Here is a 227,551-nt window from a genome sequence, read left to right on the forward strand (position 1 = left end):
CATGACCTGGGCGTGGTGGCCGAAGGCCAGGCCCATGGCGATAAATCAGTTCAACTTGGCAATGGTAACAATAGCGGCCCGGCAATCGCCGGTGCGCGAGCCATGAAGCGGAAATGGGGGAACAATGGTGTCTGAGGGTAGGGGCCGTGAATCGGCCCGTTGGGTTGGTGATGCCGGCCGGGCCGCTCTTATCGCCGTGATGGGCGGTGTATTGGCGATGTCAGTGTCAACGGCGGCCCTTGCCGATTGTCCGACCTGGCATGTGTTGCAGAATGGCCAGACCGCGTCGGCGAACGACGTGATGGACAACTTCAAGCATATTCTGGGCTGCGGTGTTTTCACCGGCGGAACCGCCATTGTCGCTGCTACCGGCGATGGCACCGAGTTGCCTCTTCTCCGTCTGAATTCATTGAGCAGCAATGCCGGGAACGGGGGCAGCATCCTGTGGACCAATAACAACGACAACAACCTGATGGCCAAGATCGCCGGCGTCGACAGCGGCGGCTGGGGCGGTACGCTCATTTTCGCCACCAAGACCAACGCAAGTGGCCCTAGCCCTAGCAGTGGTCCAACGGAGAAAATGCGCATCGACAACGGTGGCAATGTTGGCATCGGCAATACGGCCCCCCAGTCCCCCCTGCACATCAATCGCGATACAGGCCTCAGCACCGAAGCGGTGCTGGTCCGGCTGAACTCCGTCAACGCGGGCGGCAGCAACGGGGGCAGCATCCTGTGGACGAATAACAGCGACGCCAACCAGATGGCCAAGATCGTCGGTGTCGATAGTGGCGGCTGGGGGGGCACGCTTATTTTCGGCACCAAGAACAACAGCGGGAACAACAACAATCCACCCACGGAAAAGATGCGCATCGACAATGCCGGCAATGTCGGCATCGGCACGGCCTCGCCGGGGGCCAAGCTGGACGTGGCGGGCAACATCAATGCCGCCGGCAGCGTCACCCAGAATTCCGACATGCGACTGAAAACGGACGTCGCGGCCCTGCCGGACGGGGCGCTGGACCAGGTGCTGCGCTTGCGCCCCGTGACCTTCCGCTGGAAGGCGCCCAAGGATGCGGAGATGGAAGGGCGCCAGACGGGGTTGATCGCCCAGGAGACGGAAGCCGTGCTGCCGGACGCGGTGATGACCGCCAAGGATAAGGCGGGAACCAAGTCCATCAAATACAATGAGGTCATGGTCACGATGCTGAAGGCGCTGCAGGAACAGCAAGGCCTTATCCAACAGCAGCAAAAGACAATACAGGCGCTGCAGGACCGTGTGGAGCAACTGGAAGCGAAACGTCCTTGAGGGGCTGGGGGAAGACATGGCAATGAAGCGGACTATCCGGACCAGGCGCGCGCGGCTCGCGGCCTTGATCCTTCTGGTGGGAGTCGGCGTCCCGGCATCGCTCGGCGCATCCACCACCCAATATACCTATGACGCCCTGGGGCGCCTGACGGGGGTGGACTACGGCAACGGCGCGAAGGCGACCTACACGTACGACGCGGCCGGTAACCGGACGGCCGTGACCGTGACGGGTGGCACCACGATATGGGGTTCCTTCGTTTGGGGTCAGGTCAACTGGCAGTGATCAGACGGGGGCGGCCGTCGCGCCGCCCCCGGTTTCCCGCCTTACTCACTGGCCCCCGGCGCCGCCGCTTTCACGAAATGGCGGACGTCGTCGGTCAGCTTATCCAGGGCGGCGCGGTTCAGGTACATCATGTGCCCGGCCTCGTAATAGCTGAAGGCCACCCGGTCGGTGGGCACGCCATTGGCGTTCATGGCGTTCTCGTTGGAGAAGAACGGGACACAGATGTCGTACCAGCCGCCGGCCATGAACACCTTCAGCTTGGGGTTCTGGCGCATGGCGTCGCCGTACCAGGGCGCCACATTGGCGTAGCCGCCGCCCTCATCCCCCAGGTCTTCCAGTCCCAGTTCTTGCCCACGTCGCCGCTGGTCCGGTACTCCCGGTCCATCTTGATGTTGAGGTCGCTCAGCAGATAGCTCTGCAGCGTCGTGGCGAAGGCGGCGCCCACGCCGTAGCCCGAGGGATCGCTGTCCACCGTGTCGCCCGCCGAATTGTACTCCTGGCCGGTGTAGCGGCCGTCATAGATGCCGACCACCTTGCCCTGGTCGCGCAACAGCTCCTTGGCGAAGCGCACATCACGGACCCGCAGATTGGTGCGGTCGAGATAGGCGGGCGCCAGGCCGGTGAAGCGCGACAGCTTGTCGATCACGCCCTTGCGCTCGGCCGGGCTCATGCGGTTGCCCTTCAGCAGGGCCACCGAATATTCCTCCACCGCGAACTTGCGCACCTGGTTCATGAAGGCGTCGAACCCCATCGAGGTGTCGGCGATCTTCTTATGGTACCAGGCGACGGCGGCGTAGGTCGGCAGGAAGGCCGGGTAAGGCACGTCGTTGCCGCGGTTGAACTCGAACGCGCCATAGTCGACGGCGCCGGAGATGACGATCAGGCCGTTCAGGCCCACGGGCGCGCCGTTCTCCAGCAGTTCGGGCAGCAGGGCGCCGATGCGCATGCCGCCGTAGCTCTCGCCGCCGATGAAGACGGGAGAGTTCCAGCGCCTGTGCTCGGTCAGCCAACGGCGCATGAACTGCGCGATGGAATGGGCGTCCTGCTTGACGCCGTAATAGTCCTTCTCATCCCCCTTGGGCAGGATGCGGCTGTAGCCCGTGCCCACGGGATCGATGAAGACCAGATCGGCCACGTCCAGCAGGCTTTGCGGGTTGTCCTTCAGGGGGTAGGGCGGGCTGCCGGCGTTGGTCGCGTCGCTGGGCACGTCCACACGCTTCGGCCCCCAGGCGCCCATGTGCAGCCACAGGCTGGCCGAGCCGGGGCCGCCGTTGAACAGGAAGATGATGGGGCGTTGCGTCGCGTCCTTCACCCCCTTCTTCACATAGGCGGTGGAGAAGACGGTGGCCGCGTCCTCCTCCTTGTCGTTCACCAGGTGGGTTTCGCCGGCCAGCACCTGATAGTCCACGCGCTTGCCGTTGAAGGTGCCGCCGCGGTCGACGGTGAAATGCTTGGGCGTCCAGTCTTTATCGGCCCCCGCCTTGTCGGCCTTGTCGTCGCCCTTGGCTTGATCGGCCGCCGGCTTGTCGCCGGCGTTGGCGGGCGTGCTGGTGATGGCCATGTGCGTGGTCAGCAAGACCATGGCCGTGCCGGCCAGCAGGGCCGCCAGCTTCCACTTCGGTGCGGGCATGTGTAGGAACCCCCATAACCCCTGGTTTCGTTGTTGCCCGGCGGCCGGTTCTTCCCCGCAGCGCCGGCCCGGGCTTGGATGCAGTCTAGACACGGGGAAGGCTTGCGGGCAAAGGTCCCGTCTGTCGCCCGCCACCGAAAAGCGGTATGGCGTCCTCATGCGGCAGTGGCCCTCGCAAATTTGCGAAGGGGGCCCACATTAGGGTGGGACTGGAAAATCGGTCCCTTTTTCAGGGGGAGAGAGAATGTTCGGTCGGTTTGGTTCGCGTGCGGTCGCCGCCGTGCTGGCGGTGTCCCTGGCCTTGGCGCCTTTGGCCGCCGATGCCCGCCCGGGCCGCAGTTCCAGTTCCGGCAGCCGCGGCAGCCGGACCTACACCACACCCGCCACCCCCTCGGTGACGGGCCAGCCCATCCAGCGCAGCATCACCCCGCCGCCGGCCGCCGCCCCCGCGGCGCCCGCAGCACCGGCGTACCAGCCGCGCCCGGCCTTCCAGCAGCCGTTCGCCCAGCCTGGATTCGCGCAGCCCAGCTTCACCCAGCGCCATCCCTTCCTGTCCGGCATGATGGGCGGTTTCCTCGGCGCCAGCCTGTACAACTCGCTGTTCGGCCATCACGGCTACGGCGTGGGCGGCGACTATGGCAGCGGCTCGGGTGGCGCCTTTGGCGGTTTCCTGCGCCTGCTGATCATGCTGGGCATCGCCTATCTGATCTTCCGCCTGGTGCGCATGGCCATCAGCGGCCCGCGCACGGCCCCGGCGTCGGGCATGACCTATGAGCTGTACCCGCCACAGGACGCGCCCTACCAGGCCACGCCCTTCGGCAACGGTTACAATCAGGGGGCGCGCCCGTGCCGCCCCCGCCGCCCGTGCCCGCCATCGGCGTGCAGATGCAGGGCCAGGACCTGTCGGCGTTCGAGCAGATCCTGACCGGCATCATGGACAGCTGGAGCAAGGGCGACCTGACGGCCCTGCGCCGCCACCTGACGCCGGAGATGCTGTCCTACTACGGCGAGGAGATGACGGAGAACCAGAGCCGCGGCATCCGCAACCTGGTGGCCGACGTCCAGCTGGTGAAGGGCGACGTGGTGGAAAGCTGGCACGAGGACGGCCGCACCTACTGCACCGCCCTGCTGCGCTGGCGCGCCCGCGACTGGACGGTGGATGAGAACACCGGCCGCGTCGTCTCGGGCGATGAGCATCGTCCGGAAGAGGTGCAGGAACTCTGGACCTTCGTGCGGGCGGATGGTGGCCGCTGGCTGCTATCGGCCATCCAGCAGGCGTGAGTCCCAGCCGCGCTGGCGACGGCCGTCACCTCACGGCCGCCGCCAGCTTGCCCACGGCTGTCGCCAGGATATTGAGACTGGCATCCCATACCGCCCAGTTCTGGTGCGCCAGCGCGTGCTCCGCCGCCGCCACGGCGGTGACCAGGCCGCGCGGGGCGATCTGGCCGGCCGCGCCGCGCAAAGTATGAAGCCGGTGGGCCGCGTCGGCGGGCCTGCCATCCACCACCGCCTGGCGCAGATCCTGCGCCGCGTCGGCGAACTCCCGCACGAAACGCTCGATCAGGCCGAGGTACAGATCCTCATTGTCCTCGAGCCCCATGGCCTCCAGCCGTTCGTCCAGGTCGGGCAGGATGGCGCGCAGGCGCGCCAGTGGGGCGGGCGATGGCGCGGCCGCGGCCACGACACGGTCCTGGCGTGGCGCCGCGACCTTCGGCACGTGGCGCAGGATGGTGGCGACCATCTGGTCCAGATCGAATGGCTTGGTCATGAAGTCGGTGATTCCCGCCGCGTAGGCGCGGGCGCGTTCGGCATCCAGGACGCCGGCGGTCAGCGCCACGACGGGAAGAGTGCCCAGGCCCGGCTCCTGACGGATCAGCCGGGTGGCCTCATAGCCGTCCATCACCGGCATCTGCATGTCCATGAGCACCAGATCCACGGAACCGGGGCGGGCCCGAAGCCGGGCCAAGGCCTGCGCGCCGTCGGCGGCGATGGTGACGTTGGCCCCCTCGCGCTCCAGGATCAACCGGCCCACCTCCTGGTTGATGCTGTTGTCCTCCACCATCAGCAGGCGCAGCCCTTTCAGCCGCTTCGGCCGCCGTGACCGTGGGGCGCTCGCGGCGGCCCCCGGCGGTGGCACGGTTCGGTTCGCCTGGCCCGCCGCCTGAGACGGCGACGCCACGTCCAGAGGCACGATGAACCAGAAGGTGCTGCCGGCGCCGGGCTGGCTTTCCACCCCGATCTCGCCGCCCATCAGGGTGACCAGGCGCTTGCTGATGGCCAGCCCCAGGCCGCTGCCGCCATAGCGGCGGGTGGTCGAACTATCGGCCTGGGTGAAGGCGCTGAACAGCGTGGGGATGGCGTGGGCGGGAATGCCGATGCCACTGTCGGTCACCGAGAATCGCAGTGCCACCCGATCCGGCCGAGGCCAGGCGACGACGCGGACATCCAGCATCACACTGCCGGCTTGGGTGAACTTGATGGCGTTGCCCAGCAGGTTCAACAGGATTTGCTGCAGCCGCAGGCGGTCGCCCACGACCAGCGCCGGCGTGTGGGGCGCGATGGTCGACGCCAGGGCCAGCTTCTTCTCATCGGCGTTGACCGACACCAGCGACACCAGCCCGTCCACCAGGTCGGGCAGTTGGAATTCAGCATGCTCAAGGTCCAGCTGTCCCGCCTCCACCTTCGAAAAATCGAGGATGTCGTTGATCAGCGCCATCAGGCCGCGGCCGGCCGAGGAAATCTTGGTGACGAAGTCTCGCTGCTGGGGGGACAGGCGGGACTCGGCCAGCAACTGGGTCAGGCCCAGGACGGCGTTCATCGGGGTGCGGATCTCATGGCTCATGTTGGCCAGGAAATCGGTCTTGGCCCGGCTGGCCGCCTCGGCGGCGGCTTGGGCCGCGACCAGGGCGGCCTCGCGGTCGCGCACCTCGGTGATGTCCCAGTTCACACCGATGATGCGGATCGGGCGGCCGTCGGCGTCCCTGTCGGTGATCGAGGCGCCCTTCACATGGCGCGCGCCGCCGTCGGCACGCACCACGCGGAATTCCGTATCCAGATCGGCGCCGCCCTCAAGCACGCGCTGGAACTCCGCCGCCACGCGCGCCGTGTCGTCCGGATGGCAATGGGTCCACCAGATGGAAAAGCAGTCCTCGCCGTCGCGCCGCGCGCCGTAAAGCTGGAACATCTGGTCGTCCCAATCCAGGTGGCCCGTGGCCACGTCGTATTCCCAGATGGCGATGCCGCTAGCCTTGGTGGCCAAGGCCAGGCGCGATGAGGTGGCGCGCAGCGCCTCCTCGGACCGAAGCTGTTCGGTGACGTCGCGCCCCGATCCGCGATAGCCGACGCAGGCGCCGGCGGCATCCAGGATGGGGGTGCCGCTGATGACGATGTGGCGCAAGGCGCCGTCATTGCCTATCAGGTCATACCGCAGGTCGCGGAACGGCTGTCCGCGCCGGACGAAATCCTCATATTGCTCCAGGCGCGGGTCTTGGGCGTCGGCCGACAGCTCCCGCCGGGTCTTGCCGATCAGGCTCTGATGGTCCTGCCCGATGCGCGAGACGCCCTGTGACACGGCGGTGAAGCGGCCGTCGGCGTCGGTTTCCCAATACCAGTCGGTGGACAGCTCCGTCAGCGTCTTGAAGCGGGCCTCCCGCTGCGCCAGGTCGGCCGTGCGCGCCTTGACCTCCCGCTCCAGCATGTCCGTCTGGCGGGCCTGCTCCTGACCGGCGGCCAACCGGCGGGCGCGGTTCGCCATGTAGAGGTGCGACAGCAAGGCCAGCAGGACGCCGGTGACGCCGACGCCGCCCGCCGCCAGCAGGGGCGGCGTGAGGTTCAGGGCCTGCCGCAGGAGGGGCGTCGCCCGGTAATGGATCAGCCACTGGCGGCCGAATATGGAGAGGCGATCATCGTGGACCAAGGCATCGACGAAGCCTATGGCGGGGACGGGGGTTTGGTAGAAGGGGGCGGCACCCGCGCCGTCGGTCACATCGCTCACGGTGAAGCCGACGTCCGCCCGCATCAGCTCCGATCCGGCGATCATCTTGCTGATCAGGAAGGGGGTATAGGCCCACCCCACCGTCGCGGCCTCGCGCGCGTCGGGCGTGCCGGGATCCGCCCCCTGCCGGTAAATGGGCAGCAGCAGCAGGAATCCACCCTGGTCTTCGGGGGCCTGCACCAGGGAGATGGGCGCGGTCAGGCGGGGTTCGCCCGACCGCATCGCGGCTATGGCGGCGGCATGGCGCGCGGGTTCGGAGGCGATGTCCAGTCCCACGGCGGTGGCGTTCACGCCTTCGGGTTCCACGAACTGGATGACCGCGTGTTCGCCATCGTGGGGGCTCAGCTCCCAGACGCGGAATCCGGGACGGCCGCCACGGCGCTCCCGCCCGACGAAGGCTTCCTCCTCGGCGATGGGCACCCGCCGCACGATGCCGAAACCGGCCGCCCCCCGGAATTCCTTCTCCAGGGAGCGCGTTTGGCTGTAGCGGCGGAACTGGTCCACGGTCAGGGAGTCCGGCCCGGCGACGACCGCCGCGCCGCGGGCGCCGCGCAGGCCATATTGGTACAGCGTCAGCTGCTGGCGCAGGTCTTCCGTCATCTCGCCGGCGCGCGCCGACAGGCTGCCGGCGGCCAAGGCGCGGTTATGGATATCGGTGAGCCGCGCGACCACCGCGCCGCCGACCAGCGCCAACGCCAGGACCAGCGAGGGTAAAAGAATGGCAATGCGGCTGTAGCCGCCAGGCACGCCATCGGCGCCCGGCAGTCGCCAACGGAAGGGGGAGGGATGGGTATCGCCGTTGCTGGAGGATGGCGGCGAGTTCTGGAAACGCATCCCGACCTCACAATTCTTCTGTGATTATCTTTCCCGGCCAGCCTGAATCGTTAGCATTAGCCCTACTGGGCCAAAATCCATACTTGTGGGCGCCCCATGCCGATTGTTTGTATTCTAGTGCTTGGTCGTCCTATCTTTTCCGGGATTTGCCAGCCCGGAAGACGCCGGCGTCAGGCTGCGGCCTTATGCCGGGCGACCAGGGCGTCCACGGCTTGGGCGGAGTCGTCCGTCAGGCGGAACTGGATACGCGTGGTGTCGCCCTCCTGGTTGGTGACCCGGCCCCGGAAACGGCTTCCCTCCAATTCGACCTCGACCTCATGACCGGCGCCGCCGATGGTGGGGCCGCTCACCGCGCATCCGCCCCGGCCGATATTGACCAGGCGATGCGTCGCCGGACCGGAGAGGGCGGCCCCCGGCGCGCCCACCCGGGCGGGCAGTTCGATGTCATGGCGGTCGAACTGGCGGCGGTCCTCGGCCGTCTGCATGGCGACCAGGAAGTGCTCCACATCCGTGCGCAGCTGTTCCGACTGGCGCGACAGCTCGTTGGCCGCGACCAGCAATTGCCCCGACGCTTCCTTGGTGAATTCCGCGCTGTCGCGCACCAGCGTCAGGGATTCGGTCACCTCCTGCGTGCGGGCGGCGGCCTCCGCCACGTTCCGGCTGATCTCCCCGGTGGCGGCGCTCTGCTGGCTGACGGCGGCGGCGATGGCGCCGGAATTGCCGTCGACGACGGCGATGGTGGTGGCGATGCGGTTGATGATGCCGATGGCGTTGTCGGCGGCGGCCTTCACGCCGCTGACCCGGGCCTGGATGTCTTCCGTCGCCTGCGCCGTCTGGTTCGCCAGGCCCTTGACCTCGGTCGCCACCACGGCGAAGCCCTTGCCGGCCTCCCCGGCGCGCGCCGCTTCGATGGTGGCGTTCAGCGCCAGCAGGTTGGTCTGGGCGGCGATGGTCTGGATGAAGCGCACCACCTCGTTCACGCCGTCGGCGACGGTGGCCAGCTCATCCACCACGTTGCGGGCGTGTTCCGCCTCCTGCACCGCGGTCTTGGTGGTGGCGGCGGTCTGCTCGGCCTGGGCGCCGATCTCGTTGCTGCTGGCGGCCAGTTGCTCGGTGGCGGCCGCGACCGTCTGGGTGTTGGCCGTGGCGCGGGCGGCGCTGTCGTCGGCGGCCTGGGTGCGGGCGGCGGTGTTGTCCGCCTGGTTGGCCAGCGAGCCGGCGGTGGCCTCCAGCTCCGTGGCGGCGGCGGCCATGCCCCGCAGCTCGGCGCTGATGGCCAGCTGGAAGTCCCTGGTCAAGGTTTCCAGCGCCTGCTGGCGGCGCAGCCGCCTCTCCTGGTCCAGTGCCTGGGCCGCCTCCAGCGCGTGGGTGCGCTGGGCGTTTTCCTTGAACACCACCAGGGCGCGGGCCATGGCGCCGACCTCGTCCCCATTGTCGGCATGGGCGATGCTGGTGTCCAGGCGGCCCTGGGCCAGGCCGGACATGGCGCCGGTCAGGTCGCTGAGCGGCGTGATGACGAAACGGCGCACCACCAGATAGACGGCGCCGCCGGCAATGGCGAACAGCGCCAGCGAGATCAGCAGCACGCGCAGTTGCGTGGCTTTGAAGCCGCTGATCCGCGCGTTCAGCAGGCGTTCCAGGTCGGCTGACGCGGCGGTGTACAGCGCGTCCTGCGTTTTCAGCGCCGATGCCGTGTCCGCATCGGCGACGCTGCCCTTTTCGGCTTCGGCGGTCAGAATGCCGGCGGCCTTCCGCAGGGCGGCGACGGGGGCTTCCAGGGCCCTCTTCACGCTGCCGTCCGCATTGCCGCCATAAGCAGAGGTGGCGGAGGAATTGACCCCGGACAGCAGCGACTTCACCCCACCCAGGGCCACGAACAGGTCGACCTTGTTGTCCCCGGCCTGATGCGTCACCGCCCGCAGGCCGGTGGTCTGGTCCTGCAGGTCGGGCAGCTTCACCAGGACGATGTCCATGACGTAAAAGCTGTCCAGGTCCGGATCCAGGATCAGGTTCGACTTGTCGCCGATCTGGGCGATCAGCGCGCGCAGGGTCGTCCGGGCGGCGGCGGCGTCCTTCTTGCCCAGGGCCGCCAGCAGTTCATCCGCCTTGCCGCCGCTTTCCATGTCCTGCCCCCACGCGGCCTGCAGCTGGCGCACCGTGGTGGCGCTGGCGTCCATGTCCACGGTGGCCCCACCCGTCTCCGCCGCGGCCAGGCGGGCCTGGACGGTCTGCAGGCCCCTCAGGTAGGCGGTGCCGGCCAGTTCCTTCGCCGCGAAATCGATGGAAATCTGCTGCTGCGCGATCAGGGCGTACAGCAGGTAGGCCACGGGAACCAGGAAAAGCAGGACGGCCAGGCCCAGCTTATGGGCGATCTTGAGGGACCGGAGCATCGCGATAATCCTGTCACGGGAGTGGACTAGGCCGTAGGTAATCGGGGCCTGGTTGATGATGTCTTAATTTTCGCATCGAATTTCCATGCTTATTTCACCATCTAAAATAAAATGTTAATTCGGGCGCTGCAATTTTTAGTCGGCGGCCCGTCGTGTTCGAGAAGTTGGCATGAAACCGCGCCGGGCAGCGTCGTCGTCCAAGCCGGTTGCGTTTTCACGCGATTCCGGCCATGAAAACCCCTCACTCCATGATTGGACTTGATGGCGAAGACGATGGCTTATCGGATTGCGGGCGAGACGGGCGAATGGGAAGTGGTGATCGGGCTGGAGGTCCATGCCCAGGTCGTCTCCAATGCCAAGTTGTTCAGCGGGGCGGCGACCGCCTTCGGCGCCGCGCCCAATAGCCAAGTCAGCTTCGTGGACGCGGGCTTCCCCGGCATGCTGCCGGTGATCAACGAGGTCTGCGTGGAACAGGCGGTGCGCACGGGCCTGGGGCTGAAGGCGCGGATCAACCTGCGCTCGGTCTTCGACCGCAAGAACTACTTCTACGCCGACCTGCCCTCCGGCTATCAGATCAGCCAGTTCCAGCAGCCCATCGTCGGCCACGGCACCATCGTGCTCGACCTGGCGGACGGCTCCACCCGCGAGGTGGGCATCACCCGCCTGCACCTGGAGATGGACGCGGGCAAGAGCCTGCACGACCAGAACCCGACCAAGACCTACATCGACCTGAACCGGTCGGGCGTGGCCCTGATGGAAATCGTGTCGGAACCCGACATGCGCACGCCGGAGGAGGCCGCCGCCTACCTGCGCAAGCTGCGCACCATCCTGCGCTATCTCGGCACCTGCGACGGCAACATGGAGGAAGGCTCCATGCGCTGCGACATCAACGTGTCGGTGCGCAAGCCGGGCGAGAAGTACGGGACCCGGACGGAGACGAAGAACGTCAACTCCATCCGCTATGTCCAGCAGGCCATCGAGTACGAGGCCCAGCGCCAGGTCCAGGTGATCGAGGACGGCGGCGTTGTGGTGCAGGAAACCCGCCTGTGGGACCCGAACAAGGGCGAGACGCGGTCCATGCGCTCCAAGGAGGAGGCGCACGACTACCGCTACTTCCCCGATCCGGACCTGCTGCCGCTGGAACTGGACCCCGCCTGGGTGGAGGAGATCAAGCGCACCCTGCCGGAGCTGCCGGACGAGAAGAAGGCCCGTTTCATGGCCGACTACAAGCTGCCGGTCTATGACGCCGGCGTGCTGGTGGCCGAACGCTCGCGCGCCGACTTCTATGAAGAGGTGGCCCGGGGCCGCGATCCCAAGATGGCGGCCAACTTCGTCATCGGCGATCTGCTGGGCGCCCTGAACAAGACGGGTGCCGACATCGACAGCTCGCCCATCAGCGCCGCGGCGCTGGGCGGCCTGATCGACCTGATCGCCGACAACACCATCTCCGGCCGCATCGCCAAGGAGGTGTTCGCCGACATGCTGGAGACGGGCAAGCCCGCCGCCCAGATCGTGGAGGAGAAGGGGCTGCGCCAGGTGACCGACACGGGCGCCATCGACCAGGCCATCGCGGCCGTGATGGCGGCCAACGCCGACAAGGTGGCGGAGTTCCGCAGTGGCAAGGACAAGCTGTTCGGCTTCTTCGTCGGCCAGGTCATGAAGGCCACCCAGGGCAAGGCGAATCCCGCCCTGGTGAACGAGATCCTGGCCGCCAAGCTGAAGGGCTGACATCCGCAGGCCCAAGGTCAGGACCGGGCGCTTGCGCCTTGGTCCGACAGGTAAAAGTGGCGCCGGGCCTGGGCTTTCCCCAGGCGCGGCATGGGCGGGGGGCCGGTCGGCCCCCCTTTTCATTTTCCGGCGATTTTTCCTTACCGTTATCGTTGACAAGGGGGCCGCCGCCCGAGTACATACGCGAACCGCCGACGACAGTCGGTGGACGGAGGGGTGGCCGAGTGGCTGAAGGCAACGGTTTGCTAAACCGTCGTACCGGGAAACTGGTACCGTGGGTTCGAATCCCATCCCCTCCGCCATCACTTGCCCAGGCCACGTCATGGGGCAAGTGAACGGACAAGCCGCCCTTCGGGGCGGCTTTGTCGTTTCCGGTTCCGGCCGCGAAACGATGCCCGTCTATCCTTCTTCCGCCACCCGTTTCAGGATGTTGAGCGTCGGCCCCCAGTAGAGCTGGGCGTGCGGCCGGATGGACGGCTCCGGAAAGTCACGCAAGGTCAGCGCCAGGGATGTGCCCCCCTCCGCCGCCGCCAGGTCGAAGCGTACCCTGGTGCGGTTTTGCGGCCGGTCGGCCAGGCGCGCCGCCGACAGGCTGCTCCAGTAGGCGTACTGGAACGCGGTGGCCGGTTCGAACACCTCGATGACGCCGCGATTCTCGAACGCCATGCCGTGCAGCGTGCCCCCTATCGTGATGGCCCCGCCGGCCCGCCAGTCGGCGGTGACGGCCACGGGTTCGTCCGCCATCCAGCGCGCCATCAGGGCAGGGGCGGTCAGCGCCGCCCAGACGCGCCCCGGCGGCGCGCTGATAAGCGCCGCCATGGTGATGGGGTCCTGCCCGGTCATGCCGCCAAACGCCGTCCCAGGGCCGCCAGATCATCCACGAACCACACGACCCGGCCCCGGTTGGCCTCATCGATGAAAGCGCGCAGGGCCCCGCTGCCGGCCGTCCAGGCGCTGACGTCGCCGACGATGACGGGACGCAGCTGATAGTTGGCGAACTTTTGGATGATCGCCCCCGCCTGGCCGGTCGCCAGCGTGAGGAAACCGGGCGCCAGGCGGCCGAGGGGGATGGCCACCACCCGGGCGCCATATTCCCATGCCAGGCCGATCAGGGGCACGGCGTCCTGGTCCCCGGCCAGCAGCGGGCCGTCATCGGCGCAGACCAGCACACGGGTGCCTTCGAGTTCCTGGGGAAGATCGGCCATGGTGGGCTCCTGGATGGCTTGACTCCTCGGGGGCCATTGTAGCACCAGTGCGGCTTTCCAGGGTGACGGAGGCCTGCCCGTCCGCTACCTTCCCGCCGGCGGCGTGCCGGCGGCGTGCCGGCGCCCGGCAATCCGGCAAACCAGACATATCGTCGCCACCGCGTCCCGCGCCTTCAGGCGCCTCCGGGCGGCGGTGGCCCATGCGCGGAGATTGAGGTTCCTGATGAACAGTTCGGTCGATGAAGAATTCGTCTACGACGAGGCCAGCGGCGAGTGGATCCCGGCCAGCCAGGCGGCCGCGAACGCGGCGGCCGCCGATGGGGCCGCGGGCGTGGTCGAGGTGCGGGATTCCGTGGGCAACCTGCTGGCCGATGGCGACAGCGTGACCCTGATCAAGGACCTGAAGGTGAAGGGCGCCAACCAGGTGCTGAAGCGCGGCACGGTCATCAAGTCCATCCGCCTGACCGGCGACGCGCAGGAGATCGACTGCCGGCACGACACCATCAAGGGCTTGGTGCTGCGGGCGGAGTTCGTGAAGAAGGGATAGCGGGCGCCACGTTCGCGGCACCGAAACGAAAAGGGCTCGGAAGGATGTCCCCTTCCGAGCCCTTATTCGTTCGGCATGCCTGCCGCCGCTCACGGCGGCGTGGGGGCCGACTTGCCGCGCTTGGGGGCCTTGGCCGCCTTGTACATGTCGGCGGGGTCCCACACGGCGCCGCGGCGGCGGCGGGTGGGCTTGGTCTCGCCATTGGCGTCTTCCTCGTCCGCGGCCGGGGCGGCGGGAGCGGCGGCCACGGCCACGACACCGTCATCGTCCTGCGACACCGCGCGCAGCAGGCCGGCCACGCAGTCGGCGATGTCCGCCGGGGCGTTACGCCAGGCGCGCAACAGATCCAGGTCGCGACGCGACAGCAGGGGCGAGCCCTCGTCCGGCGCGCTGAAGGTGGTGGGGGCGGGGCGGTCGGCGCCTCCATCCAGGTCGTCGAAGAAGAAGGTCAGCGGCACATCCAGGATTTCGGCCAGACGATACAGCTTGCCCACCGAGACGCGGTTGGATCCCCGCTCGTACTTCTGCACCTGCTGGAAGGTGATGCCCAAGGCACGGGCGAGATCCGATTGGCTCATCCCCAGAAGACCGCGCCGCAAACGGATGCGGCTGGCGACGTGGTTCTCAATCTTGCCTTCTAGTTCGGCAACAACCGTGTTCTTAGTCCTACGGGGCATGGGCACTACTCCAAGTCGATAAGGCGCCGCCTGAGTTCATCGGATGGGACGACAGCACAGCCTACAAAGGTAGGAAGTCAGAGTTGGGCGAGAGTATGGAGATGTCTCGACGCTGACAACTGGCATTGTCTCCCCACACTCAACCTGTCCTCACCGTTTCCTTCTTTAGAGCTGTTTAGCTGAGAGAATACAAACGTATTCATCTTTTTTGGTTCCTATAACAATCGCGGGCCCATGATGCGGCGATGATGCCGGGGGTACCGCCGCTGAAAAGTTTGGGTGCCGACGGGTATACGCGCCGACTCGCGCCACTCTTCCGTGGGGCGTCATGCGCCATGTCGCCTACCCGCAGGTTAAGGCTGGTTGGCCGCCTCCATTCCCACCAGCGGTGTGATGGCGGCGTTGGGACCATAGGCGGCGAGCTGGCCCGTCAGCACGTCGAGCAATTCATTAAGGCTTTCGCGGGCATAATCATCGCGCTGGCGGGCCAGTTCGGTCCGCGTCAGCTGGATGAAGGCGTCGACCAGGCGATGATGAACGGCGGCGGCCCGCAGCAAGGGGGTGGGGAGCGGCTGCGGAGCCAGGGGGACAGAGGCCATAGCGCGTACCTACCGGGGGCTGTTTACCCTGGTAGGATATGGTCTCCGTGATTAATCACAAGTTAACAGTGGGTCTGAGGGTAGCCCAGCTAACCTTTTGCGCGCATTAACCAAAATAGTGTTGCGGATTGGCCATCAGCCGGCCGTGCCGCGCTTCAAATCCGTGGTCATGGGCAACTGCCGGCCCCCCATGCGGATGCGGTAGACGTGCAGGTTCTCCAGCACGCGCTGGACATAGTTGCGCGTCTCGTAGAAGGGCAGCGTCTCGATCCAATCCACCGGATCCACGGCCTCGATACGGGGATCGCCATAATCGCGCAGCCAGTTGGCCACCCGTCCGGGGCCGGCATTGTAGGCGGCGATGGCCAGGATGTAGGAGCCGCCGAACCGGTCCAGCAGATCCTGCACGAACACGCTACCCACCCGGATGTTGAAGTCCGGGTCGTGCGTCAGCTTGGCGACCGTGTATTTCATGCCCTCGCGCTTGGCCAGTTGCTGCGCCGTGGGGGGCATCAGCTGCATCAGGCCCAGCGCCCCGGCGCCGCTGGCCGCGTCGACCTTGAAGCTGCTTTCCTGGCGGATCAGGGCATGGATCAGCGCCGGCTCCGGCTGTGCCGGCAGACGGCTGGACACGATGGGGTAGCCGGCGTCGGCCAGCACGATGCCCTTGTTCAGCGACAGCCGGCTGATGCCCACGCCCAGGTCGCGGCGGTGCATCTCCAGCGCCGCCTTGGCCACCAGCACGAAGTCGTCCGGCGTCTTGGCGTCCTGCGACAGCTTGCGCAGGAACAGGTCCACGCGGTCGTCGTCCTCGGCCAGCGTTTTGTCCAGCAGGCGGGCGGCACGCACCAGCTCATTCTTCTCGAACTTGGCGCGGGCGTCGGCGGAGGGCGTGGGGGCGATGGGGATGGCCTCCGCCTGGCCCAGCTTCTCCTGCGCCATCATGCCGTAGAAGGTGCTGCCGTAACGGGCGCCCAGCTCATACCACTGGCGGGCGCGTTCCGGGTTGCCCAGTTTCTCGCAGGCCCGGCCGGCCCAGTAGGCGCCACGCGACTGCCCGACGGGGGAGGACACGCCCTCATACAGCCGGGTGAAGTGGTCCAGCGCCTGCTCCGGCTTGTTCAGGAACTGCAGCGACAGCCAGCCGGCCAGGAACTCCGCCTGGATGAAGCCCAGGCCGTCGGTCACGCCGTGGTTGGCCGCCAGGCGATAGGCGCGCTGCATCTGGCCCTGGTCCATCAGGTGGCGGGCCAGGATGTGGCGTTCCGTCCACCAGGCTTCCGGATGCCCCAGATCCCGTCCAGTGTCTTTAGGTCCAGTGTCTTTAGGCAGGTTCTCCACGATCTCCAGCGCGCCGGCGTCCATCTCCTTGCGGCGGCGCCAGCGCAGGCGTTCATAGGTGATGCCGGGCTCGCTCATCAACGGGGCGGGCACCTGCTGCAACAGGCGCTCCACGCCCGGATCCAGGTCGGCCATGGCCAGGCGGGCCAGGGCCACCGCCTGGTGGCCGGGGTCGACGATGGGCAGCATGCGCCGCGCGTCCTCCTCGTCGTTCTCCCACAGCAGGCGGTCCAGGCGGGCCCAATGGTCGGCGGGCCGCAGGATGGCCACGTACTTGGTGCGGAACGTCCGCTCGTCCACCACGCCGAAATTGCCCTTGATGTAGCGGTCGCGGATCAGGCCGATGGCCTTTTCGCTGTCGCCCAGGTTCAGCAGGCTGTCGGCGTAACGCATGAAGCCGGCGGTGGTCAGGGGCGGATGCCTGTCGAACCAGTCGCGCGTCGGCGTGTCGCCGAAATTGGGCATGCGGATTTCGGCGTTGCGCCGCAGGGCGGCCAGGCCGGGCCAATCCGGATTCCCGTCGATGAAGTCGGTCAGTTCCTGGAAGCTGGCGTCGGTGTCGCTGCGGCTGAGATCCATCCAGGTCAGCACCTTGTCCGCCAGCGCATCGTGGCCGCGCTCGGCCAGCTTGTGGGCGTCGGCCCACTTGCCCCTGTCGGCGGCCTTGAAGGCGGCGCGATAGGTGCTGATGTCGCTGGAGGACTGGGCCTGGGCCGCCAGCGGCGCCGCCACGAGCGAAAGCGGCAGGATCAAGGCCGCCAGCCCCCGCCGGAACGGGGCCCAGGGGGCCTTTTCTCGTCGCTTGTCACCCAGGTGCCGGGCCGCTAAGGTTCGCGCCTTTCGGGTCGAATGCCCACGGAGATTGCAGAGATGACCACCGCCATGCCCGCCCTCGCCGGTTCCCTCGTCGCCCTGATCACGCCGTTCACCGACGGTAAAGTGGACGAGCGCGCCTTCCAGGCCCTGGTGGACTGGCAGGTGAAAGAGGGCACGCATGGCCTGGTCCCCTGCGGCACCACCGGCAAGTCGCCGACGCTGAGCCATGAGGAGCACCGCCGTCTGGTCGAGCTGTGCGTCGAGGTGGCGAACCGCCGCGTCCCCGTGGTCGCCGGCACCGGCTCCAACTCCACGGCCGAGGCCATCAGCCTGACCAAGCACGCCAAGGCCGTCGGGGCCGACGCCGCCCTGGTGGTGACGCCCTACTACAACAAGCCGACGCAAGAAGGTCTCTACCAGCATTTCAAAGCCATCCATGATGCGGCCGACCTGCCCATCATCATTTATAACATTCCCGGCCGCAGCGTGATCGACATGTCGATCGCCACCATGGCCCGCCTCGCGGCGTTGCCTAACATCGTTGGCGTGAAGGACGCCACCGCTGATTTGGTGCGGCCGTTGCGCACACGGGTCGAAATCGGCGCGGACTTCATCCAGCTGTCGGGTGAGGACGCCACCGCCACGGCCTTCCTCGCCCAGGGCGGTGTCGGCTGCATCTCCGTTACGGCCAACGTGGCGCCGCGCCTGTGCGCCGAGATGCAGAACGCCTGGGTGCGGGGCGACCTGGTGGAGATGGCCCGCATCCGCGACCTGCTGATGCCGCTACACCACGCCATGTTCGTGGAAACCAGCCCGGCGCCGGTGAAGTACGCCGCCAGCCTGCTGGGCCTGTGCCGTCCGGAACTGCGCCTGCCGCTGGTGGAGACCACCCCGGCCACGCAGGAACTGGTGCGCGCGGCCCTGGTCGGCGCCGGCCTGCTGAGTTGAGGGAAAGGGCCGGGTAGCCACCATGGCACGTGCCGACGAACATAAGTACGCCGCCCAGAACCGGCGGGCCCGCTTCGATTTTTTCATTACCGAAACGATCGAGGCGGGCATCATGCTGACCGGCACGGAGGTGAAGTCGCTTCGCGCCGGCCGGGTCAGCATCGCCGAGTCCTACGCCGGTGAGCGGGATGGGGAGTTGTACCTGATCAACGCCCATTTCCCGGAATACCAGCTGGCCGGCCGCTTCTTCCAGCATGAGCCCAAGCGGGCGCGCAAGCTGCTGGTGCGCCGCCGCGAAATGGACAAGCTGTTCGCCTCCATTCGCCGTGACGGCGTCACCCTGATTCCCCTGTCGATCTATTTCAACGACCGCGGCTACGCCAAGGTCGAGATCGGCGTGGCCAAGGGCAAGAAGAAGGGTGACAAGCGCGAGGCGGAGAAGGAACGCGACTGGCAGCGGGACAAGGCGCGCCTGATGCGGGCCAAAGGCTGATTCCGAAAGCCGTCCTGAAAGGGGAAAGGGCCGGAGCGGACACTCCGGCCCTTTCCCTTTTAGGGGGCTTTTCCCTATGCGCCCAGGTACCCCCGCACCGCCTTGAACACGTCCTCGAACATGGCGTCGGTCAGCCGGCCGGTGTTGGTGTTGTAGCGGGAGCAGTGATAGCTGTCGAACAGCGTCACGCCCTTGCCAAGGTCATGCCGCGCGCCGTGGCCGAAGGGATGGGCCGCCTGGCGCAGGCCGAAGGTGCGGATGACGCTGGTATGGGAGACGGAGCCCAGGGCCACCACGGCCTTCAGCCGGGTCATGGCCGCCAGTTCCGCCACCAGGAAGGGGCGGCAGGTGTGCGATTCCTCCGGCGTCGGCTTGTTTTCCGGCGGCACGCAGCGCACGGCGTTGGTGATGCGCGCGTCGACCAGGGTCAAGCCGTCGTCCGGCCGCTCCAGGTATTGGCCGGTGGCGAAGCCGAACTTCAGCAGGGTGGCGTACAGCAGGTCGCCGGCATAATCGCCGGTGAAGGGGCGGCCGCTGAAGTTGGCGCCGCGCAAGCCCGGCGCCAGGCCCACCACCAGCAGGCGGGCGTCCAGGCCGCCGAAGGACGGCACCGGCCCGTTGAACTTGTCGGGGAAAGCCGCGCGGTTGCGCAGGCGATAGTCCACCAGCCGGGGACATAGCGGGCAGTCCCGCCCTGGCGGGCTTGGGGAACGGTCATGCCCCGGCGGTGTCAGGATCTGAGTCATGGAAAGCGGCGCCCGTTACGGTGTCGTGTGGGCGCCGGATATCATTCCACCGGCGTGGTGTCGAGATGCTGGGCATGCTCCACCGGCGGGCGGGGGGCATGGGCGCGGGCGATATCGGGCGCCAGGTCCATCAGTTCGATGAAGTTGTCGGCCTGGCGGCGCAATTCATCGGCGATCATGGGCGGGGTGGAGCGCACGGTGCTGATCACCGAGACGCGCACGCCCTTGCGCTGCACCGCCTCCACCAAGCGGCGGAAGTCGCCGTCGCCGGAGAACAGCATGATGTGGTCCAAATGCTGCGCCATTTCCATGACATCGATGGCCAGTTCGATGTCCATGTTGCCCTTGATCTTCCGGCGGCCGGACGCGTCGGTGTATTCCTTGGTCGGCTTCGTGACCATGGTATAGCCGTTATAGTCCAGCCAATCGACCAGTGGACGAATGGGGGAGTACTCCTGGTCCTCGACCAGCGCGGTGTAGTAGAAGGCGCGAATCAGGCGCCCCTTTTTTCCGCAGAAATTCAGCAAGCGCTTATAGTCGATATCGAAATTCAGGGCCCGTGCGGCGGCGAACAAGTTGGCGCCATCTATGAACAGGGCGAGGCGCTCCTCCGGATAATGCAGCATTTTATATTCCTTCGAATATTAATTGGGGCAGTAATGCAAGGGGTTCAATTACCAGTAGCGTGCCGTCTTTATAGCGCGCTGACAAGCGCCTACATAAAGTGAATGAGTTAACGCGTTCAAGCGAGATATGGTCGCGCCCGGTGTGTTTAAAGTCGCATCTGTCTTTTGGGGATGTCATCCGTGGAGACTGAGGCGATTTTTAAGCCTAACGAGTAGATGCCGGCGCCTGCCGGAGTGGGGGCCGTAGCGTGGGGAAGGCAAATGATTCTGGTGGGGGTGGGCTCGAACCTGTCGGTTCCTGGCATCGGCGGGCCGCGGGACGTGGTGGCCGCGGCGGTGCGGGCGCTGGGGCATGAAGGGCTGACGGTGGCGGCGGTGTCACCCTGGTACCGCAGCGCCCCGGTGCCGGTGTCCGACCAGCCTTGGTATGTCAATGGCGTGCTGCGGGTGGAAACGGGCCTGGACGCCCCGGCGCTGCTGGCCGTCCTGCACCGCGTCGAGGCGGCGTTCGGACGGGTGCGGCGGCAGGTGAACGAGGCACGGGGGCTGGACCTGGACCTTCTGGCCTACCATGCCGAGATCCGGTCGGAGGCGCCGGTGCTGCCCCATCCCCGCATGGACCAGCGCGCCTTCGTCCTGCTGCCCTTGCGCGACATCGCGCCAGCCTGGCGGCATCCGGTGTCTGGCCTGGGGATGGCGGACCTGGTGGCGGGACTACCGGCGGGGCAGGTGACGGAGCGCATCGCGGGAATAGCGGTGCCGGCGGGGGCCTCCCAGGGGACGTAACGCAGGAATGCGGCTGACCGGACGTCGCCTTCCTTGCAACCGCGAAACCGGCCCCTTATAACTATGGGATGGTGTTCGGTGCCCCTATTCCCGGCACCCGTTTCGTTGTTGGAGTGAGCAAGGTATGGCCCGCGTTACCGTTGAAGATTGCGTCCTGAAGGTTCCGAACCGGTTCGAACTGGTGATGATGGCGGCCCAGCGGGCGCGGGACGTGGCGGCCGGCGCGCCGCTGTCGGTCGATCGCGACAACGACAAGAACCCGGTCGTCGCCCTGCGTGAGATCGCGGACGAGACGGTGGTGCTGGACAGCCTGAAGAACTCCCTGATCAAGGGGCATCAGCGCGTCCAGGAGCAGGACGAGCCTGAGGAAGAGATCATCGAGCTGATGGCCGGTGAACAGGCCTGGGCCGTACAGGGCGCCGCCGGCGAGGATGACGACCTGGGTGGCGAGGATGCCGCCGAGGATGTGGCGCAGGGTGACGACCTCGGCGACGACGAGGGCCTCTGAGCCGGTGATGGGGCAGGCCGTGGGTAAGCGACCCGTCCCCCTTGGCTATTTCCGCATGGATGGCACCCTGAACGGCCGCGCCGCGCCTGTCGCGGCCCGCCGCGCCCACCAGGCCAGGGGCCGGGCGGGGCGTCCATGATGCGCCAGTACGAACTGGTTGAGCGGGTCCGCTCCTACGATCCCAACGCGGACGAGGACAAGCTCAATCGCGCCTACGTCTTCTCCATGAAGGCGCACGGATCGCAGAAGCGCGCTTCCGGCGATCCCTATTTCTCCCACCCGCTGGAGGTGGCGGGGCTGCTGACCCAGTTGAAGCTGGACGGCGCCTCCATCATCACCGCCCTGCTGCATGACACGGTCGAGGACACGCTGACCACCTTGGAAGAGGTGCAGCGCCTGTTCGGGCCGGAGATCGCGCGCCTGGTGGATGGCGTGACCAAGCTGTCGCGCATCGAACTTCAGAACCTGGAAAGCGACCAGTCCAAGCAGGCGGAAAACTTCCGCAAGCTGGTGCTAGCGATGTCGGAAGACATCCGCGTCCTGCTGGTGAAGCTGGCCGACCGTCTGCACAACATGCAGACGCTGCACTATCTGTCGAAGCCGGAGAAGCGCAAGCGCATCGCCCGCGAGACGCTGGAGATCTACGCGCCGCTGGCCGAGCGCATCGGCATCCAGCGCTGGAAGGACCAGCTGGAAGAACTGTCGTTCAAGGAACTGAACCCGGACGCCTACGACAGCATCACCAAGCGCCTGCAGGACCTGGAAGAGCAGGGCGCCGGCCGCGTCGACCGCATCATCACCGAGCTGGTGGACACCCTGCACGAGAACGGCCTGCCCCAGGCCACCGTGTCGGGCCGGCGCAAGGCGCCCTATTCCATCTGGCGCAAGATGCAGCGCAAGAACGTGACGTTCGAGCAGTTGTCCGACGTCATGGCCTTCCGCATCACCGTCGAATCCATCGAGCAGTGCTACCAGGCGCTGGGCGTCATCCACGCCCGCTATCCGGTGGTGCCGGGGCGCTTCAAGGACTACGTTTCCACGCCCAAGCCCAACGGCTACCGCTCGCTGCACACTACCGTCATCGGGCCGGAGCGCCAGCGCATCGAGGTGCAGATCCGCACCACCGAGATGCACGAGGTTTCCGAGCTGGGTGTCGCCGCCCACTGGGCCTACAAGTCGGACGGCAGCAGCCAGCCCAAGACCGAGGGGCGGCAATACCGCTGGCTGCGCGAGTTGCTGGACATCCTGGAACACGCGGTTCGGCCGGAAGAATTCCTGGAGCACACCAAGCTGGAGCTGTTCCAGGACCAGGTGTTCTGCTTCACGCCCAAGGGCGACCTGATCGCCCTGCCGCGCGGCGCCACGCCGGTGGACTTCGCCTATGCCGTGCATAGCCAGATCGGCGACACCTGCGTCGGCGCCAAGATCAACGGCCGCATCCAGCCGCTGCGCAGCCAGCTGCAGAACGGCGACCAGGTCGAGGTCGTCACCAGCAAGGCGCAGACGCCGTCGCCCGACTGGGAAAACTTCGTCGTCACGGGCAAGGCCCGCGCCCGCATCCGCCGCTACATCCGCACCCAGCAGCGCGCCCAGCACATTGAGCTGGGCCGGGCCATGGTGCAGAAGATCTTCCGACAGGAAGGCTACGATTATTCCGACAAGGCGCTGGAAGGCGTCCTCAAGATCTTCCAGTACCAGTCCGCCGATGACCTGATCGCCGCCATCGGCGCCGGCCTGGCCGGCGCCCGCGACGTGTTCAACGCCGTCTTCCCCGGCCACAAGGTGGTGCAGCAGGTCACGCCGGACGAGAAGATCGTTCAGTTGACCCGCGGCAAGGCCAGCAAGCCCAAGGGCAAGGACAGCCCGCTACCCATCAAGGGCCTGATCCCGGGCATGGCCGTGCACTACGCCCGCTGCTGCCACCCCCTGCCGGGTGACCGCATCGTCGGCATCGTCACCACCGGCAAGGGCGTCACCATCCACACCATCGACTGCGAGACGCTGGAGAGCTTCCACGACAGTCCGGAACGGTGGATCGACGTCTCCTGGGACAACGAGGTCGATGGCGCCGACGAGAAGGTGGGCCGCATCACCGTGGTGGTGGCCAACGAACCGGGCAGCCTGGGCACCGTCTCCACGGTCATCGGCAAGAACGGCGGCAACATCACCAACCTGAAGATCACCCACCGCACGACCGACTTTTTCGAGATGTTGATCGATATCGACGTGCATGACGTGAAACATCTGACCAATATCATCGCCGCGCTGCGGGCCACGCCGGTCATCAATTCCGTTGACCGGGCGCGGGGCCGCTGACGCCGTGCCGTCAGACGCGGTGATGGGGTTAGGCGTAGGGGGGAAGCGATCGGTCCGCGGGGCGTGCGGCACGATCGGCCTAGACGAAGGTTATACGGCGCTGGCGTGGCGTCGTGCCCAGGTCTAAAACGGTGCAGGTTTGTCGGGGGGCCGACACTTATCGCCCAGATACTCACCCAGGGGCAGCAGGCTTATGTTCCGCCGACGTGAAAAAAGGCCGTTCGCCGAAGCTGTGAAGCAGACCTTGTGGCCCCGTATGGGGTGGCGCCGCACCGGCCGCTACTGGATGCACCGAATCGGTCGCGTGCCTGGCACGCCCTATGGCATTTCCGCCGGTTTCGCCAGCGGCGTGGCCATGGCCATGACGCCCTTCATGGGCGTGCACTTTCCCCTGTCCATCGGCCTGGCCTGGCTGTTGCGCGGCTCCATCGCGGCCTCGCTGCTGGGCACGCTGTTCGGCAACCCGGTGACCTGGCCCTTCATCTGGCTGGCGACCTATCGCCTGGGCTGCTTCGTCCTGCACATGCATCCCGGCAGCGGCCCCATGGAATTGTCGTGGAGCGTGCTGCGCCACAGTGCCTGGCAGGTGGTGGCGCCCATGACCGTGGGCGGCTTCCTGTCCGCCGCCTTGACCTGGCCACTGGTTTTTCTCGTGCTGCGGCCCCTGATCGCGCGTTACAAGCACCATCGCATCGCCGCCAGCCATCATCACCCGGTTCTGGGCCATGAGCCCAAGCCGGCCGGAGATTGACATGACGTCTGAAACCCAGAGCCAGCGCTTGCGCCTGGGCGTCAACATCGACCACGTCGCCACCATCCGCAACGCGCGTGGCGGGGTCCACCCGGACGTGCTGCGCGCCGCCCACCTGGCGGCCGACGCCGGTGCCGACGGCATCACCGCCCACCTGCGCGAAGACCGCCGCCACATCCGCGACAGCGACATCGACCGCCTGATGTCGGAAATCTCGCTGCCCCTGAACCTGGAGATGGCGGCGACGGAGGAGATGCTGGCCATCGCGCTGCGCCACCTCCCGCACGCCGCCTGCCTGGTGCCGGAGCGCCGGCAGGAGCGGACGACCGAGGGCGGGCTGGACGTGGTGGGCGGCTATGAGCACCTGGCCCCCATCGTCGGCCGCCTGAACGACGCCGGCGTGCGCGTGTCGCTGTTCATAGCACCCGACCGGGCGCAGCTGGACGCGGCCAGGCGCATCGGCGCCCCGGTGGTGGAACTGCACACCGGACGCTACGCCGATGCCGAGAACGCCGCCGAGCTTGAGGCCGAATTGGCGCGCCTGACCGATGCCGCCGCCCATGCCGGCCAGATCGGCCTGGAATGCCATGCCGGCCACGGCCTGCGCTTCGACAACGTGGCGCCGGTCGCGGCCCTGCCACAGGTGCGTGAGCTGAACATCGGCCATTTCCTGGTGGGCGAGGCGGTGTTCGTGGGGTTGGAGGCCGCCATCCGCCAGATGCGCGCGCTGATGGACCAGGCCCGTTCCCCCGGGACAGCGGCGCGGTGATGGCTCCTGGCGCTTTTCAGCCCGGCAGTGTCATCCTGGGCATCGGCAACGACCTGATCGACATCACCCGCATCGAGAAAACCCTGGCGCGCTTCGGCCAGCGCTTCGTCGAGCGGGTCTTCACCGACGTGGAACAGGCGAAGTCCGACCGCCGCGCCAAATCCAACGGCCGCGCCGCCAGCTACGCCAAGCGCTATGCCGCCAAGGAGGCGTGTTCCAAGGCGCTGGGAACGGGTTTCCGCGAGGGCGTGTTCCACAAGGACATGGGCGTCATCAACCTGCCCAGCGGCCAGCCGACACTATGTCTCACCGGCGGCGCCCTGGAGAGGTTGCGGGCGATGACGCCGCCGGGCATGGTGGCGCAGATTCATCTGACGCTGACGGATGAGCCGCCCATGGCGGAGGCCTTCGTCATCATCACGGCGACGCCGGCCCCGGCTGGTGGCGCCGCCAACAGTATCGCTTGAAAATCCCGGTGGGCCCGCTAGATCGGTGCCACCCACTCTCACGAGGTTGTTTCGTTCCATGAGCCAGCAGAATGATCGCGTCAGCCGTGCGGCCCCCCAGCCCCAAGCGGAAAGCTGGGGCGACGTGGTGCGGACGGTCATCTACGCCCTGATCATCGCGCTGGGCGTGCGGACGGTGGCGTTCGAGCCGTTCAACATCCCCTCGGGCTCCATGATCCCGACGCTGCTCATCGGCGACTACGTCTTCGTGTCCAAGTTCAGCTACGGCTACAGCCGCTTCTCCCTGCCGCTGGGCCTGCCGTTGTTTCACGGCCGCGTCTTCGGCAGCGTGCCGGAGCGGGGCGACGTGGTGGTCTTCCGCCTGCCCACCGACACCAGCCAGGACTACATCAAGCGCGTCATCGGCCTGCCCGGCGACCGCATCCAGATGATCGACGGCATCCTGCACATCAACGGTGAACCGGTGAAGCGCGAGCGGGTCGAGGACTACACGATGGAAACGCCGTTCGGCCGCCAGAGCGCCGTGCCGCGCTACATCGAGACCCTGCCCAACGGCGTGAAGCACACCATCATCGAGATCATGGGCGATGACGGCGGCCTGGACAACACACCCGTCTACACCGTGCCCGAGGGCCACATCTTCTGCATGGGCGACAACCGCGACAACAGCCAGGACAGCCGCGTCCTGAACGTCGTCGGCTACGTCCCGCTGGAGAACGTGGTGGGCAAGGCCCAGTTCAAGTTCTTCTCGCTGGAGGAAGGCGTGCATTTCTGGGAGTTCTGGAAGTGGCCGACCTCCATCCGCTTCGGCCAGATCTTCAGCAAGGCGCATTGACGCCATGGGCACGCCCGCAGGCACGCCGACCGGTGCGCTGGACACCGGCGGCGCCGACATCGCGACCCTGGCGGAGGCCCTGGGCCATGCCTTCACCGAGGCCCGCCATCTGCTGGAGGCGGTGACCCACCCCAGCGTGGCCGGCATCGGCCGCGGCCCTCGCGCCGCCACCGGCCATTATGAGCGGCTGGAGTTCCTGGGTGACCGCGTGCTGGGCCTGGTCATCGCCGGTTGGCTGCTGGAACGCTTTCCCGACGAGAACGAGGGCGGCCTGGCCAAGCGCCATACGGCGCTGGTGCGGGCCGAGGCCTTGGCCGGCGTGGCCGAAAGCCTGGATCTGGGCCGCTACCTGCGCCTGGCGCCGGGGGAGGCGGACGCCGGCGGGCGCACCAAGCCCGCCATCCTGGCGGACGCCTGCGAGGCGGTGATCGGCGCCCTGTACCTGGACGGCGGCCTGGACGTGGCCGCCGCCTTCATCCGCAAGCATTGGGCCGGTCGCATCGACGCCGCCGAACTGCCGCCGGTGGAACCCAAGACCGCCCTGCAGGAATGGGCCCTGGCCCGGGGCCTGCCCCTGCCGGTCTATGAGCAGGTGGGGCGCACCGGTCTGGACCATGAGCCGGTGTTCACCGTGCGCGTGGCCGTGCAGGGCAAGGGCAGCGAGGCCGCCAGCGGCCCGTCCAAGCGCGCGGCGGAAAAGGCCGCGGCGCTGGAGATGCTGAAGCGGCTGGGCTGAGCCTGCGGGCGTTTAAAGACAGGCGGTTGACGGCGACGCTTTGTGCGGCATCCTGCGAATGGTCCATCCCGTCAGGAGCCGCCATGCTTCGCCGCCGTCTCGCCCAGGCCCTTGTCGCCAGCGGTTTTCTGGCCGCCGCCTTCGGTGCCAGGGCGGAGCCGGAGACCCATTCCATCACCCCCTTGGACATCCGGATCTTGCGCCCGGCCAGCGTGGTGCCGGCCACGGACGGCCGCCATCTGGTGTTCGAGGCGCTGATCAGCAATTTTTCCCCCGTGCCCATGACGGTGGCGACCCTGCGGCTGAGCACGGTGGCACAGCCCGCCGCCCTGGCGCGATTCGAGGGGGCGGCTCTGGCGGATTTGCTGTCGCGGCCCGGCCGCCCGCCGGGTGACGGCCAGCCGCCGGTGACGGTCATACAGGGCAATACCTTTGCCGCCGCCCTGTTCGACGTGCATCTTGGCGACGATGCCGAGGTGGCGGATCTGCGGCTGGCGCTCACCATCGCGCCGTTCAAGCCCGACCTGCCCGACTCCACACTGAACACGGCGGTCGCCGTCCCGCTGGACCGGGCGCCGCCCGTCGTCGTCTCCGCCCCCGTCGCCGGCACGGGGTGGGTGGCCTTCAACGGCCTGTCCGCCGCCTCCATACATCGGACCACCGTGATGGTGGTGGACGGGCAGGCGCGGGTGCCGGAGCGCTACGCCATCGACTTCATGAGGTTGACAGGGGACGGGCGGGAGTTCGGCGGCGACCAGGCGCGCAATGAGTCCTGGCCCGGCTATGGCCAGGCGGTGCTGGCCGTGGCCGACGGCGTCGTCGAGAGTGTGCGCGACGGGTTTCCGGATAACGTGCCCGGCCGGCCGCCGGCGCAGAAGGTCACGCTGGACACCATTGCCGGCAACCTGGTGACCCTGCGCATGAAGGGTGGCGCGTACGCTGCCTATGCCCATCTTATCCCGGGCAGCATCCCGGTGCGGCCGGGCCAGGCCGTGCATAAGGGCGAAGTGCTGGGCCGGCTGGGCAACTCCGGCCAATCCGACGCTCCCCACCTGCATTTCCAAGTGGGCGATGGCGGGCATATCGCCGCCAGCGACGGCCTGCCTTTCGTCTTCGATGCCTTCACCCTGCTGGGCGTGGTGGCCGATACGGCCGCCGCCGACGCGGGCGGCACCTGGCACGCCGACCAACCGCCGGAAACGCGCCGCCGGCAGCTGCCCGCCGAAAACGCCGTTATGGATTTCTGAGGGGCTCGGCACCCCGCTGCCGCGCCATGTACTGGGCGGGCGGGCTGCCCAGGGCCTTGCGGAACATGGTGACGAAGCTGCTGGCGCTCTCGTACCCCAAATCCAGCGCCACCTGCTGCACCGGCGCCCCGTCCGCCATGCGCTGCAAGGCCAGCAGGATGGTCAGCTGCTGACGCCACTGGCCGAAGCTCATGCCGGTTTCCCGGCTCAGCAGGCGGGCCAGGGTGCGCTCGCTCATGCCCAGGCGTTTGGCCCACTGCTCCATGGTGCCGCGTTGGCCCGGGTCCGCCATCATCAGCTCCACCAGTCGGCGCAGCCGCGCGTCGGTGGGCATGGGCAGGTGCAACCGTTCCTCCGGCGCCGCCGCGATCTCGTCCAGCAGGACGGTGACCAGGCGGGCGTCGGGCCCATCCTCGGGATAGAGCTGCGGCAGGCTGGCCGCCCGCACCAGCAGGGCCGTCAGCAACGGTGCCGCTGACACGGTGCAGCACCGCGCCGGCAGGACCGCCGCCACGGCGGGGTCGATGAAGGCGTTATAGCCCTCGATCGTGCCCGACACCGTGATTGAGTGCAGCGTGTCCGCCGGTATCCACAGGGCGCAGTTGGGCGGCACCAGCCACAGCCCGCTCTCCGCCTCGCACGTCAGGATGCCGCGCAGGGCCAGCAGCAGCTGCGCTTTGCGGTGACGGTGGGGCGCCAATTCGATGCCGTTGGTGAAGCCGATGATGCCGAACGCGGCGACGGGCCGGGGCACGTCATCGGGATCGATGAGGTCGCCCGGCCAGTCCCGGTCATCGGCGGGCAGCTCTCTCAGGATGGGCATGGCGCAGGCCCTTAACGCAGGTTGGCGGCTTCTCAAAATTGTTTGTCATGATTGCCCAATGACGCCAGCCCGCCAAGGGGCTACCTAAACCAAGTCGCCCACATGCGTTTTGGGAGAGGAAGAATGGATCGTCCGGACATGGCCAGGACCGTCGAGGATACCGCCATCACGCCGCCCGTCATTGCGCCCCCAGGGCCGGTGACGCGGACCCTGCTGCGCTGGTTCATGCGTCCCGCCCGCGTCGCGGCGGTCGAGCGCCTATCCCCCCGCTTCCAGCGCATCCGGCTGGAGGGGGCGGCGCTGCAGGACGTGCTGTGGGCACCGGGGCAGAAGATACAGGTGGCCATGGGCACGGGCCTGGCCGCCCGCACCTACACCCCGGTGTCCTGGGATGTCACCCGGGGCGCCACCCAACTGCTGATCTTCTCCCACGGCGACGGGCCGGGCAGCCGCTGGGCCGCTGGCTTGGGCGTGGGCGATGGCTGCCAATTCTTCGGCCCGCGCCGCTCTCTCGACTTCGCGGATCACACGGGCCCTTGGGTGCTGTTCGGGGACGAGACGTCGTTCGCGGTGGCCTTGGCCTGCCGCGTGGCGCTGGGCAGCGGCTTCCGCTGTGTGTTCGAGGTGTCGGACCTGGCCGAGGCGCGATCCGTGCTGGACGCGATGGGATTGAGTGACGCCATGCTGATCGACCGCCTTGCCGGCGAGGGCCATCTGGCGGCGGTGGTCGACGCGCTGTCGCACGCCGGCGGCGACGCGGGGCATTTCGCGCTGACGGGCAGGGCGCCTGCCATCCAGCAGATCACCCGGGCGCTGAAGGAGCGGGGTGTGGCCGCCTCACGCCGCAAGGCCAAGGCGTATTGGGCGCCGGGCAAGAGCGGCCTGGACTGAGATCATGGAGATGCCGATGGGCTCCCAGACCCTGGGACACGATCCCCTGGACCTGGATGCGCTGTACGAGCCGCCTGCGGAGCACATCCGTAAGGCGGTGGTGCCCGAGTTGGGCGACTTTCATATCCGGTATTTGGAAAAGGCGACCTTCTTCTGCCTGGCGACGGGCCGTGGCGACGGACGCGACGGCGGGCTGGACGCCTCGCCGCGTGGCGGGCCGCCCGGCTTCGTGCGGGTGCTGGACGCCAAGACGGTGGCCTTCGCCGACTGGCCGGGAAACAACCGCATCGAATCCATGCGCAACCTTCAGGCGGACGACCGCCTGGGCATGCTGTTCCTGTTCCCCGGCCTCGACGTTTTCCTGCGCCTCAATGGGCGTGGCCGTGTCACGAATGACGCCACCGTGCGCATGGAATTGGCCGAGGGCGGCAAGGCGCCCAAGACGGCGATCATCGTGATGGTGGATGAGGTCCTGTTCCACTGCGGCAAGGCCTTGAACCGGGCCCGCCTATGGGATCCGGCCTCAAGGCTGGCGCGCGGCAGCCTGCCGACGCCTGGCCAGATGCTGGCCGCCATGACCCGCAAAAGCAGGGCGGAGGCAGAGGTGATCGATGCGCATTACGATCACGCCATGCGCACCGACCTCTACGGTTGAAGCTCAGAGGTTCTCGTGCGCGCCGGCCTCGCCGCGCAGCCAGTAGCCGGACGCCCGCATCCATTGGGCCGGATGCTTGCGCTCCTCCAGCACATAGGCGCGCAAGGCCTTGGCCACGGCGGCTTCAGCCGCGATCCAGACATAGCCGTCGCCGCGGGGCAACTGGATGTCCTCAACCACACGGCGCAGGGTGGCGGCATCGTCGTCGCCCTGGCTGTCGCGGGTGACCCAGTGGGCGGTCCACTGCGCCTTGGTCTCGATGGCCTGCTTTTCAGCGTCATTGTCGACGGCCACCGCGGTGAAGACGGGCACGCCCGGGCGCAGTTCCTCCAACCGGCGGCCGATGGCGGGCAGGCCCGTCTCATCCGCGATCAGCAGGTACCAGTCGAAATCGTCCGGCACGATCATGGAGCCGCGCGGGCCGCCGATTTCCAGGGTGTCGCCCGGCTTGGCCCCCATGGCCCAGGCGGTGGCGGGGCCGGCGTCGTGCAGGGCGAAGTCCAGGGTCAGGGTGCGGTTCGCCTGGCTGAAGGCGCGGGGCGTGTAGTCGCGCATCAGGGATGTGCCGTCTGGGCCAGGGAAGAACAGCTTGACGTGGTCATCGGCGCCGCGGCTGTCGAAGTCCGCCAGCTCGGGCGAGGTCAGGGTGACGCGCAGCATCTTCGGCGTCAGGTGGGTCACGCTGGTCACGGTCAGGCTGCGCCGACGGGTGTCGAAGCGCATGCGGCCGATCTGGTGGCGCGCGCCAGAGGCGGGGGTGTCGATCATGGGATCACCTGGATGGTTTCTGTCGGGTCGGGTTGGGGTGGCCGCGCCGGTGCGGGCGGTGTCGGCCGGGGCGGTTGTGCCGCCGCTGTTCAGGATGTCCGCTGTGGCGCGCCGCAGGATGGCGGCCAGGCGCCGGGCTTCGGCGGCGCCGCAGCCACGCTTGCCGTAGAGGGCCGATTTCAGGGCATGACGGGCGTGATGCAACTCTTCGGAAGCCTCGGGATCCGCGTCGGTGACGCCGGCGAAGGCCTCTCGCACCTGGTCCATGCGGCCGCCGATGCGGCGCAGGCCTTCCAGGATGGCGATGGCCGTGCCCCGGTGGCCGTCCAGGTGGGCCCGGCCGCTGTCGGTGATGCGGTAGAGCTTGCGGTTACCTTCCGGCTCCGCCGCCGCATAGCCGATCTCCGCCAGGAAGGTAAGGGCGGGGTAAATGACGCCGGGGCTGGGGGTGTAGAAGCCGCCGGACTGTTCCTCCACGGCGCGGATCAGCTCATAGCCGTGGGCCGGCTTGCGCTCCAGCAGGGCCAGCAGCAACAGCTCCAGGTCGGCGGAGGAGAGCTTGCGGCTGCCGGGCATGCCGCCCCCACCACCGCCCCAGAAGCCGCCGCCGCCGTGCCTCCAAGAATGCCGTCCCCCAGGCCCACCCATGGCCAGATAGGGGGATGGCGGCATGTTATGATCGGAAAACATATCTTACGATATAATGGGCGGCGGACATTCGGCAAGAGGGGACGCAAAAGGAATCACCATCCCCTGGACTGATGGGCACCGTTCTTGGTGGTTTGGGGGGCGAGGCCTGAAAACGCTGCCACAGTACCGTGTGGTGGCGTGGCCATCGCCCTAGCGGGGATTGCCGCCGCCGCCCACGACCACGCTCGGATCGAAGGTGTAGACCCGGCAATATGGGTCGGTGTCGGGGAGGCCGGAGACCTTGACGGACAAGTAGCCGGACACCTGCCAGAGGCCGTTCGGAACGGTGATCAGGGGCCGGTGGGCCGCTTCGAAATATTTTACCTGCGGATCGCTGGATGGCAGACTATCGAGGTGCCGCCGAAAGTTGCCGGGCGATGGGCCTTCGGAGGGCTTCCAATCCCGGATGATGTAGCCGGCACTGTTCGTGTCATAAGGAGACAAGTCGTACAGCGGCTTCATGCTCGCGACGTTCACGGGCGTGCTTATCAGTGCCAGATCCATCAGTTGGATGCTCACCTCTGCGTCGCAATAAGCCGTGACCTTGATCTGCATCTCCTGGCCGTAAAATAGGATATAGGAACCCGCGAAACGTCCCGCCGTCTGAAGGCTCGATACGCCGTCCACCTTAATTTCATGTTGCAATGGGGCGCCCATCTGCTGGGCGTCGAATGTCAGCTGCAAAACCTGAATATTCTCATCACTCACGATGGTGCACTCCCTCCAGTAATGATGGATATCGCTTGTCCTCGCGCAATTGCGCCAGCTCCGGTTCCTGGACGATCTCCTGGGGCGCATAGCCCGCCTTGACCGCCTGGGCCAACAGCGCCAAGGCCTCATCGCGCCGCCCCAGGGTTTCGTTGGTCACCGCCGCGTCGAACAGGATCGCCGGCGTTGGTTTCGCCAGGGCCACGTCCAGGGCGGTCAGGGCCCGGTCACGCTGCCCCAGCTTGGCGGCGTAAAGCGCCTGTTTCACATTGTGCCACGGGTCGTCGGGGGCGCTTTTCAACAGGACGTCCAACCGGCCCAGGGCCTGGCGATAGGCCGCCCGCGCCTCTTCCTCCTTGCCGGGGACCCACCGGTAGGCGTCGCCCAGGTTGCCCCAGGGCAGGAAATCGCGGCCGTTGCCGTCCAACTCGGTCAGGCGTTCGAAAGCCTGGGCCGCCTGGGCGTAGTCGCCGAGGAAATAAAGATAAGTTCCGAGGTTGTTATAAAGCATCCAGTGGGGCCGGATCCGCAGCCCCTTCTGGATCGTCAGGACGGCGTCGGCCGTGTTGCCCCGCATGTGCTGGGCCGCGCTGAGGTTGGCGTAGCCGTAGACGCTGTCGGGCGCCAAGTCCACGCTTTGCCTGAAAAGGCGCTCGGCGCGGGCATAGTCCGCCTGGTTGAAATAGATGGCGCCAAGCTGGTCATAAAAAACGCGGTAATCGGGGTGTTTTTTGATGCCTTCCTGATAGGTGGCGATCGCCGCGTCCGGCTGCCCGTCGTCCTGGTACAACCGTGCCAACCCTTCCAGGGCAAGGGCATTGTCTTTCTCCAGGGCAAGGGCTGTCCGGAACTGTTGATAGGCGGTGCCCTTGTCTTTCGAATAGGAGGCGACCCAGGCGGCGGCGACGTGGGACAGGGCCAGCTGGTCGTCCAGGGATAGGGCGAGCTTGGCTTGCGCGTCCGCCTGCTGCAGAACGATGGGGACGGGTTGCTCCTCGGTATAGCGACGAAGCAAGGCGAGGCTCAGCCCGGCGGTGGCGGCGGCGTTTTTGGGGTCGCCCGCCAGGATTTTCTGGAAGGAGCTGACGGCCGCGTCTATCGCGCCCTTGTCATCGAAGTGATGGAGGCGATCCAGCGCCTCGCCCAACTGGGCTTGCAGACCGTTCGGAGCGGGAAGCGGTATCGGCCCCCGGTTCCAGGCAACCAGCGCCACCACCAGGACGCAGGCGCTCAGCGCAACCGCCACCACGGGGCCGCGCCGGCGGCGCAAGGGGCCGGCCTGAATAGGGCGGCCTCGGGGCGACGCAATCGCGGGCGTCCTGCTCGTGATACCGCCCAATGCGTCACGGACCTGTTCCATCGAGCGTGGCCGGGCGGCGGGCGATGGCGCCAGCATGTCATTGACCAGGCCATACAGGCCGTCCGGCAGGCCGGGACGCAATTGCGCCAAGTGGTCCGGCCCCCCGTTAAGAATGCGCTGCATGACGGCGCCATCGCTTCCGCCGCCAAAGGCGCGGCGGCCGCTGAGCATTTCGTACAGCAGCGCCCCAAACGAAAAGATGTCGGATTGCGCGTTCGCCTCGGCGCCCATGAACAATTCCGGCGCCATATAGCTGATGGTTCCCTTGAGACCGTCTTCACCCCCCGGCGTGGTGGCCAGGGTGCCGTGCGTCCCGTCCGCGGCGGAGAGACGGGCCAGGCCGAAATCCACCAGCAGCGGGCGGGATTGCCGATCCAGGATGACGTTGCCCGGCTTGATGTCGGCATGGATCACGCCGTGGCCGTGCGCCGCCGCCAAAGCGTCGGCCAATTGCCAGGCCATGTCCAACGCGTGTTCCGGCGGCAGCGGCCCCCGGCGCAATCGCGCCGCCAGCGTTTCGCCGTCCACATGCTCCATGGCCAGAAAGATCCGGTCGTCCTCCTGTTTCAGATCGAAGATCGCGACGATGTTCGGGTGCCGCAGGCGCGCCAGGGCCCGCGCTTCCCGCAGGTGGGTTTTGAACAGGTCCCGCGAAGGGCCGCCGGGGCGCAGGATCTTCAGCGCCACCGTGCGGTTGAGGACACGGTCCGTCGCCTCGACGACGGTGCCGTACGAACCGGAACCGATCGTCCGTTCGATTCGATATCTGCCGATCGTCCGCGCGAGCATGCGAAAGCTCCAGCCACAGCCATCCACGCGTCTGGAAAACGCCGACAGCAAACCCCAAGAATGGGAGGTGCGTAACTTTAGTTGTTAAACTATAACAATATGCCCTTAAAATAAGATATCAACTGATCAATTATCGTCAATTGTGTTAATCTCGGATTGTATAAACTTTTATCGGTTGCCGGACAAAATCATGCAGCAAGACTGGCAAGACGCGACGGTATCGCCCGGACAGTGCCGGGCACCCTCCGGGGCGCGCGGGGACCACACGGTCGCGTGCCTTGGCATTGTCTGGCATCCCAATCCGGCGCTGGTCGGCATGATCGCGCCTCTGTCATTCGGGGACGGCGCCTTCGCCGTGAACCGGTTTGAGCCGGTCTTCCGCACGGTTCACAACCGTGGCCAGGGGACGCTGGAAGACCGCCACGTATCGCGGCGACCGATGCTGATCCGCCGTTGCGGTGGGCGGACCTTCGAAATTGTGCCGCCGGCCAGCCCGATGACTGTTTCCGTCAACGGTCACCCGATAACGGAGCCCGTGACGGTAAGCCTTGACGAACTGGGGGCGGACATTCTGGTCTGCCTGTCGGAACGAATCATCCTGTCGATCTTTGAGGCATCCCTGCCCCTGCAGGTGGGGGCGGAAAAGCATGGCCTGATCGGTATCAGCCGGGGTTTGCAGGCGGCGTGGGCGCTCATCTGCCAGGCGGCGCCCACCCAGTTGCCCGTGTTTCTGAGTGGCGCGACGGGGACCGGCAAGGAACTGGCGGCCGCGGCCATCCATGCGCTGAGCGACCGCTCGGGGCAGAAACTGCATGCGGTGAACATGGCGACGCTGTCGCCCACGCTGGCCCATGCGGAGTTATTCGGCGCTGCCGCCGGCGCGTACACGGGCTCGACGCGCGAAAGGCCTGGGCTGTTCGCGTTGGCCCATGGGGCCACGCTGTTCATGGACGAAATCGGCGACACGCCGAAAGAGGTACAGCCCATGCTGCTCCGCGCGCTCGAATGCGGTGAATACCGCCGGTTGGGCGATGCCGGAACCCGGACCGCGAACGTCCGGGTCATCTCCGCGACGGATCGGTCCCTTGACGGGGCCGACTTCAACCAACCCCTCCGTCGCCGGCTTGAAGGCGTGGTCGTCCATCTTCCCGCCTTGCGGGAGCGGCGTGTGGATATCGGCCCGCTGCTGCGCCATTTCCTGACCCGCGAGGAGCCGCAACTCGGCCCCTTCGAGCCTGGCACTCTTTCGGCCGCCCGCGTCATGCCGCTGTTGCTGCATTCCTGGCCGGGGAACGTCCGTGAATTGCTGGGGGTCGCCCGGCAGATCCGGCTGGGGGTCGACGTCACCTTGCCGCGCGCCGCCGGCGCGGCCGACAGGAGGCAGATGGCGCCCTCCGCGATGTCCGCCGAGGATCAGCGGCGGCGGGACCCGGCGACCGTCGGCGATGCGGAACTGGTTGAAGCGCTTGATGCGGCGGGATGGAACATCAAGGCGGCCGCCGCCATCCTGAACGTGTCCCGGACCAGCCTGTACCGGCTGATGGAACGGTCGCCGGCCCTTCAGGACGCTGGGGACATTCCGAGGGAGCGGATCCATGAGGTGATGCGCCGCCATCCGGGGGATGTGGAGGCTTGGGCGCGAGACCTGCAATTGCCCAAGGACAGTCTGAAACGGCATCTCCGGCGGATCGGCGTGGCGTCATGACGGACATGGACCCCGGCGGCGGTTCCGCCGGGGCGTCCCGCGGGGCCGGGGTTTTCCGCAGGGCAGGCGCGGCTTAGCGCCTGGCCGGGACCGGCACGGCCTCCACCGGCGTGGCCTTGGGCAGGGGGATGCCCTTGGCGGCGGCCGCTTGGCGCAGCAGCACCGGCTGGTCGGAGATGATGCCGTCCACGCCCATGTCGATCAGCTTGGCCATGTCCTCCGGCTTGTTCACCGTCCAGGGCACGACGGTCAGGCCCAGGCTGTGCGCTTCCTGCACCAGGGTCGCGTCGATATCGGTGTAGAGGGGCGACCAGATTTTGCCGCCCGCGGCCTTCACCGCCTTGGGCACGCTGCCGCCGTGGTCCACGGGGTCGAAACCGGCGGTCCAGGGCAGCTTGGCGGTCAGGCTGACCGACGGCTCCCTCGGGTCCTGCTCCGTCAGATAGACGGTGGGGATGGCGGGGGCCTTCCGCTGCACCACCCGCAGGGTGCGCCAGTCGAAGGACTGGATCATCACCCGGTCCTCGAACTTCTCGGCCTTCAGCACGGCCAGCACCTTGTCCACGAACACCTCCGGCGTGGGGCTGTCCTCGGGGTGGGTGGGGTCGATCTTGGTCTCGATGTTCATCTTCACGGTCTTGTTGCCTGACCGCTTCACCAGGTCGATGACTTCCTTCAGGGTGGGGATGGGCGTGCCCGGAATGGGGCGCTGGTCGGGGAAGTGGCTGCCATAGGCGCTGCCCGGGCGCAGTTGGCCCACGTCGTACCTCTTGATCTCCTCCAGCGTCAGGCTGAAGAAGGACGGGGCGGGGGCGGTGACGTAGGCGCCGTCCGGCCCCTTGGCCAGGTCGGGGTTCAGGTGCCGCTCATGCGAGATGATGACGGTGCCGTCCTTGGTGATGTTCATGTCCATCTCCAAGGTGGTGACACCCAGCGACAGGGCATGGGCGAAGGATTGCAGCGTGTTTTCCGGCCACAGGGCGCGCCCGCCGCGATGCGCCTCGATGTCCAGGTCGCGGGCCTGGGCGGGAAGAATGGCGGCGGAGGCGAGCAGGGCGGCGAGGGCCAGCCCACGGGGGGCCAAACGGCACGGCAGGGACATCGAAGCGGGCTCCTGATAGACTGGGACCGTGAACCGGCCTAAACCGGCAGGGTCGAGCTATAGCGTGGGCATCCCCTAAGCCCTTGTTAAATTTCCGAGGCGGTGCTGTGCGCCGGTCGCTTGCGCAATCCTTGGATGCCGCGCCGCCGCTGGTGCCGGGGCGCGGTCTGTGTCATGAAGCCGCGCATGCGGCGGCGGGCGGATGCCAAAGGGCGTCCGGGCCCGCCGTTCCTTTTGAGGATGTGAGTGATGAGCGACGTCGAACACGGCCAGGACGGCCTTCCCCCCGATGAGGACACGGTGACCGGTGCCGCCGGCCCCGAGCACGCGGCGCAGGAGGCGCCCGAGGGTGAGGAAGAGTACCTGGACGATGAGGACGACTACGAGGATGAGGGGGAGGAGGGCCCGGCCCTGGCCCCCATGCGCTGCGGCTTCGTCGCCCTGGTGGGCGCGCCCAACGCCGGCAAGTCCACCCTGCTGAACGCGGCGGTGGGCAGCAAGGTGTCCATCGTCAGCCCCAAGGTGCAGACCACCCGGTCGCGCGTGCTGGGCATCGGCATGCATGACCGCGCCCAGATCCTGTTCGTCGACCTGCCCGGCATCTTCACGCCCAAGAAGCGGCTGGAGCGCGCCATGGTGGCCGCCGCCTGGTCGGGGGCGGAGGAGGCGGACCTGGTGGCCGTGCTGGTCGATGCCTCGCGCCGCGTGGATGACGACACCAACGCCATCATCCAGCGCCTGAAGGACAGCAACCGCCAGGCCATCCTGATCCTGAACAAGATCGACCTGATCCCCTATGAGCGGCTGCTGGAACTGGCGGCGCGCTTCAACGAGACGGGCGTGTTCACCGACATCTTCATGATCTCCGCCCTGACCGGCGACGGCCTGAAGGACTTCCTGGACAAGCTGGCCGCCCGCCTGCCGGAAGGCCCCTGGCTGTTCCCGGAGGACCAGCTGTCCGACATGCCGCAGCGCCTGCTGGCCGCCGAGATCACGCGCGAGAAGCTGTTCCTGCAGTTGCACCAGGAACTGCCCTACGCCGTCGCGGTGGAGACCGAGGCGTGGGAGGAGTTCGAGGACGGCTCCGTCAAGATTTCCCAGATCGTCTACGTCCAGCGTCCCAACCAGAAGGCCATCGTGCTGGGCAAGGGCGGCAGCAAAATCAAGGCCATCGGCGCCGCCGCCCGCGTGGAGCTTGAGGAAATCCTGGACCGCCGCGTGCACGTCATGCTGTTCGTGAAGGTGCGCGAGGACTGGGCCGAGAAGCCCGACAGCTACAGCCAGTGGGGGCTGGACTTCAACGCGTGAGGTAGACGCTATCTCAACAGGCTGTATTTTGAAGAGAGACGCCCTTTCGTCGCCACTTTTATACGCCATATTTATCTCGCGCGGCCTATGGCACGCGGGGATGGTCGATTAGGAGACGGATTATGTCCTTTCAATTAGCATTAAAGCGTGGTGAGCTTGCTGTGCTTGAAGAGAAACGAGCCAACATGTGCGACGCCATAAGGATGCGGGAGCCCTATGCTCTAGAAGAGGACTATCGCGCTGAAGCCTATGAGGTGGGGTGTAGGCTCGCTGAACTTCAGAAGCAACTTGGGCAGCAGGTGACTTTCTGAGCTTTCCCTTGGGTCGGTTCGGCCGTTTATAGGTTTGTTAGCAAGTTAAATACGACCTTGACCCTCCCACGATGGGAGGGTCTATCTATGTGGGACATCTCGTCGAGGAGACTGAAATGTCCCATGTCGCCGCCGTTCCGCCTGCCGCCCCCGGCACCGTTGACATCCCCATAGCGGGGATGACCTGTGCCGGCTGCGTGCGCCGGGTGGAGAAGGCGATCGCCGCCGTGCCGGGTGTGGCCAATGCCGCCGTGAACCTGGCGGCGGAGCGCGCGCATGTGGAACTGGCCGAAGGCGGGCGCCTGCCTGACGTGGTCGAGGCCATCGCCAAGGCTGGGTACGACGCCGGCACCCACACCGTTGAGCTCGCCATCCAGGGCATGACCTGCGCCGGTTGCGTGGCGCGGGTGGAAAAGGCGCTGCGCGCGGCGCCGGGCGTGGTGGAAGCCACGGTGAACCTGGCGACGGAGCGGGCCAGCGTGGTGCTGGTCGATGGCGCCGATGTCGCGGCCGTGGCGGGTGCGGCCATCAGGATCGGCTATGAGGCCAAGCCCCTGGGCCAGGAGGACGCGGCCGCGCAGACGGACCGGGAGCGGGAGGCGCGGGCAGCGGAGATTGGTGCTCTGAGGCGGGCCGTGGCGCTCGCCGCCATCGCCACCGTGCCCCTGTTCGCGGTGGAGATGGCGCGCCACGTCGTGCCCGGCTTCCATCACTGGCTGACTGGCACGGTGGGGGAGCAGGCGTGGCGCTGGGTCAGCCTGGTGCTGGCGGCCTTCGTCCTGGCCGTGCCCGGCGGACGCTTCTTCGCCAAGGGCGTGCCCAACCTGGTGCGGGCCACGCCCGACATGAATTCCCTGGTGGCGCTGGGGGCGGGGGCCGCCTTCCTCTATTCCACCGTGGCCACGGTGGCGCCGCAGGTTTTGCCGGCGGGCACCGACAACGTCTATTTCGAGGCGGCGGCCGTCATCGTCACCCTGATCCTGGTGGGCCGGCTGTTCGAGGCGCGCGCCAAGGGCCGCACCAGCGAGGCCATCAAGCGCCTGCTGACCCTGCAGGCCAAGACGGCGCGGGTCGAGCGCGACGGCCGGACGGTGGAACTGCCCATCGCGCAGGTGGTGGTGGGTGACATCGTGCTGGTGCGCCCCGGCGAGCGCGTGCCTGTGGACGGCAGCGTGACGGGCGGATCGTCCTTCGTGGATGAGAGCATGATCACCGGCGAGCCCGTGCCGGTGGAGAAGGGGCCCGGCGCGCCGGTTGTCGGCGGCACGGTCAACAAGGCGGGATCCTTCCGCTTCCGGGCGGAGAAGGTGGGGGCGGCCACCCTGCTGTCCCAGATCGTGCGCATGGTGGAGACGGCGCAGGGCGCCAAGCTGCCCATCCAGGCCGCGGTGGACCAGGTGACGGCCTGGTTCGTGCCGGCGGTCATGGCGGCGGCGTTGCTGACCTTCGCCGCCTGGTACTTCTTCGGGCCCGGGCCGCAGCTCAGCTACGCCCTGGTCAACGCCGTGGCCGTGCTGATCATCGCCTGCCCCTGCGCCATGGGCCTGGCCACCCCCACCTCCATCATGGTGGGCACGGGCAAGGCGGCGGAGCTGGGCATCCTGTTCCGCCAGGGCGATGCCTTGCAGGGCCTGCGCGACGTGCGCGCCGTGGCCTTCGACAAGACCCGCACCCTGACCCTGGGGCAGCCCACCCTGACCGATTTGGCGGTGACGGGCGGATTCGCCGAGGATGAGGTGCTGCGCCTGGTGGCGGCGGTGGAGATGCTGTCCGAACATCCCATCGCCCAGGCCATCGTGGCCGGCGCCCGGGGGCGCGGCCTGGCCCTGGCGTTGGCGGACGGCTTCCGCGCCGAAGCCGGCTTCGGCGCGCAGGCCACGGTCGAGGGGCGCGTCGTGGCCGTGGGCGCCGACCGCTACATGACCCGCCTGGGCATCGGCGTGGCGCCGGTGGCGGAGGCCGCCGCCCGGCTGGGCGGGGAGGGCAAGAGCCCGCTCTACGCCGCCATCGACGGCCGGCTGGCCGCCATCCTGGCCGTGGCGGACCCGGTGAGGCCCGAGGCGGCCGAGGTGGTGCGCACGCTGCACGGCGCCGGTCTGACGGTCATCATGGTCACCGGCGACAACCGCCGCACGGCGGAGGCCGTGGCCAAGGCGCTGGGCATCGATGAGGTGGCGGCGGAGGTGCTGCCGGAGGGCAAGGTGGCGGCGGTGAAGGAATTGCAGCGGCGCCACGGCCGCGTCGCCTTCGCCGGCGATGGCGTGAACGACGCCCCGGCCCTGGCCACGGCGGACGTCGGCCTGGCCATGGGCGCCGGCACCGACATCGCCATCGAGGCGGCCGACGTGGTGCTGGTGCGGGGCGACCTGCGCGGCGTGGCCACAGCCATCGCCCTCAGCCGCGCCGTGCTGGGCAACATCCGCCAGAACCTGGCCTGGGCCTTCGGCTACAACGTGGTGCTGATCCCGCTGGCCGCCGGGCTGCTCTATCCCCTCACCGGCTGGCTGCTGTCGCCCATGGTGGCGGCCGGGGCCATGGCCCTGTCCAGCGTGAGCGTGCTGACCAACGCCCTGCGCCTGCGCCGCTTCCGGGCGCCCGGCTCATGACCGGCACCCGTGCGCGGGACCGGTCTTGTGGTGTACGGTCCTGGGATGGTTTCAGCCCCTGGATGACGTAGGAAAGCGACGTATGCCCACCGTGGGAGAGGTCTTGGCCGTGGCCCTGGACCATCACCAGTCCGGCCGCCTGGATCAGGCGGAGGACCTGTACGGCCAGATCCTGCGCGCCATGCCGGATTGCGCCGACGCCTTGCACCTGCAGGGCGTGTTGTTCGTCCAGACCGGCCGCGCCGCGGGGGGTGAGACCCTGATCGCCCAGGCCATCGCGCTGGACGGGGCCAATGTCGACTATCGCGCCAACCTGGCCCAGGCCCAGCGCCAGCGGGGCGACCGGGTGGCCGCCCTGGCCACCTATGGCCAGGTCGTGGCCTTGGCGCCGCGCCATGGCCCGGCGCACCTCGCCCGCGCCCAGATCCTGGAGGATTTGGGCCGGGTGGAGGAGGCCGCCGACACCTACCGGCTGCTGACCCGCTTGCCCTACCAGCTGGCCGAGGCCCAGCTGGGCCTGGGCCGCTGCCTGCTGCGCCTGGACAGGAAGGAGGAGGCGGAGGCCGCCTTCCGTGCCGCCCTGGCGGTGGCGCCGGATGAGGTGGTGGCGCTGGTCAATCTGGGGGATCTGCTGCGCCAGCGGGGCGGGCATGAGGACGAGGCCGCCAGCCTGCTGGACCATGCCCTGCGGTTGCGGCCCGGCCTGTTCGAGGCGGCCGCCAGCCGGGCGGAGCTGCATGCGGCGATGGGGGACATGGCGGCGGCGGCCGAGGCGGCGCGCGGCCTGATCGCCGCCCACCCCACCCGGCCAGAGCCCTACGGCATCCTGGCCCGCGCGCTGCGCTACCAGGGATATACGGCCGACGCGCTGAAGGTCGGCGCCCGGCACCTGACCCTGACCCCGGATGATCCGGAGGTGGCCATGAGCATGGCATGCTGCCACCTGCGCCTGGGCGATTACCGCGCCGGGTTTCCCCTGTATCGCCGGCGCTGGCATCTGATGCCCCTGCCGCGGCGCCACCAGGGTGTGCCTGAGTGGGACGGCCGCGCCCTTCCCGGCAAGAGCCTGGTGGTTTGGGACGAGCAGGGCGCCGGCGACACCATAAGCATGCTGCGCCTGCTGCCCCAGGCGGCGGCCCGGGTGGGGCGGCTGTTGTTCGAATCCCCGCACGCGCTCTCGGCGCTCTGGCCACCCGCGCTATGGCCCGGCCAGCGGCCGGGGGACGTGGTGCTGCGCGGCCAGCCCTTGCCGCTGGCGCCCGATTATCAGATCGCCATGATGGATCTGCCGGAGGCCCTGGGCCTGACGGTGGACACCATCCCGTGGAACGGACCCTATCTGGGGGCGGCGCCGGAGCGGGTGGCGGCGTGGCGGGCGCGCCTGGCGGACGTGCCCGGCCGCCGCGTGGGCCTGCTGTGGGCGGGCAATCCCCAGTTCCCCGTCGATGCCTGGCGCTCACCGGGCCTGCGGGCGCTGCTGCCCCTGCTGGAGGCACATCCCGACGTGACCTTCATCGGCCTGCAGCGGCCGGAGGGCAGGGGCGCCGTCGATGGGCTGACGCCGCCGCCCAACCTGTTGAACCTGGCGCCGGAGGTGCGCGATTGGCCGGACACCGCGGCCATCATGACCTTGCTGGATCTGGTGATCACCCCGGACACCGGGCCCGCCCATGTGGCGGGTGCCCTGGGCCGGCCGGTATGGACCATGGTGATCACCGACGCGGACTGGCGATGGATGGACAACCGGGCGGACACCCCCTGGTACCCCAGCATGCGCCTGTTTCGCCAGGCCACGCTGGGGGACTGGGCGCCGGTGGTGGCGGCCATGAGCACGGCCCTGGCGGCCATCCATGAGGAACGCGGGTCATGAACATTGGACAGGCGGCCAAGGCCTCGGGCGTCAGCGTCAAGATGATCCGCTACTACGATGAGGTCGGCCTGGTACGGCCGGCCGGCCGCTCGGAGGGCAACTACCGCGAGTACGAGGCCCGCGAAATCAATGAGCTGCGCTTCATCAGGCGCGCGCGGGGCCTGGGTTTCGATATGGAGGAGATCGCCCAGCTGCTGTCCTTGTGGCGCGATCGCGGGCGCCCCAGCCGCGACGTGAAGGCCATCGCCCAGCGCCATCTGGCGAACCTGGATACCCGCATCCGGGAGATGCAGTCCATGGCGGACACGCTGCGCCACTTGGCCCATTGCTGCGCCGGCGACGACCGGCCCGACTGCCCCATCCTGGAGGATCTGGGCGGATGGGAGGCCGGCGACCTCGGCCCGGTGGTTGGCCCCGGCGGCTGATGGCACGATGATCGATAATTTTCGATGCATATGGTGGTCGACGTGGGGGCGCAGGCAGCATGACCGCCTCGACATTTCCGGCCAGCCTGCCAAACTGCGTTGATGGACGCTCTTTTCCGCCTGCCGGGCGCCATGCGGCGCGATCCTGAGGTCGACGCCTGGTTCGCCCAGGGCGATCCACTGCGCCTGATGATCCAGCCGTGGTTCGAGGCGCTGCGCGGCTGCGGTGACGATGTGCGGGAATTGATTCATGACCGCCAGCCCACGGCATGCGTCATTGATGCGGCCTTCGCCTATGTCGGCGCCTACACCGCGCATGCCAGCGTGGGCTTCTTCCATGGCGCCGACCTGGACGATCCCGCAGGTCTGCTGCAGGGCACCGGCAAGCGCATGCGCCATGTGAAGCTGCGGTGGGGCCAGGCGCACGACACCGCGGCGCTCACGGCGCTAATCGCCGCCGCCTATCAGGACATGCGGCGGCGCCTCTGAAAAAGGCGCCGCCGGGGCGGTCCCAGGCAATGCGTCCGGCCGTCACGTCGGCTGCGGCACAATGCGCAAGTACGGGCGCGGGGCTTCCCAGCCATTGGGGTACAGCGTCTTCGCCTCGGCGTCGGAGACGGAGCCGGCGATGATGACCTTGTCGCCCGGCTGCCAGTTCACCGGTGTCGCCACGCGATGCTTGGCGGTCAGTTGTATGCTGTCCAGCACGCGCACGATCTCATCGAAGTTGCGGCCGGTGGTCATGGGATAGCTGAGCATCAGCTTGATGCGCTTGTCGGGGCCGATGATGAACACCGTGCGCACCGTGGCGTTGTCCGCCGCCGTGCGGCCGTCGGAACCGCCGCTGACGTCCTCCGGCAGCATGTTGTACAGCTTGGCCACCGCCAGGTCGGTGTCGCCGATCATGGGGTAGTTGGGGGCGTACCCTTGCGTCTCGGCGATGTCCTCGGCCCACTTGGCATGGTTGCCCACGGGGTCGATGCTGAGGCCGATCAGCTTGGTGTTGCGCTTGTCGAACTCGGGCTTCAGCTTGGCCATGTAGCCCAGCTCGGTCGTGCAGACCGGGGTGAAGTCCTTGGGGTGTGAGAACAAGATGGCCCAGCTGTCGCCGATCCATTCATGGAAATCGATGGGGCCCTCGGTGGTGTCCGCCTTGAAGTTCGGCGCCACGGAATTGATACGCAGTGACATCCCCTTGTTTCCTTTCCGTTTTCGGGCGTCCCCGGGCGGGGCGCCGGTCCTGTCCTCCTATGGCTCCTAAATGGTTTGGTATATTGATGAAGAAATTGATTAAACGATACAGCTTAAATTGTCCGGTAGTTAGACCGTCATTATACGATAGGCTGGCATTTTAGACGTATGAAAAAACCTTAAGATTGAATTCCCTCAAGATATATATTGCCTAACTCACCGCCCCTTGGGCACCAATCCCCGCAGCGCCGACAATCCCTCCAGCACCTCGTGGCTGCGGCGCCGCGCGTCCATCAGGTCTTCCACGGCCTCCTTGGGCAGCGGCGGGGCGAAATGGAAGCCTTGGCCGAACTGGCAGTGCAGGCCGCGGAGGAAGTCGGCCTCGGCCTCCTTCTCGATGCCTTCGGCGATGACCTCCAGGTCCAGGGCCTGGGCCAGCAGGGTGATGATGCGGGCGATGGCGCTACGACGGTCGCTTTCGCCGGCGGCACGGACGAAGCTGCGGTCGATCTTCAGGGTGCCGATGGGATAGCGGTGCAGGTAGCTGAGCGAGGAGAAACCGGTGCCGAAGTCGTCCAGCGACAGCTTCACGTCCTGGCGTTTCAGCGCTTCCATGATGCCCAGGCAGCGGCCGGGATCGTCCAGCAGCAGACTTTCGGTGATCTCCAGCTTCAGGGTGCCGGGGGTGATGCGGTGGGTGTCCAGCGTCTCCGTCACCGCCGCCACCAGGTCGTCCTCCATGAGCTGGCGGCCGGAGACGTTGACGCTCATGAACAGGTCGGGGCTGAAGCGGCCCTGCCACTCCGCCAACTGGCGCGTGGCCTCCACCAGGGCCCAGCGGCCCATCTTCAGGATCAGGCCCGTCTCCTCCGCCAGGTGGACGAAGTCGCTGGGCGGGATCATGCCGCGGTCGGGGTGGAACCAGCGCATCAGCGCCTCGAAGCCCGCGATGCCGCCATCCTGCAGGCGTACGATGGGCTGATAGAACAGGCGGAACTGCCGGCCCTCGATGGCGTGGCGCAGGTCCGATTCCAGGCGCAGACGGGTCAGCGCGCGCTCGCGCAGCGCGTCGTCGAACATCTCCACCCGGTTGCGGCCGCTGGTTTTGGCGCGGAACATGGCCAGGCCCGCGTCGCGCAGCATGTCGCCCGCCGAGGCGTAGCCGGAGCCGGACAGGGCGATGCCGGCGGTGACGTTCATCACCACCTCCTGCCCGTTGGACAGGGTCAGGGGTTCGGCCACCGCTGACGCCAGGCGCTCGGCCGCGTCCACCGCCGCCTTTACGTCCAGCACGCCGTCCATCAGCACGCCGTATTCGTCGGCCGACAGGCGGGCCACGGTGTCGCCGCTGCGGCGGGCGCCGTCCAGCCGCTGGCCCACGGCGCACAGCACCTCATCCCCCACCAGGGGGCCCAGGCTGTCGTTCACCGTCTTGAAGTGGTCGATATCGAAGATCATGACTGCGAACTGCGCCTCTTCCGGCCGGCGCCGGCGGCCCAGCGCCTGGCCGATGCGGTCCAGCAGCAGCATGCGGTTGGGCAGGCGGGTCAGACCGTCGTGGAAGGCGTCGAACAGCAGCTGCTGTTCCGCCCGCTTGCGCGCCGTGATGTCGGTCATGGAACCGGCCATGCGGATGGCCTCGCCCTCCTCGTCGCGGATGGCCACGCCGCGGATCAGCACCCACAGCTCCGCCCCGCCGGCGTGGCGCGTGCGCACCTCTTCCTCCAGATGCGCGCTGCCGCCGGCCAGGTGGGTGTCCACCGCCGCGCGCAGGCGGGGCCGGTCCTCGCCGTCGATCTGGGCGTACCAGTCCTCCATGGTGCTGGTACGGGCCCCGCCGCCGATGCCCAGCATGGCCGTCCAGCGGGGGGAGCAGTAGAGCTGGTCCGTCGCCACGTGCCAGTCCCAGAGGCCGTCGTTGGCGCCCTGGGCGGCCAGGGCGTAGCGCTCCTCGCTCAGGCGCAGCTGTTCCTCGGCGTTCTTGCGGTCGGTGATGTCGCGTTGGGCGCCGACGATGCGGATGGGCTCCCCCTCGTCATCCAGCACGACGATGCCGCGGCACATCATCCACAGCACATGGCCGTTGCGGTGGGTGATGCGGTATTCGATCTGAAAGGGTTTGCCGCCGGCGCTGGCCTGGGCGTCCAAGGTGGCCTGCAGCCAGATGAGGTCGTCCGGGTCCACCCGGCTCAGCCATTCGTCGGGCGAGGTGCCGATCTCATCCTCGGCGAAACCCAGCAGGGCCTTCCAGGTTTCGGCGTAATAGACCCGGTCGGTGCGCAGGTCCCAGTCGTACAGCCCCTCATTGCTGGCCGCCGCCGCCAGGCTGTACCGCTCCAGCGCCAGGCGCTCGTCATCGCTCAAGACCGGTGCGGCAGCCGGGGAGGGACCTTTCAGACGGGCGGGCTTGCTGGTGTTCATGTCAACACCGGCGGCGTGACACGCGCCATGACCAGTCCGCGCGGTGAACCAGCCCTCATAATCCAATGATTGCCAGTAGATGGGCTGTGCACGCGGGCGCTCGGTTCAAGGGTTATTAATGCAGGGTATACTAAAAAACTCAGGAGTGACACCGTTGGCCTAAACGACGGCGGAGGAGCATTGGCATACACCGTCCAGGGCGCAATCTGCTAGAAAGCTTCCATGGAATGGACTGACGACGCCATCGTGCTTTCGGCCCGGCCGTTCGGCGACACCGCCGCGCTGGTGGTTATGCTGACGCGGGAGCATGGCCGGCACGCCGGCGTGCTGCACGGCGGGCAGTCGTCACGCTATCGCGGCGCGCTGGAGCCTGGGGCGCAGGTCACCGCTCGCTGGCGCGCCCGCACCGCCGATCAGCTGGGCACTTGGACGGTGGAGCCCGTGCGCTCCGCCACCGGCCTTTACCTGGACGACCCCTTGCGCCTGGCCGCCATCGTGGCCGCCACCGCCTTGATGGACGCCATGCTGGCGGAGCGCGAGGTTCACCCCGGCCTCTATGACGCCACCCTGGCCCTGTTCGCCGCCCTGGATCTGGACATCTGGCCGGCCATCTACGTGCGGTGGGAGGTCGGGCTGCTGGAGGAGGCGGGCTTCGGCCTGGACCTGACGCAGTGCGCCAGCACCGGCCAACCCGTCGGCAACCCGAACGATCAGTTGGCCTACGTCAGCCCCCGCACCGGTCGCGCCGTGTCGGCTTCGGCGGGGGAGCCCTACCGCGACAAACTGCTGCCCCTGCCGGGTTTCCTCATCGGCCTGGGCTTCCAGGGCGGCGGGGAGGAGGATGTGGCGGCCGGCCTGCGCCTGACCGGCTATTTCCTGGAACGGCATGTCTTCGCCCAGCGCCATGCCGAGGTGCCGCCGGCCCGCCAGCGCCTGGTGGAGCGCTACTTGCGCGTCAATAATCTTCCGGGGGGCTTGCCCGCCGCTGAGCCGCAGGAAACGTGATCTTTCTACGGCTGCACCATGTCTGGCAATCGGCCCACCATATCTGGTAGTGTCGCCGCACCATGACCGATGCCACCGAGATTCTCGATAAGCCCCTGGCCGATGCGCTGGGCGAGCGTTACCTGTCCTACGCCCTGTCGACCATCGTGTCGCGGTCGCTGCCCGATGTGCGCGACGGGCTGAAGCCGGTGCACCGCCGCCTGCTGTTCGCCATGAGCCAGCTGAAGCTGGAGCCCACCACGCCGCCCAAGAAATCGGCCCGCGTGGTGGGCGACGTCATCGGCAAGTTCCATCCCCACGGCGACGCCTCGGTCTATGACGCGCTGGTGCGCCTGGCCCAGGACTTCGCCGCCCGCTATCCCCTGGTCCAGGGGCAAGGCAACTTCGGCAACATCGACGGCGATAACGCCGCCGCCATGCGATACACCGAGGCCCGCCTGACCGAGGTGGCCAAGGCCCTGCTGGACGGCATCGACGAGGACGCGGTCGATTTCCGCGCCACCTACGACGGCGACGGTGAGGAGCCGGTGGTGCTGCCGTCGGCCTTCCCCAACCTGCTGGCCAACGGCTCGGCCGGGATCGCCGTGGGCATGGCCACCAGCATCCCGCCGCACAACGCGGGCGAGATCTGCGACGCCCTCAGCCTGATCATCGACCGTGAGCTGCTGGTGCCGGAAGACCGCAGCCGGCCGGTGACGGTGGATGAGCTGGTCACCCTGATGCCCGGTCCCGACTTCCCCACCGGCGGCGTGCTGGTGGAAAGCCGCGACGCCGTGCGCGAGGCCTACCGCACCGGCCGCGGCGGCTTCCGCCTGCGCGCCAAGTGGGAGACGGAGAAGCTGGCCCAGGGCACCTGGCAAATCGTCGTCACCCAGATCCCCTACCAGGTGCAGAAGTCGCGCCTGGTGGAGAAGATCGCCGAACTCCTCATGGAGCGTAAGCTGCCCCTGCTGGAGGACGTGCGCGACGAGTCGGCGGAGGATGTGCGGCTGGTGCTGGTGCCCAAGAGCCGCAACGTCGACCCGGCGGTGCTGATGGAACAGTTGTTCCGCAACACCGACCTGGAAGTGAAGATTCCGCTGAACATGAACGTGCTGGACGCCGACCAGGTGCCACGCGTCATGACCCTGCACGAGGTGCTGCGCGCCTACCTCGACCACCGCAACGTGGTCCTGGTGCGCCGGTCCCGCCACCGCCTGGCCAAGATCGACCATAGGCTGGAGGTGCTGGGCGGCTACCTCATCGCCTACCTGAACCTGGACGAGGTCATCCGCATCATCCGTGAGGAGGACGAGCCCAAGGCCGAGCTGATGCGCGCCTTCGGCCTGACCGACGTGCAGGCGGAAGCCATCCTGAACATGCGCCTGCGGTCTTTACGCAAGCTGGAAGAGATGGAGATCCGCAAGGAGCATGACGGCCTGACGGCCGAGCGGGCGGAACTCCTTTCCCTGCTGGAGGATGACGGCAAGCGCTGGACGGCCATCGCCGCCGAGGTCGCCGCCACCAAGAAGCGCTTTGGCCAGGCGACCGAACTGGGCGCCCGTCGCACCGCCGTGGGCGACGCCCCCACCGACGTGGTGGTGCCGGTGGAAGCCATGATCGAGCGGGAGTCGGTCACTGTCTTCCTGTCGGAGAAGGGCTGGATCCGCGCCGTGAAGGGCCACCTGCCGTCCACCGAGACGGCGGAGGCCAAGTACAAGGAGGGCGATGCCGAGCGCTTCGTCCTGCACGCCGAAACGACGGACAAGCTGCTGGTGTTCTCCAGCACCGGCAAGTTCCACACCATCGGCGTGGACCGCCTGCCGCGCGGCCGCGGCTTTGGCGAGCCCGTGCGCCTGATGGTGGACCTGGGCGACGCCGACATCGTCACCGTGCTGCCCTACCGTCCGGGCAAGCGCCTGCTGGTGGCGTCCAGCGACGGCCGCGGCTTCCAGGTGGATGCCGACGAGGTGGTGGCCCAGACCCGTGCGGGCAAGCAGGTGCTGAACGTGGGTGACGGCGCCACCGCCCTGGCCTGTGTGCCGGTGGAGGGCGACACCATCGCCGTCATCGGCAACAACCGCAAACTTCTGGTCTTCGCCCTGGAGGAACTGCCCGTCATGGTGCGCGGCAAGGGCGTGGCCCTGCAGAAGTACAAGGACGCCAGCCTGTCGGACATCTGCGTGTTCGAGGGCGCCAAGGGCCTGTCGTGGAAGATGGGCGGGGCGGGTGACCGGACCCGGGTGGAGACCGACCTGTCGCCCTGGCGCGGCGCCCGCGGTTCGGTGGGCAAGCTGCCGCCCAACGGCTTCCCCCGGAACAACCGGTTCTGAAAACGGAAACGCCGGCCCCCACCAGGAGGCCGGCGTTTTTATTTCGACTGTCGGAGCGCCGGGCTAATCCAATTCCACATCCAGCAGGCGCACGAACTGCTGCCCGCAGTGCATGTCGCGTTCCACGACGCCACCCTGGGCGCTGGTGCGGGCGTAGGAGATTTTCACGATGTTCAGGCTGGGTACGGGGAAGCGCTGCACCAGGGCCGGGTCGGCGCCGAACAGGCGGTGGAAAAGGTCCGGGCCCAATGCCGGGTGGTCGTGGTACCGGGCGTAGGCCTCCGGCCCGTCGAAGAACAGGTCGAACGTCACCCAGTAGGGACCGGCGTTCTTGGAGCGGATGTGGTGGCACACGTCCTTCAGCATTGTGGTCATGCCGCGTCTCCCCGGCTGAGGTCGATCCAAACGGTGCGGACCGGTTCCAAGGGATCGTCGACCTCGATCACGTGGTTCAGCTTGAATTCGTAGACGGGGCCCCGGTCGATGTCGGCGGGGGAGAAGGCGAAGCCGTAGCTGGGCAGTTCCTTGTCCAGCACGATGGGGAAGTGGAAGAAATAGGGGTTGCAGGCCTTGGCGATCTGCGACGCCTTTTCCTGGGTGTCGGCCGTGGCCACGAACAGCACGCCGATCTCGCGGGGCGGGGCGGTGCCGGGGGGCGGCCGGTCACCCGACACCGCGTTCCAGCCATAGAGGCGCAGGGAGATGTGGAACTCGTCCGTGCTGAGGCCCGTGGTCTTGCGGGTGCGTTCATACAACGCCGCCAGCATGCGGTCGTGGAACTCATCCACCCGGACGAGGACGTCGGGGTCCTGGATGCCGATCAGCATGATGGTCTGGTAACGGCCGCCGCCGGCACCCTCCAGCTTCAGGGTGTAGGGCTTGGGTTCCCACACCGAACCGGTGACCCGCACCACCCGGTCATCGACCGGGATGTAGCGCGCGTCGGTGACGTCCAGCACGCCGCCGGGTTCGGTCAGCAGGAAGGGGTTGGCGTTCTCATACAGCATGTGGGCGGAGACGCTGCGGGGATCGCAGCGGTTGGCGGGGTTCAGCGGTTCCACCTCGAACCCGTCCCGGCCGATGCTGATCAGCACGCCGGCGGAGCCGGAGGGCTGCACCGTGCATTGCGCGCCACATTCCGCCACCTTGGCGGCGTGCCAAGCGGCGCCAGCATGCGCGCCGGCCCGGAGCGCGAAGGAGGCCAGCACGGCCGTGTCGGTGGTGCGTCCGCCCAGGATGATGTCGGCCCCGGCGTCCAGCGCGGCGATGTAGGGTTCCGGCCCCATGACGGCGACGATGTGGTCGCAGGCGTCGATGGTGGCGTCGTCCAGGGCGCCCAGCGGGGGCAGGGGGCGCACCCGGCCCGCGGCGTTGCGGGCCTTCAGCGACGCCTTGTCCTGTTCGCAATACAGCAGGGCGATCTTGGGGGATATGCCCAGTTCCGCCGCCACCTCCAGCGCGATGTCACGCGTCCAGTCCAGGTTCAGGTCGCCGCCCGCCTGGCCGCTGGTGCCGACGATCAGGGGGATTTTCGCCTCCGCCGCCGCCTTCATCAGGATGGTCAGGTCGCGTTTGACCGAGCCGCGGTTGTTCTTGGAGATGCCCAGCGCCAGGTAGGCGGCGCCGCTGTCGGTGGACCCCGCGTCGGTGGCGATGGCATGGGCGCCCAGCGCAACGCCGCGCCGCACCTCATCCTCCCGGGCGCCGGCGCCCAGCGACCCGGTGGGCACCAGGATTTTGATCGGACCATCCATTCGTTGTCTTCCATCCCATGTGGAAAGGCCCCTCCCTCGTGGGCCTATGAACGGACCCTAGATGACATGGATGCAAAGCGTCAATATTTTGGATGCAAAAATTTCCGCAGTCTTTAGGCTGCCCATGAACGGGGCGTCGGCCCCACCGTGCGCCCGCACCCCCTGCTGGAGAGGTCCCATGTCATCGTCACCCGGCCGCAAGGTCGTCATCACCGTCCGTTCCTTCGACGCCGACGCGCTGGACTGGCTGCGCGGCCAGGACTGCGCGGTGGAGATCACCGATTTGCCGCCGGGGAAGACGGACGGCGATCTGGACCAGGGGGAGCTGTGCCGCCTGCTGGCGGGGGCGGTGGGCTGGATCGTCGGGCATGCGCGGGTGACGGGGGCGCTGCTGGACGCCCTGCCGGAGCTGCGCGTCATCTCGCGCCGGGGCGTGGGGTATGAGCGGGTGGATATCGAGGCGGCGCGCGCCTTGGGGCGCGTGGTGGCCATCGCCGCCGGGGGCAATGACGCCTCCGTCGCCGACCACGCGGTGGGGCTTATGATCGCGGTGGGCCGCCGCTTCCGCGAATTGCAGGACAACATGGCCAAGGGCGACTGGACCATCCTGACCGGCGGCGACCTCTGCGGCAAGACCGTGGGCCTGATCGGCCTGGGGCGCATCGGCAGGAGCGTCGTCCGGCGCCTGTCCGGATTCGATGCCCGCATCCTGGTCCACACGCCGCACCCGGATGAGGCCTATGCCCGCGCGACCGGCGTCACCTACACCAGCCTGGCGGATTTGCTGGCGGCCAGCGACTACGTTTCCCTGCACGCGCCCCTGACCCCGGCGACCCGCTTCCTGATCGACGCCACGGCCATCGCCGCCATGAAGCCGGGCGCCATCCTGATCAACACCGCGCGGGGCGGCTTGGTGGAGGACGCGCACCTGCTGGCGGCCTTGCGGTCGGGCCATTTGGGCGGGGCCGGACTCGACGTCTTCGCCAGCGAAAGCGACCGCGCCTATTGGTCGGTGTCGCAGGGGCTGCTGGCCCATCCCAGGGTCGTGGCCACGCCGCACGCCGGCGCCTCCACCCGCGAGGGGTTGGCCCGGACCAACCGCATCGCGGCGGAATTGGTGGTCGCGGTACTGAACGGCGGTGATCCCGCGCCCGGCCGCTGTGTCGCGGATGGGCGCCGAACCACCAACCAGCGCTAGTGGCGCGGGCGGCGCGGGTATAAGACCCTCAGCCGGCCGTCAGGGGGATGGCCCCGGTGGCCAGCGCCGTGGCCAGCACCACGCCGCAGATCAGCAGCGCCCATTTCAGGGCGAAGCGCTGGGCGTCGCCCACGTCCACGCCCAGCAGGCCGCAGGCGAGGTAGATGGGCGCCAGCAGGGGGCTCAGCGCATGCACCGGTTGACCCACCAATGAGGCGCGGGCGATGGCGTCGGCCGATATGCCAAACTCCCCCGCGGCCCGGGCGACCACGGGCACCACCCCGAAATAATAGGCGTCGTTGGACATGACGAAAGTCAGCGGCAAGCTGGCCAGCGCCGTCAGGGGCGCCAGGTGTGGCCCGAGGTCGCGGGGCAGGTGGGCCAGGGCGGCGGACGCCATGGCATCCGCCATGCCCGTGCCGTTCAGGATGCCGGTGAAGGCACCGGCCGCGAAGATCAGCACCACGACGTTGACGACATTGTCGGCGTGGGCCGCGATACGGGCCTTCTGGTCCCGCGGGCGCGGGTAGTTGACGGTGGCGGCGATGGCGAAGGCGCCCATCATCATGACCGGTAGGGGCGCCAGATGCACGGCCATGCCCACGACCAGGCCGGCCGTGAGCGCCAGGTTGACCCAGAACAGCCGGGGACGGCGCACCGACGGATCCGCCGCCAGGACGTCGGGCGGCGCCGTCGCGGCGCGGCCATCGGGGCGCGGCTGTGCCGCCAACCGGTGCCGTTCGCGGCGGCCGAAATGCCAGGCGAGGACGAAGACGACGCCCAGGCCGACCAGCATGGCCGGCACCAGCGGGTTGAAGACCGTTCCCAACTCGGCGCCGACGGCGCTGGCCGCCCGCGCCGTCGGCCCGCCCCAGGGGATGTAGTTCATCAGCGCGTTGCCCAGGCCCAGCAAAGTGGCCAGGACCAGGGGATTCATGCCCACCCGCCGATAGACGGGCAGGAAGGCGGTGATGACGATCAGGGCGGTGGTGGTGCCGTCGCCGTCCAGCGAGACGGTCATGGTCAGCAGGGCGGTGCCGAGGGCGATGCGCACCGGGTCGTCGCCGACGGCCGCCAGCACGCGCCGCACCAGCGGGTCGAACAGGCCGGCGTCCATCATGATCGCGAAATAGAGGATGGCGAAGGCCAGCAGCAGGGCCGTGGGCGCCACCTGGTGCACGCCCTCCAGGATCATCTTGCCCAGGCCGGGGCCGGCGCCGGCGATGAGGCCGAAGGTGATGGGCACGGCCAGCAGGGCGGCGATGGCCGACATGCGCCGGGTCATGATCAGGGTCATGAACGTGATCACCATCGCCAGGCCCAGGAAGGCCGGGTTCAGTAAGGCATCAATCACCGTGGTGTCTCCGCGAGCGTCGCGAGCGGCATCGCCCCCCGCGCGGGGGTTGCGTGGCCGGCATGCGACTGGTGTAAGGAAATGGAAAGATCGTCCGCCGCATGCGGACGTGAGGAGGCTTGGAAGAAATGACGGACGATTTGGCAGCCGATCCGGCGCAGGACGCGATCCTGGCGGACCCCCAGCACACGGAACCGGCGACCCACACCGTGTTGACCCGGCTGCGGGAAATGATCGTGACCGGCCAGATCCCGCCGGAGACGCGGCTGCGCGCCGAAGGGCTGGCGACGCAACTGGACGTCTCCCGCACCCCCATCCGCAGCGCGCTCGCCGTGCTGTCCGCCGAGGGGCTGGTCAACTACAGCGTCAACCGCGGCTACACCGTCCGCTCCGTCACCATCGGCGACGTGTTCGACAGCATCGAGGTGCGCGCGGCGCTGGAGGGCATGGCCGTGTGGACCGCGGTCGAGCGGGGATGGCAGCCGGCGGCGCTGGACCGGCTGGCGGAGATCGTGGCCCGGGGCCGGGCCATCGTCGACCAGGGGGAATGGTCGGAAGCCATCGAACACCAGTGGTACCAGCTGAACTGGCAGTTCCACCGTTCGATCATCGTGGCGTCGGGGAACAGCGTGCTGCGCAACGCGCTGCGCATGACGCTGATCTACCCCGTGTTCGGCGACGTGGCGCGGCTGTGTCCCAGCGTGGCCGGCAGCGTGCCCTCGCGCGCCCGGCAGATACCAGCCGTCCCACCGGACCACATCGTTGAATCCCAGGATGAGCATGAGCGGCTGCTGGCCGCCATCCGGCAAGGGGATGGTGCCGAAGCGCAGCGGATTCTGTCCGGCCATATCCTCGCCACCAAGCGGCGTTTGCACGCCATTGTCCTCCCTCGTTAAGCGTCATCCTGGGGGAGGAGGGCCTTCGGTCAACAATAACATCCAAACTTAATAAGAATTGCATCCAAAAGATTGACCCATGGCATCCATTCCGCCTAGGCTCCTGTCATCCCCGGACCCAACCGGGGAAATGAAGGAGTTTGGGAGGAGACATGGAGAAGATGGACCGCAAGGGATGGGCGCGGGCCGGTGGTGGCTGGGCGTACGGGGCGGCGGTGATCGCCTTGGCGACGGCGGGTACCGCCCTGGCGCAGGAGGCGCGCAGCCCGAACGCCGAGCCGGCCGGGTTGGAAGAGATCGTCGTCACCGCGCAGCGCCGCGCCGAGAAATTGCAGGACGTGCCGGTGACGGTGACGGCGTTCGGCGCGGAAGAGATCGAACAAGCGCGCATCCGCGAGGTTGACGACATCGCCAGCCGCACGCCGGGCCTGGACTTCGACGCCTTTCCGGCGTCGCAGCCGCGCATCACCGTTCGGGGCATCGGCTCATCCGACCGCGGGGCGGCGGGCGATCCCAGTTCGGCCGTGTTCCTGGATGAGATCTACCTGGGCCGTCCCGCCGCCGTGGCCTTCGACGCCTTCGACGTCGCCCGGATCGAGGTGCTGAAGGGCCCGCAGGGCACGCTGTTCGGCCGCAACGTCGTCGGCGGCGCCATCAACGTCGTCACCAACCGGCCCAAGCTGGATGTGGTCGATGCGGGGCTGGAGGCGACGGTCGGCAATTACGAACGGCTGGAGGGCGCCGGTTTCGTGAACGCGCCGGTGGTGGACGGCAAGCTGGCCGTGCGCGCCAGCGCCGCCTGGCGCGGCCATGACGGCTATGCCCAGAACACCTATACCGGCGACAGGGTGGATGACCAGGGCACCCGCAGCGGCCGCTTCCAGGTCTACGCCGAACCGCGTGAGACCCTGCGCGTGCTGCTGACCCTGGACGGCACCCGGGATCGCGCCACCGGCCCGGCCCAGCATGTGCTGGATCTGGACACCAGCGATCCCCTGTCCGCCTACTGGACCGTGGACCGGGACCGCAGCCACACCGCCGGTTCGACCGACGGCTACCAGAACAGGGACACCTGGGGCGTCCGCCTGCAGACGGATTGGGATTTGCCCTTCGCCACGCTGACCTACCTGGGGTCCTACCGCGACCTGGACTATCACACCGCCTATGATTTCGACGGCGGCAACCCGACCTTCAATGTCCTGGGCATCTCGGGTGGCAATGACGAGGCCAGCACCTTCTCCAGCAACGAGCTGCGGCTGTCGTCCCTGCCGGACAGCCGGGTGCAGTGGGTCACGGGCTTTTTCAACTACAATGCCGACACCGGACCGGCTGGACACCCTGAACCTGGACATGGGGCCCCGGCGGCGGACGGAGATCTATACCCAGAAGGCGTCGCTCACCAGCTATGCGGGCTTCGGTGACGTGACGGTGCCACTGTGGGACGAGGTCTCGCTCATCGGTGGCGTGCGCTATTCCCGGGACGAGAAGGACTACCGCGTCGGCAACACCGCCGGGAACGCCCTTGTCCGCGGCAACGGGCGCTTTGACGTCACGGTGTCCGGCACCTATGCCGCCACCACCTACCGGGGCGGGGTGGAATACCATGTGACGGATAACGACCTGCTGTACGCCATGGTCTCACGCGGGTTCAAAAGCGGTGGCTTCCAGGACACGCCGGCCACGGCGGCGGAGGCCGTGGCCGGCTTCAAGCCGGAGTTCGCCACGCAGTATGAGGTGGGCCAGAAAAGCAGTTTCCTGGGCGGTTCCCTCATCTGGAACAACACCTTCTATTGGTTGAATTACGTGGACCTCCAGACGCGCCGCACCTTGCCCGACCTGTCCATTGTGACTGACAACGCCGGCAAGGCGACCATCAAGGGCTATGAGACCTACCTCAGCTGGAAGGTCTTCACGCACGCGCGCCTGGTGGCCAGCTACGGCTACACCGACGCGCGCTTCGACACCTATGTGCCGGAGCCGGGCGTGGATTATTCGGGCAACCGTATCACCCGCACGCCCCGGCACAAGGTCGTGGTCTCCCCCTCCTACGACCTGCCGTTGGGTGAGGGCGGCGGCACCCTGCGCTTCGCCGTGGACTACCGCTATGAAAGCCACATCTTCGACGACAACTCCAACATCGGGCCGGAACAGCGGGATCCGACCAACTTCGTCGACGGCCGCATCGTCTACACCGACGCCACCGGCAAGTGGTCGGTTTCCCTCTGGGGCGAGAACCTGACCGACGAACTGACCCGCACCTATCAGGGCACCTTCCTGGGCGCCGATTTCGGCACCTACGCCCCGCCCCGGACCTATGGCCTGACCCTGAACTGGCAGCTGTGACGCTTAAAAAAAATGGGGCGGGAAAGAATGGGGGCTGGCGCAAACCGCCGCCCCCATCACCTTTACTGTCCCTTGGTCACCATGATCCCGGCGTTGGCCGCCAGGATGTAGGAGGTTGTGGTGGCCACCGTGGATTCGTTTTCGAACCACAGGAAGGGCCACGCCACCTTCTGCTCCGGGAAGTCCGGCTTCACGACCAGCACGCCGGGCACCATGGCGCCCGGCACGGTGGAGTAATCCGCGCGGTTGTGGGTGTAGGCGATCATCTTGGATTCCGTGCCCACGGTGGAGACCAGGGACAGGTTGGTCGCCGGGTGGCGGCCCAGCACGTAGTCCAGGGCGTCCAGGGTGTACTGGGTTCCGATGATGCCGGGGAAGGCCTTGTGCAGCAGGTACATGTTGGTGCCGAAGCCGGCCACCTGGCCTGAGCCGGCCCAGGTGCCCATGGCCACGGGCACGCCGAAGGGCGTTTTGGCGGCCTCGGCGTCGATGGCGGCCTTGGCCTCCGTCACCGCCTGGGTCAGCTGGGCGCGGTAGTCGGCGTCCATGTAGGGCAGGGCCAGCGTCGCCATGCCGCCCAGGAAGGCGAAGCGCTGCTTGATGGTGGGCAGCAGGGACTTCAGCTTGTTGGTGTACAGCGGATCGGCACCCTTGGTGGTGATCACCAAATCCACCGTGGCGGAGAAAGCGGCCATGTCGAGCAGGTCGGCGGGGTTCCAGTCACCCCGTTCCGGCCGGTCCATGCGGTCGCTGGGGTCCTGCTGGTTGGCCCACAACACCTTGGCGGCGGCCAGCGCCTGGGCGGCCAGGTCGGGATCGACCTCCCCCAGCACGCGCGAGGCGGCGGCCAGGGCGCCGGCCACATGGTAATCGTCCGCCGGCACGTCGGAGGTGAAGGCCCAGCGGTCGTCGGGCACCCCGGAATAGATGCCGTTCGACTCATTCGGGCCCAGTTTGGGGTCGTAGATCAGGCGGTCGGTCTGCGACCCGGCGTCGCCCAGGTGGGTATACTGCTTCAAGGTCGGCTCGATGATGCCGACGATGGCGTGGCCGAAGACCTTGTACTGGGCCAGCAGCTGCAGGGTGCCGTGGCGAATCTGCTGCAGCACGTCGGGAATGCCGTCGGGCTTGCGGATCTCGACCTGGCGCGCGGCCTCATCGATGGTGTCCTCGTCCCAGTCCAGGCCGAACAGTTCCCGCGCCCGCACCAGGTCGCGCACCACCCAGGCGTTGTCGGAGGTCTGGATGTCATAGTCGCCGGCATCCTGCCACCCGCCCACGTTCAGGCCGGGAATGTGCTCCCCCGGCTTGAAGGGGGAGTCCAGGTGCGGGCCCATCTTGTACCCGTCGAAATGGTGGATGTTGGGGGCGGCCTGCCGGGCGTCGTCGATATGGGAAAGGCCCTGCCAGGCGCGGTACTGCTCGCGTACCGCGATGTGGTCCATCTGCTCCGCCAGATAGGTGTCCAGCGACGGCTGCCAGATATGGTCGTAGGCATCGGGGGCGATGCGGAAGGGATTGAACAGGTGCCCGGCGTAGGAGATGGCGTAGATGCCGGGCGTGCGCACCGAGGAGAAGTCGAAGGTGGCGTAGTCGTAGCGCAGCCATTTGCCCCAGGGCTTGATGGTGCCCTTCAGCGCCACCGTCCGCGCGCCGTCGGCGCCGATGCGCACCAGCTGGATGTCCTTGGGCGCCTTCATGTGCGGGTCGAGTTCGATGGTCGCGACCTTGGCCCGGTCGGGCGTGTAGCCGGCCTGGTTGAAGGCGACCACGGGATCGCGCACCCAGTTCTTGATGACGTTGGGATGGACGTGCCAGACAATGGCGTCCGTGGTCTTGCCGGCCGGGATCAGGGCGCGCACCACGAACCAGCCGTTCTGCGCCCGGTTGCGGGCGTCATAGAGGGCCAGGGGTGCCGTGTCGGAGGTGATGGCCACCCGCGTCAGCGGATCTTCCGGCGCCAGCACGATGCTTGATCCGCCCGAGGCCAGGGGCAGCGGATCGCCCGAACCGTCCTTGGCCATGGGACCGGCGGGATTGCGGGGGAACAGGCCTGGGTTGTCGCCCAGCACATAGGTCTTGCCGAAATAGCTGGTGGGCAGGAAATCCAGGCTGAAGGCGGCCTTGCCGACATACTCCGCTGGCAGTGGCTGATCCATGTTCACCGCCACGCGGAAGCCCGTGCCCTCCGGCGTGATGACCAGGCGGTAGCTGAAGCCCTGTTCGGGGAAGTTGCTGTAGACCGTCAGCTGGTCGGGGCCGGGGCCGCGCTCGCGCTTCACGAAGGCGGGGACAGGGTCCCACTGTTCCGGCGTGGGGTTCAGGCGCACGGCGCCATCGGTGGCGATGCGCTCGCCGTGCAGCACGATCTGGATGCCGGCGTTCTTCTCATCGCGGAACACCGGATGGAAGTGCATCTGGTCGACGATGACGCTGAGGCCCTGCATCTCCAAAGTCTCGTTCGGGCTGACGCTCAACCCTGGTGAGACGGCGATGGCAGGTGGGGTGGCGGCGAAACACGATTGGATAAGCCATGGCTGAATAGCCAAGGCGGCGGCGAACCAGACTGCCCGCATGGATGTTCCCTCCCGTTAGCGTTAACATTTTTATGTTAACGGTACCATTTTGCCGACACTGTGCGGCAAAGCGGGCGCGGACACAACCCCCAAGCGACCACGACCATCGGCTGAGGGGGCTGGAACATCCGTCCCGGGCCAGACTTGCGTTACCAATCCGCCGGCCTCGGGCAGCCGGCGTCCGTATCGGGGACCGGCATGGCTGTCTACCTGCTTTTCATGGCGCTGGCGCTGGTGGCGGTCTGGACACCGTGGCACGCGCACGCGTTCGCCGCCTTCAGGTTGGGGGGTGAGGACGCGGGGCGGCGCGCCTTCTTCCGGAACTGGGTGGTGACCAGCCTGCTGCTGTTCGGTGGTGGCACGTTGGTGGCGCTGGCCCTGCTCGGCCGCTTGCGCCAGGTCTGGGAACCGCCGCCGGAATTCGCCCCGCTGGTGGTCCCGGCGCGGGCCCTGGGGGCGACCGTGCTGGTAGGCACCGCCGCGGTGGCCATCGCCGCCTGCGTGGTCGCGGTGGTCGCCGTCGCCAGTCGAAGGCGGGGCCGGCTTCTGCCGGCGGTGTTCGGTGATGTCGAGGTTCTGCTGCCCCGCGATGGCGCGGAGCGGATCTGGGCGGCGATCCTGTCCCTGAACGCCGGCCTGACGGAGGAGGCGGCGTTCCGCCTGCTGCTACCCTTGCTGATCACCCTGGCCGTGGGGGACGCGCCCCTGGGCATGGCCGCCTCCGCCCTGGTGTTCGGCCTGGCGCATCTTTACCTCGGATGGCGCGGCGTCGCGGCCACGACGGTGGCGGGCATGTTCTTGTCCCTGGTCTACTTGGCGGCGGGCAACCTGCTGGCCCCCATCGCCGCGCACGTGGCCACGGATTGGGTCGGCCTGCTGGTGCTGCCCCGGCTGGTCGGATGGCGGCGGCCCGCCGACTAGCGGGCACGGACCGTGATGGTGACGGTGTCGCTGAAGAAGCCGCCCTGGCGCACCGTCTGGCGCGGCAAGCTCAGCAGGATGCTGCCGGTGCGCAATTCCGTCTGCGGGTCCAGGCGGTTGATGACCTGCGGCTCGCTCAAGGTACGGCCGTCCACCTGGTCGTAGGAGATGGTGTAGGGGATTCTTGTTGCCCCGGGCATCGATCAGGGCGCCGCCGTTGTTGGACGACAGCACCACGGTATAGCCGGCGGACTCGTTGCAGCGCTCGCCCAGGTCGCCCAGCATGACGTTGCCGCCGTCCGTCGACAGGCTGGTGTCGCCGGTGGAGACGGACACGAAACAGTTGGACTCCACCACCCCCTTCACGGCGATGTTCAGCGCCATCGCCGGCTTCATCGCCGGCAACGCCAGAACCAAGGCCAGGAACGCAGGGCGGATGAAACCGCTGACCGCACGCATGGAACGCAGGCACCCTTTTCTCAAGGTCCTGGCGCGACACCCCCCGTGGGTACCGCTGTCAGGCATATCGCAACAAAGCAATATACATGCCGTTAATTTGGCGGCGGTTTGACGGCGCCGACTCGCGTATGGACTGATGCCTCTTGCTCAATGAAAGAGGCTTTTTGCATTGTGCAATGAATTTTGGAAATGTGACGGCGCGTGACGGCAGAAAGCCGCGGCGTCAGGGCGCCGGCTCCAGCGGCAGCCAACCGTCGCGGCCCAAGGCTTCCAGCGGCTGGAAGCGCCGCTTGTAGTCCATCTTGCGGCTGCCCTCGATCCAGTAGCCGAGATAGACATGGGGCAGGCCTTCGCGCCGGGCTTGGTCCACCAGGGTCAGGATCAGGTGGGTGCCCAGGCTGCGTTCCGGCATGTCGGGGTTGTAGAAGCTGTAGACGGCGGAGAAGCCGTCATCCAGCCGGTCCGTCAGGATGGCGCCCATCAGGGTGCCGCCGCCATCGCGCAGGGTATACAGCCGGCTGTCGACCTGGCCTTCCTCGATCATGGCGGCATAGTCGGTCATGCCCATGCGGCTCATGTCGCTGTCGCTGTGGCGCGCGGCCTGATAGCTGGCGAAGACCTGGAACTGTTCCGCCGTCGCGCTGGCCGGCTGCACGCCCGCGACCAGGTCGGCGTTGGCGCGCATGACCTTGCGCATGGTCTTGTTGGGCGTGAAGGCGGCGACCGGGATGCGCACGGGCACGCAGGCGGCGCAGCCGCCACAGACCGGGCGGTAGACGATGTCATGGCTGCGGCGGAAGCCCGCGCGCGACAGGGCGGAATTGACACTGCTGGCCTGCTGCCCCACCAGGCGGGTGAACAGCTTGCGCTCCATGCGCCCTGGCAGGTAGGGGCAGGGCATGGGGCCTGAGCGGTAGAACTGCTGCAACGGCCGGGAATGGGGGGGATGACGGACATCCGCGCCTTTCTTGAACGGTCAGGGCCCCAGGGGAAATGCCCGGGGCAAACGATCGAATACTGGGCCTACTCGAATACTGGGCCTACTCAAGAACCATGCCGGCCAAAACGATACCCGATGTCGGGGCCGGATAAACTTTACCGGGAGATGTAGGACCGTGCCAGAGGCATTCCCTTTCGGAGTAACCGTGTCCCTCAGTGTCCGCCGCCTTCCGGCCGGCTGGTGACCGAGGGGGGCGGGGGCGGCACGGGCTGGCCGGCCGGGGTGGTGGGGGCGCCCGCGGGCGTCGTGGCCGTCCCCGGCGGGGTGGCCGTTTCGGTCAGCGGATGCTCGCGCAGCACGGTGATGCTGATGCGCCGGTTGCGCGGCGACTTGGGGTCCTCGGGGAACAGCGGGTCGCGATCGGCCAGGCCGACGACGGAGGCGATACGGTCCTCCGCCACGCCGGCGGCCGCCAGGGCGCGGCGGCTGGCGTTGGCGCAGGTCCGACGACAGCTCCCAATTGCCGTAATTGCCGGCGCCGTTGGCGAACGGCGTGTTGTCGGTGTGGCCGGTGATGGACACCTTGTTGGGCAGCCTGGCCACCGCCTGCGCCACCAGGGACAGCAACTGGGCCGTCTGCGTGTTCATCTTGGCGCTGCCCGACGGGAACATGGAATAGCCGTCCTGGTCCACCAGGTTCAGGCGTTCGCCTTCCGGCGTGCGCTGCATGATGACGTTCTGCTGCAGGGCCTTCAGTTCCGGCACCTGCTGGATGGCCTGGCGGACCTCTTTCTCGATTTCCTTGAACTGCTGGTCCTCGTGCTGGGCCAGGGCCTGCTTCAGCTCCCGCTCATCCACCTTGCCGTCGCCGTTCTGGTCCATGTCCAGCCGCCCGTCGCCCGACCTGCTGCCGTCGCTGCGCCCGCCATTGTTGTCGGTGGTGCCGCTGGTCTTGTCATCCTTGCCATCGGGCTTGCCCTGGGCCTCATCCGTGGCGTCCTCCACCGACTGGAAGGCGTTGGACGCCTGGGGGCGCGAGGGCAGGGGCACCGCCACCGAGGTGGGGGAACTGTTGTTCATGGCCGCGCCGTTGACCGTGATGGTCTTGCCGCCCAGCACGCCGCCGGCGCCGCTCTCCTGCTTGGACGGGGTGGCGGGGCTGAAATAATCGGCCAGGCCCAGCTTCTGCTCCGCCGTGGTCACGCTCAGCAGCCACAGCAGCAGGAAGAAGGCCATCATGGCGGTGACGAAGTCGGCGTACGCCACCTTCCAGGCGCCGCCGTGGTGCCCATCGCCGCCCTTGTTCACCTTCTTGATGATGATGGGCGCTTTTTCGTCGCCACCCGCGCTGGCCAAGCCGATATCCCCTTAACACCCTGAAGCCGTCGACAAACAGTGTAGCCGGGGCCGGGGGCGGCGCGACAAATCCTAAATCGAGCGCCCGCGATCAATACCCGCCCGGAACAATTGGTCGCGGGCGGCATATGGTCATGGCGCCGATGCTGGCCAAGGGTGGGCTTTCCCCGGGCCGAGCCCCATGGTATCGCTTTAACCATGGCGATCATGACCGAACATACCCTTCGAGGGCTCTCCGCCCTGGGCTTCCACCGCCTGGCCTACACGCAGTGGAGTCCAGGGGGCGGCACCCCTGGGCGCACCATCGTTTGCTGCCACGGCCTGACCCGCAACGGCCGTGACTTCGACGTGCTGGCGGCGGATCTGGCGGACAGCCTGGGCGCCCGCGTGGTCTGCCCCGACGTGGTGGGCCGGGGCAAGAGCGGCACGTTGGCCAACCCCGACCTTTACGGCTATCCCCAATACCTGGCCGACATGGCGGCCCTGATCGCGCGCCTGGATGTGGAAGCCTTGGACTGGGTCGGCACCTCCATGGGCGGGCTGATCGGCATGATCCTGGCGGCCCAGGGCGACACGCCCATCACCCGCCTGGTGGTGAACGATGTCGGCCCGCTGGTGCCCAAGGCGGCCTTGGAGCGCATCGGCACCTATGTCGGCACCAACCCGGTGTTCCGCACGGTGGAGGAGGTGCAGCGCTACCTCAGCCTGGTCTACGCCCCCTTCGGCGACCTGACGGACGCGCACTGGCGCCACTTGGCCGACCATGGCTATTGGGCGCGTCCCGACGGCACCCTGGGCCTGGCCTATGACACCGGCATCGCCCGTGCCTTCCAGACCCAGCCCATCACCGACGTGGACCTGTGGCCGGTGTGGGGCATGATCCGCTGCCCGGTCCTGGCCATCCGGGGCCTGCAGTCCGACCTGCTGACGGCGGAGATCGCGCAGGCGATGACGGAGCGGGGGCCCAAGGCCACGCTGTTCGAGGTGGCGGACGCCGGGCATGCCCCCGCGCTGATGGATCCGGCGCAGCTGGCGGCCGTGCGCGACTTCCTGCGCTGACGTGCCCCCGCGAGTCCCATCAGGTCCACCGGCACCCCCGGGCTATCCGCCGTTCCACCCCCGCCTGCCCTGGTTGGGAGCGGATCTGCAGACCCTGCGCAACACCGTGCGCCGTCCCTGGCATGCCCTGCCGCCGGGGGAGTCCCTGGTCTTTCCCATGGGCGATGGCACCGGGGACAGCCTGGCCGGCACGCTGCACCATCCCGCCGCTCCGGCTGGCGGCCGGCCCCTGGTGGTGCTGATCCACGGCCTGGCGGGGTCGGAGGACAGCCCCTACATCCGCGCCGCCGCCGGCGCGGTGCTGGCGCGCGGCCATGCCGCCCTGCGCCTGAACCTGCGCGGCGCCGGCCCCTTCATCGGCCGCACGCGCCAGCGCTATCACGCCGGGCGCACCGGGGACGCCCGCGCCGTGCTGGCGCACCTCGCGGCCACCCGGCCGGAACTGACGGCGGCTGGCGTCGTGGTCGTGGGCTATTCCCTTGCCGGCAACATGGTGCTGAAGCTGATGGGGGAGGTGGCTTCGCTGCCGCCCCTGGTGCGCGGCGGCGTGGCGGTGTCGGCGCCCATCGACCTGTCCGCCACCTCCCGCCGTTTCCTGAAGGCGCGCAACCGCCCCTACCATCTCTGGCTGTTGCGCCAGATGAAGGCGGAAACGCTGGCGACACCCGCCGAGCCGGGCAGTGCGGAGGCTGAACGCCAGGCGACGGTGCGCCGCGCCCGCACCATCTACGACTTCGACGACGGCTATGTCGCGCCGGCCAACGGCTGGCGGGGCGCGGAGGACTATTACCGCGTCAACAGCGCGCTCCAGTTCCTGCCCGCCATCACCCGGCCCACCTTGGTCGTCCACGCCCTGGACGATCCCTGGATCGCGCCGGAGCCCTATCTGGCCTTCGACTGGGCGGCGCACCCGGCGCTGGTGCCCCTGATCGTGACCAAAGGGGGGCACGTCGGATTCCATGCCGCGCGTACGGGGCAAGGCGCTATTTTAGGTGGTGGATGGCTCGATCGATGCCTGGTGCGTTTCCTGGAAACGCTGGCATGATGGGCGTGCGACAATAAACATATGGGAGGGTCATTCCTGTGCTGGATCACATTGGCTTCTCGGTCGCCGACTTCGCGACGTCCACCGCCTTTTACGACCACGCCCTCGCGCCCTTGGGTATTACCCGTCTCGCGAACATCACCGAGGAGATGACGGGCGCCGGCGCCCACGCCGGCTATGGGAGCGACGACAAGTGCTACTTCTGGATCGGGACGGGGCGGCGGCTGCAGGGCGGCGCCCTGCACATCTGCTTCGCCGCGGCGAGCGCAAGACGGTCGACGCCTTCCACGCCGCCGCACTCGCCGCCGGCGGGCGGGATAACGGGGCGCCGGGCCTGCGCCCGCACTACCACCCCAATTACTACGGGGCCTTCGTCCTGGACCCGGACGGCCACAATATCGAGGCCGTCTGCCACGATCCCGAGTGACGGAGGCGCGGGCCGGATGCGCGTCCGGCCCGCGCCGCGCCCGGTCAGTATCCGGCCCGCAACAAGCGGGCGGCGTCGACGGCGCCATAGGTCAGGATGGCGTCGGCGCCGGCGCGCCGGAAGGCCAGCAGCGTTTCCAGCAGCGACTTCTCATAGTCCATCCAGCCGTTCCGGGCCGCCGCCTTCATCATGGCGAACTCCCCGCTGACCTGGTAGGCGAAGGTGGGCACGCCGAACTCCGCCTTCACCCGGTGGACGATGTCCAGGTAGGGCAGGCCGGGCTTCACCATGACCATGTCCGCCCCTTCCTCCAGGTCCAGCTGCACCTCGCGCAGGGCCTCGTTGGTGTTGGCGGAATCCATCTGGTAGGTGCGCTTGTCGCCCTTCAGCAGGCCGCCGGTCTTCACCGCGTCGCGGAAGGGGCCATAGAAGGCCGAGGCGTACTTGGCGGCATAGGCGCAGATGCGGGTCAGTTCATGCCCGCTTTCGTCCAGGGCGTCGCGAATGGCGCCGACGCGGCCGTCCATCATGTCGGACGGGGCGATGATGTCGCAGCCGGCCGCCGCCTGCACCAGCGACTGCTGCACAAGCACGGCCACCGTCTCATCGTTCAGGATGCGGCCGTCGGTGACGATGCCGTCGTGGCCGTGGCTGGTGTAGGGGTCCAGCGCCACGTCGCCCAGGGTGCCAATGTCCGGCACCTCGCGCTTGATGGCGCGGAGGGCGCGGCACATCAGGTTGTCGGGGTTGGTGGCCTCGCTGCCCAGGGGATCCTTCTGGTCCGCCGGCAGGCAGGGGAACAGGGCGACGCAGGGAATGCCCAGGTCGCGCGCCTCGGCCACGGCCGGCACCAGCAGGTCGACGCTCAGCCGCTCAACCCCCGGCATGGAGGCCACCGGCTCCCGGCAGTTCTCACCGTCCACCACGAAGACCGGCCAGATCAGGTCGTCGACCGACAGCCGGGTTTCCGCCACCAGCCGGCGCGTCCAGGCGTCGACGCGGTTGCGGCGCGGACGCTGGCGGGGATCGCCGCCGAAACGGCGGGGCAGGGAGGCATGATCAACCATGGAAGGTCTCCAAGTCCTTGGGACGTTTGGGAATGACGTTGGGTAAGGATCCGGTGCCGGGAATGCTACGCCTCGGCCACCGGCCCCTCAAGCGCCGGGCCGCCCGCTGCGCTCAGGGCAGCCCTGCCGCTGGACTGGCATTGGCTGATCGCGCCCCCTATGATCGCCGCAAAGGGCGGCCGCGCCAGCGGTCCCCGCGGACATGAATAAGGTCCCGAACTTCAGGGGATGAGGGAATGAACGAGAGTGTGGAGCAGCCCCACGTCATCTGCGCCGTGCGCGGCGCCATCGGCCATGTGCTGCTGAACCGGCCCAAGGCGCTGAACGCGCTGACCCTGGACATGATCCGCGTCATTGATCCGCAACTGGCCGCCTGGGCCCGGGATCCGGCCATCAAGGCGGTGGTGATCCAGGGGGCCGGCGACCGCGCCTTCTGCGCCGGCGGCGACGTGCGGGCTGTGTGGGACAGCGGCAAGGCCCTGCGAAGCGGACAGGGCGACGGTGCCGTCGCCCGCGACTTCTTCCGCGAGGAATACCGGCTGAACCGACGCATCAAGCGTTACCCCAAGCCTTACATCGCGCTGCTGGACGGCATCACCATGGGGGGCGGCGTGGGCCTGTCGGTGCACGGCAGCCACCGGGTGACGACGGAGAAGACCATGCTGGCCATGCCGGAGACGGGCATCGGCCTGTTCCCCGACGTGGGCGGCGGCTATTTCCTGTCCCGCCTGCCGGGGGAACTGGGCACCTACCTGGCGCTGACCGGCGCCCGCCTGGGCGCCGCCGACGCCGCCTATGCCGGAATCGCCACCCACCATGTCCCCTCCGCCCAGCTCGAGGCGCTGGTGGAGGATTTGGCCGCCACCAGCTATGGCACGCATCCCGAGGCCACGGTGAACGCCGTGCTGGCCCGCCACGCCGTCTTCCCCGGCGAGGCGCCGCTGGCCGCCCACACGCCTTCCATCGACCGCAGCTTCAACGCCGAAACGGTGGAGGAGATCCTGGCCTGCCTGTGCGACGAGACGCAGGGATTCGACGATACCTGGGCGGCCGCCACGGTTAAGACCCTGTCGCAGATGTCGCCCACCAGCCTGAAAGTGACCTTGAGCCAGCTGCGCCGAGGGGTGTCGCTGGAGATCGAGGACGTGCTGGTCATGGAATACCGCATGACCCAGGCGGTCATGGCCGGCCACGACTTCTACGAAGGCATCCGCGCCCAACTGGTGGACAAGGACCGTCAGCCAAAATGGCAGCCCGCCACGTTGGCCGAGGTATCCGAGTCTGAGGTGGAGCGGCACTTCCAGCCGACGCCGTCGGGCGATCTCACCTTCGCCGATTGACGTACGCCGAACCGGCAGGCGCGCCCGGCGGTGGCCGGGCTTATTCCTCCGGAAGAGATACCCCGGATAAACCGTTAGATGACCTATCCTTTAGGGATAGGGTGCGGCAACGGGGGCGGCAAATTCTGAGCTTTTCTTACATTATCGGGTCGATTACCCGGGGGCGATGCGTTAAAGTCTTGTCCGCGCAATGGAATCTGCGTATCCCCTGCGATTCCTGTTGGTTTATTTGCCGCCGAACACTCTATGTCGTCGGTTCAGTGTGAAGGAGAGGGCTTTGAAGCAACCTTACTACGACAGCATCCTGTTGATCGAAAGGCTGCATCGGCACTTTCTGGAAGTGCTGAAGGTCGAACTGGACCGGCAGGGCGTGCAGGACATCAATAACGTCCAGAGCCTGATTCTCTACAACATCGGCGAGGACGAGCTGACGGTGGGGGAACTGACCGCGCGGGGCTACTATCTGGGGTCGAACGTCTCCTACAACGTCAAGAAGATGCACGAGAACGGCTATCTGACGCAGGAGCGGTCGGCCCATGACCGCCGGTCCGTGCGCGTCCGCCTCTCGGAAAAGGGCATCATGTTGCGCGACAAGATCAACACCCTGTTCGAGCGCCAGGTGGGCGCCCTGGGTGAGGCCGGCCTGTCCGCGGATGAACTGAACAAGGCCAATGAGCTGATGCGCAAGCTGGAGCGGTTCTGGACTTCCGCGCTGGACTACACCAACTATCCTGCAAGCTCCGCCGCCTGAACGCCGGCGTTTATTTCAAGCAGGGTGCCGGATGATGGCCGGGAACGACGAAGTCTATGTCGAATACCATCGGATCGGTCAGATCGTGAAGGCGACGGCCATCGACGCCAGCACGGGGGTCGAGGTTTCCATCCAGGGACCGGCCAATTTGCCCCGGGAGCATTTGCGCCGCGTGGCGGTGGCCAAGCTGAGATATGTCTTAGCCAAAAGACGTAGCAAGCCGCGCGGCATCCTGGCCTGAGCCGACATCGAATCATTGAAGTCTTGATTTGAAACGCCAAAGAAAAACCGCCGCTCCTTACGGGCGGCGGTTTTTCTTTTTGGGCCGGCCCAGCCCCGGATGGGCTGGGCCGGCATATCGTGGATCAGGACGCGCGACGGCGCGGCTGGTCCGCCGGGGCCTTGCCCAGGCCGATCTTCTTCGCGAACTCGGACCAGCTGAGCGGCGTAGTTCGGGGCGACCATGGGATAGTCGGCCGGCAGACCCCACTTGGCGCGATATTCATCGGGGGTCATGTTGTAAGTGGAGCGCAGATGCCGCTTCAGCATCTTCAGCTTCTTACCGTCTTCCAGGCAGACGATGTACTCGGGCGTGACCGACTTGCGGACGGGCACGGCGGGGCGCTGCGGTTCCGGCTGAGCTTCCACCTGCGGCGTGTCGAGGCCGGCCAGAGAGCTGTAAACCGTGCTGATGATCTCGGGGATCTGCTGGGCCGGCAGGGCATTTTTGCCAACATAGGCAGAAACGATTTCCGACGTCATCCGGAGAAGTTGAGACGCGCGCAGATCGCCGTCCTGTTGTTCAATCATTTCAACTGCCTTGACACATTGGAACGAAGTGAGTGTACCCCTCGCACAGTCATAATGTTATGTCAATGTTAATTCGAGTTGTCCTGTCGATGTAGGCCTGGTCTTCGTGCCCTTCACCAAGTGTTCAGCCGTGTTGACTTGGAGGGGGGATAGTTAGGCCCAATCCCGTTGATTGTGACGTCCATCACATGTGGACAATTTTAGACGGATTGTGGGCTTCACCGTTGAGTTGCTGCATTGGCGGGCTATTACCGGCGCAGGTGGTTCTACTGGACGTTGTCAGAGGCCGCCACAACCGCCAGCGCGTAAAGGCTCGGCGCCTGAGCTGGGGCCGGGTTCAGATCGGCGTGCCAGGCATATCCTGGCTGCGCCGCCAGCGGATCCCGGAACTGGTGCCGGCGGGGCGCATCTGGTAGTGTCCACACGGTTTTTAGCCCCCACTTCTTGTGGCGCCGCACCATATCGCGGCGCTCCGGGGCACGGGGTGGCGCCAACGGGGCGGGCCAAGCGGGCGCGCCCCCGGTTCGCGCGTTCACGAAATGGGTTGGGCTTCATGACCGCCAAGACGTTCGCCATCGCTTCCGATCACGCCGGCACCGAGCTGAAGGCCGCGCTGAAGGCGCTGCTGGAAGAGCAGGGCGTGACCGTCCTGGACCTGGGCACGGATGGCCCCGCCAGCGTGGACTATCCCAATTTCGCGGACGCCGTGGCCGCCGCCCTGGCCGACGGCCGGGCCGGGGCCGGCGTGCTGATCTGCGGCACCGGCATCGGCATCAGCATCGCCGCCAACCGGCATCGCCACGTCCGCGCGGCCCTGTGCCACGACATCACCACCGCCCGTCTCTGCCGCCAGCACAACGACGCCAACGTCCTGGTGCTGGGCGCCCGCATCGTCGGGCTGGAGGTGGCGCGCGATTGCACCTTGGCTTTCCTGTCCACGCCGTATGAAGGGGGACGTCACGCCCGGCGCGTTGCCATGCTGGGCTGAGGCGCTTCCGGGACCGGCGCCCCGGCGCGGGTCCAGACGACGCGGATCCGCATCATAGAGGGTTGTCAGAATGGCTTTTACTCAAAGCGCCGGTTTCTTCAGCGACACGCTCGCGGCGGCCGATCCCGAACTCGCCCGCGTCATTGGTGACGAGTTGCGCCGCCAGCAGGACCAGATCGAGCTGATCGCGTCGGAGAACATCGTCTCCCGCGCCGTGCTGGAGGCCCAGGGCTCCGTCCTGACCAACAAGTACGCCGAAGGCTATCCCTCCAAGCGCTACTACGGCGGTTGCGAGTATGTCGACGTGGCCGAACAGCTGGCCATCGACCGCGCCAAGGCGCTGTTCAACTGCGCCTACGCCAACGTGCAGCCGCATTCCGGCGCCCAGGCCAACCAGGCGGTGTTCATGGCCCTGCTGAAGCCGGGCGACACCTTCATGGGCATGGACCTGACCCACGGCGGCCACCTGACCCACGGGTCCGCCGCCAACCAGTCCGGCAAGTGGTTCAACGTCGTCAGCTACGGCGTGCGCCCGGAAGACCACCGCATCGATTACGAGGCGATGGAGGCCAAGGCCCGCGAGCATAAGCCCAAGCTGATCATCGCCGGCGCGTCCGCCTACCCGCGGGAGATCGATTTCGCCCGCTTCCGCGCCATCGCGGATGAGATCGGCGCCTATCTGATGGTGGACATGGCCCACTATGCGGGCCTGGTCGCCGCCGGCGTCTATCCCAGCCCGCTGCCGCATGCCCACATTGTCACCACGACCACGCACAAGACCCTGCGCCGGTCCGCGCGGCGGCATGATCCTGTCCAACGACCTGGACCTGGGCAAGAAGATCAACTCGGCGGTGTTCCCCGGCCTGCAGGGCGGCCCGCTGATGCACGTCATCTCCGCCAAGGCCGTGGCCTTCGGCGAAGCGCTGAAGCCCGAGTTCAAGGAATACGCCGCCCAGGTGAAGGCCAATGCCCAGGTGCTGGCCGATGTCCTGATCAAGGGCGGCCTGGACATCGTGTCCGGCGGCACCGACAGCCACATCGTGCTGGTCGACCTGCGTCCCAAGAAGCTGACCGGCCGCGACGCCGAGGTCAGCCTGGAACACGCCGGCATGACCTGCAACAAGAACGGCGTGCCCTTCGATCCGGAGAAGCCGATGGTGACATCCGGCGTCCGCCTGGGCACCCCGGCCGCCACCACGCGCGGCTTCGGCACCGAGGAGTTCCGCCAGGTCGGCGAAATGATCATCGAGGTGCTGGACGCGCTGGCCAAGTCCAACGGCGACAACTCGGCCGCCGAGGCGCGGGTGCGGGAAAAGGTTCAGGCGCTCTGCCGCCGTTTCCCGATTTACTGAAACAGGGCCGGTTGAACGGCCGCACACGGAGGGGGAACAGGAGTAATGCGCTGCCCGTTTTGTGGTAACGACGACACCCAGGTGAAGGATTCTCGGCCCACCGAGGATAACTCCGCCATCCGCCGCCGCCGCTTCTGCCCCTCCTGCGGCGCGCGGTTCACGACGTTCGAGCGCGTGCAGCTGCGCGAGTTGACCGTGGTGAAGGCGACCGGGCAGCGCGAACCCTTCGATCGCGAGAAGGTCCTGCGGTCGATGCGGGTCGCCCTGCGCAAGCGGCCGGTGGATGCCGACCGCATCGACCGGGTGGTGAACTCCATCGTTCGCCAGCTGGAATCGTCCGGCGAGACGGAAATTCCGTCCAAGCAGATCGGCAGCATGGTGATGGATACGCTGGCCCAGTTGGACCAGATCGCCTACATCCGCTATGCCTCGGTCTACAAGGACTTCCGTGAAGTGGCCGATTTCAATGAGTTCGTCGGCCATCTTAAGACCGAACCGGAAGTCTGAGGACTTCATGGCCATATCAGGCGGGGCTTGAATCGGTCCCGCCTGACGGCCCATCCTAAGGGGCATAGGAAGGGCCGCATCCCATGTCCATGACCCACACTCAATTCACCGCCGACGACGTCGCGCACATGCGCGCGGCCCTGGCGCTCGCCGCGCGCGGGCTGGGGCGCTGCTGGCCCAACCCGGCGGTGGGCTGCGTCATCGTCAATGACGGTCGCGTGGTGGGCCGGGGCTGGACCCAGCCCGGCGGGCGACCGCATGCCGAGACCGTGGCCCTGGCCCAGGCGGGTGCCACCGCCGAGGGCGCCACGGCCTACGTCACCTTGGAACCCTGCAGCCACGTCGGCAAGACGCCGCCCTGCGCCGACGCGCTGGTGGCCGCCGGCATCAAGCGCGTCGTCGTCGCCATCGGCGATCCGGACCCCCGCGTTTCCGGCCGGGGCATCGCCCGCCTGCGCGACGCCGGTATCACCGTGGATGTCGGCTTGCTGGAGGAAGAGGCGCGGCTGGTGACGGAGGGCTTCCTGCGCCGCGTCACCGAGGGCCGCCCCATGGTGACCCTGAAACTGGCCACCACGCTGGACGGCCGTATCGCCACCAAGGCGCATGAGAGCCAGTGGATCACCGGCCCGGTCGCCCGCTCCTGGGGTCACGGCCTGCGGGCCATCCACGACGCCATTATGGTGGGCATCGGCACGGCCCTGGCGGACGATCCGGAACTGACCTGCCGCCTGCCGGGGCTGGAGGATCGCTCCCCCATCCGCGTCGTGGTGGACCGCCGCCTGCGCCTGCCGCTGACCAGCCGCCTGGTATGCGACGCCCGCCGCGTACCGGTGTGGGTGGCCACCCTGGCCGGCGGCGACGCCACCCGGCGCCGCGCGTATCAGGAGTGCGGGGTGGAGATCATCGAGATCCCGGCGGACGCCGACGGCGTCATGCCGTTGGCCGAGGTGCTGGCGGCGCTGGGAGGGCGCGGCCTGACCCGGGTGCTGGTGGAGGGCGGCGCGCAGCTGGCTGCCTCCCTCTTCAAGGAAGATCTGGTGGACCGCCTGGAATGGTACCGCGCGGCCAAGGTCATCGGCGGCGACGGCCTGGCGGCGGCCCAGGGCTTCGGTCTTGAGCAGCTGGACGCCGCGCCGCGCTTCAGTCTCGTGGACATGCGTCCGGCCGGCGATGACCAGGCCGAGAGCTATCGCCGCATCGGGTGACCGGTTTGCGGTTTCGCGCGGGAAACGCGGCAATTTTGTGCTCGCCAGCCGCACCGCCCCGGCCTAGTTTGTCGCCCATGTTTACCGGACTCATCACGGATGTCGGGCAGGTCACCGCTGTTGAACGGCGTGGCGATACCCGTTTCACCATCGCCACCGGGTTCGACCTGGAGACGGTCGCCATCGGCGCCTCCATCGCCTGCAACGGCGTGTGCCTCACGGTGGTCGAGAAAGGTCCCGGCTGGTTCAAGGTGGACGTGTCCGCCGAAACCCATTCCAAGACCACCACCGGCCGCTGGCAGGCCGGCACGCCCGTGAACCTGGAGCGCTCCTTGCGCCTGGGCGATGAGCTGGGCGGCCATCTGGTCTACGGCCATGTCGACGGCGTCATCGACATCGTCGACGTGCTGCCGGACGGCGACAGCCAGCGCTGGTGGTTCGACGCGCCACCACACTTGGCCCGCTTCATCGCCGCCAAGGGTTCCGTCGCGCTGGACGGCGTGTCGCTGACCGTGAATTCGGTCGAGGGTACACGCTTCGGCATCAACATCATCCCCCACACCCAGGAGAAGACCACCTTCCAGCACCTGAAGGCTGGCGGCGTGGTCAACCTGGAGGTCGACATGCTGGCGCGCTACGTCGCCCGTCTCGCGGAAACGAAATGATGAGCAACACCCCGGTCTCCGTGGCCCTGTCCACGCCTGAGGAACTGATCGAGGAGGCCCGCGCCGGCCGCATGTTCATCCTGGTGGATGACGAGGACCGCGAGAACGAGGGCGACCTGGTCATCCCGGCGGAATGCTGCGACGCGGCGGCCGTGAACTTCATGGCCCGGCACGGCCGCGGCCTGATCTGCCTCTCCATGGACCGGGCCCAGATCAATCGCCTGAACCTGCCGCTGATGTCGCGGGACAACGCGTCCCGCCACCAGACGGCCTTCACCGTGTCCATCGAGGCGCGGGAAGGGGTGACCACCGGCATTTCCGCCCCCGACCGCGCCCGTACCATCGCGGTCGCCATCGACCCCAACAGCGGCCCGCAGGACATCGCGTCCCCCGGCCACATCTTTCCGCTGGTGGCGCGTGACGGCGGCGTGCTGGTCCGCGCCGGCCACACCGAGGCGGCGGTGGACTTCGCCCGTCTGGCGGGCAAGCTGCCGGCCGGCGTGATCTGCGAGATCATGAAGGACGACGGCACCATGGCCCGCCTGCCGGACCTGCTGCCCTTCGCCGCCGAGCATGGCCTGAAGATCGGCACCATCGCCGACCTGATCGCCTATCGCCGCCGCACCGAGACGCTGGTGGAGCGCACCTACACCACCGCCATCGAAAGCCGCCATGGCGGCCACTTCACCGTGCACGTCTACAAGAACCGCATCACCGGGGCGGAGCATCTGGCCCTGGTCATGGGCGATGTCGCCGACGGCCGGCCGGTGCTGGCCCGCATGCACGCGCTGGAGGTGGTGCACGACCTGCTGGGCGACGTGCGGCGCCAGGGCGCCGGCGACCTGGACATCGCCATGTCCACCGTGGCGCGCGAGGGCCGGGGCGTCATCGTCGTCATCCGCGACGCGCAGCCCTTCTCGCTGCTGGACCGTCTGCGCACCCTGGACGGCGCCGGCTCGCCGGACGGCGGCCAGTTGCGCGACTATGGCGTGGGCGCGCAGATCCTGCTGGACCTGGGAGTCAAGGAACTGCACCTGCTGACCAACAACCCCAAGACGCTGGTGGGACTCGACGGCTACGGCCTGACCATCCTCAGCCAGCGCGCCATCCCCCCGCGCCCGCCGGTCGCCTGAGGAGCCGGTCCTTGGCCGAAGCCCCCCACATCATGATCGTCGAGGCCCGGTTCCACGAGGACATCGGCGAGGAACTGGTGCGCGGGGCCGTGGCCGAGATCACCCGGGCCGGCGCGACGTATGAGCATTTCCAGGTGCCGGGCGCGTTCGAGCTGCCGGCGGCCTTGCAGTATTCCGTGAAGTCCATGGACTTCTACTCCGGCCGCCGCCGCTTCGACGGCTATGTGGCGCTGGGCTGCCTCATCCGGGGCGAGACCACGCACTACGACACCGTCGCCGCCGAATGCGCCCGGGGGCTGAACGATCTGGTGTTGCGCCACACCCTGGCGCTGGGCTACGGCGTGCTGACGGTGGAGAATCGCGAGCAGGCCTGGGCCCGCGCGTCCGTGGCGCAGAAAAACCGAGGCGGGGAGGCGGCCCGCGCCTGCCTGGACATGATCGGGCTGAAGCGCCAGTTCAGGCTTAATACGCGTTAGTTCGTGCGCCCTCTGGCGGCGGGCGGCCCCGTCCGGGGCCTTGCCTCATCCTCGCTTTTCCAGTCCGCTGCGCTGCCCGGAAAGCTCCGGCGGCCGCGGTCGCGGCCTAAATGGGTGCAGCCTGCCGGTGGCGTCTGTTGCGTTTTGGCGGCCGCTTTACGGGCAGGCCGGCTATGCCGGATGATTTTTCGGTTGGCCGGCGGGCCCGGCTGCCTCATCTTTCCCTACTTTCCAAATCCCCCTTCCTTCCTGGCGAAAAGCGTTCCCGACATCATGGCTCCCCGCAAAAAGGTCACCATCCCCACGCCCACGCCGGAAGTGAAGCTTCCCACGCCCAAGCGCGCCGGTTCCGCGAAGGCGCGGCGCAGCGCCGCCCGCCTGAACGCCGTGCAGGCGCTGTACCAGATCGAGCTGACGGAAAGCTCGCCCGAGGTGATCATCACCGAGTACGCCAATTTCCGCCTGGGCCAGGAACTGGACGGCGACCGCTACGTCTCGGCGGATGGGGAACTGTTCGCCGCCATCGTGCGCGGCGCCACCTCGCGTCAGCATGAGATCGACCCGGTGCTGAGCCAGGCGTTGGACCGCCAGCACCTGGACCGGCTGGAACTGCTGCTGCGCGCCATCCTGCGCGCCGGCGCGTGGGAGCTGCTGGCCGGCGGCGACACGGCCGCCCGCATCGTCATCAACGATTACATCGACGTGGCCCACGGCTTCTTCGCCGGCCGGGAACCCGGCATGATCAACGGCGTTCTGGACAAGGTCGCCCGCATCGTCCGCCCGGATGAACTGGCGTCCCGCGCCGGCGGCAATGAGGGCGCCCAGGGCTGAGGCCCGCTTTCACCTGGAAAGGTTGACCCAGCGGATGGTGGATACGGGTTCCGATCCCTGCGCGCCGGCCCTTGTCGCCGCCATGAAGCCGGACAAGGCCGCCGACCAGCCGCTGGGGGAATTCGACCGCATAGCCCGGTATTTCCGTCCGCTGGCCCAGGGCTTCCCCGGCGCGCAGGGCCTGCGCGATGACGCCGCCTACGTCACCGTGCCCCTGGGCAAGGAAGTGGTGGTGACCACCGACGCCATGGTGGCCGGCGTCCACTTCTTCCCCGACGACGCGCCCGGCTTGGTGGCCGGTAAGCTGCTGCGCACCAACCTGTCCGACCTGGCGGCCAAGGGGGCCGATCCCTTGGCCTACAGCTTGGTCACCAGCCTGCCCCGCACCCTGGGCGAGGATTGGCTGGCCGGATTCGCCAGCGGCCTGGCCGCCGACCAGGCGGAATTCGGCATCCATCTGCTGGGCGGGGACAGCACCGTCACCGACGGCCCCATCACCCTGGCCATCAGCGCCCTGGGCCTGATCGACGCCGGCACGGCCATCCGCCGCGTCGGCGCCGGGCCCGGCGACCTGGTCTTCGTCACCGGCACCATTGGCGACGCCGCCCTGGGCCTGGCGCTGATCCGCCAGCGCAAGGGGCCGGTGCCGGAGGACGACCGGCAGTTCCTGCTGGACCGTTTCTATCGTCCGCGGCCACGCCTGGGCGTGGGCCCGGTGCTGCGCGCCGGCGCCACCGCGTCGGCGGACGTTTCCGACGGCCTGCTGGCCGACCTGGGTCACATCGTGCGCGAGAGCGGCTTGGTGGCGGTGGTGGAGGCCGAGCGCATCCCCCTGTCGCCATCCGCCCGCCGCATGGTGGCGGAGCATGCCTGCACCCTCGCCGACCTGGCCACGGGTGGTGAGGATTACGAGGTGGTGTTCACCGTTCCGCCGGCCAAGCGCGGCGCCGTCATGGCGGCGGCGGCCAAGGCCAAGCTGACCGTCACCGAGATCGGCAGCCTGCGCCCGCTGGCGGCCGGCGGCGGCTTCACCGACGGCACCGGGCCCGCCCGCCTGGTGGACGCCATGGGCCGGGACGTCACCCCCCGCGCCGCCGGCTGGCAGCACTTCTGATCCTGGTCTATTGTGCCAATTGAAGGAGCCCTTCGGGGAGCCTTGCCCTTGGCCGGGCACGGTTTTTTAACGCCCTGGCGTCAGGATGGGCGCCCAAGGGTGGGAACTCCGCCCCTTCGCGTTATTTCCCCTGGATGCTTGCCCCCTGGATGCTGGTCGATGAAGAAAATCCTTTTCCTGCTGGTGGCGCTGCTGGCCCTGATCGGTGCCGGCGTGGGCGGCTACATCTTCCTGGTCCACAAGGACGGCCAGCCCAAGGTGGAGGAGGAGAAAAAGAAGCCTGCGGGCCCACCGCAGTTCGTGGACATCGGCCCCTTCGTCCTGCCCGTCATGGGCGACAAGCAGATCGAGCAGAACCTGCTGTTGCAGGTGCAGATCCAGGTAGCCAGCGACGAGGCCAAGGATAAGGTCAAGGAACGGCGCTATATCCTGCAGAACGCCTATATTGAGACGCTGTACGGCAAGCTGGGCCAGCAGCAGATCAAGGCCGGCCAGGTCATCGACGTGGTGGCGGTGCGCCGCTGGCTGATCGAGGCCACGCCCAAGGTGATGGGCGAGGGCGTGGTCGACGACGTGCTGATCCAGGCCGTCAACCAGCACCCGGCTTATTGACGATGGCGGACGTGATCATCCGTCCCTATCGTCCCGGTGACGAGTTGGGCATCGCCGATCTCATCGTCCCCATCCAGCGGCAGGAGTTCGACATCCCCATCACCTATGCCGAACAGCCGGATCTGCGCGACATTCCAGGCTTTTACCAACAGGGCGCCGGGGAATTCTGGGTGGCGGTGGACGGGGATCGCGTCGTCGGCAGCATTTCGCTGAAGGACATCGGCCAGGGGGCGGGCGCCTTGCGCAAGATGTTCGTGGCGGCCAGCCACCGGGGCGCGCCGCATCGGCTGGCCACCGGCCTGCTGACGGTTTTGCTGGCACATGCCAGGGATCAGGGCCTTCAGGCCGTGTATTTGGGCACAACCGCTAAGTTCTTGGCGGCCCATCGCTTTTATGAAAAAAGCGGTTTTTCGCTGATTACCCCGGATGAGTTACCCCCATCCTTTCCCCGCATGGCGGTCGACACCCGGTTTTACTTTCTCTCCCTTTAGGCCGGCCCCTTCGGGCGATTGCTTAGGCCCTGTTTCCATGTCACTTTTTCAGGACTGAAACGGCGACCGACATCCAGCGTGCAGAATTGGGGCGGCGCCGGCCCTGGGAAACCAGTCTGGGAAAAGGAAACGACATGACAGGAGTGCTTCCCTTCGTGTGGGGGTGCGGCGCCTTGGCCGTGCTCTATGGTCTTTTCACCGCCAGGTCCGTTCTTTCCGCCAGCCCGGGCAACGCCCGCATGCTGGAAATCGCCGCGGCCATCCAAGAGGGGGCGGGGGCGTACCTCAACCGGCAATACCGCACCATCGCCGTGGTCGGCGTCGTCATCGCCATCCTGCTGTACGTCACCCTGAAATGGTACGTGGCCTTGGGCTTCGTCCTGGGCGCCGTGCTCTCGGCGGCGGCGGGCTACATCGGCATGAACGTTTCCGTCCGCGCCAACGTGCGTACGGCGGAGGCGTCGCGCCATGGCCTGGCGGCGGGCCTGTCCATCGCCTTCCGCTCCGGCGCCGTCACCGGCATGCTGGTCGCGGGCCTGGCGCTCCTGGGCGTCTCCGGCTATTTCGGACTGCTTTCCCAACTGGGGATCACGGGGCGGCCGCTGGTCGACGCCCTGGTGGCGCTGGGCTTCGGCGCCTCGCTCATCTCCATCTTCGCGCGCCTGGGCGGCGGCATCTTCACCAAGGGGGCGGATGTGGGCGCCGACCTGGTGGGCAAGGTCGAGGCCGGCATTCCCGAGGATGACCCCCGCAACCCCGCCGTCATCGCCGACAACGTGGGCGACAACGTGGGCGACTGCGCCGGCATGGCCGCCGACCTGTTCGAGACCTACGCCGTCACCACGGTGGCGACCATGGTGCTGGCCTCCATCTTCTTCGCCGGGACCGACCTGCTGGCGCCCCTGATGCTTTACCCGCTGGCCATCGGCGGCGTCTGCATCATCACCTCCATCATCGGCACCTACTTCGTGCGGCTGGGGCCCAGCGGCAACATCATGGGGGCGCTGTACAAGGGCCTGATCGCCACCGGCGTGCTGTCCCTGGCCGGCATCTGGGCCGTCACCTACTGGGTGCTGCCGGACCACCTGCAGACAGCCTTCTCCGTCAACGGCAAGGACTTCACCGGCCAGACGCTGTACTGCTGCGCCGTGGTGGGCTTGATTGTCACGGCGCTGATCGTCTGGATCACCGAATACTACACCGGCACCAACTACCGCCCGGTGAAGTCGGTGGCGCAAAGCTCCACCACCGGCCACGGCACCAACGTCATCCAGGGCCTGGCCATTTCCATGGAGTCGACGGCCCTGCCGGCCATCGTCATCTGCGCCGCCATCCTGGTGACGCACCTGATGGCGGGCCTGATGGGCATCGCCATCGCCGTCACCAGCATGCTGGCGCTGGCCGGCATGATCGTGGCGCTGGACGCCTATGGCCCCGTCACCGACAACGGCGGCGGCATCGCGGAGATGGCGGACCTGCCCGGCGACGTGCGGGTGACCACCGACGCGCTGGACGCCGTGGGCAACACCACCAAGGCGGTGACCAAGGGCTATGCCATCGGCTCCGCCGGCCTGGGCGCCCTGGTGCTGTTCGCCGCCTATAACGAAGACCTGCACTATTTCATGGCCAACCCGACCGACTACCCCTACTTCGCCGACCTGTCGGGGAAGCTGGACTTCGGCCTGGACAACCCCTTCGTCGTCGTGGGCCTGATCCTGGGCGGGCTGCTGCCCTTCCTGTTCGGCGCCATGGGCATGACGGCGGTGGGCCGCGCCGCCGGCTCGGTGGTGGAGGAGGTGCGCCGCCAGTTCCGCGAGAACACCGGCATCATGGCCGGCACGTCCAAGCCGGACTACGGCCAGGCGGTGGATCTGCTGACCCGCGCCGCCATCAAGGAGATGATCATCCCCTCGCTGCTGCCGGTGCTGGCGCCGGTGGTGCTGTACTTCGTCATCAACGCCATCGCCGGCAAGGGCGCGGCGTTCTCGGCGGTGGGCGCCATGCTGCTGGGCGTCATCGTCACCGGGCTGTTCGTCGCCATCTCCATGACGTCGGGCGGCGGCGCCTGGGACAACGCCAAGAAGTACATCGAGGAGGGCCACCACGGCGGCAAGGGCTCCGACGCGCACAAGGCGGCCGTGACCGGCGACACCGTGGGCGACCCCTACAAGGACACGGCCGGCCCCGCCGTGAACCCCATGATCAAGATCACCAACATCGTGGCGCTGCTGCTGCTGGCCATCCTGGCCCACGGCTGACGCGCGTTTCCCAAGTCCGCAACAAAAAACCCCGGCGTGACCATCACGTCGGGGTTTTCCTCATGCCGTGAAGGCCGAAGCGCGGGACGCCCTAGTCGCCGCCCTTCTTCTTCTTCTTGTCATCCTTCTTCTTCTCGCGGTTGAGGTTGCCCATCAACTGCTCCAGGAAGGTGACCTCATGGCCGGCCGTCGGGGTCTCGCGACCCTCGGGGCTGATGTCCTGCTGCTGGGCCAGATCCAGGTCGCCGACGGCGCTGACCACGCCCTGGTCGTTGAAGCTGACCTGCAGCACCCGCTGCTGCACGATGTCGGGATCGAAGAAGGCTTCGTTCTCGGTGATGGCGCCGATGTAGTACCAGACGTTGGCGTCCAGCGTGCTGGTGGTGCTGGGCGAACCCAGCGCCTTCTGCACGTCTTCCTTGGTGCTGGTCCCCGGATGGACGTCGGCCAGGCGGCGGTCTTCCACCAGATTGCCGCGGTTGTTCACCGTGGGGGTGCAGGCCGTCAGCCCGATCCCGAGCAGGCCCACGCCAATCAGGCCAGCGGGAGACAGCAACTTAAGGGTCTTGTTCGGCATGGTCTAAGACGTTAATCCCAAGAACGTTGATCGCGGGTCGGCCCCGTTCCACGATTGAGGCACCGCCCGTCCGTCGCGGGGGATGCGATAATCCGGAGATTGAGGACCAACCGGCCCGGGTTCCAGGCCATCCCCGTCCGGCGCGGCGTCCCTCGTCGCGCTTGACCGGTGGACGACCACCCCCCATCTGGCCGGTGACAATCGCACCAGCCGCTTTGTCCTGTCAACGAAAGCCGGGTTACGCGCCGTGATCGCCTTGCTGAAGTCCCTATTCAGCCGTAACCGCCACCAGGCGGCGGTGTTGCGCCTGTACGCCGGCATCGTCGACCAGGCGCGCCAGCCCGGCTTCTACGCGGCCGCTGCGGGCGAGGGGCGCGGCGTGCCCGATACGGTGGAAGGCCGCTTCGAGGTGGTGACCCTGCACGCCTGGCTGGTGATGCGCCGCCTGGCGGCCGAGGGGCCGGATCTGGCGTCCCTCAACCAGGCCCTGTTCGACCATATGTTCACCGATCTGGATTTCAGCCTGCGTGAACTGGGCGCCAGCGAGATGGTGGTGGGCAAGAAGGTCAAGGACCTGGGCACGCACTTCTACGGCCGGGCCGACGCCTACGAATCGGGCCTGAAGGCCGAGGCGGGGAAACTGGAGGCGGCGCTGGACCGTAACCTGTTCGGCTCCACCCTGCCGGACGGGCCGGAGGTGGCGGCCACGGCCGCCTATATCCGCGTCTGCGCCGACCGCCTGGGCGCCATGCCTGTGGATGACATCCTGACCCGTGGACCCGGCTTCGCCGCTCCCCCAATCCTTTGATCTTTATTCCAGTGTGTGGAGTTGCGCGTCATGGCTGACATGACCCCCGAATTTTCCCGTCCCGTCATGGCCGACAAGGTCTCCGCCCGCGAGAGCGTGGAGAAGATAACGGCGGGCCCGGCGGAGCGGGCCGCCCTGGCCCGACGCCTGGATCTCGTGTCGCTGGACAGCCTGACGGCCCTGGTGCGCCTGCGCCGTATCCGCGGCGGCCAAATGGTGCGCGTCACCGGCGAACTGGAGGCCGAGGTGGTGCAGAGCTGCGTGGTGACGTTGGAGCCGTTGCCGGCCCGCGTGCGCGACACCTTCCAGGCCCTGTTCGCCTCGGCCCACCTGGTGCCCAAGGACGAGGAGGATCTGGAGAACCTGGGCCTGGACGACGAGGCCGATCCGCCCGAGCCCATCGAGAACGGCCGTATCGACATCGGCGAGCTGGTGGCCCAGCACCTGTCGCTGGCCCTTGACCCCTATCCCCGCAAGGCCGATGCCGAGCGTTTCGTCCATGTCGAAGACTGGGAGGGCGAGGGCGAATTCCCCGACGCGCCCAACGAGCCGCCGCCGGATATGGCCGGGCCTGATTTCGAGGGCGGGGACGGGGCGGAGTCGCCGGCCGGGGGGGCGGATGCTTCCCGGGAACCCGCCGGTGAGGAGAAGCCGAATCCCTTTGCCGCCCTTGCGAAGCTGCGCCTCAAGCCCTAATTTGGTCTTTGGCGCTTGCCCTTGCCGGGGATTTCGAGTACTTAAGGCGCCCTGTTTGATCCGGTCCAGGATTGGGCCGGGTTCGTTGTCGTTTGGCCCCACATCGTTTTCCGCAGGCCCGTCCCCAGCAAATTGGGGGTGGGAAAAGGGTGACGGTTTCGCTAAAGCATGGGGCCTGACGATGGTTAGCAAGACGGCACGCGAGTGGTCGTCTTAATCGAGTAGAGAGTAGACGATCATGGCCGTTCCTAAGAAAAAGACCTCCCAGTCTCGCCGCAACATGCGCCGTTCGCACCACGCCATCAGCGCCGGTGCGCACCATGAGTGCAGCAACTGCGGTGAGCTGACCCGCCCGCACCATGTCTGTGGCTCCTGCGGCCACTACGACGGCCGTGAGGTCGTCGTCGACACTGCTGCCGCTGCCGCCTGATCCGGTTCGCCCCGGTGCTTGAGGAGGTCGCTGTCCGGTGAGCACACGCCTGCAAATCGCCCTGGACGCGATGGGCGGCGACCATGCCCCGGACATGGTGGTGGACGGCGCCGATATCGCGCGCGTACGCTGCCCCAATGTCGACTTCCTGTTCGTCGGTGACGAGCGGCGCATCAACGCGCTGCTCGACGCCCGGCCGGCACTGAAGGCGATTTCCCAGGTCCGCCATACAGCCGACGTTGTGGCCATGGACGCCAAGCCGTCCGTGGCCCTTCGTGCTGGGCGCGGGTCCAGCATGCGCCTGGCCATCGATGCCGTGGCGTCGGGGGAGGCGGCCAGCGTCGTCTCCGCCGGCAACACGGGCGCGCTGATGGCCATGGCCAAGTTCGTGCTGAAGACCCTGCCGGGGATCGACCGGCCGGCCATCGCGTCCATGCTGCCCACCATGCGGGGCGACTGCGTGATGCTGGATCTGGGCGCCAACCTGGAATGCGACGCCGACAACCTGGTGCAGTTCGCGGTGCTGGGCACCGTGTTCGCCCAGACGGTGCTGGGCCTGCTGGAGCCCACCATCGGCCTGCTGAACGTGGGTTCGGAAGAGCAGAAGGGCCATGAGGCCATCCGCGACGCCGCCGCCGCCCTTCGGGCCACGCCGCTGGCGCGCAACTTCCACGGTTTCGTGGAGGGCACCGACATCGCCGCCGGCACGGTGGACGTGGTGGTGACCGACGGCTTCACCGGCAACATCGCGCTGAAGACCGCCGAAGGCACCGGCAAGATGTTCGGTGAATACCTGCGCGGCACCTTCCAATCATCGCTGCTGGCCAAGTTGGGCTACCTGCTGGCCCGCGGCGCCTTCAGCAAGCTGCGCCAGCGCATGGATCCGCGTCGCTACAACGGCGGCATGTTCCTGGGCCTCCAGGGCGTGTGCGTGAAAAGCCACGGCGGCACCGATGGGCTGGGCTTCGCCAACGCCATCTGCGTGGCGGTGGATCTGGTCCAGCACGGTTTCAACGAGAAAATCCGCAAGGAGCTGGCCTTGCTGCAGGAAAGCCTGCAGGCGGCGGCCGCCGCTTCCGGTTCCGATCCCCAGGTCGTCGCCCAGTGACGGCCCCTCCCCAGACGGCTGGTTGAACGATGGTAATGCGCTCCGTGATCGTGGGCTGCGGGTCATACTTGCCGGCCCGCGTCGTGACCAACGACGACCTCGCCAAGATGGTCGACACCTCGGACGAGTGGATCACCCAGCGCACCGGCATCCGCAGCCGCCACATCGCGGCGGAGGGCGAGAAGACCTCCGACCTGGCCCTCGCCGCCGCCAAGGCGGCCCTGGCGCACGGCAACGTTTCGGTGGATGAGCTGGACTTGATCGTCCTGGCCACCGCCACGCCCGACCAGACCTTCCCCGCCACGGCCGCCAAGGTGCAGGCCGCCCTGGGCATGACCCGGGGCGCCGCCTTCGATGTGCAGGCCGTCTGCTCCGGCTTCATCTACGCCCTGTCGGTGGCCGACAATTTCATCAAGGCCGGCCAGGCCCGCACCGTGCTGGTGATCGGGGCCGAGACCTTCTCCCGCATCCTGGACTGGACCGACCGCACCACCTGCGTGCTGTTCGGCGATGGTGCCGGCGCGGTGGTGCTGCGCGCCGAGGAAGGCGAGGGCACGGCCGCCGACCGTGGCATCCTTTCCACCCACCTGCATTCGGACGGTCGCCACCACGACCTGCTGTATGTCGACGGCGGCCCATCCTCCACCCAGACCGTGGGCCACGTGCGCATGGCGGGGCAAGAGGTGTTCAAGCACGCCGTGGTGAACCTGGCCGAAGTGGTGGGGGAGGCGCTGGAGGCCAACGGCCTGGCGCCCGCCGACCTCAATTGGCTGGTGCCGCACCAGGCCAACCGCCGCATCATCGAAAACACCGGCCGCAAGCTGAAGATGGACCCCGCCCAGGTGGTGATGACCGTGGACCACCACGGCAACACCTCCGCCGCGTCCATTCCCCTGGCGCTGTGCGAGGCCGTGGCCGATGGTCGCATCAAGCGGGATGAACTGGTCCTGCTGGAGGCCATGGGCGGCGGCTTCACCTGGGGCGCGGCGCTGGTGCGCTTCTAAAGCAAATCCGCTTGCCGGCGTATTCGCCGCATACCAGTGTATTCAGGGGGGTCTTTCTCCGGGACGCTCCCTTGTCGTTGCGGCGACGGCCGCCCCGCTTTCGCGCCGCACCATTCTTAGGTGCTTTGCAGCAGCCGTTTCGTCCTGCCGGATGGTCTAGCCGAATCTGACAAGACTTTGGCAAACCTTTGGAATTGACGGCTTTCCCAGCTGGCATTACCGTTCCCGCAGTTGGCGAAGGGGCCACTGGTTGAGGGAGGGCACCCATGGGAGATCACACCGTCACGCGCGCTCAGTTGAGCGAAGCCGTCTACCAAGAGGTGGGGCTGTCGCGGAATGAGTCCGCCGATCTGGTGGAAAGCGTGCTGGATGAGATCGCCTCCGCCTTGGGGCGGGGGGAAATGGTCAAGATTTCCTCCTTCGGCAGCTTCTCCGTCCGGTCCAAGGGCGAGCGTATCGGCCGCAACCCCAAGACGGGTGAGGAAGTGCCGATCCTGCCCCGCCGCGTCCTGGTGTTCCGCGCCAGCCATGTGCTGAAGAACCGCATCAACGAAGTCCTGTCGGCCGACGGGCATTAAGCCATGTCCGGCACGCCCGCGCCCGAATCCCGGATCCCGGCTGAGGACCTGTCGGCTGACGGTCCCGAGATCGGTGACGATGTCGTCTCGCCCGAGATGACGGCCGCCGACGGGGACGAGACCGAGGGGTCGGGCGGCGCCCTGGAAGCCGATGAGTTGGAGGGCGAGGCGCCGGCGGCCGAACGGGGTCGCGCGGGCGCCAAGTCACCTACGGCCTTCCGCACCATCAGCGAGGTCTCGGCGGAACTGGACGTGCCGCAGCATGTGCTGCGCTTCTGGGAAACCAAGTTTCCGCACATCCGCCCCCTGAAGCGGGGCGGCGGGCGGCGCTACTATCGTCCGGACGACGTGGAACTGCTGCGCCGCATCCAGGTGCTGCTCTACAAGGAAGGCTACACCATCAAGGGCGTGCAGCGGCTGCTGCGCACCGGTGGCGGCCGTAGCCTGCCTGCCATCCCCGACCCCACCGGCGCCGATGAGGCCGCGGCCGAAGGGGTGGACGAAAGCTGGGTCGAGCCGGCGCCGCAGCCTCCGCCGGCACCGCGTGCGCAGCCGGAAGAGAAGCTGCGCATCATTGGCCTGTTCGACCACGATCCGGAGGCGGACCCGGAATGGTCGCGCACGCCGCCACCCGTGGCGGAACCTGTGGCCGCCCGTACCCATGAGCCCCGCCGCGTCCCCGCGGAAAAGGCGGAGAAGGGCCTGTCGGCACCCAAGCGCGAAGCCTTGGGTCAGGTGCTGGCCGATCTGGAAGAGATTCGCGACCTGCTGCGTCGCGTGTTGTGAGCGCCACGCCATCCCGAATGGCTCGTGCGGCACCCGCGTCGCCTGATGACGCCCACTACGGCCGGCTCGGCCTCCATGGGTCGGCCGGCGCGAACTGGTTGGCGAACAGCCTCGTCATACCGGCCCGGGAAAGGTGATCCGACGGGCCCATTGGACGCGTTCTGGTGGCCCGCCGCTTTGGATTGAGTTTGAATCGACGCCGTAATCCATTGATATAAAAACACTAAATAAGAAAATGCATTTTTTTGACGTTTGGACGTCCAACGCCGTTGCATCTGGTAAATCTCGTGGCTATAGTCCGCGCCCGAACCGCAGCCCACCGCGGTTCACTCGAGAGGTCGGAGCGTAGCGCAGCCTGGTAGCGCATCAGACTGGGGGTCTGGGGGTCGCAGGTTCGAATCCTGTCGCTCCGACCATCTCTCGAAACCATGAAGACGGCGCCGGTCCCGTGAAGGACCAGGCGCCGTTTCCATTTCAGGCCCCAGCTTCCGCCCTGGCCATTCCTTCGGTTCCCCTCTTCCGCGCCGGCGCCTTGCCGCACACAGCGCGGCCGGCGTCCGTCAGGCGGCAGACCAGCCAGTCCGGCTTCAGCGGATTGCTGAACCAGGGCGTGGCCCAGCCGGCGTCCAGGCAGGCCTTCACCGTGGCGGCGGTCACCTTGCCGCCGTCCGGCCAGAACAGGGGCAGCTTGCCACCCGCCTGGTCCAGGCCGCGCCGCAGCCAGCGTTTCTGCACGGGCGTGGGAAGGGGTGGGGAGTCCGGCGTGGATGTTTCAGGAACAGCTGCCTTGCCGCGCGCCATGTCCAGCCCCCGTCGTCAATCGGCCCGTTCACGGTCGCCACGCCGTTTGGGCGATGGCGTGGGGCCTCCCGGTATCTTACGCTGACGGTACCGGGCGTCAAACGGCCCCCCGCATCAGACGCTTAGGGCTGGGCTGGGTGGCGGCGTCCGGGCGGAATGACTTCTAACCGAGAGGTGGGTGATGGCGGCGTTCCTGGTCTATATGACGGCGGCCTCGAACGAGGAGGCGGAGACCATCGGCCGGGCGCTGGTGGAGGAGCGGCTGGCCGCCTGCGTCAATATCCTGGGCGCGACCCAATCCATCTACCGCTGGAGGGATGGGGTGGAGACGGCGGCGGAGGTCGCGTTCATCGCCAAGACCCGCGCCGACCGGTTCGAGGCCCTGACCAAGCGGGTCAAGGCCCTGCACAGCTACGACACGCCTTGCATCGTGGCGCTGCCGGTGGTGTCGGGCAATCCGGGCTTCCTGGAATGGATCGCCGCCTCGGCCGCGCCCGACGCCACCGACGACTAAGCTCAGTCGCGCGTCGGCAGGTTCCGGTTGGGCAGGCCACCGGGGAATAGGCGGGGCAGGTCGATCTTGGGGCAGCGATCCTGGATGACCGTGGCGCCCAGCGCCCGCGCCTGGGCGGCCGACTCCTCATGACGCACGCCCAGCGGCATCCAGATGTAAGGGATGCCGCGCTGTGCCGCCTCCACCACGAAGGGGGCGATGGCCGGGGCGGCGCGGAAGATCTCCACAAAGTCCACACCTTCCGGCAGGTCGGCCAGGGTGGCCACCACCGGTTCGCCCAGAATGGTGGTGCCCACGTGGGCGGGGTGCACCGGGATGATCTTGTAGCCGTATTCCCGCTGCATGAAGGCCGGCACGTAATGCGAGGGCTTGGCCGGATCGGGCGATATGCCGACGATGGCCACCGTCCTCGTTTTCAGGAAGATGTCGCGCAGCACGTCGTCGGTGATCTTCTCGCTCATGGCTCACGGATCCTTATGCGGTACGGCGCCCACGGGGGAGTGGGCAGGGCGGCGGGGGACGGGTATACCGGACACCATAAATGGGATGAGGGGAGGGGTTTTGGAATGATGGATGAGATGGACACGGGCCCCGACGCGGCGGCATCCGATGCCCCTGCGGACGACAAGCTGGCGGCCATGGGCAAGGCGCCCGTCTTCACGCCGCGGGATTTCGACCGCCTGCTGGAAAAGGGCCTGCCCCAGGCCCACCGCGCCGGCATCCGCACGCGTGAAATGGGGCACGGCACCGTCACCCTGACCATGCCGGTGTCGGAGGATTTCCTGAGGCCGGGCGGCACCGTCTCCGGTCCCACCATGTTCGCGCTGGCCGACGTGGCCCTCTATGGCGCGGTGCTCAGCATGGCGGGGCACATCGTGCTGGCCGTCACCAGCAACATGAACATCACCTTCCTGCGCCGGCCGCCGGCCAAGCCACTGCTGGCCCATGCCCGCATCGTGCGCATGGGCCGCACCCTGGCCTATGGCGAGGTCACCATCCATTCGGAGGGCGAGGACGATCCCGTGGCGCACGCGACGGGGACCTATGCGATTCCGCGGGGCTGAGAGGGGTGCGGAGCGGCGCGGCGGGACCGTTCGACCAACGCGCTGGATTCATTGGGAAAAAGAGGAACGGCCATCATCGGCCGCTTTTGAAAAACTCAACGAAATCAAAGGGTTTGAGATGGCGGTATCATAATACCCCATTGTTAAGCATTTGACGGACGGTGTCTTTTTCCCGTTGACACCCGACCGTCACCGACATAAAAACCGCCCACTTCGGTGCCGGTCCCAGGAGCGGTGCCCCTGGGGCCCATTTGGGCCCGGACCTCATTTTGAGTGAGTGCGCGGATGAAAACCTTGTCTCTCAAGCCGTCTGAGATCGAGAAGAAGTGGCTTCTCATCGACGCCGACGGCCTCGTGCTGGGCCGCCTGGCCAGCATCATCTCCATGCGCCTGCGCGGCAAGCACAAGCCGACCTACACCCCCCACATGGATTGCGGTGACAATGTCATCGTCATCAATGCGGAGAAGGTGAAGTTGACCGGCAACAAGCGCAGCGACGAAATCTTCTACTGGCACACCGGTTACGCCGGCGGCATCAAGCAGCGCAGCCTGGGCCAGATCCTGGACGGCAAGTACCCGGAGCGGGTCATCGAGAAGGCCGTCGAGCGCATGATCACCCGTGGTCCGCTGGGCCGTCGCCAGATGGGTAATCTGCGCGTTTACAAGGGTCCGACGCATCCCCACGAAGCGCAGAACCCCGAGGTGCTGGACGTCGGCGCCCTGAATCCCAAGAACAAGGGGGCCTAATCCATGGCTCAGACCATCAACAGCCTGGCCGACCTGAAGCAGGGCGCCGCCGTCGTGACGACCGAGGCCGCCGAGCCGGCCCAGCCGAAGATCGACGCCCAGGGCCGTTCCTACGCCACCGGCAAGCGCAAGGACGCGGTCGCCCGCGTCTGGATTAAGCCGGGCAAGGGCCAGGTCACGGTCAACGGCCGTGACATCACCGTCTACTTCGCCCGCCCCGTGCTGCGCATGATGATCAACCAGCCGTTCCAGATCGTCGGCCGTGTTGAGCAGTACGACGTGGTGTGCACCGTGTCCGGCGGCGGCCTGTCCGGCCAGGCCGGCGCCCTGCGCCACGGCATCTCCAAGGCCCTGACCTACTTCGAGCCGGCCCTGCGCCCGCCGCTGAAGGTCGCCGGCCTGCTGACCCGCGACCCGCGCGTGGTCGAGCGTAAGAAGTACGGTAAGGCCAAGGCCCGTCGTAGCTTCCAGTTCTCCAAGCGCTGATCCCTCAGCCCTTTGGACTGCCGACGGAAAGGCGTCTTCCCCCGGGGAAGGCGCCTTTTCCTTTTGGCATCCCGCATATCCGTGCGAGAAGGCTCTACAAAAACACCACCAAGTGGACCTTGCGCAGCGGATGGGCTCCGGCCCACCGTCGCAGGTCAAGGGGCCATTCCGGGCCCGAGGAAGGATCAACGGATGCCGGATCAGAAGCCGCGCGGCCGCGTGCGCCACGCCTTGGGCTGGCGGCCCAGTCCCCAGGCCCGCCTGTGGCTGCGCCGTCTGTTGACGCCCTTGGCGGTGGTCGCGGCCCTGGCCTACGTGCTGGTCGACGTCTGCTTCCTGCCGCTCGTGCGGCCGTTCGCCACGCGGATGGGACGATGGTCGCCCTTCCAGGCCCTGGGTCGCTTCGTCGACCGCCTGGGACCACGCACCACCCTGGTGCTGTTCCTGGTGCCGCTGGTGGTGCTGGAACCGGCGAAGCCCCTCGGCGCCCTGCTGATCGCCCAAGGCAAGACGCGGCTGGGCATCCTGCTGATCGTGGCGGCGGAGGTGCTGAAGCTGCTGACGGTGGAGCGCTTGTTTCAGCGTAGCCGGCACAAGCTGCTGACCATCCGCTGGTTCGCCCGGGTGCACGGCTGGATCGTGGGATGGATCGACCGGCTGAAGGCACAGCCCGCCTGGCGGGTGGTCGTGGCCTTGGCCCAAGGGATACGGGCGATCGTGGCGCCGGTGCTGTCGGCCGCCTGGCGCCAGGCCGCGCGGTCGATGGCCCTGGCGCGGGAACGCCGCCGGTATCGGCGTGGGAGCTGAGTATTGGAACGTTTCCAAACGGTGCGTATCCAAAAGGCCTAGGGCCAAGGCTCGACTATTTGGGGTCCGCCATAGGGCATAAGGTGGCCGCCGCCTGCGGGGTACTGGGTGGGCAAGATGGGGTTGGGTTGGATGACTGCGGATGTGACGAGGGGGGGCGCCGTGGGTGGTGTGGCGGCCCGGGGAATCGTGAATGAGCTGGCGGCCGTGCCGGCCTTCGCCGGCCTGGCGCCGGACGTGCTGTCCGCCTTGTCGGCGGCCTGCCGCGTCCAGGATCTGGGCCCGGGCGACGTGGCCGTGCGGCAGGGGATCACGCTCATCGACATCCATATCCTGCTGTCCGGTACCGTGATGCTGGTCGCCGGCAATGCCGAGGTTGGGCAGCGCCAGGGGCCGGAGACCACCTTCCTGCTGGCGGAGGCCCTGACCGGCGCCCCCGCCCCCGTCACCATCCGCGCGGTGGGGGAAACCCGCCTGCTGGCAATGCCCCTGGCGGCCCTGCGCGTGCGCTTGGGCGCCGGTGCCGACTTGGCCCTGTCGCTGATGGCGGGGCAGGCGGCCCGGGAGCGGGTGCTGGTGGAAACCGTGGCCGCCTTGCAGGACTTGTCGCTGCCTCAGCGCCTGGCCGCCCATCTACTGAAGGAACACAACGACCGCCGTGCCGGCGGCCGGCTGGATCTGGACATGGGCGCGGTCGCCGCCGCGCTGGCCGCCACGCCGGAGGATGTGGCCTGGACCTTCACCGACCTGCGCCGCCACGGTGTGGCGCTGGAGGGCACGACGGTCGTGCTCAAGGATTTCGAGGCTCTGCGGGCGCTCGCCACACCCGGCCCGGTGCGGCGCCGCCAGGCGGAGGAATGGCCCGTGGCCATGTGGGACGTGGACGCGCCCATCCCCTGATGATCGGGCCGGGGGATGATTGGGCCGGCGGCCCAGCCATACGGGGCCGCCGTTAGACAAGAGGGACGGGCCCGTTTAGGATCGCCTGCCTTGATCATCCCTGGTTCCCGTCCCATGCTTCCGCCGTCCCCACCGCCGCCGTTCCAGGGCCCGACCGTACTGGTCGCGCCGGGGATTCGCTTGGCCGAGACGGAACTGCAGGAAAGCTTCCTGCGGGCCGGCGGCCCCGGTGGGCAGAACGTGAACAAGGTGGAGACGGCGGTGCAGCTGCGCTTCGACGCGGCGGCGTCGCCCAACTTGCCGCAGTGGGTCAAGGACAAGTTGAAGACCCTGGCTGGCCGCCGCTGGACCGGCGATGGCGTCATCGTCATCACCGCCCAGCGCCACCGCACCCAGGAACGCAACCGCGAGGACGCGCGCCAGCGGCTGTTCGAGCTGATCCGCGAGGCGACGGTGCGCCAGGCCGTGCGCCGGGCCACCCGGCCCACGCTGGGCTCGCAGAAGCGGCGGCTGGAGGCCAAGGCCACCCGCAGCGGCGTGAAGCGCCTGCGCGGCTCCGTGGATATCGACTAAGAAGCCCGCATGACCGGATCCAGCAGCCCCGACGTCATCGTCATCGGCGCCGGCGCCGCCGGCCTGTTCACCGCCATCGCCGCCGGCAAGCGCGGCCGCCGGGTCGTGGTGGTCGACCATGCGCCGGAGGCTGGACGCAAAATCCTGATCTCCGGCGGCGGGCGCTGCAACTTCACCAATGTGGACGCGCAGCCGGCGCGCTATCTCTCATCCAACCCGCACTTCTGCATCTCGGCGCTGCGCCGCTACTCGCCGCGCGACTTCCTGGATTTGGTGGAGCGCCACGGCATCGCCTGGCATGAGAAGAAGCTGGGTCAGCTGTTTTGCGACAACTCCGCCCGGGACATCCTGGACATGTTGTTGCATGAAGCGGCCGATGCGGACGTCGAGTTGCGGCTGGATTGCGCCGTGAACGACGTTCAGTCAACCGATGGCGGCTTCGCGCTGGACACGGTCAGGGGCCAGATGATGGCACCCAAGCTGGTGGTGGCCACCGGCGGCCTGTCCATCCCCAAGATGGGGGCCACCGACTTCGCCTACCGCCTGGCACGCCAGTTCGGCCTGAACGTCGTGACCCCGCGGCCCGGCCTGGTCCCCTTCACCTTCACGCCCCAGGACCTGGCGCGGACCCAGGGCCTGTCCGGCGTGGCGCTGGATGCCACCGTTCAGGCGGGGAAAGCGCTGTTCCGCGAGGCGCTGCTGATCACCCATCGGGGCCTGTCAGGCCCCAGCATCCTGCAAGCGTCCAGTTACTGGCGGCCCGGCCAGCCCATCACCGTGGACCTGACGCCGGACCTGGACCTGGCCGGACACCTGAAGGCGGCCAAGCGCGCCCGGCCCAATGCCGAGCTGAAGACCATCCTGGGCGACGTGCTGCCCCGGCGCTTCGCCGAGCGGCTGTGCGGAGAGGGTGGTGCCGGTGAGGTGGAAAGCCGGCCCTTGCGCGACCTGTCGGACAAGGCCCTGGCGGCGGTGGGCGAGCAGCTGCGGCGCTGGAGCGTGGTGCCGGCGGGCACCGAGGGCTATCGCACGGCGGAGGTGACGGTGGGCGGCATCGACACCAACGACCTGTCCTCCAAGACCCTGGAAGCCAAGGCCGTGCCCGGCCTGCACTTCGTGGGCGAGGCCGTGGACGTCACCGGCTGGCTGGGCGGCTACAACTTCCAATGGGCCTGGTCCTCCGGCTGGGTCGCCGGCCAGGCTGTCTGAGCCAACCTAATACGGCACCCGCCAGGTGTTATCGACAAGGCCGAAACGGCGGCTTTAGTTAACATAGGAAATATATGAAATATCTTCCGCATCGACAACCATCGTGCAGGCACCGGTTCCCACGATGCTTACCGGCTGCTTAATATTGTAGGCCGTCGTAATGGCGGACAGCAGTGATTGACCCGATACCGTGCTTGCCTTTAGGGCAAAGCGTTGGCCTTTTAACGCGCAAGATACCGGTGACGTTATACCCGTACTCGTATATACGGTGACGACACCACCACCAGCTGTAACAAGACCGCCTATAAGGCCTGTAGCAGAGTATCGGCCATCGCGCTTGCGGAAACAGAACGCAGTGGGATTGCAAATATTATTTTCATGATGACTGAGATGCGCGCTCTATGCGAGCTCTCGGCGACACATGTCGCTTTATTCTACATAAGTAATGTATGCCACATCCTCAACGTCGTTTGTTATTGTGCAAGCGCCCGTACCATAGACACTAATCTTCTGATGGGCCATATTTGCCGACAATATTGATGACATAATTGACTGACCCGCCAAAGTGCTCACGTTTATCACATAGCGTCCGCTATTCGCACATGCCGGTTGCTGTTGTCTTGTTCCTGTAGAGTTGAAAAAGAATGTTCCATTGATATTTACGGCAATCCCGGTCACATAGCCAGGATCAGAGCTGCCGGCAACAGCCGATTGCAAGATTAGCGAATACAATATACCAACCGCCGCCAATATTTTCACAAGACGCATCAATTCCCTCTCCACATCCGCTCATGTTATAAGTATTTACTATTATGTACGTACCAGCATCACCGATATAGCTTCTGTACACAAGTATAGATTCTTAAATGGCCTAATCGGCGCTTGCGAAGAAGCGCTGAATCAATCCCCACCGGCTTCCGCCTGAGCTTCCATCGGCACCGGCTCCAGCATCGGCGCGGGGGTGCCATGGCGGCGGAAGGGAAAGGCCAACTGGCCCAGGAAGGTCAGGGGCACGGCGTCGGCGGTGCCGATGTCCACCGGCGGGCGGCGGTCCAGCGGCAGGTAGCGGGTGCGGAAGATCACGTCCCACAGCAGCAGGTTTTCGCCGTAGTTGGTATTGCCCTCGGCCGGGATGCGGCTGTGATGCCAGCGGTGCAGGTCCGGCGTGTTGAACAGCCAGTTCAGGCCGCGGCAGTCCATGTCCACGTTGCAGTGGGTCAGGAAGCCGATATAGGTGGTGATGACCAGCACCCAGACGATGACCTCCTTGGGGGCGCCCACCACCATGCCCAGGGCCAAGGCGAACAGGCTGCTGAGCAGGCTGTCGACAAAGTGGAAGCGGCCGGTGTTGACCACCCACAGGCGGGTGACGCTGTGGTGCACGGCGTGATAGGGCCACAGCCACGGCACCTCATGGCACAGGCGGTGCGCCCAATAGAGCCCGAACTCCGCCACCACCAGGCCCAGCACCACCTGGGCCGCCAGCGGCCAATGGGCGGGCCAGATGCCGCCAGCCGCCGCGGGCGCCACCTCGCTGGCGCCCAGCACGGCGGCGAGGCCGGCCAGGAACTGGCCGATGCCCTTGTTCAGCGCGGTATGGCTGATGTCCTGGCGCGCTTGGCCGTCACTCTTGGCCCACGCCGCCTCATAGGGCATCACGCGCTCCAGCAGCAGCAGGGCGCCGGCCATGCCGAAATAGGTGATGTTGTAGGCCAGGATGGGATGGCCCAGCGCGTTCCCGTAGGCATATCCGGCAATGCACAGGGCCAGCAGCCCCGGCCACGCGATCCAAGAGAACACCCGGCGCATTCGTCACCCATCGCAAGGCGCCCCGCTCTCAGGCAGGGCGCAAACAGCGGCGGGACCTGGCGAAAACCAGCCTCTGGCATGATCCAGATTACGACCGATCCCCCATGCGACCAGGCCCACCCCGCTATGGTTTTGCGCCCAGAGCGGCCTCCGGCGCAAGGGTCTGCGTCACAGTGAAATCAGCTAAACCGCTGATGTTTCGGGCGCCAAATAAATCCAGGTCAGCTCATGCTTGTTGTGTGACAGATGCAGCAGGCGCGAACCGGGGATGGCGGCGAAGGCGCGCGCGCTGACGTGGTCCGTCTCGCCCTGGAACTTCAGGGTGCAGATGAAGTTACGGGCATGGCCACCGTCCTTCCATTGGCGGACCAGCCGCAGCAATCGTTCCGGATAGCAAATGACGTCGCTGCATAGCCAGTCTATCGGGCGTTCACGCGGCCCGATGGCCGCTGGATCCAGCCCGAAGGCGCTCTCCCGCCGCACCGTGACCCGCGGCAGGCTGGCGATGCGCGGGTCCAGCGGCGCCTTGTCGATGGCCGTGACGTCCGCGCCCAGCGACTGCAGCACCCAGGTCCAGCCGCCGGGGCAGGCGCCCAGGTCCAGGCAGCGGTCGCCCGGGCCCGGCATGCGGCCGGCCAAGGTCAGGGACTCCCACAGCTTGAGGTAGGCGCGGTTGGGCGGCGTCGCCTTGTCCTCCACGAACGCCACCTCGCCATTGGCGAAGGCGCTGGTGCACGCTGGGCTGGCCAGGATGGTGCTCTCGTCCAGCAGGGTCCAGGCGCCCAGGGGGGCGGTGGGGGCGGGGGCGGGGAAGACCAGCGGCTTGGCCGAGACGTGCGGCAATTGCTCCTGGATCAGCTTGGCCCGGCGGTGGTGGCCATGCTCATAGACCGCCCAGTTGCGCTGGATGGCGCGCAGGGCCCGGGCGCCATCCTTGATGGAGGCTATGGCGATGCGGCGGGGCTGTAGCCAGGTGTTGATGGACCAGGCGGCCGGCCGGGGCGGCGCCTGGGTGATCACCAGGCGGCCATGCACCGTGGCCGTCGAATCGTCCAGTTCCTCCAGCAGGGGCTCCAGGAAGCCGTCGGCGGCCAGGTAGGCGGCGCCGCCGGGGGACGCATCCACGGGCAACTCGGCGGCGTCGAAAGACTGCGCCCCGGGAGCTGCGCTCGCCGGGGCGTTGGTTCCATCCGGATGACCGGTCATGTCGGTACTTCTGAAAGGTCGGAAGCGATGCCCAGCGTTTAGGTCAGAATGTCGGCCGACGCAATAACCGCCTGGGTGCGGTTGCGCACGCCCAACGAGCGCATGACGGCGGTCACGTGGATCTTCACGGTGCCTTCCGACAGGCCCAGTTCATAGGCGATCTGCTTGTTGGACTTGCCCTCGCGCAGGCAGCGCAGCACGTCGCGCTGGCGCTGGGTCAGGGTGGGGGTGTTGCCGCCGCCGCCGCCGCCGGAAACGGCGCCACCACCGCTGGCCGCGGCCGCGCCTTCACCGTGGATGGCCGCCGGGGGCACGTAGATGCCGCCGGAGAACACCAGGTTCAGGGCGCTCAGCATGATCTTCACGCTGGATGACTTCGGGATGTAGCCCGAGGCGCCGGCGTCCAGGGCCGCGCGCACGTCGGCCTGGCTTTCGGAGGCGGAGACGATGACCACGGGCGTCCCGGCCTGGATTTCGCAGATTTCCTGGATGCCGGAGAAGCCCGGCCAGTTGGGCATTTGCAGATCCAGAAGGATCAGGTCGAACTCCTGCTCGCCCTGCGCGAATTCCAGCGCCTCGTTAAACGTGCCGGCCTCGGTGAAGGTGGCATCGGCGCTGAGCTGGGTCAGCAGCCGGCAGAGGCCCTCGCGGAACAGCAGGTGGTCGTCACCGATCAGGATGTTCATGTCCGACTCTCGTTCAGAGGTAGTAGGGAACCAAGGTTGCCAGCGAACCCAGACGAATTAGGTGTTTACGCGCGGTAAGCGCGTTTCCGGCGGCTTTAGCTTTTTGCCTGCCGGCAGAAACCAGCCGCCGTTGGATGAACAGACCCGGTTCGGGAATCCGGTTCGGGAATATTGAGGCGCCAACTTTAAGCTAAACTACTACAAATTCCGCTCGGTCCTGTCACGCTGATTTGACTTAGGTTGGTTAATTTACGCAACGGATTTAGGCGCGATTGAGGCGAAAGTTATCGTTTGGGGAGGAGATTCATCCAACGAACGGGCGCGGTCCCCAACCATGGATATAGGCAACGGCATAGGCCATCATCCCCGGGAGGGCGATTTTTCTTGCCACGAAAGCGTCAGAAAGTCTCGTCAGCTTGATTGCGTGCCCACTTGTCGATGTGGCAGAAGGGCCAAAAGGATGGGCCGCCCGGAATCGAGCGCCTCACCCACCAATTCCAATAATCCCCGATAATCCGGGGCTTGAACTCCAGGGGTCGGTTATGGTCAAGCGCATTCGTAAAGCGGTGTTTCCCGTTGCGGGGCTGGGCACGCAATTCCTGCCCGCGACCAAGGCCATTCCGAAGGAAATGCTGCCGCTGGCCGACAAGCCGCTGATCCAGCACGCGGTGGACGAGGCGAAGGCCGCCGGCATCGAAATGTTCTGCTTCGTCACCAGCCGGGGCAAGACCCCGCTGGAGGATCATTTCGACCTGAACTACGAACTGAACCAGACGCTGAAGAACCGGGGCAAGCTCGACATCTTGAAGGTGGTCGAGGACATCCAGATCGACAGCGGCAAGATCGCCTACGTCCGCCAGTCCGAGCCGCTGGGCCTGGGCCACGCCGTGTGGTGCGCCCGCGAATTCATCGGCGACGAACCCTTCGCCGTGCTGCTGCCCGATGAGCAGGTGCTGGGCGACCGCCCCTGCCTGGCGCAGATGATGGACGCCTACAACCAGGTGGGCGGCAACCTGCTGTCGGTGTTCGAGGTCCCGCGCGAACAGACCAACAAGTACGGCATCCTGGACATCGGCAAGGACGACGGCCGCCTGGCCGAGGTGAAGGGATTGGTGGAAAAGCCGGATCCGGCCGCCGCGCCGTCCACGTTGTCCATCCAGGGACGCTACATCCTGCAGCCGGAAATCTTCCAGCATCTGGAGCGCTTCGAAAAGGGCGCCGGCGGCGAAATCCAGCTGACCGACGCCATGGCCAAGTTGATCGGCGCGCAGCCCTTCCACGGCTTCCGCTTCGAGGGCAAGCGCTTCGACTGCGGCGACAAGTTGGGCTTCGTCCTAGCCAACGTGGCCTACGCCCTGGCACGCCCCGACATGGCGGCCAAGGTGCGCAGCGCATTGAAGGAGATGCTCTGAGCGCGGTTGGCCCGGGCTCTCCACCCGGGCTGGCGAATCATGCGGCCCGCCAGAAGCTTAGGTCTTTCCCCGGGGCTTTAATTCAAATCGGAAAGACCCTAAAAGGTCACATGCGCGACACAGCCTTGTCGCCTTAAATAAGGGCGCGGTCCGGCCTAATCGCCGGTGCCGCCCCTGACCCCGATGCCCCATGCCTGTGGCGCGCCCACACGGTCTATACTGGGCGCGGGAAACGGGACTACGTGACTATAGGGGATCGGAATGCGCATTGCGGTGATCGGAACAGGCTATGTCGGCTTGGTCTCTGGCGCCTGTTTTTCCGAGTTCGGCGTGACCACGGTCTGCGTCGACAAGGACGCCGGCAAGATCGAGCGCCTGAACCGGGGCGAGATTCCGATCTTCGAGCCTGGGTTGGACGATCTGGTGGCCAAGAACGCCAAGGCGGGCCGCCTCAGCTTCACCACGGACCTGGCCAGCGCCGTCAAGGGCGTGGATGCGGTGTTCATCGCCGTGGGCACCCCGTCACGCCGCGGTGACGGCCACGCCGACCTGTCCTATGTCTATGCCGCCGCCCAGGAGGTGGCGCAGGCGCTGGATCCCGACCGCTACACGGTCATCGTGACCAAGTCGACGGTGCCGGTGGGCACCGGCCGCGAGGTGGCGCGCATCATCGGTGAAACGCGGGCCGGCCTGGACTTCGACGTCTGTTCCAACCCCGAATTCCTGCGGGAGGGGGCGGCCATCGCCGACTTCATGCGCCCCGACCGCGTGGTGATCGGCGCCGAATCGGACCGGGCCCGGGCGGTCATGAAGACCCTCTACCGGCCCCTCTACCTCATCGAGACGCCCATCGTCATGACCAGCCTGGAAACATCCGAGCTGATCAAGTACGCGGCCAACACCTTCCTCGCCACCAAGATCACCTTCATCAACGAGGTGGCGGATCTGTGCGAGAAGGTGGGCGCCAACGTCCACGACGTGGCCAAGGGCATCGGCCTGGACGGCCGCATCGGCCGCAAGTTCCTGCACGCCGGCGCCGGCTACGGCGGCTCGTGCTTCCCCAAGGACACGCTGGCCCTGGCCCGCACGGCGGCCGACGTGGGCTCGCCCCTGCGCATCGTCGAGACGGTCATCGACATCAACGACAAGCGCAAGAAATCCATGGCCGGCCGCATCGTGGCCGCCGCCAACGGCACCGTGGAGGGCAAGCGCATCGGCATCCTGGGCGTGACCTTCAAGCCGAACACCGACGACATGCGCGACGCCCCGTCGCTGGACATCATCCCGGAACTGCAACGCCTGGGCGCCACCGTCCAGGCCTACGACCCCGCCGGCATGCACGAGGCGGAACACCTGCTGCCGGGGGTGGTTTGGTGCGCCGACGCCTACGCCGCCATCCAGGACGCCGACGTCCTGGCCATCATCACCGAATGGAACGAATTCCGCGCGCTGGATCTGGACCGGGTTCGCCGGTCCATGAAGGCGCCGGTCCTGGTCGACCTACGCAACATCTACAATCCTGACGATATGAGCGCCGCCGGTTTCACCTACACGTCCATCGGCCGTCCGGCGCGTCGATAAGTCAAAGCAGCAAGGGAGCAGGTGCAAGTCATGACCGCTAATCATCGGTTCCACCCCACGGTGCTGCGCGAGTACGACATCCGCGGCGTCATCGGCAAGACCCTGGGCCCGGACGACGCCCGCGCCATCGGCCAGGGCTTCGGCACCTTGGTGGTGCGCGCCGGCGGCACCCGCGTGGCCATCGGCTATGACGGCCGCCTGTCCTCGCCGGAGCTGGAGCAGGCCTGCGTCGAGGGCCTGATGTCCACCGGCCTGGAGGTCATCCGCATCGGCCTGGGCCCCACGCCCATGCTGTACTTCACCGTCCGGCACCTGGAACTGGACGCCGGCGTGATGATCACCGGCTCGCACAACCCGCCGGACTACAACGGCTTCAAGATGATGCTGGGCAAGGGCCCGGTGTACGGCGAACAGATCCAGGAGATCGGCCGCCTGGTGCACGGCCAGGATCTGGCGACGGGCGCCGGCTCCTCCCGCAAGCTGGACGTCAGCGAGGATTACATCAACCGCCTGGTCAAGGATTATGACGGCACCCGCGACCTGACCATCGTCTGGGACGCCGGCAACGGCGCCGTGGGCCATGTCCTGCGCCGCCTGACCGACAAGCTGCCGGGCAAGCACATCCTGCTGTTCGAGGAGGTGGACGGCACCTTCCCCAACCACCACCCCGACCCGACGGTGCCGGAGAACCTGGAAGACCTGATCCACGCCGTCCACACCCACAAGGCGGACATCGGCATCGGCTTCGACGGCGACGGCGACCGCATCGGCGCCGTGGATGAGCATGGCGACATCATCTGGGGCGACCAACTGCTGGCCATCTATGCCGCAGACGTGCTGAAGAGCCACCCGGGCGCCACCATCATCGCCGACGTCAAGTCCAGCCAGACGCTGTACGACGACATCGCCAAGAATGGCGGCAAGCCCCTGATGTGGAAGACCGGCCACAGCCTGCTGAAGGCCAAGATGGCCGAGACGGGCTCCCCGCTGGCCGGTGAGATGAGCGGCCACATCTTCTTCGCCGACAAGTATTACGGCTTCGACGACGCGCCCTACTGCGGCGTGCGCCTGGCCGGCCTCGTGAGTCGTGAGGGCAGCCTGGCCAAGCTGAAATCCGTCCTGCCGCCCGTGTTCAACACCCCGGAAGTGCGCTTCCAGGTGGATGAGGAACGCAAGTTCAAGGCGGTGGAAGAGATCGTGGCCCGCGCCAAGGCCTTGGCGGGCAAGGGCGTGGAGGTCAACGACATCGACGGCGTCCGCGTGAAGACCGAGGACGGCTGGTGGCTGCTGCGCGCCTCCAACACCCAGGACGTGCTGGTGGCCCGCGCCGAGGCCTTCAGCGAAGCCGGCCTGGAGCGTCTGAAGGGCAGCATCCGCGATCAGCTGAGCCAGAGCGGCATCCAGGCGCCGGAAGGCTTCTGAGCCATCGCTTGAACGAGTGAAAGGGGCCGCACTCCAACCGGATTGCGGCCCCTTCTTATTGCGGGCCACGTTGTCTGCGCCGGAATTTGTATATACAATTCTGTATCTACAGGGGACCTGCTCTTGAACTGGGTATGGGATGCGCGAAAGGCCCGAGCCAACATTGCGAAACACAAGGTCAGTTTTGAGTTGGCGGAAAGGGTTTTTGGCGACCCCTTCGCGATAACGGTTCCAGACCCATATCCAGATGAAGCCAGGTGGCGAACCATAGGCCGCCCTTACGCTAATCTGCCGGGCGTGCTGTTCGTTGTTCACACCGACACTGCAAGCAGCGGCGGCATCGGCCATATCATCTCTGCGCGCCGCGCCACGCCGGCAGAAAGGAAAGCTTATGAAGAAGGGTAATGCCGAGCCACTGGATCCGAAGCTCCGGGCTGAGTTGGAGGCGCTATCCAGTGATGATAGCCCGGTGGATACCAGTGACATTCCGGAAGTCACCGATTGGTCTGCCGCCAAGCGGGGAATGTTCTACCGGCCTGTTAAAACGGCACTGTCCCTGAGACTGGATACCGATGTCGTAGATTGGTTCCGACGGCAGGGGGATGGATACCAGACCCGGATCAACGCAGCCCTGCGCGAGTATATTGAGACCCACGGCGGATCGTAAAGAAATCTCGGGCGACGCCTTTTCCTATACCCGACGCACCACCCAGCCGCGGCGCACGCCCAGGTACCAGTAGAGGCCGCCGATGACGGCCATGGTCAGCAGCACCTCGGCCACGTCTTCGACGCTGGCCGGCTTGTTCTCCGGCGCGCCCACGCCCAGCAGGGAAGGGAAGGGTGGGCCCAGCACGCCCATGACGTAGATGGCCATCAGGTTCTGGCCCAGGTGGATGCCGATGGCGGCCTCCAACCGGCCGGCGCGGGCCGTCACCGCCGACAGCAGCAGCGAGATTATGAAATAGAGCGCGCGCTGGTCCCACACGGCGTTGCCCCAGGACTGGGTGTGCAGGCCGGCGAACAGCAGGGCCACGGGCAGGGCGGTGATCCAGGCGCTGCCCGTCACGGCGTAGAGGCCCTGGCTGATGTAGCCGCGGAACAGCGCTTCTTCCGCCGTCACTTGCAGCACCACCATCCAGCCGGTGGCGGCGGCGAAGGCCAACACCTGGGGCCAGGGCTGGCCGCCGGGGGCGAACGGCTCCCCATGCCAGACGTCGACCAATCCGCTGACGACGATGGTCAGCAGCACCAGCCCGCCCCACAGCAGGGCGGAGCGCAAGGCCAGCCCCACATCCAGGCCGGGCAGCGGGGACAACAGGCTGCGCAATGGCCGGCCGTGCAGCCAACGCACCGCCAGGGCGAGGGGTAGCAGGGCGGCGGCGACGCTGCCCAGCATCATCAGCAGTTCGACGATGGCGCGCAGCCCTTCGCTGCGCTTCATCGCCGCCTCAAGGCGCAATCCCTGAGGCAGTTTCACCAGCAGCACGGCGATGAGGACGGCGCCCAGGGCCACGATGACCAGGCCGCCGAGGAAGGCCCACCATGGTTCCCGCCGCTGGCGGGCCAAGCCCAACAGGGACGGGGCCGAAGGATCATCCTCCGTCGCGGAAGTGACTAGCGACACGGAGGGGATCAGTTGGCGCCAGGCGCGATGGTGATGCAACCCTGGCCCTGACGGCGCAGCTGCGTGCAGGCGGCGCGGGCCGTCTTCTCACTCAGACCGGCCAGGCGGGCGCGGTACAGCGTGGACTTGGAGGCGGAGATCTCCACCACGTTGGGCACGGCGGCGTTCAGAAGGCCCTTGCTCTTCTGCGTGGCGCGCGCGATGGCGGCCTGGGTGGCGGCACGGTCGTTATAGGCGCCGACCTGGATGCTCCACCCCTCGGGAGTGATCTTGCCCTTGGCGCCGGTGGCCACGGCGGGGGCCGCCTCGGCCGGTGCTGCCAGCAGGGTGTGGTCGGCCACGCTTTCAGCCGCCCTGCCCACGGCCTTGGCCGCCTTGCCGGCGGCGCTGGCCAGCCGGACTCCGGCGGTCGCCTTCGCGGCCTTGGGCGCCGGAGCCTCGTCGGCCTCTTCCTCGTCCCCTTCGGAGGTGGCGCCGTCCTGGCTGTCCGCCGTGTCGGCGCTGGCCACCTGGACGGCGTCGCGGCCACGGGGGGAGCGGATGGGCGCCTCGGCCGTCAGCACCTCGCCCGGCTTGGTGGCGAAACCCTCATCCAAGAGGTCGGCCATGCGGTTGTCGCGCCACACGGCGCTGCTACCGCCCATGACCACGGCGATCAGGCGGCGACCGTCATGCACGGCGGAGCCCACCAGGTTGAAGCCCGAGGCGTTGATGAAGCCGGTCTTGATGCCATCCATGCCGGGATAGCGGGACATGAGATGGTTATGGTTGGCCATGGTCTCCCCCTGATAGGTGAAGCTGGCCGTCTTGAAATAGCTGTACTGCTTGGCGTGGTCGTGGATCAGCGCCTGGGCCAGGCGCGCCAGATCGCGCGCCGTGGTCACCTGGCCGGTGTTGGGCAGGCCTGACGCGTTGCGGAAGGTGGTGCGGCTCATGCCCAGGGCGTGGGCCTTGGCCGTCATCATCTGGGCGAAACGCGGCTCGCTGCCGCCCAGGTTCTCGCCCACCGTCACCGCGACGTCGTTGGCCGACTTGGTGACCAGGGCCAAGATGGCATCGCGCACGCGGATGGTGTCACCCGGCTCCAGGCCCAGCTTGCTGGGCGCCTGGGCGGCCGCGTGGGCGGAGACCTTGAAGGGCGTGTCCAAGGTGACGCGACCGGCGTCCAGCGCGTCGAACAGCAAATACAGCGTCATCATCTTGGTGAGCGACGCCGGATAATTCTGGGTGTCGGCGCCGGCGGCGTGCAGCACCTGGCCGGTCTCCGCGTCCACGACGATGGCGGCGTACTTGGCGAAAGCGCTCACCGGCGCCAGGGCCCAGCAGGCCAGCAAGGCCAGGGCGGCCCAGCGCATCCGCCGGACGACCGAACCCCGACGCGCGCCCAGAACCGAGTGTTTCCAATGGGTCACGGTGAACTGCCCCTTCCGCCGATGCCATGTCGTTGGTGACTACAAAAGTAAAGGCACGATGATTCGCTGTCCAGTATTGAAAATACGGTTAAGGGCCAAGGATGCGTGGTTTTTGATTGCCACCTTTACATGAACCGTCGCGACTCCGGACCGTCCCCTAACCCGGATGGGGGAGGGCGCGTTCATTCATATGATATATTGCGCCGCAACATGGCCACACCTTCCGGTGGAACGACGACTAGCCGGTTTGGCCTACGGAAGGCCATTTCGCGCCAGAACGCAGCGAATTACACCCGTATGTGGGGTGGAAATTCCCATGTGACGGAATTTTTGCGGTGCACAAAAACGGATTGACAAACTTCTTTCCAGGGTCCAGATAAGGGATCGTGCTGCGACGCAATATGACGGTGCCGCGAAATGGGCCGTTCGCCGCAGGCACGCCACCCGGCCGATGCCGGTTTGCCTGACCCGGGTACGGGCCGCATCGGGCGGCCGATGGATCATTAGCGATCATTGGAAGGAGCACTGACATGACCACCGCGAATACTACCACCCCCACCGCTACCGTTACGCGCGCCAAGAAGGTTGTCACCGACGCCGCGGTGGACACCGCCGCCGCCGCCAAGCAGGCCGCCGGGACCACCGTCACCGCCACGCAGGACGCCGTGACCAAGAATTACGAGCAGGCCGTCGCCCTCACGAAGGAGCAGGTCGAAAAAGCCAGCAAGAAGGCCTTCGAGGCGTATGAGGAGCTGACCGCCTTCAACAAGGAGACGGTCGACGCCCTGGTGCTGTCCTCCACCGTCCTGGCCAAGGGCCTGGAGAACCTGTCCAAGACCTTCGTCGCCTATGCCCAGTCATCGCTGGAGAGCAGCGTGTCGGCCACCAAGGCCCTGCTGGCCGTGAAGACCCTGCGCGAAGCCGTGGACCTGCAGTCCGAGTTCGCCAAGACCAGCTTCGACACCCTGATCAGCGAGGCCACCAAGACCTCCGAGCTGTCGGTGAAGCTGGCCAACGAGGCGATCGAGCCCATCTCCGCCCGCGTCAACGCGGTCGTGACCAAGTTCGGCAAGCCGCGCCTGGCGGCCTGATGAAGGCCCGGGCCGCCCCATGCGGCCCGGCGATGAAGCCGATGCTGACGAACCCGGTGGGCCCGCGCCCGCCGGGTTTTGTTTTGCCCGCTGTGACGGTCGCCGCTGCGCGGGACAGTGTTTCCTTGCGCCCGGGTGATTTACGTGCGGCAATCGCACGCCAGGCATGAATAAGGTTACCAGGGGTCTTCCAACGGCCCGCCGCGATCTCATATTATTCCTGGGATGACCACCCCGAGAGACACGTACCTGGAAGGCCATGACGGAGTTCGACAGTCAGGGAAATGAGGGCGGCAATGGCGGCGACGGCACCAACACCGGTGTCGTGGTCAAGGCCAAACCCAAGACCAAAAAGCCCTCCATGTACAAGGTCTTGATGTTGAATGACGACTACACCCCCATGGAGTTCGTCGTTCACATCCTGGAGCGTTTCTTCTCGAAGAACCGGGAGGAAGCGACGCGGATCATGCTGCATGTCCATCGCCGCGGCGTCGGCGTGTGCGGCGTGTTCACCTACGAGGTGGCGGAAACGAAAGTGACCCAGGTGATGGATTTCGCGCGCCAGAACCAGCATCCCCTGCAATGCACCTTGGAGAAGGATTAGTAGGCATGCTCTCGCGTAATCTCGAGCAGACGCTGCACCGGGCCCTAGCTTACGCCAATGAGCGTCGGCACGAGTACGCGACCCTGGAACACCTGCTGCTGGCCCTCACGGAGGATCAGGACGCCCTGGCCGTGCTGCGCGCCTGTGGCGTGACCGTGGAGAAGCTGCGCGTCGAACTGGGTGAGTACCTGGACAATGAGCTCAGCAACCTGATCTCCAGCCGGTCGGAGGACGCCAAGCCCACCGCCGGCTTCCAGCGGGTGCTGCAGCGCGCCGCCATCCACGTCCAAAGCTCCGGCCGGGAAGAGGTGACGGGCGCCAACGTGCTGGTCGCCCTGTTCTCCGAACGGGAAAGCCATGCCGTCTATTTCCTGCAGGAGCAGGAGATGACGCGCTTCGACGCCGTCAACTACATCTCCCACGGCATCGCCAAGTCCCCAGGCCGGTCGGAGACCAAGCGGGTCAGCGGCGCCGAGGAAGAGACGCCCGCCGGCGAGAAGGCGCCCAAGAAGGGCACGGAGGCGCTGGAGGCTTATTGCGTCAACCTCAACAAGAAGGCCCTCAGCGGCAAGATCGATCCCCTGATCGGCCGCGGGCAGGAGGTTGACCGCACCATCCAGATCCTCTGCCGCCGCTCCAAGAACAACCCGCTGTACGTGGGTGACCCGGGCGTGGGCAAGACCGCCATCGCCGAGGGTCTGGCCCGCCGCATCGTCCACGGCGAGGTGCCGGAGGTGCTGCAGAACGCCACCATCTTCGCGCTCGACATGGGCGCCCTGCTGGCCGGCACCCGCTATCGCGGCGACTTCGAGGAGCGGCTGAAGTCCGTGCTGTCGGAGCTGGAGGCGGTCGAGGGCTCCGTCCTGTTCATCGACGAGATCCACACGGTGATCGGCGCCGGCGCCACCTCGGGCGGCGCCATGGACGCCAGCAACCTGCTGAAGCCGGCCCTGGCCAGCGGCGCCCTGCGCTGCATCGGCTCCACCACCTACAAGGAATACCGCAGCTACTTCGAGAAGGACCGCGCCCTGGTCCGCCGCTTCCAGAAAATCGACGTCAACGAGCCCTCGCTGGACGACGCCGTGAAGATCCTGGAAGGGATCAAGAGCTACTACGAGAAGCACCACAACGTCCGCTACACCCGGGAGGCCATCCGCTCGGCGGTGGAGCTGTCGGCCAAGTACATCGGCGACCGCAAGCTGCCGGACAAGGCCATCGACATCATCGACGAGGTCGGTGCCGCCCAGATGCTGCTGCCCGTGGCCAAGCGCAAGAAGACCATCCAGGTGAAGGATGTGGAGGCGGTGGTCGCCAAGATCGCCCGTATCCCGCCGAAGAGCGTCAGCCGCGATGACCGCGAGGTGCTGCTGAACCTGGAACGCGACCTGAAGACCATGGTGTTCGGCCAGGACAAGGCCATCGACACCCTGGTCAGCGCCATCAAGCTGGCGCGGGCCGGTTTGCGCGATCCGGGAAAGCCCATCGGCAACTACCTGTTCTCCGGCCCCACCGGCGTGGGCAAGACCGAGGTGGCGCGCCAGCTGTCGCGCACCCTGGGCATCGAACTGACCCGCTTCGACATGTCGGAATACATGGAACGGCACACGGTCAGCCGCCTGATCGGCGCGCCCCCGGGCTACGTCGGCTTCGACCAGGGCGGCCTGCTGACCGACGCCATCGACCAGCACCCGCACTGCGTGCTGCTGCTGGATGAGATCGAGAAGGCGCACCCTGATCTCTACAACATCCTGTTGCAGGTGATGGACCATGGCAAGCTGACCGACCACAACGGCAAGACGGTCGACTTCCGCAACGTCATCCTGATCATGACCACCAACGCCGGCGCCGCCGACCTGGCCAAGCCCGCCTTCGGCTTCGGCCGGGAGCAGCGGCTGGGCGAGGATGAGGAGGCGATCAACCGCCTGTTCACGCCGGAGTTCCGCAACCGCCTGGACGCCATCATCCCGTTCTCGGGCCTGTCGCCGGAAATCATCGGCCGGGTGGTGGACAAGTTCGTCATGGAGCTGGAGGCGCAGCTGAGCGATCGCGGCGTCACCATCGAGCTGACGGACGAGGCCCGCGAGTGGCTGTCCAGGAAGGGCTATGATCCGCTGTACGGCGCGCGCCCCCTGGGCCGCACCATCCAGGAGTACATCAAGAAGCCCCTGGCCGAGGAACTGCTGTTCGGCAAGCTGGTCAAGGGCGGGGCCGTCCGCGTCACCGTCAAGGACGACGCCTTGTCCTTCGACTACGCCGCCGGTGGCGCCCGTCCGCCGCAGGCGGAAAAGCCGGAGGAGAAGGTGCCGGAGCTGGTCAACTGAGCCAGCGTCTCCATCGCGCTGGAAACGGGCGGGCCCCCGGGATGTTCCTGGGGGCCCGTGCCGTTTTGGAACGGTTGCATAGAGGACTGGTGACGGGAGACAGAGGCGGGTTGGAAATCGAGGCTGGGCGGCCAAGCCGGCGGCGCCCCAGCACTTGAAAAGGGGCCTCAGGACAAAGCCACCAGCCGCTTGATCAGGGCGTCCAGGTCGTTCCAGGCCAGGGGCTTGGCGACGTAGCCCGAGAACAGGCCGGTGGTCAGGTGGTCGATGACGTCGGTCTCGGCCGTCATCAACACCAAAGGCACGGGCCGGTCGCGACCGGCGGGGATGGGGCGGCCGCGCAGTTCCCGCGCGGCCTCGGCCCCGCCGACGCCGGGCATGTTGAGATCCAGCAGCACCAGGTCGAAGGGTGTTTCGGCGGCGTCGAACAGGGCGATGGCCTCCGCCCCGTCGGCGGCGCCCGTCACCTCGTACCCCAGGCGGCGCAGGACGGCCAGGATCAGCTCCCGATTCACCCGGTTGTCCTCCGCCACCAGGACGCGGAGGCCGGGGGCGGCGTCTCCGGCGCCGGTATTTTGGATACTCATTACGGTTGGCCCCTCGGCTCCTCGCAGTAGGCGCGCCCTGGGGCGCAAGCCCGTGTTGCCGCCACAATAGGCCTGTTCCCCACCATCGCACAGTCCCTTTGCCGCAGGACGCAGTGGAACCGGTATCGTTGATTTTGTGGCGCGGCGCCGCCTTTCCTATAAAATCCAGGATTGTTCGGGCCACCCGTATCGGTGACTCCGGCGATTGCCGTCACCCTGGTGGTTGTGCTGATGCGCGTAGTGTCATTGTTCGTTGTGGTATGGCTGGCCGCCTTGGGGGCCGCCTGCGTCCCGTGGGGCGCGGCGCGGGCGGAGCCTGGACCATGGCAGGCGCTGGGGCAGACGGCATTCGAGCATATCGACCGCAGCCGGGGTTTGCCCAGCGATACCATCTTCTCCCTGGCGCAGGACCAGCGCGGCTTCATCTGGATCGGCACCACCAACGGCCTGGCCCGCTTCGACGGCTATCACATGCGGGTGTTCCAGCCGGATCCGGACGTGCCGGGCTCGCTGCCGGACGGTGTCATCCGCGCCCTGCATGTCGACCCCGCCGGCCGGCTGTGGGTCGGGACCCATGTGGGCGGCCTCGCCCTCTACGACCCGGTGACCGAACGCTTCCGCACCGTCGCCCCAGGCCCCGCGGGCGTCAGCGCCGCCACCATCTACGATATCAGCGATGATGGCGCCGACGGCGTCTGGGTCGCCACCCGTGGCGGCCTGGACCATTTGTCCGGCGACGGCCGGGTGACGGAACGATTCCGCCACGCCGACAAGGACGCCAAGGACGGCGGCCCCAAGGACAGGGGCCCCGGCGACGACGCGCTGCCCCACAGCACGGTGTTCACGGTGCACCAGGACCGCGCCGGCGCCCTGTGGGTGGGCACGGCCAAGGGCCTGGTGACGCGGCCGGCTGATGGAGACCGTTTCGCGCCGCCGCCGGTGGCGACCCCGTCCCCTGCCGCCGGCGCCCTGCTGGCCGACAGCCTCTGGCAGATCGAGGAGGGGGCGGACGGGCGCCTATGGCTGGGCGGCGACCGCAGCGGCCTGGGCGTCTACGACCCGCGCGACCGGTCCCTGACCGTCATCCATCCGCAAGGCGACGGGGAGCCGCCGCTGTCCGCCGTCACCATGCGCGGCGCCGTGGAGGTGCGGCCAGGCGTGCTGTGGGTGGCGACCCTGGGCAACGGCATCGCCGAGGTGGACATCGCCAGGGGCACCTATCACGCCATCCGGCATGAGCCGGACATCCCCGCGACCCTGTCCAGCAACGCCCTGCGCGCCATCCTCAAGGACCGTTCCGGGTTGATCTGGACGGGCGGCGACTCCGGCCTGGACGTGCACAACCCCACCAACGCCGCCCTGGTGACGCTGTTCACCGGCAATGGCCGCCCGCCGCTGGGCGACCTGCCCACCATCAAGAGCGTGGCGGTCGCCCCCCAGGGCACGCTTTGGCTGGGCGGCGATGGCGCCGTGCTGGCGTTCGATCCCGCCACCCGCCAGGTGCGCCGTGTCCTGGCCGGCGGGCCGCATGCCGATCCGGAACACAGCCTGCCGCAACTGGACGTGCTGGCCATGGCCCGCCGCGCCGGCGCGGACGCCGGGGCGCCCGGCGTCATCTGGGCCGGCACGCCGCGCGGCCTCTACCGGGTGGCGGAGGCGACGGGGATGGTGGACCGGGAGGCGCTGCCCACCACCAATCCCTATCCCTACATCTCCCGCGCGGTCACGGCCGGCGGGGCCACGTGGGTCGGCACCTTCTCCGGCCTGGTGCGCATCGACGCCGACGGTGCCAAGACGCTGTACCGCCGCGACCCCGCCAACCCCGCCAGCCTGGTGGACGACCGCGTCATCGCCCTGGCGGTGGATCACACCGGCGCCGTTTGGGTGGGCACGGAGCATGGTCTGAACCGCCTGGATCCGGCCACCGGCGCCGTGGAGCGCCTGGCTCACGACAGGAACGACCCCGGTTCCCTGCCACACGACTATATCAACAGCCTGGCGGAGGATGGCCGGGGCCGGCTGTGGGTGGGAACGGCCCAGGGCGGCATCGCCATCCTGGAAGGGCGCGACAGCGCCGGCAAACCGCGCTTCCGTATCCTGAGCCGTGAAAATGGCCTGCCCAGCCTGCGCATCAACAACCTGACCTATGATGGTCACGACCATGTCTGGGCCACCACGGCCGATGAACTGGTCAGCATCGACGTGGGCAGCCTGGCGGTGCGTGTCCTGGGCCCGGCGGAGAACGCCCTGATCCGCCGCTACTGGGAAAACGCCTCGGCCGTGACGCCGGATGGCAGGCTGCTGTTCGCCGGCGACGGCGGCATGACCATCGTGTCGCCCGAGGACATCAGCGATTGGCGCTTCGCTCCGCCGCTAGCGGTGACCGACGTGCGGGTGGGGTCGCAAAGCGTACCGCCCGCCGCCGTCGACGGCGTGCCCCTGATCCTGCGTCCCGGCGACCGGAGCTTCGAGGTGGAGTTCACGGCGTTGGACTTCTCCGCCCCCGACCGCAACCGCTACGCCGTCATGCTGGAAGGCTTCGACGGTGGCTGGCTGGACAAGGACGCGCAGCGCCGCCGCGCCGTCTATACCAACCTGGCGCCCGGCCATTACCGCCTGCTGGTGCGGGGCAGCAACAAGGACGGGCAATGGAACCCGCAAACCCTGTCGCTGCCCGTGACGGTGCTGCCCGCCTGGTACCAGACCTGGTGGTTCCGCATCATGGCGGGGGCCGGCGTCATCGGCGCCGTGGCCCTGGCGGTCTGGGCCCGCCTGTCCTGGCATCACCGCCGCCAGCGCGAGCTGGAGGAACTGGTGGACGCCCGCACGGCCGACCTGGCGGCCTCCGCCGCCACCCTGCGCCGCGTGGGCGACGCCGGCCGCGACCTGTCCGCCTCGCTGGAGCGGGAGGCCATCTGTCGCGCCCTGCACGCCCATGTGGCCGAGCTGATGCCGGCCGCGGCCCTGCGCGTGGCCCTGTTCGCCGAGCCTGAGGCGTCCAGCCTTTCCCTGGTCTATGCCGCCGGCACGACGGATACGAACCTGGGGCCCCTGTCGCTGGAAGACCCGCTGTACCAGCGGGCGGCGGAAGGGGCTTCGACCAGCATCGGGCCCGACGACACCGCCTTGTACGCCCCCTTGCGCGTTGGCGGCCGCCGCCTGGGCGTGGTGGAGGTGCGCATCAGTCGGCCGGAGGCGGCACTGCCCCGCCATGCGGAGGCACTGCGCTCCATGGCCGCGTTCGCCGCCGTGGCCATCACCAACGCCGCGGCCTTCCGCGAGGTGGAACAGGCGCGGGAGGAGACGGCGCAGACCCTGGCCAACCTGGAAAACGCCCTGACCCGTCTGGTGCAGCAGGAAAAGCTGGCCTCGCTGGGCAACCTGGTGGCGGTGGTGGCGCATGAGATCAACACGCCGCTGGGCGTCTCCGTAACGCTCGGCTCGCAGTTGCAGGGTGAGGTCGAGGCCCTGGCCGGCGCCGTGGCGGAGAAGCGCCTGCGCCGGGGCGACCTGGACGAGTTCCTGTCCCAGGCCAGGGATGAGTGCGAGATCCTGAACCGCAACCTGCGTCGCGCCGCCGACCTGGTGCAGAGCTTCAAGCAGCTGTCGGTGGATCAGACCAGCGAGCGGGTGCGCGCCGTCCCGCTGACGGAGTACCTGCGCGAAACCCTGGTCAGCCTGGATCCGCTGCTGAAGGGCCACGGCGTGACGGCCACCGTGGACGGCCCCGCCGGCCTGATCGTGCCCACCCGCCCCGGCCAGCTGGCCCAGGTGTTGACCAACCTGGTGCAGAACGCCGTGGTTCACGCCTTCGACGGGGTGGACCAACCGGCCATCCATATCCAGGTGGCGGGCACGCCAGGCGGCCCAGCCACCGTCACCGTGTCCGATAACGGCCGGGGCATGACGGCCGACTTGGCGGCCCAGGCGTTCGAGCCCTTCTTCACCACCAAACAAGGGGCGGGCGGGTCCGGCCTGGGCCTGCACATCGTGCACAACCTGGTGACCGGCCCCCTGCGCGGGGAACTGAGCCTGGACAGCCTGCCGGGCGAAGGCACGCGCGTGCACATCGCGTTGGGCAGCTTCCAGCCCAGCGAAGCGCCGCCGGTGCTGGAACCCAGCCTTTGAACAGATGTCATGGCGACAACTGCGGCGTGGCGCTCAAGGGCCAGGCCGTGGCAGTTTCTTTTCCTGACGACGAGCCGGGACGGCGGCGGGGGCCGCGCCCGGAACGATGCGATGGATGGGAGACAAGGGCGTGTTGGCATTGAAGAACAGGAGCTTGGGCACGGGCGGCGCCTTGGGCGTGGTCCTGGGCGTGGCCCTGGGCGTGGCCCTGGGCGGGATTGTGGGCTTGCTGGCCACGGCGGCGTGGGCCGACGCCGGCCCGGCCACCATTCCGGCCTCGGCGCTCAGCAGCGTGAAGGAATTGCAGAAGCGGGCCCTGGCCGGCAGCGGCGCCTATGAGGTGGTGGAATCGCTGACCACCCAGGTGGGCCCGCGCCTGCCGGGCACCCCCAACGACGCGGCGGCCGTGGCCTGGGCTGTCAAGGCCATGAAGGACATGGGCCTGCAGGACGTGCACACCGAGGCCGTGCCCATGCCCGGCTGGCGCCGGGGCCTGGAACGGGCCAGCATCGTCGCCCCCATGCCGCAGCCGGTGGCCGTGGCGGCGCTGGGCGCCAGCGTGGGCACCGGCCCCGAGGGCATCGAGGCCGAGGTGGTGCGCTTCGCCAGCCTGGCGGATCTGAAGGCCGCGCCCGCCGGCGCGCTGACCGGCAAGATCGCCTACATCGCCCTGCCCATGGCCCGCACCCAAGACGGCAGCGGCTATGGCGAGGCCGTGGCCATGCGCCTCGCCGGCCCGGCGGCGGCGGCCAAGAAGGGCGCCGTGGCGGTCATCATCCGCTCCGTCGGCACCGACGCGCACCGCACGCCCCACACCGGCATGACCCGGTATGAGGAGGGCGTGGCCAAGATCCCGGCCGGCGCCATCTCCACCATCGACGCCGGACAGCTCGACCGCCTGCTTGAGCACGGCCCGGTGAAGATGAAACTGGTGCTGGACGTGGGTCCCCTGGACCCTATCACCACCTACAGCGTCGTGGGTGATCTGAAGGGCACGGAGAAGCCGGATGAGATCGTGGTGATGGGCGCGCACCTGGACAGCTGGGATCTGGGCACGGGTGCCATCGACGACGGCGCCGGCGTGGCCATCGCCCTGGCCTCCGCCAAGCTGATCAAGGGCCTGCCGGAAAAGCCCAAGCGCACCCTGCGCGTCGTGCTGTTCGCCGCGGAGGAGGAGGGCACTTACGGTGCCGCGGCCTACGGCAAGGCGCACGCGGCCGAGGCCGCCCACTATGTGCTGGGCACCGAGGCCGACCTGGGCATCGGCCCCGTCTGGCAGTTCAAGCTGAAGTCCAACGCCAACGCCGAGGGCGCCATCGCCGCCATGGCCGCCGCGCTGAAGCCGCTGCGCATCGTCCAGGGCGCGGATGGCGAGGGCGAAAGCTCCGACTTGGGGCCCATGGCCGAGGCCGGCATGCCGGTGGCGGAGCTGTCGCTGGACGCCACCACCTACTTCGACATCCACCACACCGCCGACGACACCCTGGACCGGATCGACCGCCCCACCATCGACCAGTCCACGGCCGCCTATGCCAGCGTGCTGTGGCTGGCCATGCAGGCCAGCGGCACCTTCCGGGCACCGGGCGGCGCCAAATAAGGGCCTGTGGCAGGGGGAGGGCGCCTTCGCCTTCCCCCAATTACCTTCAAATGACGATATTGCCGGAATGTCCGGTGCCCTGGGCCACGCCCTCTCCACTACGGTTGCCCCGACATCAGGGACATCCGGGAGGAACAGGGCATGGGTCAGGGGCATTTCTTGCGGCGCGCGGGCTTGGCGCTGCCCATCCTCTTGGCCCTGGGAACGGGGATGGCGCACGCCGCCGACAACCGCCTGGGATCCGCGCCCTATGTCGACCTCACCGATGATCCCGATCTCGCCGCATGGGCCCAGGCCACCGGCCAGAAGGCCCTGACCCTGGCCTTTTTCAACGCCCAGGGCGCCTGCCAGGGCGGCTGGCCCATTCCGGAGGCGCGGCTGCTGGACCGGGTGGCCGCCTTCCGCGCCGCTGGCGGTACCCTCATCCTGTCCAGCGGCGGCTGGAACGCCGATGACCTGGCGGAGCGTTGCCCCAGCGCCGACACCTTCGCCGACCAGTACGACGCGGCGCTGGCGCGCTTCGGCATCGATCATCTGGACATCGATGCCGAGGATGGGGACGTGCACGACAACCTGCGCCCGGCCATCGTGGCGGCGCGCACCCAGGGCTTGCGACGCCTGCAGGACCGTTGGGACGCTGCGGGCAAGATCCTGCACATCTCCTTCACCCTGGCGGTGCGCCCGGATCTGGGCATGCGGCCCATCGACCTGGCGGTGCTGCGGTCGGCGGTGGCCGCCGGCGTGCGCTTCGACGTCGTCAACCTCATGACCATGGACTACCGAGACGGCAAGTCCGCCGGCCGCATGGGGTCGCGTTCCCTGGAAGGCCTGGCCCATGTCCGCCGGCAACTGGAAACCCTGCTGCCCGGTCGCCCCGACGCCCGGTACTGGGCCATGATCGCCGCCACGCCCATGATCGGCCAGAACGACGCCGGCGACGAGGTTTTCACCCTGGCCGACGCCGCCCTGCTGCGTGCCTACGCCGACCAACATGGCCTGGGCGGCCTGTCCTTCTGGCAGATCGGCCGGGACAACGGCACATGCGCCGGCGACGGCAAGGCGCGCAACGACTGCAGCGGCCAGGCCCAGGCACTCCATGCCTACGCGCGGACGTTCGCGGGCTTCACCGGGAATCGTTAGGGCGTGATCCGATACGCGCAGCGCCGCGCGCCCTGGAGGATGTGTTCCGCCCGTTCCACCCGGCCACCCAGCAGGGCGTGGAAGGTTTCCAGTTCCGACCGGCAGAAGCCGGCGCAGGCGGTGGCGGCGGCGCAGATGGGGCAGTGGTTCTCCACCAGCAGCCAGCTGCCGTCATCCAGCATCCAGCTGTCGGCCATGTAGCCTTCCGCCGTGCGGATGGCGACCAGGCGGCGGACGCGGTCGGCCAAATCGGGCGCGTCCGCCAATTGGGCGCGATAGCGGGCCAAGGTCTCCGCCTCCCGCCCGGCGATGACGGCCTCCAGGGCGCCGGTGCCCAACTGCGCCACCAGCGTGGACAGGAGGGCGGTCGTCAGCGCGGCATGGCCGTCAGGGAACTGGGCATTGCCAGCCGCCGTCAGGTGCCACAGCTGGCGCGGGCGGCCCCGGCCGGCGGCCCCCTCGCTGACGCTCGTCACCAAGCCATCCTCCGCCATGCGCGACAGCTGCTGGCGCGCCGCCTCACCGGTGATGCCGAGCGCGGCGGCCAGCGCGGCGGTGGCCTGGGGGCCTTCCGTCTTGAGCAGCAGCAGGATGCGGTTCGTGGGCGATTGGCGCGTCATATTTCCAAGTTTGGCTTGCTTTAATCGAGGGCGAGCATATTTTCCAATTAATAACTTGGAAAAAATCATCCGGCAGGTCAAGGATAAGCCTTCGAGGAAAGCCACCCCATGTCCCTGAATCCCAAACCTGATCCCGCCGGGACGGTGAAGCCGCCGGCGGCGTCGGTGTTCCGGCTGTTTTCACCCGCCTTGTTGCCCGGCACCCTGATGCTGGGCGGCGGCGTCACCCTGTTCGCGGTGGAGACCTACGTCACCGCCACGGTGGCCCCTTCCATCGTCCGCGACATCGGTGGGTTGGAACTGTTCGCCTGGGTCACCACGCTCTATGTCGCGTCGGCCGTGCTGGGTTCCCAATTCGTGGCCTTGCGGCCCCGGGCGCTGGGGCTGCGCGGCGTCTATACCGTGGGCGCCCTGGTGTTCAGCGCCGGCAGCCTGGTCTGCGGGTTGGCGCCCGCGATGACGGTGGTGTTGCTGGGCCGCACGGTGCAGGGCCTGGGCGCCGGCATGCTGTCGGGCCTCGCCTACGCCTTCATCCGCCATGTGTATCCCGAGCCGTTGTGGCGCAAGGCCTCCACCCTCTACGCCGCCATCTGGGGTGTGGCCACCTTCTTGGGCCCCACGGCCGGCGGCCTGTTCGCCGATGGCTCCGACTGGCGTTACGGCTTCCACATCCTGCTGCCGCCGGCCTTGCTGATGGCGGCATTCGCCGGGCGCCTGCTGCCCCGCGTGGCGGACGAGCGCCAGGATGGGCGCACGCCGATGGCCCAGATCGGCTTGCTGCTGGGTGCCGTGCTGCTGGTCAGCACGGCGGGGACGGAAGGGCGGGGCGGCCTGAAGGCCATGCTGCTGGTCGCCTCCCTGGTGCTGTTCGCCGCCATGCTGGTGCTGGAACGCCGGGCCGCCACCCGCCTGCTGCCCCAGGGCGCCGTGCTGCTGAGCCAGCCCATCGCCCGGCTGTACCTCATCATGTTCGGCCTGATCGTCACCGTCTCCAGCGACGTCTACATCCCCTATTTCCTGCAGACCCTGCATGGGGTCGCGCCGCTGGCCTCAGGATACCTGGTGGCCCTCGTGGCGCTGGGCTGGACGTTGACCGCCTTCTTCACCGGCACGCTCAACGGCCGGCGGGCCGTGATGGCCATCAGCGTCGGCTGCGCGCTCGAGGCCGGCGCCACCCTGGCGTTGGCGCCCATCCTGGGTGGGGCCGATCCCTGGGAAGGGGCGTTGGACATGGCTCCCGCCATCCTGGCCATGCTGGCCATGGGGGGCGGCGTGGGCCTTTGCTGGGCCCACTTGGTGGCGGGAGTCCTGAAATGGGCGGGGGAGGCGGAGCAGGACAAGGCGTCGGCCGCCATCGCCACCATGCAATCCTTGGGCGGGGCCTTCGGCGCCGCCCTGTCCGGCGTCATCGCCAACAGCGCCGGCTTGGTCGATCCGGGCGGGATCGCCGGCAGCCAGGCGGCCGCCCACGGGCTGTTTCTGCTGATGGCGCTGCCGGGCGCCGTCGCCTGCCTGGTGTCGCTGGTGCCGAACCGGCGCTGAGCCCGGGAGCGTTATAAAAAGAACGGCGGCGGATCCCAACGATCCGCCGCCGTCTTCATTCAAGCGCCGCGTGTCCCGCCGGGATCAGTTGGCATCGTCCGGCAGATCCGGCGGGGGCGGCATGTCGCCGTCGTCATCGCCGTCCGGGTCGGGACGGCCGGGGCCGCCATGCATGCCCTGGTCACCGCCAAAGCCGGGACCGGGGCCACCGAACCGGCCGCCGCCAAAGCCGTGATGGCCGCCGAAGCCATGCGGGCCATGGTGCGGACCGATGGCGCGGGCCAACATGGTGTCGGCCTTTTCCTTCTGCTCCGGCGTGAAGCTGGCGTACAGCGGGGCCAGGACGGCCTTCATCTCGCCGATGTGCCTGGCGTGTTCGGCCGCCATCTTCTCGGCGCGGTCCAGGCGCTCGGTCAGCGAGAGCGGGGCGGGGCGCTCGACCGGCTGGCCGGCCTTCTTGGCGGCCTCGATCTTTTCCCAGCGCGCCTTATGCTCGGCCTCGAACTTCTCGGCTTTCTGTTTCATTTCCTCGGCGTCGGAACGGACCACGGCCTCGAACTTCTTCCACTGCCCTTCCTGGGCGGCAGTGATTTTCAGTTCGGCCTTCAAGAAGGCCAGCCGGCCATCCACATGTTCCCACGGGCCGCCGCGATGATGCTCATGCGCCATCGCCGGCGGTGCCGGATGGGACGTGTCCTGGGCGAAGGCGCCTGCCGCCACGCCGACGGCAAAGACACCGACCGCCAAGGTCGAAAGGAGTTGGGTACGGAAGCGGGACATGGATCTACAAGCCTCGTCAAATTCGTCTTCGCCGTTCTAGAACCGGCTAAGCGGATATACGCGCCAACTTGGAAAAGCTGTCGCCGATTGCTGATGAAACCTTAAGAGGAATGTCCCAATTGGGGTATCTGCGATAGTCTGACGCGATAAGCCGCGTCGTTATATAGGGGTGGCGGGCAGGGAAACAGCCGGCAGACAGGCGTGTTTTCCCAAGGAAGAGGGCTGATGCAGGATATGGACGAGGAGGCCATGTGGCGGGACGAGGATGACGGCGGGGCCAGCCCCCGGCGGATGGATGTCTTGCCACCCTGGAAGATCCTTGTCGTCGATGACGACGCCGAGGTCCACGCCCTGACCCGCATGGTCCTGAGCAGGCTGCGTTTCCGCGACCGGAAGGTGGAATTCCTGTCGGCCCATTCCGGGGTGGAGGGGTTCAGGATCCTGGCCCAGGTGCCGGACATCGCCGTCGTCCTGCTGGACGTGGTGATGGAAACCGACGATGCCGGCCTGGTCCTGGCCCGCCGTATCCGCCGCGAACTGGGCAATGAGGCGACACGCATCATCCTGCGCACGGGCCAGCCGGGCATGGCGCCGGAGGAACAGGTCATCGTCGACTACGATATCGACGACTACCGGCCCAAGGCGGACCTCAGCGCCGCGCGCCTCAACACCAGCATCATCACGGCCCTGCGGTCCTACGGCCACATCATCGCGCTGGAGGAGAACAAGCGCGGGCTGGAACGTATCATCGACAGCGCCGCGACCCTGTTCCAAATCCGCTCCATGCGCGACTTCGCCACCGGTGTCCTGACCCAGGTGGGCAGCTTCCTCAGCTGCGGGCCCCTGGGCGTGGTCTGCGTGCACGCGCTGGAGGGCCAGCCCCTGGGCGTGCTGGCGGCGAGCGGCGTCTACGCCCACCTCATGAACGGCCAGGCTAACGCGCCCATCCCCGGCGCCGACCTGATCGAGCGGGCGCTCAGCACCAAGCGATCCCTGTTCGTGGACGACCTCAGCGTGCTGCACATCTCCAGCCGCGAGGTGGGGCGCACGGTGGTCCTCATCAAGGCGCAGGACCCGCCGTCGGCCATGGACCAGCGGCTGCTGGAGCTGTTCGCCACCAAGATCCCCGCCGGCTTCGACAATGTCAGCTTGCTGGAGGGGCTGGAGGGTGACGTGGCCCGCCGCACGCGGGACCTGAAGGCCACCAACGCCATGCTGACAGAAAAGCAGGAACGGCTGGAACGCCAGGCCCATGACCTGGCGGTGCTGGCCCGCGACCTGGACCGCGCGCGCGTTCAAGCCCAGGCCGCCAGCCAGAGCAAGTCGGAATTCCTGGCCAATATGAGCCATGAGATCCGCACCCCCATGAACGGCGTCATGGGCATGGTGCAACTGCTGCTGGACACGCCGCTGAATGAGGAGCAGCGGGGCTTCACCCAGGCCATCCGCGAGAGCGCCGAGGCCCTGCTGGGCGTCATCGACGACATCCTGGACATCTCCAAGCTGGAGGCGGGCAAGGTCGACCTGGACATCGTCGACTTCTCCCTGGGCGGCCTGCTGGACGGCGTGGCGACCATCCTGGCGCCCCGGGCCCGGGAAAAAGGTTTGGCCTTCCGCACGGAACTGCTGGGCGGCGAGGACCAGGGGGACGTCAACCTGGGCGCCGGCGACCGGCTGGTGCTGGTGCGGGGCGACCCCACCCGCCTGCGCCAGGTGCTGGTCAACTTGGTGGGCAACGCCATCAAGTTCACGCTGCGGGGAGAGGTCAGCGTCAGCCTGGCGCTGACGCCCCAGGCCCGGGCCAACGGCCGCGCCGGCCTCAACCTGCGGGGAGAAGTGAGGGATACCGGCATTGGCGTCAATGCCGAGCAGGCGGCCCGCCTGTTCGAAAGCTTCAGCCAGGCCGACACCTCCATCACCCGGCGCTTCGGCGGCACCGGCCTGGGGCTGGCCATCTGCCGCCAGTTGGTGGAATTGATGGGCGGCACCATCGGCGTCTCCAGCGAGCCGGGGGCCGGCAGCACGTTCTGGTTCACCGTGCCGCTGGAACCGGCGGAACAGCCCTTCCAGGAAGGGTTCACGGCGCCGTTGCCCACCAGCCGGCCGTCACCGGCGGTCTGGGGCGGCAGCAGCGCGCCGCCCATGCCGTCGCAGGGCCGGGGGGTGGGGCGCTGCGTCCTGCTGGTGGAAGACAATCCCGTGAACCAGGAGGTGGCCAGCCTGATGCTGGCCAAGGAGGGGTTCGAGGCGGTGCTGGTGCAGGACGGCGTCGACGCGCTGGAGGCGGTGCGCTGCCGCCGCTTCGACCTGGTGCTGATGGATATCCAGATGCCGCGCATGGATGGCATCGAGGCCACACGGCGCATGCGCGCCATGGGCGCCCGCATGCCCATCATCGCCATCACCGCCAACGCCATGACCGGCATGCGCGAGGAATATCTGGCCGCCGGCATGGACGACTATGTCGCCAAGCCCTTCGACCGGGGCCACTTCATCGGCAAGGTGGTGCACTGGGCCTGCGGCCAGGCCGCGGAACCCGAGACTCCGCCGGAACCGGTAGCCAATGTGCCGCCCCTGTTCGGCATCCTGGCGGAGGACAGGCTGGGCGAGTTGGCCACCATGGCGGCGCGGCCGGACTTCATCCGCATCGTCACCGGCTTCCTCACCTTGGGCAAGCAGCGGGTGGAAACCCTGGCGGAGGCGGCGCGCAACCGCGACCTGAAGGCACTGCGCGCGGAGTCGCACGATCTTATGGCCACCGCCGGCACCTGCGGCCTGATCCGCCTGCAGGACCTGGCCATGGCCTTGCATGAAGCCTGCGTGGCGGCGGATCTGGACCGCGCCGTGGCCGTGGCCCAGTCGGCGGTGGAGTTCGGCCGCCAGGACTGGGAGCTTTTGCGCGAACGCTTCCTCTCCGATATCGGGGATCAGCCGCCGCCCACCTGAACGGGGGGTGGCGGCCGCGTAGACAGAAACGGCCTCCCCGGGGATCGGGGAGGCCGTTTTCATGAGGCCGGGATGCCTTGAGGGATGATGGCTTACTGGAACGTCGTGTCCAGGGCGCGCAGGGTCCACAGGGCCTGCTCACGCTCCTCGGGCTCGATGCGTTCCGCCCGGGCGCCGTCCAGGGTGACGCGGCGGGTGTTGCGCACCACGGCGGCCAGATAGGCCGGATGGGCGCGGTAGACGAACAGGAAGGACTCGGCGGTGGCGATCAGCTCGGCGTCGCCCAGGGCACGGGCCAGTTCCTTCTCCACCGTCAGGCTCAGCGGCACCGGATCCTCGGGGAAGGCCTCGGGGAAGCGGCGGCTAAGGTGCGTGTGCACGTTGGCCAGGTCTTCCGGCAGTTCCAGCGGCGTGCCGGCCACGCGCGGCAGGGAGATGGTGGCCCCGTCGAAATCGTTCACCACCACGCGCGGCGGCCACAGGACGTGCGGCCGGTCGCTGGCGTCATCCTCGCGGCCGCGGCCACCGCCATGGGCGGGGCGCCCACCGGGACGGCCGCGCTGCTCACCACCGTGGGGACGGCTGTCGCGGTTGTCCTGGTAGCGATTTTCCAGCGCTCGGTAGTTGGGACGGAAATCGCTGTCCGGACGCTCATAGTCATGGTGCGCCGGGCGATAGGGCGCGTCGCCGCGGGACTGGCGGCGCTCACCGAACTCCTGGTCCGGCTGGCGGTCGCCCCGGTCGAAACGACCGGTGTCGCGATCGGCGTGGCCGCCGCTGCGGCTGCGTACCGGCGTAGGGGCCCGTTCCAGGACGACGACGCGCTTTGTTGCGCCGCGGTCACCGACGGTACCGCGCTGCGCGGCATCGAGAGTCAGTTTAGTTTCAAAGCCCAGCGGCTTCTTGAGAGATAAGGTTGTCATGGCATCCATCCCGGCTCAAGGCAACGATACCAGCTTTTTGCTGCGGTGCCGCAACCAGAAAGTCAGTTCCAAGCCCTCGTTTGGTGCAGCCTTGATTTAACCAGCGTGCATGACCCGAGCCTTCGCGTGCCAAGGCCGTGCCAACCGGTCGAAGTCCGCCCCGCCGCGCGGGCGGTGGCGGACGGAAACGTTAATGAAACCGGAGGCGAAACGAGTAATGGCATGGAAGCGGCTGGTGGCGACCCCTGTTCGGTATCGTCGTGCCCCATGACCATCACTATCTGCCCCGCCGGTTAAGGAAAGTTTTACAAGGTTCACATGTAACGGCAAGGCCGCACAGTCTTTCTATTTTCTGCCTGCATGTCCGCTACGCACATGTTGCAGGGCAAACAATGAAGGCTGGCCTTGGCCAAACCCTTGCCCAGACCGGGTGAACACGGGGGTCGGGGGTGGCGATCCCAAACAAAAAGCCGGACGATGACGGCCCTGTCATCGTCCGGCTTTGTAAATCGATCCGCGCCGCGGATGGTTCCGGCCCATGCCGCAGCGCAAAACGGATAGGCTTAACGGCCTCCGAGGCCCGCCTTTGGCCTCAGCCGTTATGGTTGGCGAGAGACTTGGCCAAGGCCATGATGCTGTCGCGCACCGAGCTTTCGGTGATGCGGGAATAGGCCCGCACCAGTTCAAGCGTCTCGCGCCGCTCGCTGGGCGGGCGCCCGCCTTCCACCGCCGCCTCGATGGCCGGCGCCGGAATCTGGCCCTGCGGCCCCAGGCCGTCGAAGAAGAAGCTGATGGGAACGTCCAGGACCTGGGCGATCTTGTGCAGCATGGAAGCGGAAATGCGGTTGGCGCCGCGCTCGTACTTCTGCACCTGCTGGAAGGTCAGGCCGATGGCCTCGCCCAGCTTTTCCTGGCTCATCCCGATCAGGGTGCGGCGCAGGCGCACGCGCCCGCCGACATAACTGTCCACGCTGGTGCCGGTCTCTTCCTCGGCGGCCAGCATGGTGCGCTTGCGGGTCTTGCCCCGGCCGGTGTTCGGCTTGTCTGTCGTCATTTCCTAAATCCTATCGCTCGTGAGGGGGCGAGGCAGTCTCCCCAGGATCTCCACGGGAAATGTGGCTATCTTGGGACTTGGCCTCTCTGACCACCGCCATCAAGGGCCGACACTCGGCACCCCCAGCACGGGATCGTCGCCAATTCCGCCGCCCGGGCCGGCCGCCTGCCTTGGGAATCCGCGCTCAGCCGTCAGGGAAGGCGACGCCGCGAATAAAGGAAGGGCCCGAACCGGGTCAGTCCATAAGTGAGGACATCGTAAACAAGTTTACATACGGTAAATAAGGGAAATCCTTTATCCCTGGTAGACTACAAAGTAGGGGATAAGGGCGGGGCCGGCATCCCTGTCCTGCAGAGGTAGTTCTTTTCCGCGCCGCCTGCGGGTCCCGGGCTTCGGCCCCCGCCGAAAAGGTGCGGCGCGTCGCCACGCGTGCGCGGGCAAAGGGTATGGCCCCCCTGGAAGGGCCCAAACGACGATGGCGCGCGCCCATGGTCACGCCCCATCCCGACTCGCGGATGAAATGGGAACCGCCGACTGCGGCCCGGTCAGGCCGCGACGATGGCCGACAGGAAGTCCGACACGGCGCGCTGCAGCTCCTTGGCCTGCACCGACAGGTCGCTGCTGGCGGTGAACACCCGGTTGGTGGCCAGGCCCGTGTCGTTGGCGGCGCGGGCCACGGTGCCGATGTCGCCCCCCACGCGGGTGACGCCCTGCGCGGCGTCCGTCATGGTGACGGCGATGGCCTGGGTGGCGCGCGCCTGGTCGGTGATGGTGCGGGCGATGCCGTCATTCACCTGGTCGATGCGCTGGACCGCCGCCACGATGTCGCGGAAGGCCTGCACCGACTGGGCGATGGCGGCCTGCATGGCGGCGATTTCCTGCTGGATGTCCTGGGTGGCCTGGGCCGTCTGGCCGGCCAGGCCCTTGACCTCGCTGGCCACCACGGCGAAGCCGCGGCCGGCCTCGCCGGCGCGGGCCGCCTCGATGGTGGCGTTCAGGGCCAGCAGGTTGGTTTGCCCGGCGATGGTTTGGATCAGGGCCACGACGTCGGTGATGCGGCGCGACGCCACGGTCAGCCGCTCGATCAGCTCACCGGTGCCCTTGGTGCTGTCGGCGGTGGTGCGGGCCAGCTTGGCCGCCTCGGCCACGCTTTCCAGCACGTCGGCCGTCGTGGCGCGCAGCTGCTGGGCCGCGTCCACCGCCCCCTGAATGGTGCCGTTGGCGGACTGCGCGGCCGTCTCCGCGGCGCTGGCGGCGGTCGAGGCGCCGGCGGCGGTGCGCGACACGGCGCGCGCGGTCTCCACCAAGCCGTGGGCGGCCTCGGTGACCGAGCCCAAGATGCGACCGGCCTTGGTCTCGAAGGTGTGGGCGGTGTCCTCCAGGGCGCGGCGGCGCATTTCCTCGGCGCGCATGCGCTCCTGGTCGCGTTCCACGTTCAAGCGCTCAACGGCGCGGGCGTTGTCGCGGAAGACGGACAGGCTGTCCACCATCTCGCCGATCTCGTCCTTGCGGGCGGCGGGCAGGGCGACGTCCAGCCGCCCGTCGGCCAGGTCGCGGGTGGCGCCGGCCACGGCCAGCAGGGGCGAGAGCACGCCGCGCATCAGGAACAGCGCCGCCAGAGCGCACAGGACCAGCCCCAGCGCGGTACTGGCCTGGATACCATGGTTCAGGTCGTCGATGACGCCCAGGGCCGACTGGTTGCCAGCCCGCACCTGGGCCTGGTCGCCCTTGGCCACCAGCTTCATGGTCTCCGCCATGCGATCGAGATGGTCGTTCAGACCGTCGACCTGGGCCGAGAGTTTCAGCAATTGGTCCGCCGGGGCGGAGCTTTTGCCCGCCAACGGCTTCAGCGCCATGGCGGTTTCCTGCAGGGCGTCGAACTGGGTCTTGGCCATCTGCACCTTCGTGGCCACGTCACCCAGCGGGTTGTTCCCATTGCTGCCGCCCGCGCGCTCCCGCGCGGCGACGCGGCGCACCTCTTCCAGGCCGGCGGCGTAGGTGGTGGCGATGGCCCGCAGGGAATTGTTCAGCTCCGCCGGCTCCGCCACGGACAGGGTGCCCATCAGCGTCTGTGTCAGCAGGACCTGCACCTGCATGTTCTTCAGCGTGGCGGCCAGGCCCAGGTCGGCCATGGCGCCGTCGGTCTGGGCGGTGGTGCCCTCCAAGATGGCGCGGGACTGGCGCGCGATGCCGATGCCGATGGCGCTCTGCAGCAGGACCAGGAACAGCAGCGTGCCACCGACGGCCATGAATTTGGACCGCAGCCGCGTGGGACGCGGCACCAGACGGCCCAGCAGGCGCCCCAGACGCGCCAGGACGTGAGCCACGGCGCCACCGGCCCGGTTGTTCCGCAGGGACGCCAGGCGGATGGCGAGGGCGGTCTTGAGGGCGGTGAGACGAGCGGCGGCGGCGAGGCGGGCGGGAGACGTCTGGCGCATGGGAGGCGGCCATCCTGGCAGGGACGAGGGTGCCCAAGGGCCGGGGAAGGCCGGGGGCTCACCCACCTTACAAACCGCCCCGGCCACCGAATAATCACAGCTCTGTTAAATTTGGGTTTAAACTTTGCGACAAACCATCAAGGTTTTCAGAAAAGGCAATCCCATCTTCAGGATAGGTTATCCAATGATCATGCCTGGACCGGTTGTGTCTGGCTTTGCGCCTGCGCGTCACCCGTCTCAAGGGCGGTCGTGGACGGCGGCGCCAGGCGTTTGAGACCAAACCATGGCCGCAGGAAATTGGCGCGGCGGACAATCTCATAAGTCGCGAAGCAACCGGCGAAGGTGATGACCACCAGTATGGCCGCCTCCACACCTTGCGGCAGACCCAGCGGCGCCAAGTTGTGCCCCGCCACCACAATGATGGTCTGGTGGACGAGATAGAAGGGGAAGACCGCCTGCACCAGGTACCGCAGCACGGGACCGTCCCGGTTCAGATGGCGGGCGCCAAAGCCCAGCGCGGCGACGATGGCGCCCCACTGCTGGGCGGCATAGACGAGGCGCATGAGGGCGCGGACACCCAGCGGGGCCGGCGGGGCGCCGAAGGGGTAGGCCCAGGTGTAACAGGCCACCACGGCATAGGCGGGAACGGCCAAGGCCAGTCCCCACCAGCGCCAACGCACGAACCCGTCCCGCAAGGGGAGGGACTTGGCGATCAGGAATCCGAAGAGGAAGGCGGTGAAGGACAGGAAGTGGTTGTACCAGTCGTGCAACATCCAGTGGGTGATAGGGAAGCGCAACTGCAGCATGTCCAGCGCGCACAGCGCCATGAAGGGCAGGGCCAGCAGCCGCCAGCCGGTCAGCCACGCCTCCAGCCGGGGCCCCACCGCCCGCAGGCGGTCCCCCGCCACGCCCAGCAGGACGGACAGCCCCAGGCTATAAGCCAGCAGGTAGGACACGAACCACATATGGTTATAAGTGGGGGTGGTCAGGCAGTCGTTGATCCGGCACCAGTGGCCCGTGCCCGTGAGGTACTTCAAGTAAAACGCGGGGTAATAGGTCTCCACCGGCGTCACCGCCTGCTCGATCACCTGGTAATAGGTCTGCGGCGGCACGATGACCAGCACGGCGAACACCAGAGGTGGCACCAGGCGGGCCAGGCGCGCCTTGGTCAGGGCCGCCACCGTCATCTTGTCGGCCATGAAACGGGTGGCCGCACCCGACACCAGGAACAGCAGGCTGAGACGCCAGGGACTGGTCGCCATCAGCACCGGGGCCATGGCCGCAACCTCATGCGGGCTTTTCACATGCCATTCCCAGGGCCCGTAGAACATGCCCACGTGGAACACGATCAAGGTGAAGAACGCCAGAACCCGGATCCAGTCCAGGTCGGGACGGCGGGTGACGGCTGGCGCAGGACGGGAAGGCATCATGTTCTTTCGGCCCCTGGTCGTAAGACGTGTGGCGGCTGCCTGCGCCGCTGCCCTAGGCTGACCTTAAGGATGAGAGCCGGCCATTTCCCTGACGCAAGCGGCGGGTTTTCCGGGGTCGATGGGGACGAATGGTTGGGTTGTTGGGTCAAGCGGATGAAAAAATGGGACGGGCGGTGGATCGTTTCTCAGCCTTCTGGAATACGCCGAACCTGAAGGCCTGGGCCCTGGTGTGGCTGGGGTTCGCCTTCCTGCCCACCACCATCAACGCCTTCGCGCTGCTGACGGAATATGAGCGGACCAACCGGGACATCCCCGCATGGGAGCCCTTCCTGCGGGAGTATTCAAGCGGCGTCGCCCTGCTGCTGGTGCTGCCCCTGGTGCGCTGGTCCATCAACCACATGCCAGGTTGGGCCGAAGCGCCGCTGCGTTGCGTCGCCCAGTTCCTTGGCACGGCCCTGGCCTTCAGCATCCTGCACCTGGTGGCCATGACGCTGCTGCGCATGGCCGCCTACGGCGCGCTGGGGCAGAGCTATGCTTTCGACGATCTGCGGGATGATCTGCCTTACGAGTTCCGCAAGGACCTGCTGACCTATCTGCTGATCGTGCTGGTGGTGGTGGGCGTACGCCACCTGATCCGCCTGTCGCGATCGCTGGCCCTGGTGGAGGCGGCGGCGAACGCCACCGTTGACCAGGCCCAACCGGTGGCGCCGACACCGGAACCGGCGCGCGTGGAGCTGAAGGTGGGGTCGCGGCGGGTCTACCTGGCGCCGGCGGACATCCTGCTGGTGCGCTCCGCCGGCAATTACATCGAGGTCGTGACCGCCGGAGCCGTCCACCTGGTGCGGCGCACGCTGGCGGATTTCCAGGCGGAATTGCCCGCGCCGGACTTCGCGCGGGTCCACCGCTCCCACCTGGTGAACCGGGGCGCCATCGTCCGTATCGATAACCGGCCCTCCGGCGACATGGACCTGACGTTGAGCAACGGCGCCACGGTTCCAGCCAGCCGCCGCTATAAATCAGAGTTATTCTAGAATAGATGTATGCCCAAGCGATTATCTGCGGCGGCGCGGCGACCGCCGGAGGTATAGGTCTAAGGTCCGTTTGAAGTGCGACCGTGCATTGGGCCAGACTGGCATTGTCGACGGGGCCCCCACTTTTCTAGCGGGTTTCACACCTTCCTCTAAAGTGTCCACGGCGACGGGCGCCCGAAATCCGGCACAGCCAGTGTTGGTCGGCGTTAACCTTGTTTTTGGGTTGGTTGGAGGCACTACCGACCGATGGAAGCCTTGTCCCCGCACGCCATTCTGGCCGCGATCGTCAACTCGTCGGACGACGCCATCATCAGCAAGACGCTGGATGGCACCGTCACCAGCTGGAACGCGGCGGCGGAGCGTCTGTTCGGTTACACCGCCGATGAAATGATCGGCCGCAACATCACGGTGCTGGCCCCCCCTGGGCGCGAGGCGGAGATGCCCAGCATCCTCGCCCGCCTGAAGCAGGGGGAACGCATCAGTCATTTCGAGACCCTGCGCCGCCACAAGGACGGCCACACTGTGGAAATCTCGCTGACCGTCTCGCCCCTGCGCGACAATGAGGGCAACCTGATCGGCGCGTCCAAGATCGCCCGAGACATCTCGCTGCATCGCCGGTTCCGAACGCCAGATCTCCTTCTTGATGCAAGAGGTCGACCATCGCGCCAAGAACGCGCTGGCGGTGGTGCAATCCATCCTGCGCCTCACGCGGGCGGAGACGGTGGAGGATTTCGTCGCCCTGGTGGAGGGCCGCGTCTCCGCGCTGGCCGCCATCCACAGCCAAGTGGCCAGCCGCCAATGGGTGGGTACCGACATGGACAGCCTGGCCCACATCTCCTTCGATCCCTTCGACCCGGAGGGCGCACGCGTCACCCGCAGCGGGCCGCAGACGGTGCTGGGGCCCCAGGCCTCGCAGGCGCTGGGCCTGGCGCTGTACGAGCTGGCGGGCAACGCCGCCCGCTACGGCGCCCTCAACCACCCGGACGGCCATGTCGACCTGTCGTGGCAGAGCGACGACAGCGCCCTGTCGCTCAACTGGCGCGAATGGGGCCTGCATGACATCCGGCCGCCGATACGCAAGGGCTTCGGCCTGACCGTCTGCCAACTGTTGCTGGCGGGACAACTGGGCGGGCGCGTGGACTTCGACTGGCAGGAGGGCGGCTTGGCCCTCGGCATCACCCTGCCGCGCGCCAACCTGATGAATTGATCCCCAACGGCATGAGCTTCCGCGTAACGACGCGGACTGGAAAGCGAGGAAGCGCAAGCGACCGGATGGCCGCGCCCGGCCCATGAGTGGCATTTGAGCGGTTACGATCAAATGCCGCGCGTATAAGTTGATCAATTTAAGCTGGCTGCGCCTGCGGCTCCAGACGTGCCGCCGGACGGGGCTTCAGGCCGAACCAGGGCCGCAGCAGGTTGACCCGCCGCACCCCTTCATAGACCGCGAGGCAGGTGGCGAAGGTGCCCAGGATCAGCAGCGGCGCCTCCACCCCCTGAGGCAGGCCCGCCTTGGCCAAGTAGTGCCCCAGGACCACCGTCGCCGTCTGGTGCACCAGGTAGAAGGGGAAAACGGCCGGCACCAGATAGCGCAGGGCGGCGCTGTCATGGTTGAGGTAACGGGCGCCGAAGCCCAGCACGGCGGCGATGGCGGCCCATTGGTCGGCGGCATAGACGAAGCGCATGACGGCGCGCAGCGTCTCGGGCGGCACGGCGTCGTCGGCGCGATAGGCCCAGGCATAGCCGGCGAAGGCGGCATAGGCGGGCAGGGCGACCAGGAGGGCCGGCCAGCGCAGGCGGATGAGGCCCTGGCGCAGGGTTTCCGACTTCGCCGCCGCGAAGCCGAACAGGAAGGCGCTGAACGACAGCAGGTGGTTGTACCAGTCGTTGACGATCCAGTGCGTGACGGGGAAGCGGTTCACCAGGGCGAAGCGGATCACGCCCAGGAACAGGATGGGCAGCACCATCAGGCGCCAGCCGCCGAAGACCCGCTCCGCCCCCCGCTGCAGCCGCTGCGCCGCCCCTGCCGACACGGCCAGCAGGGCGCACAGCACCAGGGTGTAGGCCAGCAGATAGGCCACGAACCACATGTGATTGTAGGTGGGCGTCGCCAGACAGTCCGTGCCCCGGCACCAATGGCCGCTGCCGGTGACGTACTTCAGGTAAAAGGCGGCATAGGGCAGGGCCTGCTCCGGCGCCTTTTCCACGATCTCGAAAAAGCTCTGCGGCGGCACGATGACCAGAATGGCCAGCACCAGGGGCGGCAGCAGCCGGGCCATCCGGGCGCGGGTCAACGCCCCCACCGCCATCTTGTCGGCCATGAAACGGGTCGCCGCCCCCGAGACCAGGAACAGCAGGGTCAGCCGCCACGGGCTGGTCAGCATCATGATGGGTTCCAGCGCCGGCACCGTATGCGGGCTTTTCACGTGCCAGTCCCAAGGCACGTAAAACATGCCCACGTGGTACAGGATCAGCAGGACGAAGGCGATGACGCGGATCCAGTCCAGGTCATGGCGGCGTGTCGGGGCGGGAACGGAAACGGACATCGGCGTCGCATCCTCATGATGGGTCTGGCCCGGTGGCCAGCGATGGCGCTACGCTGGCATCCGGCCGCCGGCGCCCCCAAGCGGCGTGGGCGCGGGCGGCGGGATAAAGGGCGCGGATGGGGATTGAACGGCGATGTCCACGGCACCAACGGTGGAGACAACGGCGCAGGCGGTGATGCTGCCGGGATGGCGGCTGTCGGCGCGGGCCACCTGGACCCTGGTGTGGCTGGTCTTCTATTTCCTGCCCACCACCATCAATGTCCTGTCCGTCCTGTCGGAGCATGAGCGCGACGGCCGGCCCATCGCCGCGTGGAAGCCGATGTGCTGGGAATACTCCAGCGCCATCGGCGGGTTGGCGGCGCTGCCGCTGGTCTATCTGGGGATCAGGCGGGCGCCGGGCTGGGCCCGGGCGCCGCTGCGCACCCTGGGCCTGCACCTGCTGTTGATGGTCGCCTACGGCGTGGTGCACATCGGCCTGATGATGGGGCTCCGTGTCATCGTGTACGCCCTGGTGGGCGGCCACTACCATAGCGCCGGCAGTTGGGCCGACATCTTCCTCTATGAAGTCCGCAAGGACGCGCTGACTTATCTGATTGCCGCCGCCATCCTGACCATGGGCCGGCAACTGGTGCGCCTGTCGCGCGTGGTGGCGCTGGTGGAGGCGCAGCAGGCCGCAGCGGTTTCAGCGTCGGTCGCATCCCCGCCCCCCGAACCGCCGGCCCGCCTGGAACTGAAGGTCGGCACCCGCCGGGTGTTCGTGGCGCCGGAGGAGATCATCCAGGTCAGCGCCGCCGGCAAGTATGTGGAGGTCATGACGGCGGAACGGGTGCACCTGGTGCGCCGGTCCCTGGCCGACCTCCAGGCCGAATTGCCGCCCCGGCTGTTCGTGCGGGTCCACCGCTCCCGCCTGCTGAACCGTGCCACCATCCAGCGCGTGGACAGCCGCCCCTCCGGCGACCTGGACATCACCCTGACCACCGGCCTGACAGTGACCGCCAGCCGGCGCTACAAGGCGGAGCTGCTGGAGGTTTGATGGCCGGGGTCCTCAGCTGTCAGATGCGGTTTTCTTCCTCGGCAAAGGGCAATGGTCCAACGTATCGCGTGTCCAGCGCAGATACGCTGGACGCTCACCAGGTAGGGCCGGGCAGGCGATATAGCCGTGGCTCGCCGCCACCTTCTCCACGATGACGGTGGTGATGGGGGACGCCAGGAATGCCAACACGATCCCCAAAAACGCCACCCCCAGGCAAATCACCGGACCATTAATGTGGCTGGCTGGTTGCTTGGTTCGGCTCCGGTCGTGTCTGGCAGGACCAATCTCAGGGGCTCGGAACAGCGTCATCGCCGCGAAGGCGAAAAGCGTGACAGCCAATGGCAGACCAGTGGCATCTCGGGGCGCCAGGGTGATCAGAGGGGCGCCCGCACCAAGGTCGTGAGCGATGGGAAGCAGGCTGAATAATGCCAGACACAATAACCCGCCACCCACCGCGGCGAATCCCAGGAACACCGGAGCGGCCCTCAGCCGTTCGCGCAAAGCGGACATTTCCATCACCAATGCGCCAACTCCCACCGTACCCAGTCCGCTTGCCGCGCCAGCTTAGCGGCGATGTCGTGCGCGTCCTGGGATAGATCGTGGACCATTTTGCTGTTGGCCAGCTGATGGAAGCGCTGCTCCGCCTCCTGGCCCAGTTGCTGGAAAGTTTGGCTCAACTTTGCCAAGCCCCGGTCATAGGCTTCGCTCAGCCTGTCGGTCAGATGAAAATATTCATCCAGCCTGTAGAGGCCGTAACCGACTGCCACGCCAACCGCAAGCGCCACCAAGAATGGGCCGCAGGCGAAGCTGCCAATAACCGCCAAGCCCGCCACGGCGCTGCCGGCAACGTAGGTGCCCGCAGCAGCCCCGGCGATCGAAGCAATTACGACGGATGGAATATCGACGGTAAGGCTGCCCAACAACTGTCCTAGCGTCGCGTTGTCCCGGAGGATGTAGTCCGCCACGTCCACGGCGACGACCAGATAAACACCGAAGCGCGCAGATTCTTTGGCCGCCGCGCGGATACCGGGCTTGCCGATTTGAAGTTCGACAATCTTAGGATTATCAAGCCGGTAGCGGGTCCCGGTCAGAATGTTCCGTCCTGCCGGCCATCCTCTGATGGTCACGAGATCGCCTGTTTTTCCCTGTGTGAAATAAACTCGCCCCTCTCCAGGACTTCATATCCTTAGCCAACTTGTAAATCAGCTTGGCGCTGCCGAAGGTATCCTTGAAGAGCCCGGTCCACAATTTCCCTTGGGTCTCATACTCCCTCAGCATCTGATCGGCTTCCATCGAGGTCAGCTCATGGTTGGCGACCTTCTCTTCAAGCCAAAGACGCAACGTGTTCTTCTCGTCAAAGACGAAAAGGCGTTCGGATGAAACGACGGCTGTGGACATCCTCACCCTCCCTTTGAGCGTCGTGCCCGGAACAACAGTCTAAACACAGGGCAGGGATTACCGAGGGCCTGACTGCGTGAACGAGTTGGCGCCGCCGCAAGGACCGTCAAGGTCCGTAGCCTTCCTCCTGTCCTTCGGTAAATACGATCCACCCCTTTGGCTTAAATCACTGGCCGCCACCCGCTCCATTCCCCCGCACGAAGCGGACGATGGCGCTGGTGATTCCCGGGTTGATGGCCAGACCAGGGTCGGTGTAGGTGGCCAGGTTGCCGGCGCGGTCGTTCAGGGGGGCGTTCTTCATCATGTGGTTCACGCCGTCCAGCCGCTCCAGCCGCACACCCTGGCGGGCCTGGGACAGGCGGATGGCGTCCGACATGTCGATCTGGATGTCGTTGGTTCCCTGCAGCACCAGCACCGGCGGGGTGGTGCGGGCCAATTCCGCCGCCGGGTCCACGGTAAGTTCCGAGATCAGGTAGGGCTGTATGCTGGGGCGGAACAGGCTCATCAGCGGCGGTGGCACCTTGGTCACCGGCCGGCCCTGTTCCAGTTGCGTGATGGCCTCCAGCGCCGCCCGCTGCACGTCCAGGGCCAAGTCCGTACGCGGCAGTTGCTGGCGCATCATGTCGCCGTACGTACGGCCGGGCGTGGCCACCAGGATCAGGCCGGCCATGGGCGCCTGTTCCGCCAGCAGGATGGCGGTCAGGCCGCCCTCGCTGTGGCCCAGCAGGAAGACGGGACCGATGCCCGGCTGGGCGCGCAGGAAGGCCAGCCACTGGCCGGTGTCCTGCACATAGGTGTCGAGCCGCAGATCCTCCTCCCGCGTCAGGGCGGCCTTGCTGGCGCCCACGCCGCGCTTGTCGATGCGCAGGCTGGCAACGCCCTTCAGGGCCAGCGACTGCGCCAACTGGCGCAGGGCGTCGGTGCGCAGCGACGGGCCGTTGCCGTTGCGGTCCACCGGGCCGGACGCCGGCACCATCAGCACGGCCGGGATGGGACCAGGGGGCGCCGTGTCCGGTATCTGCAGCGTGCCGGCCAGCGGCTCGGGCCCGCCGTTGATGGTGACCTCCTGCTCAACCGCCCCGGCTCGGCCCGTGCCCAGCAAAGCGATCAACAGCAGAGCCTGTCCCCAACGCCGTGCGCCCATCACCCGCCCTCCGCCGCTCACAATCCGGCAGTCCGGCGCGGGACCGGCGCCGGCGCCACCAGGCCCAGATAGAGGTCGCGCATGCGCCGCCCCACCTCGGCCTCGCCGAACTCCGGATCCACCACGGCGCGGCTGGCCAGGCTTAAACGGCGGCGCAGGACGGCGTCCTGCGCCAGGCGGGCCAGCATGGACGCCAGGGCCGCCGGGTCGCGGGGCGGGGCCAGCAGGGCGTTGCGCCCCTCCACCGCCACCTCGCGGCTGCCCGGCACATCGGTCGCCACGATGGCGCGGCCACAGGCCGCCGCCTCCAGCAGGCTCTTGGGCACGCCTTCCCCCCGCGCGAGGCCAGCACGGCGATGTTGGCGCGGGCCCAGACGGCGCGCACGTCGCTGACGGCGCCCAGCCATTCGATGCCGGGCTCCGCCGCCCAGGCGGTCAAGGTCGCCACGGGGATGGCGGCCGGGCTGTCGGTGTCGGGCGCACCCGCCAGGATCAGGCGCAGATCGGTGCCTTGGGCGCGGACAAGACGCACGGCGGCCACCAGATCCTCGACGCCCTTCAGGGTCAGCATGCGCGACACCTGGGCGCAGGTGACGGGTCCCATGGGCTCCGCCAATTCCTCATAATGCGCGAGGTCGACACCCGATCCGCGGATCAGGCGCGATGCCGGTGGCCGGGGCCAGCCGCTGGCCAGCAGGGCGGCGTCGTCGCCGTTCTGCACCACCAGGGCCTGGCCCCGGCGCCAGCCGGCGGCATTCAGCGCCAGGCGCAGCAGGACGCGGCCCACGGTCGCCTTGGTTCCCGCACCCGACAGGCCCAGCCCCAGGCCCGCCAGGGTGGCGACCACGCGGGTGTCGCGCAAGCCCGCGAGGAACAGGGCGAAGCCGCCCAGCACTGTGGGCTTGACCGCGATATGGTGGATGATGGTGGGCCGTTCCCTGCGGTAGAGCCGCGCCAGGCGGCGGATGTCGCCCAGGGCGCGCAGGGGGCTGAAGCTGCCGCGCCGCCAGGGCAGGGGGATGACGCGGAACCCTTCCGCCGCGATGGCCGCCCCGTCCTTGGCCACCCGGCAGGCCACAGCCACGTCGAAGCCGGCGTCGCGCGCCGCCCGTGCCGTGGGCAGGCGATGGGAGCGGAAGTACCAGTCCTCCGTCACGACGAACAGCAAGGTGGGGCGGGGAGCGTCAGGCATGGTGACCAAGGTCGGGGATACCCAGGTAATGGCAGGGAACAGGGGACGAGTTCTACCGGTTTTCCGACCGCCTGTCGTATACGTCCTATCGGATAAGTAAACCCGTCCCTGGCAGGGCGCGATACCGAGGGGGCTGCGGATGCACCATCTGACCTTGTTCCGGGACGACCGCTACTACGCCTCCTTCCCCGCGGTGGCCACCCTGGCCGACGGCACGGTGGCCGTCCTGTTCCGCCGGGCCCGCGACCAGCGCTGGTTCGCCCGCGCCCTGGGCCTGACCGACCAGACGGGCCTCATGAGCGTGGACCATGTCGACAGCCGCTCGCAGCATGTGCTGCTGCGCCTGGACGGGCGCACGCTGGCGCCGTTGGCGGAGCCGGAGGTGCTGCCCCCGGACGGGGAAGCGGCGGACCAGGACGCCAACCTGCTGGCCCTGCCCGATGGCCGGCTGCTGCTGACCGGCTTTTCGTGGTATCCGCTGGCCCCGCGCCTGGCGGACGCCATCCACGCCGCTGGCGGCCCCCTGGTGGGCACGGCGGAGGACAGCGGGCTGTTCCTGTTCTGGGGCGGCTATGCCCGCCTGGGCGATGCCACGGCGCGATCCTGGACGCCGCATGGCTTCCTGCCGCCGCTGCCGGGCCAGCCCGACCTGCTGGCCGGCGTGCGTCCGCATCATGGCGGGGCCCTGCGCGGCCGGGCCGTGCTGCTGCCCGATGGCGGCGTGCTGCAGGCGGTCTATGCCGGCGGCGCCCACGGCAAGCGCGGCAGCCACCTGTATCGGGCCGATCCCGACGGCGCCGGCGGATACGCCTGGCGCGCCCTGGGGCCCATCGCCCACGACGCGGCGGGGCAGGGTTGCCTGGTGGAGCCGGCACTGTTGCGCACGCGGAACGGCCTGCTGCTGGCCTTCCACCGCACCGCCGGCATGGGCGACCAACTGGCGCTCGGCATTTCCCCCGATGAGGGCCTGACATGGCGGCCCTGGCGCCTGACCACCGTCGTCGGCCATCCTTTCGATCCGCTACCCCTGCCGGACGGGCGGGTGTTCCTGGTCTACGGCTACCGCCACGCCCCCTACGGCATCCGCGCCCGCGTCTTCGATCCGGACACCCAGCGGCCGGAGGACGGGACGGAACTGGTGCTGCGCGATGACGGGCCGGGGCCGGACCTCGGCTATCCTTGGGCCACGGCGCTGACGGACGGGCGGGTGCTGGTGGTGTATTATTTTGCGGGCGAGGACGGCATCCGCCGCATCGACGCCACGGTGGTGAATGCCTTGCCCTGAAGTGACGCCTCACCTGAAATCAATCATCCAATTGCCTGATATTGTTTATGAATTTATCACTCTTAAGAGAACGGATGAAAATGACGCAGCGCCCGCGTTTCCACTTGGCTTTCCCGGTCCATGACTTGGCCGCCGCCCGGGCCTTCTATGGCGAGCTGCTGGGCTGTCCCGAGGGGCGCAGCTCGCCCGAGTGGGTGGATTTCGATCTCTATGGCCACCAGATCGTGGCCCATCTGGTGCCGGGCAAGGTGGCGGTCCCCAGTGAGGATCACAATCCGGTGGATGGCCATGAGGTGCCGGTGCCGCATTTCGGCCTGATCCTGACCTGGGATGACTGGACCGCCCTGGCCGACCGTCTGCGAACCGGCGGCCAAACCTTCGTCATCGAGCCCTATGTCCGCTTCAAGGGACAGGTGGGGGAGCAGGGCACCATGTTCCTGTACGATCCCAGCGGCAACGCCCTGGAATTCAAGGCGTTCCGCGACGAATCCCTGATCTTCGCCAAGTAGGCGCCTGTAACGGGCCGCCGCCTTTGTTGCGGCGTCAGGGTAAATTGCTACGGCATTGCAACAGTTGCGTTTCTTGGGCTTCCGCATTCCAGCGCCCCATGTTGTCCTGCTCCCGCACGACCTTTCCTAAGGTGGGGAATGAAGATGAGACGGACGATGTGGGGTCTGCCGGTGATGGCGGCCGCCCTGGTCTTGTGCGGCGGCGCCCTGGCGGCGGAGCCCAAGGAGATCCGGGCGGCCCTGGACCAGGCGGTGCCTGGCCTGCTGGCTAGCGCCAAGGTGCCCAGCGTTTCCATCGCGGAGATCGAGGACGGCAAGGTGGTGCTGACCGCCGCCTATGGGGAGCAGAGCCCCGGCGTGCGCGCCACGCCGGCCACGCTGTACAACATCGCCTCGCTGACCAAGCCCATAACGGCGGAGGTGGTGCTGCGCCTGGCCGCGCGGAAGACGGTGTCGCTGGATGCGCCCATGGCGGATTATTGGACCGATCCCGACATCGCCACCGATGATCGTCGCCTGCTGCTGACCCCACGCCTGGCGCTCAGCCACCAGACGGGCTTCCCCAACTGGCGAGGGCCGGGCAAGCCGCTGGCCTTCCAGTTCACGCCCGGCACGTCCTATGGCTATTCGGGGGAGGGCTACCAGTACGTCGCCCGCTATGTGGAAAAGAAGACGGGGCAGGATTTCGAGAGCCTGGCCCAAGCCGTCCTGTTCAAGCCGGCGGGCATGAACGACACCGCCAGCGGGCGCAAGCCCTGGTTCGACGGCCGCGTCGCCGTGCCCACGGACGCATTGGGCAAGGCGCTGCAGCCGGGCTACGCCGCCACCTACAACGCCGCCGACCTGCTCTACACCACGGCCGGCGACTATGCCCGCTTCATCACCAGCGTCATGAAGGACCAGGACCTGAGCGCCAGCCTGGCCGCCGACCGCCGCCACATCCAGGTCAGCCAGATGACCGAGATGTGCGCCGGCGCCAAGGCCGCCACCTGCCCGGCCAGCGCCGGCTTCGGCCTGGGCTGGCAGGTGCTGGAGTTCAATGGTGAAACCGTGATGATGCACACCGGCCGGGACGAGGGGGTGTCCACCTTCGCCTGGTACAGCCCCACCACGCGCCGGGGCGCCGTGTTCCTGACCAACGGCGACAACGGCTTCCAACTCGTGCTGCCGGTGTTCGAGACCTTGGGCGCCAGCCCCACCTTCATGGCCTACCTGCGTGGGCAGGCTTGAGATCGGGATTACACCGAAGATTTTTCCAGCGGCGGTGTCGGATGCGGGCATACTCGACCGTCCTGGGGAAGAACCGGTTTCAAAACCGGCCGTCCCGCCGCTGGAGGATCACCCATGCTGTACGCCATCCTGTGCTATCACCGCGAAGACGTCGTCGGTTCCTGGACCAAGGAAGAGGATGACGCCGTCATGGCCAAGCTGGCGGTGGTGCATGAGAAGCTGGCGCGCGAAGGCCGGCTGGGCCCGGTGGCCCGGCTGCTGCCCACCACCGCGGCCACCACCCTGCGCAAGGACAGCGACCCGCCCCTGGTGATCGATGGCCCCTTCGCCGAGACCAAGGAACAGCTGCTGGGCTTCTACCTGGTGGAAGGGGAGACGCTGGAGCAGATCCTGGACACCGCCCGGGAACTGGGCCGCGCCAATCCCGGCGGCGCCTATGAGATCCGCCCCGTGGGCCTCTACCACCCGGCCCCCGCCCCCGTTTCAACCGGGGCCTGAGATCATGGCCGGGGCCGCCGACATGGCCTGGATCAACACCGCGCTGACGGCCGCCCGGCCGCAGGCGATGGGGGCCTTGCTACGCTATTTCCGCGACCTGGATACGGCGGAGGAGGCGTTCCAGGAGGCATCCCTGCGGGCCCTGAAGGCCTGGCCGCGCAACGGCCCGCCCCGCGATCCCGCCGCCTGGCTGATCTTCGTCGGGCGGAACGCCACCCTGGACACGGTGCGCCGGCTGGCGCGCCAGCAGCCCTTGCCGGAAGAGGACACGCTGGTTGACGGCGACGGCGGCGAGGGGGACGCGGAAGCCGTCCTGGCGGAACGGCTGGACGGCGCCGACTATCGCGACGACATCCTGCGTCTGCTGTTCATCTGCTGCCCGCCGGATTTGCCGGCCACGCAGCAGATCGCCGTGGCCCTGCGCATCGTCTCCGGCCTCAGCGTGGCGGAGATCGCGCGCGCCTTCCTGGTCAGCGACAGCGCCATGGAACAGCGCATCACCCGGGCCAAGGCGCGCATCACCCGCTCGGGCGTGCCCTTCGAGGCGCCAGGGGCGCCGGAACGGGCGGAACGGCTGGGCGCCGTCGCCGCCATGCTCTACCTGCTGTTCAACGAGGGCTATTCCGCCGGCGGCGACACGACGGAACGGCGGGCGCCCCTGGCGCATGAGGCCATCCGCCTGGCCCGCCTGCTACTGCGCCTGTTCCCGTCGGAGCCGGAGATCATGGGCCTGCTGGCGCTGATGCTGCTGCAGCAGGCCCGCGCCGCCGCCCGCTTCGACGCCGAGGGCAACGCCGTGCTGCTGGAGGACCAGGACCGCGGCCGCTGGAGCGCCCCCATGATCGCCGAAGGCCTGGCCCTGATCGACAAGGCCATGCGCCACGGCCGGCCCACGCCCTATCTCGTGCAGGCCGCCATTTCCGCCCTGCATGCCCGGGCGGCCACGGCGGCGGAGACGGATTGGACGCAGATCGACCTGCTGTACGCCACGCTGGAACACATCCAGCCCTCGCCGGTGGTGACGCTGAACCGCTCCGTCGCCACGGCCAAGGTGCGGGGGCCGGCGGCGGCCCTGGCCATGATCGAGCCCCTGGGCGAGCGGTTGTCCGGCTACTTCCATTTCTTCGGGGTGAAGGGCGCCTACCTGACCCAGCTGGGCCGCGCGGCGGAGGCGCGCGTGGCCTTCGACCGCGCCATCGCCCTGGCCCACACCCCGGCGGAGGCCGCCCATATCCGCCAGCATCTGGACCGCCTGGCGCGGGACGCCGCACCGTCCTGAGAAAAAAATCCGCGGGCCCCTGTCGGGACGGGACTGCGGCCGCCGTCCTTGGGGCAAGCCCGCGTCCCGCGTGGCCCATGCAGCTAAAAACGGGAGAGCACGACCATGTCCGATACCGTTCAGCCCATCCAGCAGGGCGTCATCCCCCATCTGGTGGTGACCGACGCCGACGCGGCGTTGAGCTTCTATGTCCAGGCCCTGGGCGCGCGCGAGGTGTTCCGCATGCCGGCCGAGGACAGCCCGCGCCTGCTGCACGCCGAGATCCATGTGAACGGCGCCCGGGTCTTCGTGCGCGACGACTTCCCCGAATACCGGGCGGAGCATGGCGGCACCAGCGCGGCGCCCGACGTGCTGAAGGGCACCAGCATGGTCCTGCATCTGGAGGTGCCCAACTGCGACGCCGCCATGGAGCGGGCAGTGGCCGCCGGCGCCACGGTCACCATGCCGGCCATGGACGCCTTCTGGGGCGCCCGTTACGGCCAAGTGGCCGATCCCTATGGCCATTTGTGGAGCTTCGCCCATCCGCTGGCCGCCCCTGGCCAGCCTTGCCCGCTGGCCGCCGGCCAGGCCGGCTGAACCCCGGCACGACAGAGAAGGACCCGGATCATGACCGAGACGCCCCAATTCCGCCTGTCCCGCCGCTTCGCCGCGACACCCTGCCTGCTGTGGTCCGCCTATACCGAACCGGAGCGGCTGCGCCTGTGGTGGGGCCCCAAGGGCTTCAGCTGGGTGCGGGGCGACCTGGATCTGCGGCCCGGCGGGTCCTTTTTCTATGGCATGAAGCCGCCGGCGGGGACCGGCGACTTCACCATGTGGGGCAAATGGACGTTTCGCGAGATCATCGCGCCCAAGCCGCCACAGTCACCCGGCACGCTGTCCTTCCTCGTCTCCTTCACCGACGCGGACGGCCAGCCGGTGCGCCATCCCATGAGCCCCACCTGGCCGCTGGAGGTGCTGAGCACCACCGCCTTCGTCGCCGATGGCGGCGCCACCCGCCTGGACTGCGCCGCCGTGCCGGTCAACGCCACGGCGGAGGAGGAGGCCACCTTCGCCGCCGGCATGGAGAGCATGCGCCAGGGCTGGGGCGGCACGCTGGACCAGCTGGACGGCTATCTGGCGCGGGCGCAGGCGACCGCCTGAGCGCCGACGCGGCGTCATAAGCCGACGCGGCGTCATAATAAGAACAGGGAAGCGATCATGAAAATCCTCCTCATCATCCTGGTGGCCATCCTGGTCATCCTGGGCATCATCCTGGCGGTGGCGTCCACGCGGCCGAACAGCTTCCGCATCCAGCGCACGGCCACCATCCAGGCCCCACCCGGCGCGATCTATCCTTTCCTGGCCGACTTCCACCGCTGGGCCGAGTGGTCGCCGTGGGAGAAGATGGATCCGGCCATGACCCGCACCTTCGGCGGGCCCGACAGCGGCGTGGGCGCCACCTATGCCTGGAAGGGCAACAAGAACGTGGGTGAGGGCGGCATGGAGATCACCGACGTCACCGAGCCCACCCGGGTGGTGATCAAGCTGGACTTCCTGAAGCCGTTCGAGGCGCACAACACGGCGGAGTTCACGTTGACCCCGCAGGGGGACGGCACCACCGTCACCTGGGTGATGGCCGGCCCCAGCCCGCTAATGGCCAAGGTGATGGGTCTGTTCATGAGCATGGACGCCATGGTGGGCAAGGACTTCGAGGCGGGCCTGGCCAACCTGAAGCAGGCGGCGGAGCGGCGGCCGGCGCCGGCCCGATAAGGGGAACCGGCGGGACGGGGCGGGCGTTGTTCGGGCGTCTTCCCGCCCAACCAGACGAAAGGAACGCCGGTCATGGCCGACATCCACGACGCCCGCATCCTGATCCTGGCCGCCAACGGCTTTGAGCAATCGGAACTGACCGTCCCCCGGGACGAACTGCGCAAGGCCGGCGCCAAGGTCGACGTCGCGACCCCGGACGGCCAGCCCATCCGTGGCTGGAACCATACCGACTGGGGCGAGACGGTGGAGGCGGACCTGCGCATCGCCGACACCAAGGTGGAGGATTATCAGGCCGTGGTTCTGCCCGGCGGCCAGATCAACCCCGATCTGCTGCGGGTGAACCCGGACGCCGTGCGCCGGGTCACGGACTTCCTCGACAGCGGCAAGGTGGTGGCCGCCATCTGCCATGGCCCCTGGCTGCTGGTGGAGGCAGACGCCCTGCGCGGCCGGCGCGCCACCTCCTACAAATCCATCCGCAAGGATGTGGAGAACGCCGGGGCCGATTGGGTGGATGAGGAAGTGGTGGTGGACAACGGCGTCATCACCAGCCGCTCCCCCGACGACCTGCCGGCCTTCGTCGCCAAGATCATCGAGGAAGTGGGTGAGGGGCGGCACGCGCGCTGATCCTCCCCGCTTGCCCGATATGAAAAAGGCCGGCCCCGAGGAGGGCCGGCCTTCCCGCATGCAGGGTGACGAATGGCTTAGTTCAGCAGGGCTGTCCCTTGCAGGCGGGCCAGAAGGGTATTGATTTCAGGGGGCAGGGGCTCGGCAACCGTGTCGCAGAACATCTCCCGGATCCGTTCGTCCACCGCGTCCTGGACGATGTCGTATGGGGTGGCATAGGCCACCGCCTTTGGATATCCCACCGCCACAACGGACGTCAGGACCGGAGTGGACTGAAACTCAATGCTTTTTTGCCGCTTGCTCATGACATCCTTCCCAAAAGCCCGGGCCTATGCCCTTCGCGCCATGACTAAAGCGCCCAGCAATGGCTTTGTTCCACGACGGCAACGGGATAACCGCCCCCTTCCCATGTAAGCCGGCCGGCCGGGGCCTGCGGCGGAGGACGTAGGGCAGGGGCCAACCGGTACCGCAAAATTTCCCTTCGCCTCCTTTGAACAGGCTATCCCGGGGTTCATCAGCCCCGCATGTCGCATAATCGGATGGTCATAGACCGTCCGTTAAATAGACCGAATAAATACAGCGATAAACCTAGCGTTTTTCCCAAAATATGGAGGGACGCTGGCAGCGGCGTTTGCTTATAGTGACCTTAGAAGACAGACGAATTCGGGGGGTACCGAACCCAATATCGCCCGCATCCACATGCGATTTCTTCAGGAACAATAAAATCGCAGCGGGCTTCACAAAAAGGTGTGACCCATGCCATCCGCTGAGACATCGCCCACCTTTCGTGACGAGCTGGTCAAGCTGATTCCCGCGATGCGGGCCTTCGCACGGTCGCTGACCAACAACGCCGCCGACACCGACGACCTGGTGCAGGACGCCATCGTCCGGGCCTGGTCCCATGCCGGGCAGTTCACGCCAGGCACCAATTTGCGCGCCTGGCTCTTCACCATCCTGCGCAACCGCTACTACTCCGTCGCCAAGCATCAGCAGCGCGAGGTGGGCGACCCCGATGGCATCCATACCGCACGGCTGACGATCAGCCCGGCGCAGGAGTGGGGCATCGCCGGCCGCGAACTGAAGGCGGCGCTGATGAAACTGCCCGTGGAACAGCGCGAGGCGCTGGTCCTGGTGGGTGGCGCCGGCGCCAGCTACGAGGAAGCGGCGGAGATTTGCGGCTGTGCCCTGGGCACCATCAAGAGCCGTGTGAACCGGGGCCGCGCCCGGCTGGCCGACATCATGGGTATGGATCCGGGCGACACAGGCTTGGGCGCGCCGACGGGCATGGCCACCTCCAGCGCCTGGGACGCCCGCCGCCCGGCCAGCAGCCACTGACCCCGACGAAGCGACATCAATCATTTGGCATAAGGACTTAGGTGAAGTGCCTGAAAGGAAACCTTGGTCACGGGACGCCAGCCAATGGACACGCATGTCCATGCAATGGCTGACGGCCCCGAGACACGCGCCCATCCGCCTGGAAGCGACCGACCTTCGCGCGCATGCCGAACAAGTCGGGGAGGATGGGCGCTCGCCCGCGCCGCGGTCGGCCCTTTCCTGCGAGGTGCTGGTCACCCATCCCGCCCCGGCAACCTCTATCGCCGCCTGACGGGCCTGCCCACCATGAGAAGGGCAAAACCGTCCGTCCTTAACGGAGGATCATCCCATGCTCGGCACCATCCTGCTTGTCGTCCTGGTCCTATTGCTGCTGGGCGCCATTCCCAGTTGGCCCTACAGCCGCGGCTGGGGCTACGGTCCCAGTGGCCTGTTGGGCATCGTGCTCATCGTGGTTCTGGTGCTGGTGCTGACCGGCAGGGTGTAGCCGGCTTTGAGCCATCCCAAGGCCGCATCATCAAGAGAGGACCATCCCATGGCCAACCGCAACGAAGGCGAGGGCAGCCGCACCGCGACCCGTGCCTATGACAAGCACACCCGCGATTTCGTGGCCACGGGTCATGTGCCGCGAAAGGCCCGCGAAGCGGCCGACGCCATCGATGGCCCGGAAGGCCGGGATCTGAGACGGGCCGAGGCGCACGGCAAAGCCCACGCCAAGGAAGAGGACCGCCTGCTGTCACCCCATGGCGCGCCTCCCCATGGCGCGCCTGAGGACGATGGCAAGCAACCTCACTGACCACGGTCGCCGCCACCATCCCGATACCGCTTCAGCAAGCGCCATACCTGCCGCTCGCTCAAGCCCAGAACAGCCGCGGCCGACGACGCCGTCAGACGGCCGCCAACCACATCCCCCAGAACCTCCACCCGCCGAACTTCCCGGTCGCTCATCACCACCCAGCCCATCACCAACCTCCCAACTGGCACCACCCAACCGGAAGACTGACACTTCTACTTTGCTCTGGACTGACAGTTTAACTTTGCGCCTACATTGCGCCTACATAGGAAAAACCGATAAGGAAGATTATGGAAAATAATACGTGGGCCGGTTTAGTCGGGGATGGCTTGCGGACGGCAGCATCGCCGCGCCTTGCATCGATTTGCACTCATTTATTCGACAGTGGCCGCCGATGGTGTCGACAATGCCCTGGGATCAAGCCGGGGATGAAACATGCTGACCGTCGTACCGGGGCCCGCCACCGCCGTTCACACGCGGCGCCGGGATGAGATTACCGCCCTGCTGCGCAGCGCGTTGGCCCTGCTGGACAATGACAGCGGCGCCGCGGCCGTCTGCCTGCAACGGGCGGCCGACATGCTGCGTGACCTGACGGCCGACGTGCCACCCGTCACCGGCGGCCTCGTGCCCTGGCAGGTGCGCCGGGTCCAGGGGTACATCCATGAACATCTGGCGGCGCCCATCCGCATCCGCGACGTGGCGGTGCTGGTCCGCCTCAGCTCCTCCTATTTCTCGCGAGCCTTCCGCATCACCTTCGGCGTCCCTTTCACCCAATACGTCATCCATCAGCGCATGGAACAGGCCAAGCAGCTGATGACCACCACGGCGGAGCCGCTGTCGCACATCGCGCTGACCTGCGGCCTGGCCGATCAAGCCCACCTCACACGGCTGTTCCGACAGACCATGGGAGTGACACCGGCAGCCTGGCGGCGGTGCGTGCGGCAGGAACGACCCGATCAGCGGATCGACGTGACAGCCACAGGTGAACCGCAGGCCGCCTGACCAGCCCCCATCCGACGCCGGCGAAATAATCACGGGGGTCCCGAGGCCCATGGTGCTATAGAGGCGCCAGCCCTCCCTTAGGACCAACGTCATGGATTCCGTCGAACAGCGCCTCATCGACCTGGAAATGCGTATCACCCATCATGAGCGCATGGCGGAAGAGCTGTCACAGGTGGTGGCGGACCAGGGCCAGATGATCGACATGCTGACCGCCCGCGTGCGCCGGCTGCTGGCCCGCCTGCAGGAGGCGGAGGCCGGCTGGCGCCCTTCCCCCCAGGATGAGAAACCGCCACCGCATTACTAAGGCCCCGCTCAGGCTCAGGGCCGCCTGGCCCGAGCCCGATGCGCCGCCGCCTTGGCCCGGTTGCCGCAGACCGCCATGCTGCACCACCGGCGGGCATGGGCCTTGGTCCGGTCAAGGAACATCAGGGTGCAGCTATGGGATTCGCAGGCTTTGACCAGACGGAAGTCCGCCTGGGTGACAAGGTCGGCCATGGCCAGGGCGATGGGCTGCAGCAGTTGCTCCGGCGTCGTCCAGCGGCGCACCCGCGTCAGCGTCAACCCGTTGGGAATGGCGCCGGGCGCCTGCACATGATGCGGGTGCGTTAGCGGGCCGCCCGCCGGCAAGACCTGCATCCGGCTGTCGTCCCGCGCCAGCAGTTGGTTCAGAGGCGCCAGGGCGGCGCCAGCGGCCTCCGCCGTCAATGCCCGGCCGGCATGGGTCTTCACCAATCCCCGGAACCATTCCCGCAACGCGCGCGCCTGGGCCGCCACGGCATCCAGTTCCGGCCCCGCCTGGGCCCGGAAGCGCTGCGCCACCGGTGCGTCCACCGCCCCCGCCCGCTCCAGCCACTCCACCAGGTCGCTTCCATTGCGCAACCATTCCACCGGGCTTTCCGGCAGGGCCACGCTGTTCAGGAAATCCATGGCCAGGTGGTCGCCGACGAACATCGGGGCGGGGTGACTGGCGGTCGCATCGATCCTCATCAAATCCACTCCTCACCGGACCAGAGCGCGGCCGGCATCGATCATGGCCGGAAGGTAACCTGAAAAATTGACGTTGACAAGTTACTCATGGCGCAATTAACCGTTTAATTGATATTTGAACGGTTATCAATCTTTCCACAGGAGACCCGCCATGACCCACTATCGTTCCGTCGCCGTCGGTGCCCATGAGGTGTTCTATCGCGAAGCCGGCGACCGGCCTCACCCGACGCTGCTGTTGCTGCACGGCTTCCCCAGCTCTTCCCACATGTTCCGCGACCTGATCCCGCTGCTGGCCGACAGCTTCCACATCGTGGCGCCGGACCTGCCCGGCTTCGGCTTCACCAAGTCGCCGGCGCGCGACCAGTTCGAGTACACCTTCGACAACCTCGCCAAGGTGATCGAGGGCTTCACCGACGCCCTGGCGTTGAAGCGTTACGCGATCTACGTCTTCGATTACGGCGCCCCCACCGGCTACCGCCTGGCCCTGAGCCGGCCGGAACGGGTGAGCGGCATCATCTCCCAGAACGGCAACGCCTATGAGGAAGGACTGAGTGAGGGCTGGAACCCCATCCAAGCCTATTGGCGGGAACCGACGCAGGCCAACCGCGACGCCATCCGCAGCCTGCTGACCTTGGAGGCCACCAAGTGGCAGTACACCCACGGCGTCCCGGATGAGAGCGTGGTGGCCCCGGAATCCTATGTGCTGGACCATGCCCTCCTGACCCGCCCGGGCAATGATGAAATCCAACTGGATCTATTCCTGGACTATGCCAGCAACGTCGCCCTCTATCCCGCCTTCCAGGCCTATTTCGCGGAGAAGCGGCCGCCGCTGCTGGCGGTGTGGGGCCGTCACGACCCCTTCTTCTTGCCGGCGGGGGCCGAGGCCTATCGCCGGGACAATCCCAACGCCGAGGTGCATCTGCTGGACACCGGCCACTTCGCGCTGGAAACCCATGTGGCGGAGATCGCGGGCCACATCCGCCGCGTCTTCGCACCATTGTCTTGAGGATATGCCACCGATTTCGCCGCCAGCGGCCGCGTCATCCATGGCAAGCTGACGGCGGAATCCATATTTGCTTGGGGACATGCCTGGAGCCCACATCCTGGGCATGTCCCCACCGACCGAGGGAGCGTGCCCCATGACCGCCTGGCCCGACCGCCGCATCCTGGACCTGTTCAGCATCGATCATCCCATCCTGCAGGCACCCATGGCCAACGCCAGCACGCCTGCTATGGCGGTGGCGGTCAGCGCGGCGGGCGGGCTGGGCGCCCTGCCCGGCGCCCAATACACCCTGGATGGCCTGAAGGCCGCGGTGGCCGAGGTACGGCACGGCACCAGCCGGCCCTTCAACCTCAACTTCTTCTGCCACACCCCGCCGGTGCCGGACCCGGCCCGCCTGATGGCATGGCGCGCCCGGCTGGCGCCCTATTATGTCGAGTTGGGCCTCGATCCCGCCGACACGCCTCCGGTCGGCGGCCGCACGCCCTTCGACGCCGATTTCTGCGCCCTGATCGAGGAGGTGAAGCCGGCGGTGGTCAGCTTCCATTTCGGCCTGCCCGGCAAGCTGCTGGTCGAGCGGGTGAAGGCCACCGGCGCCAAGGTCATCGCCTCGGCCACGACGGTGGCGGAGGCGCGCTGGCTGGAACATCACGGCGTCGACGCCGTCATCGCCATGGGGCTGGAGGCGGGCGGCCATCGCGGCAACTTCCTGTCCGACGACATGGCGACCCAGGTGGGGACCTTCGCCTTGGTGCCCCAGGTGGTTGACGCCGTATCCGTGCCCGTCATCGCCGCCGGCGGCATCGCCGACGCGCGCGGTATCGTGGCCGCCCTGGCGCTGGGCGCCGCCGCCGTGCAGATCGGCACCGCCTATCTCTACAGCCCCGAGGCAAAAATTCCCGAGGTGCACCGCCAGGCGCTGGACAGCGTCACCGACGACGGCACCACCCTGACCAACCTGTTCACCGGCCGCCCGGCGCGCGGGATCATCAACCGGCTGATGCGCGAAGTCGGCGCCCTGTCCGACGCGCCCACCGCCTTCCCCACCGCCGGCGGCGCCCTGGTCCCCTTGCGCGCCAAGGCGGAGGCGGAAGGATCCGGCGACTTCACCAACCAATGGGCGGGCCAGGCGGCGCGCCTGAGCCGGGCCCTGCCCGCCGCCGAGCTGACACGGGCACTGGCGGCGGAGGCGCTGGCCCGCCTGGGCGCGCACCAGATCAGCGGCCGGTAAGCCTCAGCGGCACGTCAGGACGTGGTCCTGGTTGATCTTGCAGGGGTGGAGCAGGCTGCCCAGGTAGCGCTGATCCAGCGTCGTGCCGGTGTTCATCTCCGGCAGGCGCAGGTATTTGTCCTCCTTATCCGCGCCCAGATACGTTTCCATGTGATTGAAACGCCAAGCCTCCGCCTCCTCCCGCAGGAACTGCTCCTGTTCCAAGGGATCAGGCAGGACGAAATGCGGCGCCTGGATGATGTATTCAGGCGTGGACGGGTCGGGCGGCCTTTCTGGGGGCGTCGAACCGGCCTTGGGCACCACGGGCGTCAGGGTGATTTGCGGCTGGGGCGCCACCGGCTGGGGTTGCGCCAGGGCCGGGCCCGCTACCGACAGCAGGAAGGCCCCCACGGGAGTCCACCACCGCGCACGCCACATGCCCCGCTCCATCCGCCGCCCATCCTTGACAGCCAGTGAACCATGCCGGCCACGGCCGCACAACCGGCGACGCTTGAACCGCAAAGAAAACGCGCGCCGAACGGGTGCCGGCGCGCGTCAGGGAGGTGGAGCGCAAATGAAGGTCTCATGAGGCTACGGGAGAGAACCGGGGCGTCGCCTCCCCCGCGCCCCGGCTTTTTCAAGAACGCTCAGTATTTGAAGGAGAAGCCGGCCTCATAGATGCGGCCGGTGCAGTTGTAGTAGTTCAGCCGGTTGACCGAGCCGACGTATTGGTCGTTGCACTCGTTCGTCAGGTTGATGGCGTTGAACATGAAGGTCAGGCGCTCGTTCACCGCGTAGGAGGACGCGAAGTCCACGTTCATGGTGGAGTTGGTGCCTTCCACGTCGTTGCCATTGCGGCCCGGCACCTGGGTCAGGTAGCCGCTGCGGTAGGCGGCGGAGATGCGGGCGCTGAACACCTTGTCGTCGTAATAGAGCGTGCCGTTGTAGGCGTTCTTCGACAGGCCTACCAGATCGGCCAGGGTGGTGGTGGTCGAGGTCGCCGCCAGCAGGTAATTGATGCGGCTTTGCACGTATGTGTAGTTCAGCAGGATGCCGAAATTGCTCCAGAAGTCCGGCAGGAAACTGAACGGCTGCTGGAAGTTCACCTCCAGGCCCTTCAGGTCGCCGCCCTTGGTGTTCACGGGCGTGCTGAAGGTGAACACCTCGCTGCCGGTCAGGCCGGTGCCGTTCAGCAGGCTGAGCGGCAATCCCGAGCTGTTGTAGACCTTGTTTTCACTCAAGGTCTGCACGTAACTGTTGATGTCCTTGTAGAACAGGCCCAGCGAAATCAGGGCGCCCGGCTGGTAGTAGTATTCGAAGGACACGTCGGCGGTGTTGGCGCGGATGGGCTTCAGATAGGGGTTGCCCGAGGTCACCGTGCGGTTGGTGCCGGCCACGTTGACGCTGCCGCCGGGGTTCAGGCCGCTGAGGTCGTTGCGCACCATCACCTTGGCCAGGCCCAGGCGCACCAGGAAGTCGTCCGTGACGTCGCCCACCAGGTTCATCGACGGCAACACATCGTGATAGTCGGTGCCCACGGTCACCCAGGTGGGCGTGCTGCCCACCGCCTGATAGCCGGACGAGTTCTGGTCGGTGGTGACAAAGCGCACGCCGATGTCGCCGCGGATGGGCAGGCCCAGGCGGTCGGTCTTGAAGTTGGCCTGGGCGTAGCCGCCATAGTCCTTTTCCTCCACCGCGTAATTGCTGCCCAGCGAGCCGGTGCCCGTCTGGCTGACGGAGAAGGTGCCGGTCTTGCTGTAGATGTTCAGCGCGTTGGCGAAGGCGTCGATGTCGGCTACCAGCCAGTTGGTGGGCGTACCCGCCGGAGCGAAGCCGCCCACGCCGCCGCCGATCTTGGTCAGGCTGGCCAGGCTCACGCCGGCCGGCAGGTTGGGAACGGCGATTTCCGACGCGCGGGTCTTGTTGTAGGTGGAGAAAGTGAAGTCCTTGAACTGGAAACCGGCCTTGATCGACAGTTCGTTGCTGATGTCGTACTCGAAATCCAGGTCGCCGTTGCCGTAGGTGTTCTGCGTGCCGTTGGGTCGCAGGCGGATGTTGGATAGGCCGTTCACCAGCTTCCAGTTCGCCGGGTCGGTGACGTCGAAGCCGTAGGACAGGACCGGCAGGCGGCTGTTGGCGCGGTAGTCGTAGGAATAGCCGTTGCTGCCCGTACGATCCAGGGTGATGGTCGTCTGCACCGGGTTGTTGAAGGCGGAGACGGAGTAGCCGCCCAGCGCGTTCATGCGGAAGCTGGGGGAGAAGCTGTGCTTGATGTTCAGCGTTTCCTGGCCGAACTGGGTGCTGAGCACGTCGTAGCGCGCCTCCGACCGGATGCCGACATTGTTGAAGGTGCCCGCGATCAGGTTGCCGTTGGCGTCCAGGGTGCCGGAGGCGATCTGCATGACCGGCTTGCCGGTGACGATGCTGCCCACCGTGGTGCGCGCCTGGCTGAAGCTGATGGCCTCCAGGTCGTTTTCCGAGCGCGTGCCCCACAGGTCGGAGAACACGCCGTCCAGGCTGATCTCGGTATCCTCGTCCGGCTTCCACTGCAGCGACGTCACAAGCCCGGCGCGGCTCTGGTTGTAGTCATAGACGCTGTAGCGCGGGATGCGCGGCATGAAGACGTTGGGACCGTTAACGGCGGACAGCGAGGACGGCGCCGTGACACCGCCGTTATAGCTGCCCGAGGCGTTGGAGGCGTTGGACGCCCAGCGCGTGGTCTCGGAGCTGAGCTGCTGCGTGTCGCGCCTGGAATAGGACAGGCCCACCAGGAAGCCCAGCTTGCCGTCGGCGAAGGTGTCGCTGACCAGCACGGCGCCGTTGGGTTCCTTGCTCTTGTTCTGATCGTTGTAGGTGGCCTTGCCGTTGATGGCCAGCTTGAAGCCGCCAAAGTCCAGCGGGTGGGGCGTGGACAGATCGACGCCGGCGCCCAGTGAGCCCTCCTCCTGGTCCGCCGACTGCGTCTTGTGGACGGTCAGGTTGCTGAACAGGTCGGAACCGAAGACGTTGAAGTCGAAGGCGCGGGAGCGGTTGTTGCCGCCCTGGGCGTCGGAGCTGCCGGTGGTGGCGATGGCGTCCATGCCGTTGATGCGCACGCGGGTGAAGGCCGGGCCCAGGCCGCGCACGGAAATCTGCCGCCCCTCGCCCGCGTCGCGGGTGATGGCGATGCCGGGGATGCGCTGCAGGGATTCAGCCAGGTTCTTGTCGGGGAACTTGGCGATGTCTTCCGCCACGATGCTGTCGACCACGCCGGAGCTTTCACGCTTGGCCTGCAGGGCCACGTTCAAGCTGCGGCGGAAACCGGAGACGATGATTTCCTCCAGCGCGTCGCCCCCGCCCGGAGCGGTCGTGGCGCTGGCCTGCGGCGCCGCTTGATCGACCGGCGCGCCCGCCTGGGGCGCGGCCTGGTCCGCCACCGGTGCCGCCGGTTGTTCCACCACCTGGTCGGCGGCATAAGCGGCGCCACTTCCCCCCGCTGCCAAAGCCAGCAGCAACGCCGCTCGGGACACGCAGGTGGACAGTGTTTGGCGCCGCGCCCGGCTCATGCTCTCGAGCATTTGACGTAATCCTCCGTTCAACCTTGTTGTTTTGCTTTGCCGGCCCCGTGTGCCCGGGGAAGCACCGGCCGGTTGTTCCCGGACCGGAGTGTTCCCAGAAAAACCAGACGTTGTCGCCTGGTCATGCCACCCACCGACTCCCCGTCCGTCCGGTCTATTATTGGGACCGGTGTCAATTTTAATGCGCCGTGATTTGCCTGTGAGGGGACAGGCCAAGGGCTGGCCGCCGACGCACGACGTCAGGCCGTGTCAGCGCCACGTCCGCAGCCGCGCGGTTCTCCGGTATATGGGCCGTGCCTTGAGAAAACTCGATCGGGCGTGGTAGCCGCCTGCGGCGCCCCAGCCCATGCCTCTGCGTGATGGCATCCCGCACCCTCCCATTATGTCGGCGTCTTTGGGGCCTATCTGGCCATTGCCGTTGCTCCTAAAATGACACCGGTTACCGACCGATGCAAGCACCAAGAGTTGTTCGGGGCGTCTCTTGTCCTTGAACAGCCATTCCTGGCGGAAATGCTGGAAAACGCGACGTTTCGCCGGGCGTTCAGGTGCCCTGCTGGGTGAAGGGCACCCGAGCGAAAAGGCGCCGTTCGGCGCCACGCGGGTCCTGCTCCAGCCGCGAGTCCAGGTCGAACACCATGGTCTCGCGCCCCGCCAGAGTATAAGGCGTCCAACGCGCGGCGCCGGTGACGTTGGGATCACCCGTGTGGGCGAAGGCGATGAAGGCGTTGCTCATCCGCTCCGCCATCCGCCGGGCCTCGGGGCTGTCGGTCGACAGCGCGTCGGGCACGCCGGTGTTGTCGAACACCAGGGGGATGTCCAGCGTGTGCGGCGCCCGCCACTTACCGCCATCCTTGGGCGAGCCCCAGTTCAGCTGGTAGGCGTAGGTGGCCGCCGCCCCTTTTCCCCCGCCCCTTGGCCTAACGCCTGTGCCTGGGCCGCCCGCGCCTCCGCCTCCATCACCGCCGCGCGCCAGGACCGGCCAGCCGTGGTGGCCGAGAAGAAGACGTCGCTGGGGCCGTAATCCGGGTACATTTCGCGGTATTCCGCCACCACCAGGTCGGGGTTGATGTCCACCCGCATGTGCTTGGCCAGCAGGAATGGTACCTGATCCCAGGTCAGGTTGAAGGTCGCCGGGTCGCCGCCGCCGATTAGCAAGCGCGTCTCATCATGCGTGTTGCCGATGATCATGGGGATGCCGGCCGACTGGGCGGGGGCGTCCGGATAGAAGGGATGGCGGGCCAGCACCTGGTCGTCCAGAACGGGGCCCCAGTACAGGCCGCCCATGCCCTGTCCCGCCACGCCATGGATGGGGTCGGCGGCGTTCAGGGCGGACAGCAGCCTTTCCACCGGCAGGGTGGCCGCCTCCCCCGCCCGTTCCGGCGTCAGGCCCAGCGCCTCCAGATAGGTCCGGGCGCGGGCGGTGGCGTTCAACGGGCCGGAAGCGGTGATCTGCTGGCCGCTCATGGTGGCGGCGCGGTGGAACAGGCCCTGGGCCACCGGCGTGCCCATCAGGGTGGCGATCTTGGCCCCGCCGCCGGACTGGCCGAACAGCATGACGCGGCCGGGATCGCCGCCGAACGCGGCGATGCTGTCGCGCACCCAGTGCAGGGCCAGCACCAGATCCAGGATGCCGGCGTTGCCGGACTGGGCGTAGGCCGGCCCGGCCAGGCGGCCCAGATACAAATGGCCGAAAGCGTTCAGGCGGTGATTCAAGGTCACCACCACCACGTCGCCCCGGTGAGCCAGGCGCGTGCCGTCATACAGCGCGTCGCTGCCGGAGCCGTGGGAATAGGCGCCACCGTGGATATAGACCATGACCGGCCGGTTGCCGCCGGCCTTGGCCTCCGGCGTCCAGACGTTCAGGAACAGGCAGTCCTCGGACTGCGGTTCATCGAACCGGGTCTGGGGACACGCGGCGCCATAGGCCAGGGCGTCCTTGACCTCACGCCAGGGGGCCGGCGGCTGCGGCGCCTGGAAACGACGGGGGCCGGTGTCGGCGCCGTAGCGGATGCCCTTGAACACCTGGACGCCGTCCTCACGCGTGCCGCGCACCCGGCCGTGGACGGTGGTCACCACCGGATCGGAAGCGGCCCAGGCCCGCCCCGGCAGGGTCAGTGCTGCGGCGGCGGCCATGCCCAATCCCAAGGCCTCGCGGCGATCGAACGATGACAAGGAGACGCGACTTTCCGCTTGGCGGAACGGTTGACCCGGATCCATGCTTCCTCCCACTTCCTTTTATGGCCGAAGATTAAGAGCAGAGAGGACCCCATGGATCGCACCCGTCCCAATCTCGGGCCGATATATGACACCGGTTTCCATGTGTTTGTGAAGAGGGCTTTTGCGGCCGGCGTCGTTTGGGCCGTCCTGGTGACCGTGCTTCCGGGTGTCGCCGTGGCCGATGATCTGCCCACCCCCTTCCCTATCTGGCCTGGCGGCGTGGGCCCGGGATCGGAAGGGGTGACGGTGCAGGAGACGGTGGTGGAGCGTAGCGCCGATCCCGCCGCGCGGCACGACCGCTACACCGTGGGCATCGCCCGGCCGCACCTGTCGCTGTACCGCCCGGCCCACCCCAACGGCACCGCCCTGCTGGTCATGCCGGGCGGCGGCTACCTCCGGGTGGTGGTGGACAAGGAGGGCGATGAGATCGGCCGGCGGCTGAGCGCCGCCGGGGTCACCGTCTTCGTCCTGACGTATCGCCTGCCGGGCGACGGCCACGTCCATGCCGCCGACGTGCCCCTGCAGGACGCGCAGCGCGCCATGCGCCTAATCCGCGCCCGCGCCGCCGAATGGGGTGTGGACCCGCACAAGGTGGGCGCCATGGGCCTGTCGGCCGGCGGCCACGTCGCGGGCAGCCTGGGCACACGCTATGATGCCCCGGTCTATACACCACAGGACGCGGCCGACCGGCTGAGCGCCCGGCCCGACTTCCTGGCCCTGGTGTACCCCGTGGTCAGCATGGATCCGGCCATCGCCCACCAGGGATCGCGCGCCCAGCTGCTGGGCGACAATCCCACTCCGGCGCAGGACGCGGCCTACTCCACGGACCTGGCGGTGACGGCGCAGACCCCGCCCACCTTCCTGTTGCATGCCGACGACGACCCGGCCGTGCCGGTGGAGAACAGCCTGCGCTTCTATGCCGCCCTACATTCCGCCAAGGTCCCGGCCGAACTGCACATTTTCCAAAAGGGCGGCCATGGTTTCGGTATCCGGGGCGCCATGGGCTTGCCGGCTGCGGCGTGGCCGGACCTTTACATCGCCTGGGTGCGTGGCCTAGGGATGATGCCGTGATGGCCGTTCCATGCGGGAAAGGCCGCCTTTAATGTCACCGGTGTCAATTGGTCATTGATCCGGTTCGGTCCCGCTGGCACAGTGCGTCGGGCAAGCCCGCGGCACAGACGGGCCCGGGAGAACGCGTGGGTTGGCATCGGTTGCCCCGCGGCAGCGACCAGGATGGATGACCAAGAGCAATGAACGGAATGGGTGGGCCTGTGATGCGCGGTCATGTCGTGGTGTTCGGGGAACTGCTCCTGCGCCTGGCCGCCCCCGGTCATGAGCTGCTGCTGCAAAGTCCCAGCCTGACGGCCCTGTTCGGCGGGGCGGAGGCCAATGTCGGTGTCGGCTTGGCCCACCTGGGCCATACCGTGCGCGCCGTCAGCACCCTGCCCGACAACGCCATCGGCCGCGCCTGCGCCGGTGAGCTGCGCCGCCATGGCGTCGGCACGGACGGTATCCGTTACGCCGACGGCCGCATGGGCCTGTACTTCCTGTCCGCTGGCGCCGTGACCCGCCCGTCCGACGTCATCTATGACCGCGCCCGTTCCGCCTTCGCTGAGACGGACCCGGCCGCCTATGACTGGCAGGCGCTGCTGGCCGGGGCCGACTGGCTGCACATTTGCGGCATCACCCCCGCCGTCAGCCCGCAGGCCGAGACGGCGGCCCGCGCCGCCTTGCAGGCGGCCCATGCCCTGGGCCTGAAGATCTCCTTCGACTGCAACTACCGGCAGAAGCTGTGGACGGCGCGCGGCGGCAACGCCCCGGCCATCCTGCGCGGCTTCATCGAGCAGTGCGACCTGCTGTTCGCCAATGAGCGCGACGCCGCCCTGCTGCTGGACCTGGATGTGGACAAGCTGGAGGCGGCGGCGCGCTTCCCCGCCGCGGCCCAGGCCCTGTTCGACGCCTGCCCCCGCCTGCAGACCATCGCCACCACGGTGCGCAGCCACCATGGCGTCGACCAGCAGGACTTCTACGGCAAACTCGCCACCCGGCACAGCCTGCACCAGAGCCGCACCCACGCGCTGGCCGGCATCGTCGATCGCATCGGCAGCGGCGACGCCTATGCCGCGGGCCTGCTGCATGGCCTGATCCGGGGGTGGGAGCCCGACCAGGCGCTATCCTTCGCCGTGGCCGCCGCCGCGCTGAAACATTCCATTCCCGGCGACGCCCTGCCCCTGCCCGAGGCCGACATCCTGGCGGCCCAGGACGCCGGTGGGTTGGACGTCCGCCGCTGACACCCGCCTTCCGGAGCCTGAGCCTGATGACCGCGTCCCTATCCAATGCCACTGTATCCACCCTGCCTGAAGCCGTGGCCCGGCCCGGCTATGACCGGGCGGTGTGCGGCATTGGCATCGTCCATTTCGGCCCGGGCGCCTTTCACCGCGCCCATCAGGCCGTCTACACGGATGATGCGCTGGCGTTGGCGGCCAATGATCCGGAAAATCGCGACTGGACCATCAGCGCGGTGTCGCTGAAAAGCCCGGGCGTGCGCGACGCGCTGGTGCCGCAGGACGGCCTGTACACGTTGGTGACCCTGGATCGCACCATCGGCCACCGGGTCATCGGATCGATCCGCGAAGTGCTGTGCGCGCCGGAGGCGCAGGACCAGGTTCTGAACCGCCTGGCGGCCCCTGCCACCCGCATCGTCACCATCACCGTGACGGAGAAGGGCTACTGCCTGACGGCGGCGGGGGAGCTGGATACCACGCACCCCGACATCGTCCATGACTTGGCCCACCCGGAAACGCCGGTCAGCGTCATCGGCTATGTCGTCGCCGGCCTGCGCCGCCGCCGCGCCATCGGCCTGCCGCCCTACACCGTCATCAGCTGCGACAACATGACGGACAACGGGCGCCGCCTGGGCCGTGCCACGGCGCAATACGCCGCCGCCCTGGACGCCGACCTGGGCGCCTGGGTGCGGGAGTATGTCGCCTTCCCCAGCACCATGGTGGACAGCATCACCCCGGCCACCGACGACGCCCTGCGCCAGCGGGTGCTGGATGTGACCGGCGTGGCCGACGCCTGGCCCATCCAGCGCGAGGCCTTCACCCAATGGGTGATCGAGGACCGCTTCTGCAATGGCCGCCCCGCCTGGGACAAGGCGGGCGTGATCCTGACCACCGACGTCGGTGCCTTCGGCCGGGCCAAGCTGCGCCTGCTGAACGGCCCGCACTCGGCCCTGGCCTACCTCGGCGGCCTGGCGGGCGTGGAAACCGTGGCCGACGCCATGACCACGCCGGAACTGGCGGGCTTCCTGGAGCGGCTGATGCTGCGGGATGTGCTGCCCACGGTGACGCCGCCGGCTGGTTACGACCTGACCGTGTACGCCGGGCAAATTCTGGAGCGCTTCCGCAACCCCGCCATCCGCCACCTGCTGGCCCAGATCGCCTGGGACGGGTCGCAGAAGCTGCCCTACCGCCTGTTCGGCGTGATCGAGGAACGGCTGGCCCAGGGCCTGTCGATATCCCGCCCCGCCCTGGTGGTCGCCGGCTGGATGCACTTCGTCCGCCGCCGCGCGACCGAGGGCGCCGGCCTGATCGACCCGCTGGCCCCCACCCTGCTGGACATCGGCGGCGGCTGCAATGGCACCGCCGCCGATGTGGATCGCTTCCTGGCGCTGGAGGTGGTGTTCGCGCCGGCGCTGGCCACCGACACCCGTTTCCGCGCCGCGCTGATCGACGCCTATGCCCGCCTGGGCGATGGCGGGCGCGACGCGGTGCTCGCCGCCGTCGCGGCGCTTTAGGCCTGCAATGACAACTTGAGGTCGGGTGGAAGCTCCCCGGCCTCAGAGTTGGCTTGTAAATGACACCGGTTTCCTTTAGACACGATGGACAAGAAATGACGGGATCCCAGGGAGGGTCGACCATGGCCCGGCATGCCGTGCCTGCCGCTGCGGCAGCCATCGTCCAAGGTAAGAACTGTATGCGCGGGGTGCGGTCATGACTGCCCCCTATTCGCCCACCGATGCCGCCACCGCCTTCGTCGCGGCCCGGTGGGCGGCCCGTTTCCTGCCAGATTATCCGGGCCCCACGCCCATAGACCTGGCCCAGGGCTATGCCGCGCAGGAAGTGGCCATCGGCCTGTGGCCTGACCGCATCGCCGGTTGGAAGATCGGCCGCATCCCCCCCGACTGGGAAGAGACTCTGGGCGAACCCCGCCTGGCCGGCCCCATCTTCGCCCGCAACGTCTGGCTGGCCGAGAGCGGCGTCGTGACGCCCTTTCCCACCTTCGTTGGCGGCTTCGCTGCCGTGGAGGCCGAATACGTTTTCCGCCTGGGCGCCGACGCGCCCGCCGGGAAGACGGTATGGACGGAGGATGAGGTGGCGGATCTGGTGGCAGCCTTGCACATTGGCATTGAGCCGGCGGGCAGCCCGCTTGCCACCATCAACGACCTGGGGCCGCCCGTGGTGGTGTCGGACTTCGGCAACAATGCCGGCCTGATTCTGGGGCCGGAAATCACCGGGTGGCGCGCGCGCGGCTGGGACAGCATGCGCTGCGAGACGGTCATCGACGGCGCCCGCGTGGGCGTGGGTGGCGCGCCGTCCATCCCCGGCGGGCCCTTGTCGGCCTTGCGCTTCCTCGCCAGCCATCTGGCGGCGCGCGGGCGCCCGCTGAAAAGCGGCGACCTGGTGTCCACCGGCGCGACCACCGGCATCCACGATATCATGGCCGGTCAAACGGCCAAGGTGGACTTCGGCCCCGATGGTGTCCTGCACTGCCGAGCAATACCGGCGACGCCCCTTGATGGCCCCCCCTGACGGCGCAACGACACCGCCAAGGTTACAAGAAATAAGCGAACGGGAGGATGGATTGATCAAGCGCCGACAACTGCTGGAGGGCATGGCCGCCGGTGCTGCCGTCGCGCTCGCCGGCGGCAAGGCCCGGGCCGGCGCCCCGCCGCCCGGCACCTTCACCGCGTCCGACGTGCACGTGAAGGACTATCCCACCGTCCAGGCCATCCAGTGGATCGGGGAGCAACTGGCCAAGGAGACGGGTGGGCGCCTGTCCATGCGCGTCTACCACTCCGGCCAGATCGGGCGGGAGAACGACACCATAGACCTGACCCGCTACGGCGCGCTGGACTTCACCCGCGTGAACTTCGCGGCGCTGACCAACATCTTCCCCGTCTCCGGCGTGCTGACGCTGCCCTACGTGTTCGACGATGTGGGGCACATGCGCCGGGCGCTGGACGGCACGGTGGGCAAGGATTTGCTGGCGGCCCTGAGCCAGCGCGGCCTGGTGGCCGCCTGCTTCTATGACAGCGGCACACGGTGCATCTACAACGGCCGCCGACCAGTGCATGAGCCGGGCGACCTGCATGGCATGAAGATCCGCGTCCCGCTCTCGGACATCTTCATGTCCATGGCGCAGGCCATGGGCGCCAACCCGACGCCACTGTCCTTCGGTGAGGTGTTCACCGCCCTGCAGACCCACCTGATCGACGGGGCCGAAAACAACTGGCCCAGCCTGGATTCCACCCGCCAGTTCGAGGTGGCCCATTACTGGGCGGAAACGCACCATTCCATGTCGCCGGAACTGCTGTTCATCTCCGAACGCAGCCTGCGCGCCCTGACCCCGGCCGACCGTGAGCTGGTGCTGGATCTGGCCGCCCGCTCCGTCCCCGTGATGCGGGAGCTGTGGGACCGGGACGAGGCCGCCGCCAGGGCCCACTGCGTCGCCAATGGCGTGCAGGTGACGGAAGTGGACAAGGATGCTTTCCGTCGCGCCACGGAACCGGTGCTCAAGACCTACCTGGCCGACCCCGACCGCAACCGGTTCTATCGCCGCATCCGCCAGGAGGCCTGACCCATGCACGCGAACTCAAGCCGTACCTGCCCCCACGGGCCTCGCCGGCACCCTTCTCACCGGCTTGTCCCATGCCGCCACCGTGCTGGCGGCCATCGGCATGGTGGGAATGAGCCTGGCCGAGGGCTGGCAGGTCTTCGCCCGCTATGTCCTGAACGACAGCCCCGGCTGGACCGAACCCCTGACCCTGCTGTTCATGACAACCACCGCGCTGATGGGGGCCGCCGTGGCCGTGCGGCGGGAAATGCACTTCCGCTTCATCGCCCTGGCCCAAGTGGCCCCGCCCCGGGTACAGGCGGCGCTCAACGCCTTCGCCCGCCTGGTGGTGCTGGCCATTGGCGCCGCCTTGGCCATCTGGGGTTGGGACCTGATGGCCGACAACTGGCCCATCGCCATGCCCGGCACGGAACTGCCGGAGGGGCTGAACTACCTGCCCCTGTCGCTGGGCGGGGTGCTGATCGCCCTGTTCGCGGTGGAACGGCTGGTGGTGCCGCTGCCCACCCCCGATCACATGGTTGTGGAGGATTGAGCCCATGGATATCGCCGTCCTCTTCGGCGCCTTCGCCATCCTCCTGCTGCTGGGCGTGCCCGTGGGCTTCTCGCTCGCCGCCGCCTCCGTCGCCGCCATCGCCACCCTGGGCCTACCGCCCATGGTGCTGGTGCAGCAGATGACCTCGGGCATCAGTTCCACCGCCATGATCGCCATCCCGCTGTTCATCTTCGCGGGTGAGCTGATGATGCGCGGCGGCATCTCCGAACGCCTGATCGGCCTGGCCGCCGCCCTGGTGGGGCACCTGCGCGGGGGATTGGGCCAGGTGAACGTGCTGGCCTCCGCCTTCTTCGGCGGCGTCTCAGGCTCCGCCATCGCCGACGCCTCGGCCATCGGCGGCACCATGATCCCGCAGATGGTGGCGCGCGGCTTCGACCGCGACTACGCCGTCAACGTCACCATCACCTCCGCCCTGGTGGCGCTGATGGTGCCGCCCTCGCACAACATGATCCTCTATTCCGCGGCGGGCGGCGGCGGCATCTCCATCGCCGACCTGTTCGCCGCCGGCATCCTGCCCGCCGTGGTGATGGCGATCGCCCTGATGGTCACGGCCTATCTCATCGCGGCCAAGCGCGGGTATGCGGTCGAGCCCTTTCCCGGCATGGCGGCGGTGGTGCGGCGCCTGATCTCCGCCAGCCCCGGCCTGCTACTGGTGGTGCTGGTGTTCGGCGGCGTGCGCGCCGGCATCTTCACGGCGGTGGAGAGTGCCGCCATCGCCGTGGTCTACGCCGTCATCATCACGGTCGCGGTCTACCGCCGCCTGGGCTGGGCCGACTTCAAGGAGTGCTGCGCCGGCTCGGCCCACACCACCGGCATCATCCTGTTCATGATCGGGGCGGCCAGCGCCTTCGGCTGGCTGATGTCCTACCTGCAGGTGCCGGCGGCGGCGGTGGAGGCACTGAAGGCCATGGCCGGCACCAAGGTGATGGTGCTGCTGATCATGAACGTGATCCTGCTGGCGCTCAGCACCTTCATGGACATGGGCCCCAAGATCATCATCTGCACCCCCATCTTCCTGCCGGTGGCCAAGGCCTTCGGCATCGACCCGGTGCAGTTCGGCGTCATCATGATGCTGAACGGCGGCATCGGCCTGATCACCCCGCCCATCGGCTCCGTCCTGTTCGTGGGCAGCGCCATCGGCAAGGTGCCGGTGGGCCAGCTCATGCGTTCCATCTGGCCGTTTTACTTGGCGGCGGGCGTGGTGCTGATGCTCGTCTCCTACATACCGTTCCTGTCGCTTTGGCTGCCCAATGCTATGAAATAACGTCACTAACGTTATGAAATAACAGAACAATCGAGGAACGCTGCGACAAAACGCCCGACTTGCCCAAACCTTCGTATGGGCGCATACCGCCCGCCGAAACGGTATAACAACCGCGCTTCCCATCGCAAATCCGTAACGGAACTTTGCCAAAGGAACGCGGTTGTTGAATTCATGCTCCGGCGGGCGAGTTATTTAAATGAAAATGCTTCTCACCATCACGCCTATCCTTGCCTTGACCTGTGGCGCGGCACTGGCCGCGGAGGCGGACATATCGGAAGCGGAAAGCTGGAGCCTGCACGGCCAGTTCACTTTGGTGGAGCAGTACCACCCCAGCTTCAGCTCCCCCTACCGGGGTGCCAACAGCCTGGATCCGGGCGCGCGCGGCAACGAGACGACGGACGCCACGCTCTATGCCGGCGTGCGCCTGTGGCCGGGCATGGAGTTCTACGCCAACCCGGAAATCGACCAGGGCTTCGGCCTCAGCAACACGCTGGGCGTGGCGGGCTTCCCCAGCGCCGAGGCCTACAAGGTGGGCGAGAGCGAGCCCTACATCCGCCTGGACCGTGCCTTCTTCCGCCAGACCTTCAATCTGGGTGGAGAGACGCAGCCGCTGGAGGCCGCCGCCAACCAGTTGGGCGGCAGCCGCACGGCCGACAACATCGTCATCACCGCCGGCAAATTTTCCGTCACCGATATCTTCGACGCCAACACCTATGCCCACGACCCGCGTAAGGACTTCTTGAACTGGACCGTGGTGGACAGCGGCGCCTTCGACTATGCCGCCGACGCCTGGGGCTACAGCTATGGTGCCGCGGTGGAGTGGACGCAGAGTTGGTGGACCCTGCGCGCCGGCCTGTTCGACCTGTCGCGCAAGCCCAATGACAAGGCCCTGGTGCGCGGCTTCGGCCAGTATGAGCTGGTGGTGGAGGCGGAGGAGCGGCACCAGCTGATGGGTCGCGACGGCAAGGTGAAGCTGCTGGTCTTCCAGAACCACGCCAACATGGGCAGCTATGCCGACGCCGTGCGCCAGGTCGCGCTGACCGGCGGGGTGCCCGACACGGGTGACGTCCGCCGCTACGCCACCCGCGCCGGTTTCGCCCTGAATGCGGAACAGCAAATGGGCGACGACTGGGGCCTGTTCCTGCGCGCCAGCGCCAATGACGGCAGCAAGGAGGCCTATGAGTTCACCGACGTGAACAAGTCGCTGTCCGTGGGCGCCTCCCTCACCGGCGCCTCCTGGGGCCGGGACAAGGACACCGCTGGCTTGGCCGGCGTGGTGAACATGCTGAACGCCGACGCCCGCGACTATCTGGCGGCCGGCGGCTTGGGCATCCTGGTGGGCGACGGCCGCCTCAGCTACAGCAGCGAGCGCATCATGGAGGCATACTACAGCGCAGCCTTGTGGACCGGCCTGAACCTGACCCTGGACTACCAGTTCATCGCCAATCCCGCCTACAACCGCGACCGGGGCCCGGCGAACGTGCTGGGCCTCCGGTTCCATGCGGAGATTTGAGTTCGAGGGTTACGCGGGCCGGAAGGTGATCCCCAGCAGGCGCTCGCTGAGGTCCCACAGCTGGTCGGCCGCTACCGGGTCGACGGCGTAGGGCAGCACCCCGGCCATGACGGCGCCGGGGCGGCGGGTGGTGGGGGTGCCCAGGGCGGCCTCCTCCCCTGGCTGCAGCAGCTGGGCAATGTCGCAGTTCTCGCAATAGGCGCCGCCGTGGCCCTCCAGCTGCGGGCTGGTGGCGCACCAGACGGTGGTGGCCGCCCCTTGCGCCGTGGTCTTGAGGTTGCGCGCCGGGTCGTGGATGGCCTTGCCCTCCGCATCCAGCACGCCGAAGGCCTTCAGCTCGTCCCGGGTCAGGTGGCGCTGCAGATCCGTATCCACGATGCTGCCGGGATGGACGGAAAAGGCGTGGACGCCGTGGGCGGCGGCGCGCGCCTCCAGCCCCAGGGCGAACAGGATGTTGGCCGTCTTGGACTGGCCATAGGCCGACCAGCGGTCATACTCCCGCCGCTCGAAATTGGGGTCGTCGGCCATGACCGGGGAAAAGCGGTGGCCCAGCGAGGAGAGCGAGACGACGCGGGCGCCACCTACCGCCCGCAGCGCCGGCCATAGCCGCGCCGTCAGCTGGAAATGCCCCAGGTGGTTGGTGGCGAACTGCGCCTCGAACCCACGCGCGTCGCGGGTCAGCGGGCAGGCCATGATGCCGGCGTTGTTGATCAGCAGATGCAGCGGCCGGCCGCCGGCCAGGAAGCCGGCGGCGAAGGCGTCGATGGAGGCGGGGTCCAGCAGGTCCAGCACCCCGATCTCCACGCCCTCAAGTCCGGCCAGTGCCGCTCGGGCCTTGGGCAGATCGCGGGCGGGGACGATGACGGTGGCGCCGGCGGAGCGCAGCGCCCGCACGGTCTCCAGCCCGATGCCGGCATAGCCGCCGGTGACGATGGCGACCTTCCCACCCAGGTCGATGCCCTGGATGACCTCGAGGGCGGTGGAGGCGGCGCCGAAGCCGGAAGGAAGGGGTTCCTGGCGGACAGGCATGACGAATACCTTTAAAGAAACTGAGGGATCCCAAAGATAGGTGTCTAGACCCGAACGATGAATGCTTGTCCGTTCGCATTACTTGCGTGAAAATCCGGGAATGAGCCAGGCGCCCCTCGACCCCTTCTCCGACCTGCTGAAATTCGCCGACGCCCGGACGGTGGTGTCGGGCGGCTTCACCGCCGGCGGCGCCTGGTGCATCCGCTTTCCGCCGCCGGGCAAGATCAAGTTCTTCGCCATCCTGCGGGGTGGCGGCTGGCTGGATATCGAGGGGGAGCCGACGCCGCACCGGCTGGAGGCGGGCGACGTGTTCCTCCTGCCGGCGCAACGGCCTTTCCGGCTGGGCAGCGATCTGGCGATGGCTCCCGTGGAGGCCAGGGCCGTCTTCGGAGCCAACACCGGCTGCGGCATCCGGCAGATAGGCGATGGTGACGATTTCTTCCTGCTGGGCGCCCATGTGGTGCTGGACCCGGCCTGCGGCTGGCTGCTGACCGACATCCTGCCGCCGGTGATCCTGGTGCGTCATACGGCGCCGGAGGCCGATGGCCTGCACTGGTTGCTGGACCAGTTGGTGCGGGAGCATGCCGCCGACCTGCCGGGCGCCGGCATCGCCGCAGCGCAGCTGGCCCACCTGCTGTTCATCCGCATCCTGCGCGCCCATCTGGCGGCGGGCGGGCCCCTGCCCGCCGGCTGGCTGCGCGCCGCCACCGACGCCCGCCTGGCACCGGCCCTGCGGCTGATGCACGGCGACCCCGGGCGTGCCTGGCAGCTGGGCGAACTGGCCAAGGCCGCCGCCATGTCGCGCACCACCTTCGCCACGCATTTCAAGGCGGTGGCCGGCATACCGCCCCTGGCCTACCTGACGGCCTGGCGCATGCGGCTGGCGGAGCGGGCCTTGAAGGAACAGGGCGCGCCCGTGTCCGAATTGGCCCACCGCCTGGGCTACGCCTCCGAAAGCGCCTTCAGCAACGCCTTCAAGCGGGTGACCGGCATGGGTCCGCGACGCTATCGCAGCGCTACGGGCTTGTAGGCCATATTGGCCATTTTCATGGACACCGCATGCGGTGTCAGGTTTCCCAGTTCCTCATCGCCCCAGCCAACCCCCATCCACGGCCAGCACGGTGCCGTGCACGTAGTCGGCGGCCGATGAGGCCAGGAACACCGCCGCCCCGCCCAGGTCCTCCGGACGCCCCCAGCGGCCGGCGGGGATGCGGGCCAGGATGTCGCGGTTGCGCGTCTCGTCGTTGCGCAGCGCTTCCGTGTTGTTGGTGGCGAAGTAACCGGGGGCGATGGCGTTGACGTTGATGCCCTTGGCCGCCCACTCGTTAGCCAGCAGCTTGGTCAACCCCGCGATGCCGCTCTTGCTGGCGGTGTAGGACGCCACGCGGATGCCGCCCTGGAAGGACAGCATCGAGGCGATGTTGATGATCTTGCCGCCCCCATGGCCCCCACCGCCCCGCGCCACCATGCGGCGCGCCACGGCCTGGGCCAGGAAGAAGGGCGTCTTCAGGTTCACATTCATCACCAGGTCCCAATCGTCCTCGGAGAATTCCAGGGCGTCGGCTCGGCGGATCGTGCCGGCGTTGTTGATCAGGATGTCGATGTGGCCCAAGGCGGCGACGGCTTGGTCCACCACCCCCTGCACCACCCCCACGCCGTCCAGATCGGCATGGACGAAGCGGAAGCGGGCGCCCGCCTCCTTGACCGCCGCCTCGGTCTCCGTGGGCGTGCTGCGGCCGGCGGCCACGATGTCGGCACCCGCCCGGGCCAGGGCCACGGCCAGGCCCTGCCCCAGGCCGGTGTTGGCGCCGGTGACCAGGGCGACGCGGCCGGTCAGGTCGAACGGGTTGTAAGCCATGGGATCGCCCTCCCTCAGCGCAGCTGGCAGATGTCCAGGACCTTCATGTCGGTGTAGTCGAGGTTCTCCCCGCCCATGGCCCAGATGAAGGAATAGTTGGCGGTGCCGGAGCCCATGTGGATGGACCAGGGCGGCGACACCACGGCCTCCTCGTTGGCGACCACGATGTGGCGGGCCAGTTCCGGCTCACCCATGAAATGAAAGACGCGCTGGTCGTCCTTGATATCGAAATAGAAATAGACCTCGGACCGGCGGTCGTGCAGGTGTGGCGGCATGGTGTTCCACACGCTGCCCGGCTTCAGCATGGTCAGGCCCAGCAGCAGCTGCGCCGACTGGCAAGTCTGGGGCACGATGTACTGGTAGATGGTGCGCTCGTTGCTGGTCTCCAGCGCGCCCCGCTCCAGCGGCACGGCCTGGTCGATGGAGATCTTCACCGTCTTGAAGCGGGCGTGGGCCGGCGTGCTGGCCAGGTAGAACTTGGCCGGATGGGCGGCGTCGGATGAGGCGAACACCACCGTCTCCGTCCCCATGGGCACATACAGGCCGTCGCGCGACGCCAGATCATAGGCGGTGCCGTCCACCGTCACCGTGCCGGGGCCGCCAACATTGACGATGCCCAGTTCCCGCCGCTCCAGGAAGGGCTTGCCGGCGGCCGAGGCCGGCTCCGTCTGCGGGGGCAGGCTGACGGAGGCGTCCACCGGGGCGGCACCGCCAATGACGAAGCGCTCGTTATGGGAGTAATTCAGGCTGACCTCACCGGCCACGAACAGGTCGGTGATCAGGTAGCGGTCGCGCAGCTGCTGGTTACGGGCGCCATCCATCATGTCGGGATGGGTCGCCTGGTACACCTTCTTGAACATGGCCCTTCTCCCCGTTTGTTGTGGTTTCCCCATCTGGGGGAAGAAGCGCGGCGCGGACGTCACCGCCCACGGCGCGCCTCTCATCAGTCCAGCTTGTAGGCACGCTTGGGCAGGCGGTAGGCCAGGTCGACGGCCACCTCCGCCGCGTCGTCCTCATCGATGCGGTGCTCCGCCACCAGGCGGGCCAGGAAGGCGCAGTCCACCCGGCGGGCCACGTCGTGGCGGGCGGGAATGGATAGGAAGGCGCGGGTGTCGTCGTTGAAGCCCACGGTGTTGTAGAAGCCCGCCGTTTCCGTGGTCTGCTCGCGGAAGCGCATCATGCCTTCCGGGCTGTCATGGAACCACCAGGCGGGGCCCAGCTTCAGCACCGGGTAATGGCCGGCTAGCGGCGCCAGCTCACGCGAATAGACCGTCTCATCCAGTGTGAACAGGATGACGGACAGGCGCGGATCGTTGCCGTAGCGGTCCAGCAGTGGCTTCAGCGCGTGGACGTATTCGGTGCGCAGCGGGATGTCGGCGCCCTTGTCGCGGCCATAGCGCTGGAAGATCTGGTGGTTGTGGTTGCGGAAGGAGCCGGGGTGGATCTGCATGACCAGCCCGTCCTCCAGGCTCATGCCCGCCATCTCGGTCAGCATCTGGGCGCGGAACAGCTCGGCATCCGCCGCCGTGAAGGTGCCCTTGACCACGCGGGCGAACAGGGCCTCGGCCTCGGCCGCTGACAGGTCGGCGGTGGCGGCGGTGACATGGCCATGGTCGCTGCTGGTGGCGCCCACGGCCTTGAAGTCGATGCGGCGCTTGGCGTGAGCGTTCAGATAACCCCGCCAGCTGTACACGTCCTCGCCCGTGATGGCGGCGAATTGTTCCATGGCCGGGCGGAAGTTCTCATGCTCCGGATCGATGACCGCGTCCGGGCGATAGGCGGTGATGACCTTGCCCTTCCAGCCGCTGTCGCGGATGGCCTCATGATGGGCCAGCGTGTCCACCGGGCTTTCCGTGGTGGCGATGACCTCGATATTGAAGCGCTCGAACAGGGCGCGCGGTCGGAATTCCTCCGTCGCCAGTTTGGCGGTGATGGTGTCGAAATAGAGGTCGGAGGTTTCGGCGCTGAGCTTCACATCCAAGCCGAAGACCTGGGTGAAGACATGGTTCAGCCAGGTAGAGGATGGCGTGCCGCGGAACAGGTGAAAATTCCTGGCCAGCAGCCGCCAGGCCTCGCGCGGGTCCACATCGGGGGCCGGCTGGCCGGCGGCCGGAATGCCCAGCTGTTCCAAGGTCACGCCCTGGCTGTAGAGCATGCGGTAAAGATAGTGGTCGGGCTGCAGCAGCAGGGCGGTGGCGTTGGGAAACGCCTCGTTGCCGGCGAACCACGACGGATCGGTATGGCCATGCGGGCTGATGATGGGCAGGCCCTTCACCGCCGCGTACAGGCGCCGGGCGATGGCGCGCACCGCGGGGTCGGCGGGGAACAGGCGATCTTCATGCAGGGTCAGGTGCTGGGCCATGCGGGCCTTCCTTCAATATCCACTGGCAATATCCACCGGGCAGTGTCCACCGGGCCCGCCCCCCGTCCGTCGTGGCGCGGACAAAGGAAATGCGGCAGCCCCTCGTTTATGGGACGGTTTCCGGCACGCCGGACCCTCATCCTCCCACCCCTGTCCTACCGAGGTTGGTAACCGGTGTCAATTTCGCATCGCGCATTTAGGCGCCGAAACACGCAAAAGGTCAGGATCAGCCCCGGGGCGGAACGGAGGACTCGCGTACCACCATGCGGCTGACAACGCCGGTGGCGGTGTGCCCTTCCTCCTCATCGCTGGAAATGCGGATGATCAGCTTTTCCGCCGCCAGCCGCCCCAGATCCTTGGCCGGCAGGCGCACGGTGGTCAGCGACGGCCACAGCCGGGTGGCGATGGGGCTGTCGTCGAAGCCCACGATGGTCAAATCCCGGGGGATGCTGATGCCCAGGCGCTGCGCCGTCTTGTAGACACCGGCCGCCATCTCGTCGTTGCTGGCGAAGATGGCGGTGGGGCGCGGCTCGCGCGTCAACAGGCGGGTGGCGCAGACCTCGCCGGATTCGAAGGTGTAGGCCCCCTCCTCCACCATCTCGGGGCGCAGGGTGATGCCGTGGTTCCTCAGCGCGCCGACGAAGCTTTCGCGGCGCTCGTGGGCGGAGCGGTGGCGCGATGGGCCGGCGATGAAGCCGATGTCGCGATGGCCCAGGCCGGCCAGATGCTCCGCCACCTCCGCCGCGCCCTGGCGGTCGTTGTAAACCACCATGTTGGCGGCCTCGTCCAGCGACACGGCCGACAGGCGGACGTAGCGGCAGCCCAGGTCGCGCAGCACCTCGACCAGTTGCGGGTTCTCCGACGCCGGTGGCACGACGATGACGCCATCCAGGTTCTGGCGCTGCACGAACTGCTTGGCGTCGTTCAGGAAATGCGGGCTTTTCTGGTCGCAGGGATGCACCACCAGCTCGAACCCCGCCAAACGGCAGGCGGCCAGGACGCCTTCCTGGATGTTCACGATGAACTGGGCGTTGGGGTTGTCATAGACCAGGCCCAGCAGGAAGGACCGTTGAAAGGCCAGCCCGCGCGCCTGGGGGCTGGGCATGTAGCCGATCTGCTCGATGATGGCGTTGATGATGGTGCGCGTCTCTTCATTCACGAAGGGCGACTGGTTGATGACGCGCGACACCGTCTTCTTGGAGACGTGCGCCAGGCGGGCCACGTCATTGATGGTGGGCGGCCGGTCCAGGGTCCAGGTCACGGCCTCCACGGCCACGGTCTGGATGGCGGCGGCACGTCCCCGCCGGGGGCGCCCCTTACGCGGCGCGGCATCCTGGGTCATAGCTCGTCTTCTTCTCGTTTTTCTTTTTCAGGACTTCTTTTTGAACTCCCGCTTCAAGTTTCTAACATGCCGCGTCCCGCGCGCCGCCGCAAAAGGGTTTTATTGTCGCGGGGCCAGTCCCGCTCCAGGACAGGCGTCATTCCGCCGCACCCCCGGAACTGAACTCTTGCCCCATTAGGAAACCGGTGTCATTTATTGATGCCGAGAGCGGGGTCCAGCATGCTTGACGCGCCGCGGCCCGCCATCGCCATAACAAACATCTGGGAGGATAGACCGTTGATCAGACGTATTCTGGCCACCACCGCCATGGCCACGCTGCTGGCCACCGGTGGCGTGGCTGTCAGCGGCGCCGGCGCCGCCGAGAAGGCGGACCAGCTGGCCTTCCCCGGCGCTGTGGGCTGGGCGGCGCACACGCCCGGCGGGCGCGGCGGCAAGATCATCAAGGTGACCAACCTGAACAATGAGGGGCCCGGCTCCTTCCGCGAGGCCATTGAGAGCAAGGGCCCGCGCATCATCGTGTTCGAGGTCGGCGGCGTCATCGACCTGAACCAGAAGACCCTCAAGCTGGACGAGTCCTTCGTCACCATCGCCGGGCAGACCGCCCCCTCCCCCGGCATCACCCTGATCCGTGGCGGCATGGATGTCAGCGCCCACGACGTGGTGATGCAGCACATCCGCATCCGCGTGGGCGACGCCGGCGCGCCCAAGAAAAGCGGCTGGGAGGAGGATGCCTTCAGCACGGTGAAGGCCGCCTACAACGTCATCGTCGACCATTGCAGCCTGACCTGGGCCACGGACGAGAACCTGTCCGCCTCCGGCCCCCGCTTCGTCGGCGACACCCCGGACGAATGGCGCCAGCACACCTCGCACCGCATCACCTATTCCAACAACATCATCGCCGAGGGCCTGGCCCGCGCCACCCACCTGAAGATCGAGCACTCCAAGGGCTCGCTCATCCACGACAACATCACCGACATCCTGATCGTCGGCAACCTGTACGCCCACAATGTGGAGCGCAGCCCCCTGTTCAAGGGCGGCGTCCACGGCGCCATCGTCAACAACCTGATCTACGATCCCGGCCAGCGGGCGGTGCACTACAACCTGCAGGCCGAGGAGTGGGGCGACCATCCCTACCAGGTCGGCCAGATGGTGGCCGTGGGCAACGTGCTGCGGGCCGGCCCCTCCACCCCCACGCCGCTGGCGTTCCTGGAAATCGGCGGCTATGGCGACCTGGAGTACTACGGCAAGGACAACATCGCCGTGGACCGGGCGGGCGAGCCGCTGCCCTTGATGGGCCGCTACACCACCTCGCCCGCCAAGGTGATCGAGATGGACAAGCCGCCGCTGTGGCCGGAAGGCCTGACGCCCCTGCCGGCGACCGAGGTCCAGAAATCCGTGCTGCACAACGCCGGCGCCCGCCCCTGGGACCGCGACTACGATGACGTGCGCCTGCTGGCCGACGTGGCCGAGGGCCGGGGCGAGATCATCAACAGCCAGGACGACATCCACGGCTATCCCAATGGGAAGCCCAGCACCCGGCCCTTCAACCCGGCCGACTGGAACCTGGACGACATGACCCCGCGCACCGCCACGGCGCTGGACGCCAAGTCCAAGGCCCGGGGCACCTGACACGGGGGCGCCCCCAAACGACAAAGGGCGGCGCCCCCTGGAGGACGCCGCCCTTTTTCTTTGATCCGCACCCGGCCTACTTCTTCGGCTGTTCCGCCGCCTTGGCGGCGTCAGCCGGCTTCGGGGCCGGCGGCGGGCCCAGGCTCTGCAGCGCGGGCGCCAGGCCGGCCAGCTGCACCGGCACGTCCATCGCCGTCTTGTCTGGCTTGGCGTAGCGCACCATCAGCACGGTGCCGGTGGTGAACTGCTTCAGCACATCCTGGTCCAGGTTGGCCGACGCGACGCAGCCGCCCTGCTGGCACAGGGTCAGCGGCAGGGCGATGGGCTTGGCGCCGTCCAGCGTCAGTTGCAGACCCGGCTGCACCGGCGTCCCCAGCGGCACGGTGATGACCAACACCGGCTTGCCGTCGGCCGACATGTAGCCGATCTGGACATGCAGCACGATGGTGTTGCCCGGGTTGGCGATGGCGAACTGCTCGACATAGCAGACGTCGCCGCCATTGGCGTCCTTGGCGCAATTCTTGGCCCAGGGCGGGCCGGCCGGCTTCTGCGCCTCGGCCGTGGCCGCGGCGGACTTGGCGGAACTGGCCTTGTGGTGCTGGTACAGCATGATGCCGCCCACGGTCAGCAGCCCCAGCAGCAGCAGCAGGCCGATCACGATGAGGGGCGTGCGCGAACCGCCGGTGGACGTGGTGGCGGGCGCGGGGTCCTCTTTATTGGTCATGGATATGCTTTTTTCTGTTTAGGACGCGAGGCCGTCCGGGTCCGGGTGCCCCAAACCCCCGGGGCGGCAACGATCAGGCGCGGAATTGTGGGGACATCGCGGTATCCGGTCAACCTTTCGCGCCACCCGCCCATCGGCCCGGGCCCATAAGCCGCATCATTCCGGCCCCACCCTGTTCGTAAGGATGGGGCCGGACGCGCGTACCATCACATATGGTCAGCAGCCGGCCCCCGCCGCCGTCATCTTGAAGATGCCTTGCGCATTGCCGCTATCGAATTGTAGGTCCAGCCGTCGGCCGGTTTCGGTGTCGATGGGGTCGCGCGATATGAATTCGTAGAACGATCCCGGCACGACGCGGCTGACCGTCGCGCCGCGGGCGTCGATGAACGGCCGCTCCACCATGGCGGCCCGCAGCGCCGTCTGGCGCACCGTGCCGTTGCGCGACACCTCCACCTTGGGCTTCATCTCATAGCCCCGGCCCTTCAGCTCCTCCGCCAGCGCCTCCACATTGGCCACCCGGTCGGTGGCGTGGTTGAAGCGATTGCCTTCGGTGGCGATCCAGGCCAGTTCCGCCGATTCCGCCAGCAGCGTCTCATACTGCGCCAGGGTGGGCACCGGGTGGTGGCGGTCGAACAGGCGCACCAGTTCGCCCACCAGGCCGGTGGCTTCATCCAGCGTCAGCGTGCCACCGGCGCTCAGCCGGTCCAACAAACCCTTGGCGTCGGTGGCCAGGGGATCGTCCTTCACCTGGAACACCGCCTGCGCCGCCGCTTGCACCTCGGGCGAGAACCGATCCGGGAAGATCTCGCTGACGAAGAACTGGGCGATGTCGTCGGGATAGTCGCGATGGGTGTAGGCGTAGCCCATCATGCGCAGCCGCTCCAGCGGGTAGGTACCGCTGATGTGATAGCCCAGCGGCTCCAGCACCCGGGCGAAGGCGGCATGGCCCGGCGGCAGGGCCCCCAGGCCGGGGGCGTTCACCGTGCGCAGGGCGCCATGGTCGAACACCATGCGCCCCCCCTGTTCCCGCACATAGCGGGCACCCTCCGGTACCTCGCGCAGCAGGCCTCGGAACAGCAGCATGGTCAGGGCCTGGGCCACCCCGGCGCGCGGGACGGCGTCACCATGGTCGGCCAGGAAATCGGCGTGCAGCGCCAGCATCTCCATCAGCCGGCCGGCCTCCTCATTGCCGACCAGGCTCTGGACGATCCTCTGTACGGTGGGCGTCTTCATGGAACCAGCCCTCCTCAACCGATGTCGAACTGGACGCCCTGGGCGAGCGGCAGGGCGCTGGAATAGTTGATGGTGTTGGTGGCCCGCCGCATATAGGCCTTCCAGCTGTCGGACCCGGCCTCGCGCCCGCCGCCGGTCTCCTTTTCGCCACCGAAGGCGCCGCCGATCTCGGCGCCCGAGGGGCCTAGGTTGACGTTGGCGATGCCGCAGTCGGAACCGGCCGGGCTCATGAAGGCCTCGGCCTCGCGCATGTCGGTGGTGAAGATGCTGGAGGCCAGCCCCTGCGGCACGCCGTTCTGTAGGGCGATGGCCCGGTCCAGGTCGCGGTAGCGCACGACATAGAGGATGGGGGCGAAGGTTTCTTCCAGCATGGGGCCGGTCTGGTCCGGCATGACCACCAGCGCCGGGCGCACGTAATAGGCGTCGCCCGAGCCCACATCCACCCGCTCCCCGCCGATGACGGTGCCGCCGGCGGCCTTGGCGGCGGCAAGGGCCTTGGCCATGCCTTCATAGGAGGCCTTGTCGATCAGCGGCCCCACCAGGGTGCCCGCCTCGCGCGGATCGCCCACCTTGACGCTGCGGTAGGCGGCGGCGAGCCGGTCCAGCAGGCGGTCGGCCACGGCCTCGTGCACGATCAGGCGGCGCAGGGTGGTGCAGCGCTGACCGGCCGTGCCCATGGCGGCGAAGGCGATGCCGCGCACCGCCAGTTCCAGGTCGGCCGAGGGCGCCACGATGGCGGCGTTGTTGCCGCCCAGTTCAAGGATGGCGCGGGCGAAGCGCGCCGCCAGGCGGGGCGCCACGGCCCGGCCCATGCGGGTGGACCCGGTGGCCGAGACCAGCGGCACCAGCGGATGGTCCACCAGCGCCTGGCCCACGTCGGCATGCCCCTGGGCCAGGATGGACAAACCATCCGGAGCGGAACCGAACTTGGCGGCGGCGCGGTCGAAGGCAGCCTGCACGGCGACGGCGGTCAGCGGCGTCTTTTCCGACGGCTTCCAGACGACGCTGTTGCCGCAAACCAGCGCCAGGGCCGCGTTCCACGACCACACCGCCACGGGGAAGTTGAAGGCGCTGATGACGCCGCAGACACCCAGCGGGTGCCAGGTTTCCATCAGGCGGTGGCCCGGCCGCTCCGTCGCGATGGTCAGGCCGTAGAGCTGGCGGGACAGGCCGACCGCGAAGTCGCAGATGTCGATCATCTCCTGCACCTCGCCCAGGCCCTCGGACAGGATCTTGCCAGCCTCCAGCGATACCAGACGGCCCAGGTCGGTACGGACGGCGCGCAGCTCCTCACCCAGCAGGCGGACCAGTTCACCCCGGCGGGGCGCCGGCACCACGCGCCACGCCAGGTATGCCGCGTGCGCCTTGCCCACCAGCGCGTCCACGTCGGCGGCGGACAGGGCCTTCACCCGGCCGGCTTCGGCGCCATCGATGGGGCTGCGCGCCACGATATCGCCGCCCGCCAGGACGGCCCGATCCACGCCCAGCCGGTCCAGCACCGCCAGAATGTCATCTTTGGTCTGATTCATCTTCCGTTCCCTCAGGCGCCGGGCGGCCGCATCCGCGACCTTGGCTTATCCTCGTTTTTCAGTCCGCTCCGCTCCCCAAAAAACTTCGGCGGCTGCGGTCGCAGCCTAGGAAACAGGACGGGGCGCAACACTGGATCAGGCGACGCGCGCCACCACCTGGTCCACCGGGTTCGCCCCCTGATAGGCGCGACCGAAGCGATTGGCCAGGAAATCATCCAGGGCGATGTCTTCCTGGCGGATGAAACCATGCGACGGCAGGCGCCCGTCGGCCAGCATGTCCAGGACGGCGCAGATGCCGGCGGCGGTGGTGGTCTGGATGGCGGTGCGCTGGCGGCCATGGGCGAAGTCACCGAACACGCGGCTGGAATAGCTTTCCTGGGTCAGCTGGCCATCCAGCATGCCGCTGACGGTGACGAAGATGACCACGACGTCCTGCATGGTGGCGGGCAAGGCCCCCTCCAGCACCGTCTTGAACAGGTCGCGCCGGTCACGCAGGCGCAGATCGTTCAGCAGGGTCTTCATCAGCTGGCAATGCCCGGGATAGCGGATGGTCTTGTAATTCAGGGTACGCACGCGGCCTTTCAGCACCTCCGCCAAGCTGCCCAGGCCGCCGGAGGTGTTGAACGCCTCGTACGGCACGCCGTCCAGCCAGAACTCCTCCCGCTCCTCCAGCGCCGGCACCTCGCGCAGCGTGCCTTCGACGATGGCCTCGCAGGGCTCGCAATACTCGTTGATGACGCCGTCGGTGCTCCAGGTCAGGTTATAGCCCAGGGAGTTGCTGGCGTAGCGCGGCAGGGCGCCCACGCGCAGGCGCACGGCCTCCAGCGTGTCGAACTTCTTGGCCAGGCTGCCGGCGACGATGGAGATGAAGCCCGGCGCCAGCCCGCACTGTGGGATGAAGGCGTTGGGCGCGTTGGCCGCCAGTTCCTTCACCCGGCGGGTGGTGGCCACATCCTCCGTCAGGTCCAGGTAATGGCAGCGGGCGATGGCGGCGGCCTCCGCCACCTTGATGGTCAGGTGATAGGGCGCGGCGCTCAGCACGGCGTAGGCGCCGGTCAGCGCCTCGGTCAGGGCGGCCACGTCGCTGATGTCGACCTCGCGCCGCTCAATGGGCAGGCGCCTGGAGATGCCATCCAGCGCCTTGGCCGAGCGGTCCAGGACCGTCACCAGGAAATCGCCCGATCCCGCCAGGTTCTCCGCGATGATGGACCCGATCTTGCCCGCCCCGACGACGACGATGCGACGCATGTGTGCTCTCCCGGTCAAAAGTTCCCTGTTGGAACGACTGTCGGGCAAACCCTTGACGGAATGAACAATCAATGCGTCCAATATGATGGAAATTGGTGCGCAAAATGAACAGCCAGATCGACATATTTCAACCTGACGACCTGGACATCGCCCTCTTGCGTCTGCTGGAGGCCGACAGCAGGCTGCCCACCGTGACCCTGGCCAAGCGCTTGGGCGTTTCCCGGACCACGGTGCAGGCGCGGTTGGAGCGCCTGGTGTCGCGCGGGGTCATCACCGCCTTCACCATCCGGCTGGATGAGGATTACCTGGCACGGCGCATCCAGGGCCATGTCGCCATCACCATCGCGCCCAAAGCGGCGCGCCAAGTGGAAACGCGGCTGAAGGCCATGCCCCAGGTGCGCCAGTTGTACGCCGTCAGCGGCCCGTTCGACATGATCGCCGTCGTCTCCACCGAATCCATCGCCGAGATGAACATCGTGATCGACGACATCGGCGCGGTGGAGGGGGTGGAGCGCACCAACTCCTCCATCATCCTGTCGCAGCGGCTGGCGCGCTGACCGCTCGTCCCGCAGCCGCCCGCGCGGCTCCCTGAGTCGCCCCACGGGCTCTCGCGGGCGGCCCCGCCCCCTTTTCCGAAGATTACCCGCAAGAGCCTAGACCATTCGAAAAGTGGCGCGAGTCGGTACCGCTTTTGTCTATTCCGTTCGATCTAGGCAGAACTGCCGGTAATTATGTTTCTGAATCATTTCAGGAATGCGCACGACTGTTACACGGCAGTTACACTTGACCATGAAACCGGTTCCCGAAATCGTCAATTTTGCGACGCAGCATTGACGGGAATAAATTATCCAAAATAGCCTTTCCCCGTTGACCCCAGTCACAAGGGGACATGATTTCAAAAGAGATTTGTCTGGTTGGGGCCAGCAATATCAACAATCTCCAGAACAGCGGGGAAATCCATGGGCATGCCAAAATTCGGGCGGCGCGCATTGCTGCTGTCCTCGACCATGCTTGTCGGCGCCTTGGCGGCGTCGGCGGATGTTGCGGCGCAACAGTCGGCCAACGCCAGCGACATGCAGGAAATCATCGTCACGGGCTCGCGCATCAAGCAGGCCGCGAACCTGACCAGCGACAGCCCGCTGACGACGGTCGACAGCGTCGAGATGAAGCTGCAGGGCACGACCAACGTCGAAACGATGCTGAACAACCTGCCCGGCATCACGGCGGCCCAGACCAACGCCCAGTCCAACGGCGCCACCGGCACCGCCACCATCAATCTGCGCAACCTGGGCGAGGCGCGCACCCTGGTCCTGATCGACGGCCGCCGCATGCCGCTGGGCGATCCGACATATCCCTACGCCGACGTCAACTTCATCCCCGGCGCGCTGGTGGAAAGCGTGGACGTGGTCACGGGCGGCGCCTCGGCCGTCTACGGCTCCGACGCCGTGGCCGGCGTCGTGAATTTCAAGATGAAACGCGATTTCGAAGGCGTGAAGGTCGACTACCAATTCTCCGCCGCCCAGCACAGCAACGAGAACGATGACGCCCAGAAGGTGCTGAAGAGTTCCAAATATCCGGTCACGGTCCCGGGCGACCGCTTCGACGGCTTCGTCCGCGACAGCTCCTTCGTGATGGGTGTCAATTCACCCAACAACAAGGGCAACGTGACCGCCTACGCGACCTACCGCTGGACCGAACCGGTGACGCAGGCGACCCGCGACTGGTCGGCCTGCACCATGGCCACCACCAGCAGCAACGAGGACGCCCTCGCGACCCAGGACAACCAGCGCTACTGCTCGGGCTCGTCCAACAGCGCCTATGCCCGACTGCGCACCAACGGCTCGGGCACCGGCTATTCGCTGAACCCCGACGGCTCCGCATCCTTCGTGAAATACAACAGCGCGCTGGCCTTCAACTACGGCCCCTACAACTACATCCAGCGCCAGGATGAGCGGTACACGGGCGGCGCCTTCGCGCACTATGAGATCAGCCCGGCGTTCGACGTCTACACCGACTTCATGTTCATGTCCGACCACACCAAGGCGCAGATCGCGCCGTCGGGCTTCTTCAGCGGCACCACCTATTCCATCAACTGCGACAACCCGCTGATGTCGGCATCCGAAGCGACGACCCTGTGCGGCGCCAACGCCGGCAGCGCCAGCGCCACCTGGAAAGGCTATGTCGCCTACCGCTTCACCGACAACAACGCGCCCCGCTACGATGACCTGCGGCACACCGACTACCGCTATGTCATCGGCACCAGGGGCGACCTGGGTGGCGGCTGGTCCTACGACGTTTACGCCCAGCATTCGGCGGTGATCTACAACGAGACCTACCAGAACGACGTTTCCATCGCCAAGCTGCAGAACGCGCTGCTGGCGAAGAACGTCAACGGCGTCGCCACCTGCGAATCCGTCATCAGCGGCACGGATACGGCCTGCGTGCCCATCAACATCTTCCAGCTGGGGAAGATCAGCAGCGCCGCCTACAACTACGTCTACACCACCAGCTTCAAGGAAGGCAGCACCACCCAGGACATCGTCAGCGGCACCGTCTCCGGCGACTTCGGCGCCTGGGGCGTGAAAAGCCCCTTCGCCAAGGATGCCGTGGCCGTCGCCTTGGGCAGCGAGTGGCGGCGCGATGCCATCGACCTGAAGTACAGCGAGAACGTGCTGTCCGGCGACCTGTCGGGCTCCGGCGCCGGCACCACCCAGCCGGCCGTGGGCGCCACCGAGGTGAAGGACATCTTCGGCGAACTGCGCCTGCCGCTGGTGTCGGACCAACCCTTCATCAAGGACCTGTCCATCGACGCCGGCTACCGCTGGTCGGACTACAACCTGGCGGGCAAGGCCAACACCTACAAGGCCAGCCTGAACTATGCCCCCATCAGCGACGTGGCCTTCCGCGGCGGCTACAACCACGCCGTCCGCGCGCCCAACATCATCGAACTGTTCCAGACCAGCACCTCGGGCATCGGCGGCGCGCTGGACCCCTGCTCCGGTTCCAGCCCGTCGGCCTCACTGGCCCAATGCGGCCGCACCGGCGTCACGGCCGCGCAGTACGGCAACATCTCCGAATGCACCTCCGTCGACGGCTGCAACACGCTGAGCGGCGGCAACAAGGCGCTGAAGCCGGAAACGGCGGACACCTATACCGCCGGCTTCGTCTTCACGCCGACCTTCATGCCCAACTTCGCGGCCACGGTCGACTACTACAACATCAAGATCCAGGACCTGATCGGCACGGTGCCGACCTCGCAGATCATGTCGCAATGCCTGAACACCGGTAATTCCTATTATTGCGACCTGATCCACCGCGGCGCCGCGGGCAGCCTGAACTCCAGTGACGGTTACTTCATCACCACCGACATCAACGCCGGCTACCGCCAGCAGGCGGGCATCGACATCTCCGGCACCTACCGCCAGGACCTGGAGGATCTGGGGATCAAGGACCTGGGTGGCGTGACCCTGAAGTTCATCGGCTCCTGGACGCAGTTCAACCGCTACCAGCCGCTGTTGCACGAGGCCAAGTATGACTGCGCCGGCCTCTATGGCAGCACCTGCGGCCAGCCAACGCCCCATTGGCGCCATCAGGTCCGCGTCACCTGGAACACGCCGTGGAACGCCGACCTGTCGGTCAACTGGCGCTACATCGGCGGCACCAGCCTGGACAACAACAGCACCGACCCCAGCCTGAACGCCGGTTCCGGCGTCTACAACAACATCGACGGCAAGATCGCCGCGTACAATTACTTCGACCTCGCCGGGACCATCAACCTGATAGACCACTACACGCTGCGGTTCGGCGTCAACAACCTGTTCGACAAGGACCCGCCCATCCAGTCCGCCAACGACGACTATGTCAGCGTGCTGGGCACCTATGGCAACGGCAACACCTACCCCGGCATCTACGACACCCTGGGGCGGACGTTCTTCCTAGGTATCACCGCCGATTTCTGATCGGCGAGGGGTATCACCGCCGATTTCTGATCGGCGAGGGGTATCACCACCGATTTCTAAACGCCGACTTCCGGGTCGGCTTATCGTATAATCCCGATGCGCGGCGGGTCCCTACCCCAGGGGCCCGCCGTTTCTCACTCCCGTTCACGACGCATCGGCGCACGCCTCATGACCAACGGCCAGTCTCCCTTCTCCATCCCCGTCACCCCGTCCGTTTCGGCGCCCCAGCGACAGCGCATCCAGGCGCTCATCCAGCAGGCCCTGGCCTTCCAGACGCGGGGCCAGTTGCATGAGGCGGAACAAATCCTGCTGCAGGTGCTGGCGGTGGACGCCTCGGAACCGGACGCGCTGCAGCTCATGGGCTTGATCGCCAAGCGCAATGGCAAGCTGGACCAGGCGGAACAGCTGCTGCGCCGTTCGCTGGCCGTGAACAGCCGCCAGCCGCATGTGAACTACAACCTGGGCAACCTGCTGAAGGACACCGGCCGCCCTGCCGAGGCGCTGCCCTTCTATGAAAAAGCCATCCTGTACAAGGCCGACTATGCCGAGGCCTACACCAACCGCGCCGAATGCCTGACGACGCTGGCGGGGACGGACGCGGCCAACGCCCGCTCCCTGCTGGAAACGGCCCTGCCCCTGTACCGCCGGGCCTTGCAGTTGCAGCCCGACTTCGTCGGCGCCCGCGTGGGCCTGGCCGAGGCCTACCTGCAACTGGATGAGCCGCAGCGGGCGGAGGAGGTGCTACGCGCCGGCCTGACCCGGCTGCCCAACGACTTCTACCTGAACAACAGCCTGGGCACCGCGTTGCGCCGCCAGCAGCGGTTCGAGGAGGCGGCCCCCCATCTGAAGCGCGCGGCGGAGCGGGCCCCGGACCGCTGGCAGATCTGGCTGAACCTGGGCAACACCTTCTTGGCGCTGGGCCAGATGGACGACGCCATCGTCTGCTTCAAGAAGGTGGTGGTGCTGGATCCGGCGAACTACGCCGCGCAAAGCGCCCTGAACCAGGCGTTGTGGGAAACCGGGCAGCACACCCAACTGCTGAACTCCTATGAATGGGCCAAGGAACGCAAGCCCAACGACCCCGAACTGCTGAAGATGGCGGCGGAGGCCTACATCCTGTTCGGCCGGCATGACGAGGCGGAGGCCAACATCGCCGCCGTCGCCGCCCTGCAGCCCGACGCCCCCGCCCTTCCCCGCCTGCGCACCACCCTGCTGCTGGCCCAGCAGCGGGTGGAGGAAGCGCTGGAGGCCGCCCGCCAAGGCCTGGCCGCCGCGCCGGACGACCAGTTGCTGCTGCATCGGGTGGCCGAGTCCGCCCTGCGCTTGAACCGGCCGGCCGAGGCGCTGGAGGCCGCCCAGCGCCTGGACGCCGTGGCGCGGGACAGCCAGTTCGCCGCCGCCTTCCAGGCAACGGCCTATCGCCTGCTGGGCCAGCCGGATCCGCGCGGCCTCTACGATTACGACCGCTTCATCCAAGCCACCGACCTGGCGCTGCCGGCAGGCTACGCCGACCTGGCGGCCTTCCACGCCGACCTGATGTCGGCGCTGGACGCCCAGCACGTGGCCACGCACGAACCCATCGAGCAGACGCTGCGCAACGGCACCCAGACGCGGGAGAATTTGTTCACGCGCGTGGGCGCGGCCCCCGCCATCCAGGCGCTGCGCGACAGCATCCTGGCCGCCACCCACCGCTATATCGCGGCCTTGCCGGACGATCCCGACCATCCCTTCCTGCGGCGCAAGGGCCAGTCCCTGGTCTGGGCAGGATCATGGTCCGCCCGCCTGCGCGACCAGGGCTATCACACCAACCACATCCATCCCGAGGGCTGGATCAGCGGCTGCTACTATGTGGACATGCCCGACGTGGTGAAGGATGCCGAGGGCAAGCAGGGCTGGATCACCTTCGGCGCCTTCGCCCAGGGGACCGGCGCCACCCTGCCGTGGGAACGGGCCATCCAGCCGCGCCCCGGCCTGCTGGTGCTGTTCCCCAGCTACATGTGGCACGGCACCATCCCCTTCCACAGCGAGCAAACACGCACGACCGTCGCGTTTGATATCGGCGGCCGGACCTAATCGGCGCGATTGGGCGGCGCATTGCCTATTTTTTGCGCTGCCCAAAAAACATGCTGCAATGCACTTTAACGCCTGCTGGCATTGATGGTACCGTGACCGGGTCAGGGCACCGGGGGCTATGGGTCGCCATCGCTTCCGTGAACAGGGGAAGTCATGAGCATCCACGTCGCCATCAATCACAAGACCAGCTACCACTACGACCGGCTGATCAATCTGGGGGCCCAACTGGTGCGCCTGCGGCCGGCGCCGCACTGCCGCACGCCCATCCTGTCGTATTCGCTGAAGGTCACGCCCAAGCAGCATTTCCTGAACTGGCAGCAGGACCCGCAGTCCAACTGGCTGGCACGCCTGGTCTTCCCCGAGAAGACGGAGGAATTCACGCTGGAGGTGGACCTGGTGGCCGACATGGCGGTCATCAACCCCTTCGACTTCTTCCTGGAGCCGGCGGCGGAGAAGTTCCCCTTCACCTATGAGCCGTGGCTGGCCAAGGACCTCAAACCTTTCCTGGAGGCTGACGAGCCTGGCCCCTTGGTCAAGGCGCTGCTGGCCGACGTCGACCGCACGCCCACCGGCACCGTCGCCTTCCTGGCCGACCTGAACCTGAAGCTGCAGCAGCGCATCGGCTATGTCATCCGCCTGGAACCGGGCGTGCAGACACCGGAGGAAACGCTGCAACTGGGCACCGGCTCCTGCCGCGACACCGCCTGGCTGCTGGTGCAGATCCTGCGCAACCTGGGCCTGGCCGCCCGCTTCGCCTCCGGCTATCTGGTACAGCTGGTGGCCGACCAGAAGCCGCTGGAGGGGCCGGACGGCCCTACCGCCGACTTCACCGATCTGCACGCCTGGACCGAGGTCTACCTGCCCGGCGCCGGCTGGATCGGCCTCGACCCCACCTCCGGCCTGTTCGCGGGCGAGGGGCACATCCCCCTGGCCTGCACGCCCGACCCCTTCTCCGCCGCCCCGGTCACGGGCAGCCTGGAGATGTGCGAGGTGACGTTCGAGCACGCGATGTCGGTCACCCGCATCCGGGAGCAGCCGCGCACCACCAAGCCCTACACCCCCGACCAGTGGGGCGCCATCGACCGGCTGGGCCAGCAGGTGGACCGCGAGATCGTGGACGGCGACATCCGCCTGACCATGGGGGGCGAGCCCACCTTCATCTCCATCGACGACATGGAGGGGTCGGAGTGGAACACGGCGGCCCTGGGTCCCACCAAGCGCCTGCTGTCCGGCGACCTGATCCGCCGCCTGCAGGCCCGCTACGCCCAGGGCGGCCTGCTGCATTTCGGCCAAGGCAAGTGGTACCCGGGCGAAAGCCTGCCGCGCTGGGCGCTGCAGCTGTATTGGCGCCGCGACGGCGACGCGCTGTGGACGCACGGCGAGTACCTGGCGGACGAACGGCGGCACTACGGCTATGGCTTGGCGCAGTCCGAGGCCTTCATTCGCCGCCTGGCGGAGCGGCTGGGCATCGACCCCGACTATGCCCGCGGCGCCTTCGAGGATCCCTGGCATTACATCCGCAAGGAACGCGAGCTGCCGGTGAACGTCGACCCGTTCGACAGCAAGCTGGAGAACGCGGAGGAGCGGGCGCGCCTGGCCAAGGTGTTCGACACCGGCCTGGGCACCGCCATCGGTCACGCCCTGCCCATCAGCCGCCGGCATGAGGCCAGCGGCCCCGTCTGGCTGTCCAGCGCCTGGCCGACGCGCAGCGACCGGCTGCTGCTGGCCCCGGGCGACAGCCCCATCGGCTATCGCCTGCCCCTGGGTTCCCTGCCCTGGGTCGACACCATCGACCGCGTCTATTCCTACGAACAGGATCCCTTCGACAGCCGGCCGGACTTGCCGTCGCGCGAGGATCTGGAACGACAGATGGTGCTGCGCAAAGGTCAGACGGAACCCTTGAGCCAGCGCGCCATGGCCGACGTGCGGGACCAGGTGCCGGAAAAGGGCGCCAGCGCCTGGTGGCTGGTGCGCACCGCCCTGTGCGTGCAGCCGCGCGACGGCCGCCTCTACATCTTCCTGCCGCCCACCAGCTACCTGGAGGACTGGATCGAGCTGGTCACCCAGATCGAGGCCACCTGTGTGGACCTGGACCTTGCCGTCATCCTGGAGGGTTATCCTCCGCCCCGCGACCCACGCCTGAACAGCATCGCCGTGACGCCGGATCCGGGCGTGATCGAGGTGAACGTCCACCCCGCCACCAACTGGCAGGATCTGGTCTACACCACCACCACCCTGTATGAGGACGCGCGCCAGACCCGCCTGGGCACGGAGAAGTTCGCGCTGGACGGCCGCCATGTCGGCACCGGTGGCGGCAACCACGTGGTGGTGGGCGGCCCCACACCGGCCGACAGCCCCTTCCTGCGCCGGCCGGACGTGCTGCGTTCCCTGCTGACCTATTTCCAGAACCACCCCAGCCTGTCCTACCTGTTCAGCACCATGTTCATCGGGCCGACCAGCCAGCATCCCCGGGTGGACGAGGCGCGGCATGAAAGCCTGTACGAGCTGGAGATCGCCTTCAAGGAGCTGGACCGCGCCGGACCCAACCCGCCGCCCTGGCTGGTCGACCGGGCGCTGCGCCACCTGCTGGTGGACGTGCAGGGGAACACCCACCGCTCCGAATTCTGCATCGACAAGCTGTACAGCCCCGACAGCTCCACCGGCCGGCTGGGCCTGGTGGAACTGCGCAGCTTCGAGATGCCGCCGCACGCGCAGATGAGCCTGGTGCAGCAGTTGCTGCTGCGCACCCTGATCGCCTGGTTCTGGCGGGAACCCTACCGCGCCGGCCTGGTGCGCTGGGGCACCAAGCTGCACGACCGCTTCCTGCTGCCGCAGTTCGTGACGCAGGACATCCAGGACGTGGTGGCGGAACTGCGTGAGGCGGGCTACGCCTTCGAGGAGGCGTGGTTCGCCCCACACCTGAACTTCCGCTTCCCCAAGATCGGCGCGGTCAACCAGCGCAGCCTGACCCTGGAACTGCGGACGGCGCTGGAGCCCTGGCATGTGCTGGGCGAGGAGCCGGGCGGCGGCGGCACCGTACGCTATGTCGACAGCAGCCTGGAGCGCATCCAGGTGCGGATGGCGGGCCTGGTGGGCGACCGCTACGCCGTCACCTGCAACGGCCGGCGCCTGCCCTTGCACCCCACGGGCACGGAGGGGGAGTATGTGGCGGCGGTCCGTTATCGCGCCTGGCAGCCGCCCGGATGCCTGCATCCGACTATCCCCGTGCATACGCCCTTGGTCTTCGATATTTTGGATCTGTGGACGGAACGGTCCATTGGCGGCTGCACCTATCACGTCGCCCATCCAGGAGGACGCAACTTCACCACCTTCCCGGTCAATGCCAACGAGGCCGAGGGGCGCCGGCTGGCGCGCTTCCATCCTTTCGGGCATACGCCGGGCCCTATGGCCATCCCGCCGGAAACACGGAACCCGGATTATCCCATGACCCTAGACCTGAGACTTGGCTGAATAGGATTTGGCGGAGCCCGTCCCCCAACTGCCGCCGGAACAGCCGTCGCTGTTCAGTGATGCCGGCGACCTCGGCTATGGAACCGGTCCCATCTTTGACGAGATGGTGACCGGCACGGGGCATCTGCGTCCGCATTGGCAGCAGTTCTTCGCCGCGCATGGGCCGTTCACCCCGGAACAGATGGCGGCGAAATGGGCGGCGGCGCGCCAGCGCCTGTTCCTGAACGGCGTCACCTTCAACTCCTACCGCGACCCGCAGGGGACGGAGCGGCCATGGCCCCTGGACCCGGTTCCCCTGCTGCTCTCGGCCCCGGAATGGCGGGCCATCGGCGCGGGGCTGGTGCAGCGGGCCACCCTGATCGAAAAAGTGCTGGAGGACTTCTACGGTCCGCAGACCCTGCTGGCCGACGGCACCATCCCGCCCGGGCTTTTGTATGCCGACCCGGGATATCTGCGTGCCTGCCAGGGCCTGAAGGTGCCCGGCGGGCGGCGCCTGGTTCTATTCGCCGCCGACCTGGTGCGCGACGGCGACGGCCAATGGCGGGTGCTGACCTGCCGGACGGAGGCGCCCACCGGCGTGGGCTACGCCCTGGAAAACCGCGCGGTGCTGAGCCAGACCCTGGCCGACCCCTTCCGCGCCTGCAATGTTGAGCGGCTGTCGCCCTTCTTCGAGGCCTTGCGCGCCGCCGTGGCCCGCGCCGCGCCGCAATGCTCCGGCGTGGACGGCCATCCCCGCGCCGTCCTGCTGACCCCCGGCCCCTTCAACGAGGCCTATTTCGAGCACGCCTACCTCGCCCGTCACCTGCGCATGACCCTGGCGGAAGGGGCGGACATGGTGGTGCGCGACCAGGCCGTGTACCTGAAGACGCTGGCGGGGCTGGAGCGGGTGGACGTCATCCTGCACCGGGTGGACGACGCCTTCTGCGATCCGCTGGAATTGCGCGTGGACAGCGCCCTGGGCGTTCCCGGCCTGTTGCAGGCGGTGCGCGCCGGATCCGTCGCCGTGGTCAACGCCCTGGGTTCCGGCATGGCGGAGAGCATGGCGTTGCTGGCCCATATGCCGGCGTTGAGCCGCCGCCTGCTGGGCGAGGAGCTGCTGCTGGCCGACGTGCCCACCTTCTGGGGCGGGGATGAGGGGCAGCGCGCGGCGCTGCTGGCGCAGTTGGACCGCATGGTGATGCGTCCCGCCTTTTCCAGCCTGCCCGGCCATGTCGCCAATGGGCCCGACCTGGGTGAGGACGCGCGCGAGGCCCTGGCCGCCCGCATCCGCGCCCGGCCGCAGGATTGGGCGGGCCAGCTGCCGGTGGCGCCGTCCACCGCGCCCCTGTGGCGGGACGGACGGGTGGAGCCGCGCCCCCTGGTGGTGCGCGCCTTCCTCTGCGCCAGCGGTGACGGCGGCTGGACCGTCATGCCGGGCGGCCTGGTGCGCATCAGCGCCGACGCTCGCCACGCCGCCGTCTCCCTTCAGGAGGGGGCGGGCTCCAAGGACCTTTGGGTCGTGGGGGCGGAGCCGCTGGGCACCGTCCGCCGCCTGATCAGCGCCCCACCCGATGGCGCGCGCGAACCCAGCCCGGTGCCCGGCAACCTGCCCAGCCGCGCCGCCGACCACCTGTTCTGGGTGGGCCGCTATGCCGAGCGCGCGGCGTCGGCCGTGCGCCTGCTGCGCGGCGCCACCCTGCGCCTGTCGGACGACAGCCGCCCGGCAGCACGAGAGGAGCTGTCACCCCTGCTGCGCCTCATGGGCCGCGCCACCCTGATCCCGCAGGAAATCGCCCAACTGCCGGACAGCGACGCCGCGCGCGGCATGCGCCAGGCGCTGGAGATCGCGGTCGACCCCGCCAACCCCGGCAGCCTGGTGGCCACCACGGGCCGCCTGCGCCGAGCCATGGGCAGTGTGCGTGACCGCCTGCCCCTGGACTCCCGCCAGGTCCTGGGCCGCCTGGACGTCCTGGGCGCCAGCCTGGCCAAGGCGGACCGCGCGGCGCTGGCGGTTTTGCTGGGTGATTTCAGTCAGGTGCTGGCCGCGCAAACGGGGCTGGAGCTGGACAGCATGCCGCGCGGCGCCGGCTGGCGTTTCCTGGTGCTGGGCCGCCGGCTGGAACGGGCCATCGACGCGGTGGAGCGCCTGCAGGCCAGCGGCATCGCCCATGAACGGCCGGACGCCGCCACGCAGGAAGTGCTGCTGGAACTGGCGGAAGCGGGTCCCGCCTATCGCGAGCGCTTCCCGGTGGGGGTGCAGCGCGAGGCGGCGCTGAGCCTGCTGCTGACCGATCCGGAACATCCGCACTCCCTGCTGTTCCAGCTGGAAACCATCCGCCGCCAGGTCTCCCGCCTGCCCTCCCTGCCCGCCTTCGGGGCCGCCGGCGGCGCCGATCCCCTGGTCCGCCTGGGAGACCTGGTGGCCCAGGCCAGCTATCGCGTGCAGGACCTGGCCCTGACCCGGGATATGGGACTGCTGAGCGCCACCCTGTTCCAGTTGGGCTGGGCACTGCCGGACGTGTCCAACCTGCTGTCACAAGCCTATTTCAGCCATGTCCACGCCCGTGCCGCCTGATCAGCCCCGCCTGCCGCCTGTCCGTTACCGCTGCCGCCATATCACGCGCTACAGCTACACGGTGCAGGTTGTCTCCTCGCAGCTGATCGCCCATCTGGGCCCGCGCGAGCTGCCCGGCCAGCGGGCGCGGGTGCTGGCGGTGACGGTGGAGCCCCCACCCGCCGTGGTGGCGGAGCGGCTGGACTGGCTGGGCAACCCCACCAGCTATGTCGCTATCGACACGCCGCACCTGGACCTGTCCATGACGGTGGAACTGGACGTCACCCTGACACCCCGGCCCGCCCCCGACCTGGCCGCGACACCGGCGTGGGAGGAAATAGCGGCCCAGGCGCCCCGGCATCTGGCGGTGGCGGAATTCATCGAGGCTTCCCCCCGTCTGCCCCAGCCCAGCCCTGCCCTGGCGGCCTTCGCGGCCGGCAGCTTCCCCCCGGGCGGCCCATCGGCGCCGGCGCCCGCGACCTGACCTGGCGCATCCATGACGGTTTCACCTTCGACGCCACCGCCACCAGCGTGACCACGCCCGTGCTGGAAGCGCTGGCCCTGAAGCGCGGCGTCTGCCAGGACTTCGCCCATGTCATGATCGGCGCCCTGCGTGCCCTGGGCCTGCCCGCCCGCTATGTCAGCGGCTATCTGCGCACCTTGCCGCCGCCGGGCCAGCCGCGCCTGCAGGGGGCGGACGCCAGCCACGCCTGGGTGCAGGTGTGGTGCGGGCCCGATGCCGGCTGGGTCGACATGGATCCGACCAACGACACCCTGATCGACCGCAACCACATCACCCTGGCCTACGGCCGCGACTATGACGACGTCTGTCCGCTGCGCGGCGTCATCCTGGGCGGCGACACCCATGCGCTCTATGTCAGCGTGGACGTCGAGGAGGTCGAGGAGGATCCGCCCGCCGTGCGGCAGGCTCAAATCCAGGATGGCCAGGGCCAAAGCCAGTCCCAGACGCTCTGATCCATACAATAAAGACAATTCGGTCGGGAGGACCGCCATGACCCATCCCAAGGTCGACGCCTATATGGAACGGGCCGGCAAATGGAGCGATGAACTCGCCAAGCTGCGGGCCATCGCGCTGGACTGCCCGGTGGTGGAGGACTTCAAATGGGGCAACCCCTGCTATACGTCCGACGGCGCCAACGTCGTCCTGATCCACGGCTTCAAGGACTATTGCGCCCTGCTGTTCTTCAAGGGCGCGCTCATGAAGGATCCCAACGGCATCCTGATCCAGCAGACGGAGAACGTGCAGGCCGGCCGCCAGATCCGCTTCACCAACAGCGGTGAGATCACCCAGCTGGCGCCCACGCTGAAGGCCTATATCCTGGAAGCCATCGCCGTGGAGAAGGCCGGCCTGAAGGTGGATTTCAAGCCGATCACGGAATTTCCGGTGGCTGGGGAATTCCAAACCCGGCTGGACGCGGATCCCGCCCTGAAGGCCGCGTTCGAAGCGCTGACGCCGGGCCGGCAGCGCGGCTACCTGCTGCACTTCTCATCCGCCAAGCAGCCCAAGACCCGGGCGGCCCGCGTCGAGAAATGCGCCTCCGACATCCTGGCCGGCAAGGGCCTGGACGATTAGGCGGCTCAATCCGCGACGATGCGGGCGCGCAGATCGGCGCGGGTGAAGCGCAGGGCGTTCTCCGGCACCTCGGACCAGGGACCGATGAAGTCGCCGGCCATGTAGTGGAAACCGGCGCCGTCGGCGTAGGAGGCCAGCAGGCTGGAGTCCACCCCCTCCACGCCCGCGCGCAAGCGCAGGCGCGCCGCCTCCTGGGCGAAGCGCGACAGTTCCGGCCCCCAGCGCTTGGGCGAGGCGCCCGGCGGCAGCAGCATGGTGGTGATGTAGACACCGGCCGCGGCCAAGGCCGGCAGATCCTGGCAACCGTTTTCCACGATGGCGATGACCACCCGGCTGAACTGCTTCAAGAAGTTCACGATCTCGGTGGCGCGGCTGATCGGCACGCCCTGGGGCAGGCCGACGATGTGGAACGCCAGAAACGACAGCAACTCCTTCGGAATGCCCTGAAGGACCGCCAGATATTCGCGCCGGCGGACATGGCTGGCGAGCGTCTCGAAATGCACCGGCACCGAGAGGAAGCAGCGGAACTGGTTGCGGTACAGTTCGCCGTAAATCTCCATGGTCTGACGCAGGACGTCCACGTCCAAACTCAGGATTTGCTGAAAATCCTCGCTATTGGCCACGCAGTCATATCCCACGGACGGCTGCCGACCCCGGCGGGGGCGTATGGGCCTGGCCTGGTAGATCGACAACACCTCCTTGCGCACGTCCCAGACGGGACGGAAGGACACCTCTACCGGCAATTCCTGTTGGGTGGCATATCCCCAGGGATTGCTATCGTCCCGCGTCGGCACCGCGGGGGCGGAGGCGGCAACGGAAGCATGGGCGGCCTCGTTCAGCATGCCATTCAGGTTCGTGCACTCGAACAGGATCTCGCCGGAAATCTCCTGCACGGCGGAATGGATCCAGACCGCGCTCGCGTCAGTATCTCCCAGCAGCATGCGCTGCAGTTGTTCCACGACCTTGGCGCAGACCAAGCCGGCCTCGTTCCGGCCCAAACGGGAAAAGACGACGACATAGTCGTCATCACCGTAGCGGAACCATGCGTCAGTGGGGCGCAATGTCTGGTCGAGCAGCCGGCCCGCCAAGGTGTGGACCCGATCCGCGACCTTGGGCCAGCGGGCTCCCAATCGTTCCCTCAGGGTATCCAGCCCCACCATGTGCAGGCTACCGACGCTGGCCTGGGCTTGCGCCTGGAAAATGGCGCGCAGCTTGGGGGCCGCAACCGTCAGCTGCTCCCCGGGAACATCTGTGCGGGACGCTCCACCGTCCATTTGCGATTCTCCCCTAACCATGGCGCAACAATGCCGAGAAAGTCCTTAAAAAAGAGTTGCGGCTTCACCTCAAGGCCACCAGCACCGCGCCCAGGGCAATGAAGGCCACGCCCAGCCAGTTGGGCAGGCTTAGCCTTTCGCCCAGGAACAGCACGCCGAACAGGGCCACCAGCACCACGCTCATCTTGTCGATGGGGGCCACCCGCGCCGCCTCCCCCAGCTTCAGCGCCCGGAAATAACAGAGCCATGAGCCGCCGGTGGCGAGGCCTGACAGCACCAGGAACAGATAGCTGCGGGCTGACACGCTGGCCGGTGGCTGCCACTGCCCGGTGATGGGCAGCAGGGCCGCGATGACCAGCAGGATCACCGCCGTGCGGACCAGGGTGGCGAAGTCGGAGTTCACCCCCTCCACCCCCACCTTGGCCAGGATGGCGGTCAGCGCCGCGAACAGGGCCGACAGCACGGCCCAGAATTGCCAGGTCAGTTGGGGGGAGTTCATGACGGGAGCACCTTCGCCGGGGTGGGGGCCACCATCCTGCCAGCACCTGTCACGCCCGGGATGCTAAATTCCCCGTTACCAGCCTAACGACAGGGCCCCTTATGGCGCACGATCCCAAGAAACTTCAGACCATCATGGCGACGGCGGTGCCGGATCTGGAACTGACCTACAAGCCCATGTTCGGCGGCATCCTGGCCTATGCCGGAGGCAAGCCGGTGGCGTCGCTCTCCGATGTCGGGCTGGCGCTGAAGCTGGCGGGGGCGGACCAGGCGGCGCTTCTGTCCTTGCCGGGCGCCAACCCGCTGCGGTACGGGCCGGACCAACCGGTCAGCAAGACCTACGTCGTGGTGCCCCACGGCTTGCTGGCCGATGCACCGGCCTTGCGGGACTGGGTGCACAAGGCGGCGGCGCAGGCGGCCAAGGCGCCCGCCAGGAAGAAAAAGGCCTGAGGCCTACTTGCGCCGCTTAACGTCGCCTTCGGCCACCGTCATGTAGCCGGGGGCGCCAGGCGGCGCCATTTCGAACTTCACATGCAGCGTGCCCCCATCCACCTTGGTGTAACCCAGGCGAAAGCCCGGTGTGGCGGGCGTGGCCTCGGCCAGGAAGATGACGCTTTCGCCCGGCACCACCTGGGCGCTGGTGTAGTGGATGGTGTGCTGGCCATCGAGGTAATCGGCACGCAGGGTGCCGTCCTGCGGGTAGATCAGCATGATCTGGTCGAAGCCGGCGCCCGGCACTGGCCTGCCGTCCTGGCCCATCAGGTCGGTGTGGTCCTGCCGCAGCAACCCGCCGCCGCCGGCGACCGCCTTGATGGTGGAGGTGCCGCGCGCCATGCCGCCGTCCGCCGTCTTTCCCCCGCCGGTCCAATCCCCCAGCAGGAAGCCCAGGGGGGCCAGCGTCGGCGCCACGGTGGGCGGATTGGGGCTGGGCGGGTTCTGCTGGGCCAGGGCGGCGGTGGAGGCCAGCATCAGGGCGGCGACCAGGGACACGCGCATGGGGTACCTCCGGACAGGATGCGGCGACTTCACCATACCCCTGCGAAAAACGGAAACACTCTCCAACATCTGCGTGGTTGACGGCGGGCCGCCGGCCTGCTGATAGTCGCCGAAATTCGACATGGCTGCCCGCGGCCGGCCTTGATCCTTAAAACAGTCCCTGGCCCGCGGCCCGGGGGCGGATGTAACGGCGTCCGCGTGCCACCCCTTACCCGCCAAGGCGGGGCGAACCGGCGCCTTCAGGGAACACCCATGTTCGATATCGCCAGTGTTGATTGCACCGAGTCCACGGCCCCGGCCGAGTTCGTGCGTTCCATGCACGAGACCGGCTTCGCCGTGCTGCGCAACCACCCCATCGATCCTGCGCTGATCGACCGCCTGTACAAGGAATGGGCGGCGTTCTTCGCGTCGGAGTCCAAGATGGACCACCTGTTCTCGCCCGAGACGCAGGACGGCTATTTTCCCTTTCGCTCGGAAAACGCCAAGGACAGCCCCATCAAGGACCTGAAGGAATTCTATCACGTCTACCCCAACCGGCCCCTGCCAGCGGGCGTGAAGGAAGCGACGGAGGCCATGTACGCCGCCCTGACCCAGCTGGGCGCCGACCTGTTGGGCTGGCTGCAGCGGCACACGCCCGATGGCGTGAAGGCCAAGTTCTCCGTCGCCCTGCCGGACATGATGGTGGGCAGCACGCAGAGCCTGTTCCGCGTGCTGCACTATCCGCCCTTGGCCGACGGGTTCGAGCCCGGTGCCGTGCGCGCCGCCGCGCATGAGGACATCAACCTCATCACCCTGCTGGTCACGGGCAGCGAGCCCGGCCTGCAGGCCAAGGACACGGCCGGCAACTGGCACGACGTGCCCTGCGACGCCGGCATGATCGCCGTCAACGGTGGCGACATGCTGAAGGAGGCGTCGGGCGGCTACTTCCCGGCGACCACCCACCGCGTGGTGAACCCGCCGCCGGAACACAACGTCTCGCGTTATTCCATGCCCATGTTCCTCCACCCCCGGCCGGACGTGCGTCTCAGCGACGCCTATACGGCGGGTGAGTACCTGGACCAGCGGCTGCGCGAGATCGGCCTGAAGAAGTGATGTCGCATGCCGCCGGGCCGGTGGCCTCGGGCGCATGGTTCGGTGTAGGAAGGGGGGCCATCCGGCTCCCCTTTCGCCTTTTCGGGACCAGCCCATGACCGACCGCCCGTCCGCGACCGCCCCCATCGACCGCCTGCTGGCCATCATGGCCAAGCTGCGCGATCCCGACGGCGGCTGCCCCTGGGATCTGGAACAGGACTTCCCCACCATCGCCCCGCACACCATCGAGGAGGCGTATGAGGTGGCCGACGCCATCGAGCAGGGCGACATGGCGGCGTTGAAGGAGGAATTGGGCGACCTGCTGTTCCAGGTGGTGTTCTACGCCCAGATGGCCAGCGAGCGGGGCCTGTGGGACTTCAACGACATCACCACGGCGCTGAGCGACAAGATGGTGCGCCGCCACCCCCATGTGTTCGGTGAAGAGGTCGGCGCCGTGGCCGACGCCACCGACCAGGTGAAGAATTGGGAAGCCCAGAAGGCGGGGGAGCGCGCGGCCAAGGCCGCCGCCAGCGGCGCCAAGGCCTCCGCCCTCGATGGCGTCATCGGCGGCCTGCCGGCCCTGACCCGGGCGGTGAAGCTGCAGAAGCGCGCCGCCCGCGTGGGCTTCGACTGGACCCAGGCCAAGGAGATCCTGGACAAGATCGAGGAAGAGATCGGCGAGCTGCGGGCGGAGATGGAGCATGCCGCCCCCGAACAGGCCCGCATGCAGGATGAGCTGGGCGACCTGGTGTTCGCGCTGGCCAACCTGGCCCGCCATATCGACGTCGATCCCGAAACCGCCCTGCGCGGCACCAACGCCAAGTTCGAGCGGCGCTTCCGCCAGATCGAGGCCTGGCTGGCCGAGGGTGGCCGCGGACCGTCGGACGCGACCTTGGAAGAGATGGAGTCCCTGTGGCAGCAGGCCAAGGGCCTGGAACGGTAAATCAAATAAGGAGGCAGTCCCATGAGTTACGCCCCGCCCCATATTCCCGGCATCGTCCTGATCTCCGGGGCCACCGGTGATTTCGGCAGCGCCTTCGCCCGCCGTTTCGCGGCCCTGGGCAGCCGTCTGGTGCTGGCCGGCCGCAGCACGGAGAAGCTGAAGACCCTGGCCGACAGCCTGGACGTGCCCACGCACACCCTGGCCTTCGACGTACGCGACCGCAAGGCCATGGAGGCGGCGGTGGCCAGCATTCCGGCCGACTTCGCCGAGATCGACCTGCTGATCAACAACGCCGGCCTGGCCCTGGGCATGGAACCTGCGCAAAAGGCCAACCTGGACGATTGGGAGATCATGGTCGACACCAACGACAAGGCGTTGGCGATCATGACCGGCCTGATCCTGCCGGGCATGGTGGAGCGGGGGCGCGGCCACATCATCAACCTCAGCTCCACCGCCGGCAGCTACCCCTACCCCGGCGGCCATGTCTATTGCGCCTCCAAGGCCTTCGTCACCCAGTTCAGCCTCAGCCTGCGGGCGGATCTGCTGGGCACCGGCGTGCGCGTCACCTCGGTGGAGCCGGGGATGGTGGAGACCAGCTTCAGCTTGGTGCGCTTCAAGGGCGATGCCGAGAAGGCCGCCAAGGTCTACGCCGACACCACGCCGCTGACGGCGGAGGATGTGGCGGAGTCGGTGACCTGGGCCGCCACCCTGCCCCCGCACTTCAACGTCAACCGCGTGGAAATCATGCCCACGGTCCAGGCGCCGGCCGGCCTGGCGGTGCACCGGTTTAAAAAGAATTGAGGCGTTCGGCGTCCAACTAACCGCGCATCAGGCCCGCCTTGGCATCCCATCGCCAGTCTGAGAGACTGGCGCCAGGGTCCGAGGCGGGCCGTTTTCATTCCAGGTCGGGGGGCCTGATGGCCGAGCTGCCGTTCTTTTCCGTCATCGTGCCCACGCACAAGCGGGCGCCGCTGCTGCGCCGGACGCTGGCGTCCATCAACGCCCAGCGCGAGGGCGTGGGCGGGGTGGAAATCCTGGTGGTCTCCGACGCCACCGACGGCGACACCGACGCCGTCTGCGCCGAGCTGCTGACCCCCGCCGACATGTATGTGCGCCGCAACGGGGCGCCTGGCCCCTCGGCCAGCCGCAACATGGGCCTGAGCCTGGCCAAGGGCAGCTACATCCTCTTCCTGGACGACGATGACGCCTGGTATGAGGGCTTCCTGCCCGCGCTGAAGGACCAGCCGGCCGTGCGGCAGGGCCTGCCCGTCTATTTCAACTGCGCCATCGTGAACGAGCGGCGGGGCGCGGACGCCGCCATCCTGTCGGAAGGGGGCGTCGACATGGCCGGCCGCCTGAGCGATGAGATTTATCTGAAGAACCAGATCCCGGTCTGCTGCTTCGCCTTCCCCCGCGCCCTGTTGGCCGGACTGAGGTTCGACGTGCACATGCGGGCCTATGAGGACTGGGAGTTCATGCTGGCGGTCTATGCCCGGCAGAAGGCCCAGCACGTGCCGGTCATCGGCGCCCGCATCTTCAAGGACAGCGGGGCTGAGTCCGAACGCCGCGGCGTCAGCCAGCAGTCCCACGACTACAACGCCGTGTTCGACTATCTCTACGTCTACCGCCGCCACACCGCGCCCAACGCCGACCTGGGCCAGCGGCGCACCGCCCTGCTGAACAGCTTCAATATCCCCGTCACGCCCGAGATGGTGTGACGATGGCTTTCGACTTGGACGCGCTGGAAAACCGCACCCTGTTCTGCCTGTGGACGGGGCATGAGGAGATGTCGGACGACCGCCTGCGGGCGCTGTGGACTATCTTCCGCACCACCGGCTGCGCCGTGGCTTTCCTAAATCGCGACACCCTGGACGGATGGGTGAAGCCGGACCATCCGCTGCATCCCGCCTGGCCCCACCTCAGCGCCACGCACAAGGCGGACTATCTGCGCTGCTACCTCATGCACCACTACGGTGGTGGCTACACCGACATCAAGACCACATCGAAGGCCTGGGGCCCCTTCTTCGACCAGTTGGCACAGTCGGACAAGCTGGCCCTGGGCTATCAGGAGCTGGCCAACGGCGTCGCCCCTGTCGAGGGACCGCTGGGCGACGAGTTGCGCCGGTCCTACACCGACCTCATCGGCCTCTGCGCCTTCATCTTCCGCCGGGGCACGCCCCTGACAGCCGCCTGGTTGCAGCGGACGGAGGCGTTGCTGGACCGGAAGCTGCCGGATCTGCGGCGCCATCCCGCCATCCACCCGCTGGACCGCCAGGGCATTTTGCTGCCGAACGGCACGCCCTCCCCCTATCCGCTGAAATGGACGGAGCTGCTGGGCGACATCTTCCACCCCCTGGTCTATGAGTTCCGAGAGCGGATCCTGCAGGCGCCCCTCCAGCCCAGCTTCATCCGTTACCGCTAGCCGTTACCGCTGGCTGGCGGCACGACCGCCGCCGTGCTGGTGCGGGCGTTCCAATCGGGCGCGTCGGCGCCGCCCAGCGCCTTCAGGAAAAATCCGTACTGCTTGCGCAAGGCATAGCGGATGGGCCCGGTGGAGCGCCCGGCGGAATGTCCCTCGCCCGGCACCACCAGCAAATCGAAGGTCTTGTCCGCCTTGATGAGGGCGTTCACCACCTGCATCGTGGACGACGGATCGACATTGTCGTCCAACTCGCCCACCACCAGGGCCACCTGGCCCGTCAGCCGGTGGGCGTTGTCAACGTTGGACGACTGGGCGTAGCTCTCATCCACCGGCCAGCCCATCCACTGCTCATTCCAGCTGATCTTATCCATGCGGTTGTCATGGCAGCCGGCGTAGCAGAAGGCGGCTTTGTAGAAATCGCCGAAGAACAGCAGGGCGGCCAGGGAACTCTGCCCGCCGGCGGAACCGCCGTAGATGCCCACGCGGGCAATGTCCAGTTGCGGGTATTGTGCGGCGGCGGCCTGCCACCATTTGATGCGGTCGGGGAAGCCGGAGTCCTTCAGGTTCTTCCAGCACACGTCGTGGAAGGCCTTGGACCGGTTCATGGTGCCCATGCCGTCGATTTGGGCCACGACGAAGCCCATCTCCGCTTGCGCCTGCATGCCGATGACCTTGTCGCCCCCGGAATGGAAGCCGAAGGGCCAGAAGGTCTTGGGCACGAAGCTGTCGTGCGGGCCCGCGTAGATGTTCTCGATGACCGGATAGCGCCGCGCGGGGTCGAAGCCCAGGGGACGGACGATGACGCCCCAGACGTCCGTCTTGCCGTCGCGGCCCTTGGCCTTGAACACCTCCGGCGGACGGAAACCGGCGGCCAGCAGGCGGCTGATGTCACCGCGTTCGACCTCCGCCACCAGCGACCGATCGGCGGTGCGGCGCAGCTCCATGACCGGGGCCATGTCGACGCGGGAATAGGTATCGACGTAGTAGGCCAGGTCATCGGACAGGCTGACGTCGTGATAGGCGTCGGCGGTGGTCAGCGGCACCAGGTTTCGGCCGTCGAAATCCACGCGGTAGAAATGCTGCAGGTAGGGATCTTCGCCCGGGCGCATGCCGCTGGCGGCGAAGTAGATCTGGCGGCGCTCGTCGTCCACCTTGGCCACATGGCGCACCACCCAGTCGCCCTTGGTGATCTGGGTCTTCACCTTCCCCGTGCGACCGTCGATGAGATAGAGGTGGCTCCAGCCATCCCGTTCCGACAGCCAGATGACCTCGGCGCCGCCCTTCTTCACGTCATGGCGGAAGCGGCGCTCGTTATTCACGAAGGTGGCGGCCGTTTCCGTCACCACGGCGCGGGGGGCGCCGGTGGCGGCGTCGATCTCGATCACCCGCACCATCTGGTGGCCCCGGCGGGTGTATTCGAACACCACGGTGGCGCTGTCGGCGCGCCACTCGAAATCCGTCATCAGGTAGGGATTGGGGAACAGGGCGGCGTCGACATCCAGCTTCCGGCCCGGCACGCCGGCGCGGGGCACATGGAACAACACCGGCTGCTCCTGATCCACGGCGTCACCCGGCTTGGGGTAGAGCTGGGTGTGCAGCTTGGGCTCGATCTGGTCCTTGGGCGAGGATTCCACCTTGTGCACGTCCCGCCGGAATCCAGGACGTACGCGGTAAATCGCCAGCTTCCGCGAATCCGGCGACCAGGCGATGGTCTCGCCATCATAGAATTCGCCCTCGCTGCCGTCGGTGCTCAGCGGCGTCACGGTACCGGTGGCGACCTCGCGCAGCGCCAGGTTCTGGTTCAGGATCAGCGCCTCCCACCGTCCGTCGGGCGAGGCCTTGGGGCCGTTGTCGCCCGGCTGGGTCAGGTCGCGAACGACGCCGAAGCCCCGGGGCCGGCGGCCGCCCTCCTCCGGCTCCCGCTTGCAGGCATAGTCCGACAATCGGCAGGACCATTCCGCCTCCTCCCACTCGAAGGTAAGGGTCTGGCCGTCCTCACTGAAGCGCGCGCGCTCGAACGGCAGATGCAGGCCGGTGAAGCTTCGCCCCGCCGCCTTGCCGAACTCGGCCGCCAACCGGTCATGGTCGAAGGCGGGCGTCTTCCGCAGCGTGGCGATATCGACGATGGTGAACTGGAAGCCGCCCGGCACCGTCTTGCGATACAGCAGGCGCCCGCTCTTGCCCACCCAGCGCGCGGGCCACGCCACGTTCTCCGTCAGGCCCATCCAGCGGTCGCGCAAGGACAGCGCGCGCTCGTAATCCGCCTCCGTCGGCACCGGCCCGGCGACGGCCGGCGCTTCGCTCGCCGGAAGCAGTGCCGCCGCCCCGGTCGTCTCCACAGCCGCGCGGGCGCCAAGGGCGTGGGCCGCCGCCGCGGCGGCAGGCAGGGCGGCGATGAACGAACGACGACGCATGGAACGGCTCCCCCGATATCGAAGGGCCATTTAAGAATGTATACAATATCCTATTCAAGGGATTTTTGAATGCGGCCGTCCACCATGAAAATAGCGGGCTCTAATTCACCGCCCACGATGTTCGGAAAATCGGTACAGGCGCTGACCGTCATATGATCCGTATGCGCCGGTGGCCGCGGCCACCGCGACATGAGTGTCCTCACGCCGCCATTCTTAGTCCGCGTCGAACAGAGTTGAATGCAGGGCTCGCCAGCTGCTGGCATCCGGCGCCATCAACAGGCCGCCGGTGCGGTCGGTGGGGCCATAGGGGCTGGCGTCCAGCTTGGCGGCGTGGCCACCAGCCTCGGCATACAGGAACGAGCCAGCCGCGTGATCCCAGGGCTTGATCATGTTGTTCAGGCTAAAATGCGCCTGGCCGGTCAGCAGGTCCAGATAGTCATGGGCGGAGCAGCGCTGCGTGTACGCTTCCGCCACTCGCTCCCGCCGCTGGGTTAGCTGGCGACGCATGTCGCTGTCGAAGAAGCGGATATTGGCGATGCCGCGCATCTGCGCCACCGCCACCGGCGGCAGGGCGACGCAGCGCGTGCCGGCGTCGGCGGCATCGTCCCCCACCAGCCAGGCGCCCTGCCCCAGCCGGCCGCGCACGGTGCGCCGGCCCACGGGGTCGTGGATCCAGCCGGCCACGGTGCGACCATGGGCGGACAGCGCCACGATGACGCCGAAGCGGGGCTTGCCGGCCACGAAGTTGGCGGTGCCGTCGATGGGGTCGACGATCCAGACGGGATCAGCTCCCAGCAGGCGATCCAGCACGGCGGGGTCAGCCGAAACGGCCTCTTCCCCCACCACGGTGCTGCCGGGCAAAAGCGCCGTCAGCCGGGTGGTCAGCGCCCGTTCCGAGGCCTCATCCGCCACGGTCACCAAGTCGCCCGGTCCCTTCTCCCGGATATCGCCGCCGTCCAGGTGCTGGAAGCGGGGCAGTATTTCCGTTTCGGCCACGGAACGAATGAGGGCGTCGACAACGGCCACATCAATGGCGGGGATGTCGGTCGCAGGCAGGGGCGCGGTCATGGGGGACATCTATGGTTGGCGGCGGCGGTCGTGCCCCCTAGGAATAGAATTGATAGGCCAAACCATAAAGCCCCAAAAAGAAAAGGGACCGTCCCCTGGGTGAACCAGGTGACGATCCCTTCTCCTCCATAAGGCCGGAAAGCCAAGCTTATGAGTGACACAAGGGCTTAGAAGCCCATGCCACCCATGCCGCCCATGCCACCCATACCGCCGCCCATGCCACCTTCCGGCAGGGCCGACTTGGGCTCGGGCTTCTCGGCGACCATCGCCTCGGTGGTGATCAGCAGGCCGGACACGGAGGCGGCATGCTGCAGGGCGGTACGGACCACCTTGGTCGGGTCGATGACGCCGAAGGCGAACATGTCGCCGAACTCACCGGTCTGGGCGTTGTAGCCGAAGGCCGCGTCGTCGTTGTCCAGCAGCTTGCCGACGACGATGGAACCGTCGGTGCCGGCGTTGAAGGCGATCTGACGGACCGGCGACTGCAGGGCCTTGCGGATGATGTCCACGCCCACGCGCTGGTCGTCGTTGATCGGCTTCAGGGCCGTCAGCGAACGGGTGGCGCGCAGCAGGGCGGTGCCGCCGCCGGCCACCACGCCCTCTTCCACCGCGGCGCGGGTGGCGTGCATGGCGTCGTCAACGCGGTCCTTGCGCTCCTTCACCTCGACCTCGGTGGCGCCGCCGACGCGGATGACGGCAACGCCGCCCGCCAGCTTCGCCAGACGCTCCTGCAGCTTCTCACGGTCGTAGTCCGAGGTGGTCTCCTCGATCTGCGCCTTGATCTGGCCGATGCGGGCTTCGATGTCGGCCTTGGCGCCAACGCCGTCCACGATCGTGGTCGCGTCCTTCGTGATCACCACCTTCTTGGCGGTGCCCAGCATGTCCAGCGACACGTTCTCGAGCTTGATGCCCAGATCTTCGGAGATGACCTGGCCGCCGGTCAGGATGGCCATATCCTCCAGCATCGCCTTGCGGCGGTCGCCGAAGCCCGGGGCCTTCACGGCGGCGATCTTCAGGCCGCCGCGCAGCTTGTTCACCACCAGGGTGGCCAGCGCCTCGCCTTCCACGTCTTCCGACACGATCAGCAGCGGGCGGCTGCTCTGCACGACGGCTTCCAGCACCGGCAGCAGGGGCTGAAGGCTGCCCAGCTTCTTCTCGTGCAGCAGGATGTACGGGCTTTCCAGTTCCGCCGTCATCTTGTCGGCGTTGGTCACGAAGTACGGCGACAGGTAGCCCCGGTCGAACTGCATGCCCTCGACGACTTCCAGCTCGGTGTCGAAGCTCTTGGCCTCTTCCACCGTGATCACGCCCTCGTTGCCGACCTTGTCCATGGCCTTGGCGATCATCTCGCCGATCTCGGCCTCGCCATTGGCGGAGATGGTGCCGACCTGGGCGATCTCACCGGAGGTGGAGACCTTCCGCGACTGGCCCTTCAGGTCGTCGACGATGGCGGTGACGGCCAGGTCGATGCCGCGCTTCACGTCCATCGGGTTCAGGCCGGCGGCCACGGCCTTCACGCCCTCGCGCACGATGGCCTGGGCCAGCACGGTGGCGGTGGTGGTGCCGTCACCGGCGACGTCGTTGGTCTTCGAGGCCACTTCGCGCACCATCTGGGCGCCCATGTTCTCGAACTTGTCGGCCAGCTCGATTTCCTTGGCGACGCTGACGCCGTCCTTGGTGATGCGCGGGGCGCCGTAGCTCTTGTCCAGGACCACGTTGCGGCCCTTGGGGCCCAGGGTCACCTTCACCGCGTCGGCCAGGATGTCCACGCCGCGCAGCATGCGATCGCGGGCATCCGTGTTGAACTTCACGTCCTTGGCAGCCATTTTTAGTTCCTTTATCGTTTTCCCTCAGGCGCCGGGCGCGGCCATCCGGCCGCTTGGCTTATCCTCGGTTTCCCGTCCGCTGACGCTTCCCGAAAACCTCCGGCGCCCGCAGTCGCGGGCTGCGGCATGGAGTTCCCCATGCCGCTGATTTTACTCGAGGATGCCGAGCAGGTCGGACTCGCGCATGATCAGCACGTCCTTGCCGTCGATCTTGGCCTCGGTGCCGGACCACTTGCCGTACAGCACCTTGTCGCCGGCCTTCACGGACAGGGCGACGATCTCGCCCTTCTCGTTGCGGGCGCCGCTGCCCACGGCCAGGACTTCACCCTGCTGGGGCTTTTCCTTGACGGTATCGGGGATGATGATGCCGCCGGCGGTCTTCTGATCCTGCTCGATGGGCCGGATCACCACACGGTCGTGCAGGGGCCTGAAACTCATTTGGAACCTCCAGGGATGGGCGCCGGCCCCTCCTCATGAGCGGACCGGCGTCGGGTGGGCGGCACCTTAGCCCAACCGCCGGAGCGGCCGGAAGCGTGGATGCGCGGCCCGTTACGGAATGCCGTAGATTTATGGGGTCAGGAAACCTGAACCTGCCTGTCCGGGGCAACCCGTTCGGCGAGAGGCGGGGTCTCCGCCACGGAACAACCGGGGAAACGGTCGCGGAAGCGGGCCACGTCCGCCGGCTCCAACGCCACCGTCAGGTGGGCGTTGTCGTCGTCGTCCCCGCGCTCCGTCACCTCGCCCTTGGCATAGAGCCAAGCCATGGCGGCGCCGTCGCTGACCGGCACGCTGACCTTGACCACGTCGCGGCCCGCCACCATGCGGCGGTCCAGGACGTTGAAAAGGCTTTCCAGCCCGTCGCCGGTCAGGGCCGACACGGCCACCAGACCGTCCGGCCGGCGGCTCTGGCGCACCAGGGTTTCGCGGTCCAGGGGCGGCAGCTTGTCGATCTTGTTCAGGACCTCCACCACGCGGGTGTCGGTCTCCGCCTCGATGCCCAGCTCCGCCAGCACCGTCTCCACGTCCCGCTTCTGCGCCTCGCTGTCCGGGTGGGCGGCGTCGCGCACATGCAGGATGATGTCGGCGGCCAGCACCTCCTCCAAGGTGGCGCGGAACGCCTCCACCAGATGGTGCGGCAGGTCGGAGATGAAGCCCACCGTGTCCGACAGGATGATCTTGCGACCCGACGGCAGCACGATGGACCGCATGGTCGGGTCCAGCGTGGCGAACAGCAGATCCTTGGCGAACACGTCGGCCCGCGCCATGCGATTGAACAGCGTGGACTTGCCGGCGTTGGTGTAGCCGACCAGCGCCACCACCGGATAGGGCACGCGCTCCCGCGCCTTGCGATGCAGCCCGCGGGTGCGCCGCACCTCCTCCAGCTCCGCCTTCAGCTTGATGATGCGGTCGCCGATGAGGCGACGGTCCATTTCCAGCTGGCTTTCGCCAGGACCGCCCAGGAAGCCGAAGCCGCCGCGCTGGCGTTCCAGATGGGTCCAGGACCGCACCAGGCGTGAGCGCTGATAGGTCAGCGCCGCCAGTTCCACCTGCAACTGGCCTTCGCGGGTGCGCGCACGCGCGCCGAAAATCTCCAGGATCAGGCCGGTGCGGTCGATGACCTTGGTCTTGAGGTCGCGTTCCAGGTTGCGCTGCTGCACCGGCGACAGCGCATGGTCGACGACGACCAGGCCGATGCCCAGCTCGGCGACGCGCCTGGCCGCCTCTTCCAGATAGCCGCCGCCCAGCAGGGTGGCCGGCTTGGGCCGCGTCACGCGCACACACTCGGCCGCCACCACGTCCAACTCGATCGCGGCGGTCAGGCCCACGGCCTCTTCCAGCCGCGACTCCGGCGGGCGTTTGTCGTCGAGTTCTTCGCGCAGGATGGGATGGATCACCAGGGCGCGCCGCGCGGATTTCTCCGCCGGCGCCGCCTCCGGCACATCAGGAAGGAGGGCGGGCTCATCCGCCGGACGATCCGTCACAGCGCCGCCGTCCTTCCCGTCAACCGGCTGGACCATCCCGATACGGGGGGCCGCCGACTGTTTACGCTCATCAATCGTGGTCGCCTTCCTTGGCCAATTCGAACAACTGGATGGGGTGGGCCGGCATCACGGTCGAAATCGCATGCTTGTAGACCAGCTGCGAATGGGCATCGCGGCGCAGCAGCACCGAGAAATTGTCGAACCAGGTGATGATGCCTTGCAGCTTCACGCCGTTGACGAGGAAGACCGTCACAGGGGTCTTGTTCTTCCGCACGTGGTTCAGAAACACGTCCTGAACGTTTTGCGACTTTTCGGACATTGCATGCCTCGCTCTTTATTGGGGCCCTCTGCGGAGCGCCCGGGATTGCCTTTTCGGCGGTTATGGAGCCGTGCGTGAAAGTGCCGGCGGCCCCAGGCACACCCCGGAGCGTCCGCCATCCTAGCACAGGAAGTGATATGGGGTGCTAGAGCCCATCCACCAAGGTGCAAAGTTCGTCACAGCCGGCAAAGCGACGATGCGGCGGATAAACGCTCAGCGCCCCCTCCCCATGCGGGGTCGCCCCCACCATCAGGGGTACGCATCCGGTGCGGTGGGCGCATTCCATGTCGACGTCGGCGTCCCCCACGAACCACACGTCCGGCCCCGGCGCCAGGCCTGCGGGCTCCAGCGCCAGGTGCACCGGCGCCGGATGGGGCTTGTCGGCCTCCGCGTCCCCCGCCCCCACCAGGGCGCCGCACCAGCGGTCCCAACCCAGGGCCCGGGCTTCGGTGCGCAGGAAACGGCCGGTCTTGTTGCTGACCACGCCGACATAGACGCCACGCGCCGACAAGGCCTCCAGCAACTGGCCCGCCCCGGCCAGCGGGTCGAGATATTGCAGGTGGTGGGTCTCGAAATGGGCGTAGAAGATGTCGCGCGCCCGCTCCCACCCATCCCCGAACAGCGCCGGGAAGGCGTCGCGCAGGCTCTGACGCACGCGGGTGTAGCTTTCCTCCAGCGTCCAGGTGGGCATGCCGAAGGCTTCCAGCGCCGCGTTGGTGGCGGCATGGACGCAGCGCCAGTTGGTGATCAGGGTGTTGTCCCAATCGAACAGCACCGCCCTTGGTAACGTCAGGGGCGGCAGGGCCAGGGAGGGGACTTCCAGGATGTCGCGCGCGGTCACGGTCACAGCTTGGTCACCACCGGTCCAGTAACGGGATCGGGCACACCAACATGTGCCAGATAGGCTTGGCGCAATCGCCGCCCCAAGGGGCCAGGCACCCCATCGCCCACCGGCTTGCCGTCGATGCGGGTGACAGGCACGCAGAAGGTGCTGGCGCTGGAGATCAGGGCCTCCCGCGCAGCGTACGCCTCTTCCACCGTGAACGCCCGCTCCTCGAACGGGATACCCGCGGCCGCGGCCTCGGCCAGCAGCGACAGGCGGGTGATGCCGTTCAGGATGCGGTTGCTGGCGGCACGGGTGATCAGCACGCCCTCCTGGGTGACGATCCAGGCATTGCTGGAGCAGCCCTCCGTCACCGTGCCGTCGGGATCGACCTGCCAGGCCTCGAAGGCGCCAGCCTCGGCCGCCCGCTGCTTGCCCAACACTTGGGGCAGCAGGGCCACGGACTTGATGTCGCGCCGGGCCCAGCGGATGTCGGGGATGGTGATGACCGAGACGCCCTTTTCCAGCTGCTGCGGCGCGCTGAACTTGGTGGAGCGGCAGGTGACCACCAGCGTCGGCACCGGATCCACCGGGAAGCGGAAATCGCGCGGGGCCGCGCCGCGGGTGATCTGGACGTAAACCAGGCCGTTGCGCACCCGGTTGCGGCGCGCCACCTCGCGCATCACGAAGCGCAGGCTCATGGGATGCATGGGCCAGGGCAGATCCAACTCGTTCAATGAGCGGGAGAGGCGGGCCAGGTGGCCGTCCTCATCGGCGAAGACGCCGTCGACCACCGACACCACCTCATAGACACCGTCGGCGAACTGGAAACCCCGGTCCTCGATATGGACATGGGCGTCGCCGTGGGCCACGTAGCGTCCGTTGACATAGGCTGTCCGCGGCATGGATAAACCTCACTTTAAATCTTAAGAAGCGACAAATATCACTGCGATATCAATCCGTTGTGGCTTATTCCTCGCCCTTCCCCTCACCCCGCTCGTTGCCGTGCACGCCCAGCGACTTCAGCTTGCGGTGCAGGGCCGAACGCTCCATGCCCACGAAGGACGCGGTGCGGGAAATGTTGCCGCCGAAGCGGGTGACCTGGGCCAGCAGGTATTCACGCTCGAACACCTCGCGGGCGTCGCGCAGCGGCAGGGACATGATCTCCCCGCCCTTTTCCCAGCGCAGCACGGTGGGCGTGATGGAGCCGATCTCCGGCGGCAGCATGTCGGCGCGGATGGGTTCGTCCGGGTCGCCCGGCACCATGATCAGCAGCCAGTCCATGACATTGCGCAACTGGCGCACGTTGCCCGGCCACTCATAGGCCTGCAGGGCGGCCATGGCGTCCTCGCCCAGGATGCGCTGCGGCAGACCCGACGCGGTGGCGGAGCGCTGCAGGAAATAGCGCGCCAGCAGGGGAATGTCCTCCCGCCGTTCCCGCAGCGACGGCACCTTCAGGGGCACCACCGCCAGGCGGTAGTACAGGTCCTGGCGGAACTGCCCGGCCTCGATTTCGGCGGCCAGATCGCGATTGGTGCTGGCGATGACGCGCACATCCACCTCCACCCGCGTGCTACCGCCCACGCGCTCGAAGGTCTGCTCCTGCAGCACGCGCACGATCTTGCCCTGGGTCTCCAGCGGCATGTCCGCCACCTCGTCCAGGAACAGGGTGCCGCCGTGCGCCTGCTCGAAGGTGCCGACCTTGCGGCCGGCGCCGTCGATGGGATGCTCGGTCCCGAACAGCTCCACCTCCAGCCGGTCGGGCCGCATGGTGGCGCAGTTCAGCGCCACGAAGGGGCCGTCGGCGCGCCGGGAGTGTTCATGGATGATACGGGCCACGATCTCCTTGCCGCTGCCCGGCGGGCCGCTGACCAGGACGCGGCTGCCGGTGGGCGCCACCTTGTCCAGCGACTGGCGCAGCTGGTTGATCATCAGCGACCGGCCGATCAGCTCCACCTCCCCGCCGGCGCGCAGACGCAGCTCGCGGTTCTCGCGGCGCAGGCGGGCGGCCTCGATGGCGCGCTCCACCAGCAACAGCAGGCGGTCGGACTTGAACGGCTTCTCGATGAAGTCGTAGGCGCCCTTCTTCAGGGCCGCCACCGCCGTCTCGATGGTGCCGTGGCCGCTGATCATGACCACCGGCACGTCGGGGTGGTCCCGCTTCATCTCATCCAGGATCTGCAGGCCGTCCAGGCGGCTGCCCTGCAGCCAGATGTCCAGGATGATCAGGCTGGGCCGGCGGGCGGCGACGGCGGCCAGCGCCTGGTCGGCGTCCGCCGCCTCGCGGGTCTTCATGCCTTCATCTTCCAGGATGCCGGCGATCAGCATCCGGATGTCGGCTTCGTCATCGACGATCAGAATATCATGCGCCATGGGGTCAACGCCTTTGGAGTCAAACGCCTTTGGAGGCACTGGTCCCGGCCACCAGGACCGGGCTGGCGACCGCTTCCGCGTCCTGCGGGGCGGCCGCCTGAACAAGCGGCAGGATCAGGGTGACGCGGGCGCCGCCGCCGGGGTTGTCGTCCAGCCCCAGGGTGCCGCCGTGGTCTTCCAGGATCTTCTTCACGATGGCCAGGCCCAGGCCGGTGCCCTTGGCCCGGGTGGTGACATAGGGTTCCGTCAGCCGGTCGCGGCCCTCATGCGGCAATCCCTTGCCGTTGTCGGCGACGGTCAGGACGACATGGTCGTCCATGGCCTCCACCTTCAGCGCGATGTGGCCGGGCGGGGAGTCGTGGCCGCCGGCCGCGTCCTCCTCCATTCGTCCCTCGATGGCCTCCACCGCGTTTTTCAGCAGGTTGGTCAAGGCCTGGGAGATCTGACGGCCGTCGCACTCCACCTCCACCCGCTCGGGCGGCAGGATGCTGTCGAACTTGATGCCGGACTGGGCGGTCGCCTGCAGGAACACGGCCTGGCGGCACAGCTCCTGGATGTTCTGCGGCTTCATCACCGGTGTCGGCATGCGGGCGAAGGCGGAGAACTCGTCCACCATGCGGCCGATGTCGTCCACATGGCGGACGATGGTGTCGGTCATGGCCTTGAAGGTCTCCGGATCGCTCTGGATTTCCTTCAGGTACTTGCGCCGCAGGCGCTCGGCCGACAGCTGGATGGGGGTCAGCGGGTTCTTGATCTCATGCGCGATCCGCCGGGCGACGTCGGCCCAGGCCGCCTTGCGTTGCGCCGACAACAGTTCCGACACGTCGTCGAAGGTGATGACGAAGCCGCGGATGCCGTTGCCGCTGGTGTCCGCCGCCACCCGCACCAGCAGGGTGCGCTGGGTGTTGCCGCGGCGGATCTGCACCTGCCCTTCCACCAGGCGCGACGGGCGCCGGCGGATGGCGGACATCAGCTCCTCCAGCTCCGGCACCACGGCCAGGATGTCGCGCCCCATCATCTCGTGCACGTCGGGGATGTCCAGCAGCTGGGCCGCCGACTGGTTGGGCAGGTTGATGAAGCCCTGCTCATCCAGGCCGATGACGCCGGCCGACACGCCGGCCAGCACCGCCTCGGTGAAGCGGCGGCGCAGATCCAGCTGGCGGTTGGCCTCCACCAGGTCGCTACGCTGGGAGGACAGCTGGCTGGTCATGCGGTTGAAGGCGCGACTGAGCGAGGTCAGCTCATCCTCCGGTCCCGGCAGGGTCTCCGGCACGCGCGCCGTCAGGTCGCCGGTGCGGATGCGCTCCGCCGCGATGATCAGCGCGCTGATGGGCGTGATGAGGGTGTTGGCGAAGTTCAGGCCGGCCCAGATGGCCACCAGCAGCAGCAGCAGCGAGACGATGATGAAGATCAGCGTCATCTTGGTCTGCAGGCCGAAGCGCTGGCCCTCCAGCTCGGTATATTCGCGCACCGCCGTCTGGGCCGCGTTCAGGTGCTCCATCACCTTGGCTTCCACCGGGCGGCCCAGCAGCAGGAAGATGTCGAAGTCCGGATCCAGGCGGATCAGCGCGGTGACGCGCTTCTCCTTCTCATTGAACTCGAAGTCCACCTCGCCCTTGCGCGCCCGCTCCAGCCGCTCCTTGGGCATGACGTCGGGCTGGAAGACGGAGCCCAGGGTGTAGCTGCCGTACTGCCGCCCCTGCCCGTCGAAGATCACCGCCTCGGTGAAGGACCGCTGGAAGGACTCGTTGCGCAGGAAGGCGTAGATGAACAGCGGGTCCAGCGTGACCAGCGGTCCCTGGCGCGCGGCCAGCAGGTCATTCGCGACCCAGGAGGCGTCGTTGCGGATGGCGATCTGGTGTTCGTCCAGATAGGCCTGGGCCACCACCAGGCTTTCGTTCACCGCCGTGCGCACGCGGTCGCTGAACCAGGACTGCAGGCCCAGGTAAAAGAAGAAGGCGGAGAAGGCCGCCATGACGATGGCGGGCAGCACGGCCAGCAGGCTGAACACCGCCACCAGGCGCACATGCAGCCGCGACCCGGCCAGGCCCCGGCGCCGCTCGATCCACAGGCCGACGATGCGCCGCGCCATGAGCGCCAACAGCATCAGCAGCAACGCGCCGTCCAGGGTCAGCAGCAGGCTGACGGTGTTGGGGCTGTTGCCGAAGGGCGGCTGCTGCGTCAGCGCCGCGTAGGTGGCGAATCCCGACAGCACGGCGGCGAAGGCCAGGGCCACCGCCAGCTTGTTGCCCAGCCCCAGGCGGGCCGACCAGACGGACAGTCGGCGCCACCAGCTGTCACTCTTGGGTGCCTGGGGGGAACCTGCGGGGCAACCGGGGGACTGGGTGGCGTGATCAACGCCGGAGGTGCCTCGGTCATGGCCGCACCGCTATGGGCGCGATGATCAAGGCCGGCGCCCACGTCGGCGTCGCTGCGATGGAATGTGAAAGCGCGTAAAAGGCGAAACGTAGCACGGTTCCTGCCAGGCGGGTGGTTTGCACGGCGCAAACGCCACCCCTGACGCGAGGAGTGGTGCGGGCAACATCCACCGGGCGACGCCGGTTCGGCCGAGGCCGAAAGGGCACCGCCCGGTAGCGATTGCTGTTGCCCGGGCGCCCACCTCTGTTACCAGAATGCCACGCGTGTTTCCAGCCGTCCGTCTTACGCCCGTTGGTAGAATTGACGCATGTTACTTCAGGCCCCGGACCACCTGGATATCCAGATCGCGGATCTTTTTGCGCAGGGTGTTGCGGTTCAGGCCCAGCATGTGCGCGGCCTTGATCTGGTTGCCCCGGGTGGCGATCAGCGACAGGGACAACAGCGGCCGCTCCACCTCGCGCAGCACGCGGTCGTACAGGCCGGCGGCCGGAACGCCGTCCTTGTGGGCGGCGAAATAGTCCTTCAGGTGCCGCTCCACCGCCGCCCCCAGACCCTCGTTCTGCGGTTCCTCCGCCGGGGCCGCGGCGGGCGCGAAGTCCGCCAGTTCCTGCTCGATGACATCGATGGTGATGACTTCCTGAGTGTACAGCGCGGCAAGGCGCCGCACCATGTTCTCCAGCTCACGCACATTGCCGGGCCAGCGGTGGCGGCGTAGGCGGTCCAGGGCGGCGTTGTCCATGCTCTTCAGCGGCAGGCCCTGCTGGTTCACCAGACCGAAGAAGTGGCGGACCAGCGCCGGGATGTCCTCCGTCCGCTCGCGCAGCGGTGGCAGGCGGATGGGCACCACGTTCAGGCGATAGAACAGATCCTCGCGAAACTGCCCCTGGCGGATCAGGGTGCGCAGATCGCGATGGGTGGCGGCGACGATGCGCACGTCGGTCTTGATGGGGGTGCGGCCGCCGACCGTCGTGTACTCCCCCTCCTGCAGCACGCGCAGCAGGCGGGTCTGGGCGTCCAGCGGCATGTCGCCGATCTCGTCCAGGAACAGGGTGCCGCCCTGCGCCTGCTCGAACCGGCCGGTGGAGCGCACCGTGGCGCCGGTGAAGGCCCCCTTCTCGTGGCCGAACAGCTCGGACTCGATCAGTTCGCGCGGTATGGCGGCCATGTTGACCGCCAGGAAGGGGCCGTTGCGCCGCTTGCCGTAGTCGTGCAGGGCGCGGGCCACCAGCTCCTTGCCGGTGCCCGACTCGCCGGTGATCATGACCGTCAGGTCGGTGCCCATCAGGCGGGCCAGGACGCGGTAGATCTCCTGCATGGCCGCCGACCGGCCGATCAGGGGCAGCGCCTCCTCCTCGGCCTGCGCGGCCGCGGCCCCGGCCGCCGCCGGCGGGGCCGGCTGGGGCGTGGACAGGGCGCGTTCCACCATGCCCATCAGATCCTTCAGGTCGAAGGGCTTGGGCAAATAGTCGAAGGCACCCCGCTCGGCCGCCTTGACGGCGGTCAGCAGGGTGTTCTGCGCGCTCATGACGATGACGCGCAGGTCGGGACGCAGCTTCTTGATACGCGGCAGCAGGTCCAGGCCGTTCTCATCCGGCATCACCACGTCGGTGATGACCAGGTCCCCTTCCCCATCCTGGACCCAGCGCCACAAGGTCGCGGCATTGCCGGTGACCCGCACGTCATGGCCCAGGCGCAGCAGGGCCTGGTTCAGGACGGTGCGGATGGCCCTGTCGTCGTCAGCGACAAGGATGGTGGATGGACCCATGGATTAAACGCCCCCCTCTGACGCCGTCCGCCCAGGGGCGACCGGCAGCGAAACCTTGAAGATCGTGCGACGCGGCACGCTGTCGAAATCGATGACCCCGCCATGGTCGCCAATGATCTTGGCCACCAGGGCCAAGCCCAGGCCCGTCCCGTTCATCTTCGTGGTCACGAAGGGGTCGAACAGGTTGGCCCGCAGGTCCTCGGGGATGCCGTCGCCATTGTCCTGCACGCTGATCAGCAGCGGCAGGTGCACCCGGCTGTCGGACCCCGGCACCGCCAGGCGCACCCCATGCTGGTAGGCGGTGGACAGGACGATTTCCCCACCCTTCTCCGGGCAGGCCTCGGCCGCGTTCTTCACCAGGTTCAGGAAGACCTGGATCAGCTGGTCACGATTGCCCAGCACCGGCGGCAGCGACGGGTCGTAGCGCTCGACGAAGCGGATGGCGCGGCCGAAACCGCTCTGCGCCACGCGGCGCACATGCTCCAGCACGCCATGGATGTTGACCGCCGTCTTCTCCAGCGGCCGGCCGTCGGTGAAGACCTCCATACGGTCCACCAGGGCGACGATGCGGTCGGCCTCATCACAGATGAGGCGGGTCAGCATGCGGTCCCCCTCGGACGCGTTCTCTTCCAGCAGCTGGGCCGCCCCCCGGATGCCGGACAGCGGATTCTTCACCTCATGCGCCAGCATGGCCGCCATGGCGACGACGGAGCGGGCGGCCCCCCGGTGGGTCAGTTGGTTGTCGATCTTGCGGGCGATGGAGCGTTCATGCAGCGACAGCACCACCAGGTCCGGCGGGTCGGACAGGGGGGCGGCCTTGGCCGTCAGGAAGTGCAGGCCGATGCGCGGCGTCTCCAGCATGATGCTGTAATCCGACACGCTGCCGCCCGTCACCCTAGCCTGATCGATCAGGGAATGGACGGGGCTGTCGCCCGGGATCAGGGCGTCGAGCAGGCTGCCCACCAGCAGGGTGGCGCTGGCGTCGAAGAATTCCTCCGCCTGCAGGTTGGCGAAATGGACGCGGCGCTGCCGGTCGATGACCAGGATGGGTTCCGGCAGGGCGGATAGGATGGCCGTGGGATCGACCACGCCATTCGCCGGGGCCGGCAGGGCCGCCGTCCGCGCCATCAGGCCGCCGCCTTTCCAGGATTGGCGTCATCGTTCTCGGCATCGCAGCCGGGCTCGGCCGTCAGCCCCCGGCCGGACAGGTCGCGCCCGGCAATGCCCCGGTCCAGCAGATCCTGGTACCAGCCGCGCACGAAGTCCTGCACCAGCCCGGCCTTCTCGATGGTGTTCACCTTGGCGCGATACTCGGCGGAACCCGGCAGGCCCTTGGAATACCAGGCGATGTGCTTACGCCCGATCTTCAGCCCGGCGTCGGCGCCGTAATGCTCCAGGATGGCGTCATAATGCTCCAGCACCAGGTCGCGCTGTTCCACCAGCGTGGGCTCGGCCGGGGGCGTCCCGGTGCGCAGCATCTGGATGACCTGGTTGATGAACCAGGGGCGGCCATAGGTGCCGCGGCCGATCATGACGCCGTCGGCGCCGCTCTCTTCCAGGCAGCGGGTGACGTCGGGGAAGTCCACGATGTCGCCGTTGGCGATGACCGGCAGCGACACGGCGTCCTTGACCTGGCGGATGAAAGCCCAGTCGGCGACGCCGTTGTACATCTGGCTGCGGGTGCGGCCGTGCACGGTGATCATGCGGATGCCGCACTCCTCCGCGATCCTGGCCAGGCGGGGCGCGTTCAGGTTCCGCTCATCCCAGCCCTTGCGCATTTTCAGGGTCACGGGCACGGGCACGGCCTTGACCACGGCGTCCAGGATGCGGCCGGCCAGCGGCTCATCCTTCATCAGGGCGGAGCCGGCGTAGCCGTTCACCACCTTCTTCACCGGGCAGCCGAAATTGATGTCGATGATGGAGGCGCCGCGGTCCACGCACAGCTTCGCCGCCTCCGCCATCACCTCGGGCTCGCAGCCCGCCAGCTGGACGGACAGCACGCCTTCCTGGGCGTTGGGATCGATCTTCTTCTCGGACTCGCGGGTGGCGCGGATCATCGCCTGGCTGGCGATCATCTCGGAAACGACCAGGCCGGCACCGGCGCGCTTCACCAAGCGGCGAAAAGGCGTGTCGGTCACGCCCGACATGGGCGCCAGGACCACCGGATCCTCGATGGTGACGGGACCGACCTGGATCGGCGCTAACTTACTGCCCATTTCCTAGGCGCTTTCCATGACTGCTACAAAATTAGGCGTTCAAGCTATCATGAGCCCCCGCCAAAGGGAAGCGACGCCGCCGAAGACGGCGGATGCGACTATGGTATGGCGCGGTGGCATGGCAGATCGTGCACGCCGGCGAACAAACAAGCCTAGCGGCAAGGTCTTAAGGGGAGATATCTCTCATCGGGAAATAGGGATAACTGTCACCGTCCGACGCCTGCCCCCCGTATTTCTGGTATCCTGGAACGACCATGCCGTCCTGCCTCGCCCTGATCGTCGCCGCCGGCAGCGGTTCCCGCTTCGGCGGGGACATGCCCAAGCAATATCTGTCCCTGGCCGGCCGCCCCGTCCTGGCCCGCACCGTGGCCGCCTTCCAGTCCCATCCGGAAGTGACGGCCGTGCGGGTGGTGATCAACCCCGCCCACCGCGACTTGTATGACGAGGCCGTGGCCGGCCTGGACCTGCCCCCGCCCGTGGCCGGGGGTGCCGCCCGCCAGGACAGCGTGCGCAACGGGCTGGAGGCCGCGGCGGCGGACGGCGGCTACGACCTGGTGCTGATCCACGATGCCGCCCGGCCCCTGGTGGACGCCGCCAGCATCTCCGCCGTCATCAAGGCGCTGGCCGAGGTGCCGGCCGCCCTGGCGGCGGCCAGCGTCAGCGACACGCTGAAGCGGGCGGACCGGGATGGCGCCGTGGCCGCCACGGTGGACCGCACGGCCCTGTGGCGGGCGCTGACGCCGCAAGGCTTCCGCTTCCCCGACATCCTGAAGGCGCACCGCGACCTGGCGGGCCAGGAACTGACCGACGACGCCGCCTTGGCGGAAAAGGCCGGCCTGCCCGTCCGCCTGGTGCCCACCAACCCCGACAACCTGAAAGTGACCCACGCCGAGGATCTGGCGCGGGCGGAGAAGATCATCATGAACGAGTTGGGCGACGTCCGCGTGGGCCACGGCTATGACGTGCACAAGTTCACGGAAGGCGACCACATCATCCTCTGCGGCCTCAAGGTGCCGCACACCCACAAGCTGGAAGGCCATTCCGACGCCGACGTGGGCCTGCACGCCCTGACCGACGCCATCCTGGGCGCCATCGGCGCCGGCGACATCGGCAGCCACTTCCCGCCGACGGATGAGCGCTGGCGCGGCGCCGACAGCGGCAAATTCCTGCAACACGCCGCCAGCTTGGTGAAGGCCAAGGGCGGCGCCATCGCCCATTGCGACATCACCGTCATCTGCGAGCGCCCCAAGGTGGGCCCCCACCGCGAGGCCATGGTGGCCCGCGTGGCCGACCTGCTGGAGATCGCGCCCGACCGTGTCTCCGTGAAGGCCACCACCACCGAAGGCCTGGGCTTCACCGGCCGACGCGAGGGCATCGCCGCCATGGCGACCTGCACGGCTCGCCTCCCCTGGGCGCCTGCCGGAGCATAAGCCGATGTTCCCGGCGGAGATCACGCGCGCGGCCGAACGCTTGCTGGCCGCCTGTCAGGCCAACGGCCTGTGGCTGGCCACGGCCGAATCCTGCACCGGCGGCCTGATCTCCGCCAGCCTGACGGCCATCGCCGGCTCCTCCTCCGTGGTGGACCGGGGGGTGGTCACCTACAGCAACCAGGCCAAGGTCGACCTGCTGGGCGTGCCTGACGGCCTGATCGCCCTGCACGGCGCCGTCAGCCGCGAGGTGGCGCACGCCATGGCGGAGGGGCTGCTGGCCCGCTCCCGCGCCGACATCGCCCTGTCGGTCACCGGCATCGCCGGCCCCGGCGGGGGCAGCCTGGAAAAGCCGGTGGGCCTGGTCTACCTGGGCTGCGCCCGCCGCGACCACCCGGCGGTGGTGGAACGCCACGTCTTTCCCGGCGACCGCGAGGCGGTGCGCCTGGCCGCCGTGGCGCGAGCCCTGGCGATGGGCCTGGCCGCCACGGCGCACGAGGAATAGGCCGCCCCTCAGGACCGCCCCAGCCACCAGTCGAACGCCCCGTCCACCACCTCCGGCGGCATGGCGTGCCCGCCGTCGAACACCAGGAACTCCACCTGGAAATCCCGTCGCCTCAGCGCCGGCACGGTGGTGCGCGCCGTCTCCTCCAACGGCAGCACGCGGTCGGCCTTGCCGTGGCTGATGAAGACCCGGGCCTGACCGTCACCCGTATCCGCGCGACCATGCGGCGGCGCGATGCGGCCGGGGGAAAACGCGATCAGGGTGTGAAACAGACCCAGGTTTTCCGGTCCCAGCGACAGCGCGTAGGTCGCCCCATCGGAGAATCCGGCCAGGGCAACCCGGGCCGGATCCACGGCGTAGCGGACGAAGACCAAGGCCAGGAAGGCATCGATGCGCGCCGGATCATTGCCGTAGCGGGGCCCCCAGCGCTCGTCGGTCTCCCGTTTGCGCGCGGCCAGCATGTCCCAGGTGTAGTCCCCGGAGTCCGGCGCCGCGATCAACACGCCGCGCGCCTCCGCCACCTGCGCCAGGCGCAGCACCATGTCGGCGCCTCGCTGGCTGGCGCCGTGCAGCATCACCAGCAGCGGCAGGGGTTGGCCCGGCTGATAGGACTTGGGGGCGTAGACCACGCCGTCGCCCAGCCGCAGGGGGCCGAGCCGCACCGCCACCGTCGCGGGCGAGACCGGCGGGCGCGCCGTCAGATGCACCAGATCGTCCGCCGGCGCGGGCCGCGGCATGAGCAACAGCAGACAGGCCACCATTCCCACGACACGTCCCTGCATCCGCGCCACCGCCCTTGGCTTCCCCGGAGGTCAAGCTTGGGCTGTCCATGGTGGGTCGTCAATCGCCACGGCCAGCGCGAGGACGCGCAGGGCGGCGGTGGAGAAAGCGGCATAAAGGTTTTCCCTCAGTTGCATAAGCCGAAGGCCGGGGCAATAGTCTGGGCCGGCGGTGGCGTCCGCCGCCGGCCTCACCTGCCTTCTGGAGCCCGCTCCCCATGTCCTTGCGTTCCCTCGGCTTGGCCCTGGCCTTGGCCGCCGTCCCGCTGTCGCCATCCCTGTCCCCGGTGGCCCAGGCCGCCGCCCCGCAGGTGAAGACCCAGGCGCCGGGCTATTATCGCCTGATGCTGGGCGATTTCGAGATCACGGCGCTGAACGACACGGTGGCCACGCTGCCCATCGACACGCTGATGACCAACACCACGCCGGAGACGGTGCGGGCCGCCCTGGCGCGCAACCACCAGCCCAGCCCGACCCCGACCTCGGTCAACGCCTTCCTGATCAACACCGGCGCGCAGCTGATCCTGGTCGACACCGGCGCCAATGGCCTGCTGGGTCCACAGGCGCCCAGCCACCTGGTGGCCAATCTGAAGGCCGCGGGCTACACGCCCGACCAGGTGGACGCCATCCTGATCACCCACATGCACGGCGACCACATCGGCGGCCTGACCACCGACGGCCACATAAACTTCCCCAACGCCACCGTCTATGTCGACGCGGCGGAGAAGGGCCATTGGCTGAACGCGGAGGCCGAGGCCAAGGCGCCGGCCGACAAGCGGGGTGGCTTCGCCGCCGCCCACAGGCTGCTGGACGTCTACGCCGCCGCCGGCAAGCTGAAGGCTTTCGATGGCGTGACATCGCTGTTCCCCGGCATCACCGCCATCCCCGCCCACGGCCATACCCCCGGCCACACCGTCTATGCCGCCGAGAGCAAGGGCCAGAAGATCCTGTTCTGGGGCGACCTGATGCATGTGGCGGCGGTGCAGTTCGACACCCCGGCCACCACCGTCCAGTTCGATAGCGACAGCCCCGCCGCGTACAAGGCACGGGCTAAAATCTTCGCCGAGGCCGCCAAGGACGGCTATTGGGTGGCCGCCGCCCACATCTCCTTCCCCGGCATCGGCCACATCCGTCCCAAGGACGCCACCGACGGCAAAGCCGATCCCAAGAGCTATGTCTGGGAACCGGCGCAGTACAGCCTGGGGGAATGAGACCATGACGCGCACCAGGATCGCCGCCGCCTTCGCCCTGTTCCTGACATCAGGCACGGCCCTGGCCGATGACCAGGCCAACATTGCCCGGCTGTTCGCCGATCCCGGGGTGCGGCAGATGACCCTGGCCGCGGCCCAGCAATCGGCCGTGGTCATGAACGAGCCCTGCCCCAGCGCCCAGGCCACGGTGTCGACCGACGTGGCGGTGTTCCAGCCGCTGGTGTTCGATGCCGCCGGCCAGCTGCAGACCGGCATCTGGCGCCAGCAGGTGACGCTGGCCGGCTGCGGCGGCACCCGCACCCTGAACGTCATCGGCTGGAAGCAGGCGGGCCAGGCCATCGGCATGGGCGCCCTGCTGCCCGGCGGCACGCATACCGACGTGCTGCTGCAGCGCGACGCCATCCAGCAGGTGGATCAGCTGGTGAAGATCACCCCCGGCGCCACCGAGGAAGGCTGCGCCCGCGAGTATGTGGCCGACACCCGCTTCGTGGATCGCGAGGCCACCCCCGCCCCCGGCGGCAAATCCCCGCCCTGGCGCGAGGTGTGGACCCTGCGCACCTGCACCAAGCAGATCGAGGTGCCCATCCGCTTCATCCCCGACGCCACCGGCACCACCATCACCGCCGGCCCACAGAAGGCGGTCAAGGTGACGACGGTGGGCAAGTAGGCGCCCCGGCTGGGGCTTACGCCACCGTTACCAGATGCGTGCCGTCCTCCCGGGCCTGGAATTGGATATCCCGATCCAAGAAATGGCGGATGATGGCGGCACCGGTCAGGCTGTGCTGCGTCGGCCGCACGGTGGTGAAACAGCCGCCGCCGGCTAGCGCCAGGGGCAACAGCAGCTGATCCGCCAGGTAGGGCCCGGCGAAGGCGCCCGAGGCGATGTAGCCCTTCAGGCGGTTGGCCGTCTGGCGACCGATATCCTCCGCCCGCAAGCCGACGCGGCCCACAGCGCTGATCACCTCCGTCACCTGGTCGAAACAGGCCGACAGCATCAGGATGTTGCCGGGGCCACGCCCCTCCGCCACCGTTTCCACGCTCCAAGCCTCCTCCGGCCAGTCCAGCACCTGGCGGGCGGCAGCCACCTCGCGTTCCGCGATGTTGGCTGGCAAGTTGGACAGCAGCGCCCGGCCGCGCACACCCCGCAGGACGCCGCGCTCCACGAACTCCTGGGGCTGCAAGGGGGCCGGGGTCACCGACACCTCCACGCGGCCGCCCCCCACCGGGTAGAACCCCGGACGCACCAGCGTGGCCGTCACCGCCGGCCCCATGCGGGACAACAACGGCAACAAGGCCTGCACAGTGAAGTCAAAGGGCGGTGCCGCATAGGCGTGCGTCCCGCCCTCCAGCACCAGGCGCGACGGCCCATCGGCCAGTAGCAAGGGCGGCAGCAGCGCCTGAAGCACCAGTCCCGTGCTGCCGGCCGTGCCCACGGCGAAGGTGTAGTCGCCCGCTTTCACCCGGCCCGGCGTGAAGGTCAGGCCGGCGGCGCCGATGGCCGCCCCGTCGGCGGTGGCGCCGCTGATGGCACAGATGGCCTCCACCGCCGTCAGATGCTGACGCATCAGGCCCGGCTTGTCCCGCTTGGCGCGGATGTTGTCGATGCGGAAGGCCTGGCCCGTCACCAGCGCCAGGGACAGGGCGGTGCGCAACACCTGCCCACCGCCCTCACCTTCCGATCCATCAATGATGATCACATTCACCCCCATCGGTGCTGTGCGGACGCCTCAGCCTTTCACACACAGGACCTGTTTCAATGTATGGACGATTTCCACCAAGTCGGACTGCGCCGCCATGACGGCCTCGATGGGCTTGTAGGCAGCCGGCGTCTCATCGATGACGTCGGCGTCCTTGCGGCACTCCACCCCCTCGGTCGCGTGGGCGTGGTCCTCCAGCGTGAAGCGCCGCTTGGCCTCATGCCGGGACATCAGGCGCCCGGCCCCGTGGGAGCAGCTGTTGAACGCCTCCGCGTTCCCCTTGCCGCGCACGATAAAGGACTTGGCGCCCATGGATCCTGGGATGATGCCCATCACCCCACTGCCTGCGTTCACTGCCCCCTTGCGGGTGACCAGGACGTTGCGGTCGAAATGACGTTCCCGCTGGACGTAGTTGTGGTGGCAGTTGATGGCCTCCATCGCCGCGTCGAACGGCTTGGTGATGACGGTCCGCATCGCGGCGATGACGTTGGTCATCATCATGCGTCGGTTCAGCGCCGCGAAATCCTGGGCCCAGCCTACCGCCTCGACATAGTCGGTGAAGTGGTCGGTGCCCTCGGGGAAGTAGGCCAAATCCTCATCCGGCAAATTGATGAACCAGCGGCGCATGTCCTTCTTCGCCAGCTCGATGAAGAAGGTGCCGATGGCGTTACCGATCCCGCGCGATCCGGAATGCAGCATCACCCACACCTGTCCCACTTCATCCAGGCACAGCTCGATGAAGTGGTTGCCGGTGCCCAGCGTCCCCAGATGCGCCAGCGTGTTGGCGCTGGCCAGCTTGGGATATTTGGCGGTGATGCGGGTGAAGCGCTCCGCCAGGGTGCTCCAGGCCGCCACGATGTCGGCGGGGGGATCGCCCCAGGAGCCGCTGTCGCGCCGGCCCCGCCCCACATCCCGGCCATGGGGCACCGCGCGCTCAATGGCCGTACGCAGGCCTGCCAGGATGTCCGGCAGGTCGGCCGCCGCCAGCGAGGTGCGGGCCGCCATCATGCCACAGCCGATGTCCACCCCCACCGCCGCCGGGATGATGGCGCCCAGTGTGGGGATGACGGAACCGACGGTGGCGCCGATGCCGACATGGACGTCGGGCATGGCCGCTACGTGCTTGAACACGAAGGGCATGCGCGCCACCCGCGACAGCTGGGCCCGGGCCTGGTCGTCCACGGCCACGCCCTTGGTCCACATCTTGATGGGCACGGCGCCGTCGGCCACCGTCACCTCGAAGCCATGTTCACTCATGGTCATTCCCTTTTTGTCCTTTCATTAGGTTTAGCAGCTTGGGCGGGATGGCGACGAGGGAGTACGGGAAACATCGCCACGTGCTCTGCCAACTGAGCTACGATCTTTCCGCGCGGGAAGGACCGGCCGGATTCGAACCGGCGGACCCCGTGGTCCTGTAGTTCCCCGCGGCATTCGCCCGGGATCGCCACAAGCTTTGGAATTCAAAAAAACGGCGACGAGTAGAGTACGGGAAACGGCACATGCTCTACCCACTGAGCTACAAGCCATCGAAGGCTTGGCCGGACTCGAACCGGCGACCCTGTAGTTCCCCACGGCATTCGCCCGGAAGACTGATCTGAAAAACGACACTGGCGACCAGGGATGGCCGGACGTTTGTTACTGAGCTATCCGATTTGCCCGAGGGCGCACCGGAGGCGGGTTTGAACCGCCGACCTCCCGCCTTGCGGCGGGCGCTCTACCTGTAGTCCGGCCAGCATTCGCCAGCGCCGCTCGCGTTGGAAAGCACGACGGCCGAACCGCCGGTGACGAGGATCATTGGGGAGACCGCGGAGTCGAACCGCAGGCCTTTCGGCCCTTCCTTACATGTACTCCCCACCGCATTCACCGGCGGTGACCGAAGACGGACGGGCTGGGTCGTGGCGACCAGGGGGGACGGAACCGCCCTTTGAGCTATCTTGTCAAAGGCGGGCTCGAACCGCACCTCCCGGCCCTTACGGACCGGGCGCTCTACCACGGGCATCATGACAGGATGTAGTCCCATCCAGCATTCGCCACGTCCCAACGCATCATCCCCGGTCAGACGACCGTCGCGCTCACCTCCGCAACCCAATCCCGATCAGCTCCGCCCCCTGCCTGATAACCGGCGGCGAAACGGGCCAGGGTTTCGAACACGGCGTCGGAGAAGCCGCCGACGTTCATCACGTCGGGGCGCTCCACCGCCTGGGTGGTGCCATAGGGCTGCAAGTCGATGCAGACCAGCTTGGCCCGGGGGCAGCGCCGCTTCAGGCGTTCCCACTCCTGCATCGTCGCCGTGGCGCCGTGGCGCCGGGCGTCGACCCAGGACTGGTTGTCCGAAACAATCACCACCAGGTCCGCCACCGCCCGCTGCGCGTTCAGCAAGGCCAGGGGGGCGGAAACAGTGGTGCCGCCGCCGCCGATGGCGGCCAGCTTGGTGGCGTTCGCCGACACCGGGGCCCGGGGGTCCAGATCCAGCGGCACCACCTTGGTCTCGAACGGCAGCACCAGGGTGCCGGGGTTGCGCCGCATCACCGCCGCCGCCACCAGGGCCGCGACATCGATGCAGCGCACCGCCGTCGTCGCCCCCTTGCGATGACCGGTGATGGGACTGGTCATGGACCCCGACACGTCGGGGCACACCACCACCCGGCCGGGCAGAACCGGCACCGACGCCAGCGACAGTTCCAGCGCCGTTTCCAGCGCCGCGACCACCACCGGTGGCACGTCCCTGGACACCATTCCCCGCGCCGCCATCAGCTGATAGGGCAGGACACGGGCCTTGGCGATGGCTTCGGCATCCGCCAGCCGGGCGGCGACACGCTCCGCCAGTCCCTCCACCGCGAATGCGCCGTGGCGCGCCAGGGTATTCAGGTTCATGCGCAGCGCCTGCCAACCCATGCGGTCCGCCACCTCCGCCCATTGCGTGGGCGCCAGCGGCTCGGCCGTCAGCCATTCGAAGGGCACCAGCGGCAGGGGCAGCGTGCGATCCCGTTTCCAGGCCTCGAACGCTGCGACTTCCGCCGGCAACGCCGCCACGTCATACGGCTTGCCGATCAGCCAGCCATAGAAGGCGCGGGCGGTCGCGTCGACCGGTTTGGGGTGCACCATCTTGACGATGTCGGCCAGCGACGGGTCATTGCCCGTCGCCGCCCGCATCAGCTGGGGCATGGAGGCCTGCTCCAGCCACTGGGTCACCAGACGCTTGGGCCGGGTCCCCAGGGAGGTGCGGCCCACCACGCCCGACCGCATGATCTGCACGAAGGTGCGCAGCATGCGGCCGTTGTCGATGA

At 67.7% G+C, this 227,551-nt stretch carries 210 protein-coding genes, 3 tRNA genes and 5 pseudogenes (2 of these 218 running past the window's edge); 130 read left to right on the forward strand and 88 right to left on the reverse strand.

The window, feature by feature from the left end:
• From UAA55_RS23015 to UAA55_RS23025, 3 genes are all read left to right on the forward strand, one after another.
• Positions 1-5 carry the final stretch of a tail fiber domain-containing protein gene (locus tag UAA55_RS23015; RefSeq protein ID WP_322955663.1) on the forward strand. Its footprint begins 895 nt before the window's first position, so the window shows 5 of its 900 coding nt (coding positions 896-900); the start codon falls outside the window, past its left edge; its stop codon occupies positions 3-5.
• Positions 6-124: 119 nt separating this feature from the next.
• The gene (locus UAA55_RS23020) at positions 125-1,306 is read left to right on the forward strand and encodes a tail fiber domain-containing protein (protein ID WP_322955665.1); all 1,182 of its coding nucleotides are present in this window, start codon (positions 125-127) and stop codon (positions 1,304-1,306) included.
• A gap of 22 nt (positions 1,307-1,328) precedes the next feature.
• Positions 1,329-1,589: an RHS repeat domain-containing protein gene (locus tag UAA55_RS23025; protein ID WP_322955666.1), complete on the forward strand. Its 261-nt coding sequence runs from the start codon at positions 1,329-1,331 to the stop codon at positions 1,587-1,589.
• Between the two features lie 41 nt (positions 1,590-1,630).
• Here the strand turns inward: UAA55_RS23025 and UAA55_RS23030 are convergent, their stop codons facing one another.
• Entirely contained in the window at positions 1,631-1,864 is a 234-nt protein-coding gene (locus UAA55_RS23030) for a hypothetical protein (RefSeq protein ID WP_322955668.1), read from the reverse strand.
• Entirely contained in the window at positions 1,843-3,219 is a 1,377-nt protein-coding gene (locus UAA55_RS23035; RefSeq protein WP_322955670.1) for a S10 family peptidase, read from the reverse strand. The genes UAA55_RS23030 and UAA55_RS23035 overlap by 22 nt, the downstream gene beginning before the upstream one ends.
• Before the next feature lie 244 nt (positions 3,220-3,463).
• Here UAA55_RS23035 and UAA55_RS23040 point away from each other — a divergent pair, with 244 nt between their 5' ends.
• Both UAA55_RS23040 and UAA55_RS23045 read left to right on the forward strand, forming a co-directional pair.
• Positions 3,464-4,144 (forward strand): hypothetical protein, encoded by a 681-nt coding sequence (locus tag UAA55_RS23040; protein WP_322955671.1) that lies wholly within the window; start codon positions 3,464-3,466, stop codon positions 4,142-4,144.
• Positions 4,066-4,500, forward strand: coding sequence for a Tim44 domain-containing protein (locus tag UAA55_RS23045; RefSeq protein ID WP_322955673.1), 435 nt, complete (start codon positions 4,066-4,068; stop codon positions 4,498-4,500). The genes UAA55_RS23040 and UAA55_RS23045 overlap by 79 nt, the downstream gene beginning before the upstream one ends.
• Positions 4,501-4,525: 25 nt before the next feature.
• On the opposite strand, the gene UAA55_RS23050 is transcribed toward UAA55_RS23045, so the two are convergent.
• Together UAA55_RS23050 and UAA55_RS23055 are read right to left on the reverse strand one after the other, a co-directional pair.
• Complete coding sequence (locus UAA55_RS23050) at positions 4,526-8,047, reverse strand: CHASE domain-containing protein (RefSeq protein ID WP_322955674.1); 3,522 nt, start codon at positions 8,045-8,047, stop codon at positions 4,526-4,528.
• Positions 8,048-8,217: 170 nt separating this feature from the next.
• A complete protein-coding gene (locus UAA55_RS23055; protein WP_322955675.1) occupies positions 8,218-10,437 on the reverse strand; it encodes a methyl-accepting chemotaxis protein in 2,220 nt (739 codons plus the stop codon).
• Positions 10,438-10,710: 273 nt separating this feature from the next.
• Here UAA55_RS23055 and gatB point away from each other — a divergent pair, with 273 nt between their 5' ends.
• Together gatB and UAA55_RS23065 are read left to right on the forward strand one after the other, a co-directional pair.
• On the forward strand, positions 10,711-12,165 hold the full coding sequence (gene gatB / locus UAA55_RS23060; RefSeq protein ID WP_322955676.1) for an Asp-tRNA(Asn)/Glu-tRNA(Gln) amidotransferase subunit GatB: 1,455 nt from the start codon (positions 10,711-10,713) through the stop codon (positions 12,163-12,165).
• A 210-nt stretch (positions 12,166-12,375) separates the two neighbouring features.
• A tRNA-Ser gene (locus UAA55_RS23065) sits at positions 12,376-12,467 on the forward strand.
• A 97-nt stretch (positions 12,468-12,564) separates the two neighbouring features.
• Here UAA55_RS23065 and UAA55_RS23070 read toward each other — a convergent pair.
• Entirely contained in the window at positions 12,565-13,008 is a 444-nt protein-coding gene (locus UAA55_RS23070; RefSeq protein ID WP_322955678.1) for an SRPBCC family protein, read from the reverse strand.
• Positions 13,005-13,370, reverse strand: a complete 366-nt coding sequence (locus UAA55_RS23075) for a DUF4180 domain-containing protein (RefSeq protein ID WP_322955680.1) — start codon at positions 13,368-13,370, stop codon at positions 13,005-13,007. The genes UAA55_RS23070 and UAA55_RS23075 overlap by 4 nt, the downstream gene beginning before the upstream one ends.
• Positions 13,371-13,593: 223 nt before the next feature.
• On the opposite strand from UAA55_RS23075, the gene UAA55_RS23080 reads away from it, so the two are divergent.
• Entirely contained in the window at positions 13,594-13,917 is a 324-nt protein-coding gene (locus tag UAA55_RS23080) for an alkylphosphonate utilization protein (RefSeq protein ID WP_322955682.1), read from the forward strand.
• 89 nt (positions 13,918-14,006) lie between these two features.
• Here UAA55_RS23080 and UAA55_RS23085 read toward each other — a convergent pair whose 3' ends face one another.
• From UAA55_RS23085 to UAA55_RS23095, 3 genes are all read right to left on the reverse strand, one after another.
• On the reverse strand, positions 14,007-14,594 hold the full coding sequence (locus UAA55_RS23085) for a helix-turn-helix domain-containing protein (protein WP_322955684.1): 588 nt from the start codon (positions 14,592-14,594) through the stop codon (positions 14,007-14,009).
• 353 nt (positions 14,595-14,947) lie between these two features.
• Entirely contained in the window at positions 14,948-15,193 is a 246-nt protein-coding gene (locus UAA55_RS23090; RefSeq protein WP_322955686.1) for a hypothetical protein, read from the reverse strand.
• Positions 15,194-15,328: 135 nt separating this feature from the next.
• Positions 15,329-17,287 (reverse strand): lytic transglycosylase domain-containing protein, encoded by a 1,959-nt coding sequence (locus UAA55_RS23095; protein ID WP_322955688.1) that lies wholly within the window; start codon positions 17,285-17,287, stop codon positions 15,329-15,331.
• Between the two features lie 117 nt (positions 17,288-17,404).
• Here UAA55_RS23095 and dapA point away from each other — a divergent pair, with 117 nt between their 5' ends.
• The gene (gene dapA / locus UAA55_RS23100; RefSeq protein WP_322955689.1) at positions 17,405-18,298 is read left to right on the forward strand and encodes a 4-hydroxy-tetrahydrodipicolinate synthase; all 894 of its coding nucleotides are present in this window, start codon (positions 17,405-17,407) and stop codon (positions 18,296-18,298) included.
• 22 nt (positions 18,299-18,320) lie between these two features.
• Positions 18,321-18,791 (forward strand): SsrA-binding protein SmpB, encoded by a 471-nt coding sequence (gene smpB, locus UAA55_RS23105; RefSeq protein ID WP_004272619.1) that lies wholly within the window; start codon positions 18,321-18,323, stop codon positions 18,789-18,791.
• Between the two features lie 74 nt (positions 18,792-18,865).
• Here smpB and UAA55_RS23110 read toward each other — a convergent pair whose 3' ends face one another.
• The gene (locus UAA55_RS23110; RefSeq protein WP_322955690.1) at positions 18,866-19,537 is read right to left on the reverse strand and encodes a uracil-DNA glycosylase; all 672 of its coding nucleotides are present in this window, start codon (positions 19,535-19,537) and stop codon (positions 18,866-18,868) included.
• A gap of 41 nt (positions 19,538-19,578) precedes the next feature.
• Positions 19,579-20,163: a LabA-like NYN domain-containing protein gene (locus tag UAA55_RS23115; protein WP_322955691.1), complete on the reverse strand. Its 585-nt coding sequence runs from the start codon at positions 20,161-20,163 to the stop codon at positions 19,579-19,581.
• 261 nt (positions 20,164-20,424) lie between these two features.
• Between UAA55_RS23115 and folK the strand changes: the two genes are divergently transcribed.
• The 9 genes from folK to UAA55_RS23160 all read left to right on the forward strand — a co-directional run bounded on the left by folK (position 20,425) and on the right by UAA55_RS23160 (position 28,578).
• The gene (gene folK / locus UAA55_RS23120; RefSeq protein ID WP_322955692.1) at positions 20,425-20,949 is read left to right on the forward strand and encodes a 2-amino-4-hydroxy-6-hydroxymethyldihydropteridine diphosphokinase; all 525 of its coding nucleotides are present in this window, start codon (positions 20,425-20,427) and stop codon (positions 20,947-20,949) included.
• A 124-nt stretch (positions 20,950-21,073) separates the two neighbouring features.
• Positions 21,074-21,457: a DNA-directed RNA polymerase subunit omega gene (rpoZ, locus tag UAA55_RS23125; protein ID WP_322955693.1), complete on the forward strand. Its 384-nt coding sequence runs from the start codon at positions 21,074-21,076 to the stop codon at positions 21,455-21,457.
• Between the two features lie 135 nt (positions 21,458-21,592).
• Entirely contained in the window at positions 21,593-23,773 is a 2,181-nt protein-coding gene (locus tag UAA55_RS23130) for a RelA/SpoT family protein (protein WP_322955694.1), read from the forward strand.
• A 256-nt stretch (positions 23,774-24,029) separates the two neighbouring features.
• On the forward strand, positions 24,030-24,524 hold the full coding sequence (locus UAA55_RS23135) for a DUF2062 domain-containing protein (protein ID WP_322955696.1): 495 nt from the start codon (positions 24,030-24,032) through the stop codon (positions 24,522-24,524).
• Position 24,525: 1 nt separating this feature from the next.
• Entirely contained in the window at positions 24,526-25,293 is a 768-nt protein-coding gene (locus UAA55_RS23140; protein ID WP_322955697.1) for a pyridoxine 5'-phosphate synthase, read from the forward strand.
• Positions 25,293-25,760, forward strand: coding sequence for a holo-ACP synthase (gene acpS, locus UAA55_RS23145; RefSeq protein WP_322955699.1), 468 nt, complete (start codon positions 25,293-25,295; stop codon positions 25,758-25,760). The genes UAA55_RS23140 and acpS overlap by 1 nt, the downstream gene beginning before the upstream one ends.
• Before the next feature lie 58 nt (positions 25,761-25,818).
• Entirely contained in the window at positions 25,819-26,595 is a 777-nt protein-coding gene (gene lepB, locus UAA55_RS23150; protein ID WP_322955702.1) for a signal peptidase I, read from the forward strand.
• 4 nt (positions 26,596-26,599) lie between these two features.
• On the forward strand, positions 26,600-27,331 hold the full coding sequence (rnc, locus tag UAA55_RS23155) for a ribonuclease III (RefSeq protein ID WP_322955704.1): 732 nt from the start codon (positions 26,600-26,602) through the stop codon (positions 27,329-27,331).
• Positions 27,332-27,414: 83 nt separating this feature from the next.
• On the forward strand, positions 27,415-28,578 hold the full coding sequence (locus UAA55_RS23160) for a M23 family metallopeptidase (RefSeq protein WP_322955705.1): 1,164 nt from the start codon (positions 27,415-27,417) through the stop codon (positions 28,576-28,578).
• On the opposite strand, the gene UAA55_RS23165 is transcribed toward UAA55_RS23160, so the two are convergent.
• Positions 28,565-29,401, reverse strand: coding sequence for an AraC family transcriptional regulator (locus UAA55_RS23165; RefSeq protein WP_322955708.1), 837 nt, complete (start codon positions 29,399-29,401; stop codon positions 28,565-28,567). The two genes, UAA55_RS23160 and UAA55_RS23165, sit on opposite strands and share 14 nt — an antisense overlap.
• Positions 29,402-29,539: 138 nt before the next feature.
• On the opposite strand from UAA55_RS23165, the gene UAA55_RS23170 reads away from it, so the two are divergent.
• A complete protein-coding gene (locus tag UAA55_RS23170; RefSeq protein WP_322955711.1) occupies positions 29,540-30,292 on the forward strand; it encodes a siderophore-interacting protein in 753 nt (250 codons plus the stop codon).
• A 16-nt stretch (positions 30,293-30,308) separates the two neighbouring features.
• Entirely contained in the window at positions 30,309-30,947 is a 639-nt protein-coding gene (locus UAA55_RS23175) for an MSMEG_1061 family FMN-dependent PPOX-type flavoprotein (protein ID WP_322955713.1), read from the forward strand.
• A gap of 3 nt (positions 30,948-30,950) precedes the next feature.
• Here the strand turns inward: UAA55_RS23175 and UAA55_RS23180 are convergent, their stop codons facing one another.
• The 3 genes from UAA55_RS23180 to UAA55_RS23190 form a co-directional block, all read right to left on the reverse strand.
• On the reverse strand, positions 30,951-32,291 hold the full coding sequence (locus UAA55_RS23180) for an SIP domain-containing protein (RefSeq protein WP_322955715.1): 1,341 nt from the start codon (positions 32,289-32,291) through the stop codon (positions 30,951-30,953).
• Positions 32,292-32,555: 264 nt separating this feature from the next.
• Complete coding sequence (locus tag UAA55_RS23185; protein WP_322955716.1) at positions 32,556-33,113, reverse strand: hypothetical protein; 558 nt, start codon at positions 33,111-33,113, stop codon at positions 32,556-32,558.
• Positions 33,106-35,262 (reverse strand): protein kinase domain-containing protein, encoded by a 2,157-nt coding sequence (locus UAA55_RS23190; protein WP_322955717.1) that lies wholly within the window; start codon positions 35,260-35,262, stop codon positions 33,106-33,108. The genes UAA55_RS23185 and UAA55_RS23190 overlap by 8 nt, the downstream gene beginning before the upstream one ends.
• Before the next feature lie 190 nt (positions 35,263-35,452).
• Between UAA55_RS23190 and UAA55_RS23195 the strand changes: the two genes are divergently transcribed.
• Entirely contained in the window at positions 35,453-36,967 is a 1,515-nt protein-coding gene (locus UAA55_RS23195; protein WP_322955718.1) for a sigma 54-interacting transcriptional regulator, read from the forward strand.
• A gap of 73 nt (positions 36,968-37,040) precedes the next feature.
• Here UAA55_RS23195 and UAA55_RS23200 read toward each other — a convergent pair whose 3' ends face one another.
• Positions 37,041-38,069 carry a glycerophosphodiester phosphodiesterase gene (locus tag UAA55_RS23200; protein WP_322955720.1) on the reverse strand — a complete coding sequence of 343 codons (1,029 nt, stop codon included), beginning with the start codon at positions 38,067-38,069 and terminating at the stop codon, positions 37,041-37,043.
• A 420-nt stretch (positions 38,070-38,489) separates the two neighbouring features.
• On the opposite strand from UAA55_RS23200, the gene era reads away from it, so the two are divergent.
• The 5 genes from era (at position 38,490) to UAA55_RS23225 (ending at position 45,078) form a co-directional block, all read left to right on the forward strand.
• On the forward strand, positions 38,490-39,377 hold the full coding sequence (gene era / locus UAA55_RS23205; protein ID WP_322957748.1) for a GTPase Era: 888 nt from the start codon (positions 38,490-38,492) through the stop codon (positions 39,375-39,377).
• A 427-nt stretch (positions 39,378-39,804) separates the two neighbouring features.
• Positions 39,805-42,294, forward strand: coding sequence for a heavy metal translocating P-type ATPase (locus UAA55_RS23210; protein ID WP_322955721.1), 2,490 nt, complete (start codon positions 39,805-39,807; stop codon positions 42,292-42,294).
• An 82-nt stretch (positions 42,295-42,376) separates the two neighbouring features.
• Complete coding sequence (locus UAA55_RS23215) at positions 42,377-44,164, forward strand: tetratricopeptide repeat protein (RefSeq protein WP_322955722.1); 1,788 nt, start codon at positions 42,377-42,379, stop codon at positions 44,162-44,164.
• On the forward strand, positions 44,161-44,589 hold the full coding sequence (cueR, locus tag UAA55_RS23220) for a Cu(I)-responsive transcriptional regulator (protein ID WP_322955723.1): 429 nt from the start codon (positions 44,161-44,163) through the stop codon (positions 44,587-44,589). Before UAA55_RS23215 ends, cueR begins: the two co-directional genes overlap by 4 nt.
• A gap of 102 nt (positions 44,590-44,691) precedes the next feature.
• Positions 44,692-45,078: a DUF1801 domain-containing protein gene (locus UAA55_RS23225; protein WP_322955724.1), complete on the forward strand. Its 387-nt coding sequence runs from the start codon at positions 44,692-44,694 to the stop codon at positions 45,076-45,078.
• Positions 45,079-45,120: 42 nt separating this feature from the next.
• Here the strand turns inward: UAA55_RS23225 and UAA55_RS23230 are convergent, their stop codons facing one another.
• Both UAA55_RS23230 and UAA55_RS23235 read right to left on the reverse strand, forming a co-directional pair.
• A complete protein-coding gene (locus UAA55_RS23230; RefSeq protein WP_322955725.1) occupies positions 45,121-45,780 on the reverse strand; it encodes a peroxiredoxin in 660 nt (219 codons plus the stop codon).
• Between the two features lie 216 nt (positions 45,781-45,996).
• Positions 45,997-48,201 carry a putative bifunctional diguanylate cyclase/phosphodiesterase gene (locus UAA55_RS23235; RefSeq protein WP_322955727.1) on the reverse strand — a complete coding sequence of 735 codons (2,205 nt, stop codon included), beginning with the start codon at positions 48,199-48,201 and terminating at the stop codon, positions 45,997-45,999.
• A 222-nt stretch (positions 48,202-48,423) separates the two neighbouring features.
• Here UAA55_RS23235 and recO point away from each other — a divergent pair, with 222 nt between their 5' ends.
• Entirely contained in the window at positions 48,424-49,206 is a 783-nt protein-coding gene (recO, locus tag UAA55_RS23240; RefSeq protein ID WP_322955729.1) for a DNA repair protein RecO, read from the forward strand.
• Between the two features lie 62 nt (positions 49,207-49,268).
• Entirely contained in the window at positions 49,269-51,518 is a 2,250-nt protein-coding gene (gene parC / locus UAA55_RS23245; RefSeq protein WP_322955731.1) for a DNA topoisomerase IV subunit A, read from the forward strand.
• 63 nt (positions 51,519-51,581) lie between these two features.
• Here the strand turns inward: parC and UAA55_RS23250 are convergent, their stop codons facing one another.
• Positions 51,582-51,893 (reverse strand): DUF4387 domain-containing protein, encoded by a 312-nt coding sequence (locus UAA55_RS23250; protein ID WP_322955732.1) that lies wholly within the window; start codon positions 51,891-51,893, stop codon positions 51,582-51,584.
• A complete protein-coding gene (locus UAA55_RS23255) occupies positions 51,890-53,272 on the reverse strand; it encodes an acyclic terpene utilization AtuA family protein (RefSeq protein WP_322955733.1) in 1,383 nt (460 codons plus the stop codon). Before UAA55_RS23255 ends, UAA55_RS23250 begins: the two co-directional genes overlap by 4 nt.
• 178 nt (positions 53,273-53,450) lie before the next feature.
• On the opposite strand from UAA55_RS23255, the gene UAA55_RS23260 reads away from it, so the two are divergent.
• A complete protein-coding gene (locus UAA55_RS23260; protein ID WP_322955734.1) occupies positions 53,451-54,470 on the forward strand; it encodes a phosphoglycerate dehydrogenase in 1,020 nt (339 codons plus the stop codon).
• Positions 54,471-54,498: 28 nt separating this feature from the next.
• Here UAA55_RS23260 and UAA55_RS23265 read toward each other — a convergent pair whose 3' ends face one another.
• Positions 54,499-55,824 (reverse strand): CitMHS family transporter, encoded by a 1,326-nt coding sequence (locus tag UAA55_RS23265; RefSeq protein ID WP_322955736.1) that lies wholly within the window; start codon positions 55,822-55,824, stop codon positions 54,499-54,501.
• Positions 55,825-55,952: 128 nt separating this feature from the next.
• Here UAA55_RS23265 and UAA55_RS23270 point away from each other — a divergent pair, with 128 nt between their 5' ends.
• The 3 genes from UAA55_RS23270 (at position 55,953) to UAA55_RS23280 (ending at position 59,063) form a co-directional block, all read left to right on the forward strand.
• Positions 55,953-56,720 (forward strand): GntR family transcriptional regulator, encoded by a 768-nt coding sequence (locus UAA55_RS23270; protein ID WP_322955737.1) that lies wholly within the window; start codon positions 55,953-55,955, stop codon positions 56,718-56,720.
• A gap of 152 nt (positions 56,721-56,872) precedes the next feature.
• Entirely contained in the window at positions 56,873-58,141 is a 1,269-nt protein-coding gene (locus UAA55_RS23275; RefSeq protein ID WP_322955739.1) for a TonB-dependent receptor, read from the forward strand.
• Entirely contained in the window at positions 58,032-59,063 is a 1,032-nt protein-coding gene (locus UAA55_RS23280) for a TonB-dependent receptor (protein WP_322955740.1), read from the forward strand. Before UAA55_RS23275 ends, UAA55_RS23280 begins: the two co-directional genes overlap by 110 nt.
• A gap of 62 nt (positions 59,064-59,125) precedes the next feature.
• Here the strand turns inward: UAA55_RS23280 and UAA55_RS23285 are convergent, their stop codons facing one another.
• Positions 59,126-61,639, reverse strand: a complete 2,514-nt coding sequence (locus UAA55_RS23285) for a glycoside hydrolase family 9 protein (protein WP_322955742.1) — start codon at positions 61,637-61,639, stop codon at positions 59,126-59,128.
• Between the two features lie 198 nt (positions 61,640-61,837).
• Here UAA55_RS23285 and UAA55_RS23290 point away from each other — a divergent pair, with 198 nt between their 5' ends.
• Entirely contained in the window at positions 61,838-62,560 is a 723-nt protein-coding gene (locus tag UAA55_RS23290; RefSeq protein ID WP_322955744.1) for a CPBP family intramembrane glutamic endopeptidase, read from the forward strand.
• Here the strand turns inward: UAA55_RS23290 and UAA55_RS23295 are convergent.
• Complete coding sequence (locus tag UAA55_RS23295) at positions 62,557-62,760, reverse strand: hypothetical protein (RefSeq protein WP_322955747.1); 204 nt, start codon at positions 62,758-62,760, stop codon at positions 62,557-62,559. The genes UAA55_RS23290 and UAA55_RS23295 overlap by 4 nt on opposite strands.
• A gap of 83 nt (positions 62,761-62,843) precedes the next feature.
• Here UAA55_RS23295 and UAA55_RS23300 point away from each other — a divergent pair, with 83 nt between their 5' ends.
• Positions 62,844-63,131 (forward strand): hypothetical protein, encoded by a 288-nt coding sequence (locus tag UAA55_RS23300; RefSeq protein ID WP_322955750.1) that lies wholly within the window; start codon positions 62,844-62,846, stop codon positions 63,129-63,131.
• 111 nt (positions 63,132-63,242) lie between these two features.
• Here the strand turns inward: UAA55_RS23300 and UAA55_RS23305 are convergent, their stop codons facing one another.
• Positions 63,243-63,920 (reverse strand): arginyltransferase, encoded by a 678-nt coding sequence (locus tag UAA55_RS23305; RefSeq protein WP_416235220.1) that lies wholly within the window; start codon positions 63,918-63,920, stop codon positions 63,243-63,245.
• Between the two features lie 75 nt (positions 63,921-63,995).
• Positions 63,996-65,315 (reverse strand): flagellar motor protein MotB, encoded by a 1,320-nt coding sequence (locus tag UAA55_RS23310; protein WP_322955752.1) that lies wholly within the window; start codon positions 65,313-65,315, stop codon positions 63,996-63,998.
• 207 nt (positions 65,316-65,522) lie between these two features.
• Between UAA55_RS23310 and UAA55_RS23315 the strand changes: the two genes are divergently transcribed.
• The 3 genes from UAA55_RS23315 (at position 65,523) to UAA55_RS23325 (ending at position 67,846) form a co-directional block, all read left to right on the forward strand.
• On the forward strand, positions 65,523-66,374 hold the full coding sequence (locus UAA55_RS23315) for an alpha/beta fold hydrolase (protein ID WP_322955754.1): 852 nt from the start codon (positions 65,523-65,525) through the stop codon (positions 66,372-66,374).
• 73 nt (positions 66,375-66,447) lie between these two features.
• Entirely contained in the window at positions 66,448-67,419 is a 972-nt protein-coding gene (locus UAA55_RS23320) for a YheT family hydrolase (protein ID WP_322955755.1), read from the forward strand.
• A gap of 193 nt (positions 67,420-67,612) precedes the next feature.
• Positions 67,613-67,846 carry a VOC family protein gene (locus tag UAA55_RS23325; RefSeq protein WP_322955756.1) on the forward strand — a complete coding sequence of 78 codons (234 nt, stop codon included), beginning with the start codon at positions 67,613-67,615 and terminating at the stop codon, positions 67,844-67,846.
• A 44-nt stretch (positions 67,847-67,890) separates the two neighbouring features.
• Here UAA55_RS23325 and hemB read toward each other — a convergent pair whose 3' ends face one another.
• On the reverse strand, positions 67,891-68,913 hold the full coding sequence (gene hemB, locus UAA55_RS23330; protein WP_322955757.1) for a porphobilinogen synthase: 1,023 nt from the start codon (positions 68,911-68,913) through the stop codon (positions 67,891-67,893).
• Between the two features lie 236 nt (positions 68,914-69,149).
• Between hemB and UAA55_RS23335 the strand changes: the two genes are divergently transcribed.
• The 3 genes from UAA55_RS23335 to UAA55_RS23345 all read left to right on the forward strand — a co-directional run bounded on the left by UAA55_RS23335 (position 69,150) and on the right by UAA55_RS23345 (position 71,245).
• Positions 69,150-70,253, forward strand: a complete 1,104-nt coding sequence (locus UAA55_RS23335; RefSeq protein ID WP_322955758.1) for an enoyl-CoA hydratase/isomerase family protein — start codon at positions 69,150-69,152, stop codon at positions 70,251-70,253.
• A gap of 277 nt (positions 70,254-70,530) precedes the next feature.
• Positions 70,531-71,004: a MarR family winged helix-turn-helix transcriptional regulator gene (locus tag UAA55_RS23340; RefSeq protein ID WP_322955759.1), complete on the forward strand. Its 474-nt coding sequence runs from the start codon at positions 70,531-70,533 to the stop codon at positions 71,002-71,004.
• A gap of 34 nt (positions 71,005-71,038) precedes the next feature.
• Positions 71,039-71,245 carry a DUF6898 family protein gene (locus UAA55_RS23345; protein WP_416235243.1) on the forward strand — a complete coding sequence of 69 codons (207 nt, stop codon included), beginning with the start codon at positions 71,039-71,041 and terminating at the stop codon, positions 71,243-71,245.
• A 124-nt stretch (positions 71,246-71,369) separates the two neighbouring features.
• Here the strand turns inward: UAA55_RS23345 and UAA55_RS23350 are convergent.
• A pseudogene (locus UAA55_RS23350) lies at positions 71,370-71,814 on the reverse strand (Ros/MucR family transcriptional regulator).
• A gap of 553 nt (positions 71,815-72,367) precedes the next feature.
• Between UAA55_RS23350 and rpiB the strand changes: the two are divergent.
• From rpiB to UAA55_RS23410, 12 genes and pseudogenes are all read left to right on the forward strand, one after another.
• Positions 72,368-72,802 (forward strand): ribose 5-phosphate isomerase B, encoded by a 435-nt coding sequence (gene rpiB / locus UAA55_RS23355; protein WP_322955762.1) that lies wholly within the window; start codon positions 72,368-72,370, stop codon positions 72,800-72,802.
• 70 nt (positions 72,803-72,872) lie between these two features.
• A pseudogene (gene glyA, locus UAA55_RS23360) lies at positions 72,873-74,154 on the forward strand (serine hydroxymethyltransferase).
• A gap of 45 nt (positions 74,155-74,199) precedes the next feature.
• On the forward strand, positions 74,200-74,661 hold the full coding sequence (nrdR, locus tag UAA55_RS23365; protein WP_145609427.1) for a transcriptional regulator NrdR: 462 nt from the start codon (positions 74,200-74,202) through the stop codon (positions 74,659-74,661).
• A gap of 83 nt (positions 74,662-74,744) precedes the next feature.
• Positions 74,745-75,869, forward strand: coding sequence for a bifunctional diaminohydroxyphosphoribosylaminopyrimidine deaminase/5-amino-6-(5-phosphoribosylamino)uracil reductase RibD (ribD, locus tag UAA55_RS23370; RefSeq protein ID WP_322955764.1), 1,125 nt, complete (start codon positions 74,745-74,747; stop codon positions 75,867-75,869).
• A 77-nt stretch (positions 75,870-75,946) separates the two neighbouring features.
• Positions 75,947-76,534, forward strand: coding sequence for a riboflavin synthase (locus tag UAA55_RS23375; RefSeq protein WP_322955765.1), 588 nt, complete (start codon positions 75,947-75,949; stop codon positions 76,532-76,534).
• Positions 76,531-77,667 (forward strand): 3,4-dihydroxy-2-butanone-4-phosphate synthase, encoded by a 1,137-nt coding sequence (gene ribB, locus UAA55_RS23380; protein WP_322955767.1) that lies wholly within the window; start codon positions 76,531-76,533, stop codon positions 77,665-77,667. Before UAA55_RS23375 ends, ribB begins: the two co-directional genes overlap by 4 nt.
• An 11-nt stretch (positions 77,668-77,678) precedes the next feature.
• Positions 77,679-78,143, forward strand: coding sequence for a 6,7-dimethyl-8-ribityllumazine synthase (gene ribH / locus UAA55_RS23385; RefSeq protein WP_322955768.1), 465 nt, complete (start codon positions 77,679-77,681; stop codon positions 78,141-78,143).
• Positions 78,144-78,416: 273 nt separating this feature from the next.
• A complete protein-coding gene (gene nusB / locus UAA55_RS23390) occupies positions 78,417-78,974 on the forward strand; it encodes a transcription antitermination factor NusB (protein ID WP_322955770.1) in 558 nt (185 codons plus the stop codon).
• 22 nt (positions 78,975-78,996) lie between these two features.
• Positions 78,997-80,088, forward strand: a complete 1,092-nt coding sequence (thiL, locus tag UAA55_RS23395) for a thiamine-phosphate kinase (RefSeq protein WP_322955772.1) — start codon at positions 78,997-78,999, stop codon at positions 80,086-80,088.
• A 159-nt stretch (positions 80,089-80,247) separates the two neighbouring features.
• A complete protein-coding gene (locus tag UAA55_RS23400) occupies positions 80,248-80,700 on the forward strand; it encodes a flagellar basal body-associated FliL family protein (protein WP_322955774.1) in 453 nt (150 codons plus the stop codon).
• Between the two features lie 2 nt (positions 80,701-80,702).
• The gene (locus UAA55_RS23405; RefSeq protein ID WP_322955776.1) at positions 80,703-81,191 is read left to right on the forward strand and encodes a GNAT family N-acetyltransferase; all 489 of its coding nucleotides are present in this window, start codon (positions 80,703-80,705) and stop codon (positions 81,189-81,191) included.
• A 134-nt stretch (positions 81,192-81,325) separates the two neighbouring features.
• On the forward strand, positions 81,326-83,449 hold the full coding sequence (locus tag UAA55_RS23410) for a sodium-translocating pyrophosphatase (protein ID WP_322955778.1): 2,124 nt from the start codon (positions 81,326-81,328) through the stop codon (positions 83,447-83,449).
• A gap of 91 nt (positions 83,450-83,540) precedes the next feature.
• Here the strand turns inward: UAA55_RS23410 and UAA55_RS23415 are convergent, their stop codons facing one another.
• On the reverse strand, positions 83,541-84,026 hold the full coding sequence (locus tag UAA55_RS23415) for an outer membrane protein assembly factor BamE (RefSeq protein ID WP_322955779.1): 486 nt from the start codon (positions 84,024-84,026) through the stop codon (positions 83,541-83,543).
• Between the two features lie 247 nt (positions 84,027-84,273).
• On the opposite strand from UAA55_RS23415, the gene UAA55_RS23420 reads away from it, so the two are divergent.
• The 8 genes from UAA55_RS23420 (at position 84,274) to UAA55_RS23455 (ending at position 89,852) form a co-directional block, all read left to right on the forward strand.
• On the forward strand, positions 84,274-84,834 hold the full coding sequence (locus UAA55_RS23420) for a ubiquinol-cytochrome C chaperone family protein (protein WP_322955780.1): 561 nt from the start codon (positions 84,274-84,276) through the stop codon (positions 84,832-84,834).
• A 30-nt stretch (positions 84,835-84,864) separates the two neighbouring features.
• Positions 84,865-85,530: a YceD family protein gene (locus tag UAA55_RS23425; protein ID WP_322955781.1), complete on the forward strand. Its 666-nt coding sequence runs from the start codon at positions 84,865-84,867 to the stop codon at positions 85,528-85,530.
• A gap of 238 nt (positions 85,531-85,768) precedes the next feature.
• Positions 85,769-85,960 carry a 50S ribosomal protein L32 gene (gene rpmF, locus UAA55_RS23430; RefSeq protein ID WP_145730284.1) on the forward strand — a complete coding sequence of 64 codons (192 nt, stop codon included), beginning with the start codon at positions 85,769-85,771 and terminating at the stop codon, positions 85,958-85,960.
• Between the two features lie 37 nt (positions 85,961-85,997).
• Positions 85,998-87,068 carry a phosphate acyltransferase PlsX gene (plsX, locus tag UAA55_RS23435; RefSeq protein WP_322955782.1) on the forward strand — a complete coding sequence of 357 codons (1,071 nt, stop codon included), beginning with the start codon at positions 85,998-86,000 and terminating at the stop codon, positions 87,066-87,068.
• Positions 87,069-87,097: 29 nt separating this feature from the next.
• Positions 87,098-88,072 carry a beta-ketoacyl-ACP synthase III gene (locus UAA55_RS23440; RefSeq protein WP_322955784.1) on the forward strand — a complete coding sequence of 325 codons (975 nt, stop codon included), beginning with the start codon at positions 87,098-87,100 and terminating at the stop codon, positions 88,070-88,072.
• A 266-nt stretch (positions 88,073-88,338) separates the two neighbouring features.
• Positions 88,339-88,650 carry an integration host factor subunit alpha gene (locus tag UAA55_RS23445; RefSeq protein WP_322916528.1) on the forward strand — a complete coding sequence of 104 codons (312 nt, stop codon included), beginning with the start codon at positions 88,339-88,341 and terminating at the stop codon, positions 88,648-88,650.
• 3 nt (positions 88,651-88,653) lie between these two features.
• Positions 88,654-89,436, forward strand: a complete 783-nt coding sequence (locus tag UAA55_RS23450; protein ID WP_322955786.1) for a MerR family transcriptional regulator — start codon at positions 88,654-88,656, stop codon at positions 89,434-89,436.
• A gap of 339 nt (positions 89,437-89,775) precedes the next feature.
• Positions 89,776-89,852: transfer RNA gene (locus tag UAA55_RS23455), tRNA-Pro, on the forward strand.
• A 58-nt stretch (positions 89,853-89,910) separates the two neighbouring features.
• Here UAA55_RS23455 and UAA55_RS23460 read toward each other — a convergent pair.
• A complete protein-coding gene (locus tag UAA55_RS23460) occupies positions 89,911-90,237 on the reverse strand; it encodes a hypothetical protein (RefSeq protein WP_322955788.1) in 327 nt (108 codons plus the stop codon).
• 181 nt (positions 90,238-90,418) lie between these two features.
• Here UAA55_RS23460 and cutA point away from each other — a divergent pair, with 181 nt between their 5' ends.
• Complete coding sequence (gene cutA, locus UAA55_RS23465) at positions 90,419-90,751, forward strand: divalent-cation tolerance protein CutA (protein ID WP_322955789.1); 333 nt, start codon at positions 90,419-90,421, stop codon at positions 90,749-90,751.
• A gap of 2 nt (positions 90,752-90,753) precedes the next feature.
• Here the strand turns inward: cutA and UAA55_RS23470 are convergent, their stop codons facing one another.
• The gene (locus UAA55_RS23470) at positions 90,754-91,212 is read right to left on the reverse strand and encodes a CoA-binding protein (RefSeq protein WP_322955791.1); all 459 of its coding nucleotides are present in this window, start codon (positions 91,210-91,212) and stop codon (positions 90,754-90,756) included.
• 105 nt (positions 91,213-91,317) lie between these two features.
• On the opposite strand from UAA55_RS23470, the gene UAA55_RS23475 reads away from it, so the two are divergent.
• From UAA55_RS23475 to UAA55_RS23505, 7 genes are all read left to right on the forward strand, one after another.
• A complete protein-coding gene (locus tag UAA55_RS23475; protein WP_322955793.1) occupies positions 91,318-91,815 on the forward strand; it encodes a PaaI family thioesterase in 498 nt (165 codons plus the stop codon).
• 285 nt (positions 91,816-92,100) lie between these two features.
• Positions 92,101-92,562 carry a 50S ribosomal protein L13 gene (gene rplM, locus UAA55_RS23480; protein WP_004273148.1) on the forward strand — a complete coding sequence of 154 codons (462 nt, stop codon included), beginning with the start codon at positions 92,101-92,103 and terminating at the stop codon, positions 92,560-92,562.
• 3 nt (positions 92,563-92,565) lie between these two features.
• Positions 92,566-93,048 (forward strand): 30S ribosomal protein S9, encoded by a 483-nt coding sequence (gene rpsI, locus UAA55_RS23485; RefSeq protein WP_050898408.1) that lies wholly within the window; start codon positions 92,566-92,568, stop codon positions 93,046-93,048.
• Positions 93,049-93,240: 192 nt separating this feature from the next.
• Entirely contained in the window at positions 93,241-93,855 is a 615-nt protein-coding gene (locus UAA55_RS23490) for a hypothetical protein (RefSeq protein ID WP_322955796.1), read from the forward strand.
• A gap of 132 nt (positions 93,856-93,987) precedes the next feature.
• Positions 93,988-94,755 carry a Crp/Fnr family transcriptional regulator gene (locus tag UAA55_RS23495; protein WP_322955798.1) on the forward strand — a complete coding sequence of 256 codons (768 nt, stop codon included), beginning with the start codon at positions 93,988-93,990 and terminating at the stop codon, positions 94,753-94,755.
• 114 nt (positions 94,756-94,869) lie between these two features.
• Complete coding sequence (gene arfB, locus UAA55_RS23500) at positions 94,870-95,328, forward strand: alternative ribosome rescue aminoacyl-tRNA hydrolase ArfB (protein WP_322955800.1); 459 nt, start codon at positions 94,870-94,872, stop codon at positions 95,326-95,328.
• 9 nt (positions 95,329-95,337) lie between these two features.
• On the forward strand, positions 95,338-96,537 hold the full coding sequence (locus UAA55_RS23505; protein ID WP_322955802.1) for a BaiN/RdsA family NAD(P)/FAD-dependent oxidoreductase: 1,200 nt from the start codon (positions 95,338-95,340) through the stop codon (positions 96,535-96,537).
• 429 nt (positions 96,538-96,966) lie between these two features.
• Here the strand turns inward: UAA55_RS23505 and UAA55_RS23510 are convergent, their stop codons facing one another.
• The 4 genes from UAA55_RS23510 to UAA55_RS23525 form a co-directional block, all read right to left on the reverse strand.
• On the reverse strand, positions 96,967-97,305 hold the full coding sequence (locus UAA55_RS23510; RefSeq protein WP_322955804.1) for a hypothetical protein: 339 nt from the start codon (positions 97,303-97,305) through the stop codon (positions 96,967-96,969).
• Positions 97,306-97,437: 132 nt separating this feature from the next.
• Positions 97,438-98,346 carry a sterol desaturase family protein gene (locus UAA55_RS23515; RefSeq protein WP_322955805.1) on the reverse strand — a complete coding sequence of 303 codons (909 nt, stop codon included), beginning with the start codon at positions 98,344-98,346 and terminating at the stop codon, positions 97,438-97,440.
• A 183-nt stretch (positions 98,347-98,529) separates the two neighbouring features.
• The gene (locus UAA55_RS23520) at positions 98,530-99,552 is read right to left on the reverse strand and encodes an SAM-dependent methyltransferase (protein WP_322955806.1); all 1,023 of its coding nucleotides are present in this window, start codon (positions 99,550-99,552) and stop codon (positions 98,530-98,532) included.
• Between the two features lie 38 nt (positions 99,553-99,590).
• Complete coding sequence (locus UAA55_RS23525; protein WP_322955808.1) at positions 99,591-100,238, reverse strand: response regulator transcription factor; 648 nt, start codon at positions 100,236-100,238, stop codon at positions 99,591-99,593.
• A 542-nt stretch (positions 100,239-100,780) separates the two neighbouring features.
• Here UAA55_RS23525 and galU point away from each other — a divergent pair.
• From galU to UAA55_RS23550, 5 genes are all read left to right on the forward strand, one after another.
• Entirely contained in the window at positions 100,781-101,650 is an 870-nt protein-coding gene (gene galU, locus UAA55_RS23530; RefSeq protein WP_322955810.1) for a UTP--glucose-1-phosphate uridylyltransferase GalU, read from the forward strand.
• Between the two features lie 261 nt (positions 101,651-101,911).
• Positions 101,912-103,231: a UDP-glucose dehydrogenase family protein gene (locus tag UAA55_RS23535; protein ID WP_322955812.1), complete on the forward strand. Its 1,320-nt coding sequence runs from the start codon at positions 101,912-101,914 to the stop codon at positions 103,229-103,231.
• Positions 103,232-103,261: 30 nt separating this feature from the next.
• Positions 103,262-104,653 carry a phosphoglucomutase/phosphomannomutase PgmG gene (gene pgmG / locus UAA55_RS23540; RefSeq protein WP_322955814.1) on the forward strand — a complete coding sequence of 464 codons (1,392 nt, stop codon included), beginning with the start codon at positions 103,262-103,264 and terminating at the stop codon, positions 104,651-104,653.
• 123 nt (positions 104,654-104,776) lie between these two features.
• Positions 104,777-105,058 carry a BrnT family toxin gene (locus UAA55_RS23545; RefSeq protein ID WP_322955815.1) on the forward strand — a complete coding sequence of 94 codons (282 nt, stop codon included), beginning with the start codon at positions 104,777-104,779 and terminating at the stop codon, positions 105,056-105,058.
• Positions 105,045-105,320 carry a BrnA antitoxin family protein gene (locus tag UAA55_RS23550; RefSeq protein WP_322955818.1) on the forward strand — a complete coding sequence of 92 codons (276 nt, stop codon included), beginning with the start codon at positions 105,045-105,047 and terminating at the stop codon, positions 105,318-105,320. The genes UAA55_RS23545 and UAA55_RS23550 overlap by 14 nt, the downstream gene beginning before the upstream one ends.
• A gap of 24 nt (positions 105,321-105,344) precedes the next feature.
• Here the strand turns inward: UAA55_RS23550 and UAA55_RS23555 are convergent, their stop codons facing one another.
• Together UAA55_RS23555 and UAA55_RS23560 are read right to left on the reverse strand one after the other, a co-directional pair.
• Entirely contained in the window at positions 105,345-106,277 is a 933-nt protein-coding gene (locus UAA55_RS23555) for a CPBP family intramembrane glutamic endopeptidase (protein ID WP_322955821.1), read from the reverse strand.
• 8 nt (positions 106,278-106,285) lie between these two features.
• Positions 106,286-107,632, reverse strand: coding sequence for a D-alanyl-D-alanine carboxypeptidase family protein (locus UAA55_RS23560; RefSeq protein ID WP_322955822.1), 1,347 nt, complete (start codon positions 107,630-107,632; stop codon positions 106,286-106,288).
• A 587-nt stretch (positions 107,633-108,219) separates the two neighbouring features.
• On the opposite strand from UAA55_RS23560, the gene UAA55_RS23565 reads away from it, so the two are divergent.
• From UAA55_RS23565 to clpA, 3 genes are all read left to right on the forward strand, one after another.
• On the forward strand, positions 108,220-108,780 hold the full coding sequence (locus tag UAA55_RS23565) for a phasin family protein (protein WP_322955825.1): 561 nt from the start codon (positions 108,220-108,222) through the stop codon (positions 108,778-108,780).
• 259 nt (positions 108,781-109,039) lie between these two features.
• Positions 109,040-109,384: an ATP-dependent Clp protease adapter ClpS gene (clpS, locus tag UAA55_RS23570; protein WP_044560809.1), complete on the forward strand. Its 345-nt coding sequence runs from the start codon at positions 109,040-109,042 to the stop codon at positions 109,382-109,384.
• Between the two features lie 5 nt (positions 109,385-109,389).
• Complete coding sequence (gene clpA, locus UAA55_RS23575) at positions 109,390-111,705, forward strand: ATP-dependent Clp protease ATP-binding subunit ClpA (RefSeq protein ID WP_322955828.1); 2,316 nt, start codon at positions 109,390-109,392, stop codon at positions 111,703-111,705.
• A gap of 167 nt (positions 111,706-111,872) precedes the next feature.
• Here clpA and UAA55_RS23580 read toward each other — a convergent pair whose 3' ends face one another.
• A complete protein-coding gene (locus UAA55_RS23580; RefSeq protein WP_322955830.1) occupies positions 111,873-112,292 on the reverse strand; it encodes a response regulator in 420 nt (139 codons plus the stop codon).
• A 240-nt stretch (positions 112,293-112,532) separates the two neighbouring features.
• Here UAA55_RS23580 and UAA55_RS23585 point away from each other — a divergent pair, with 240 nt between their 5' ends.
• The 3 genes from UAA55_RS23585 to UAA55_RS23595 all read left to right on the forward strand — a co-directional run bounded on the left by UAA55_RS23585 (position 112,533) and on the right by UAA55_RS23595 (position 119,157).
• Complete coding sequence (locus tag UAA55_RS23585; RefSeq protein WP_322955832.1) at positions 112,533-116,420, forward strand: two-component regulator propeller domain-containing protein; 3,888 nt, start codon at positions 112,533-112,535, stop codon at positions 116,418-116,420.
• 130 nt (positions 116,421-116,550) lie between these two features.
• The gene (locus UAA55_RS23590) at positions 116,551-118,017 is read left to right on the forward strand and encodes a M20/M25/M40 family metallo-hydrolase (protein ID WP_322955833.1); all 1,467 of its coding nucleotides are present in this window, start codon (positions 116,551-116,553) and stop codon (positions 118,015-118,017) included.
• A 141-nt stretch (positions 118,018-118,158) separates the two neighbouring features.
• A complete protein-coding gene (locus UAA55_RS23595; protein ID WP_322955834.1) occupies positions 118,159-119,157 on the forward strand; it encodes a glycoside hydrolase family 18 protein in 999 nt (332 codons plus the stop codon).
• On the opposite strand, the gene UAA55_RS23600 is transcribed toward UAA55_RS23595, so the two are convergent.
• On the reverse strand, positions 119,154-119,777 hold the full coding sequence (locus UAA55_RS23600; RefSeq protein WP_322955835.1) for a helix-turn-helix transcriptional regulator: 624 nt from the start codon (positions 119,775-119,777) through the stop codon (positions 119,154-119,156). The genes UAA55_RS23595 and UAA55_RS23600 overlap by 4 nt on opposite strands.
• A 108-nt stretch (positions 119,778-119,885) precedes the next feature.
• Between UAA55_RS23600 and UAA55_RS23605 the strand changes: the two genes are divergently transcribed.
• Positions 119,886-121,319, forward strand: a complete 1,434-nt coding sequence (locus UAA55_RS23605) for an MFS transporter (protein ID WP_322955836.1) — start codon at positions 119,886-119,888, stop codon at positions 121,317-121,319.
• An 84-nt stretch (positions 121,320-121,403) separates the two neighbouring features.
• Here UAA55_RS23605 and UAA55_RS23610 read toward each other — a convergent pair whose 3' ends face one another.
• On the reverse strand, positions 121,404-122,099 hold the full coding sequence (locus UAA55_RS23610) for a Spy/CpxP family protein refolding chaperone (RefSeq protein ID WP_322955837.1): 696 nt from the start codon (positions 122,097-122,099) through the stop codon (positions 121,404-121,406).
• Positions 122,100-122,324: 225 nt separating this feature from the next.
• Between UAA55_RS23610 and UAA55_RS23615 the strand changes: the two genes are divergently transcribed.
• Complete coding sequence (locus UAA55_RS23615) at positions 122,325-125,045, forward strand: DUF3369 domain-containing protein (protein WP_322955838.1); 2,721 nt, start codon at positions 122,325-122,327, stop codon at positions 125,043-125,045.
• Positions 125,046-125,137: 92 nt separating this feature from the next.
• On the opposite strand, the gene UAA55_RS23620 is transcribed toward UAA55_RS23615, so the two are convergent.
• From UAA55_RS23620 to UAA55_RS23635, 4 genes are all read right to left on the reverse strand, one after another.
• Entirely contained in the window at positions 125,138-125,968 is an 831-nt protein-coding gene (locus tag UAA55_RS23620; protein WP_322955839.1) for a ProQ/FINO family protein, read from the reverse strand.
• Positions 125,969-126,560: 592 nt separating this feature from the next.
• The gene (locus tag UAA55_RS23625; RefSeq protein WP_044560789.1) at positions 126,561-126,971 is read right to left on the reverse strand and encodes a helix-turn-helix domain-containing protein; all 411 of its coding nucleotides are present in this window, start codon (positions 126,969-126,971) and stop codon (positions 126,561-126,563) included.
• Between the two features lie 596 nt (positions 126,972-127,567).
• Complete coding sequence (locus UAA55_RS23630; protein ID WP_322955840.1) at positions 127,568-129,460, reverse strand: methyl-accepting chemotaxis protein; 1,893 nt, start codon at positions 129,458-129,460, stop codon at positions 127,568-127,570.
• 188 nt (positions 129,461-129,648) lie between these two features.
• Entirely contained in the window at positions 129,649-130,890 is a 1,242-nt protein-coding gene (locus UAA55_RS23635; RefSeq protein ID WP_322955841.1) for an acyltransferase family protein, read from the reverse strand.
• Between the two features lie 173 nt (positions 130,891-131,063).
• On the opposite strand from UAA55_RS23635, the gene UAA55_RS23640 reads away from it, so the two are divergent.
• The 3 genes and pseudogenes from UAA55_RS23640 to UAA55_RS23645 all read left to right on the forward strand — a co-directional run bounded on the left by UAA55_RS23640 (position 131,064) and on the right by UAA55_RS23645 (position 133,128).
• On the forward strand, positions 131,064-131,921 hold the full coding sequence (locus tag UAA55_RS23640) for a LytR/AlgR family response regulator transcription factor (RefSeq protein ID WP_322955842.1): 858 nt from the start codon (positions 131,064-131,066) through the stop codon (positions 131,919-131,921).
• Between the two features lie 246 nt (positions 131,922-132,167).
• A pseudogene (locus UAA55_RS31390) lies at positions 132,168-132,524 on the forward strand (PAS domain-containing protein); the annotation flags it as partial.
• Between the two features lie 40 nt (positions 132,525-132,564).
• On the forward strand, positions 132,565-133,128 hold the full coding sequence (locus tag UAA55_RS23645) for an HWE histidine kinase domain-containing protein (protein ID WP_322955843.1): 564 nt from the start codon (positions 132,565-132,567) through the stop codon (positions 133,126-133,128).
• A gap of 136 nt (positions 133,129-133,264) precedes the next feature.
• On the opposite strand, the gene UAA55_RS23650 is transcribed toward UAA55_RS23645, so the two are convergent.
• Positions 133,265-134,464 carry an acyltransferase family protein gene (locus UAA55_RS23650; RefSeq protein WP_322955844.1) on the reverse strand — a complete coding sequence of 400 codons (1,200 nt, stop codon included), beginning with the start codon at positions 134,462-134,464 and terminating at the stop codon, positions 133,265-133,267.
• A gap of 133 nt (positions 134,465-134,597) precedes the next feature.
• Between UAA55_RS23650 and UAA55_RS23655 the strand changes: the two genes are divergently transcribed.
• Positions 134,598-135,497, forward strand: coding sequence for a LytTR family DNA-binding domain-containing protein (locus UAA55_RS23655; protein ID WP_322955845.1), 900 nt, complete (start codon positions 134,598-134,600; stop codon positions 135,495-135,497).
• Between the two features lie 12 nt (positions 135,498-135,509).
• Here UAA55_RS23655 and UAA55_RS23660 read toward each other — a convergent pair whose 3' ends face one another.
• The 7 genes and pseudogenes from UAA55_RS23660 to UAA55_RS23685 form a co-directional block, all read right to left on the reverse strand.
• Positions 135,510-136,007 carry a hypothetical protein gene (locus UAA55_RS23660; RefSeq protein WP_322955846.1) on the reverse strand — a complete coding sequence of 166 codons (498 nt, stop codon included), beginning with the start codon at positions 136,005-136,007 and terminating at the stop codon, positions 135,510-135,512.
• Positions 136,008-136,012: 5 nt separating this feature from the next.
• Positions 136,013-136,624 carry a hypothetical protein gene (locus tag UAA55_RS23665; RefSeq protein ID WP_322955847.1) on the reverse strand — a complete coding sequence of 204 codons (612 nt, stop codon included), beginning with the start codon at positions 136,622-136,624 and terminating at the stop codon, positions 136,013-136,015.
• Positions 136,563-136,895 (reverse strand): hypothetical protein, encoded by a 333-nt coding sequence (locus UAA55_RS23670; protein ID WP_322955849.1) that lies wholly within the window; start codon positions 136,893-136,895, stop codon positions 136,563-136,565. The genes UAA55_RS23665 and UAA55_RS23670 overlap by 62 nt, the downstream gene beginning before the upstream one ends.
• Before the next feature lie 166 nt (positions 136,896-137,061).
• Positions 137,062-138,039, reverse strand: coding sequence for an alpha/beta hydrolase (locus UAA55_RS23675; RefSeq protein WP_322955851.1), 978 nt, complete (start codon positions 138,037-138,039; stop codon positions 137,062-137,064).
• A 17-nt stretch (positions 138,040-138,056) separates the two neighbouring features.
• On the reverse strand, positions 138,057-138,227 hold the full coding sequence (locus UAA55_RS31480; RefSeq protein ID WP_463667855.1) for a hypothetical protein: 171 nt from the start codon (positions 138,225-138,227) through the stop codon (positions 138,057-138,059).
• 3 nt (positions 138,228-138,230) lie between these two features.
• A pseudogene (locus UAA55_RS31485) lies at positions 138,231-138,446 on the reverse strand (glycosyltransferase); the annotation flags it as partial.
• A pseudogene (locus UAA55_RS23685) lies at positions 138,434-139,231 on the reverse strand (glycosyltransferase); the annotation flags it as partial. The pseudogenes UAA55_RS31485 and UAA55_RS23685, both read right to left, overlap by 13 nt.
• Before the next feature lie 139 nt (positions 139,232-139,370).
• On the opposite strand from UAA55_RS23685, the gene UAA55_RS23690 reads away from it, so the two are divergent.
• From UAA55_RS23690 to UAA55_RS23730, 9 genes are all read left to right on the forward strand, one after another.
• A complete protein-coding gene (locus tag UAA55_RS23690; protein WP_322955854.1) occupies positions 139,371-140,516 on the forward strand; it encodes a sialidase family protein in 1,146 nt (381 codons plus the stop codon).
• 80 nt (positions 140,517-140,596) lie between these two features.
• Positions 140,597-141,025, forward strand: coding sequence for a VOC family protein (locus tag UAA55_RS23695; RefSeq protein WP_416235221.1), 429 nt, complete (start codon positions 140,597-140,599; stop codon positions 141,023-141,025).
• A gap of 144 nt (positions 141,026-141,169) precedes the next feature.
• Entirely contained in the window at positions 141,170-142,255 is a 1,086-nt protein-coding gene (locus tag UAA55_RS23700) for a serine hydrolase domain-containing protein (protein ID WP_322955856.1), read from the forward strand.
• Positions 142,256-142,369: 114 nt separating this feature from the next.
• Entirely contained in the window at positions 142,370-142,753 is a 384-nt protein-coding gene (locus tag UAA55_RS23705) for a YciI family protein (RefSeq protein WP_322955857.1), read from the forward strand.
• Positions 142,754-142,757: 4 nt separating this feature from the next.
• Positions 142,758-144,032 carry an RNA polymerase sigma factor gene (locus UAA55_RS23710; protein ID WP_322955859.1) on the forward strand — a complete coding sequence of 425 codons (1,275 nt, stop codon included), beginning with the start codon at positions 142,758-142,760 and terminating at the stop codon, positions 144,030-144,032.
• A gap of 105 nt (positions 144,033-144,137) precedes the next feature.
• The gene (locus UAA55_RS23715; protein WP_322955861.1) at positions 144,138-144,608 is read left to right on the forward strand and encodes a VOC family protein; all 471 of its coding nucleotides are present in this window, start codon (positions 144,138-144,140) and stop codon (positions 144,606-144,608) included.
• 30 nt (positions 144,609-144,638) lie between these two features.
• The gene (locus tag UAA55_RS23720; protein WP_322955863.1) at positions 144,639-145,172 is read left to right on the forward strand and encodes an SRPBCC family protein; all 534 of its coding nucleotides are present in this window, start codon (positions 144,639-144,641) and stop codon (positions 145,170-145,172) included.
• A 57-nt stretch (positions 145,173-145,229) separates the two neighbouring features.
• Positions 145,230-145,781, forward strand: coding sequence for an SRPBCC family protein (locus UAA55_RS23725; protein ID WP_322955864.1), 552 nt, complete (start codon positions 145,230-145,232; stop codon positions 145,779-145,781).
• Positions 145,782-145,853: 72 nt separating this feature from the next.
• Entirely contained in the window at positions 145,854-146,405 is a 552-nt protein-coding gene (locus tag UAA55_RS23730; protein ID WP_322955865.1) for a type 1 glutamine amidotransferase domain-containing protein, read from the forward strand.
• Positions 146,406-146,482: 77 nt separating this feature from the next.
• On the opposite strand, the gene UAA55_RS23735 is transcribed toward UAA55_RS23730, so the two are convergent.
• Positions 146,483-146,710, reverse strand: coding sequence for a hypothetical protein (locus UAA55_RS23735; RefSeq protein WP_322955866.1), 228 nt, complete (start codon positions 146,708-146,710; stop codon positions 146,483-146,485).
• Between the two features lie 451 nt (positions 146,711-147,161).
• Between UAA55_RS23735 and UAA55_RS23740 the strand changes: the two genes are divergently transcribed.
• The 3 genes from UAA55_RS23740 (at position 147,162) to UAA55_RS23750 (ending at position 148,533) form a co-directional block, all read left to right on the forward strand.
• The gene (locus UAA55_RS23740; protein ID WP_322955867.1) at positions 147,162-147,740 is read left to right on the forward strand and encodes a sigma-70 family RNA polymerase sigma factor; all 579 of its coding nucleotides are present in this window, start codon (positions 147,162-147,164) and stop codon (positions 147,738-147,740) included.
• A 328-nt stretch (positions 147,741-148,068) separates the two neighbouring features.
• On the forward strand, positions 148,069-148,224 hold the full coding sequence (locus UAA55_RS23745) for a DUF3309 family protein (protein WP_322955869.1): 156 nt from the start codon (positions 148,069-148,071) through the stop codon (positions 148,222-148,224).
• Between the two features lie 48 nt (positions 148,225-148,272).
• Positions 148,273-148,533 carry a hypothetical protein gene (locus UAA55_RS23750; protein ID WP_322955871.1) on the forward strand — a complete coding sequence of 87 codons (261 nt, stop codon included), beginning with the start codon at positions 148,273-148,275 and terminating at the stop codon, positions 148,531-148,533.
• Here UAA55_RS23750 and UAA55_RS23755 read toward each other — a convergent pair.
• Positions 148,527-148,700 carry a helix-turn-helix domain-containing protein gene (locus UAA55_RS23755; RefSeq protein WP_322955873.1) on the reverse strand — a complete coding sequence of 58 codons (174 nt, stop codon included), beginning with the start codon at positions 148,698-148,700 and terminating at the stop codon, positions 148,527-148,529. The two genes, UAA55_RS23750 and UAA55_RS23755, sit on opposite strands and share 7 nt — an antisense overlap.
• Before the next feature lie 265 nt (positions 148,701-148,965).
• Between UAA55_RS23755 and UAA55_RS23760 the strand changes: the two genes are divergently transcribed.
• Positions 148,966-149,532, forward strand: coding sequence for a helix-turn-helix transcriptional regulator (locus UAA55_RS23760; RefSeq protein WP_322955875.1), 567 nt, complete (start codon positions 148,966-148,968; stop codon positions 149,530-149,532).
• A 91-nt stretch (positions 149,533-149,623) separates the two neighbouring features.
• Positions 149,624-149,836, forward strand: coding sequence for a SlyX family protein (locus tag UAA55_RS23765; RefSeq protein WP_322955877.1), 213 nt, complete (start codon positions 149,624-149,626; stop codon positions 149,834-149,836).
• 14 nt (positions 149,837-149,850) lie between these two features.
• Here UAA55_RS23765 and UAA55_RS23770 read toward each other — a convergent pair whose 3' ends face one another.
• On the reverse strand, positions 149,851-150,519 hold the full coding sequence (locus UAA55_RS23770) for a CGNR zinc finger domain-containing protein (protein ID WP_322955878.1): 669 nt from the start codon (positions 150,517-150,519) through the stop codon (positions 149,851-149,853).
• 151 nt (positions 150,520-150,670) lie between these two features.
• On the opposite strand from UAA55_RS23770, the gene UAA55_RS23775 reads away from it, so the two are divergent.
• Positions 150,671-151,525, forward strand: coding sequence for an alpha/beta fold hydrolase (locus tag UAA55_RS23775; RefSeq protein WP_322955879.1), 855 nt, complete (start codon positions 150,671-150,673; stop codon positions 151,523-151,525).
• Between the two features lie 133 nt (positions 151,526-151,658).
• Positions 151,659-152,750, forward strand: a complete 1,092-nt coding sequence (locus UAA55_RS23780) for an NAD(P)H-dependent flavin oxidoreductase (protein WP_322955880.1) — start codon at positions 151,659-151,661, stop codon at positions 152,748-152,750.
• Between the two features lie 3 nt (positions 152,751-152,753).
• Here the strand turns inward: UAA55_RS23780 and UAA55_RS23785 are convergent, their stop codons facing one another.
• From UAA55_RS23785 to UAA55_RS23800, 4 genes are all read right to left on the reverse strand, one after another.
• Positions 152,754-153,167 (reverse strand): hypothetical protein, encoded by a 414-nt coding sequence (locus tag UAA55_RS23785; protein WP_322955881.1) that lies wholly within the window; start codon positions 153,165-153,167, stop codon positions 152,754-152,756.
• 209 nt (positions 153,168-153,376) lie between these two features.
• Entirely contained in the window at positions 153,377-156,286 is a 2,910-nt protein-coding gene (locus UAA55_RS23790) for a TonB-dependent receptor (protein ID WP_322955882.1), read from the reverse strand.
• A gap of 541 nt (positions 156,287-156,827) precedes the next feature.
• Positions 156,828-157,259, reverse strand: coding sequence for a carboxylesterase family protein (locus UAA55_RS23795; RefSeq protein WP_322957749.1), 432 nt, complete (start codon positions 157,257-157,259; stop codon positions 156,828-156,830).
• On the reverse strand, positions 157,154-158,458 hold the full coding sequence (locus tag UAA55_RS23800; RefSeq protein WP_322955883.1) for a carboxylesterase/lipase family protein: 1,305 nt from the start codon (positions 158,456-158,458) through the stop codon (positions 157,154-157,156). Before UAA55_RS23800 ends, UAA55_RS23795 begins: the two co-directional genes overlap by 106 nt.
• Positions 158,459-158,653: 195 nt before the next feature.
• On the opposite strand from UAA55_RS23800, the gene UAA55_RS23805 reads away from it, so the two are divergent.
• The 8 genes from UAA55_RS23805 (at position 158,654) to UAA55_RS23840 (ending at position 167,692) form a co-directional block, all read left to right on the forward strand.
• Entirely contained in the window at positions 158,654-159,574 is a 921-nt protein-coding gene (locus tag UAA55_RS23805; RefSeq protein WP_322955885.1) for an alpha/beta hydrolase, read from the forward strand.
• A gap of 203 nt (positions 159,575-159,777) precedes the next feature.
• Entirely contained in the window at positions 159,778-160,794 is a 1,017-nt protein-coding gene (locus UAA55_RS23810; RefSeq protein ID WP_322955887.1) for a sugar kinase, read from the forward strand.
• A 26-nt stretch (positions 160,795-160,820) separates the two neighbouring features.
• Complete coding sequence (locus UAA55_RS23815; RefSeq protein ID WP_322955889.1) at positions 160,821-162,302, forward strand: mannitol dehydrogenase family protein; 1,482 nt, start codon at positions 160,821-160,823, stop codon at positions 162,300-162,302.
• 196 nt (positions 162,303-162,498) lie between these two features.
• A complete protein-coding gene (locus tag UAA55_RS23820) occupies positions 162,499-163,317 on the forward strand; it encodes a 2-keto-4-pentenoate hydratase (RefSeq protein WP_322955891.1) in 819 nt (272 codons plus the stop codon).
• 52 nt (positions 163,318-163,369) lie between these two features.
• A complete protein-coding gene (locus tag UAA55_RS23825) occupies positions 163,370-164,365 on the forward strand; it encodes a TRAP transporter substrate-binding protein (protein WP_322955893.1) in 996 nt (331 codons plus the stop codon).
• A gap of 64 nt (positions 164,366-164,429) precedes the next feature.
• On the forward strand, positions 164,430-164,894 hold the full coding sequence (locus UAA55_RS23830) for a TRAP transporter small permease (RefSeq protein ID WP_322955895.1): 465 nt from the start codon (positions 164,430-164,432) through the stop codon (positions 164,892-164,894).
• Positions 164,895-164,898: 4 nt separating this feature from the next.
• The gene (locus tag UAA55_RS23835; RefSeq protein WP_322955896.1) at positions 164,899-166,179 is read left to right on the forward strand and encodes a TRAP transporter large permease; all 1,281 of its coding nucleotides are present in this window, start codon (positions 164,899-164,901) and stop codon (positions 166,177-166,179) included.
• A 196-nt stretch (positions 166,180-166,375) separates the two neighbouring features.
• Complete coding sequence (locus UAA55_RS23840; RefSeq protein WP_322955897.1) at positions 166,376-167,692, forward strand: carbohydrate porin; 1,317 nt, start codon at positions 166,376-166,378, stop codon at positions 167,690-167,692.
• A 9-nt stretch (positions 167,693-167,701) separates the two neighbouring features.
• Here UAA55_RS23840 and UAA55_RS23845 read toward each other — a convergent pair whose 3' ends face one another.
• Complete coding sequence (locus tag UAA55_RS23845; protein ID WP_322955898.1) at positions 167,702-168,721, reverse strand: oxidoreductase; 1,020 nt, start codon at positions 168,719-168,721, stop codon at positions 167,702-167,704.
• 100 nt (positions 168,722-168,821) lie between these two features.
• On the opposite strand from UAA55_RS23845, the gene UAA55_RS23850 reads away from it, so the two are divergent.
• Complete coding sequence (locus UAA55_RS23850) at positions 168,822-169,751, forward strand: AraC family transcriptional regulator (protein ID WP_322955899.1); 930 nt, start codon at positions 168,822-168,824, stop codon at positions 169,749-169,751.
• Between the two features lie 54 nt (positions 169,752-169,805).
• Here UAA55_RS23850 and kduD read toward each other — a convergent pair whose 3' ends face one another.
• The 4 genes from kduD to UAA55_RS23870 all read right to left on the reverse strand — a co-directional run bounded on the left by kduD (position 169,806) and on the right by UAA55_RS23870 (position 174,283).
• Positions 169,806-170,579, reverse strand: coding sequence for a 2-dehydro-3-deoxy-D-gluconate 5-dehydrogenase KduD (gene kduD / locus UAA55_RS23855; protein ID WP_322955900.1), 774 nt, complete (start codon positions 170,577-170,579; stop codon positions 169,806-169,808).
• A gap of 14 nt (positions 170,580-170,593) precedes the next feature.
• Positions 170,594-171,439, reverse strand: coding sequence for a 5-dehydro-4-deoxy-D-glucuronate isomerase (gene kduI, locus UAA55_RS23860; protein WP_322955901.1), 846 nt, complete (start codon positions 171,437-171,439; stop codon positions 170,594-170,596).
• A gap of 83 nt (positions 171,440-171,522) precedes the next feature.
• Entirely contained in the window at positions 171,523-172,941 is a 1,419-nt protein-coding gene (uxaC, locus tag UAA55_RS23865) for a glucuronate isomerase (protein WP_322955902.1), read from the reverse strand.
• Positions 172,942-173,167: 226 nt separating this feature from the next.
• A complete protein-coding gene (locus tag UAA55_RS23870) occupies positions 173,168-174,283 on the reverse strand; it encodes a LacI family DNA-binding transcriptional regulator (protein ID WP_322955903.1) in 1,116 nt (371 codons plus the stop codon).
• A 276-nt stretch (positions 174,284-174,559) separates the two neighbouring features.
• Between UAA55_RS23870 and UAA55_RS23875 the strand changes: the two genes are divergently transcribed.
• Positions 174,560-175,912 (forward strand): pectate lyase family protein, encoded by a 1,353-nt coding sequence (locus UAA55_RS23875; protein ID WP_322955905.1) that lies wholly within the window; start codon positions 174,560-174,562, stop codon positions 175,910-175,912.
• A 76-nt stretch (positions 175,913-175,988) separates the two neighbouring features.
• On the opposite strand, the gene UAA55_RS23880 is transcribed toward UAA55_RS23875, so the two are convergent.
• The 4 genes from UAA55_RS23880 to UAA55_RS23895 form a co-directional block, all read right to left on the reverse strand.
• The gene (locus UAA55_RS23880; protein WP_322955906.1) at positions 175,989-176,636 is read right to left on the reverse strand and encodes an invasion associated locus B family protein; all 648 of its coding nucleotides are present in this window, start codon (positions 176,634-176,636) and stop codon (positions 175,989-175,991) included.
• A gap of 216 nt (positions 176,637-176,852) precedes the next feature.
• The gene (locus tag UAA55_RS23885) at positions 176,853-177,869 is read right to left on the reverse strand and encodes a 2-oxoadipate dioxygenase/decarboxylase family protein (protein ID WP_322955907.1); all 1,017 of its coding nucleotides are present in this window, start codon (positions 177,867-177,869) and stop codon (positions 176,853-176,855) included.
• Positions 177,870-177,883: 14 nt separating this feature from the next.
• Positions 177,884-179,398, reverse strand: coding sequence for an L-piperidine-6-carboxylate dehydrogenase (gene amaB / locus UAA55_RS23890; RefSeq protein ID WP_322955909.1), 1,515 nt, complete (start codon positions 179,396-179,398; stop codon positions 177,884-177,886).
• Between the two features lie 135 nt (positions 179,399-179,533).
• On the reverse strand, positions 179,534-180,646 hold the full coding sequence (locus UAA55_RS23895) for a saccharopine dehydrogenase family protein (protein WP_322955911.1): 1,113 nt from the start codon (positions 180,644-180,646) through the stop codon (positions 179,534-179,536).
• A gap of 104 nt (positions 180,647-180,750) precedes the next feature.
• On the opposite strand from UAA55_RS23895, the gene UAA55_RS23900 reads away from it, so the two are divergent.
• From UAA55_RS23900 to UAA55_RS23935, 8 genes are all read left to right on the forward strand, one after another.
• Positions 180,751-181,203, forward strand: a complete 453-nt coding sequence (locus UAA55_RS23900) for an Lrp/AsnC family transcriptional regulator (RefSeq protein WP_322955913.1) — start codon at positions 180,751-180,753, stop codon at positions 181,201-181,203.
• Positions 181,204-181,611: 408 nt separating this feature from the next.
• The gene (locus tag UAA55_RS23905; RefSeq protein WP_322955914.1) at positions 181,612-184,605 is read left to right on the forward strand and encodes a TonB-dependent receptor domain-containing protein; all 2,994 of its coding nucleotides are present in this window, start codon (positions 181,612-181,614) and stop codon (positions 184,603-184,605) included.
• Positions 184,606-184,773: 168 nt separating this feature from the next.
• Positions 184,774-186,678, forward strand: a complete 1,905-nt coding sequence (locus UAA55_RS23910; RefSeq protein ID WP_322955915.1) for a tetratricopeptide repeat protein — start codon at positions 184,774-184,776, stop codon at positions 186,676-186,678.
• 153 nt (positions 186,679-186,831) lie between these two features.
• Positions 186,832-190,149, forward strand: coding sequence for a transglutaminase family protein (locus UAA55_RS23915; RefSeq protein ID WP_322955916.1), 3,318 nt, complete (start codon positions 186,832-186,834; stop codon positions 190,147-190,149).
• Between the two features lie 7 nt (positions 190,150-190,156).
• Entirely contained in the window at positions 190,157-192,703 is a 2,547-nt protein-coding gene (locus UAA55_RS23920; protein WP_322955918.1) for a circularly permuted type 2 ATP-grasp protein, read from the forward strand.
• Entirely contained in the window at positions 192,681-193,166 is a 486-nt protein-coding gene (locus UAA55_RS23925) for a transglutaminase N-terminal domain-containing protein (RefSeq protein WP_322955920.1), read from the forward strand. Before UAA55_RS23920 ends, UAA55_RS23925 begins: the two co-directional genes overlap by 23 nt.
• Positions 193,167-193,213: 47 nt before the next feature.
• The gene (locus UAA55_RS23930) at positions 193,214-193,657 is read left to right on the forward strand and encodes a transglutaminase-like domain-containing protein (RefSeq protein WP_463667851.1); all 444 of its coding nucleotides are present in this window, start codon (positions 193,214-193,216) and stop codon (positions 193,655-193,657) included.
• Positions 193,658-193,694: 37 nt separating this feature from the next.
• The gene (locus tag UAA55_RS23935) at positions 193,695-194,276 is read left to right on the forward strand and encodes a YdeI/OmpD-associated family protein (protein WP_322955921.1); all 582 of its coding nucleotides are present in this window, start codon (positions 193,695-193,697) and stop codon (positions 194,274-194,276) included.
• A gap of 5 nt (positions 194,277-194,281) precedes the next feature.
• Here the strand turns inward: UAA55_RS23935 and UAA55_RS23940 are convergent, their stop codons facing one another.
• Positions 194,282-195,550 carry a hypothetical protein gene (locus UAA55_RS23940; protein ID WP_322955922.1) on the reverse strand — a complete coding sequence of 423 codons (1,269 nt, stop codon included), beginning with the start codon at positions 195,548-195,550 and terminating at the stop codon, positions 194,282-194,284.
• A gap of 64 nt (positions 195,551-195,614) precedes the next feature.
• On the reverse strand, positions 195,615-196,049 hold the full coding sequence (locus UAA55_RS23945) for an EamA family transporter (RefSeq protein WP_322955924.1): 435 nt from the start codon (positions 196,047-196,049) through the stop codon (positions 195,615-195,617).
• A 101-nt stretch (positions 196,050-196,150) separates the two neighbouring features.
• On the opposite strand from UAA55_RS23945, the gene UAA55_RS23950 reads away from it, so the two are divergent.
• Positions 196,151-196,498, forward strand: coding sequence for a TfoX/Sxy family protein (locus tag UAA55_RS23950; protein ID WP_322955925.1), 348 nt, complete (start codon positions 196,151-196,153; stop codon positions 196,496-196,498).
• A gap of 3 nt (positions 196,499-196,501) precedes the next feature.
• Here the strand turns inward: UAA55_RS23950 and UAA55_RS23955 are convergent, their stop codons facing one another.
• Positions 196,502-197,044, reverse strand: a complete 543-nt coding sequence (locus UAA55_RS23955; RefSeq protein WP_322955926.1) for a hypothetical protein — start codon at positions 197,042-197,044, stop codon at positions 196,502-196,504.
• A gap of 252 nt (positions 197,045-197,296) precedes the next feature.
• Between UAA55_RS23955 and UAA55_RS23960 the strand changes: the two genes are divergently transcribed.
• From UAA55_RS23960 to UAA55_RS23980, 5 genes are all read left to right on the forward strand, one after another.
• Entirely contained in the window at positions 197,297-198,136 is an 840-nt protein-coding gene (locus UAA55_RS23960) for an isopenicillin N synthase family dioxygenase (protein ID WP_322955927.1), read from the forward strand.
• A gap of 94 nt (positions 198,137-198,230) precedes the next feature.
• A complete protein-coding gene (gene mazG, locus UAA55_RS23965; RefSeq protein WP_322955928.1) occupies positions 198,231-199,058 on the forward strand; it encodes a nucleoside triphosphate pyrophosphohydrolase in 828 nt (275 codons plus the stop codon).
• 21 nt (positions 199,059-199,079) lie between these two features.
• On the forward strand, positions 199,080-199,859 hold the full coding sequence (locus UAA55_RS23970; RefSeq protein ID WP_322955929.1) for an SDR family NAD(P)-dependent oxidoreductase: 780 nt from the start codon (positions 199,080-199,082) through the stop codon (positions 199,857-199,859).
• Between the two features lie 116 nt (positions 199,860-199,975).
• Entirely contained in the window at positions 199,976-200,776 is an 801-nt protein-coding gene (locus tag UAA55_RS23975) for a glycosyltransferase family 2 protein (protein WP_322955930.1), read from the forward strand.
• 2 nt (positions 200,777-200,778) lie between these two features.
• The gene (locus UAA55_RS23980) at positions 200,779-201,480 is read left to right on the forward strand and encodes a glycosyltransferase family 32 protein (protein WP_322955931.1); all 702 of its coding nucleotides are present in this window, start codon (positions 200,779-200,781) and stop codon (positions 201,478-201,480) included.
• Here UAA55_RS23980 and UAA55_RS23985 read toward each other — a convergent pair.
• The 13 genes from UAA55_RS23985 to dusB all read right to left on the reverse strand — a co-directional run bounded on the left by UAA55_RS23985 (position 201,477) and on the right by dusB (position 218,645).
• Complete coding sequence (locus tag UAA55_RS23985) at positions 201,477-203,894, reverse strand: S9 family peptidase (RefSeq protein WP_322955932.1); 2,418 nt, start codon at positions 203,892-203,894, stop codon at positions 201,477-201,479. The genes UAA55_RS23980 and UAA55_RS23985 overlap by 4 nt on opposite strands.
• A gap of 213 nt (positions 203,895-204,107) precedes the next feature.
• Positions 204,108-204,962, reverse strand: a complete 855-nt coding sequence (locus UAA55_RS23990) for an inositol monophosphatase family protein (RefSeq protein ID WP_322955933.1) — start codon at positions 204,960-204,962, stop codon at positions 204,108-204,110.
• Between the two features lie 167 nt (positions 204,963-205,129).
• A complete protein-coding gene (gene groL, locus UAA55_RS23995; protein WP_322955934.1) occupies positions 205,130-206,788 on the reverse strand; it encodes a chaperonin GroEL in 1,659 nt (552 codons plus the stop codon).
• A 150-nt stretch (positions 206,789-206,938) separates the two neighbouring features.
• Positions 206,939-207,226 carry a co-chaperone GroES gene (locus UAA55_RS24000; RefSeq protein WP_040843435.1) on the reverse strand — a complete coding sequence of 96 codons (288 nt, stop codon included), beginning with the start codon at positions 207,224-207,226 and terminating at the stop codon, positions 206,939-206,941.
• A 137-nt stretch (positions 207,227-207,363) separates the two neighbouring features.
• Positions 207,364-208,728 carry a GTPase HflX gene (gene hflX / locus UAA55_RS24005; protein WP_463667853.1) on the reverse strand — a complete coding sequence of 455 codons (1,365 nt, stop codon included), beginning with the start codon at positions 208,726-208,728 and terminating at the stop codon, positions 207,364-207,366.
• Between the two features lie 112 nt (positions 208,729-208,840).
• Positions 208,841-209,089 carry an RNA chaperone Hfq gene (gene hfq / locus UAA55_RS24010; RefSeq protein ID WP_322916436.1) on the reverse strand — a complete coding sequence of 83 codons (249 nt, stop codon included), beginning with the start codon at positions 209,087-209,089 and terminating at the stop codon, positions 208,841-208,843.
• A 145-nt stretch (positions 209,090-209,234) separates the two neighbouring features.
• Entirely contained in the window at positions 209,235-209,936 is a 702-nt protein-coding gene (locus tag UAA55_RS24015) for an HAD family hydrolase (protein WP_322955935.1), read from the reverse strand.
• Positions 209,933-210,817, reverse strand: coding sequence for a D-amino-acid transaminase (locus UAA55_RS24020; RefSeq protein WP_322955936.1), 885 nt, complete (start codon positions 210,815-210,817; stop codon positions 209,933-209,935). The genes UAA55_RS24015 and UAA55_RS24020 overlap by 4 nt, the downstream gene beginning before the upstream one ends.
• A 64-nt stretch (positions 210,818-210,881) precedes the next feature.
• Positions 210,882-212,285 carry a nitrogen assimilation response regulator NtrX gene (gene ntrX, locus UAA55_RS24025; protein ID WP_322955937.1) on the reverse strand — a complete coding sequence of 468 codons (1,404 nt, stop codon included), beginning with the start codon at positions 212,283-212,285 and terminating at the stop codon, positions 210,882-210,884.
• A gap of 19 nt (positions 212,286-212,304) precedes the next feature.
• A complete protein-coding gene (locus tag UAA55_RS24030; protein WP_322955938.1) occupies positions 212,305-214,521 on the reverse strand; it encodes a sensor histidine kinase NtrY-like in 2,217 nt (738 codons plus the stop codon).
• A 453-nt stretch (positions 214,522-214,974) separates the two neighbouring features.
• A complete protein-coding gene (ntrC, locus tag UAA55_RS24035) occupies positions 214,975-216,429 on the reverse strand; it encodes a nitrogen regulation protein NR(I) (protein WP_322916431.1) in 1,455 nt (484 codons plus the stop codon).
• Between the two features lie 3 nt (positions 216,430-216,432).
• On the reverse strand, positions 216,433-217,557 hold the full coding sequence (locus tag UAA55_RS24040) for a two-component system sensor histidine kinase NtrB (protein WP_322955939.1): 1,125 nt from the start codon (positions 217,555-217,557) through the stop codon (positions 216,433-216,435).
• Entirely contained in the window at positions 217,557-218,645 is a 1,089-nt protein-coding gene (gene dusB / locus UAA55_RS24045) for a tRNA dihydrouridine synthase DusB (RefSeq protein ID WP_322955940.1), read from the reverse strand. Before dusB ends, UAA55_RS24040 begins: the two co-directional genes overlap by 1 nt.
• A 254-nt stretch (positions 218,646-218,899) precedes the next feature.
• On the opposite strand from dusB, the gene UAA55_RS24050 reads away from it, so the two are divergent.
• Entirely contained in the window at positions 218,900-220,075 is a 1,176-nt protein-coding gene (locus UAA55_RS24050; RefSeq protein WP_322955941.1) for a bifunctional 2-C-methyl-D-erythritol 4-phosphate cytidylyltransferase/2-C-methyl-D-erythritol 2,4-cyclodiphosphate synthase, read from the forward strand.
• Positions 220,076-220,079: 4 nt separating this feature from the next.
• Positions 220,080-220,577 (forward strand): CinA family protein, encoded by a 498-nt coding sequence (locus UAA55_RS24055; RefSeq protein WP_322955942.1) that lies wholly within the window; start codon positions 220,080-220,082, stop codon positions 220,575-220,577.
• 8 nt (positions 220,578-220,585) lie between these two features.
• Here UAA55_RS24055 and UAA55_RS24060 read toward each other — a convergent pair whose 3' ends face one another.
• Entirely contained in the window at positions 220,586-221,359 is a 774-nt protein-coding gene (locus UAA55_RS24060; protein WP_322955943.1) for an alpha/beta hydrolase, read from the reverse strand.
• A gap of 215 nt (positions 221,360-221,574) precedes the next feature.
• On the opposite strand from UAA55_RS24060, the gene UAA55_RS24065 reads away from it, so the two are divergent.
• Together UAA55_RS24065 and UAA55_RS24070 are read left to right on the forward strand one after the other, a co-directional pair.
• Complete coding sequence (locus UAA55_RS24065) at positions 221,575-222,567, forward strand: MBL fold metallo-hydrolase (protein WP_322955944.1); 993 nt, start codon at positions 221,575-221,577, stop codon at positions 222,565-222,567.
• A gap of 4 nt (positions 222,568-222,571) precedes the next feature.
• A complete protein-coding gene (locus tag UAA55_RS24070) occupies positions 222,572-223,234 on the forward strand; it encodes a hypothetical protein (protein WP_322955945.1) in 663 nt (220 codons plus the stop codon).
• 16 nt (positions 223,235-223,250) lie between these two features.
• On the opposite strand, the gene rtcA is transcribed toward UAA55_RS24070, so the two are convergent.
• The 4 genes from rtcA to UAA55_RS24090 all read right to left on the reverse strand — a co-directional run.
• Complete coding sequence (gene rtcA, locus UAA55_RS24075; protein ID WP_322955946.1) at positions 223,251-224,264, reverse strand: RNA 3'-terminal phosphate cyclase; 1,014 nt, start codon at positions 224,262-224,264, stop codon at positions 223,251-223,253.
• Positions 224,265-224,294: 30 nt separating this feature from the next.
• A complete protein-coding gene (locus UAA55_RS24080; protein ID WP_322955947.1) occupies positions 224,295-225,527 on the reverse strand; it encodes an RtcB family protein in 1,233 nt (410 codons plus the stop codon).
• Positions 225,528-225,927: 400 nt separating this feature from the next.
• Positions 225,928-226,010 (reverse strand) — tRNA-Cys (locus tag UAA55_RS24085).
• Between the two features lie 309 nt (positions 226,011-226,319).
• Positions 226,320-227,551 carry the 3' portion of a vWA domain-containing protein gene (locus tag UAA55_RS24090; RefSeq protein WP_322955948.1) on the reverse strand. 328 nt of this gene lie beyond the right edge of the window, so the window shows 1,232 of its 1,560 coding nt (coding positions 329-1,560); the start codon falls outside the window, past its right edge — the gene reads right to left on this strand; it ends in the stop codon at positions 226,320-226,322.

It is taken from the genome of Nitrospirillum guanabarense (assembly GCF_034653355.1).
In the GTDB taxonomy this organism is placed as follows: Bacteria; Pseudomonadota; Alphaproteobacteria; order Azospirillales; family Azospirillaceae; genus Nitrospirillum.

Coding starts and splice junctions, on each gene's coding strand:
- UAA55_RS23935 (WP_322955921.1), top strand. CDS start 193,695: ATGACCCATCCCAAGGTCGACGCCTATATGGAACGGGCCGGCAAATGG.
- UAA55_RS23035 (WP_322955670.1), bottom strand. CDS start 3,219: ATGCCCGCACCGAAGTGGAAGCTGGCGGCCCTGCTGGCCGGCACGGCC.
- UAA55_RS23230 (WP_322955725.1), bottom strand. CDS start 45,780: ATGTCACTGCGTATCAATTCCGTGGCGCCGAACTTCAAGGCGGACACC.
- UAA55_RS23815 (WP_322955889.1), top strand. CDS start 160,821: ATGACCGCGTCCCTATCCAATGCCACTGTATCCACCCTGCCTGAAGCC.
- UAA55_RS23200 (WP_322955720.1), bottom strand. CDS start 38,069: ATGTCCCTGCCGTGCCGTTTGGCCCCCCGTGGGCTGGCCCTCGCCGCC.
- UAA55_RS23345 (WP_416235243.1), top strand. CDS start 71,039: ATGGCCGGGAACGACGAAGTCTATGTCGAATACCATCGGATCGGTCAG.
- UAA55_RS23475 (WP_322955793.1), top strand. CDS start 91,318: ATGATGGATGAGATGGACACGGGCCCCGACGCGGCGGCATCCGATGCC.
- UAA55_RS23440 (WP_322955784.1), top strand. CDS start 87,098: ATGGTAATGCGCTCCGTGATCGTGGGCTGCGGGTCATACTTGCCGGCC.
- UAA55_RS23900 (WP_322955913.1), top strand. CDS start 180,751: ATGAACAGCCAGATCGACATATTTCAACCTGACGACCTGGACATCGCC.
- UAA55_RS23630 (WP_322955840.1), bottom strand. CDS start 129,460: ATGCGCCAGACGTCTCCCGCCCGCCTCGCCGCCGCCGCTCGTCTCACC.
- UAA55_RS23075 (WP_322955680.1), bottom strand. CDS start 13,370: ATGGCCGATCTTCCCCAGGAACTCGAAGGCACCCGTGTGCTGGTCTGC.
- UAA55_RS23195 (WP_322955718.1), top strand. CDS start 35,453: ATGCAGCAAGACTGGCAAGACGCGACGGTATCGCCCGGACAGTGCCGG.
- UAA55_RS23980 (WP_322955931.1), top strand. CDS start 200,779: ATGGCTTTCGACTTGGACGCGCTGGAAAACCGCACCCTGTTCTGCCTG.
- rpoZ (WP_322955693.1), top strand. CDS start 21,074: ATGGCCCGCGTTACCGTTGAAGATTGCGTCCTGAAGGTTCCGAACCGG.
- hfq (WP_322916436.1), bottom strand. CDS start 209,089: ATGTCCGAAAAGTCGCAAAACGTTCAGGACGTGTTTCTGAACCACGTG.
- UAA55_RS23580 (WP_322955830.1), bottom strand. CDS start 112,292: ATGAGTATCCAAAATACCGGCGCCGGAGACGCCGCCCCCGGCCTCCGC.
- UAA55_RS23135 (WP_322955696.1), top strand. CDS start 24,030: ATGGGGTGGCGCCGCACCGGCCGCTACTGGATGCACCGAATCGGTCGC.
- gatB (WP_322955676.1), top strand. CDS start 10,711: ATGGCTTATCGGATTGCGGGCGAGACGGGCGAATGGGAAGTGGTGATC.
- UAA55_RS23460 (WP_322955788.1), bottom strand. CDS start 90,237: ATGGCGCGCGGCAAGGCAGCTGTTCCTGAAACATCCACGCCGGACTCC.
- UAA55_RS23400 (WP_322955774.1), top strand. CDS start 80,248: ATGAAGAAAATCCTTTTCCTGCTGGTGGCGCTGCTGGCCCTGATCGGT.
- UAA55_RS23770 (WP_322955878.1), bottom strand. CDS start 150,519: ATGAGGATCGATGCGACCGCCAGTCACCCCGCCCCGATGTTCGTCGGC.
- UAA55_RS23755 (WP_322955873.1), bottom strand. CDS start 148,700: ATGGGCTGGGTGGTGATGAGCGACCGGGAAGTTCGGCGGGTGGAGGTT.
- dusB (WP_322955940.1), bottom strand. CDS start 218,645: ATGGGCAGTAAGTTAGCGCCGATCCAGGTCGGTCCCGTCACCATCGAG.
- UAA55_RS23235 (WP_322955727.1), bottom strand. CDS start 48,201: ATGAACACCAGCAAGCCCGCCCGTCTGAAAGGTCCCTCCCCGGCTGCC.
- UAA55_RS23255 (WP_322955733.1), bottom strand. CDS start 53,272: ATGGATGGTCCGATCAAAATCCTGGTGCCCACCGGGTCGCTGGGCGCC.
- UAA55_RS23605 (WP_322955836.1), top strand. CDS start 119,886: ATGTCCCTGAATCCCAAACCTGATCCCGCCGGGACGGTGAAGCCGCCG.
- UAA55_RS23740 (WP_322955867.1), top strand. CDS start 147,162: ATGCCATCCGCTGAGACATCGCCCACCTTTCGTGACGAGCTGGTCAAG.
- UAA55_RS23305 (WP_416235220.1), bottom strand. CDS start 63,920: ATGCCCTGCCCCTACCTGCCAGGGCGCATGGAGCGCAAGCTGTTCACC.
- UAA55_RS24060 (WP_322955943.1), bottom strand. CDS start 221,359: ATGCAGGGACGTGTCGTGGGAATGGTGGCCTGTCTGCTGTTGCTCATG.
- nrdR (WP_145609427.1), top strand. CDS start 74,200: ATGCGCTGCCCGTTTTGTGGTAACGACGACACCCAGGTGAAGGATTCT.
- UAA55_RS23670 (WP_322955849.1), bottom strand. CDS start 136,895: ATGTCCACAGCCGTCGTTTCATCCGAACGCCTTTTCGTCTTTGACGAG.
- mazG (WP_322955928.1), top strand. CDS start 198,231: ATGACCGACCGCCCGTCCGCGACCGCCCCCATCGACCGCCTGCTGGCC.
- UAA55_RS23165 (WP_322955708.1), bottom strand. CDS start 29,401: ATGCCCATCCTGAGAGAGCTGCCCGCCGATGACCGGGACTGGCCGGGC.
- rpsI (WP_050898408.1), top strand. CDS start 92,566: ATGGCTCAGACCATCAACAGCCTGGCCGACCTGAAGCAGGGCGCCGCC.
- era (WP_322957748.1), top strand. CDS start 38,490: ATGCGCTGCGGCTTCGTCGCCCTGGTGGGCGCGCCCAACGCCGGCAAG.
- nusB (WP_322955770.1), top strand. CDS start 78,417: ATGGCTCCCCGCAAAAAGGTCACCATCCCCACGCCCACGCCGGAAGTG.
- UAA55_RS23940 (WP_322955922.1), bottom strand. CDS start 195,550: ATGGACGGTGGAGCGTCCCGCACAGATGTTCCCGGGGAGCAGCTGACG.
- ntrX (WP_322955937.1), bottom strand. CDS start 212,285: ATGGCGCATGATATTCTGATCGTCGATGACGAAGCCGACATCCGGATG.
- UAA55_RS23040 (WP_322955671.1), top strand. CDS start 3,464: ATGTTCGGTCGGTTTGGTTCGCGTGCGGTCGCCGCCGTGCTGGCGGTG.
- UAA55_RS23700 (WP_322955856.1), top strand. CDS start 141,170: ATGAGACGGACGATGTGGGGTCTGCCGGTGATGGCGGCCGCCCTGGTC.
- UAA55_RS23565 (WP_322955825.1), top strand. CDS start 108,220: ATGACCACCGCGAATACTACCACCCCCACCGCTACCGTTACGCGCGCC.
- UAA55_RS23295 (WP_322955747.1), bottom strand. CDS start 62,760: ATGCCCGGGGCAACAAGAATCCCCTACACCATCTCCTACGACCAGGTG.
- UAA55_RS23275 (WP_322955739.1), top strand. CDS start 56,873: ATGGAGAAGATGGACCGCAAGGGATGGGCGCGGGCCGGTGGTGGCTGG.
- amaB (WP_322955909.1), bottom strand. CDS start 179,398: ATGAATCAGACCAAAGATGACATTCTGGCGGTGCTGGACCGGCTGGGC.
- kduD (WP_322955900.1), bottom strand. CDS start 170,579: ATGGCTTACAACCCGTTCGACCTGACCGGCCGCGTCGCCCTGGTCACC.
- UAA55_RS23025 (WP_322955666.1), top strand. CDS start 1,329: ATGAAGCGGACTATCCGGACCAGGCGCGCGCGGCTCGCGGCCTTGATC.
- UAA55_RS23910 (WP_322955915.1), top strand. CDS start 184,774: ATGACCAACGGCCAGTCTCCCTTCTCCATCCCCGTCACCCCGTCCGTT.
- UAA55_RS23315 (WP_322955754.1), top strand. CDS start 65,523: ATGACCGAACATACCCTTCGAGGGCTCTCCGCCCTGGGCTTCCACCGC.
- UAA55_RS23745 (WP_322955869.1), top strand. CDS start 148,069: ATGCTCGGCACCATCCTGCTTGTCGTCCTGGTCCTATTGCTGCTGGGC.
- UAA55_RS23715 (WP_322955861.1), top strand. CDS start 144,138: ATGTCCGATACCGTTCAGCCCATCCAGCAGGGCGTCATCCCCCATCTG.
- UAA55_RS23950 (WP_322955925.1), top strand. CDS start 196,151: ATGGCGCACGATCCCAAGAAACTTCAGACCATCATGGCGACGGCGGTG.
- UAA55_RS23645 (WP_322955843.1), top strand. CDS start 132,565: ATGCAAGAGGTCGACCATCGCGCCAAGAACGCGCTGGCGGTGGTGCAA.
- UAA55_RS23410 (WP_322955778.1), top strand. CDS start 81,326: ATGACAGGAGTGCTTCCCTTCGTGTGGGGGTGCGGCGCCTTGGCCGTG.
- rnc (WP_322955704.1), top strand. CDS start 26,600: ATGGGCACGCCCGCAGGCACGCCGACCGGTGCGCTGGACACCGGCGGC.
- UAA55_RS24050 (WP_322955941.1), top strand. CDS start 218,900: ATGCCGTCCTGCCTCGCCCTGATCGTCGCCGCCGGCAGCGGTTCCCGC.
- UAA55_RS24070 (WP_322955945.1), top strand. CDS start 222,572: ATGACGCGCACCAGGATCGCCGCCGCCTTCGCCCTGTTCCTGACATCA.
- UAA55_RS23610 (WP_322955837.1), bottom strand. CDS start 122,099: ATGTCCCGCTTCCGTACCCAACTCCTTTCGACCTTGGCGGTCGGTGTC.
- UAA55_RS23210 (WP_322955721.1), top strand. CDS start 39,805: ATGTCCCATGTCGCCGCCGTTCCGCCTGCCGCCCCCGGCACCGTTGAC.
- UAA55_RS23695 (WP_416235221.1), top strand. CDS start 140,597: ATGACGCAGCGCCCGCGTTTCCACTTGGCTTTCCCGGTCCATGACTTG.
- UAA55_RS23280 (WP_322955740.1), top strand. CDS start 58,032: ATGCCGACACCGGACCGGCTGGACACCCTGAACCTGGACATGGGGCCC.
- galU (WP_322955810.1), top strand. CDS start 100,781: ATGGTCAAGCGCATTCGTAAAGCGGTGTTTCCCGTTGCGGGGCTGGGC.
- UAA55_RS23445 (WP_322916528.1), top strand. CDS start 88,339: ATGGGAGATCACACCGTCACGCGCGCTCAGTTGAGCGAAGCCGTCTAC.
- UAA55_RS23820 (WP_322955891.1), top strand. CDS start 162,499: ATGACTGCCCCCTATTCGCCCACCGATGCCGCCACCGCCTTCGTCGCG.
- uxaC (WP_322955902.1), bottom strand. CDS start 172,941: ATGGCCCAGCACCTGACCCTGCATGAAGATCGCCTGTTCCCCGCCGAC.
- UAA55_RS23285 (WP_322955742.1), bottom strand. CDS start 61,639: ATGCGGGCAGTCTGGTTCGCCGCCGCCTTGGCTATTCAGCCATGGCTT.
- UAA55_RS23510 (WP_322955804.1), bottom strand. CDS start 97,305: ATGCGTCTTGTGAAAATATTGGCGGCGGTTGGTATATTGTATTCGCTA.
- UAA55_RS23525 (WP_322955808.1), bottom strand. CDS start 100,238: ATGAACATCCTGATCGGTGACGACCACCTGCTGTTCCGCGAGGGCCTC.
- UAA55_RS23690 (WP_322955854.1), top strand. CDS start 139,371: ATGCACCATCTGACCTTGTTCCGGGACGACCGCTACTACGCCTCCTTC.
- UAA55_RS23730 (WP_322955865.1), top strand. CDS start 145,854: ATGGCCGACATCCACGACGCCCGCATCCTGATCCTGGCCGCCAACGGC.
- ribB (WP_322955767.1), top strand. CDS start 76,531: ATGATGAGCAACACCCCGGTCTCCGTGGCCCTGTCCACGCCTGAGGAA.
- UAA55_RS23750 (WP_322955871.1), top strand. CDS start 148,273: ATGGCCAACCGCAACGAAGGCGAGGGCAGCCGCACCGCGACCCGTGCC.
- UAA55_RS23955 (WP_322955926.1), bottom strand. CDS start 197,044: ATGCGCGTGTCCCTGGTCGCCGCCCTGATGCTGGCCTCCACCGCCGCC.
- UAA55_RS23595 (WP_322955834.1), top strand. CDS start 118,159: ATGGGTCAGGGGCATTTCTTGCGGCGCGCGGGCTTGGCGCTGCCCATC.
- recO (WP_322955729.1), top strand. CDS start 48,424: ATGGAATGGACTGACGACGCCATCGTGCTTTCGGCCCGGCCGTTCGGC.
- UAA55_RS23490 (WP_322955796.1), top strand. CDS start 93,241: ATGCCGGATCAGAAGCCGCGCGGCCGCGTGCGCCACGCCTTGGGCTGG.
- UAA55_RS23785 (WP_322955881.1), bottom strand. CDS start 153,167: ATGTGGCGTGCGCGGTGGTGGACTCCCGTGGGGGCCTTCCTGCTGTCG.
- UAA55_RS23405 (WP_322955776.1), top strand. CDS start 80,703: ATGGCGGACGTGATCATCCGTCCCTATCGTCCCGGTGACGAGTTGGGC.
- UAA55_RS23845 (WP_322955898.1), bottom strand. CDS start 168,721: ATGCCTGTCCGCCAGGAACCCCTTCCTTCCGGCTTCGGCGCCGCCTCC.
- UAA55_RS23505 (WP_322955802.1), top strand. CDS start 95,338: ATGACCGGATCCAGCAGCCCCGACGTCATCGTCATCGGCGCCGGCGCC.
- folK (WP_322955692.1), top strand. CDS start 20,425: ATGATTCTGGTGGGGGTGGGCTCGAACCTGTCGGTTCCTGGCATCGGC.
- UAA55_RS23535 (WP_322955812.1), top strand. CDS start 101,912: ATGCGCATTGCGGTGATCGGAACAGGCTATGTCGGCTTGGTCTCTGGC.
- clpS (WP_044560809.1), top strand. CDS start 109,040: ATGACGGAGTTCGACAGTCAGGGAAATGAGGGCGGCAATGGCGGCGAC.
- UAA55_RS23270 (WP_322955737.1), top strand. CDS start 55,953: ATGACGGACGATTTGGCAGCCGATCCGGCGCAGGACGCGATCCTGGCG.
- UAA55_RS23990 (WP_322955933.1), bottom strand. CDS start 204,962: ATGACCGCGCCCCTGCCTGCGACCGACATCCCCGCCATTGATGTGGCC.
- UAA55_RS23130 (WP_322955694.1), top strand. CDS start 21,593: ATGATGCGCCAGTACGAACTGGTTGAGCGGGTCCGCTCCTACGATCCC.
- UAA55_RS23425 (WP_322955781.1), top strand. CDS start 84,865: ATGGCTGACATGACCCCCGAATTTTCCCGTCCCGTCATGGCCGACAAG.
- UAA55_RS23250 (WP_322955732.1), bottom strand. CDS start 51,893: ATGACCACAATGCTGAAGGACGTGTGCCACCACATCCGCTCCAAGAAC.
- UAA55_RS23495 (WP_322955798.1), top strand. CDS start 93,988: ATGACTGCGGATGTGACGAGGGGGGGCGCCGTGGGTGGTGTGGCGGCC.
- dapA (WP_322955689.1), top strand. CDS start 17,405: ATGACCACCGCCATGCCCGCCCTCGCCGGTTCCCTCGTCGCCCTGATC.
- cueR (WP_322955723.1), top strand. CDS start 44,161: ATGAACATTGGACAGGCGGCCAAGGCCTCGGGCGTCAGCGTCAAGATG.
- UAA55_RS23870 (WP_322955903.1), bottom strand. CDS start 174,283: ATGACCCAGGATGCCGCGCCGCGTAAGGGGCGCCCCCGGCGGGGACGT.
- UAA55_RS23710 (WP_322955859.1), top strand. CDS start 142,758: ATGGCCGGGGCCGCCGACATGGCCTGGATCAACACCGCGCTGACGGCC.
- rplM (WP_004273148.1), top strand. CDS start 92,101: ATGAAAACCTTGTCTCTCAAGCCGTCTGAGATCGAGAAGAAGTGGCTT.
- UAA55_RS23080 (WP_322955682.1), top strand. CDS start 13,594: ATGAACAGTTCGGTCGATGAAGAATTCGTCTACGACGAGGCCAGCGGC.
- UAA55_RS23055 (WP_322955675.1), bottom strand. CDS start 10,437: ATGCTCCGGTCCCTCAAGATCGCCCATAAGCTGGGCCTGGCCGTCCTG.
- parC (WP_322955731.1), top strand. CDS start 49,269: ATGACCGATGCCACCGAGATTCTCGATAAGCCCCTGGCCGATGCGCTG.
- UAA55_RS23225 (WP_322955724.1), top strand. CDS start 44,692: ATGGACGCTCTTTTCCGCCTGCCGGGCGCCATGCGGCGCGATCCTGAG.
- UAA55_RS23115 (WP_322955691.1), bottom strand. CDS start 20,163: ATGCTGCATTATCCGGAGGAGCGCCTCGCCCTGTTCATAGATGGCGCC.
- UAA55_RS23030 (WP_322955668.1), bottom strand. CDS start 1,864: ATGCGCCAGAACCCCAAGCTGAAGGTGTTCATGGCCGGCGGCTGGTAC.
- UAA55_RS23675 (WP_322955851.1), bottom strand. CDS start 138,039: ATGGGCGCACGGCGTTGGGGACAGGCTCTGCTGTTGATCGCTTTGCTG.
- UAA55_RS23835 (WP_322955896.1), top strand. CDS start 164,899: ATGGATATCGCCGTCCTCTTCGGCGCCTTCGCCATCCTCCTGCTGCTG.
- cutA (WP_322955789.1), top strand. CDS start 90,419: ATGGCGGCGTTCCTGGTCTATATGACGGCGGCCTCGAACGAGGAGGCG.
- UAA55_RS23085 (WP_322955684.1), bottom strand. CDS start 14,594: ATGCCCCGTAGGACTAAGAACACGGTTGTTGCCGAACTAGAAGGCAAG.
- ribD (WP_322955764.1), top strand. CDS start 74,745: ATGTCCATGACCCACACTCAATTCACCGCCGACGACGTCGCGCACATG.
- UAA55_RS23660 (WP_322955846.1), bottom strand. CDS start 136,007: ATGTCCGCTTTGCGCGAACGGCTGAGGGCCGCTCCGGTGTTCCTGGGA.
- UAA55_RS23970 (WP_322955929.1), top strand. CDS start 199,080: ATGAGTTACGCCCCGCCCCATATTCCCGGCATCGTCCTGATCTCCGGG.
- UAA55_RS24065 (WP_322955944.1), top strand. CDS start 221,575: ATGTCCTTGCGTTCCCTCGGCTTGGCCCTGGCCTTGGCCGCCGTCCCG.
- UAA55_RS23515 (WP_322955805.1), bottom strand. CDS start 98,346: ATGCGCCGGGTGTTCTCTTGGATCGCGTGGCCGGGGCTGCTGGCCCTG.
- UAA55_RS23260 (WP_322955734.1), top strand. CDS start 53,451: ATGTCATCGTCACCCGGCCGCAAGGTCGTCATCACCGTCCGTTCCTTC.
- UAA55_RS23110 (WP_322955690.1), bottom strand. CDS start 19,537: ATGACTCAGATCCTGACACCGCCGGGGCATGACCGTTCCCCAAGCCCG.
- UAA55_RS23625 (WP_044560789.1), bottom strand. CDS start 126,971: ATGCTGGCCGCCGAGGAAGAGACCGGCACCAGCGTGGACAGTTATGTC.
- UAA55_RS23290 (WP_322955744.1), top strand. CDS start 61,838: ATGGCTGTCTACCTGCTTTTCATGGCGCTGGCGCTGGTGGCGGTCTGG.
- UAA55_RS23780 (WP_322955880.1), top strand. CDS start 151,659: ATGACCGCCTGGCCCGACCGCCGCATCCTGGACCTGTTCAGCATCGAT.
- UAA55_RS23925 (WP_322955920.1), top strand. CDS start 192,681: ATGTCCACGCCCGTGCCGCCTGATCAGCCCCGCCTGCCGCCTGTCCGT.
- UAA55_RS24000 (WP_040843435.1), bottom strand. CDS start 207,226: ATGAGTTTCAGGCCCCTGCACGACCGTGTGGTGATCCGGCCCATCGAG.
- UAA55_RS23905 (WP_322955914.1), top strand. CDS start 181,612: ATGCCAAAATTCGGGCGGCGCGCATTGCTGCTGTCCTCGACCATGCTT.
- UAA55_RS24055 (WP_322955942.1), top strand. CDS start 220,080: ATGTTCCCGGCGGAGATCACGCGCGCGGCCGAACGCTTGCTGGCCGCC.
- UAA55_RS23560 (WP_322955822.1), bottom strand. CDS start 107,632: ATGCGCTGGGCCGCCCTGGCCTTGCTGGCCTGCTGGGCCCTGGCGCCG.
- UAA55_RS23840 (WP_322955897.1), top strand. CDS start 166,376: ATGAAAATGCTTCTCACCATCACGCCTATCCTTGCCTTGACCTGTGGC.
- UAA55_RS23655 (WP_322955845.1), top strand. CDS start 134,598: ATGTCCACGGCACCAACGGTGGAGACAACGGCGCAGGCGGTGATGCTG.
- UAA55_RS23070 (WP_322955678.1), bottom strand. CDS start 13,008: ATGACCGGGCAGGACCCCATCACCATGGCGGCGCTTATCAGCGCGCCG.
- UAA55_RS23975 (WP_322955930.1), top strand. CDS start 199,976: ATGGCCGAGCTGCCGTTCTTTTCCGTCATCGTGCCCACGCACAAGCGG.
- UAA55_RS23810 (WP_322955887.1), top strand. CDS start 159,778: ATGCGCGGTCATGTCGTGGTGTTCGGGGAACTGCTCCTGCGCCTGGCC.
- rpmF (WP_145730284.1), top strand. CDS start 85,769: ATGGCCGTTCCTAAGAAAAAGACCTCCCAGTCTCGCCGCAACATGCGC.
- UAA55_RS23985 (WP_322955932.1), bottom strand. CDS start 203,894: ATGCGTCGTCGTTCGTTCATCGCCGCCCTGCCTGCCGCCGCGGCGGCG.
- UAA55_RS23090 (WP_322955686.1), bottom strand. CDS start 15,193: ATGGCCTCTGTCCCCCTGGCTCCGCAGCCGCTCCCCACCCCCTTGCTG.
- smpB (WP_004272619.1), top strand. CDS start 18,321: ATGGCACGTGCCGACGAACATAAGTACGCCGCCCAGAACCGGCGGGCC.
- UAA55_RS23180 (WP_322955715.1), bottom strand. CDS start 32,291: ATGCCCGGCAGCCGCAAGCTCTCCTCCGCCGACCTGGAGCTGTTGCTG.
- UAA55_RS23635 (WP_322955841.1), bottom strand. CDS start 130,890: ATGATGCCTTCCCGTCCTGCGCCAGCCGTCACCCGCCGTCCCGACCTG.
- UAA55_RS23470 (WP_322955791.1), bottom strand. CDS start 91,212: ATGAGCGAGAAGATCACCGACGACGTGCTGCGCGACATCTTCCTGAAA.
- UAA55_RS23915 (WP_322955916.1), top strand. CDS start 186,832: ATGAGCATCCACGTCGCCATCAATCACAAGACCAGCTACCACTACGAC.
- UAA55_RS23945 (WP_322955924.1), bottom strand. CDS start 196,049: ATGAACTCCCCCCAACTGACCTGGCAATTCTGGGCCGTGCTGTCGGCC.
- UAA55_RS23615 (WP_322955838.1), top strand. CDS start 122,325: ATGCAGGATATGGACGAGGAGGCCATGTGGCGGGACGAGGATGACGGC.
- UAA55_RS23790 (WP_322955882.1), bottom strand. CDS start 156,286: ATGCTCGAGAGCATGAGCCGGGCGCGGCGCCAAACACTGTCCACCTGC.
- UAA55_RS31480 (WP_463667855.1), bottom strand. CDS start 138,227: ATGCTGGCCCGCCTGGCGCAGGACGCCGTCCTGCGCCGCCGTTTAAGC.
- acpS (WP_322955699.1), top strand. CDS start 25,293: ATGGCTCCTGGCGCTTTTCAGCCCGGCAGTGTCATCCTGGGCATCGGC.
- UAA55_RS24040 (WP_322955939.1), bottom strand. CDS start 217,557: ATGGCGCGGACGGCGGCCCTGCCGGCCCCGGCGAATGGCGTGGTCGAT.
- UAA55_RS23375 (WP_322955765.1), top strand. CDS start 75,947: ATGTTTACCGGACTCATCACGGATGTCGGGCAGGTCACCGCTGTTGAA.
- UAA55_RS23300 (WP_322955750.1), top strand. CDS start 62,844: ATGACGTTGCCGCCGTCCGTCGACAGGCTGGTGTCGCCGGTGGAGACG.
- UAA55_RS23765 (WP_322955877.1), top strand. CDS start 149,624: ATGGATTCCGTCGAACAGCGCCTCATCGACCTGGAAATGCGTATCACC.
- rpiB (WP_322955762.1), top strand. CDS start 72,368: ATGACCGCCAAGACGTTCGCCATCGCTTCCGATCACGCCGGCACCGAG.
- UAA55_RS23190 (WP_322955717.1), bottom strand. CDS start 35,262: ATGCTCGCGCGGACGATCGGCAGATATCGAATCGAACGGACGATCGGT.
- UAA55_RS23620 (WP_322955839.1), bottom strand. CDS start 125,968: ATGACAACCTTATCTCTCAAGAAGCCGCTGGGCTTTGAAACTAAACTG.
- UAA55_RS23160 (WP_322955705.1), top strand. CDS start 27,415: ATGCTTCGCCGCCGTCTCGCCCAGGCCCTTGTCGCCAGCGGTTTTCTG.
- UAA55_RS23880 (WP_322955906.1), bottom strand. CDS start 176,636: ATGACCAATAAAGAGGACCCCGCGCCCGCCACCACGTCCACCGGCGGT.
- UAA55_RS23775 (WP_322955879.1), top strand. CDS start 150,671: ATGACCCACTATCGTTCCGTCGCCGTCGGTGCCCATGAGGTGTTCTAT.
- kduI (WP_322955901.1), bottom strand. CDS start 171,439: ATGTTCAAGAAGGTGTACCAGGCGACCCATCCCGACATGATGGATGGC.
- pgmG (WP_322955814.1), top strand. CDS start 103,262: ATGACCGCTAATCATCGGTTCCACCCCACGGTGCTGCGCGAGTACGAC.
- UAA55_RS23850 (WP_322955899.1), top strand. CDS start 168,822: ATGAGCCAGGCGCCCCTCGACCCCTTCTCCGACCTGCTGAAATTCGCC.
- UAA55_RS23760 (WP_322955875.1), top strand. CDS start 148,966: ATGCTGACCGTCGTACCGGGGCCCGCCACCGCCGTTCACACGCGGCGC.
- arfB (WP_322955800.1), top strand. CDS start 94,870: ATGCTTCCGCCGTCCCCACCGCCGCCGTTCCAGGGCCCGACCGTACTG.
- UAA55_RS23720 (WP_322955863.1), top strand. CDS start 144,639: ATGACCGAGACGCCCCAATTCCGCCTGTCCCGCCGCTTCGCCGCGACA.
- UAA55_RS23550 (WP_322955818.1), top strand. CDS start 105,045: ATGAAGAAGGGTAATGCCGAGCCACTGGATCCGAAGCTCCGGGCTGAG.
- lepB (WP_322955702.1), top strand. CDS start 25,819: ATGAGCCAGCAGAATGATCGCGTCAGCCGTGCGGCCCCCCAGCCCCAA.
- UAA55_RS23175 (WP_322955713.1), top strand. CDS start 30,309: ATGGGCTCCCAGACCCTGGGACACGATCCCCTGGACCTGGATGCGCTG.
- UAA55_RS23600 (WP_322955835.1), bottom strand. CDS start 119,777: ATGACGCGCCAATCGCCCACGAACCGCATCCTGCTGCTGCTCAAGACG.
- UAA55_RS23650 (WP_322955844.1), bottom strand. CDS start 134,464: ATGTCCGTTTCCGTTCCCGCCCCGACACGCCGCCATGACCTGGACTGG.
- UAA55_RS23885 (WP_322955907.1), bottom strand. CDS start 177,869: ATGAAGACGCCCACCGTACAGAGGATCGTCCAGAGCCTGGTCGGCAAT.
- UAA55_RS23450 (WP_322955786.1), top strand. CDS start 88,654: ATGTCCGGCACGCCCGCGCCCGAATCCCGGATCCCGGCTGAGGACCTG.
- UAA55_RS23170 (WP_322955711.1), top strand. CDS start 29,540: ATGGCCAGGACCGTCGAGGATACCGCCATCACGCCGCCCGTCATTGCG.
- UAA55_RS23335 (WP_322955758.1), top strand. CDS start 69,150: ATGAACGAGAGTGTGGAGCAGCCCCACGTCATCTGCGCCGTGCGCGGC.
- UAA55_RS23705 (WP_322955857.1), top strand. CDS start 142,370: ATGCTGTACGCCATCCTGTGCTATCACCGCGAAGACGTCGTCGGTTCC.
- UAA55_RS23725 (WP_322955864.1), top strand. CDS start 145,230: ATGAAAATCCTCCTCATCATCCTGGTGGCCATCCTGGTCATCCTGGGC.
- UAA55_RS23415 (WP_322955779.1), bottom strand. CDS start 84,026: ATGCCGAACAAGACCCTTAAGTTGCTGTCTCCCGCTGGCCTGATTGGC.
- UAA55_RS23050 (WP_322955674.1), bottom strand. CDS start 8,047: ATGCGTTTCCAGAACTCGCCGCCATCCTCCAGCAACGGCGATACCCAT.
- UAA55_RS24020 (WP_322955936.1), bottom strand. CDS start 210,817: ATGCCGCGGACAGCCTATGTCAACGGACGCTACGTGGCCCACGGCGAC.
- UAA55_RS24080 (WP_322955947.1), bottom strand. CDS start 225,527: ATGACCATGAGTGAACATGGCTTCGAGGTGACGGTGGCCGACGGCGCC.
- UAA55_RS23895 (WP_322955911.1), bottom strand. CDS start 180,646: ATGCGTCGCATCGTCGTCGTCGGGGCGGGCAAGATCGGGTCCATCATC.
- UAA55_RS23215 (WP_322955722.1), top strand. CDS start 42,377: ATGCCCACCGTGGGAGAGGTCTTGGCCGTGGCCCTGGACCATCACCAG.
- UAA55_RS23140 (WP_322955697.1), top strand. CDS start 24,526: ATGACGTCTGAAACCCAGAGCCAGCGCTTGCGCCTGGGCGTCAACATC.
- clpA (WP_322955828.1), top strand. CDS start 109,390: ATGCTCTCGCGTAATCTCGAGCAGACGCTGCACCGGGCCCTAGCTTAC.
- UAA55_RS23020 (WP_322955665.1), top strand. CDS start 125: ATGGTGTCTGAGGGTAGGGGCCGTGAATCGGCCCGTTGGGTTGGTGAT.
- ntrC (WP_322916431.1), bottom strand. CDS start 216,429: ATGGGTCCATCCACCATCCTTGTCGCTGACGACGACAGGGCCATCCGC.
- groL (WP_322955934.1), bottom strand. CDS start 206,788: ATGGCTGCCAAGGACGTGAAGTTCAACACGGATGCCCGCGATCGCATG.
- UAA55_RS23735 (WP_322955866.1), bottom strand. CDS start 146,710: ATGAGCAAGCGGCAAAAAAGCATTGAGTTTCAGTCCACTCCGGTCCTG.
- hemB (WP_322955757.1), bottom strand. CDS start 68,913: ATGGTTGATCATGCCTCCCTGCCCCGCCGTTTCGGCGGCGATCCCCGC.
- UAA55_RS23520 (WP_322955806.1), bottom strand. CDS start 99,552: ATGACCGGTCATCCGGATGGAACCAACGCCCCGGCGAGCGCAGCTCCC.
- UAA55_RS23960 (WP_322955927.1), top strand. CDS start 197,297: ATGTTCGATATCGCCAGTGTTGATTGCACCGAGTCCACGGCCCCGGCC.